The organism is Paenibacillus sp. GCM10027629 (genome assembly GCF_042676425.1).
GTDB lineage: Bacteria > Bacillota > Bacilli > Paenibacillales > Paenibacillaceae > Paenibacillus_K > Paenibacillus_K terrigena.
Genome location: NZ_JBHTGZ010000005.1, coordinates 230,686 through 461,371, shown reverse-complemented (window position 1 = coordinate 461,371; position 230,686 = coordinate 230,686). Strand labels below are relative to the sequence as shown.

Sequence of the window (230,686 nt, the reverse complement as noted above, 5' to 3'; positions counted from 1 at the left end):
GTGGCGGCACGGTCCGAAGTACATGCGAAGGGCTACTGGCATCAATCCTTCCATTGCTGGATCGTTAGCGGGGAGGGTGCCGATCGTCAAGTCTTATTCCAGCAGCGTAACGCGCTGAAGGACACGTTCCCGAACTGCTACGATATTACGGCAGCAGGGCATCTCGCAGCCGGGGAGACCGTGCGTCAGGCAGCGCGAGAGCTCGAAGAGGAGCTTGGCCTCGCGGTCCCGTTCGAAGCGCTCACCCCGCTCGGGGCGGCGCAATACGAGAACACAGGCGAAGTACGCGGTGTTCCATTCATCGATCGCGAGTACTGCCACCTGTTCGGCGTACGCTGCGATCAACCCCTCACTTCCTACCGCCTCCAGGCGGCGGAAGTGGCCGGGCTCTACCAAGCATCGCTGCGCGAGATGCTTGAACTGCTCGCTGGCGCGCGCGAGTCGGTCGACACGCGCGGCATCGCATTCCCGCCGGGCGAGCGGCCAGGCCAGCTCGCCCCTGGGGCGGAGAGCACCGACGGCGTGACGGCGCTCTCCGCCTGCAGCGTTCGCCTCGGGCGGCACGACTTCGTGCCCCATGGCGATGCCTATTACGAGCGCGTGATGACGGCATTAGCCGCGCTCTAAAAAACAACGAAACCCCGCAAGTGCCTATGAATCCTAGGCCCTTGCGGGGTTTCTATTTTATCTTACGCGAGCATAGGGCTCGCTGCGTTCAAGATGCGGTATGCCTTTGTCCTTCGCGACTTCGCGGTCAATAGCCTGAATTCGCTCTAGCCAAGCCTCTGGCGTAACTTGGAGTTGACGTGCCTGAACCAATCGTTCGGCATGGTCATAGCAGGGATCATAACCGCCCAGTTTACGAATGACACTTATATATTGAACCACCAGCTCACGTGCTGCTCTTGCCGTAAATCCAAAGCCTGTCATCAATGCATTGACAATTCCACGTTCATAAGTGTTCAGTCGCACTTGCGTTTTCATGATAGACCCACCTTCCTCCTATATATATATTATATCCAACAAGTCGAAGAAATGACTCCCATTTTTCTGACGAAAATACGACTTGATTGCCCAAATATAGCGAATCTAGTCTTCTGCCTCGCATCGACCTCGTAATTTGGTCATAGAACCATTGAGCGTCTCTATTTAATTGTATCGCTTCCTGCATGATTTTACCAGTGTCACTATCCGCCATCGGTCCAATAATAATGTCCGGGTGCTGTGTGCAAGGATCCTGTCCTTTCACGTCAGCATTCCGGTGCGCCATGATGAACTCGGCCCATGCGATCGAATCGCTCAAGAAGATACGGGGTTCGATGTCCACCGGCATCGCCAGCAGCTCGATTTCGAGTACGCAAGCTCGCACTTGGCTTAGAACGGAGCTTCGCGATATTTTATGCGCCCATCTTCTCGCTTGTGCTGCAGAGATCGTGGTATAGAAGCCCTCTCCGAAATCGCGTCCTGGACGCCAATACTGACTATTCAGCAATTTATTCTGAAAGGATGGCACGTATTGATCCGTCGTACCGTGATACAACCTTTGCGGTGTGATGATATTCATCCGGCAACCTCCTGATTGAACTAAACTCGTCATTTAGTTCCATATTCCATAGAAGGTGCCATTATTCCTTTATTTTCCTAATTATCGGCTTTTATTCACGAAGTGTTTCAAGGAGCAGATTCGACATCGAATCTTGCGTTCACCCTCGAAGCGTTTACGCTTACGAAGTATGTTTCCTCCGGAAACATTTCAGGTACTCATTTAGGTTTTGCCTAAACTCGCTTTTCAGAGAAAAGCTGGCATCGTAAGTATTAGCTTCAGCTTCTCGCAACCTTCTCGGTGCTGAAAAGCCGACTTTTTAAACTATTTCACATTCGCAATCCCGCTCTGAAAATATTTCCGGTAAATGCCCTCGAAATTCGCTCCAAACCGCTCACGCAGCTCAGGACTTAATTCATGCTCCACTTCGAAGAGCACCAGCTCCTGTGCGAAATGATTAAGCAGCAACTCGAGCAGCGCTGGATGCTCTGTCACAACGGCCTTGGTCGGGATCTCTTCCCCACGCATGCCAAGCATGCTCCATTTGCGGTCAATGACAATCGAGAATTTACGCCCTGGGTGCTGATCCGCCATCGATCCATCCCCCTCTAACGAGGAATGAAGCTGAAGCTGCATTCTCCGAAGCCTATGCTCCTCCGCGTTGCCTACTACAGACCAGAAGACTTTGACGCCGCGCTTCTCGGCTTGCTCTAATTCTTCCCGGAACAGCGTTGCCTCCTCGGCCCAGACATCCACAATAATCTCTTGCTTCGCCCGTCCCAGCTCTTGCCGAACGCGTTCAATAACCTTCTTCTCACTATCTAGACTATAAAACTCCGTCACATCACTCGACTGCTTCGGCATCAACTGTTCAACATGACGAATGGAATTCTGCAATTGATCCCCGATCATACGTGTCAGTTCTTCCACACGAAGCAACGTATAATGCGTTGGCTCCCCCTTACTGCACAGCACAAACCCATGATCCACCAGCTTCTGCAAAGCGGCATATACATTCGAACGGGATACACCAAGACGCTTGGCTACTTCATAGCCTGACATCGAGCCTTGCTCTGCAAGGACGATAAGCATTTTGGATTCCATCTCCGTAAAACCTAACACTTTTAAATGTTGTACTAACTGCTCCATCATCCTTATGTCCCCTAACTGTTCCATGTCCAAGAAATTATATCATATCGGACAAGGTTCGAGCGAAAGTGATAGATTTTGCAGGACGGAAGTGCTCAATTTGGTTATAATAGGTAGAAACGACTACGTCGCAAGTAACTTTATATTCATATTTATCAAAATACATGATTTATACAATGGAGGTAGAAGCATGGGATTGTTCTCGTTTATTAAAGGCCAGTTCATTGAGGTCATCGAATGGATCGACCAGACCGATGAAGTCGTACATCAATTTCCGGTATATGATCATGCGATCAAAATGGGAGCGAAGCTGATCGTTCGGGAATCCCAAGCAGCTATTTTCCTAAATGAAGGACAGATTGCCGATGTGTTTGGTCCTGGAACCTACACACTCAGCACGCAGAATATGCCCTTACTCACCGCGCTGAAATCCTGGAAATACGGCTTCAACTCCCCGTTCAAAGCCGACGTCTATTTCGTAAATACCCGGAACTTCACCGATCAGAAGTGGGGAACTCAGAACCCGATTATTGTGCGTGATGCGGATTTAGGCGCCGTACGGTTACGTGGTTTCGGGAGCTATGCTTTTCGCGTACAGGATCCTGCACTCTTCTTAAAAGAAATTTTCGGCACGCAACCTTCCTTCAGCCCCGATCAGATTGGCGGATACCTACGGGCCATGATCATCTCAGGCGTCAGCGATCTGTTAGCCGAATCACGCATCCCGATTATGGATCTTGCGCTGCATTACGACGAGCTTAGCGAGGCAACACGTTCGAAGCTTGAACCGACGATTAATAGGTATGGGCTGTCCTTAACCGGCTTCTTCATCGAGAATATCTCCTTGCCAGAAGAGGTTGAACGCATGATCGACCGTAAATCTTCCATGAACGTCGCAGGAAACCTGGATCAATATATGAAGTTCCAAGCCGCTGAATCGATCCGGGATGCAGCGAACAATCCGGGCAATGGATTGGCCGGTGCCGGGGCTGGGATGGGTGCAGGGATGGCGATGGGGCAAATGTTCCAACAAGCGATGAATACACCTTCCAGCGCACCGAATCCGCCGCAAGCGAGTGAACCGGCGCAGCCCGCCGCTGCGAGCCAAGAACCTTGCGGTGCCTGCGGCCATGGCATGAAGCCGACCGACAAGTTCTGCCCGGAATGCGGTACGCCTCGTCCTGAGAAGAAATTCTGCTCCGAATGCGGTCAGTCGCTTGCCTCCGGCGTGAAGTTCTGTTCCAATTGCGGAAATAAGGTATAGGAGGAACGACATGGCTGCATCAGAAGCACCGATTCGATTTCCATGCAAGAGCTGCGGGGCGCAGATGACGTTCGACACGGAGAGCCAGCAGATGAAATGCGGGTATTGCGGCACGCTGACCCCGATCGCCCATGGCGAAGAGGAAATCTACGAATACGAGCTCGATTTCCTCGATGATTCCGACGCTTCGCGCATGGACTGGGGCACCGAGCAGCAAGTCGTCAAATGCGAGAATTGCAGCGCTCAGATGCTTATCCCTGCGGAACAGACCGCTGGACTCTGCGCATTTTGTGGGTCGCCGAAGGTGCTAGCGCAGGGCGATCCAACGGGGATTCGGCCCGAATCGCTTATGCCTTTTCACATTTCCAAAGATGAAGCCAACATCGCTTTTCTCAAATGGAAAAAGAAGAAATGGTTCGTACCGAATGCCTTCAAGAAGCAAAATACGCGTTCGAACGTCTCTGGAATCTATATCCCTTTCTGGACATTCGATGCAGATACCGAGTCCTCTTATTCGGCAGAACGAGGCGTGTACCATTATCGGACAGAGACGCGTACCCGTGTCGTCGACGGGAAGACGGAGACATACACCGAGCAAGTTCGCTATACCGTATGGCATTGGACGAGTGGCGATTATGATCGTTCCTTCGATGATATTCTTATCCCGGCATCTCATCAGCATGATACGAACCTGCTCGATCGATTCCAGGATTTCGGTTTAAAAGAGCTCATTCCTTACCAGCCGGAATACTTGAGCGGGTTTATCGCGGAACGGTATACCGTTCCTCTGCGTGAAGGCTGGGATGAGGCGGCATCTCGCATGGATGACCAGCTGGAGCGCGAAATCCGGGATGAAATCGGCGGGGATGAGATTCGGAATCTGAGCATCTCGACGCGCACGTCCAACGAAACCTATAAACATATCTTACTGCCATTATGGAACGCGACTTATACGTATAAGAAAAAAACCTTTCGGTACATGGTGAACGGCGAGACCGGTAAAGTATCAGGCAAGGTGCCGCGCAGCGGCTGGAAGATTACGTTCTTCACGCTGTTCTGCATTCTAGTCGCCTTAATCCTGGTAGCCGTATTTGCTCAACAAGCACCACCAGCCTGATAAGACAAAGAACACCATGGGTTTGCCCATCGTGTTCTTTTTTTGGCTGTGTCTATATTAATCGATTAAACTCAAACCAAACCGCTTCATCTCAATAAATACACCTTCCAGCTGCTTCCCTTTCTCCGTCAATGTATATTCCACCCGTGGCGGTACTTCCGGATACACCGTACGCGTCAGCAGACCGTGATGCTCTAATTCTCTGAGTCTGAGCGCTAGCGTCTTCGGACTAATGCCATCCATCGATTTCAGAATGTCGCTGAACCGCATCGTGCCTTCAATCAATAAATCATGCAGAATTAAGAAGGTCCATTTCGTCCCGATCACATCAAGCGTTTTCTCAATGGCACATGTTTTACCGAACGGGGCTTTGGTTAAAATAAGGTGTTCTGATCCATCCAAGGGGTCGCCCTCCTCTACTTGTTTTCGCGCTTTTACCTGAATATATCACAATACTTCCCTAAGGGAAACTATATGTAAAAAATATCACTACTTCCTTTTTTAAAGTTATTTATTTATAATTCAATTACAGCAGCTGCGAGTTAAAGAACCTCATTCCAATAGATACAAAGGAGAGAATACCATGCCACATTTAACCACATCATTTAGCCTGAAAGGCCTTGAATTAAAAAATAGAATCGTCATGCCGCCGATGTGCCAATATTCCGTTGAAGCGATGGACGGTACACCGACAGACTGGCATTTTGTCCACTATGTATCTCGTGCCGTAGGCGGAACAGGACTCATCATTATGGAAATGACGGATGTTGAACCCGATGGACGAATTTCCAACTACGATCTTGGGTTATGGTCGGATGATCAAATTCCAGCCTATCGCAGAATTATCGATGAGGTGCATAAATACGGCACGAAAATCGGTATCCAAATCGCCCATGCCGGACGAAAAGCGATGGATGCGCTCGTTCCTGTCAGCTCTTCAGCCATACCGGTGACGGAGAAAGATAAAACCCCTCGTGCGCTCACGACCGAGGAAGTAAAAGAGATGGTCCGCAAGTTCCAAGAGTCTGCGCGTCGTGCCGTCGAAGCTGGCGTGGATACCATTGAGATTCACGGAGCACACGGCTACCTCATCCACCAATTCCACTCCCCTGCGCTCAATCAGCGTACGGATGAATACGGGCAAGATTACGCAAGATTTGGCGTCGAAATTATTCGAGCGATGAAAACTGTCATGCCGGCTGACATGCCGCTCATTATGCGCGTCTCCGTGATCGAATACATGGACGGCGGTTATGACATCGACCATATGATCGAGATTTGCCGTCAATATCAAGAAGCTGGCGTGGATCTCTTCCACATCTCCACGGGTGGCGAAGCGCCTGCGGGCAGCAAGAAGCCAGGCAACTATCCTGGATATCAAGTTCCCATGGCGCGCACGATTAAGGAAGCGTTGAATGTCCCTGTCATTGCTGTTGGGATCCTCGATGATCCGATGCTGGCAGAAGCCACTGTAGCGAACGAAGATGCTGATCTAGTCGCTGTAGGCCGCGGCATGCTGCGGGATCCATACTGGGCGCTGCATGCGTTGCAGGCGGTATCCAAGGATGTCGCACCTCCGAAGCAATATGTAAGAGGTTATTAATATTCGAGAAAAGATTCGAAAAGCACAAGAGATAGCTTTGGCTATTCCTTGTGCTTTTTTGCGGCGTATAGATAAACTCTTGTGCAACAATTTTGCCAGGATCACGTCCATTATAATGGTATTCCAAATTAACCCAGAGGACGATAATCATGAGAAAATGGTTGTGTATGATTCTTGCAATCGCCGTAGTATTAAGCTTGAACACGAGTATCTTCGCCGCTCCTGCCTCAATGCCTTCAGCATTGGACCCGCAAGGCGATATCGCGAAAATGTACCGTGTGAATCATGAAATGAAATTTGATCTGCAAGGAAAAAGTGCGCTGCTCGATGGGAAATCCATTGCGATCGATAAGCCAATCCTGAAGAACGGACGTATATACGTCTCCCTCCGCACACTCGGGCGTACCAGTGCAGGCGTCGTTTCATGGAGTCCAACCAAACAAACCATTCGAGTGATCATGAATAAGGAAATCAGACCGCCGTTTCAAGATCTCATGTTCCGCATTGGCTCTGATCGTATTTATTTGGACGACAAAAACGCCCTGTTGGATGAAAAGATCCCAAAGCCGTTCATTTCAAAAGGGACCACTTATATTCCGGTCAGCGCCCTAAAGTGGCTTGGAATCTCGGTCAGCGTCTCGGACAATACGATGAGCTGGGCTTGGAGCAATAAAATCATTGAAGTTCTTTTACCGCATTGGGAAACAGATCAATCCCAAGCAACATTCACGATGCTCTATCAACAGGATATGTACACTCCTCAATACATGTATACAGAGAATGGAGGGGGATGGTCAGGCGAGGCTGGTAAGGTGATTGCAAAAAATATCTCGATCGACGGACGAATCTATAATCGTATGCAATTGACCGCAGATCTTAAACCAAGTATGAATGTCCTTCTGCTGACTGCTGTATCCGTCGGTGAGAAGAAGATTACGGTGATGCGCAAAGTTGCTGATCCGTCTAAGGTTCCTGTTCAAATCACCAAATCATTCGACGATCGTGAAAATCTCTCTTTCACCCAACCGACAAGCGGATATTTTCATGTGAAACCAAATGAGAAGATCGAATTGTCTGGAGATATTCTATTCGAGAACGATCGATTCGATAAACTCACCGTACAGGTGCTGCGATATGATGATAAGTCTGCTGATTCGTATCAAAGTTATCAACAAATGCAGCAATTCGAGATTCCTATCAAGAACCAGAAGTTCTCCGGGTCCTTCACCTTATCCCAGAAAGGATATTACTACATTCAGGTTCTAAGCCCTAAATACATCGCTACGACCGAACATGGGTCTGCTATGACCACATGGGCATACATTTTCGTCGATGTGGAATAGAACAGCAAAAGCGGAGTCTCTATACACGACCACAAGTCGCCCTAGAGCTCCGCTTTTTTACATGCCAACAATCCGTCTCTATGTTATGCCATATGAAGCAAATGTATCAGACCAAATCCTAGCAGTGAGAGCAGAATTGAGCCGATAAGGCCTGCGCAGAACGACTTCAGTCCGAAGCGTCGAAATGAACCAAAGTCTACACTTAACCCGAGCCCCGCCATCGCCATGGCGATGAGCATATAGGCAAGAACCACGATGAAATCCGCGACCGCAGTCGGAATGATCCCAAGCGAATGGATGCCACTCACGGCTAGAAACCCTACAATGAACCACGGAATCGGGATCGAACGCCATTCGAATTTCCCTTGATCCCTACGCTGCTTTCGTTCTAATCGGCTCGCTACAATACCAATCACGATCGCTACAGGCACGAGCAGAGCAACGCGCGTCAATTTCTCAATGACGGCCAGATCGACTGCCGCTTTCCCTCCCGGTGCTGCCGCTGCAATCACGTGAGCAATCTCATGCAGCGTTGCCCCCGAGAACACGCCGTATCCTAAATCAGATAGTCCAAGAACCGGGTACAATAATGTATAAGCTAGCGTAAAGATTGTCCCAAGAATCGCCACGACTGCTGCTGCAATCGCTGTCTCTTCTTCTTTCGCCTTCAACTGAGGAGCGATCGCAACCACCGCTGCAGCCCCGCAGATTGCCGAACCACATGCCGTTAGAATACTCAGCCTCTGTTCCACTTTGAAGAGTCGTGCGAGTCCATAGACAACCGGGATGGTAAATAGAATCACCACAACAGCTAGCAAAAGAACTTTCGGTCCCGCATGGACAAGGTCCACAAGATTCAATCTCATCCCTAGCAAAATAATCCCAAAGCGAAGCAGTTTTTTACTCGAGAAGTTCGTTCCAACGGCAATGCTTTCTGGCACAACGATCATTGATCGCAAGACCATCCCAATCAGCAGTGCAATAACGAGCTGGCCCATAATATTTAGGAACGGGAGCGCCGATAACCATTTTGCCACGATAGCAATTACAAATGTTAATCCTATCCCAACCATAAATCCGAATGGTATTTTTCTTTTTTGCTGAACAGCAAGAATTTGTGCTTGTTCCATGCTGTGTACCCCCTGTCTATAAATCGCTTATTTCCCGTACTGACGTTCATCTACAGTTCAACTATAAGCTTCGGGTTACGTAATGTGAAATACCGATCTGCTATATGTATCATTAGTAAAACTTATGATAGAGGCAAAGAACAAGTTCATCGATCCTAAATAGACGGTTTAGAACAAAAAAAGAAGACAGCCTTCGCTGCCTCCTCATCACCGCTAATTAGATTAAATCGTCATAAATCGTTGCTTCGTGCTTCTTCGGCCAATGCGTCCCTCTTTCCCAAGCGAGAACAAAAGGCTCTCCACGCGTAAGCTCATTCTCAGGAATTTGCTCTAGATTACCGAATACCCGCTCAATCGAAAAGATCTGCGATTGGTGCGCCCGTAACGCTTCGGCTTTCATGGGCCAATACGGTTCCACCGAAATCTGTAGTGTGACGCCATCTGCAGTTCCACGCATCGCAAATGGAGCATTGTAATATAGTTTCTGAACACTCGGGCAGCGTCCGCTGAAAATCGCTTCATTCGTCGCATGATGAATCGCGACATGATCCAAATGACCGCTTATCCCATCTTCGGGGAATGTCACTACAACCGCCAACTGATGCGTATGGATAAAATGGACGATATGCTCCACAAGCTCTTCTCTCGGAACATCCTTTAGCTTACCGTCTGGGTAACCCAAATGCTGAATCACCGTAAGCCCTATAATATCGCCGGCTGCGCGAAGCTCTTGTTCACGCAACACTGCAAGCTCTTCACGCGTCATTCCCCCTAATCGGCCGGTCTTCCCCGCATCGCCACGCGTGGCGCAGAGCAGTACGGGTTCGCCACCTCGATCGGCAAGCTCCCGTATGAGGCAAGCACACCCGAATGTCTCATCATCGGGGTGCGCATAGATAAATCCTACTTTAGGCTTTGTCATCCGACGATTCACCCTCCTTGTATCTCTAGATATTTCATTTCTGACGATAGATCCATTATACCGCTTGAATCACACTGACGACAAAACTTCTCTAGGAGAGGGACTTCAATTCCTGGAACCAATCAAAGGGAACTCCATAAAATAGGGCTTCCCCTGTTTCATTGCTCGAAATCGTGCTGGCAAAAAAACCGAAGGCTTCAGCCTCCGGTCTTATCGATCGTTCTATTTGCATTTCTTCGAATATTCGTCAACCCAAGCAACCGTCTGCTCTAACGCCTGTTCGGCACGCGTGATCGCAGCTTCCACTTGAACCGTTGCCGTACCGCCGTATACGTTACGTGCATTCACCACTTGCTGCGGCTGCAATACCTCGTAAATTCGATCATCGAACAAGTCTGAGAATTGCTTGAACTCATCCAATGACAAGTCGAGGAGATATTTGTTGTTCTGGATACAGTACAACACCGTCTTTCCAATGACTTCATGCGCTTGACGGAATGGAAGTCCCTTGTTCACGAGGAAGTCCGCAATGTCTGTCGCGTTCGAGAAGTCTTGGTTCACGGCTTGGCGCATCCGCTCTTTGTTAACCTTCATGGTCTCCACCATCGGCGCGAACAATTGCAAGGCACCTTGCATCGTACGAACTGTATCGAACATGCCTTCTTTGTCTTCTTGCATATCTTTGTTGTACGCCAGCGGCAACGATTTGAGGACCGTTAATAGGCCGAAAAGATTACCGTAGACACGTCCTGTTTTACCTCGAACCAGCTCAGCAACGTCCGGATTCTTCTTCTGCGGCATAATGCTGCTGCCTGTGCAGAATGCATCATCCAGCTCTACGAAGTGGAACTCAGTACTCGACCAGAGGACTAGCTCTTCGCAGAAGCGCGACAAGTGCATCATCACCATCGAAGCGTTGCTTAGGAATTCGATGATAAAATCGCGATCACTTACAGCATCAAGGCTATTCTCGTAGACACGATCGAAGTTCAATTGCTGCGCTACGAAATGACGGTCAATCGCGAAAGTCGTACCCGCCAGTGCACCTGCACCTAGTGGAAGCACATTGATACGTTTGTAGCTGTCTTGTAGACGCTCAATGTCGCGCTCGAACATCGAGACATACGCCATCAAGTGATGTGCGAACAGAATCGGCTGCGCCCGCTGTAAATGTGTATAGCCCGGCACAATCGTATCGAGATTGGCTTTGGCCTGCGTCAATAGCGCTTCTTGCAATTTACCCAATAGCCCGACAAACTCGACGACCCGCTTCCGTAAATACAAGTGCATGTCCGTCGCCACTTGGTCATTCCGGCTGCGTCCGGTATGCAGCTTCCCGCCGACCGGTCCGATCTCATCGATCAGGGTCTTCTCGATGTTCATATGGATATCTTCGTCGGAGACGGAGAATTCAATCTCGCCACGGCGAATCAAGCCTTGTACTTTAAGCAAGCCTTCGCGGATTTTCTCCACATCTTCCTCAGGCAAAATGCCGCATTTGCCGAGCATCGTTACATGCGCCAGACTACCTTGGATATCTTCCTCTGCCAGTTCTTTGTCGAACATAATGGAGGCTGTATATTCTTCTACCAACTGATCGGTCTGCTTCGTGAAGCGGCCGCCCCATAGTTTACTCATGATAAGAATCCCCTTCCGTTCGCTCGCGGTGTGGAGAGCATCCGGGATTTCGAAGACCTCTACCGTAGGTGTAACTGCCTTCGTCGCTGTTGAAATCTGAAAAAGTCGATTAGACTTCTCATGGTAATTTTCAGATTTCAAAGGCGCACGCTGCGCTCTCAGACAGCTACACCTACTCTCGAGGTTACGGAATCCACATGATCGACACACCGCTCGCTCTCTCCATCTTAGCGCTTCGCGCTTTGCTCCACGCCGGAGCCGACTTTCAGACGCAACGCATTCAGACGGATAAATCCTGTCGCATCCGCTTGGTCATATGCTTGTGTTGGATCTGCTTCCATCGTCGCGATATCCGGGTTGTACAAGCTCACAGGGCTCTTCACACCTGCGCCGATCACGTTGCCTTTGTACAGCTTCAGACGAACGGTACCCGATACGTTACGTTGGCTCTCTGTTACTAATGCTTGTAATGCGAGACGCTCTGGTGCGAACCAGAAGCCGTTATATACGAGTGTTGCATACTTGGAGATTAAGGAATCTCTTAAATGCATCACATCACGGTCCATCGTTAAGGATTCCATTTTGCGATGTGCTGTGAACAAGATTGTGCCGCCTGGTGTCTCATACACGCCACGGCTCTTCATACCGACGAAACGGTTCTCGACCATATCCACGCGTCCGATGCCGTGTTTGCCGCCGATTTCGTTCAACTGCTCCATCACTTGCAATGGGCTGAGCTTCTTACCGTTGATCGCAATGCAATCGCCTTGCTCGAACTCCAGCTCAATGTATTCAGCTTGATCCGGTGCATCCTCAGGGGACACACTAAGAACGTACATATCTTTGTTCTCTTCAGCGCTTGGATCGAACCAAGGATCCTCCAGCATGCCGCTCTCGAAGCTGATATGCAGCAAGTTGCGGTCTGTGGAGTACGGCTTCGCTGCCGACGCTTGAACCGGAATGCCGTGCTTCTCCGCGTACGCGATCATTTCTGCACGACCTGGGAATTGGTTACGGAACTCTTCCGAACGCCAAGGCGCGATTACTTTGATCTCAGGCGCGAGCGCCGCAGCTGCCAATTCGAAACGCACTTGGTCATTCCCTTTACCTGTCGCGCCGTGTGCGATGGCCGTTGCACCTTCTGCACGAGCGATCTCAACCATACGCTTCGCGATCAACGGACGTGCGATACTCGTGCCGAGCAAGTATTGACCTTCATATAAAGCACCCGATTGGAACATCGGATAGATGAAGTCTTTCGCGAACTCTTCCGTCAAATCATCAATGTACACTTTGGAAGCACCTGTCGCTAGCGCTTTTGCTTCGAGGCCATCGAGTTCATCCTTTTGCCCGATATCAGCTGTGAAAGCGATGATCTCCGCATCATACGTCTCTTTTAACCATTTCAAAATAACCGATGTATCCAGACCGCCCGAATAGGCCAGTACGATTTTTTCTTTTGCCATTGTCCATTCTCCCCCATGATTACAAAATTTCTATAGGATCGCCGCCATAACCGCTTTCTGGGCATGCAGCCGATTTTCTGCTTGATCAAAAATAATCGAATTCTCGCCGTCAATGACACCCGCGCTCACTTCTTCCCCACGGTGTGCCGGCAAGCAATGCATGAAGAGATAGTCCGGCTTCGCATGCTTCGCAAGCTCTTCATTCACTTGGAAGTCCTTGAACGCAGCTTCGCGCTCTTGCTGCTCCGACTCAAAGCCCATGCTCGCCCATACATCCGTATATATGACGTCTGCATCTTGGACCGCTTCCTTCGGATCGCGCGTAATTACGATTTTAGACCCGGTAGTCGCCGCGATATCCTTCGCTTGGCTAATGATCGCCTCATCCATGTCATAGCCTTCAGGCGATGCGATGGAAATGTGAAGTCCAAGCTTCGCTGCGCCGATCATTAAGGAATGCACCATATTGTTGCCGTCGCCAACATAAGCCATTTTCAGACTAGCAAGCTTGCCCTTGTGCTCCAGGATCGTCTGGTAATCCGCTAACGCCTGGCAAGGATGCGATAGATCCGTTAAAGCATTAATCACCGGAACGGTCGCATAACGCGCCAAATCAATAATCGTGCGGTGTGCGAACGTACGGATCATGATGCCGTCCAAATAACGAGATAATGTCTTCGCTGTATCGTGAATCGTCTCGCCACGGCCCATTTGAATATCGTTTTTGCTCAGGAACAACGCTTGCCCGCCAAGCTGATACATCCCAACTTCGAACGATACACGAGTCCGCGTGGATGACTTCTCGAAAATCATCCCGAGCGTTTTACCTTTTAGCGGTTGATATACTTCACCGTTCTTCTGCTTCTTCTTCAGTTCGATTGCTAGATCAATCAGATAACGAATCTCTTCGGAAGAAAAATCGCCTAGGCCGAGAAAATCCCGGCCTTTCAAGTTAATGCCAAGTTCTTGTGTCGTGCTCATATCTATCACTCCTGCACCAATTTCTATTGTTTCACCGCAGCCTTTGCGGTTAATAGTTCATTTAGAATACCAACGGCTGAATCGATTTCTTCACGCGTGACGAGGAGATTCGGCAATAACCGAACGACATTCGGCCCTGCAGATACGGTAAGTAGACCCTTCTGCTGTGCTTCCGAGATGATAGCCGCTACCGGCTCAATACATTCAATGCCGATGATCAGACCTTTTCCGCGAATGCCGCTCACATACGAATTCCCTTCGAGCTTCTCTTGCAATTGCTGCATTAAATAGTCGCCCATCTCTGCAGCACGTTCGGGTAAGCTTCCATTTACGATCGTCTCGAGCGTTGCAATCACCGCAGCCATCGCAATCGGCGTTCCACCAAAGGTAGAAGCGTGACTGCCCGCCGTAAATGCATCACGCAAGTAAGCTTTGCCAAGCATGGCCCCAACTGGGAACCCGCTACCGAGCGCCTTCGCTAATGTGAAAATATCCGGTTCAATGCCGTAGTGTTCATAGGCAAATAATTTGCCCGTACGACCAATTCCCGTCTGAACTTCGTCAATGATGAGCAGCAGGTTATGCTCTTTGCACAGCTTCACAATGTGCTGTACGAATGATGGTTCCACAGGAACGATGCCGCCTTCGGCTTGCACCAATTCAAGCATGATCGCACAAGTATGCTCGCCAATCGCGGCTTCCAGTGCCTCTGTATCATGCATCGGTACATGCTTGAACCCTTCTGGCAGCGGTAAGTATCCGTCTTTCACTTTATCCTGTCCCGTCGCCGTTAAGGTTGCGAGCGTACGTCCATGGAAGGATTGCGTGAATGTGATCACTTCATACCGCCCATTCCCCAGCACCTTCTGATGATAACGACGTGCAAGCTTAATCGCTGCCTCATTCGCTTCCGCACCGGAGTTACAGAAGAATACTGCATCCGCGCAGCTATTCGCCGTGAGCAGCTGAGCTGCTTTTTCCTGATTAGGAATCTGGTAGATATTCGACACATGCCACAATTCGTCTAACTGGGCAACCAGCTTCTCCTTCACTTGCTTTGGTGCATGCCCTAAACCATTTACGGCGATACCGCTCGTAAAATCAAGATATTTGCGACCTTCCTGGTCCCAAACATAGCTCCCTTCTCCCTTAACCAAGGAAATCGGGTATCTTGCATAGGTTGGAAATAAAGCACTCTGTACCTGACCTTGCTCCTGAGTTCCACTCATCGTGAATTCCTCCTCTCAAATTGCCTTCCCTATTCCTAGCATCATCTATTTATGCAGTCACAATTCGCGTTCCAATCGCTTCACCGTGCAATGTTCGGCTTAACACGTTCGGTTCCGTGCCATTCACAATAACAACTTCCTTCACAACACCTTGGATACATTGCATCGCCGCGCGGACTTTCGGAATCATTCCGCCATATATTTCACCGGTTGTAATCATCTCTTCAATCTCAGCTACCGTAATCTTCGGCAGGACCTCGAGTTCACCATTGATTTTCTTCATAATCCCAGGGACGTCCGTCACGACGATCATCTGTGCCACGCCAAGATGTGAAGCGACAGCCCCAGCAGCCGTATCGGCATTGATATTGAAGCGCTGCGTGCCATCCGCCGAAATCCCGATCGGAGCGATTACCGGCATATATCCCATGTTGATAATGCCTTCGATGATTTCTGCTCGAATACCAACGACATCCCCTACGAACCCAACCTCAGCTGCATTCGATACGGGCACCGTCTGCATCAGACCGCCATCCACACCCGAGAGCCCTAACGCTTTCGCGCCGCTCTTCCCGATTTTACGAACAATTTCCTTATTAATCTGCCCTGCAAGCACCATCTCAACGACATCCAGCACCGCATCATTCGTCTTGCGCAGTCCGCCTACGAATTCCGTCTCGATCCCGAGCTTCGTCAGTGTCTCCGAAATCGCGGGACCTCCGCCATGCACAATGACGGGAATCATGCCATCCGCTTGCAGCCTGCGTAAGTCCTCAAAGAATGCATCCGGCAACGCAGCCAGTGTGCTGCCTCCGCATTTCATGACAAATCGTGTATTCATCTGTTTCGTCATCGCTCTTCTGTCCTCCGTGCCTACGTCCGATATGCCGCATTAATGCGAACATAATCATACGTTAAATCACAGCCCCATGCTGTCGCGACACCTTCGCCGTTGTTAAGCGCAACGTGAATGGTCACGGTATTGCCTTTTAAATACTCAAGCGCGTTATCCTCATCGAAAGGAACCGGTCTTGATTGTGTTAGTACCGTAATATCGCCGAGGCGAATATCAACGGTCTCTGGATTGACAGGTTCGCCTGCACGGCCCACTGCCGCTATAATCCGCCCCCAGTTCGCATCTGCACCGAATACCGCGGATTTTACCAAGCTAGAACCAATGACGGTCTTCGCAATCGCCCTTGCGGATTCATCCGATACAGCGCCGCTTACGTTCACTTCAACCAGCTTCGTCGCACCTTCGCCGTCCCGCGCAATCGCTTGAGCCAAGTGTTCGCACACATGGCGGAACGCGGCCGCATAAGCGTCCCAATTCGGGTGATTCGACTGAAGTGTCTCATTGTCCGCAAGACCACTTGCCATTGCCACGAGCATATCATTCGTACTTGTATCGCCATCTACCGTAATCATATTGAATGTAACATCCGTCGTCTGACCGAGCAGCTGCTGCAATGCAGACTGATCAATCACCGCATCTGTCGTCATAAACGCCAGCATCGTCGCCATATTCGGATGAATCATGCCTGAACCTTTGGCTGCACCCGCAATATGAACGGTCTGTCCGCCGACTTGCACGGCAACGCAGATTTCTTTTTTCACCAGATCCGTCGTAAGAATCGCTTGGCTGAAATCTTCCGCACCCGCCGCATCACTGGATAGACGCGCTGGCAGTTGTGTAATTCCCGCACTCACACGGTCCATCTTAAGCAATTCGCCAATAACGCCAGTCGAAGCAACCGCGACATAATGGTTCGGAACGCCGAGCTGTTCAGCAATTTCATTACGCATTTGATATGCATCCCGCTCGCCCTGCTGCCCTGTGCACGCATTCGCGTTCCCGCTGTTCACGATAACGGCTTGTAGCTTGCCTTCTGTCGCAATACTCTCACGTGTTACCTTGAGCGGTGCCGCTTGGAATACGTTCGTCGTATAGACCGCTGCTGCCGTCGCTGGCACCTCACAGAGGATTGCCCCTAGATCATTCCGTTCCGTCTTCTTCAATCCGCAATGCAGGCCCCCTGCTCTGAATCCCTTCGGGATGGTAACCGAACCATGCTCCACCACCGTAAAATGCTGTACGCCCATGTCTCTTCTCCCCATTTCCTTAAAATGCGTGTTCAAAATGTCGACATTTCAGCACCGAGAAGGTTGCGAGAACCTGAAGAGCCTATGCTTCCGTAGAGAGTTTTCCTTCGAAAAACTTTCAGAGGAACGGAGTTTAGGCGAAACCTAAATGAGTACCTGAAATGTTTCCGGAGGGAACATACTTCGTAAGCATATGCTCTTCGAAGGTGAACGCAAGATTCGATGTCGATTATGCTTCATGAATGTCTTCGTGATCAAATGATGACTTTTTGAACTACCTCTTATAGCTGTACGTTATGGATAGACAGGCGTGAGGGAGAGCCCTAACGTCTCATCCCAGCCCATCATGATGTTTAAATTCTGTATTGCTTGCCCTGCAGCGCCTTTGACAATGTTATCAATGACCGAAATAATCGTCACACGTCCTGTACGCTCATCGACAGAAAAGCCGATATCGCAATAATTAGAGCCGTAAACTTCCTTCGTCGCCGGCCATACGCCTGCTTCACGAACACGAACGAATCGTCGTCCTTCGTAGTACTGCCTATACAACTCGACCAGTTCCGCTTCGGTATGCGTCCCGTTCAATGTGGCATACATCGTCGACATAATGCCGCGCGTCATCGGTACCAAATGCGTCGTGAACGTCACGGTCACAGGTTCCCCAGCCACCAGACTCAATACCTGCTCAATTTCTGGTGTATGTTGATGTTTGTTCACTTTGTATGCTTTGAAGTTCTCATTAATCTCTGCGTAGTGCGCCGTTAGGCTTGTTCCGCGTCCTGCACCCGATACGCCCGATTTGGCATCAATAATGATGCTCTTCGGATCGATCCACCCTGCCGATACAGCAGGGATCAGGCCGAGCAATGTTGCTGTTGGATAGCACCCTGGATTCGATACGAAATCATTCCCCTCGACCTGATCTCCGAACACTTCGCTCAGCCCATAGACGGCTTGCGCCAACAACGCTTCATCCGCTGGCGCGTGTTTATACCATTTCTCGTAGACTGCGCCATCTTTTAACCGGAAATCACCAGATAAATCAATGACCTTCAGACCCGCTTCAAGCAATTGCGGTACGAGCTTCGCACTCACCCCATGCGGCGTCGCTGTGAATACAACATCGGCTTTGTCCGCAATAAGTGGGATATCCACCGCATCCAGTGTGTCTGTAATAATCTCTGACAAATGTGGAAAGCCGTCTGATAGACGTTCTCCACTGCTAGATGATGAAATAACCGATGTAATCTGTACCTTCGGATGTCCGATCAAGAAACGGATCAGCTCTACGCCGCCATACCCCGTCGAACCGACTATCGCCGCTCGTAATGTTGTATTCATGGTTCATTCCTCCCCGATATGCCTCTATATGTCATGTGCAATATTTTCCATTATACATCTCGTAGACTTGCTTGGAAATGCTATCCGAATTTGAAATTACGTATCATTATACACCCCTATTTATATTTATACAACGGTTATTTTTGAGGGTTCAGACCACAACAAAAAAGCCGCAAAACCTAATCGTGGCAAGGCACGAACAGATTTTACGACTCTGATAAAATATGAATTATGTATGAAGTTTGAATCCTTCACCTAAGACTTCCTTCGTATCGCTAATAATAACGAATGCCGATGGATCGACCATCTTCACTAGCACTTTCAGCTTACTCACTTCCGACTGCGATAGAACGACCATTAAGATCTTGCGCTCTTCCCCCGTGAAGCCGCCTCGCCCGTCCAACTCGGTTAATCCGCGGTCTAAATCATTTAGAATCGCTTGCTGCAGCTTCTCTGCCTCATTGGAGATGATAAAGGCAACCTTGGAGACGTTGAACCCGGTCTGGATGGCGTCGATCGTCTTACTTGTTACGAATAGACCAATTAGTGCATAGAGCGCCTTCTCTGGCGATAAGAAGATTCCTGCGCATAAAATTACAATGCCGTCAAGCATCGGTACAGCAAGGTGGTAACTCAGCCCTGTAAACCGGTTGATCAACTGCGCGACCAAATCCAAGCCACCCGTTGACCCTCTCGCCCGATATACGAGCCCTAGACCAAGTCCGATCCCGAGTCCCCCATAGATGGATGCGAGCAGTGGATTATCCGTAGGCGTTGGCCAATCTTTCGTTAAGAGGATGAATAATGGAAGGATGAACGTCCCGACGAGCACCTTTAGGCCGAAATTTTTGCCTACAAGCATGACGCCAATAATAAATAACGGAATATTAATGATCCACTGCGTATAAGCCGGTTGAATCCCCGTGAAGTGCTGCACCAAAATCGAGATCCCCGACACGCCGCCAGAGGCGATCTGATGCGCCAGCATGAATATGTTAAAACTCACAGCAATACTAAAGCTTCCGATAATGACAAGCGTATATTCAATAATGCCGAGTAATACCGGATGCAACGGCTTTACAATTCGTTCGTTTTTTTTTGTTACGTTCTTCACGTTCATGTAATCATACTGTCGTTAATTGTTAATTATATTAACGACAGTTCTCCACCTCGCTCAAATGATAAATTCTTCTTTTACACAACTCATTTTCTTCATGTTAAGTACGTAATATACGGTACATTAACTTCTAAACCTTAATTGTTACTAAGATAGAATATCATAAAAAAGAAAAAGCGACGAGATCCCATGAAGGTACCCTACTCGTCACTTTTTCGGATTATTATTATTATTATTATTTATATTCGAACGGCTTTGTATTACTTTCCTGTCCGTCAGGATTAATAATCTTGATATCAACTATACCTGCACTTCCAGCTGCAGGGGATTTAACTTTTAATCTAGTGGAATTGAAGTAAGTGAGTAATTGTGCTTCTACTCCATTAATATAAATTTTGCATCCTGTATCAAAACCGCTACCGTCAATGAAAACACTCGTCCCACCCGTAATAGGCCCACTTGTAGGAGAGATCTGGGTTATAACTGGTGCTGGTAACTTTGGTGGAGTGTCATAAGTAAATGTCCCTACACCAGCAGCACCTGTCGAAGGATTCGTAACAACGATATTTACCGGGCCGCTTGTTACGCTACTTGGACTAATAAATTTAAACCTAGTGTTATTGTAATAAGTAGAAACTGGAACAGGTACGCCATTTACAGTTAATTTCATATCTGGATCGAAATTTTTACCGTCAACATAAACGTTCGTACCTCCGGCCATAGGACCGTGATTGGGTGTTACCAACGTAATTTCTGGCATTGCCGCTTCATACGTATACCCTTGAGCCTTGGTAATTGTCCCCCCATCAGGATTGATAATCGTTACGTCAACATTCCCAAGGTACCCGTCTGAACCTGGCGCCTTTACACGCACTTTACTCGTACTATAATAAGTATCGATTACCGCTGGCTTATTGCCAAATTGAATGATCGCTTTTGATTGAATATTCGTTCCGCTAATAATTACAAGCTCTCCACCGGCTACGGTACCCTTATTAGGAGAGATATCAGTAATTGTAACTGGCAATGGTGCAGGCTTGATATAAGTATATCCAGCGACTGCTGTAGTTGATTGATTGTCTGGATTAGTAATTTTCACATCTACTGCACCTTCATTTGTAACTGATGGTACTGTAACCTTAATTCTATCACTTGAGTAGAACGTGTTCACAACAGCTTCTTTATCCCCAAAGTATACTTTCAATCCCTGAACAAAGTTTGCTCCATCGATGTAAACAACCGTTCCTCCGTCAATCGGACCGCTGTTCGGTGTAAGCGTTGTAATCGTTGGAGCCTTCGCAACAGGCGGTGGGTTATAGGTATAAGCATTTATGCTAACGCCTTCCTGGCCGTCCGGGTTTACAACCTTGACATTAACCGCTCCGACTGCCGTCCCAGCTGGGGCCGTTACTTTCAATCGAGCACTGGAGTTAAAAGTATTGACTACAGCTTCTTTATCCCCGAAATATACTTTCAATCCTTGAACAAAATCTGCACCATCGATATAAACGATCGTTCCTCCAGTAATCAGACCATTGTTTGGTGAAAGTACTGTAATCGTCGGAGCCTTTTGAACTGGTGGTGCATTATACGTATATCCATTTAATTTAGTGCTCTCCTGCCCATCCGGGTTTACAACCTTAACATCAACTAATCCAGCTTGCGTTCCGGCTGGTGCTGTTACTTTCACTCGAGCACTAGTGTAAAAAGTATTAACCACAGCTTCTTTTCCGCCGAAATAAACCTTTAAACCTTGAGTAAAATCTTGTCCGTCAATATAAATGGGCGTACCTCCTGTTAATGGCCCGTTATCGGGAGATAATCCACTAATTAACGGTACCTTCGGCGGGATCGGCAGATAGGTAAAACCATTTGTTTTCACAGCTTCTTGAGCATCCGGATTCACAATCTTCACATCAACAGAGCCCTCGGTAACCGCCACAGGTGAGGTCACAACGATTTTCGAACTTGATTCGAATGAACTAACCACAGCTTCTGTTGATCCAAAATATACCTTTAAGCCCTTAACAAAATTAAGGCCCTGGATCGTCACGCTTGTGCCGCCACTAATCAAGCCATTATCAGGTGCAATGCTCGTTAACTCTGGAGCAGGTTTTACTGGTGCTGGATTATAGGTAAAACCATTCGGGATTGTCACACTCTCTCCATCTGGATTCACGACTTTTACATCTACAGCACCTGCCGATTGACCTGCAGGAGTTTTTACTTTAACACGCGCAGTAGAATAATAAGTTGTAATTTGTGCTTCCACAGATCCTATATATACTTTTACTCCGGAAGCAAACTTGCTACCATCTAAAAAGATGTAATCGCCGCCAGCCAATTCACCAATATTTGGGGAAATCATGGTAACCGTCAATTTCTCAACTACTGGCTCATTATAAGTAAAACCATTCGGGATTGTAAATGACGTACCATCGGAATTGGTTAATGTGACATCTACAGAACCCGATTTTGTCGCTTTCGGAGATTTTACTCTGAAGTACGTTGAATCTGTATACACGTACATTGGAGCAATCTGATCGCCAAACTTAACTACAATACCCGGTGTGAAATATTTGCCGTTAATCTTCGCAACTGTACCGCCTTCTAACGGTCCATTGTTTGGATCAAACGAGGTAACCACTGGGTCTGCTTTGTAAGTGTACGGTATTGTAGCCTTTTGCCCATCTATATTCTTCACCGTAACCGTAACCGTAGACTGTGCCCCAGCTGGAACTGTTGCCGTAATTTCATTCTTACTCACTACGTTGATATTCGTTGCGCTAGTCGTTCCAAAAGTCACTGTAGCACCTGGTCTGAAATTGTCCCCCTTAATCGATACAGTCTCTCCACCTTCTGGTTTGCCGAAGTTCTGCTCAATTGAAGTGATAATCGGTGCTGACAAATTCACTTGTATTGCAACCGAAGGAATCGCCTTTTGACGCGCTGCCCCAGCATAGTCTTTATACGTAATGGTAGAGGCAGTTGTCGAAGCCTGGAAAGTACCTTTCTTGTTCGGGTCTTTCGGCTTTATCTTGTAGGTAAACGTTAACTCACTATTCTTTAATTCCTGAAAGTTCCATGTCAATACATTACCATTGACTATTGGCTTCGGTATATTTGAATCATACGAACCGGGAACAATATCGAATTCAGGTGATACAATGTCAGTTACTTGAACATTGTATGCACTTGCCATACCTATTTCCTTAACAATTGCTGCATAAATTTCGCTTAATCCTACTGAACCTAACACAAAATGATGGTGAGCAGATGTCGTTGCCATTTCCTTCAACAATTTATTTGGCCCGCTCGTTGCAGGATCCTCATCTTTTTGAAGTAACGCAATTGTATAGAACACAATCCCTGCATCCTTTGCAGCCTGCGCTTTTTCCTTTGCATACTCGTATGCCGTACCTTTTGGCTCGGTTGCATCACCATCCGTCATAATGACGATAACCGGTTGAGCTTCCGGGCGATGGTTCTCAAGCTCCTTAATCGCTAAATCAATCGCATTTCCTGTTGCTGTTGCTCCATTTGCTTCAATGGATCCAATATAGCTCTTAGCAGCTTCTTTATCAGTCGTCAAAGGGAGAGATTTTGTTAAGTTTGCAGAACTAAAATCAACAACCCCAACGCGATGTTTAGTCATATCCATTAAATCGACAAAACCTTTAGCCGCATTCTTAGCAGCCAACATCTTATCTTCACCATGGTTGGGTTGGTAATCCGGCTTCATACTACCTGATTTATCAATGATCAAAATTACGTCATTCGGCATGACAACATTCACCGGAGGAGTCCCCTGGATGTTTAGCTTTACTTCCGCCTCCTGTTCTGTTGTAATTACCGTTGGATTTACAGTTTTCGATACGGTTACATAATCATTAGCAGCCGCATACGAAGTGGTTTGATATGGTACCATCATCAACACAAGAAGAAGTACCATCATCATATTTACCTTCTTAAAAAAAGATTGCATACTTATCCTCCTTTTATTTTTTGCAATATAAAAAACAACAGCAAATGCCATTGTTTCTATCAAGTTGGAACCTGGCAATCTTTCAATTTCTTGAAAGACCCATGGCTTTGCGTCACTGCATCACTACAGTTTTGCTAACATTTTCGATTGTCTTCGTTCTCGAGTCCCATTCATAATAGTTCTTTTTAATTGGATAAAAATACATTTCTCTTATTATTATCGGTTTTTAATCAAGATTCTTTATGGAAAATAGTAAAAAATAACTATTAATATCAAGAAATTTAGAAAAAATAAGATACTTTCATGCTTTAGAACAAAAAAAATTCCCACATCATTAATGATGTGGGAATTTCTAATATCTATTCGTGCCGAATCTGATTGCGCAAGTACCCATCAATAAAGGCATCCAGATCGCCGTCCATTACTGCGCCGACATTACCTGTCTCGACAGATGTCCGATGATCTTTAACCATACTATAGGGATGGAATACATAGGAACGAATCTGACTTCCCCAAGCGATATCCGACTGTTCTCCACGAATTTCATCAAGTTGCTTCCGTTGCTCCTCGATCTTACGCTCATATAACTTGGAACGAAGTACAGTCATTGCCCGCTCACGGTTCTTGATCTGTGAACGTTCCGTCTGACACGTTACGACGACGCCCGTCGGGATATGCGTAATCCGAACAGCGGAATCCGTCGTATTGATGTGCTGACCGCCCGCACCACTCGCACGGTACGTATCGATCTTCAAATCTTCCGTCCGAATGTCGACTTCCACATCTTCCGAAATCTCTGGTACAACATCGCATGATACGAACGAAGTATGACGACGACCAGATGCATCGAACGGCGAAATCCGTACCAGACGATGTACACCTTTCTCCGCCTTGAGATAACCGTAAGCATTGAAGCCTTTGATCAGAAGGGTTACACTCTTGATCCCCGCTTCATCCCCTGGGAGATAGTCGAGCACTTCCACTTTGAAGTTCCGTTTCTCCGCCCAACGGGTGTACATCCGCAGCAGCATTTGGCCCCAATCTTGGGACTCTGTACCACCCGCTCCAGGATGCAGCTCAAGAATCGCGTTGAACTTGTCGTATGGCTGGTTGAGCAGCAGCTGAAGCTCGAATGTCTCCAGCTTGCTCATCAGGCCCGCCACATTAACATATAGCTCTTTTGCCAAATCTTCATCCTGCTCTTCTGCCGCAAGCTCGAGCATCATCGTCGTATCTTCATACTCTTGATTCAATGATTGATATTGATCGACGGCCGATTTGACCACGTTTAGCTCAGCAATAATGCCTTGGGCACGCTCATTGTCGTCCCAGAAGTCGGGCGCAGCCATTTTGACCTCGAAATTCTCAATCATCTCTTGCTTCATATCTAAGTCAAAGAGACCCCCTAAGGTCAGATAATCTCTTTGCAATTTCACGTAAATCCTGTTTCACGCTTGGTTCGATCATTCCATCCACCTCATCTGGCTTCACATTCGTCGTTAGACGGGAAGATTACTTCCCGTGGCACTGCTTATATTTCTTACCGCTGCCGCATGGGCATGGATCGTTGCGTCCGATTTGTGGCTCGTTATGCACTGGTTGCTTCGTCGCAGGCTCGCTGCTGTTGTTCGTGGAGATTTTACTCTCTTCGACAACCGCTTGACGCTCCTGGTTACGTTCTACTTGTGCTTTCATGATATACGTCGCCACATCCTGCTGGATTTGACTAATCATCTCATGGAACATTTCGAAGCCTTCAAATTGGTACTCACGAAGCGGATCCGTACCGCCATATGCACGCAAGTGAATCCCTTGACGCAGATGATCCATCGCATCAATGTGATCCATCCATTTGCTATCCACGGCGCGAAGCACGATAACCTTCTCGAACTCACGCATCATTTCTTCGCCCATGATTTCCTCACGTGCTGTATAGCGCTCTATAACAAGACCCATGATGAATTCCACGATCTCTTCTTTTTCCTTGCCCCAAATGTCGTCTTTCGAAATTTGGTCGGCTTCGAGGAGTGTGTTGTTCGCCCATTCTACTACTTCATCCAGTTCCCAGTTCTCTGGGATATCTTCCGAACAGTGCGCTTCGACAATACGTTCGATGGTCGGCTTGATCATATCAAGGACAATTTCACGAATATTATCGGAGAAAAGAATCTCGCGGCGCTGCTTGTAAATAATCTCACGCTGCTGGTTCATCACATCATCATACTGAAGGACAATTTTACGAACGTCGAAGTTGCTGCCTTCAACACGTTTCTGAGCGGACTCAACCGCACGTGTAATAAGACGGCTCTCAATCGGTGATTCCTCATCGAAGCCCAGACGATCCATCATACCAGAGATGTTCTCTGCACCGAAACGTCTCATGAGCTCATCTTCCATCGACAAGTAGAATTGCGAGGAACCTGGGTCCCCTTGACGTCCCGCACGACCCCGGAGTTGGTTATCAATCCGACGGCTCTCATGGCGCTCTGTACCAATAATATGCAGACCTCCAAAATCGGAGACACCTTCACCTAATAAAATATCCGTACCACGTCCAGCCATGTTCGTCGCGATCGTAACGGAGTTCGCAATCCCTGCATCCGAGATGATCTCCGCCTCTTCCGCGTGGTATTTCGCATTCAAGACTTTATGCTGTACACCTTTGCGCTTCAGCATTTCCGAGAGAAGCTCAGAGTTCTCGATCGAAATGGTACCGACGAGCACCGGTTGCTTATTCTTATGACGTTCTACGATTTCATCGACAACCGCTTTAAATTTACCCATTTCTGTCTTATAGACGACATCCGGCATATCCTTACGAATATTCGGACGGTTCGTCGGGATCTGAATGACTTCAAGACCATAGATCTTCTTGAATTCTTCTTCCTCCGTCTTCGCTGTACCTGTCATCCCAGCCAATTTGCGATACATCCGGAAGTAGTTCTGGAATGTAATCGTCGCAAGCGTCATGCTCTCGTTCTGAACATCGAGATCTTCCTTCGCTTCAATCGCTTGGTGAAGACCATCGCTATAACGACGACCTTGCATGATCCGACCTGTGAACTCATCGACGATCAAGACTTCACCATCTTGAACGACGTAGTCAACGTCACGACGCATGATCACGTTCGCTTTTAACGCTTGTAACACGTGATGATTCAAAGTCACATGGCTTTGATCGAACAAGTTTTCAACGCCAAATGCTTTCTCTGCCTTCGCAACACCGGCATCCGTCAACGCAACGGATTTCACTTTAATATCAACCGTGTAATCCTCTTCGGCCGTTAAACGACGAACAAATCGATCCGCAGCAAAATACAGCTCCGTCGATTTCGCGGCTTGTCCTGAGATAATGAGCGGTGTTCTCGCCTCATCGACGAGGATGGAGTCCACTTCGTCAATAATACAGAAGTATAGTGGGCGTTGAACCATTTGCTCGCTATAGAGCACCATGTTATCCCGCAAGTAGTCAAATCCGAACTCATTGTTCGTTCCGTACGTAATATCGCAAGCATACGCAGCCTGCTTATCTTCATGACTCAACCCGTTCAGGTTAACCCCAACCGTCAAGCCTAGGAATTCATAAATTTGAGCCATCAATGCACTATCCCGCTGTGCGAGGTAATCATTGACGGTGATGACGTGTACGCCTTTACCCAGCAATGCATTCAGGTAGACTGGCAAAGTACCTACAAGCGTCTTCCCTTCCCCTGTCTTCATCTCTGCGATCTTACCTTCGTGAAGGACCATACCGCCGAGCAACTGTACATCAAAGTGACGCATACCGAGCGTCCGAATCGAAGCTTCACGCACCACGCAAAAAGCTTCTGGCAATATGTCATCTAGCGTTTCGCCTTTTTCAAGACGCGCTTTAAATTCCTCCGTTTTCGCTTTCAACTCTTCGTCCGAAAGCGCCTTATACGTCGGTTCCATTTCGTTGATTTGGTCAACCGTCTTCATGAGGCGTTTCACTTCGCGCTCGTTCTGGTCGCCAAATATCTTTTTAACAAGTCCTAGCATGGGTAGACCCCTTTCGTATTTCGTACAAACAGATGGTTTGCATTAAATTGTAACAGTTTGTGGGTATTGTCGCAACAATCGAGTATGGACATTACGTATATACTTACGCGCTAACAGGCCGGATTGTTTCGAAAAGTTTCCATCAAAAATATTTCCATTCTGTGTATATCTTAAAATTGTAATTCCTATGGGCTTCCTAAAGCTAGAAAAAGCCTGACTCCCCGGAGAGGAGTCAAGCTTTGTAATTCACTTCAATGTATATTCATTTCAATGTTTGTTGATGCTAATATCAATCTTGTTCGATCAAGCCGTATTTACCATCATTACGACGGTACACAACATTCACCTGATTCGTGTCCATATTGGAGAAGACAAAGAAGTTATGTCCAACCATGTTCATTTGCAAGATCGCTTCTTCCACATCCATTGGTTTGAGTGTGAAACGTTTCGTACGCACCAGCTCGAGAGTATCCTCTTCATCCTCTAGTGCAACTGCTGTGGAGCCTCCGTCAACGATTAAGGATTTCAAGCTGCCCTCTTGACGGAATCTGCGGTTCAATTTGGTTTTGTGTTTACGAATTTGACGCTCTAACTTATCAATCACAGCGTCAATCGAAGCATACATGTCATCTGTCTTATCTTCGGCGCGGAGCATCAAGCCTGGCAGAGGAATCGAAACCTCAATGCTATGTTTGTCCTTGATTACGCTCAATGTAACATGAACCTCAGAGGTAGGCGGCACTTCAAAATACTTTTCCAATCTACTTAGCTTTTTCTCTACATACTCTCTTAAAGCATCTGTCACTTGGATATGTTGGCCTCGAATGCTGTATTTCATAGGGCACTCCTCCTTTGCTTAGCTCTATTATAACACAGCTCTGGGCATACTTCAAAATTCCTTTACAATGTAAATGACGTAGTTGTATCCTTTGATGGGTGCGTGTCAAAGACTGTTCAGAACTATTACAGAAGTGTTGCAAAAGAAGTTCTAGAAGCAACTCCAGATGCAAATAAAAGCATGCTCAGAAGTTCATAAGCAACAATTTCACAAGCAACAAAAAAACCCTAGAACATGTCTAGGGCTTTCTCTAGCTAAACTATCGATTTAACCATCGAACCTTATGTAGCTCGGCATCAATGCCGGTATGATTATAATTTAATTACGTTAGCTGCTTGTGGTCCGCGAGCACCTTCAACGATGTCGAACTCAACGGATTGACCTTCTTCTAAAGTTTTGAAGCCTTCAGATTGGATCGCGGAGAAATGTACGAATACGTCCCCACCGTCAGCAGTTTCGATAAAACCATAACCTTTTTCTGCGTTAAACCATTTCACTTTACCTTGCATTCAAATACATTCCCTTCGTCTTCAAATGAAAGTGGAGTATGTCCACAAGTCCGACTATACCACCGTATGGAAGCGGTGTCAATGATTTTAGGGAGAATAATGTAAGGGTTTACATTCGCTTCATTTTTTGCTAGTTGAATGTGGCTAATCTGCGGATTGCTGGTTGATATTGGTAGGATGCTGATTGCATATAGTAATTTACAGCTTTATTCATATTACCTGTAACTTCATTAAAGACTCCTAAATTATACAACGCTTTATAGCTTCCAGTTCCAATGACACTGTCATACTTCACGCTCTCCCCAATTTCTAGACAACTTAAATAGGACTGCTCTATTCGCGGAAAATAATCAAGATACTTCTCTGGATTGGTTATCATAAGATCCAAGAAGAACACTCCGCATACAAAATGAAAATCTACGTAGTCTTGTAAATAAAATTGCTCGTTCTCTATGACCAAGAGTCCCTCTTCCCAATGTTCCGTAGCAACGATCGCATACAGAAATGCTACTATAGCATTCGGTGCAAACGCCTCTTTTCTTGTTAGCAACTCGTAGGCTCTTTTAAAATTTTCATAAGCCAATTGATGCTGAGATAACCCTCGATACTCTTTAGCAATCTGATAATAAAAATATGGATCTTCCGGATAGTCATTAATTTCCTGCATCAAGATTGGAATATTGCGATCCGATTTGTTCTTCTGATAGTAGCCGTCATGCTGCACCTCAACATCGAGATTAATTCGCGGTAAATCAGATTGGACCTGCTCATGTATTCTTCCTCTATAGAATATGCCCGAAGGAAACAGTCTTGTAGCAAACGAATACGCATATCCAATCCCTTCCTGATCGGCAAATTTACTGACAATTTTGATCCGCCCAAGTGCGTGGTATTGATCTAAGAAGCTCCTTATTGTTTCTCTGCAATCATTCGAAATATACTCATCTGCGTCAAGTACTAGATTCCAGTTACTCGTCGAATGTTCCAAAGCAAAATTCCTAGCATCCGCAAAACTACCATTCCATTCAAAATCATAAACCTTAGCATTGTAGGATCGAGCAATCTCTTTCGTGTGATCTTGAGATCCCGTATCCACAATTATTATTTCCTCCACTAGACCCTGCACATTATCAAGGCATCTACTCAATGTCGATCCTTCATTCTTGACGATCATGACTAAGGCTAAAGAATTATTCATAGCGTTTATTTCCCTCTGTGTAATTAATTTTAAAGCCTACTTTTTACTTTATTACAGTATATCCATAATTGGATAAGAGAAGTTGGTATGATCCAAGATCATACCAACTTCTCTTATTTCTTACGATCTACAAAGTATCCTTCTGTCTGATAGTACACATCTGAATAAGCATTCTTCGACATTGTACCTATCCGAAGTTTATATATCTGCTCCTTGACCCAATCTTGGCACTCTGTGAGCTTATCATGCAGGGATTGTTCCAACACAATACACTCTTGAATTATTTCCCTTGTATCAGCATCTTGACCTAATTGAGAAATCCAGGGTGTTAACCGATCCCTTAACAGTGCTTGTTCCTGCTGCAACACTGCTAACTGCTCGAGATGCTCTTCTGCTTTGAAGTTAAGCTCGTGCAGTTGAACAGAAATATCTCTCATCCGATGCAAATCTTCGATAGCTGCTTTCAGATTCATGCATTCACCTTGGATTGAGCATGTAACTGCTTCATCGCTTGTATCCAGGTATCTCTTAACTCCGTCATGAGCGCTATGCACTCATCAATATATACTGAGTTGCTTCTCATATTAGACTGAAACAATCTATCCTTCATATAGGTATACAGAGATTCTAACTGACTAGATAGGTCATAACCTCGATCTAGAGTTATCGTCAATTCATCTAGAATATCCACAGATTTCTTAATATATGTATTCTTAGACTCATAATCTTGACGCAGCATAGCATCCTTCGCTTGCTTCATAAATTTAATGCATCCGTTGAACAAAAGGGTAGTTAACTCCCATGGTGCGGCTGTCTGCACTTGCATTCTCAAATAAGTGTCTTGTGCTTGATGATTGATCAAGGGGGATTACCTCTTTTCGTCTATAATTAACCCGGATAGCTCTTCTAACTTAGCAACTAAATCGACTATTTTTTCAGGAGGAACCTCACGTACAACCTCGTTCGTCTCCGCATTAATGACTTTAACCATAACATCACCTGTCGATTTATGAACATTAAACTCTAGCCTAGTTGCAACTCCATTTAAAGCTTTGTTAACTTTTTCAAGTGCTTTCTGAAAAGCCGCATCCGATATGGAAAGATCATTCGTTCTCTTGTGAAGTAATTCTGTTGATGTTAGTACTCTATCATTGCTATCTTTATTATCGCTTACAGTTAAACTATTCTTTAAACTATTCCTTATTTCTAATGATGACTGAGCTCGAATGCTGGACACCGTGGGATTTATCATCTTAGCCAACAAGAATCACGATCCTCTCTATTATCTACCATTTTGCATCAGCCAGTTCAACTGTGAATTATTCTTCGCAACAGCGGAGTCCATCGCCGCGAACATCTTGTAATAATAGTCCTCTTTCCTTGCAAGCTTATCATTAAATGTCGCAATTTGTTTGTTAATATCAGTTAATTTCTTCCCTAGTATATTCGAATTGCTCTCTACTGGCGTTCCGACGCCGCCGGCCTTAGCGATTAATTCTTGAATGCTTGAATCGATAGATTTATACATATTTCTTGCAATACCGCTTTGAGGACTCAAATCAGGATCTTTTTTATCGTCAAGCGGATCCTTCTCACCTGCATTCGTAAATAACCTTACAACGGCACCTGCATCTTCTGCAATCGCTTTACGTAGTTTAGCCTCGTCAATACTTAATTTACCTGCATCATTAGGTGTAGCTGCATTATAAGGCATCGTTGAAATCCCTATCTTGAACAGTGTATTCATTCCGTCAGGTAGAGAAGTCAATACTTTGTTTGATATAGAGCGTAAATCATTCAATGTCTTCTTAAGAATGATATCATTGCCTAATAAACCACTCTTTGCTTTTTCTTCCCAGTTCTTAATATCCGCTTCTTTCATATCTGCCTTCTGGTCGTCTGTTAACGGATCGAAGCCACGGAACTTTTTCTCTTTAGTGCGTTGATTCAGCAATTCTACTGTAGAATTATAAGCATCCACGAACTCAGTGATTTGCTTCACCATACCATCATTATCGCCGCCAACTCGGATTGTTACCGGTTCAGTTGTTACATCTTGGAATTTGTACGTAATTCCATTGGCTGTGAAGGTGTTGCTTTTGGGCGGTGGATCAATGACTACTCCATCAATTTTTACAATAGCACTTTTGCCAGAAACTAATTTCGCTTGCGTATTATTTGAAGGATCGAACAAGGGATCCTTTTCACCCACAGGATTAGTCAAATTTAATTTATCCAATATCCCTGTTCCCGGTACAGTGCCTCCGGTATTATCAGAAACTGATAATTTTACGCCATCCCCTGTCTCTTTCGTTACAATAGAAACTTTCTTTGTAATCTCATCAAAACTCATACGAACACTAGCAGGTGAACTGTTGACATTATTCATAATGGTGTTATAAGTGTCGTCAGCAGTGATATCAATGGTATAATCCTTACCGCCTGTTGTAAGTGTGATAGATCCTTTATCTCCGAATTTGGCCGAGGGATCGAAGTTTGTTAATTTTCCACCTGTAATTGAGGCTCCTGTTGCAAGGCTTGTAACCTCTACCTTATGATTGCCGGAAGGAACGCCCGGACCAACCGTTGCGCTAACTACATTCTCATTAGTAGATGCTGCCTTATAGTCGCTCCAATCCCCCTGAAGCCTGATTTTATCCGCTGCTTTACGTAATCCTGCTAGCTTGGTATTTACTTCACGGTATAAATCACTTTGCCATCCAACAAGGGTCTTCTTCTGTTTTGTCTTATCAAGAGGAATCCGTTCGGCTTTCATCAAGTCTGTAACGAGTTTATCAATATCGAGCCCGGATCCCATACCTGTAATGCGCATTGGCATGAATGGTTCCTCCGTATCTTATATGTTCTTATTATTTATATCGAAATTAAGTGCAAGGAAATAAAGATCCACACGCATAATTGCTTATAATTAATAAGCAAAAACTATAACAATCCTCATATTATTAATAGAAGCCCATTACAAAGTAATGGGCTTCTAGATGTTGAATCAGAATTAACGAAGCAATTGAAGAACGCCTTGTGGTGCTTGGTTTGCTTGTGCAAGCATCGAAGTCGAAGCTTGTTGCAAGATGTTTAATTTCGTGTAGTTCATCATTTCTTTCGCCATATCTGTATCACGGATACGGGATTCAGCAGCTTGCAAGTTCTCAGTTGTTGCACCTAAGTTGTTGAATGTGTGCTCCAATTGGTTCTGAATCGCACCAAAATCTGAACGAACAGTGTTAATTTTTGTAATAGCAGTATCAAGTGCAGTCATCTCAGTATCTGCTGCAGCACCATCTTTAAGGTTACCAGTGATAAGACTTGTAATATCTGCTTTGGACAAATCAATATCAATTGTCTGACCTACTTTATCTCCCATTTGGATACTTACTGTTGCCACAGTACCACCGTTCAATAGGTTATTGTCATTGAACGTAGTATTTTTGGCAATGTTGTCAATACCCTTTGCAAGAGCTTGATATTCAGCATCGATAGCAGTTCTGTCATCAGTATTGAAAGTTCCGTTCTTCGCTTTAACAGCAAGCTCTTTCATACGGGAAAGCATATCGGATACTTCGCTCATTGCACCCTCAGCTGTTTGTACCAAAGAGATACCGTCTTGAACGTTTGTTTGAGCTTGGTTCAAAGAGCGGATTTGTGTACGCATTTTCTCGGAAATCGAAAGACCTGCTGCATCGTCAGCTGCACGGTTTACTTTGTAACCGGAAGACAATTTCTCGCTGGATTTACCTTGAGCGATGTTGCTGCCTTGCAAGTTGCGGTGTGCGTTCATTGCGTTAAGATTGTGGTTGATAATCATTGGATATTTCCTCCCTGAAATTGTGATATTCCACTTCCGTGTGGATTGTGAGTGCTTTAAGCCTCATGATACATATATCGGATGGTGATTTAGGTTTGTTTAGAGGATTTCGTCGAAAATTCAAAAAAAATTATTCGTTTTTTATCAAGTTTTTCAATAGGTCCATGGTCACAGTGGAGGAGATGGCCTCTTTATTGCTCTGTTCGATTGCTTCGACGACTTCTTTGCGATAGATCTTCATAGACTTCGGGGCATTAATGCCAACCTTCACTTGATCCCCCTCGACAGCTGAGATAATAATCTCAATCTCATCATTGATAATGATCGACTGGCCTTTCTTTCGCGTTAAAATTAGCATTTACCGGCCACCGCCTTTAGCCGCAATTTGTTCAGAAATCGGCGTTCTCGCATTGTACTCATATGTGGGAGGGAGAACAAGCTGCATGCCCTTCATATTTGCGATATTCACGACAATTGGGGCCATCAGGTTCATCGTGGAACGCTTAAACGGATCTCGAAGAGTCATAATACCAAGAACAAGGGCATCTTCTGGCCGTTCCAATCCCAGTTCTTCCTTCTCCATCTCTGGAATCTCGAAAGCAAATTCCTTGAAGAAATGGAACGGTGAAGCGACAACGAGTCCAACCCTTTCTTCCTCATCGGATTGAAGAAGGGCAAACAGCGGATTCCCTTCTATCGTATGAATGGAGAATTGATTCAGTGACTCGAACCCAAGCAGCGATCCGTCCAGTTGTATGACTTTTCCGTCTAATTGTTGCAGCATGTTGTATCCTCCTTAAAATGAACACAAGACTATAGCAACGCTATAGCCTCGTTCGTTATCATGAATCCCAGTCCCAAGAATAATCGGAAACACGAATATTAATGGTATAAGGTTGTTCGAGATTGATATTTACTTTACCTGCTTGGTATTGCGATTGCACTTTCTGCGGAAGGTAGCTTATATGGAGTTCGGCTGGCTGTACTTCAGGTTGATACGGATGCGACTCATAATGCAGCTTAACATTCATATTTGATGCCTCACCCACATATTGAATCGGCTCAAGCTTCTCTTGCAACGCCCCCTTGGCAATATCCGCAAAAGCGTTCTTCTTATTCGTAATCATGCCCATTCGGTGTCCATCCTCAACCTGCTTGGCAATCGCTTGAAGCGCAATTTGTTCCATCTGACTATAGATCATGTTCATCCATTGCATATGCGAACCTTTGCCTAACGCACTCCATGCTGCGGATGAATCGATCGTCAGCGTACCAGGCTCATAATTCGCTTCCACCACGGCCTTCTTTGTCTCAATCGACAGTTCCCCGCGCGGGGATTCCAAAGTCTGTTGTGCATTCTCTGTCTCTATCCCAATCTTACCAAAAGTTTGCCGAATCGATAAGCGTTGAAGCTCCACCGTGCTCCCCCCCTCATCCATATTAGCGTAGATAATCGAGCAGGCTCGGTTGAATAATTTTGGCTCCACTGGATAATGAGGCTTGATAAATACTCTCTTGGGACTGCAATTTAATAATCGTCTCTGCCATATCCGCATCTTCCGTCTTCGAGCTCAGCTCCGTCAAATTCAACGATAGATCCTTAAGGCGACTATCCATCAGATCAATGCGGTTCGAACGCGCCCCAACTTCAGAACGCATATTAAGGAATTTGTCCATTCTGCTTTGTAGCTTATCCATGAAGCTCATCGCGGAAGTTTGGTCTCCATTCTTAAACGCTGTCTGAAGCGATTGAATCACAGTAAACATATTATCTGGGTCCGTACTTTCTCCGAATACCTCATTACCTGTAACATTAATAGGGATAACAACGCCTGCAGCAGATTGAAAGTTCACTTTTTGGTTATCTGTCGACTCTCCACCTGTTGAATATGGCACTTGATCCGTCTTTTGCCCGTTAAAAATGTATTTCCCATTCATTTGGTCATTGCCAAGTACTAAAAGGGTATTAAATAGTCCACCCATCTCAGTACTTATCGCGTCTAACGCAGATTGTGGATTCGTACCCGTAACCCCTTTAACCGTAAGCTCGCTTGCACGTTGCAATGCATCATTAATTTGGCCCATGATCGTATCCGTATGCTCAACGAAAGATTTGGCTGAGTCCATATTCTTCTGATACTGCTCATTCATCGTTAATTCACTACGATAACGCAGCGCATATGTAATCCCAACGGGATCATCCGAAGGTTTATTGATCTTACGGCCCGTAGATAAATTCTCTTGATACTTATTCATATTGTTATAATTATGCGTAATATTACGCATAAGTTGGTTCGTCATCATTCCTTGCGTAACACGTATGGACATATAATCCATCCCCCTTAGTCAACATGACACACCCTATCTACCAACAATCCCCATGTTATTAATGACTTTATCCAGTACCTGATCAAATGTGGTCATCGCTCTTGCCGCTGCTGAATATGCATGCTGGTACATAATCATATTCGACATTTCTTCATCAATCGAGACTCCGCTGACAGACATTTTCTGCGAAGCAATATGATCAACGAGAGATTTCTGGTTATTCATATTACGGCTTGCTTCACTCGCCTGAACCCCCAGTTGACCGACAACCGCACGAAAGAAGTCATCAACAGTTCCATTTGAAACCACTGTATTCGCACCTGTTGATACGAATTTAAAGGAAGAGTCCTTCAGTTGTGAAGTTATTAATGCAAGTACGTTGTTCCCTTTAACAACTACCTCGCCAGCTGCTGTTGTCTCGGAACGCATAGAAGTCGCGATTCGACCAGGATCGTCTGCAATAATCTTATTTAACTGGAAATTCGATGCCGTGATTGGTGAGCCGTCTTTAGAAGTGAAGAAATCTACTCCCGTTTGTAGTGGGCTATTCAATGTATATCCCAGCTTCTGAAGTCCATTCAAGCCTTGAACCGTGACGGTGATATCCGAAGTCAGCGCACCACTATAAGTTGCCCCATTCAACACAGTACCTTGAGGAAGGACCGACCCTTTAGGTATGGTGATCTGAACTTCACCGTTCGCTATAGTATTCGCTAATGAATCTAGTTGTTTCCGATAATCGGCCACATAGCGATCACGAGCCGTAACGATACCAAATACTTCTCCACTGTTAACATCCCCTGAGCTAACTGCGCTTGTTAAAAAATCGGCTGTTGTCTCTGCAGCAGTGTCGAATGTTACCAAATTAGTACTTCCCATATTAATCGTATAGCCTTGAGGCGTATCCGTGACCTGAATGTTGACGATTTGAGATAATTGATCCGTTAATAGATCGCGCTGATCACGCCAATCATTCGCATCATCACCCAAACCTTCTTGTCTATAAATTACATCATTCAAGTTCGCAATAGCTGTTGTCAATGAATTAATCTGATTCGATTTTGCTTCAATGTTACTTGTAAGGTCAGAGCTAAGATCGCTCAACTTCTTATCTGTATAATTAAAGGCATCTGCGAGTGCCATTGCACTCTCACGAACAACCTTGCGTCCTGTAACATTCTCAGGGTTCTGACTCAAATCTGACCAAGCCTTCCAGAAATTATCCAGTACAGTACGAATTCCTGTATCCGAAGGCTCATTAATAATTCCCTCAAGTTTATTCAATGTATCGGACTGTACACTCCAGCTACCGAAGTCTTTGCTTTCATTGCGGAATTGGTCATCTAGAAATTTATCACGAACTCGCGTAATACTGTCATATTGAACTCCAGTACCTAATTGACCCGCCGCATTACTTTTCGTAAATCCAAGTGCCTCAATAGGGCGCGAAGCAGAAATATTCACCCGTTGTCTGGAATATCCGTCTGTGTTCGCATTGGCTACGTTATGCCCCATTGTCTGCATCAGCGCCATTTGTGTAGACAAAGCACGTTTACTCGTCTCGATCCCATGAAATGTTGAAGCCATAAATTCCCTCCTTCGTATCTTCCTATATCGTTAAATCCTTGAGTCGAAAATGCCTTTACGCTTCGGAGAGTAACCCGGATGACCCGGATGTTGATAGACAACTTCGTCTTCCGGGCCTCCCGTTACTAAATCAAGCGTATAGTTCACGATCGTCAATGATTGTTCTATCAATTGTTGGTTCAATGAATTAAGCTGTTTGAGCGCATTCAATGTATTCGTCAGCTTCTGCTGCACATCCATCAGTCTACGCTTCTCTTCCGGGTGGAACACCATCCGGAGCAGCTCCGTTACATTCAGATTGAGATTCGATTTAATCCCTTTTTCCTGTAGAAATTCATATACCGCCTGCTGTCGATCTGCATCCAGTTCAACAATCTGTTTAATGAACTTCGTTTCTTTATTGACGATTCGCGTCAGCTCTTCCACATCACCCTGGATAATCGCTTGTTTCTTCCGTTCTCCAAGCTCCAGCATCAGCGTATGCTGCGCATTCATCTCTTCTAAGATATCGATCAATGTCTGAATCGCCAAGTTCGTTCACCACATTCCTTCTTCATTCTTGTTGCTTCACTATTTGCGGAAATACGGTAACAGCTTCTCCGCAATCTTATTCGCATCGACATGGTAAGTACCTGTCGCAACGGATTGCTTCAACTGTTCTATGCGCTTGGCATGCTCCGGGTCCGATACACGGGACTGCGCATCGAGCATTTCTTTCGCTTCAGGAGATATCGATACCTCATCTAATTGGCGTGCTTTCTTATTCACGTTGCCTCGTGCTTCCGTATTGCGCTGATATTGATTTATCGCGCTAATTCTTTGGGATTCATTAATTTTCATGATTGCTTCCCTCCTTCATCGTCCAACCGTTCTCTTGTTATACTATTTATCGGTCATTGGTTTACATTATTTTATAGAAAAATCGCTGAAAACGCGAATGGGCTCATACGAAACTCCATCAAAATCTATGCTCAATGGCATAGACAACCGAAAATAGATACGAACTAAAAAAGCTGCGGCAACATCTCTCCGCGGCTCTTCGTTGGTGTTATTTTTCTTATTTGTCTAATCGCGATCTCTAAATCGATCTACTACGCGATATGCATGCGCGTCTTTATTATGCTGCTGTTTCTGTAGTTCTCTTCTGCGTTCATCTTCAGACATGTTATTAAAGTCACGTGCAAGTCGGCTCCGGCATGCATCACACAGATGGCCTTCACGAATTGGCGTACTACATGACTCACAGGGATAGGACATATTCGGCGAATTTTTCATGGAGATCCGACCCTCGCGAAGGAACTTCGTAATCTGCCTAATCGACACACCTGTCTCTTCCGAGAGTACCTGCATGGTCGCTTCTTTATGCTCGCGCAAATATTTCACGCAAATCTCGTATTCTTCTTCAATATCCCGATAACAGTTCGGGCAAATATCACGAATCCCTTTGGCAAAAATTCTACCGCAGCGCGGGCAATTTTCTACATTCATGGGTGAACCTTCCCTTCATTGCAATACTACCTATAATATGTCTATTTTATCAAAGTAATGGGCAGTTTTTCTATTACTAATATTATCGTCATTCTCCCGTCAAACCTTTATAGATTCCTAAGAGCGCGCCCATGTAAGACTTGAAATTAGTATGCTTGTATTCAAATCGTTCGATAGCTCCGATAGGGACTTGGCACAGGCATTTACCGTGCTTCCTGTTGTGTACACATCATCAATGAGCAAGATTCGAATCGGAACCAAATGGGTTTGGGCTGTGATAGGGTTCAGATTGATTTGTGAGAAGAGTAGTTCTCTAGAATCGTGATGTAGCGAAAATACATCCTTCATATCTTCAATCCGGTCTCCGCGGGATTTCATGCTTTGTTTGACGGTATGACGATTCCTCTGAAGCAATGCAATGACAGGGATTCCGGTATACGCGTGAAGGGTTCTAGCGAATTGCTCAGCTTGATTAAAGCCGCGTTCTTGCAAGCGAGATGGGCTGACTGGGACATAAATGATACAGTCAAACTTGACTGGCATGTTATCTCTCGTTTGTTCGCTACACAGTTGATAGTAAGCCGTTAACAGCATCGAACCAAGCAAAGGGAGGTACCTCTCATCGCCCCGGTATTTATAAGCAGCTAACCAATCCCGCATCTGAGGACTATAAGCAACAGCACTACGATTTTGCTGAAAATAGGTATGATCCTTGCCACGGCGGCTGCAATCCGGACATCCGATTGCTCGGCCACAGACAGGGCATCGAATAGAGCGGATCCATGGCATGGAATGCAAGCATGCGTCACACAGGTCGTGGAACGGATTGGTTGATCGTCGCAGCGCTCGTACCATGGCGTCTGTATGAGGAATACCTAGGACTGCGTTATGGTTATTTGAACGATGAATCGCGCGATTACAGGATAGACAATTTTGGATTTTCGGAGCAAGCAAGGTTGGAAGAGACCGGAATAAATTTTTGAATAATTTCATTTCCCCTCCCTCCTCTGCGATGTAGTGTTCAGATACCCTTGCCGCCTGGCGATTCGGTTCATCGAAGTAATTTGGCGAACCGCATGTTGCTGGGCCCTGTTCCATGACGATGCACAGAACATGACATTTCCAGCTGGATCCTCCAACGATCTACCTGCTCTTCCTGCCATTTGGACTAAAGAAGCAGCGTCGAAGAGTGCACTATCTGCATCCAAAATAAAAACATCACTCTTCGGAATGGTTACGCCACGTTCCAAGATCGTAGTCGTCACGAGCATTCGGCTGACACGTTGACGGAATCGTATTACCTTCTCAGCGCGCTCCGTATCCTCAGAGGATGTGCCTTCAATCGGCAGATTCGGGAAATGGCGACGAAGCAAGTCTACTAAGGGATCGACCTGCTTAATTCTTGTAATAAAAATAAAGACCTGTGCCCCTCGCGTAATGGAGGTGGTTAACGCTTTGATGAGTGGGACAGGTAATGCCTTCCGCTCCAAGTACAATCTAAGCGGTTTTAAGGTTAGGCGTTGCGGTACAGGTAGTGGATGGCGATGGAATCGTACTGGAACTTTCGCATGAGGCAGCCTTCCTCGACGTACGTCTCGTTGCATTCGATCTGGTGGCGTCGCTGAGAGAAAGATGAAGCGTCCATCCGGTTTGCATGCCTTCTTCGCTGCATATTGCAGCTGATCGTTGTTGTGGTACGGAAAGGCATCGAGCTCATCGATGATCACCAGGTCGAACATGTGATAGAACCGCATTAGCTGATGCGTTGTGGAGAGCGTGATCTCCGCTGACATCCAGCGATCCGAACTGCCGCCGTAGAGCGTAGCTAGGCGACTGTCTGGGAAGGCTTGCGCGAGTCTAGGCGCAAGCTCTAACACGACATCGCGCCGCGGCGTCGCGATGAGCACGTGCTGTTCCCGCTCGAGCGCATGAGCGATGAGCGGGAAGATCATTTCCGTCTTTCCTGCGCCGGTTACGGCCCATAGCAGGAAAGACGGCACGCCCGCCCCGCCACGGGCGGCGGGCGTGTTCCCTGCAGCGGCGCACGGCTGCTGCAGGAAGTGAAGCGCAGCACGCGAAGCGTCGTGCTGCGCTTCACTAAGCCGCCACCGCGCCCCAGGCTCGGTGGCGTGCGCGCGGCCAGCGGCGCGGGCACAGCCCGCCGCGGCCGTGCCGGCGGCGCTGTGCGCCGCAAGGCGCGCTGCTGCTGCGGTGCCATGCAGCAGCAGCGCGCAAGCCCGGCTGCGCCCCATTGCGAGGCAGGCCTCGCAGTAGGCGCAGCCGGGGCTGCCGCACGTGGCGCATGCCGTGCGGCGGTGCGAGCCTACGCGGCTGCCGCAGCGCAGGCAGCAGAGCTCCCGCTGGCGACGCAGCAGCGGGAAGCGACGCGGCGCTTCGCGGACGGCTAGTCCGCTCCGCAGCTCCACTAGACCCTGCACGTACGCGAGCTGCGCAAGCGTACGCCAATACAACACAGCATCCTCCATCCCGTGGGATGCAAGATAGTCCTGCAGTTCATGCGCCAACAACGAGCGCCCCTGTATCCCTACAGCCAATCGCAACGCAACCCGCTTCAGACTACCCCAGCCGATGTCATCCCACAGGTCTCCATTCCAAACCCCCTCCATAATCATCCCTTCATTTCCATTTCCATTTCCATTTCCATTTTCATTTCCACTCCCGTTCCAGCTCCTACTCCCAACACTCCAATCGCTAACTCCCAACCACGTCACTTCCTGCAACCCCTGCGCACTCCGACAGACATCCTCCCTTGTAACCTGCTTAATCTGCAAATCCCCCTGAGAAATCCACTCCATCACCTGAGGCTCTGCCTCTTGCAATAATCGAATCAGACGCTTTGATTCTAATGGCCCCGTCTCCCATTGCTCCGTAACGTATACTGCCAGGCTAAGAGGAATTGACGACACAGTCATCCATACCTCCTCAACCCGCCCTTCATAAGCTCTATTCTCGCCTAACCCTGCATCTTCACCTCCATTTCTCCCCTCAATCCCTGCTGCCTTTCCATCCTTCTTCCCATACCAAAACCTCAAATCCACATGACAATCCAGCGACAATCGACACACCCACTTGTCTCCAACCCGTACGGTATATACATAAGCTCGCATTTCGTACCTCCCCTGTCCAACTGAACTTCATATCTTCGTGGAGCAGCGTTCCTAACGTTATAAAAGAACAGTTCATTCAAACATCCTATTCAAATCCTTTAAACGCAAAAAAGCACACCCCTCAGCTTTCGCTGAATGAGGTGTGCTTCACACTCATTTACTATTTTGCCGCCTTAATCAACAACAACATAAACCTTATTCTTTGTAACCGGTTACTACACTCATCCAGCAAAGGGTATTTTTGCCCAATCCTCCGCTTCATTCAACCGAATACGAATAGGCTGGCGCATATGCTGCATAACAGCGTTCGAATCCCAATCCGATGCATCTATAATCAATACATCGACACTTCGATGCATCGTTAATCGCTTCACGATCGGAATCGTTAAATCGGTCGATTGATCATCAATAATCGTCAACCGTAACCTTCCGCCCCGCAGTCCTGCATACATCATGAGCGCTCTAATGACCCATTCAATCTGCAATTGATTTTGCTTGGTAACCAGCACATACTCCAATTCTCGTCCCGTAGCATCGAGACCACGTTTCTTATGCCAATGCCTTGCAACATGGACTGCCGCGACGGCCACAGCATAACATGCAATAATCAGACACAACGTTAGTAACATCGAGGCTCACCTCCCATAGTACACTATATGCGCTATGGAAGAAGCCGGTTCTTCGGACAAGAACTCATCTTTGATGCCATGTGGGGTTATCTTATGTACCTCGAATCACTCAACGGGACCCGAAGTGTTCTTCGAAGAAAGATCTTGCTTTACAACGTCACCCAGCCCTGTTTAATGGAATTAATAACCGCTTGTGTACGATCATCCACTTCCATCTTCTGCAGGATACTGCTCACGTGGTTCTTCACCGTCTTCTCGCTAATGAAGAGATATTCGCCAATCATCTTGTTGCTCTTACCCTCTGCCATCAAACGAAGCACCTCGGCCTCACGACGTGTCAATGGGTGATCATCCGATGCCATGAATTTAACCCCAGCTTCGCGAGCTACATCATTGCCATCGCTCATGACGCCGATTTCATCCAAATACGTCATCCGACGTAACTGTTGGATCAATTTCCCCGTCACCTTCGGATGAATGTAAGCATGGCCGATAATGACCGAGCGGATCGCTGTGATCAATGACTCAGCTTCCATATCTTTAAGCAAATACCCTGAGGCACCTTTACGCAGCGTCTCAAATACATAGCTCTCATCATCATGAATCGATAGAATTAACACTTTAATATCAGGGAACATCTCGCGTAATCGTTCGGTTGCAACAACACCATTCTCGATCGGCATATTAATATCCATTAATACCACTTCTGGCTTGGTATGATTACAGAATTCAAGGACTTGAATACCATCCCCACACTCACCGATCACCTCGAGGTCATCTTCCATGTTCAGAATTCTTTTGAGACCTTCACGAAAAAGCTGATGATCATCAGCTAATAAAATTTTAATTTTTGTCGTACCTGTTGTTTTCGTATCCATCCTGCAACTCCTCTCTACTGTTAGCATTCGTAGGGATGACGAATATGATCTTCGTTCCCACATTTTCGGTGGATTCGACATCCATCCTCCCCTCTAGTAATTCAACTCTCTCTTGCATTCCAATCAGACCAAAATGCGTATGCTTTTTCTGTTTCTCCGACAATAGATCTTTATTAAAGCCTTGACCATTGTCTTGGATCACAAGCTTAACCATTTGGGCTTGAAATGTAATATCAAGTGAAACGTAAGAAGCATGAGCATGTTTCATCGTGTTCGTAAATGCTTCCTGAACCAATCTGAATATGGCAGCTTCCATTCCTGAATTTAGACGAAGCTCTTTCCCTCTTACTTCAAAGGTCGTACGGATGCGAGTCTTCTCCTCAAAATCATGCACAAATTTACGCAGCGTCGGAATAAGTCCTAGATCATCCAGGGCCATAGGCCGCAAGTTAAAGATCACTTTGCGAATTTCTTCCAGACCGGAACGGATTTGTGATTTCAAATCTACTATTTCGTCCAATACCTGGGTAAAATCCTGCTTATGCATCATCCTTTCGACAATTTCCGTCCTAAGCACTAGATTTGCCAGCGACTGCGCAGGGCCATCATGAATTTCTCTAGCAATCCGCTTCCGCTCTTCCTCTTGCGCCACAATAATTTTGAGTCCGATGAGCTGACGGTTCTTCGCAGACTCGAGAATTCGGGTGACCTGATTCAGATCACCCGACAAATATTCCAGGACCACATTCATTTGAGAACCTATAGTTTCGGCCCGTTCGATCGATTTCTCCACATTACGTACACGTTTCTGCAGATCATCGCGGCGAGCACGGAGATATATTTCTTTTTCACGAAAAATCATGAGATCGAGTTGTATCTGTGTTGCCTTCTCATATGCAGCTTTAATATCGGCCTCGGTGTACCGTACAAAATCACGGCTAACTTCAGTCAGGCGAATCCGCGCCAGTCGATAATCTCGTTCAAGAATATCAACCCGATCAACGGTCTCCCCCGCTTCCTTCATGACATGTTGTAGCTCCTGATTGAGCGAACGCATCTCTGAACGCGCGTTATCCAGAATTTCAAAGATTTGATATTTGCTGCTCTCCATCACGCTAATCGCATTCTTTATGACACGATCGATCACATCAACTTGCTCCACAAAAGATCTACTCCATTTCTATCACAATGTCCAAGAAGTTAATAGTATCATACCACATCATTGTAATGTAATGGACTTGTTTTTGCCATCCCACTCGACTTTAAGGCCGATTTGCTCCGACACAAGACGTAATGGGACATAGGTACGATTTTTGTAGATGATCGGCGACACTTCCGAAGTATTGCGTTTTCCGTTGGCAATATAATCCTTTTGACCCACCCATAGTTCCATCATCCGATCAGCGCGTAGGACCATGACTTTTTTGATCGAAGATTCCCAGCGCGCACTGCCGCCAAACTCATCCAAGATGACTTTAACCGGCACATAAGTCACGTTATCCTTCACAAGAGGTGCAACTTCAATCTTCTTGTTCTTCCCATTCACGACTGCCGTCGTATTGCTTACCTTGAGCACAACGGTTGGAGTTGGTAAGGCTAAAGAGTCACTAGATGCAGGTGACTTGAACTGAATATTGTCAAAAGCAACCTCACCCGTTAACTGCCGCTCATCCTGTCCTTCCGGTACATTCACGACATAGACCCGCTTCAATTTCATAGAGCTGTTTAGCTTGAAAGAGCTGAGATCAATATTGAGCGTTTTCCATCCTGACCAGTCAATCGCTTTAGCTAGATCCACATAGATGGATTGATTATTCGCATCAACGAATTCTGCGCGCAGCCAGTTCAGACTGTTATCCCCCATCACATCGATACTCATCGAGCTTGGGCTGCCATCTAATGCTTTACCATTCTTGCCGTTCAATTCCGCATAGGCATACAATTTACCTGATGCCTTCGTCATATCGTATTGCAAATCGAGCACTTTGGACTTCTCGCGTCCAGTCACACCAGTCACAACCGCTGCGCTGCCTTGCACTTCCGCTGGAGAACCTGTGAACTGAATCGGATACTTCACAGTCTCGAAATCTTCCCACATTTGTGTCATTCCAGCTTGCAATGTCATCAATGTGCTAAAGCCATCATACCGCGCAATCGCATAACCGATTTTGGCATCTTTATTCACTTCATCGACCGTAATGGTATTGCCTTTGACAGAGCCTTTGAACCCAATGAACTCCCACTTCACGGATTCTGCTGGAAGCGACAACGTACGGCCATCGGTTAATTTCACCGTAATGTCTGTTACATTCTGAGTACCTGCTTCAAGTGTACCGACGGCGTTACTCAGATTCATTTCTGCCAGTTGGTTGCCACCAACCACTTCAACGTTCATGCTGGTCTTCGCATTCTGGGATTTCGCAATGACTTCCGTCTTCCCTGACTTCAGCGCTTTAAAATTCTGCCCTGTCCACTTCATCGCCTCCGATGAAGCACTCCAGTTCACAGCAAGATTAGATGTATCATATGGGTTGTAGTACGAATCATACCCTTTGAGTGCATACGTAGCTTCTTGACCGACGAATAGCGTGTTCTGCCCACTAACCATGAGACCCTTCAGCTCACCCTGAGGCGCTGTTGTATAGATCCCGAGACCGTTCACAACCCCTCGTTGCGTTTTACCATACTCTGTGTCGAACGTGAGCGAGGTATCTGTATCCCCAAGAGGTCTAGATACCATCGTCGTCGAGCCGCCACCGTCTAAGTTAACGGCTTTCCAGATGCCAATATCTTTCATGAAATTTTGCAGCTCTTTGAGCGTCATCCCAGAACTCGTTCCATTGTCTTGCACGGTCACGACATACGAGGTCTTCTTGTCTTGGGAATACCCTACAGCCGTACGCGCACGTGCGCTTCCGCCGCTAATTGAACTTGTACTCCGTGTAAAGGCAGATGGTCTCCCATTCTCGACGAGCAGCGTATGCCCACCGATCATCATTTGGAGCGTATTTGGATCGACTTTTTGCCCGTTCGATGACGCTACGAGGTTATAGTCTACCTGCAGCTTCTGACCAATCTGAACATGCTCACGAATGAAATTGGCTGCTTGTCCATGCGTACGCAGAATGTATCCATCGCCTGGGACCGGCATTTCAAGACGTGTGCCTTCTGAGATTTGCATCACGACGCCGTTCTGCACCAACACTTCGGTAGGCGTTGTCGATGGATCTGTCGGGCGACTCAGCGACTTCCAAGCACTTGTATAAACATACATGGCATTCGCATGACTGTAGGCTTTATTGGGTTCTGTCATGTAACTTGCTTTATTGATCCCAGCGAGAGGGAATACTGCGCCATCTGGTGCCGTCACTTGTCCTTCGAAAGTAAACAAATCAATCATTGGCTCCCGATTCGCTGTTAACGCAAAAGCATACATCCCCGATAGCTGTGATGGACTCGCCATGAGATCATTATTTGATACTTGCGCACCCATCGGAGCACGATCCGCACCCGATCCGGTCTGGAAATAATCCCCGTTCACCCCAGCGACTGCCCCCGTCTCCTTTGCCATGCCGCCTACCGATTGTGTCGTTGTGAACTGACCATTCTGTCCCGTCATAACGTCCATTTTGACATTGGGATTCGTAAGATCTACTTCAATCACATTCACTTTCGCCGTTACGTTCTTATTCGAACGCATCCCTGACCATTGGTATTCGACCATCTTCGCACCAGAAGTGATCATTCCGGATTGAACCTGGACGATATGATCGTTTATTTTCTTACTTGTTGCTGAGATCGCATTATTACTAGAGCTAGAAGCCCCATAGACACTACTATCCGCCCAAATAGGCTGCAAGAGCAGCGCACCCGCAACCGTTAATATAAACACTTTCTTCCCAATCACGTATACGCCTCTGCGCACCGTGTTATTGCTGTTCTGCATCATGTTTCGTAGCTCTCCTATTCATCCCATTGTCTGTCAAAATCATCTGCCATTATTCGATATATTCTTCTATTTCGAGATTACTCTATTATAATAGACTCTTTTTTCGCCAAAAAGTTACGTCATTTCCTAGGAAATGAGCCAAATAGCCCAAAAAACCGCCGAAATCTCTCTCGGCGGTTCTCAATCTAGCTCTATTTCAATGTTTTGCTAGTTTAAATATTGGATCGATTGCATCATACGTTTCAACATCACGACAGCTTGCGCACGCGTTGCATTTCCTTGCGGATTGAACGTATTTGCTGTCATTCCTGTGATAATCTCGGATTGCAGTGCCTTCGCTACGGAGATCTGAGCACTCTTATTAATCTTGCCGCGGTCCGAGAACTTCTTCAGAAGCGCACTAGAATCTGTATCCAGTACAACCCCTTTGCCGACATGGTCCATCGCACGTACAACCATCAATGCCATTTGCTCGCGCGTAATTAAGTTATTCGGCTTAAATGTCCCGTCCGTATTCCCTTGAATAATTCCGGCTTTGGATGCAGCGCCAATATAGGCACCTTCCATCGTATTCGATGATACATCCTTAAATCTCGCAGCAGATGCTTTATCGCCAGACAATCCAAGCGCTCTCGCCACGAATACGGCAAACTCCGCACGTGTGATCGAAGCGTTCGGCACAAATGCCGTACTCGAACGTCCTTCTACAACGAACTTCGAGGCAAGCTGCGTAATATCTGCTTTCGCCCAGTGGCTCTGTACGTCAGCATAGTACGCGTTGTTGCTTACGATCCGATACATGTCGTTGCTAGGGCCGGTGAAGGTCGCGTAGGTAGCGGATGAATCTTTGCCGAAGATCGTAGGGACGTAGCTTAGCTTGCCTGCACCCAGATCGTAACGAACCGTTGCCGTCTGATCTTCATTCACCTGCTGTTTTAATTTCATCGTGTGCTGCATTAAGATTTGCAAATCCAACACTTTTGGCGATGGATTACTAACCAAACCGGATATTCTGAAGTCATAAGGATCCGAGATCGCTTGAGCCCCGGTTCTGCTCATTTCGGAGACCAACGGAATCATGGTCCCACTCGTTTCTTGCTTTTCAATCTGGAGCAGTAACGAAATATTACTTGTTGTTGTGCCAAAGTTCCGTGTAATTTCGCCAAACTTCGCGTTATTTAACGGCAACGTGTACATCATGTCACCATGACGGATGGACATATACGTATTTTTATTCTGAACGAATGCATCCTCTAAGGCCTGAAGCGGTATGAGCACCGATGCTGCACGTTCCGTCGCAGGTACGTCGAATGTAACCATCTTATTCATTGAACGGTCTTGTGAAATCACATAAACGAATGCCTCTTTAAGCTTATCTTTATCGATCGAATAACGATTAATCGTTTTTCCTAAACGCGAACGGTCTGAGCTTGTTTTTGCATTTTCTGGCTTTAAGATGTTCAGCCCCGTAGCTACCGGATTATAACTTTGCTCCGTTGTAAGCAAATTCGAACCTGATGTAGATGAGCCCGTCTGATTCGTAACCGTCGTGTTCGTAAATGCCTTCATTTCGTTCCCATTGCTATCCTTCAGTGGGTAGTATCCCGGCGTATAGCTCACCGTTACAGTTTGCCCTGCGGTCACAGGGGTCACCAATCGAATCGAAATGGTGTCGCCAGTACTATTTAATGTTACGGATTGAAGACTGACATTATTGTTGTTTACCTTCACAGAGAACTGCGAGGAACTTAAACTCGAAGCTGTCGTTACCTTCTCGGATAAATTCAAAGTCAGTGTATCCCCGCTAACGGTTGCTGTCTTCACGTAAGGAATATCTGTATCCAGCGAAATGCCGACCTTCACGAGGTTGAATGCAGGTGCATAGTTACCGTTCAAGTCACGAAGTCTAGGATCTCCTGGTGCATAAGATACCGTAACGGCTTGTCCGTTCGCCACGCTGGATGCAAGCGTCAATTCGACGATGTTTTGATTAATCGTAATCGCTGTAACGTAACGCGGCTTGTCATCGACTAATACTGAGAAGTGACTCTTCATTGGAATATATGTGCTATCTAGACCCTCATTGTAATTTAGGATCAATTTCGTACCGGATACGCTCGTCGATTCTAAGACGGGAGCCACGTTATCATTATAGTTACGAATGAAGAAGTCTGAAAACGAACTCATAGGTGTACCATAGTAGCTTTTTAATGGATAAGAACCTGGCGAGTAACTCACTTTAACAACATCGCCATTACTTACCGTACTGTCTAGCGTCAGACTTATACTAGTGCTGTTATAGGTCGTATTGCTGCTGATACTCTTTGTACTGCCATTGGCTGTTATCGTAAATTGCGTGTAAGCGGATGATGAAAGGTTATGCACGGAATCACTAAACGTCAAGTTCACCGTACGCCCGGAAATGTAACCACTCGTAACCTTTGGTAACGTCGTCTCGACCGTATTCTGCACAACTTGATTATAGAAGCTACTTGCTTTATTTCTTGCTAAATCTTGAATTGGTCTTACCCCAGGTGAATAAGTCACCTTAATATATTGACCTACGGCAACGCCGCTCTGCAAGTATACATATACACGGTCTCCACTTACACTAACGCTGGATACGCCTCGACTCTCGTCATTTACACTTACTGTAAAATTTGATGTATAAGGCTCTGAGTTCTGATCTAAATATTCATTATATTGTAGGACGATGGCATTATTGTTATACATTTTTATCGATTGTAGCACTGGTGCTGTATTATCCTGAATTGTCGTTGTGAATGTCCAATAACTTGTACCCCATTTAGCGTCATTCGGATTACCTGCCAAGTCCCTCACAAAATCAGCTGGTATATCAATCGCATAGGTCGTACTGAACGCCAAGTTAGACTGAGGAGTAATGGTCACTGTCCGGCGATCGGAACTTAACGATGTACGTCCTGTAATTGTGTTTGTATTCGTATTAATTGGACGCAGCGATATAGAACTGGTGTTCAATTGAACTTCTTCACTAAAAGTTAATGAAATTGTTGCTCCGATTGCTACATTACTTGATCCATCTGTAGGTGTTTGGCTTATGACATAAGGCTTCGTCGTATCCGTAGCTACACGGAATGTCCAAGTTGAGGAACTCAAAATGCCTGCGAATGGGTTATACGCTTGATCCGTGAATGCACCTGCATCGATTAATACGTAATAACTAGTGTTGCTGTTCAGAGCACCACTTGTTGGGTTAATCCGGATGACTGTTGAGCCTCCGCCAGTCACTTGCAATGAATTGACAGAGATCGTATCCACAGGCTGCTTGCTAGCGTTGTAAATTTTAATATTCCCGCTACCTGGGTAAACGACTTCATTAAAGGTTAGCGATAATGTCGAAGCGGCCGAAACATTTGTGCCGTTTGAAGGTGAATAGCTCGTTACGACCGGAGGAGTATTATCTACCGTTCTCACCGTATTAAACGACCATGATGTCCCTGTTAATCCTCCAAATGGGAGATCACCACCATCGGTCGTGTTCTGGATTGCTCCCGGATCGATCGTAACGTAATATCTTTTATTTGCTACTAATGTATTATTCGATATGGATACAACATTCCTACTAATACTTACAGTGCCCGATGTAACATCAATCCTTTGATATACACTGTTATCGGACTGATCTGCGATTGTTATATTTCCGCTGTTGCCTTTCGTAACAGGCTGATCAAACACAATATCCAATCGCGTATTTACACTAACTTCTGATGCATTATGTGCGGGTATCGTATTCAAGATTTGTGGAGCAGAATAAACTGCGTTCGTAACACTCGCTACCTTTACCGCAGACTTGCTCCCTGCTTTCCCTTGGCTCCCGGCTGCCGACACAGGTAACAGTCCAATGACCAACTGTAGCACCATCACACAAGCCAACCATAAAGATACTTTCTTTCTCATTTCATCCGCTCCCCTATGTATTGTTCCATTGATCACGCTAATTCGCATGTGATTGTATGTAAAAATGATGGCCTTATTCCTATGCATGAAAGTTCTTCATATCATAAAATAGACACTCGTAACTATATTTTCGGTAATTTCGTCGAATTAGTTTAGTCCTGGCGGTCTGTTCCTTCGAAAAAACACAAAAAGCCCCTGCGTGCAAGCACACAAGGGCATGTTCTTCATCCCATTAGGGTATTCGATTAAGCATTCGCTTGTTCTTTTAACAATTCCGCTTTGTCAACGCGTTCCCACGGAAGATCTACATCGGTACGGCCGAAGTGACCATATGCTGCAGTCTGACGATAGATCGGCTTGCGAAGATCCAACATTTTGATAATGCCTGCTGGACGAAGATCGAAGTTGTTCTGTATCAGCTCAACCAATTTCTCTTCACTTACTTTACCTGTTCCATACGTATCAACATTAATGGATACCGGTGTAGCTACACCAATCGCGTAAGCAAGTTGGATTTCACATTTATCTGCAAGGCCTGCTGCAACCAAGTTCTTCGCTACGTAGCGCGCTGCATAAGCTGCGGAACGGTCAACTTTCGTAGGATCCTTACCGGAGAATGCGCCGCCGCCATGACGAGCATAACCGCCGTACGTATCCACGATAATTTTACGTCCTGTAAGACCTGCATCCCCTTGTGGTCCGCCGATAACGAAGCGTCCTGTTGGGTTAATGAAGTATTTTGTCTTGTCATCGAGCAATTCTGCTGGAACGACAGGCAAAATAACTTGTTCTTTAATGTCTTTTTGGATTTGCTCCAAAGTGACTTCCTCTGCGTGCTGTGTCGATACAACGATTGTATCTACACGTACAGGTTTACCATCAACATACTCAATCGTAACTTGCGTTTTGCCATCAGGACGAAGGTAGTCCAATGTACCATCCTTACGCACTTCGGACAACCGACGAGCGATACGGTGGGACAATGCAATTGGTAATGGCATCAATTCAGGTGTCTCGTTCGCTGCAAAACCAAACATCAAACCTTGGTCACCTGCACCGATACTTGCCGTCTCTTGGTCCATTTGAGCGGGGTCACGGTCCTCAAGCGCTGCGTTAACGCCTTGAGCGATGTCTGCCGACTGCTCATTTAGGGAAGTCAGAACGGCACATGTATTATAATCAAAGCCATATTTCGCACGTGTATACCCAATTTCCTTAATCGTATTACGTACGATGGCTGGGATGTCCACATATTCCGATTTGGTGCTGATTTCTCCAATAACAAGCACAAGGCCTGTTGCAACAGAAACTTCACACGCTACCCGAGCGTTCGGGTCATTTGTTAGAAAAGCATCCAGTACCGCATCCGAAATTTGATCGCAAATTTTGTCCGGATGTCCCTCGGTAACCGACTCTGAAGTAAATAAGCGTCGTCCATTTAAAGACATCAGTTTTCAACCTCCAACTCAATAATATTATTATGGCATTAATCTATAATACCTACACATAAAAAGGACCTTTCCCGGTTGGAAAAGGTTGTATTACATCCTTCGACAAAAATATTACTTCATTTGGACTACAATGTCAACGAATGAATAATGTAAGATCATGCCAGTATACTATGGTTATCCTTGAAGTAATGTGCGTTGTGCTTCCTGAATTAATCTCCGGGTAATTCCGCCGCCGACGAATCCTACATCCCTCGACGACAGGTGTCCCCAATCATCCTTCGTTGCATAAGCTTGGCCACCCATCTGATCGCCTAATTCTCCTGCAAATTCAGAAGAAAAATCACTTGAACGACTCTGCGGGTTGTCCACGCTTAATCCTAATTCAGCAGCAATCTCATACTTCATTTGATACAACGCATCACGGCTGGCTGGTACCAGTTTACGATTTCGGCTTGACATTGAAGCTACACCTCCGTAGTGGATTCAGTTGCAGCTTTAGTATGCCTCACTTATTTAATATCGTATCCGCCACGTACCATTACGGTAAGACCATTTTTCTGCTTCGCATCTGGCATCACACCGCGTCCATCCCGCGGAAACAGCAGCAAATGATTGTTCACAACGTCTTGCTCATTGGAAATATCTTTACCATCCGTCAGGTCAGATATTCCATTCGCATCTGGGCTATATACCACAGCTTTACCAGCCCGTACAATAAATTCCGTTCCAGCCTTTGCAATAAGCTTCTCTCCGCTCTTAATCGTCACGACCTTCAACTCACTGCTTTCGGCGTTCTTATCCGGGTTTTTACCTGCTCCACCCGTCTGCTTCGCTAGCTCGGCCACTACAAGTTTCTGGACCTGCTCATCGACGTAACTCTTAGTAACGACCGGATCGTCCACTGAGCCCGGTTGGGAGCCACTGACTGTGGCTCCATCGGCGCTGGTTGAGATTACACTGCCTAGCATGAGAACTCCTGCAAGTACTACGATACTTAGAGTCGAATATTTTTGTAGTTTGTTCATTAGAATCTCCTAATCTTGGTTTCTATTAAGGTTTTGCGTACTATAATAGTAACCTTGCGATGCGATTAATACCTTTTCACCTTGGAACTGATCATAAATATTGATCTTGAAAGAACCAGATTTTAGATTAGTAAATACTTCACTATCAAAACTAACCGCTCCGCTTAAATTAGTTCCAACTTTTATTTCCCCAGATTCTAATGTAAGCTCTTTGCTGATCAACTTACCAGTTGATGTGTCTTGCAGTTCCATCACGACTTTATGTCCGTATTCACCCATTTCGTAATCTTGGTTTCTGGACAAGTCATAATCGAAATCTACTCTTACGGATGATGTACCTGATAATGAACCTGCCAAATTCTTAATTGATAGCTTGTAAGGGAACAAATCAAGATCCATAAGGTTAATTTTTGATTCAATCTTCTTCTGGCTTAATTCAAATTTCACTGCATTTACATATCCTGTAGCATCACCTTTTGGTGGTGTCATCTTATCGTCAGACACACCTTCTCCGATAATTAGCTTCAACTTGCTACTATCAACACTTCTAGGCAACTTCGTCCACAACATAACTATATTTCTACCATCAGGACTTGTAGAATGATCTACTTGGCTAACAGAGGCTTTATAGTATTGGTTGTTGTCTGTTGCATAGAAACCAACGATGTGAGATAGATCTGCTTGTCTATCTTCGATATTTTTCATTTCTAGCTCAGTATAGATAATGTTGGAGCCAGTTCCAGGGTAAATAATTGTACGACGCTCAATGATTTCTGATCTCTTCCCTGCTGTATCAACCGTATAGATCTTACCATTCTCTATCGTCGGGATTTTGCTGATTGATCCTGTGTTAGATAATTGAATTAAATCATTTGAGTTCTCTCCAAGTTTCTCACTCAACAAAATTTGCAATTGATTAAAGGTTAAATCATATGGAACCTTCGTTGAGAGGTATAGATCCAATTCTTTCCCTGGTCCTACAAGTAAACTACTATTACTTTGCACTATTTTTGAACTGTCTGTGTTTTGAATTCCATCAATTTTAAATAAGCCTTCAATTTTCGGAATTTCTATCGATTTAACTAGGCTATCATTTTTAATTTTGATCTTAGCAGTAATCATATCACCATCCGACCAAGGCAATCTCTGAATGGAGCTCAATTTCAGACTAAAGTTACCTTTAGCATTTTGAATATAATAACTGGAGCCAACAGAAGTTTGATTTGCCTCTACTTCAGGTACACTGAATATCGCTACCGGATAACTAATCGCATCCTTCTGAGCTGGGTCCGTTGGTTGGTTCATGAATAACTTCAAATTCTTGAACTGCATGTAAGAAGGAAGGCTTACATTTAATCGAATATTCACTTCCTCTTGTGGTTTCAGAATAACATTATCTAACGCTTTTGTGGTCAGTGGGAGTGTGTAACCCTCACCTGTATGGACAACAAAGTTGTATTTTGGAATCGTGACTGTTTGAGCACTTGAATTCTTAATATTTAGGCTAATCGTTGCTTGAGATTCCGAGTTGCTCTGATTGAGCCATACATCAGAAATCTTAGATACGACAGTACTATTTCCGATCTTAACTTTCTTTTCTTCCTCATTACCTTGGTTCGTATTCTTCGTTTGATTTGGAAGCTGGAAGGTTGCTACAGCAATCGTAGAATTTACTCCTTTTTCCGTTGAATCATCTTGTAGAAACTGTAGTTGTAATTTATCTGTTTTTGCAGTTGCAGGAATGACAGCAATTAGATTTAAGGTTTTGCTATCCTTCGGCTGAATTTTGAAATCTGTTCCGGTCGTATCTACCTGTAAGGGATAATTGCCACCATCCTGTGTTTTCACTACAAACTTGTATTTAGGATCTTCGAGGACCTTTATTCCCGTATTTTTTAATCTCAAAGAAACATTTACATAATAGTGGTTATCAGACTTGTACATAAATGACTGATCTATGATTGCATTAACAGAGACATCATTTATTTTCATTGATTTTGCTTTTCCGGATGGAGTTTCAGTGTTGTAAGCAGTAGGGACATTAAAAACACCAAGTTTTCTTTCGTAGTTCGCTGCACTAAAATCCCATTTCACCATTTCAATATTCAGATCACTTATCTTCGAGACATTGCCGACTTTAGAGTAATATGTAATACTCACTTCAGATTGCGGAGCAATCTTCTTCTTATCTTTATCCTTTGTCATCAGATTACTTGAAAAAGATGTTCCTGTTTTAGTTTTCACTCTTGTCCAAAAATCAATTAATGATAATTCCTTATTGTCCCCATTCTTATAAGTCAATGTGTAAGATAGCACATTTCCGTCATCTTGAGTTAATAAGTTTATATCGGTTAAACGTACTGAACTTTTTGCAGAGATACTCACTGGTTTTAAATTAGCAATCGTTTTTATTACTTGTGATTGTTGTTGATTCGCTTTTGCAGCATCTATTACGGATATTGCTGTAAATGATTGGCTCATCATAACTACAACTGCTAAAGTAATAGCCAACTTTCTATGCCTTTTCAATTATTTCTCCTCCTTCAATCATGAAAACTTCTAATACCTTCTATATTATAAACGCACTCACTTCGTTTTTAGTTTCGATTTTGTTATTAAATTTAGTTTATTTATATTGACACAACAAAAAAAGACCTGCCCGAAGGCAGATCTTTTTTGCTAAAAATTATTATTTTTTAGCAGGAGCTTCTGGAATGAAAGCTTGGAAGAAAGTATCGTTTGTTTCAACACTGTTTTTAGCACTATCAGTGATGAAGTTATTAGTTTTGATACGAACGTCAACAACTTTACCAGAGTATGCAGCGTTGCCGATTGTTACGATAACAGTTTTCTTGTCTTTACCATAAACTACTGTGAAACCTTTAGTTGCATCAGTAGTTTGTGGAGCAACTGCATCCCCACCAACTTTAACTTCGAAGTCATAAACTCCGTTTGCACCAAGTTCAACTTCTTCAGTGAAAGTAACTTCTACTTGATAAGTAGAACCAGTTACAGTAGCAAGATCTTTCACGCTCTTGATTGAAGGTGTAATACCGTCAGTAACATCAGCAGAATGCTTTTCACCAGCAACTTGTGTTCCTGCAGGAGTTGCAAGGTTACCGTTTTTAACCACTGTAACTTGTGTTGCAGCGCCATTCACTTTACCATACGCATCAAGTTTAGTGTCATCGGACAATGTTAGAACAACTTTAGAACCATCAACATCAGCAGCGATTACGGTTGCTCCACTAACTTTGAAGTCAGATGCAGAAGCAGATCCGGATTGAAGCACTTGGTTGAAGTATACTTCAATTTTTGTAGTTGAAGTTGCTTTTGGAGCACCTTTCAATTCAATCGGAGCAGCTTTTTCAAGATCTCTAGTATCTTGTAGTCCTTTCAAGTAGTTACCAGCAGCGCTCTTAACTAGTTGTACTTGAATACCTTTTACATCTTTTCCAAGTTCTACATCAGAAGGGAATACGATAATTGCAGCTTTAGCATCTGAAGTCGTATTGATGTATGTTCCGCTTGGAAGAGTTGCTAATGTACCATCAGCTTTTTTATACATGTATTTAGCAGTTTCAACGATTGAACCATCGCCTGAAACAGCCATTTCTTTATCAAATGTTACGATTACTTTATTACCTTCATAAGTTACACCAGTTACAGATGGGTTCAATTTGTCAGCAACTTCAAGAGCTTTGCTGAATGGCATCATAACATTTTTCAATGTTGTGTTATCAGATACACCAGATACTTCTAATGTATAAGTTTTGCCACCTTCAAGAGCTTGGTACAATGTAACTGTTACTGTTTTAAGATCTGAACTTAGCTTAGCAGTTTTCAACGAAGAAACTACTTTACCATCGCTGTTTTTCACAACATAGTTAGCTGCTTTTTCTGCAGAATCAGCATCTAAAGATTTGGAGAACTTAACAGTGATTGTCTTCATATCTTCTTTCAACTCTGTGCTAACAATCTCTGGACGAGTTTGGTCAATCACAGGGCTAACTGCTACTTTAGTATCTTTTGCAATTGCGTTACCGGAGTAATCTTTCACACCGTTAACGTACAAATCAGTAGCATACAACAAACGGTTACCTGTTTCAAATTCAAACTCATAAGTGTCGTCAGCAATTACGTTCACTTTGCTAGCAACTTTTTTCTGAGACCCTTGATTCCAGTAGATGTTAGAAGCTAGAACTGTTGATTTGTCAACTGCTTCACTGAATTTCAAAGTCACTTTTTCAAAAGTAGCTTTTTCAACTGTAACTGTAGGAGCTGTTACATCTTCTACTACAGTGAACTTAAGATCAGTAGATTGGTTTTTCAAGTTGGAGAAGTCTGTAACACCATTAACAGTAATCGTGTGTTCAGCGTTTTCCAATTTGTTGTATAATTTCAAAATTACTGTGTTACCAGAAATGTCAGTTGTACCCACTACATTTTTACCATCAACTTGGAAGTTGTTGGAGTTAGCAGTGTATACTGGCTCACTGAAAGTAAGACGAACAGCTTTGTTACCCAAAGCTTCTGCCTTAGTTACAACTGGCAACGCTGCATCTACAGGAGTAAATTTAACGTCAGTTGCGGACAACACTTTGCTTCCTGCACGAACGTTAGCAACTGATAATTTGTATTCTTTTTGGTTAGCAAGACCTGGTGTTGTAAGACCCGTAGTTTCAACAGTTAATGTTGCAACTTTCTTATCAGCAGACAAAGATACGGATTTAACAACTGGAGTACCTTCACCTTTAACAGTGTAGTTGCTTGCATCTGCACCAGTGATTGGATCAACTTCACCATCAAAAGTAACTGTTACTTGACGAAGGTTATCTGCTTTAACAGATTCAACTTTGGATGCATCAGTAATTGTCCAAGTGAACTTAAGAGTTTTCTCTTCGCCATTTGCACGTTTAACTGTTACAGTGTTCTCTTTGTTAGCTTCAAGAGCTTTTTCAAGCTTGAAGGATTCTGGTTTGTCTTTTGCATCAGAGAATGTTACTTGGATGTTGTTAGCATCAACAACTTTTACTTCATAAGTAACTTTTGCTTTCTCGATTTCAACGCTTGCTGTGTAAGCAGCAAGAACCAATTGCTCACGAGTAGCTGCTGCTTTGAAGTTAGCGTCTGCAGGGATCAATCCAGCTTTAACAGCTGCATCAACATAACCTTTAGCCCATGCGGAAGCGCCGTTTTCAGCAGTTGCAGGAACTTCAAGTTTCAATGCGATTACAAGGACTTTAGCCATTTGCTCAACAGTTACGTTACCGTTGAAATCAAATGCCAATTGACCTTTTTGGTTTTTCGAACCTTCCATCAATCCAGCTTTGGATACGGAACCGATGAATGGAGCTGCCCAGTTGTTAGCTTTTACGTCAACATACTTGGAAGCGGATGCTGCATCGTCTTCAAGGGAAAGAAGTTTTGCAACAACTTTCGCGAATTGACCGCGAGTCATGTTTTTGTCAAGACCTGCAGTACCGTCTGGGTAGCCAGAGAAGATACCTGCTTTAGTAAGAGCATCATATTTGTCTTGTGTAGTAAGTTCTTTTTCTGCACCAAATGCTACAGATGCGAACATCGAGAATGCCATTGCTGTGGATAATGCGATAGATAAAAATTTCTTCATAACCTTTATTTCTCCTCCTTGAATATCTTTCACTTTATTAGATTTAGATAAATTGTAGCTCTTGTTACTCATCGCCGATTCACCCCCTTCCTCGAGTTGAGCAAAATTCCTATAATTCATGTCTGTAACCTGTTAGTCACAGAAACTAGTAAACATTAGCATGGTAAATAGATGTAGATTTGTAACCCACCCTAACATTATACAATGCGGATATAGTGCCGTAAAGGCATAATTTCAAATCTTAACCTATTACTTTGTCAAAAAATGACTGTTTTGCGAAACTAGAGTCGATTTATTTCCGCTCTGTTGTATTCACATAATGTTAGACGTCTGAGATTCTAAAAAGTTGCGGTTTCTCAAAAAAAATTTTAAAAGATATTCAGCGCTTGCTATCAGCTTCGATATCAACATTTTCCATATAAAAAAGCCACGTTTGTTAGTATATCATTCTGCTATACGATCGTCATCATGCAAAAACTGTAAATATTTTAGGAATAAAAAAGACACCTCGCAGGTGTCTTTTGCTATTTCAATATAAAATAGTTATGTGAATCTTATCGAATTCTCATCGCAAGATCAATGATTGTAGCGCGTGCTTGAGGATTGGTATCCAGGTTCTGATACATCCGATCAAAGCTATCTTTATTATCGAGGTAAGTCTTCTCACGTTTGATTGTCGTATGAGACCAGCTGATCAAATCATTCTCCGCTATTGTCAGCGCATTAAACGCATCGTGAAAGCCTGTTTCCTGAACGAGCTCTTCCATAACCTCTTGTGTAATCTCACGCAGCACTCGAGTTTCTTCGATACGTTTCTGCATAACCTGCGATTTCTCTTCGAATTTAGCTTTCGCTCTTTGATAATCAACTTGCGGTTTGGCCAAAATTTTATTCATATGTTGAACTCCCTTAGTCGTTTTTCAATTATTGTATCCCAAAGTAAACAAAATTACAAAGTCTCACCAAAGAATTCCTTTTCTTCCCCACATAATTGCACAAAAGAAAGGGAGCACGAGGCTCCCTACTTTTAATTCGAGTAAATTTTAGGCAGTTTCTTCATATCGGCCATGACTCGCGAGATGATGATCGCTGCATCACTACGAAGTAGTCGTGCATCAGGCTGGAAATTGAACCCTTTCTTAGGGTCTGTTGGATCAATTGGGATTCCAGTAATGAAGTTTTTCTTTGCAATTGCTGCAATGGAAGGCTGTGCATAATAATCAATCTTGCCGCCATCTTGGAACGCTTTATTCACTGCAGCCTTAACCTTAACAGGGTCTGTTTCTAGCTTCAAGTTCAACGCTTTGGCAATCATGACGGCCGCATCTTGTCTGAGAATGTGACGATCTGCTCCAAAATATTGAGGTTCTACCCCACGCACAATCCCTTTACGGGCTGCAGTCTCAATATAGCGGAAATCCCACAATCCATCGAGGTTCACACTCTGAATCGTACTTGGAATATCCGTAAAATGCTTTGGATCTCCTTCGTAATTTAAAGGAATCTCTAGCGCACGTACAATCATACGCGTAAACTCAGCACGTGTAACATACTCATCTGCACCGAACATACCTGATGGATCAACAGCGTTCATAACACCTTTTGCAAAGATCGTCTCAATTGCTTCACGCGCATACGGGTGAAGAACCGTGTCATTAAATGAGTAACCTAGTTTCGCAACAACATAATATCCAAAACGCGTAAATGGTACTTTGATTACGTGCTTTTTCTCATCTACAACACCGCCGATATTCTCCCATTGCTTAAGGACAGGATCGAAGCGGAATACAGTAATTAATCGGCCAGCATCTTGTGTCATCGTTGGATCATAACTTAAAGTCAGTGTACCTGGCTTCGATGGAACAAGCTCACGATCTGCACTTCTCATGAAGAAGAACGGCACGTTCTGATTCTTCAATGGAAACGGGTCATTACCATACATAATTGGATCATAATTTGATCCCGTACTGATATCATCAGCCATTCCTGGATCTAACCAGTATACGGAGCTTGCTTTAACAAATCTGGTTGGGAAATTCCCTCGATAAACTTGTTTACCGTATTCCAACTCAAGATTGTAGTTGGCCGGTACAGGCTCGAAATCATGGCGATCGATCACACCATCATCCGGATTCGCTATTGCAAACAAAATACGATTCCCTGTATATACCTGTCCCTTAAATTTATCTGTCGCGTTGTAGTCTGTGCGAACCAGATTCGTATCCTTTGCGAACGATAAATTTAATTTCCCTTCAAATACTTTATGCGAGTTCTTCTTTAATTCCATAACTTGCATACCTGGGATGGTAGTAGGGACATATTTTACAGTAAAGAAATCCTTCGTAACTTCTTTACCCTTTGTAATGATGAGCTCGATTTTATTATCTTTGTTAGGTTTAAGATCGTATACCATCGCCCTAAATGCTTCAAAGCTGTTCGGAGTTCCATCATCATTATCCGGATCATACATAAACTTCTCTGCCGGTTGCTTCTGAATCGTCATCTTCTCTGCACCAGGCGAAGATATCACGACTTCAACATAATTTTGATTCAGAATACGTTTTTCAACCTTAGGCTTCTCAATTGTGTAAGGAATAGCAATAGGTTGAATTTCTAGACGATAAGAAGCAAATGGTCCATTATCCCCACTATTATATACATAAATATTGTACACTTTAGGGCTGCCATCTCTCGGCAATTCATGATTCAACATCACGAAAGAGAAATTTTGCTGCTCGTAATCATATACAACGGAAATCCCAGGAACATCCGATCCTACTTGGAATGTATTACCACCCTTTTTACTAGTAAAGATGTTTGCCAAAGACCATACAATTTCTTTCTCTCCCGGGGAGGTAACTCGTATTTTGTAATTTGTTAATGCACTGGTCTGTGCTAAATCTTTTAGTTTCGTATTTACCTGATTTTCATCATAACCTAAATCAATGAAATCAAATGTACCGAAAATGTTCATGTGGGCTTGTTTAGACATATAGACGCTGCCCTTTTTCTCAAAATTCGGATCATTTACCTTCGGTGTGTTATAACTTGTACTATAAGGAAACACCCCATCTGTACCTGGTGCAGGGATCACAGGAAGATTCGTTGGAATTAATGTAAGCTTAATTGTTTGTTCATAGGTATTCTTTGTTGTTTTAAATACAAATTTAATCGTGTTATCGCCTGTTTTATATAGTGCATCAAATGCCTTTTTTGGAGTTGACGGGTTATTGGGATCAAAATTCGTTTTATCTTTTAATTCAAACTTTGTCTTGTCTGAAGTCTGTGCCACAAGTTCTACAAGTGTATTGTTAATGTATAAGAAAACACTTTGTAATTGAGCTGGTGTTCCAGTTGTCTCATAGCGAATTTCATCCAAGTTTGCTATGTTAAAAATCTGTCCCGAGAAAGAACCCAATTCATCCAAAAGAAATTTCATAGCATCCGTACGTGTTGTATCGTATTTAATGATTTTCCCATCGAATAATGAATCGTATTTTACAAATGGCCCATACAGAAGTGTTACGGGAATATTTTTTTTAGAACCTGATTTAAGACTAATTTCAAGTGTCATTTTACCCGCTGTAGGGAGCTTAGTAATTTTGAGGAACATTCGTTGGAAACGCTGCTCGACACCATTGATCGTCTTATAAACATATAGCAAAGGGGCGTCTGAGATCATTTCGGCTTTATAATCCGAAGATGTCTTCCCTAAGTTATCAATGACTTGAGAGAGATTGATTTCGTCCGAGCCGGTCGGATTCCCTACAAGTACCTCTACTCCAACAGGTACAGCATTTAGATTAGCATTCATCATGTCAATACCTTGCATTTTTTCAAGCTCAGCTGCAGTTGTGCTTGCAGTATATCCTGGCAAATAATTCACACCATAGATATATGACTGATCTTTGTCGTTCAAGGTAAACTGCATTAGTGCAGAGAGATCCGTACCAGCAGAAGGTAGCTTAGCAAAGTTCCAACCACTAAATTGAATCATATGCGCATTATCTAAGGCTAAACCACCAATTCCCGCTTTACCTAAATCCACATCAAAAGTTAAAGTCATAAATTTAGTGCTTGGATCTTGAACGAAATTAACTGGATCTGTAGCCACATTTGCCACGTCCGAATAAGGTGCACCATTCAATGAAAATTTGAGTGCAGCATCTGAAAGGTTGCTGGTAGAAGGTTTAAAAGTACCTGCTGTCGCTGGCGGTACAGGCGGCGTGTATACGACAGGCACAATAACTTTACCTTTCACTTTAATTGAGTTTGCTTTATTTACAGATACATTTGGACTTGTAGCCAAATCTCCTGAGTTCACGCCATCTGTTACATTTAAATCATAGAATGTAACTTCACCGTTATAAAATGCAATCTCACGCGTTGTTTCCGTAACTTGGCTGTTATTGTAGACTTTAATGTTAAGGATATTCTTACCTTTGCGAATATTTACTGGAGATGCAACGAACTTCCAGTTATCTGTGCTACGTACCGTGTAGTCCCAACTTTTATTGTTTACTGTTACGGTCACCTTCTCAGCATTAGGTGCATTACCCGTAATACTAATGTCTGCTGTCGTACGTCCGTTGGTTGCATCAGAATATACAACTGTGGTCGAATCTTCCTTCACATCGAAATTGTTACCATTTAGTGTGGCAGTCAGATTGTACATCATTGGCGCATTGCGGTATTCGATGTAGATCGAATCTTCTACACTAGAAGTCCCTTGCGTTCCTTTGAATGTAATTCTGTTCAGACCTGGGAACAACTTAATATCAAATACTTGAATACTTGAACCATTTAATGTAATATTCCCCGTCTGTCCCTCACGAGAGTCGACAATAACTTCCTCATACTCTGTCGTCGAACCCGATTTAAGTTTCTTGTAAATTTGAACAACATCATAAGAAACCGTCCGCCCAATAACGTTATGGATCGTACCGTTTAGTGTAAGTCGTTCATTGTTCACAATACGAGCGGCATCATTGAGATTGTATTGCTCATTGGGAAAGGCAAAATTGTGAGCATCCGCCGCCTCCACCCTATCCGGCGAGAACGGAATCAGCGTCACCAACATTGCGATCGCCATAATCATTGATAATATCTTCTTCAAAAGTAAGTCCTCCTTTAGTAGATTAACGATGAATTCAAATACCCTCCATGGATTAGTCTATGTAGTGTAGTTATCGGTCACATCGTGCCGAATTTTTAGAGATTTGAAAGGAAAAAGTGGATCAGAAGAAGAAAGCCCCTATCGCTTAGCGATAGGGGCTTTCAAGAATATCTTCTATAAGATTATGATTTCGATTGCGTTTCGGTTTCGGTCTTCATCAGGATCCGGCTGAAGAAGTGAATGACCGGTTTCTTCGACTTGTCCACGATGCCGATGACTTCGGCTCCGATCTGCAAGAGGAAGATCAAGATGAATGCGACGATGAATGTCACCCAGTTCGCTGCATGCGCTGCAGCAACGGATTGGATTACCGCGAGTACACCGAAGAAGGTTGCAATCGCGTAGATCACTAATACGGTTTTGCGATGACTTAGCCCAAGCTCACGTAGACAGTGATGCAAGTGCCCTTTGTCTGGCGCAAAGATTGGTTTCTTGTTCCGCCAACGACGGATAATTGCGAAGAATGTGTCCGAGAGCGGCACCCCGATAATGAAAAGCGGTGTTAAGAAGGATACAACCGCCACCTGCTTGAACCCGAGCATCGAGAGCATCGCAAGGCTGAATCCTAGGAACAGGGATCCCGAATCACCCATGAAGATCTTTGCCGGGTGGAAGTTGAAGAATAGGAACCCTACTATACTCCCAAGTAATAAGAGACTAATTAGGATAACGGTCGTGTTGCCCATGATGAAGGCCATCGCGAGTATTGTAGAAATCGCAATACCTGATACACCTGCTGCAAGACCATCCAGTCCATCGATCAAGTTAATCGCATTCGTCACACCAACGATCCAGACGATTGTTAGTGGAATCGCGACCCAATCCGGCATTGAAAAGTAACCGTGGCCGAACGGGATATTGACGAAGTCTACTGTAATGCCGAAGCCGAAGACCACGACACATGCAGCAATAATCTGTCCTAGTAATTTTACTTTAGCGGATAATTCAAATCTATCATCGAGTGCACCGATCAATACGATAATCGATCCACCTGCGAACAATGCTTTTACGAGATTGCCTTCTCTGCTTGCAAACATATTGTCTGGCAACCAAGGCAACAGTAATAGAAAAGCAATTCCAAATGCGAAGAAAATTCCAAGTCCGCCTAATCGCGGCATAATGCGCGTATGCACTTTACGAGCATTCGGCATATCCATTGCGCCGACCTTCACTGCAAATTTCTTCACTAGCGGCGTAAGCACGAGCGCTAGCCCTAATGCTAATATAAAGCCGATTCCGTAAACCATTCCCATTGGTCTTTTCAACCCCCATTTTATCTACCGGAATGAATTATACTCTGTTCATATTCGAAATGCTATCCCTGTTTTTATCCATTTCGAAGAGATTTTCAGAGGATTTCATCGATAATCTCATGGTTTTGTGACGTTTTCTTTCTCACGTATCACTTTCCACATGAATTCCGGGAGCGCAAGCATTCTTTTGAATCGCCAAGGCTCCTTCATGAGACGGTAGAACCATTCAAGTCGCATTTTTTGGAATAGCCGCGGTGCTCGTTTGAGCTTACCGGAAATGACATCAAAACTGCCGCCGACCCCCATCATAACCGGAACATTTAATTGATTCCGATACTTGGCAATCCATGGCTCTTGTGTCGCAGCAGAACGTGCAACGAACAGGATATCCGGCGCAGCCTCTTGAATCTGTGACACCACTTCGTGGTCCTCATCCTCGCCAAAAAATCCATTCCGCACGCCTACAATCTGCACATTCGGATATTGCAGAGCAAGTCTACGCGCAGCTTCGGTAATAATCTCCTGTGAAGTTCCTAATAGAAACACACGCCACTCACGCTCATCCCCGAGCTTCATGAGATGATGCAGGAGATCAAACCCCGTAACACGTTCCGGAAGCGGACGATTCACATAATTCGCTGCCCATACAATGCCAGCACCATCCGGGACGACGAGATTGGCCCGTTGCATGATTTGCAGCATTTGAGGATCATTCACTGCAGCCATCACCATAATCGGATTCGCCGTAATAACGTGATTCGCTTCACGCCGTTCAATCGCCTCTGTTAAATATCGCACCGTATCCTGCATATTCATCGTCGAGAACGGTACGCCGAAGATCGGCAATTTCTCCACTGTTACTGCTTGCTGTTGACTGCTCATGTTCACGAATAACTCATCCTTTGGGTCATGATAATATGATCTCAGCGGCTCCCTACCTTATTAACGGAAATATTCAACGATTAGTTCTGCAGGTTCACTCGCTTGTTGTTTTAAATTTTCGATAGATTCACGTTTCTCAGCTTGCCATTGCGCTCGGTTATTTAATAGATAGGAAGCTTCGGCCGACATCAGGTCAGGATTCAAGACATCTGTCGTACCTACTGGCTCCATCTGCAACCGATGCAAGAAATGATCGATCTTCGGATCATACGAAATCCCAATCATCGGGACTTGCTGCGAAGCCGCATAGATCAAAGAGTGCAATCGCATGCCAACGAGCAGCTGACACCGACTTACTTCCGCTAACATCGCTTGCGGTTGTTCATGTGGCGGGCAGATGGAAACTTGACACCCTAATTCTGTAAGATCCCCCATCCGTTCGATGATATACCTTGAAGCTTCTTCATCACTTGGCAGATGGAACGGCAGGAATCGCAAATGGACAGGACGTTCCTCACATAACAATCGAAGCGCATCCGCAATTCGGTGCATGTCGCCACGATCCTCTTTCCAGAACCGTACGGAGACGCCTACCATAGGCAGCGTCAGCTCACTCGCTTCCAACTCTTCCGCGTAAATTTCAGGATCCTTCGAGATCGGCAAGCCCATTACCGGGTCAGGAACCACGTGAATACGCTCCTCGGCGAATCCCATCGACTGCAGAAGCTCTGCCGATTCGATATCACGAACCGAGACGAATTTACTGCGCTGGAAGGCGTTACGAATGAACGGGAAGAAAGCCTTCCGATTCACCGGTCCTACCCCTTGCGAATAGATAAACGTCGGTTTCCGAAGCCACTGCGCGAGCTTAATGACGCCCAAATAATACGGAATCGTCTTCGAGCCTGTCGCATCCTGAAGCAAGCTTCCCCCGCCGCTGATAAGACCATGGCTCGTCCAAATCGCACGGAACACTTTACGGAAGTCCATCCGATGTACCGCTTGAACCTGGTATAGACGTTTCGTTAACCGCGGATTAATCGATAACACAATTGGAACGATCGGAACCCCTTGAGCCTTCGATTCTTGTTCCAGCGCCGTCAAAATGGATCTGAGCACCGCTTCATCCCCGCTATTGTTGAACCCGTAATATCCTGAGATGACTATTCTTCGAGGAGTGGCGACCATTTTTTCCAACACCTTTCAACGATTTGCCAGACCAGAATCGCGACCAACCCGATAATTAAGCCAAGACCAAGACCTAATAATCCACGAATGAACGAAATAATGACTGGCGAGTGAATATGCGCGAAGGTATCGACCATCGATAATTGCCCCATCACTGCAATAATAAAGAAGAAACGTCCCCACGCATAACGAAGCGAAATGAAGAGTCCTGCCATAAATAACGGATGCGCAAGCAAAAATTCTTTATTCCGTGGACGAACGCCCATTAAGTTCTCAAGCAGCGAGCGGAAAGTCAGTTCTAATGAAGATACATTACCGCTATTTCCTGTTCTCGTTAAATAGTAGTACCCTGCTGCAGCCGCGAACACGAATGCAACGACCATAATAACCGTAATCGGCATACGAAGCCATCTGCGTATTTCTTTGACCACGGAATCCCCGCAATACAAGAATACATACAATGCCACGAGCCCGATCGGAGCCAAGTGCAGCAGACTAACGCCGCGGAATTGGTTCAATACCAAGCTGTAGCTGATATTGTTGAGCAGCGCAATCATAAACGGAACAGCCATCAAAGAGATAATCGCTGTCTTCACATACTGAATAAGGGTATGAACAAGACGTGTCCCACTTGATAAGTTGCTGTTGCCTTCCCGAAGGCTTTGCGTCTTACGAATTACGAGAATAATCGCAATCGTCGGCGCACTGATCGCTACGCCAAGCGCTAATGCTTGTTCGAGCATAGCCGGCTTCAATTTGTATAATCCCGCTGCACCGATCAGTCCAATAATGAACGCCGGCGTCATCAAGAGTGGTATGAAATACGAGATTAGTAACGCAATGAACGCAACCGCTCCGAGCACCACGATAAGCTTCAAATAATGCTGCAAGCTAGAGTCTGCCACTTGGAAAGGCTCAGCTTGTCCCATCGTAAACCCATGTTTCTCAATATCACGGATCGCATGCCCCGGTGCTTGTAAGCTGTGCACCAGATTATCGAGGGAGTTCGTCAATTCCGCCTTCGTCAAATCCTTCGCTGGAGCTGTATTCAGATACAACATCCGAATATTACGGTCCTTCGTCGCGAGTGAGAAGCGATCCGAGATGGTCGCCGGCGATAAGGAAGAATCCTGTTCACTCAATGAGTAAAGTCTAACTACATTGTAATCGATCAGATAGGAGAGCTTCTGGATGCCCTTCTGCGGCTTCTTCAAATTCTCAATCGTAGCAATCCCAATATTATGTTCCTTCAATCGGTTCGCAAAATCCGTTAATGTGCCTCTATCCGCTTCATCCGTAAATCCTGTAACCGACTCACCATCGAAAATAATCCGGCTAACGCCGTAATCGGAATAGGTCGATAGCAATTGTTCTGTCTTCTGCGAATCGTACGGAAGAGCATCCGTCAGACGCGGTACGATATTAAATCCACGATCGTGGAGCATTTTCATCGTCATAGGATCTTGTGGCATCGGTTTGATCAGGGCCTGATCTGGTGAAGCTTCAATCACAAGACCATTCTGATCCTTGAAGGACCAAGATCTTACTTCGTAACCTAGCCGGGTAAACGTATCTCGAATGATTGGCGCCAAAGCTTTCTCATTCTCTGCACTTGTAAACAACAAGTTCGTATAGTTCTGCTGCAAATTAACAGGTTGTCCTGTTAATAAAGCCAACTCATTCGCATTAAAGAGCTGAATCTTGCGGCTGGACTTGAATTCAGATAGTGTACTCTCGTACATTGACATGGATTGAACGCCAGCATCTTTCAATTTACCAAGCCATTCTTGAACAAAAGCGTCCGGGTTCGGCTGAACCGCAGCGACATCTAATAAATCGCGATAATCAAAAACAATTTCAACTTTTTTCGAAGTATTCTCCGTCTGGATACGGTCATAGACAACAGGCATCGCAGCGATGATGGCCACAATAACAATCCACCATAACCATGAGCGAACACGTGTATTCCAAGGATGCAAACGTTGAAGCACAGAAAAACCTCCTAAATGATGTACATAAAATTTCAATACCTCTCCAGAAAAATTGAAGATTTTCCGGAGAGGTCGTAAGTTTGATGCGTTTAAATGGTACTTAGGGCTACAAGCGCTCTACAACAGCCTCGACAAGACGGTTTAGCGCCGCTTCAGACTCGCTATAGGACTCGTCCTGAACCGCAAAATAGATCTTGATCTTCGGCTCTGTGCCTGATGGGCGAAGGCAGAACCACGACCCATCCTCTAGAATGAACTTGAGTACATTCTCAGGCGGTAAGCCGTCAACGCCTGCAGAGTAATCGATACATTCGTTGATGTTCACACCTGCAATCGATTTCGGTGCTTGCTCGCGCCATGTTGTCATGATCGCTTGAATCTGCGCAACACCGTCAATTCCCTTCAGCGTACGTGACTCTAGCTTCTCCATAAAGTATCCAAAGGATTCGTACAATTCATGCAACACGTCGTACAACGTCTTTCCTTGGCTCTTATAATAAGCAGCCGCTTCACAGATCAGCATTGCGGCAATGACCGCATCTTTATCTCGCGCATAGTTTCCTGCAAGATAGCCGTAGCTCTCTTCGTAACCAAATAAATATGTATAATTTCCTGATTGCTCGAACTCGGACATTTTCTCGCCAATATATTTGAAGCCTGTCAACGTATTCATCACGGTCGCACCATAGTGACGTGCTATCGCCGCACCCATCTCACTCGTTACAATCGTCTTCACCACAGCGCCATTCGCCGGCAATTGTCCTGCCGCTTGGAGCTGACTAAGCAAATAATTGACCATGATCGCACCCGATTGATTGCCTGAAAGGACAACATACTCGCCATCTGCATTCTTCACAACAGCACCCATCCGGTCAGCATCGGGATCCGTACCTACAATAATGTCAGCATCCACTTCTTCCGCAAGCTTCATTGCAAGCGTAAAGGCTTCACGCTCTTCCGGGTTCGGCGATTTCACAGTTGAGAAGTTACCATCCGGCTGCTCCTGCTCGGCCACAACATGAATATGCTGGAATCCAATCTCCTCGAGCACACGGCGTACAGGCATATTCCCTGATCCATGCAATGGCGTATAGACGATACGGAAATTCTCCCCGAGTCCGCCTTCTCCAGCAATCAATGCACGATTACGGCTCTCAGCGGCAACCGTCTGGATATAATCTTGATCTTCCGCATCCCCTAACCATACGAGCAAGCCTTTCGCTTCTGCTTCTTCTCTTGAAATGCTGCGAATGGCTGCAAAAGAAGGTACACGCCCAATTTCAGCGATAACTTGCTCCGCTTCGTGAGGGACAAGCTGGCCGCCTTCTCGGTTATAGACCTTGTAGCCATTATATTCTGGCGGGTTATGGCTTGCTGTAATGACAATCCCACCCGTTGCACGCTGTGCGCGAACCGCATACGATAGCTGTGGTGTTGGGCGCAGCGATTTGAACACTTTAGCTACAATCCCATTCCCTGCTAACACGAGCGCCGTCTCGAGCGCGAACTCTGGCGAATAATTACGCGAATCGTAAGCAATAACAACGGAAGGTTGCTCGGATGCCCCTGCCTGTTGCCCAAGAATGAATGACGCAAAGCCTTGTGTCGCACGTCCAATGGTATATTTATTCATCCGGTTCGTTCCCGCACCCATAATGCCGCGCAAGCCGCCCGTACCAAACTCTAATTCTTTATAGAATCGTTCTTCAATTTCACCAGGTTGATCAGCAATTGCATGTAATTCTTGCTTAGTCGCTTCATCAATGAGTGTATCTTGAAGCCAGCTTTCATACATCTCTTGCGCAGTACGTGTTTCAGTTGTCATTAGAAATAAGCTCCTTCCGTATTTTAGGTTTTATCTCTATTGAGTACATAATCACCTTTGCCATTAAGCAAGGGCAAACATGATTTCTCCCTCACATACCACTTTATCGCCAACGGTCGCGACAGCTTTGCCTTTACCTATTGGCCCCTTCAAGCGGATGATCTCCACTTCAAGACGCAGTGTATCGCCAGGCGTGACTTGATCGCGGAAACGGAATCCATCCAGCCCAGCCAAGAATCCAATTTTACCTTTGTTCTCTTCCTTCATTAGGATTGCTGCTGCACCCACTTGAGCTAGAGCTTCAACAATAAGCACGCCCGGCATGACAGGATGTCCAGGAAAATGGCCTGCAAAATGCGGCTCGTTCATCGTTACATTCTTAATCCCAACTGCACGTTTGCCTTCTTCCACTTCGATAATGCGATCTACGAGTAGGAATGGGTAACGGTGAGGAATAATTTCTTGAATTTGTTGCGTATTTAACACGATTTTTGCCCCTTTCGAAATTCACGCTCGATCAGCGTATGAATAAAAACCCCATGCGATGCAAAAGCTACCATCGTCCTTCATGTGCTGCAGAATGTGAAGGTTAAGATAAGGAGCTTATTTCGAGTGCATAACTAGCCTCTGAATAAGCTCTTTTTGACCTGTAAAGATGCTCATGAATGTAGAAGCACTTAAAGACGTTCACCCTTATTGACGGATGAGATCGGGGCTTCCACTTGATTCAACCCTCTAAATTGTATGATATACATGATGGAAGTTACAAATGAAAAGATGATCACGCCCCATAGCAGCATTTCCGCATATGGGAACTGGAAGAAAATCCACATGATTGCGACGTATAGCAATACCGTAGTCAGCTTCCCCATCCAATTCGCTGGAACGGTCTGAAGTCCCCTAAAATGAAAAAAGGCAGACCCAACAATCATCCCCAAATCACGAACGGCCATCGCCGCCGCTGCACTCCAAGAGAGATCTCCTGACCATAGCAAGGAAACCATCACGGCGAGCATCATGGACTTATCTGCGAGGGGATCTAACATGACACCTACTTTGGTAATTTGATTCGTTCTTCGCGCAATATAGCCATCTACTATATCCGTTAGTCCCGCTAACAGAATGATGAGAAATGCGATATATCTAGACCCATAAGCGAAGACCAAGATATAAATGGGGATTAGCATAAAGCGGGCCAACGTCATTAAATTGGGCACATTCAAACTAGGGTCCCCTCCATTGTCTCAGTTCTCCCAATCATTATACAACTCTGGTAATAAAAATAAAACTCCCCGGTAGGAGGAGTTTCATACTGGCCAAAATGGCCTATGCTCTATTTGGCAAAGATGAGATCGAATACATGCTGCCACGTTGCCCATTGAAATACATCTCCAAGCGGGCGTTTGCCAACGATCACATAACCGACGGATAGCCCGGCATAAATCACAATAACCCATACCGCAATAAAGATCAGAATACGCCAAGCTCGCCATGCGGGCTTACGCTTACGTTTCTTCACCGTCGTCTGTTTTGGTTTATTCACACGAGCATCCTGTCTCATTTCATTACTAGCTTCATTCATTGGACTATCCCCACTTCAACTGCGCTAGCCGCGCAGATTATTCGCGAGTCCCATCATCGTATCACTGGATGTTAAGGCTCTTGCTGTCAATTGATACGCGCGTTGTACTTGCATGAGATCAACCATTTCATTCGCAAGATTGACATTCGATTGCTCTAGAGCACCTTGCCGAATCGCAATGTCTTTCCGCGTAAATGGATCAGAAGGATCCATATTGGCTAGGTCTACAGTCTGCATAATCGTATTCTGCGCCCCAACGGGGAGCACATATAAATTCTGTTCGGTCTGTTGGAGCAGATTCGGCTGTGTTGGTTCAACCACTTTCAAATACCCGATATCTTGAATATCCGAAGAACCCGGCTTCTGTGCCGTAATATGTCCTTTGGGGTCCACTCGCATCACATAGCCATTCGGAATACGAATCGGATCATCGTTGGTATCCCTAACCATATATCCTTGATTTGTCGTCAAGTAGGCATTCTCCAGATCACCCTCAACCATGCTAAGTTCGAAGGATCCGTCACGGGTCCAAGCTTTATTGCCTTGCGCGTCCAACTCAATCTCGAACATCGCATTGCCCTCCACCGCAAGGTCTGTCGGAACGTCCGTTACCTTCAGTGATCCTTGTGTCGCATCTTCCGATAGTGCGGTCATCCGTGTTCCCCAAGACTGCGTAAACCCAAGTGGTGTCGAACGTCCCGGTTGCTTCATCTTCGAGTCATGCTGCTGGATATTCGTCAGCACGTCTTCGAACGAAGCTTTCTTCGCCTTATATCCTGTCGTATTCGAATTCGCCATATTATCGGAAATGATATCGAGCTTCTGCTGAATGCCTGTCATCGATACCATAGCGGAAATCATTGAGTTATTCATTGATATGTACCCCTTTCACGTGAAGCGGAAGTCTCCGCGATACCAAAGAATGATCTACTTCTAAACACGTCCCACTTCATTTACGGCTTTATCTAAGCTGCGATCGTAATACTGAATGATCTTCTGGTTCGCTTCATAAGCACGTGCTGCGGCCATCATATCAACCATGGATTGCGCAGAATCAACGTTCGATCGTTCCACCGAACCTTGGCGCACTTCCACAGCATCTCTCAGCCCAAGTGGTCCTGCATTATTCGCAGCATCTTCTTCGGTCGTGAATTTATAATTGCCATCGCCTTCGCGAATCAGCAAATTCGGGTTCTCTATCCGGGTAATCCCAATCGCATTCATCCCCACCACAGGCTGTCCTGTTGTATTATCCAGCCACTCGCCCTTCGCATTTACACGGAGGCTCGAGATTGGGACTGAATTCCCCAATTGATCTTTTAACTTAATCGGCTGACCGTTTGCACCGAGGACTAGTGAACCTGTACTGCTAAGCAGATTATCATCCTTATCAACCTTGAATCTTCCGTCTCGGGTATAGCGCGTCTCGCCACTTGCATTCTGCACTGCAAAGAACGCCTGAGGCTTGTACATGACTTCGCCGTTATCTAGGACTTTCCGGCCATTCGCATCAAAGACAATCGGCTCATTGGTATTCGGATCAATTGCTTCAAGATCCGCAAGCAGAGCAAAATCCGAAGCATTTCCTGTCTCCGTTACATCGCCTTGCGTATACTGCGGCAGACTCTCCTCCGCGAACACACCTGTGTTCAGCTTCCCTAAGGAGCCGCGCGGGTTATGATCGCCCCCCATTAACGAGACGAGCATCTCTGGAAAAGACCGTTCCACAGCATTGACTTGTTTGTACCCTGGTGTATTAATATTGGCGATATTATTGGTTACTGTATCATGTCTACGCTGCTGACTAATCATCCCTGCGGCAGCCGTATATAAACCTCGAAGCATCGTGGATCCCCCTCATCTAAATCGATTGATGCTATACACTCAAATCTACGTATAAAGCATATATCGGTTTATCTGAAGTTTTTCTTTACGACCTTGTCCAAATTATCGAGCATAATTCCCGTACCTTTAACCACGCAATGCATCGGGTCTTCAGCAATAAGGACCGGCACCTTCAACTCTTCGGCGAGCAGCTCGTCCAATCCGTCCAATAATGCGCCGCCGCCTGTTAGAATAACCCCGCGATCGATGATATCGGCAGACAATTCCGGCGGTGTCCGTTCCAATACCGACTTCGCTGCTACGACAATACTCGTTACCGATTCCCAGAGCGCTTCCCGTATTTCACTCGAATTAATCGTCACCGTAAACGGAAGTCCAGATACCATATCACGCCCACGGATGTCCATCTCGGATTGGCGTCCATGCGGATAGACTGTTCCGATATTGATCTTGATATCTTCGGAAGTCCGTTCTCCAATTAACAATTTATATTTATTCTTAATATATTTCATGATCGCAGCATCGAACTTGTCCCCTGCGACTTTAATAGAAGAGGCGGTAACGACGTCGCCCATGGAGAGCACAGCTACGTCCGTTGTCCCGCCGCCGATATCAACAACCATGTTCCCGCTAGGCTGGAATATATCCATTCCAGCCCCGATTGCTGCTGCCTTCGGTTCTTCTTCCATAAAAACTTCCTTCGCACCGCACCGCTCTGCCGCCTGACGAATCGCCTTCTGTTCAACCGAAGTTATATTCGCCGGCGCACAGATCAGTATGCGCGGGTGACTGTACCATTTGCGACCGCCAACACGATCGATGAAATATTTAAGCATCGCTTCCGTAACTTCAAAATCGGCAATAACTCCGTCCTTCAGAGGGCGTATCGGAATGATATTACCCGGTGTACGACCGACCATGCGACTTGCTTCTTCACCAACCGCTAGTACTCGTTTTGTTTCACTTTCGATTGCTACGACGGAAGGTTCGTCAAGCACGACACCTCTACCCTTTACGTGAATCAGCACGTTCGCTGTGCCGAGATCGATCCCGATATCCTTGCTAAGCATAATTGACCATGTCCTCCAAAATACAGTTTTAATAAAGGCAGTTCAAAATCACTTTTTGAACCCACGATAATATAAGAGCATTCGACATTACCCGGGAAATTCCTTCAAAAAATGTCATACCTCTATAAATTACCACATTTTAGATTGCATGAGCAATTAATACTTCACCCCTCACGGTTCTAAGACTTGCCCGCGACGATCACTTCGCGCTTTTTGTTGCTCGTTTTCTTGTACTTAATCTTGGTTGCCTCTCCTCCCCGCAGATGTCTAATCGATTTGTGGTATTCCAAAATGTGCTTTACTTGGTCGGCAAGCTCCGAATTGATCTCCGGCAGTCGTTCGGTCAAATCTTTGTGCACCGTGCTTTTTGACACTCCAAATTCCTTCGCAATGGTTCGAACCGTGTTCTTCGTTTCCACGATACAACGGCCTATTTTAATGGTGCGTTCTTTGATGTAGTCGTGCACGCTCCCGCCTCCCTACTCGAGATAGTTTGGTACATTATATGAGAGGCGTGCCTATATATTCTTTGTTTCCAAGACAGACAAGCTGAAATCTGTACAATTATTTTCTGAAAACCATGAATTCGATTCTGTAAAAAGGTTGCAATCTCTTGACCAGACTGACTTTGCACGCCAAAAAGGCGAGCTCATCCCGGGATAACCGAAGGATGCTCTCACCTTGAACTTGATTCAAGTTACTCACTTGATTTCAACAAGCTGAACACGCTCAGCTGAAAAGTTGGATTCATATCATCTACGACGAGGAACTTTTCCCCGTGCCTGCGACCCAACCATGTAATTGACTTACAAGATCGCTAAAAATTTTGTAAGCATGAAGTTCGACGCTTTTATGGCAATAAAAAAACCTCCATCCGGCATAAGCCGAATGAAGGCTGTTTGGTTTAACGTTATTGTTTATTGTTTGCCTAATAGAGTCTGCGGATTGACCGGCTTGTTGTCTTTATGGACTTCAAAGTGAACGTGAACGCCAAGATCTTTCTCGAGTTCGTTGCGACTAGCTGTACCAATCACATCGCCTTGCTTGATCTCCATATCTTTCTTCACTTTCAAGTCTGTCAAGCTCTGATAGATCGTTTTCGTACCATCAGCACTTTGAATCTCGACCACTTGACCAGCAACAGGGTTCTTATCTGCTCTTGTTACTTTACCGCTGAGTGCAGCAAGAACTTCGAAAGGTTTGTCGTCTTTACGCGCTAAGTCGATCCCCACATTCGGAATGAATGTGTCGTTATATTCGACCATTGCATCCTTATGTACTTCAGAGGAATCGTTCGTATCATAGAACGGCATAACGACTTTTACATCTTTCTCATTCTCGACAGGCCAAGCAATTGGTTCGCTGTTCGCAGCAACTTCCGTCGCATCCGGTGTTTTTCCATCCGTGGTCGCATCCGTTGTCGTTGTACCGTCTACATTCTCGGTGATGGTGCTCGTGCTGAGGTCTGGACTAGTTTTGGATCTAGCCCCCTGGTAGACGACCAATACGGTCAATAAGATTGCGATTGCTGCCATGTACACTGCTGGAAATACCCATTTCTTCGACATTGCTCTTTTCCATGAAGAAGGCTTCGCGCCCGTTACCCCTAGTGAATTTTTAGGAGATTCTTCATGACCTGCTTTGTTTTTGTTCTGTTCATTATTCATTCTCTATCACCTCAATAACCATTGTTACCAAGGCTTTTTCTTTTATACGTGATTGGAAAAGTAATTTTTAAGATTCATAGTGGAGGGATTGCGAGCATGTTTTGGGAGAAGGTAATTCTAATGATATGAAAAGTAGATCCGAAGAGGTGTTCCACTCCAGCCGGCTCTTGTCCGCCCATTCCCTTGATTAAATGTTATGGATGGAATGGGCTACCAAAGGCCGGGCGTAAACTCTTACGTGGAACACCTTCTTCTCCTTTTTTATTTCATATAGAAGAAGGGACTCGGCAACATGCTGCATTTCGGGGGAGCAAGGAGGCTTGCGGGGCTATTGAATTGAAGCCCCGACAAGCTTGTTAAAGATAGATACATCTACCCCCGCCTGCTAGTTATTCCTGAGGCAGGAACTCTGAAGATTGTTCGAGAGAGATGCCCGTATAGTAGTGTCTTAGAATCTCTTCTACCGACGCGCCCTCTTTTGCCATCCCATTCGCTCCCCATTGACTCATCCCCACACCATGACCATAACCGTATGTCGTGATCTCGATATTGCCGTTACGAATCTTCCATGTAAATTCACTTGAGCGAAGGCCCAGTTTCTCTCGCACTTCCTTGCCCGTATAATTTTTGCCGCCAATCCGGATGAGCTTAATCCGGTGCCCTTCGGTCTTGGATAATACGCGAGGCTCGGCAGCGTTCGCAAAAGCCTGCTGTTTCCGCGTCACACTTGCCGAAGCAGGTAAGGAAGGCAGCGACACGCGTAATCGTCTCATAAATTGATCGAGCGTCATACGGACGGTATCCGTGTAATGCGGCGCAATCGCCTTATCCCATGGACTCGACACGCTGCGTAGATATGGTATTTTATTCGACCACACATCTTCGGAATTCTCGGTATACCCGTTACTTGTCGAGAAGAAGGATGCCTCGATGGGTGAACCTTTATAAGTCATGACGATTCCGCGTGTCTCACTGACGGCTTGGCTCACCCGAGCGAGCTTCTTGCGATTCTCGTTCAACTTGAGTGTCTTGATCGGCAAATACGCTTGATGGGTGACGGTATCTGTCACATCCGCCCCCTTCACAGGAACGCCAGTCGTATCCTGATCCGCCATCCGTCTTACAATGAAGGTGCGCGCTGCAATCGCCTGCGCTTTGAGGGCTTCCATCTCGAACTCACTCGGCATCTCGGCGGCAACAACGCCGCGGACATATTGTTCGAGCGTGACTTTCTCAATCGCTTGGTCACCCGCGAGGTAGACGCGGACAAGCGGTTCGCGCGGCACGGCCTCTTGCAGAGGCGGGCTCGGCGCGGGTTTGGGTTCACGGACGGCGACTGTCTCGTCCGTCACAGGGGTGTGCTGCCGCTGCACGAGCAGCGCGGGAATGATCATGCACAGCAGGAGCATTCCCGCCGCCCAGGCCAGCGGCCCCCGCCGCGTCAGCCTGCGCGGCGGCTTGCGTCCCGCGCGGGCGACGACTTCGCCGCGCGGGACGCGGGGTTCGCGGGCGGGTGCTTGCACGCCCGCGTTGGGGCTAGCGCTCACGTGCACGGTGCGGTCCGCACGTGCGCTGGCGCTGCTCTTAGGCCCGTCCTCCGCAGGACGGGCGTGATCCTCTGAAAGCTTCACCGTCATTCGTGTCATTGCTAGGTTCCTCCGTCTGCTTGTCTTTCTACTCTACTTATTAGTATGAAGCGAGACGACATGCTAGAACTTCGAATAGAATCGATTTCACCTTACTGCGCTTAGATTCACGTTCTATGATCTAGTACTAAATAAGATGTCCAACACATCCCAATCTAGTATTCCCCAAAAAGAACCACCCTAGTATTTCACGATTTATTCTAATGCCTCACTCCGACTCCGCTCCGTTGCAACAACACAAAAAGACCGAAACGACAAATCGTCATCTCGGTCTCTACATTCAAAGGTTAAGTTACGCCCAAGTAGGCTGCACTTGGAACAGCGGTTTCTTCTCTTCTTTCTTCTCCACCTCGAGTGGATTCAGCTTCGATTCATCGTAGGATACACGATAAATATCTGCACCTAATTTCGAGAGCTTCTCAGCCAAGTTCACGTAGCCACGGTCGATATGATGCACACCGCTCACTTCCGTCGTACCTTCTGCAACCAATCCGGCACAGATTAAAGCTGCGCCTGCGCGTAAATCCGTCGCCGTTACTTTCGCACCGACAAGCTTTGCTCCTCCGCTGACGACAGCCGTACGGCCATCGACTTTGATGGAAGCTCGCATACTCATGAACTCATCCACATGCATGAATCGGTTCTCGAACACAGTCTCTGTCACTACAGATGTCCCTTCAGAGGTTAGCAGCAACGCCATCATCTGAGATTGCATATCCGTTGGGAATCCTGGGTACGGCAATGTTTTCACATCAACCGAACGAAGCGGACGATCCGCAACGACACGAATGCCATTCTCGTCTGGCTCTACCGTCACACCCATCTCTTGCATTTTCGAGATGACTGGACCCAAATGATCCGCAATAGCACCTTCAACGTAGACATCGCCACCCGTCATTGCTGCTGCAATCATATACGTTCCCGCTTCAACACGATCCGGGATAACCGTATGCTCCGCACCTTGCAGCTTCTCAACGCCTTCAATGCGAATGATCCCTGTACCTGCGCCACGCACCTTCGCACCCATCGCATTCAGATAGTTCGCGAGATCCACGATTTCAGGTTCTTTGGCTGCATTCTCAATGATCGTCACGCCTTCAGCTAACGTCGCTGCCATCATAATATTTTCAGTTGCCCCTACGCTTGCGACATCAAGATAGATCTTCGCACCACGTAACCGGCCATTAATTTTCGCTTCAATATACCCTTGGCCAAGGCCAATTTCCGCACCCATCGCTTCAAAGCCTTTCAAATGCTGATCAATCGGTCTTGTGCCGATCGCGCAACCGCCTGGCAATGAAATGCGAGTGTGGCCTAATCGTGCTAGTAAAGGTCCCATGACAAGGAACGATGCACGCATTTTACGAACATATTCATAAGGTGCTTCGCATGACTCAATGTTCTGTGCATTGACACGGATCGTTTCATTGAGATATGTAACCTCTGCCCCTAATACTCCTAATACCTTATTGATCGTCATAACATCGTCAAGAGGAGGTGCGTCATAGATCACACTAACTCCATCTTCCCCCAGTAGAGAGGCAGCGATTATCGGAAGAACAGAGTTCTTTGCACCATTGACGCGAACACTTCCGGTTAACCGTTTGCCGCCGCGGACGATAAATTTGCTCATTCTGGTTCCCTCCGCGATAAATTTTTACCATTTTCTCCAAAATAACAAAGATAATGACACGCCTGTTTTGCTCAAAGTTCATATTACCATTCAACCCTAAAGACTTACAAGGGTTATTTTCGCAATCATATCAAGAACTTATTAAAATAGTTACAAAATCGTAACATTTCTATTCATTTTCTTATTTACCAGTCTTCACACAATTGTTCGATGTTATTCGACACAACTTGCAGACTGCAGATTAATCATGGCTCGATTTAGAACAAACCCTTAAGGCGCTGTGTCCACTCCCAATATTGGAGCACGAATTCAGATACCCAGTGACCGATAATCACCGATAGGAACACGTGTAACAGCTTTCCTTGGGGCCCCTTGGCATTCCTCAAGAACAAATCAAACTTCACCGCTTGAAGCGCCCACCAGGCGAGTCCAATACAGCCTAACGTTACGATAATACCGACCAACCCACTTAAACCAACCAACGATGTCATCGAATCATCCATGCGCAGCTCCTCCTTCCGATTTCAACTCATTATTTAACCAAAATTTCGTATAACATGGTCGTGAATTCAGCCCGGCTCGCCGAAGCGTCCGGCTTAAAAGATCCATTACTGTAACCTTTCAAATATCCACGTGATTTCATTTGACTCAACATCGGGGCAGCCCAGTGATTCACACTCACATCGGTAAAAGGACCTTTCCTGCTTCCTCTCGGCTTCTCCTTCATCGCATTACCGATCATCACTGCCATCTCCGCACGTGTAACGAACCGGTTCGGCGCGAAGGTGCCATCCTGATAACCATGTACAATCCCAGCTGCTGCAGCTTTGGCGATATCGGCATAAGCCCAATGCTTCACATTGACATCGTTATACTGAACCGCATTCCCTGCTTTGAACTTAAAAGCCTTGCTTAGGATGGAGACTGCTTCCGCCCGAGTGATTCCTCGATCTGGCTCGAAGCGATACCCATCATACCCACCAATCCATCGCCGCTCCGTCAAAGCCGTAATCGCTGGAACCGCCCAATGGCCTTCAATATCTCGAAATCCGGCTACAAGTGTTTCTGCATGCATTTTGAATTGATAGTATTGTCCATTAAACATTTGATTGGTCGACAATCGTACGAGATACGTTCCCGGCTCCATGATTCGTGCTGATTTGAGCGATGTATTACCTAAGCTATTCGACATCTTGAATAAAGCCTTCTGCTTGCGATCATATACGTTCATTGTAACAACACGGTTCGAAGGAATGCCTCTAACACTTAGCTCCACATAACTCTTCTGGTCTACACGATATTCGAACCAGTCCACATCTGTATTCGATCCGAATACGCCCATATAATCGGTATCTGACACTGCTGTTACCGCTTGATAGCTCTTGTCATTCGGTTCATTGGGATCCGTATATTGCGTAACGTATTGGATGTATAGCTTATATTCACCGGCAACAGCACTTGCCTTGGGCGAAATCGCATTATAGACCCGTATATAATACTGGCCCGGCTTGGTATCCATGAGCGTAATGCTCTCACTGTCTGAGCTATCCTCACTGAAAGAATCGATTGTTAATTTCTCCATTCCAGGACCGCTGATCTCCATCGCCGGATCAATACGTGCCGTATCGCTATCGAGCTTGAGCCGTAATGTTCCTTGATCCGTCACTCGGAACACGAACCAATCCTCATCTCCATCCTGATGGAAGGTTCCAGTGACTTCCTGACTTCGCGTTGGAAGTGTAAAAGCCTGGTATTGCTTATTGTTATGCTCGTATGGGTCACTGTATATCGTAAATTTTGAAATCAATTTGTACGTTACAGGTGTTTTGGACTTCATATTTGTCAGTTTAAATTGCAAAATATTTTTGCCCTTTTTCACTGGAATCTGTGTCTTCGTATTCGTCAGACTTGCAACTTTGGTTCCTCCGGCTTTCGTCGCAGTGTAATAGGTCAGCTGCAGTGGCGTTCCACCCTGAATAAGTTGTGTCTGAAGGGTCAAGGTCCCATCATAAGGTGCATTGACATAGAACCAATCTTCATCCTCGCCTTGCAGTACAGCAGACATCGAAGTATCAATCGGAAACGCCTTCGCGATCTCACGACTTCCGTTATCCTCGTAAATATCCTCCTTTGGTTTCATCGTCAATGCTCGATCTGCGCGGAGTAGACCGTACCCCGTCTTCGCATCCCATCCCATCGTTCCAAGATCCTGTGCCGACTGGCGAATTAAATTGCGAATCTGATAAGGCTTCATATCCGGATATTTGGACCAGATCATCGCTGCGACAGCTGCAACTTGCGGCGCAGCCATTGAAGTTCCTTCATCGGTTGTATAGCCACCACCTAGCGCTGTGGTATAGACCCGCCATGGAGCAACGACATCCACTTCTGGACCATAGTTCGAGCGCGGCTCTGCGGTCTTCAAATCAGCAGTCCCACCGACAGCGATCACTTCGGGATATGCCGCAGGATATTTCACGGCTGCTTTTCCGGCCAACTCCGCTCCATCATTCCCCGTTGCTGCGATGAGTAATACCCCTTTGCTCTCCGCATATTGCACGATTTGCTGCATATAGGTTGAATACCGATACAAGCCTACGGATAGCACGACGATCTTCACATCATGCTCAATCGCATAGACAATCCCTTCGCCGAGCTTATCTTCATCACCCGATCCCGAGGAATCCAGCGCCTTAATGGGCATTACTCTTGCATCCCATAATATGCCGCTAACGCCCAATCGGTTATTCCCCACGGCTCCAATCACACCCGCGACACTCGTCCCATGTCCATTATCATCCTGCGGAAGCTGGCTAGGCTTAATCAGATTAACGCCATCTACCAAATTATCTCGCAAATCCGCATGCTTCAAATCCACCCCGGTATCCACGACGCCGATCGTAAGCTTGGTGTTGCCTGTGACTTGTTCCCAAGCCGAATCAGCATGAATCTGGCGCAAATATTTCTGACTCTCATAATTGGTATCGTTCGGTACCTTGAGCACCGTTACCGGATTATTCGGCTGCACATACTCCACTTCGGCAGATTCTCTAGCCCGTGCCAACCAATCCATCGGTTCAATCCCCTGCTTCAGACGTACAACATAGACATTTACAGCCTCTTGCTTGCTTAGAACTTCTGTATCATGTAATAAACCCTGATCTTGGGACGAGCCCTTCCATTTTACGATCCAGGATTTCGGTTGATCTTCTTCGATTTGTGCTTCCTGCGCAATCGGATTGCTATTAGTTGAATGCATCTGCGACTGCTCTGCCTTTGCTGTCATCATCCCTGTTGTTGCTTCACTCATGTACTGCAGTAGCAGCATACACATCAATACGACGACGATGCGGTATCGTAATCTTTTCATTGCTTCTCCTATTCTACCATCCATTTACCTATCTCATGTTTCTTCTAAAATAGGTACCTCTACTTCTTCGATACGCCGCACTTAATCCCCTTTTACTTTATAGAAGATTGCATCTGGCAAAAAAAGCCTTCCGCGAAGGAAGGCTCTCTTCAATACTTTTATCGACTAACTCCCTACTCGAATGAATAAATCAAACGAAAGGGCAAAAAATTTATTGATCACATCTAGCACCGTATTCGGCATAACCCCGAGATAGATCGTTGCAGCAACACAGATCCATACCGTAATCCCGAGTGGTGCTGGGAATCGAATGGAAGGCATCTCACCTACCGAACGCATATACATTTGACGGATGATTCCGAAGTAGTAGTACAGTGAGATGACGCTGGTAATGATCATGATCGCAGCGATCCAATAGGCCTTCATCTGTGCGGCCCCGAGAACAATGAAGAGCTTTCCGATAAACCCGCCCGTAAGCGGTATGCCCGCAAAGGACAGGAGCAGGATCGTCATTCCCACCGCGGTAAAAGGAGCCCGGTAGTACAACCCTGCGAAGCCGCTGATCTCATCATGGCCCGCATCCCGACTCACAATCATCGTCACGGCAAATGCGCCGATGTTCATGAACAGATAGGCAATAAGATAAAACGCGAACTCGGAGAAATTCGAGACATGCAGCGGTGTCATGGATAATCCGATCGGTACGAGCAAGTACCCTGCATTCGCAACACCGGATAAGGCCAGCAATCGCTTCATATTCCGTTGACGAAGTGCTGCCGTATTCCCGATAACCATCGCGATCGCAGCGACGATCAGGAGCGTGAGCATGACATCACTGCTAATATACAGATATTCTTGGCTCGCGAGCGGGAAAAATACGTTATAGACGATTCGGAATAAAATCGCAAAGCCAGCTGCCTTAGAAACGACCGCGAGGAACGCTGTAACTGGCGTCGGCGCCCCTTGGTACACATCTGGCGCCCATACGTGGAATGGGGCAACCGCGATCTTGAACCCGAATCCTGCGAGCATCAAGAAGAAGCTAACATAGATTAAGACTTTGAAATCGTCCAAATGCTGCGATAACATCTGAGCAATCGTAGCAAGATCCGTCGATCCTGACATCCCATAGAGAAAGGACATACCATATAGAATGAAGGCCGAAGAGATACTTCCAAGTACGACATATTTGAAGGCACTCTCATTGGATTTGAGATCATTTTTCTTAAGCGCTACGAGCACATAGGAAGTAATACTCAACAATTCAAGCCCAACATATAGCGTAATAAGATCGCCAGAGGATGCCATCATCATCGCACCGAGTACCGCAGGCAGTAGTAAGTAGTAATACTCACCCTTATGTGGAATCTCTTCCTCACGAATCGATCCTAGACTCATGAAAATAATAAGTGCCGTTCCGCCTAAGAAAATAATTTTCAGCAGATTCGCAAAATCATCAACCCGGTAACTCTGCCCCAGGAGATGCAGCGCCTGAGCTGTTGAAGCCGTCTCTGCACCGCTGCTCATATCGATCATCCGCCAGACGACAAATCCGAGGGAGATCAGCACAGCTACCAAGGAGAATACGCCTAGCCCATCACGATTGACCCTTTTCGGTAAGAATAAATCTAGCAGAGATAGGAGAATTGCCGCGATGACCAATGTTAATTCCGGTGCCAAGGTGGCAAGATCGGCCCATTGCAGTGGCGTGATCGTTTCAGTTGGATTCATGGGACTAACCTCCTACCTTGATAAGTTCTAGAAATTGGTCGAAGCTATGCTGCAGCGGATCAATGAGTATCGTCGGATAGACACCGAGCAATACGATCAATGCAGTCAGAGCAATCATGGGCACAGCCTCAATTAGACGAGCATCACGGATGCCGATATAACGGTCCTCCATCGGACCATAGGTGATACCCAGTACCCCTCGTAGGACGTAGACAGCGCCTAGAATAATTCCGAGTGCACCTACAACCGCAACGACTTTCATCGTACTGAACAAGCCTAGGAAGGAGAGAAATTCTCCAACGAATCCCGATAAACCAGGCAAGCCTAAGGATGCAAGACCTGCAATAAGTAGAATCCCACTCATGAAAGGCATGCTTCGCGCAAGTCCGCCAAGCTCATCCAGCTGCGTCGTACGCGTCCTTTCGTAGAGACTGCCGACGATCAAGAAGAACAATGCGGAGATAAATCCATGCGAGATCATCTGATACATCGCGCCTTGCAAACCGATTTCATTCAGTGCCGAAAGTCCTAGAAGAACAACGCCCATATGACTGATACTCGAATAGGCCAGAACAAGCTTGAACTCCCGTTGGACGAGAGCCAGCACGGCACCGTACAGAATATTCACAACACCTAGAATCGCTAAGGTCGTTGACCACGATTCCGCCTGATGCGGGAACAAGAAGAGTGCAAATCGAATGAGTCCATAGGCTCCCATCTTCAGCAGAATCCCTGAGTGAATCATAACGACGGCTGGTGGCGCTTCATTATGCACCTTGAGCATCCACGTATGGAACGGGAAGAAGGGAAGCTTGATACCAAAGGCAACAAGGAGCAAGACGAAAATAGTTGTCTTCATCCCGTCCGACATGAAGAAAGCACTCGTCATTTGCTCTGGATTCATATTGACATAGGAATTCGGATCCAACAGGTTCTGCATAATGGTCGATAAGCTGCCAGAATACATATAGTGCCCTTGCGCATTCGAAGCGGTATCGATCGTAAATCCTGCCGTTGCAATTAATAGGACGAATGCGATCAGCATAAGCGCAGATCCAAAGCCGTTATAGATCAAGAACTTATTCGCCGCACGTTCGCGGCCTCCGTAACCCCAAATCCCGATTAAGAAATACGTTGCGACCAAGGTCACTTCGAAGAATAAGAAGAATAAGAACAGGTCTCTTGCCATAAATACGCCGAACATGCCCACTTCAAGAAGTAAGAATAAGATGAAGTACATTTTCGTGCGCTTCTTAATGTGAAACGAAGCAAGTGCTGCCATCACACTCACGACCGCCGTCAGTAGGACGAGGAGAAGCGATATGCCATCCATCGCAAGATGATAATTAAATTGAATACTGTACGATGCAAACCCTTGTTCAGCCATGAACTCTTTGTTCAACGCAATATTGATCCATCGTACATTTTCTTCATAGGCCGTGCCCTTACCGCTGTATTCATAGGCTGCATACATCCAAGTGGCAAGACCGAGTGTAAGCACCGTTGAAGCGATGGCAATCACTTTCATCGCTCTGCTCTTATCCTGCGGCATGAATAATAAAATGAGTACCCCTAGCAGCGGAGACAAGGCGATGAGCGTAAGAATCGGAATATTGGCAATCATCTACCATAACCTCCTTCCGACAATACCCAAGATCAGAATGACGCAGCCGAGCAGTGTAATCAATCCATAAGTCTGCACCTGGCCGTTCTGCATCCGTGTCGATGTCCGTCCTGTTAGGACCGTCAATCCGGCTACGCCGCGAACGATACCATCCACGATCCATTGATCGAAAGCGGAGAGCGCGAGTCCGATCGCACGCAGTGGTGCTACAATGATCACTTGATAGACTTCATCGATATAATACTTATTCGCGAGTAATTTCGTAAGCCATGGCGCACTGGAAGCAATCGCATCCCGCGAGATCGATTTTTGACGATAAATGAGCCAGCCGAGTCCAATGCCGAGCAGCCCAACGACCGTCGATAAGATCATGACGATCACATTCGCATGCTCCTTCGTTTCCGTGCCTTCCAGCCATGTTCCGAACCAGCTATTAAACGGTGTGAAGACGAAACCAGCTACGACAGCTAGAATGGCGAGCAATACGAGTGGAATCGTCATTGTCGCTGGAGATTCGTGCGCATCTTTAGCGGCCTCCGATTTGCCCGTGAAGACCAAGAAGAAGAGTCTCGACATATAGAACGCAGTGAAGAACGCCGCAATGAGTCCAATAACGAATAATCCTTTGTGACCTTCCCATGCTGCGGTCAGAATTGCATCCTTCGACCAGAATCCCGAGAATGGCGGAATACCCGATAATGCTAATGCGCCAATACCGAACGTCCATGCCGTTATTTTCATTTTGGAGCCTAAGCCACCTAATTCATTGACATCTTGCTTATGAACCGCATGAATCACGCTACCTGCACCAAGGAATAACAATGCTTTGAAGAATGCGTGCGTAAACAAGTGGAACATCCCTGCTGTTACAGACCCGATTCCCAGTGCCATCATCATATAGCCGAGCTGACTGACCGTCGAGTACGCAAGGATCCGTTTGATATCATTCTGCGCAATCCCGATTGTCGCTGCGAAGATCGCCGTGAACCCGCCGACATATGCGACGACTTCCATCGCTGCCGGTGAGGCATGGAACACATCGAAGGTTCTAGCCACCAAGTACACACCCGCTGCTACCATCGTCGCAGCATGGATCAGTGCACTAATCGGCGTTGGACCTTCCATCGCATCAGGCAACCACGTATGTAGTGGGAATTGACCAGATTTGCCGATCGCGCCTACGAAGATTAGAATAGCAATCAGCGTAGAGATCCCTGCGCTAATGCCAACAGCGTTCATCATCTCAGGCTGTCTGAACACATTATGGATGGATGCGAAATCTAGTGCATGATCCGGCATATAGACGTATAGCAGCAAGATCGCGATAAATAGGCCAACATCCCCAATACGTGTTACGATAAAAGCCTTCTTGGCAGCAGCCTTGGCTGCCGGCTTCTGATACCAGAACCCAACCAACAGGAAGGAACAAACCCCTACAAGCTCCCAGAAGATATAGAGCTCTAGTAAATTCGACGAAATGACCAACCCCAACATGGAGAAGGTGAACAGAGAGACATACGCGAAGAAAATATTGATCCGGTCATCGCCTTTCATATATCCTCTAGAATAGACATTAACGAGTAAACTGACGAACGTCACGATCATGAGCATGAGCGCATTCAGGTTCGTGACTTCGAACCCGACTGTTAGATGCACATCACCGAATCGGATCCAATCCATATTTTTGGTATAATCCTCTGCCTGACCGCCGATTCGCTCGATTCCTATTAGTAATGCATATATAAATGAAGCGAGCGTAAATACGATACTGATCCATCCACCGATCCCTCTCATCTGCCGACCAAGTGCCGTAAGAATCAGGAAGGCGATCAGCGGGAGGATCGGAACGACAAAGGCATATTGCGAGTAGACAAATTCCATTGCATTTCCTCCTATTGGTTATCGCTTCATCTCATTGAATTCATCCACATTCGCTGTTCCCTTATTCCGGTATAGCGCGATGAGGATCGCGATACCTATTGCAGCTTCCGCAGCAGCAATCGAAATGTTAAAGAGCGAGAAGATCTGGCCCTTCAGTCCAGGAACAACCCCATATTTCGAAAAAGCGACGAGGTTCAAGTTCACCGCGTTCAGCATCAATTCAATGGATAATAAGACGACAACAGCGCTCCGTTTCGTTAATGCACCGTACAGACCAAGGCAGAACAAAATGGCAGCGAGCATCAGATACGAACCTAACATTCCGCTCATCTTAGTCCTCCTCCCTTTTGGCAATCACAATCGCCCCGATAAAAGCAACCGTGAGCAGCACCGACATCAATTCGAACGGTATCACGTGCTCCGTATAGAGCAGTTTACCGATCTCCAGCGTATTGTCCTTCGGAGGATCCCAAGCCGCAGCAGGCAGCTCGGTCGCGCGAATGGCGTAGAACAACAATCCGAACAAGGCTAGACATCCAACCGCCGTAATTGCTTCGTGCCACGGTCTTCGGATCTCTTCATCCTTCTGATCATGCCGCGTCATCATAATACCGAAGATCATCAGGATCGAAATCGCTCCCGCATAGATGAGGACTTGCACGAAAGCCACGAATTCCGCATTCAAGAGTACATACATCCCGGCAAGCCCGATAAAAGCAAAAGCGAGCGAGACCACCATGTGAATGACTTTACTGAAGCTAAGCATTAAGACGGCACCTGCGATAATACAAACTGCAAGGATAAAGAAAGCAACGTATTCGCCCGTAAGCTGGAAGCTCAAATCAAACATCTTTCTTGACGCCCCCCCTCGTCGTCATCGCCGAGTTATTCTCCTTACGAATATGGTTGTTGTTCTCGTACAACCACTCTTTATTTTTGAACAGGTCATCACGGCTGTATGCCGCTAGCTCAAAGTTATTCGTCATAACAACTGCTTCTGTCGGACACACTTCCGTACATAAATCGCACAGAATGCAGAGTTCAAAGTTAATATCGAACGTATCGATGACTTTCCCTTTTTTCTCTGGATCCGGGTTCGGTTTGCCTGTCAGCGTCAAGCATTCTGTCGGACAGATCTTTGCACACTGATTGCACACGATACATTTATCCGGCTCAAAATATTGAATACCACGAAAGCGATCCGGCATTTCGAGCGGTACATCCGGGTATTTATAGGTTACTTTTTTGGAGGTCATCGTCTTGAACGTGACTCCTAGCCCTTTAAGCAATCCCTTCATCGGTACTCTCCCCTTCTATTTGATGAATAGTTCCATGTAGATAGCCGTAATGAACACATTCAGGAGCGATAGTGGGAGCAGCACTTTCCAACCGAAGCTCATGAGCTGATCCACACGAATACGCGGCATCGTTGCGCGCAGCCAGAACAAGAAGAACACACAGAATGTGAATTTCAGGATGAACCAGATCACTCCTGGGATGAACGTTAAGAACGGAAGCGGCGCATGCCATCCACCGAGGAATAGAACCGTCGTAAGCGATGCAATAGCGAACATGTAGACATATTCTGCGAGCATGAAGAATGCAAATCGGAATCCACTATACTCGACATGGTAGCCTGCAACGAGCTCAGACTCAGCTTCCGGCAAATCGAATGGTGTACGGTTAAGCTCAGAGACCGCTGCGATGATGAATACCACAAATCCGATGATCTGCGGAAGGAAATTCCACTGCCAGAACGCATCGCCTTGCCCATTTACAATGGTACGCAAGCTTAAGCTGCCACTGACCATTATTACACCAACCACCGATATAACCAGTGGAATCTCGTAACTAATCATCTGGGCTGCTGAGCGCATGCCGCCGAGTAAGGAGTATTTATTGTTGGAAGCCCAACCGCCCAGAATGATGCCAATCGTTGAAATACAAGATAACGCGCCGTAATACAACAAGCCTACATTGAGGTCTGTAAAATAAAGTGAATTCGTATAAGGAATCGTGACTAGAACCGCAAATGCAGGAACGTACGTAATAACGGGTGCAAGGATGAACAACCAACGATCCGCTTTTCGTGGGATCGTATCCTCTTTAATAAGCAGCTTCAGGATATCTGCAACGGTCTGGAACAATCCGAATGGACCTACCCGGTTCGGACCGATCCGTCCTTGCATCCAGCCAATGACTTTGCGTTCATAGTAGATGGCATAGGTTACAAACCCCAATACGATAAATAGAAATACAATGCTCCAGGCTAGAAATATAGCAAAATTCGTCCATGTTAACGATTCTTGCAACCAAGCGCCCATTAACAGTCAACCTCCCCAACGACGATATCAACGCCGCCTAGAATCGTAATGAGGTTCGTCATGGTCTCCCCGACGAGAAGCTTCGGTAAGATCTGCAGATTCACGAAGGAAGGACGTCTGAACTTCAAACGATACGGTTCTGCTTTTCCTTTCGAGACGATATAAGCACCAATCTCACCGCGCGGTGATTCAATGCGCGCATAGATCTCGCCTGCCGGTGGACGGATGACACGGGGAACCTTGCCCATAATCTCACCGTCTTTCGGGAATTGCTCAATCGCTTGCTCCAGGATACGCAACGTCTGGCGCATCTCTTCCATTCGAATGACATAGCGGTCATAGCAATCGCCATTGGTACCGAGCGGGACATCGAAATCGAACCGGTCGTAAATGCTGTACGGCTCATTTTTCCGCAGATCCCAATTCACCCCGGTACAACGCAAATTCGCCCCGCTTAAACCATAATCAATGGCCGTTTGCGCATCGTATTTGCCGACCCCGATAATCCGTTGCAGGAAGATCTCGTTACCGCTCACGAGATTATCGTACTCAACAAGCTTCTTCTTCATATAAGGGATGAATTCTCGAACCTTATCGATCCAGCCAGCTGGCGCATCCCACTTCACACCGCCTACACGCATGTAGTTATAGGTAAGTCGTGCACCGCACAATTCGTTAAATAAATCGATGATGATCTCACGATCCCGGAATGCATATAAGAAAGGGCTCATTGCTCCAATATCAAGCAAATAGGTCCCCCACCATACCATGTGACTGGCAAGACGCTGCAATTCCATCACGATCAGTCTTAGAAACTCAGCACGCTCCGGAATTTCGAGCTGCATCATTTTCTCCACAGCATCCACGAGCACATAGTTGTTCGTCATGGCTGACACGTAATCCATACGATCGGTATAAGGAATGATCTGCGTATAGTTCAAATCCTCTGCCAGCTTCTCTGTACCCCGATGCAGGTAGCCCATCACGGGTGTTGCTTCTTTAATCACTTCTCCGTCTAATTTCACGACGATCCGAAATACACCATGTGTACTGGGATGCTGCGGTCCTACATTCAATAGAAGTTCTTCTGTCCGAATCACGCGTGATTACACCTCCGAATCTAGCGGTACATAGTCTTTGCGCAGTGGATGCCCTACCCAATCATCGGACATCATAATTCGGCGCAAATCGGGATGACCCGGAAATGCGATACCGAGTAAGTCATAGATTTCACGCTCATTCCAATTGGCCGTTTGCCAAATCGGCGTCACCGAATCGACGGACGGCTGATCACGATCCGTCTTTACACGAATGCAATATTCGTGCTGCGTCGTGATGGATACCATATGATAGACCACTTCCATATGCGTCTCATGATCCGCGCCCGACACATTCCGAAGATAGTCGCATTGAAACTCCGGATCATGCTTGAGAAGTTCCGCACATGTATACCAATGTTCATTCTTAATCGTAAGCGTCGGCAAGTGGTTGTTATTCTCGTTAATTGAGGATTCTTCCACCACATCTTCGGCTATTTTTTCTTTCAGAATCGCAATAGCGCGATCAAGGCGCGGTTGATTATGGGAAGGCTCCTTTGGTGCAGCCTCTGCTGCAGCTGCCTCGGCTTCTTCCTTGGCCTTGGCTCTGGCTGCTCTCGCTTCAGCTGCAGCTTTGACCTTCGCTTCTTTCTCTTCATCCGTTAGCACTTTGCGCTCTGGTGTGGCTCCAACAGCTCCATCTCCCGCCGCTTCTGGTGCCGGTACGTCGCCGCCTCCAGCTTCAGCCTTCGCACGTTCGCGTGCTGCTCGTGCTTCGGCAGCCGCCTTGACCTTCGCTTCGCGTTCTTCCGGCGTCATGAGCTTGCGTTCCGGTTTGTCAGGTTTTACCTCTTGCTCATCGCTCATTGGTTCGTCACCTGCTTCCCGGTCTTCGCTTCATAACGAATCTTCTCTTGCAATTTATTAATGCCATAGATCAAAGCAGCCGGGTTCGGCGGGCAGCCCGGGATGTAAACATCGACCGGTACAATTTGATCCACGCCTTTCATTACGGCATACGATTTCACATAAGGACCGCCAGCCGTTGCACATGATCCCATTGCGATTACCCATTTCGGCTCGGGCATTTGGTCGTACAAGCGACGCAATAAAGGACCCATTTTCTTCGTTACCGTCCCTGCTACGATCATCACGTCAGATTGACGAGGCGATGTGCGGAATATAACGCCAAATCGGTCCAAATCATAGTGGGATGCTCCCGTTCCCATCATTTCAATCGCACAACATGCTAGCCCGAACGTAAGCGGCCAGAGCGAGTTGCTTCGCGCCCACGCCTTCAATTGTTCCAGTGTTCCCATGAATACATTTCTTTCTAACTCCTGACGTTCCTCAGGACTGATCGACTCTAAATTGAGTTCCATTTGAGCACCTTCTTCTTCCAAGCGTATATAAGCCCCACAAGCAACAATGCGACAAATATCAACATCTCAACAAGTACGAAGAGTCCAAGCTGCTGATACGCCACGGCCCACGGGTAAAGAAACACGGTCTCCACATCGAAAATAACAAACATCAGTGCGAATAGATAATAGCGGATATTAAATCGTACCTGCCCTACCCCTACCGGCTCGTTCCCACTCTCATAGGTCGATTGCTTGATTTCGGTAGGTTTGCTAGGTCTTAGAAATCTTCCCACTGTAAGCGCTACCACTGGTAGCAAAATTCCCAGCGCAATGAAGATCGCTACAATGACATAGTTATTCGAGTATTCCATGTCCTCTCTCGCCTCCGTTCACAACTATATAATTTTATTATACAAAACGAAAAAAACTGTAATAAACCCGTAACAATTATAACAAAACCTACCAGTGACGTCTATCCAAAACCTGGGTTTTCATTTGTAGTTTTAGGCGTATTTTTTAGTGTGTCTAACAACCCTTGTACTTGCTATATATGCTGGGGAGAGAATGCAAATTCGTGAAGAGTTTGTGACGGAAAGGATGCTGGTAGCTCGATGGAGCGTGATGGAGCGTGATGGAGATGAAAATGTAGTGGGGGAACGCAGGTGTATCGGTTTCCATCGCTGTTGAAATCGGGAAATGTGATTGGACGAGTTATGGTATTTTCCCAATTTCAAAGGCGAGCGCTCCGCTCTCCAACCGATACACCAGCTTTTCCTTATGCATTTTCATCTCCATCACAAACCCTTCCCTCTTTACATGGAGGGGAGGGCAGGAAGAGCCCCGTTAAGCCATAGGCCAAAACGGGGCTCCCTTCAGAATGCAGCATGCTGTCCTATGAAAGCTGGAATTCATGCTCTTCCTCGGTTAACACTTGCTCAATTATTGGCTCGTCCTTTGTGCCAACGTTGTGAACCTCGAACTTTTACTAATAAGTGCTCACGGGTCCGTTAGAGGGTGCTTCGTCAGTAAATCCCCTTAAAGGCGACTATAAGTAGCCCAATTCATTTAGGTCAAGTGTCACTAATCCTGTGCAGACATAATATGAATTATTCAAAAGGTGAAAGGAGAAAATCAATGAATCAAGAAAAGCTTAGTGTTCAAGGATCTCAACAAAGGGATCCCGATCCACAATCCCATTCACATCAAGGTCATGAACACATGATGCATCATCCCCATTTTCATACCCAAAGTCACCCAAATGTTCATCACATCGTCCATCATCACCATCATTATCATTATCATCATATGATGAGAGATCAAAATACTTCTCAAAGATAGTATTTGAAAAAAAGATAAAAGGCGAGAAAAAGTGCGTCCGGCTCAATGTTGCATTCATGTAGCCGTGCGTGTCATTCTCGCCTTTTACTCTGCTTACCCAATAGCCGCTCTCTTCGAAAGTACCACATGCAAATCCTGAGAGTAAGCGGGTGCGCTGGGGATGCCGCAGGCAGCAACAGCCGCACAGTGAGCGCTCATTGCACACATTAGCTCATCACCGAAAACGCCGCTCATTCCACCAATCCGATTTGAAGTCCCTAAACATCGCCAACTGAAAGCGAAAAAAGCCTGATTTATATTGCCCTATGGCAATATAAATCAGGCTTTTTAGTAGCGCTCCACCCACCATCCGCACCTAAACCCGCGCAACCGCAGCTCATATCGCCCAGTTTACGGGGTCCAGGGGCGTCAGCGCCCTGGGGTCCCCCTTCAATGGTGAAGGGGGATTTAGGGGGAAGCTAGATAGCTAGATTTTGTGTTCACTCACTTCGATACGAGCAAGCGCTCTTTGGAGAGCAAGCTCTGCACGGCGATGATCAATATGGTCTTTCTTATTGGCAAGTCGGCGTTCTGCCCGTTCTCTTGCTGCCTTCGCCCGGTTATAATCAATATCCCCTGGAAGTTCAGCCGTTTCAGCAAGAATGACCACTTTTTCTTTACCAATTTGAACAAATCCACCATGAACTGCAATTTCTTCCACTTTGCCGTTCGTTTTGATGACCACTGGAGCAACCTTCAAAGGTGTTACGAGCGGGACGTGGTTTGCTTGAATACCAAGCTCGCCTTCCATCCCTTTCACAATAACCATATTGACTTCCTTCGCGTACACTTTACGCTCGGGAGTTACAACTTCCAATAAAAAGGTACTCACATGGAACCCTCCTAAAACTTACATACTTACAGCGTTTTAGCCTTTTCCACGGCTTCTTCGATTGTACCGACATACATGAATGCCGCTTCCGGAAGATCATCGTGTTTACCATCAAGAATTTCTTTGAAGCTGCGCACTGTTTCTTTAACTGGAACATATTTACCCTTGATCGAAGTAAATTGTTCTGCCACGTGGAACGGCTGAGACAAGAAACGTTGGATTTTACGTGCGCGTGAAACTGTCAATTTATCATCTTCGCTAAGCTCATCCATACCGAGGATCGCGATAATATCTTGCAATTCTTTATAACGTTGAAGAATACGTTTAACGCCTTGTGCTACGTTGTAGTGCTCTTCCCCTACAATATCCGGCGCCAAAATACGGGAGCTGGAAGCGAGCGGATCTACCGCTGGGAAGATACCCATCTCGGAGATTTTACGCTCCAAGTTCGTCGTTGCATCCAAGTGAGCAAACGTTGTTGCAGGAGCTGGATCCGTATAGTCATCGGCAGGTACGTAAATCGCTTGAATCGATGTTACAGAACCTTTCTTCGTCGATGTAATACGCTCTTGCAATTGACCCATTTCCGTAGCAAGTGTCGGCTGGTAACCTACCGCGGACGGCATACGTCCGAGCAATGCGGATACCTCAGAACCTGCTTGTGTAAAGCGGAAAATGTTATCGATGAACAAGAGAACGTCTTTGCCTTCTTGATCACGGAAGTATTCTGCCATTGTCAGACCCGTCAAAGCTACGCGAAGACGCGCACCAGGAGGTTCATTCATTTGACCGAATACCATTGCTGTTTTGTTGATAACGCCGGAATCTTTCATCTCGTGGTACAAGTCATTACCTTCACGTGTACGCTCACCAACACCTGCGAATACGGAGATACCACCGTGCTCTTGCGCAATGTTGTTGATCAACTCTTGAATGGTAACGGTTTTACCTACACCCGCACCACCAAAGAGACCGATTTTACCACCCTTTGCATATGGAGCAAGCAAGTCGATAACTTTGATACCTGTCTCAAGAATTTCCGCTTGTACAGAAAGCTCATCGAATGACGGAGCTTGACGATGGATTGGATTCTTAACTTCCGCACTCACATCACCAGCATTATCAATCGCATGACCAAGTACGTTAAATACGCGGCCTAGTGTTGCTTCACCTACAGGAACAGAAATTGGAGCACCTAAGTCTACAGCTTCTGTACCGCGAACAAGACCATCCGTTGTGGACATCGCGATACAGCGAACCATGTTATCACCTAAGTGAGTCGCAGCTTCTACGATTAAGTTAATAGAAACTTCTTTCTCGGATTTCGCTGGTTGTTCAATTTTGATCGCGTTCAGAATTTCCGGCAATTGACCACGTTCGAATTCAATGTCAACAACCGGACCCGTAACGGATATAACGCGTCCTTTTTTCATGCTTTACCCTCCTAAACCCATCTATTAAGACTGAGCGTTCGCTCCAGCCACAATCTCGGAAATTTCTTGCGTAATCGCAGCCTGACGCGCACGGTTATACGTCAATGTCAATTCACTGATCATCTTCGTCGCATTTTTCGTTGCGCTACCCATTGCTGTCATTTTCGCGCCCAGCTCACTTGCTTTTGCATCGAGTACCGCACTATAAATTAAAGTCTCTGCATATTTAGGAAGCAATACATCAAGCACTTCTTCCGCAGAAGGTTCATATTCATAGCTAGATACGCTTCCTTCAACCTTCACTTCGTCAAGCGGGAGCAGCTGTTTCTTCACAGGAACTTGAGTCAATGCATTCACAAATTCATTGTAGAAAATGTAAAGCACATCATATTGTTCCTCTTCGAAAAATTGCACCGCCTTAGAAGCGACCGATTTGACATCCGAAAAAGTCGGGGAATCGGACAACTCCGTCACTTCCTGTACAATCGGAAGTTCTCTGCGACGGAAATAGTCGCGTCCTTTACGCCCGATGACGAACAAAGAGTATTCATCATGCGATTTATGATTTTCACGAATCGTATTCATTACAGTACGAATAACGTTGGTATTGGAGCCACCACATAATCCGCGGTCCGATGTGATGACGAGATAACCCGTCTTTTTCACATCGCGGCTTTGCAGCATCGGGTGTTTTATCCCTTTCGTTCCTGCTGCAATACTGCCGACCACTTCTTTAAGCTTCTCAGCGTATGGGCGTGAGGCTTCCGCCTTCTCCTGCGCCTTTCTAAGCTTTGCAGCTGCGACCATTTCCATTGCTTTCGTAATTTGCTTTGTATTCTGAACGCTTTTAATCTGGCGTTTTATATCGCGCATTCCTTTTGCCATGATTTCACCTCTTTCAAACTTAGCAGACAAGGTCTAGTGCTAATCAGCGAGCGACCTTGTCCTAAGCCAAGTTAATACAGGATACCGATCCGAGCAGGCTCGGTTATATGACTCTCGTTACGCCGAGACGTTAAAGCCTTTTTTGAATTTATTGATCGCATCGATCAATGCCTTCTCATTATCCGCAGTGATGTCCTTGGTGTCGACAATCGATTGAAGAATTGCCGGCTCATTCGATTCCAGGTAGAATAAGAATTCTTTCTCGAAACGAAGAACATCGTTAACTGGGATATCATCCAAGTGACCTTTCGTTGCCGTGAACAAGCTTACAACTTGTTTTTGAACCGGCATCGGTTGGTTAACACCTTGTTTAAGAATTTCCATCATGCGGGCACCGCGGTTCAGACGAGCAAGCGTCGATTTATCCAGATCGGAACCGAACTGAGCAAAAGCTTGCAATTCGCGATATGCAGCAAGGTCTAGACGGAGTGTACCGGCTACCTTCTTCATCGCTTTAATCTGTGCGGAACCCCCTACGCGGGATACGGAGATACCAACGTTAACCGCTGGACGTTGACCCGAATAGAAGAGGTCGGACTCAAGGAAGATCTGTCCGTCTGTGATTGAGATAACGTTCGTCGGAATGTACGCCGATACGTCGGAAGCTTGCGTTTCGATGAATGGCAATGCCGTAATCGAACCGCCGCCGAGCTCGTCGCTGAGTTTCGCTGCACGCTCGAGTAGACGGGAGTGCAAGTAGAATACGTCCCCTGGATACGCTTCACGACCTGGAGGGCGTTTGAGTAGCAAGGAAAGCTCACGATAAGCTGCTGCTTGTTTGGACAAGTCATCATAGATAATAAGGACATGCTCGCCTTTGTACATGAAGTACTCAGCCATTGCAACACCTGCATACGGAGCCAAGAACAAGAGTGGTGAAGGCTCGGATGCCGATGCTGTAACCACGATCGTATAATCCATTGCGCCATTACGACGAAGGGTTTCTACTACGTTAGCAACCGTAGATTGCTTCTGACCGATTGCAACATAAATACATTTTACGCCATTACCTTTTTGGTTAATGATCGTATCGATAGCAATCGCTGTTTTACCCGTTTGACGGTCACCGATAATCAACTCACGTTGTCCGCGGCCGATTGGTACCATCGAGTCAATCGCTTTAATCCCTGTCTGCATTGGCTCATGAACCGATTTACGGTCGATAACGCCTGGTGCATTGTTCTCAACAGGACGGAATTCTGTCGTTGCGATCGGACCATTGCCGTCTACAGGCAATCCGAGTGAATTCACGACGCGACCAAGCAATGCTTCGCCGACTGGAACTTCCATGATGCGGCCTGTACGTTTAACCTGATCTCCTTCGCGAATGTCCGTATAAGGTCCAAGAATAACGACCCCAACGTTGTTCTCTTCAAGGTTCAATGCCATACCTACAACGCCGTTTGAGAACTCAAGAAGCTCACCGGACATCGCATTCTCAAGCCCGTGGACGCGAGCGATCCCGTCACCAACTTGGATGACCGTACCTACATCGACAACTTGAATCTCGGATTTATATTGATCAATTTGATTTTTAATCAGCGTGCTGATTTCTTCAGGTCTGATACTCAATTCGCTTCACCCCTATCTACAGTGCTTGAGATTACTTTAACGATTTTTCCAAACGCGCCAATTTGCCGGACAAGCTGCCGTCGTACAGACGATCACCGATACGAACTTGGATCCCGCCGATGATGCTCTTGTCGACTACGTTTTGAACGCGAATCTTTTTATTCACGATTTTACCGAAATGGTCGGCTACTAACTCTATTTCCGGTGTGCTCAAAGCATAGGCGGACACGACAACCGCGTCCTCTTGACCTAACGCTTCACCCGCAACTTTGATATAAGCTTGTAACACTGCGCCGAGGGTATCTTGTCTGCTATTCTTAATTAGAACGGAAATAAGACTAATGACTGCTTCAGCCAGCTTGCCTTCTACCGCTTTATGAATAACGTCAACTTTGACCGAAAGGTCGATATTAGGCGCATTCAAAAAACGAGTAATATCCACATTACCATCAATCGCTGCTACAACAGCTTTCAAGTCTTCTTCGACTTGAGCAACGTTGTTGTTCTGCTGAGCAACTTCGAATAATGCTTTGGCATATCTTTTCGCTACAACAAGGTCTTGGCTCATGCTTTGTCCCCTACCTCTTTAAGGTACTCTGCAACCAATTGCTCTTGCGATTTCTCATCGATTTGCTTCTCGATGATTTTGGATGCGATCATGACGGACATGCCGCTAACTTGGCTGCGAAGCGCAGCAACGGCTTTGTTCTTCTCGCTCTCGATATCGCGAAGCGCCTCTTCTTTGAGACGTGTCGATTCCGATTTCGCTGTAGCGATAAGCTCATCCGCTTGCTTCGATCCCGTTGTTTTGGCTTGCTCAATAATATCGTAAGCGTCTTTACGCGCAGCTTGAAGCGCAACTTTCTGATCTTCAAGCAATTGCGACGCCTGTTTGCGGTTTTCCTCGGCGTCCTGCATTTGACCCATAACAAGCTCTTTACGTTTCTCCATTACACTGAATAATGGTTTGAATGCGTATTTACTCAAAAGGAAATACAAAATGAGGAACGCGATTAAAGTGAACACTGTTGATTCCCAATTAAAACTCAATCTAAGTCACTCCTTTCTGAAGCGGTTAATGAATCAAAAGGAAGGCGCGGATAGCCGAAGCCTCCCCGCCAAACCGATATCTTGTTATTAAGCTCCTGCGTAGAACAAGAATGCAAGTACGACTGCGATGATCGGCATCGCCTCGACCAAACCTACCCCGATAAACATTGTTGTTTGCAATTTGCTTGCGGATTCTGGTTGACGCGCGATCCCTTCAACTGTCTTACTTACGATCAAACCGTTACCAATACCTGCTCCAAGTGCTGCCAAACCGATTGCAATTGCTGCTGCAATAAATGCTGATGCTCCCATAATAATATATCCTCCTCAAGAATAATGTTTTTTTGTTTTGTATCTACAACCAAGCTATAAATTAGCTTGAATGGAGTCCTAATGCTCTGCACTATGATCTTCGATAGAGTGCGAAATGTATACCATCGTCAGCATTGTGAAGACGAACGCCTGGATACAACCAACGAAGATACTGAATCCTTGCCAAATGATCAATCCTGGGATACCGAATACGCCAGCTCCGAGCAATACGGAGATGAGTACCTCACCCGCAAAAATATTCCCGTAAAGACGCATTCCGTGTGTCAATAAGTTCGAGAAGACCTCAATGAACTTAATGGGGAAGAAGACCGGGAAAGGTTCAATGTAACTCTTGAAGTACGCCTTCGTGTTTCGCGTCATTCCTAGGAAGTGCACGATACAGAAGATCATCAATGCAAGACCCATCGTAACGGAAGCATCTGCTGTTGGGGATTTCCACCAAGCAAGTCCAATATGAGGGTGTTCCTCATTTGGTTTCTTCGCGTGAAGTGTCTCAAAGTGCTCGGCATCAACCGTAACAATCGCTTGACCGAAGACCTTCGCCCCCGGCTCGGAGTGTTCCGTCACGATCCCGAAAGGCAGTCCTAGCAAGTTCCCTACTAAAATAAACATCATTAACGTCATACCTAGTGATACGAAAGCTTTACCTTTCTTCATATCCATGGTGCTCGAGATCATTCCTTGAACGAACTCAACTGCCCACTCCATAAAATTCTGAAGCTTCCCAGGATTCTCAACCGATAAATTACGTACCGCTAGTCGCGCTAGAATAAATACAACCACACAAGTAACAATTAACATGGTAACGATCGAAATATCGATGTTAAAACCGCCAAGTTTAATTATTGGTGCTTCATGCATGTTTCTCACCCCTTTCTCAGCCAGAACGTCTACTTGTTTTTGCGCGTTTGCGTAAACCCAATGAACAATATAATGAATTGCGCGAATAGCAGACCTGCTACCGTTGCATAAACATTAACGCTGTCAGACTTTACAGCAACCATCACAGCCAATATGGCCATCGCCACACGAGTCAGGAGACCGAGATTTACACGTTTCTGTCCCTCTTCGAGTACCTTCTTGGTTACGTTTCTAATTTTATAAGCTAGAAAATAGGAGTTCACCAAGCTCACAATTCCGCCAAGCACAAGCCCAGCTGCAATACTACGCACAGAAGGAATTAATGCCCAGCCCATCATACAAATTGCTAAAAAAACGAAAGTCACTCGTTGGAGCGCCTTAAGGTGGATCGACAAGTCATCCATTTGTATCCTCCAACACCTTTTTGATCAGGACAATGACATTGGTCACACCGATCAGAACACCAACCAAAACCCCTGCTGCCGTACATAATGGAACGCTTCCAAGTCTTTCTCCAAGCCATTTTCCAGCGAAATATCCCGCTAGTGTACATACGGCAAGATCTAGTCCCAGCAAGGTTACAAGCCCCATTGCTCGCCACGGCGTTCCGCCATTTTTCGACGTTGTCATCTACCAATCAATCCTTAGAATCCCAGTTTATTTTACTTAAAAAAAATGGGAATTGTCAATTCATTTAAATGTTAAAAGTGTTTGAACGAAGCCCTATAAACGTTGATATTATAGGGTTTTCGATCCACCAAAACCGTACAGTATCACTGTATGCTGTATTTACGAGCCATTTGTTCGCAAATATTACAACTTTATGAACTTTTATTGGAATTGCTCAGGTCGCTCTGTTGTTCTGCCAAAATGATACAAAATCGCCTGAACAATGCGTTCCGAGGCTTTTCCATCGCCGTACGGATTGACCGCTCCGCTCATTCGGTCATACGTAGCCGTGTCCGTCAGCAACGTACGTGTGCGTTGATAGACATGCTCCTCATCTGTGCCTACAAGCTCTAATGTCCCTGCCTCAATCCCTTCCGGGCGCTCCGTTGTGTCTCGTAGAACAAGTACCGGAACTCCAAAGGACGGTGCTTCTTCCTGCAAGCCTCCCGAATCGGTCAGAATCAAGTGCGTATGCGGATAAAAGTTATGTAAATCTACGACATCAAGCGGCTCAATCAATTGAATGCGCGGATGATTGCCCAAGATTTCATAAGCCGGCTCTTTTACCGCTGGACTTAGATGAACAGGATAGACGATCGCCACATCTTCGAACTCATCAGCGATGCGTTTGACAGCGCGAAAAATATTCCGATGCGGCTCGCCTTGCGATTCGCGGCGGTGTGCCGTCATCAAAATCAATCTTTTTCCCTTCGCCCACTCGAGTACGGGATGGGTGTAATCCTGCTGTACAGTATATTGAAACACGTCTGTTACCGTATTGCCTGTGACAAATACCATGGACTCTGATTTATTTTCATTATACAAGTTATTGGCGGAGATCTCGGTTGGCGAAAAATGTAAATCAGCAATCACACCCGTTAACTGGCGATTCATCTCCTCCGGATATGGCGACATCTTATTCCACGTGCGAAGTCCTGCTTCCACATGTCCAACTTTAATCTGCTGCATGAATGCCGCATAGCTTGCCAGGAACGTCGTTAGCGTATCGCCGTGAACAAGAATAATGTCCGGTTTGGCTTCTTGAAGCACAGGCTCCAGTCCTTGCAAGACACGAATCGTAATCTCGTTAAGCGTCTGGCGGTCCTTCATCACATCCAAGTCAAAATCTGGAGTGATATTGAACACTTCCAATACTTGGTCAAGCATCTGACGATGCTGTGCCGTCACGCAGACGATCGATTCGATTTGGTCCGGATGTTTCTCAAGCTCAAGAATAAGCGGAGCCATTTTGATCGCTTCTGGCCGTACGCCAAACACCGTCATGACTTTAATTTTCTCCATGTGTTACACCTCGCCTCATAGTCTTACCTTATCATACGTGTTCAAAAAGTCGGCTTTTCATCCCATCAAAAGATGACTTTTTGAACAACCTCTAACTCTACTTCGTTCCGAACAAGCGGTCTCCTGCATCCCCAAGACCAGGCACAATATAACCATGATCATTCAAATGATCATCGAGTGCCGCAAGATAGATATCCACGTCCGGATGCGCATCTTGAACAGCTTTTACACCTTCTGGCGCTGCAATCAGACACATCAATTTGATTTGTGTACAGTTACGTTTCTTCAATACATCAATCGCTGCAATCGCGGACCCGCCTGTTGCGAGCATCGGATCAATGACGATCAATTCACGCTCTTCCGCATCCGTTGGCAGTTTCACATAATACTCAACAGGCATTAATGTCTCTGGATCGCGGAATAAACCGACATGTCCTACCTTTGCTTTCGGTACGAGCTTCAATACGCCGTCTACCATCCCAAGGCCTGCACGCAGAATCGGAATGAGTCCAAGTGGACGTCCAGCGATGACTTTGGTCTCCGTCGATGTTACAGGTGTCTCCACTGTAATCGTCTCGAGCGGAAGATCGCGTGTAATTTCGTACGCCATTAACATCGCAACTTCGTCGACTAGCTCACGGAAGTCCTTTGTTGTTGTTTTTACATCTCGAATAAAAGTCAGTTTGTGTTGAATTAAAGGGTGATCGCAAATTACTAATTTAGCCATTTTTCTTCCTCCTGATTGTCAATTGCTCTCGTCTGCAGATTCTTCGATGATTGCAGCAACATAACCTTCGATATTATACCATTCTAGGCTTTACACTGCACGCAATACCTGCTGATCTTTGTCATGTTATGTATTTTTTAAGAGAAATTTTGACAACTTCCCAATAAGCATAATACTATTTGTTCGCATTGCAAGGAAACCTTATTCATCATATTGCCAACCTTCACCGCATCTTATCTAAATTGACACCCCTTCTCCGTTGGTGATATAAGTGAAAGCATAGCTATTTTCATTCAAAGAATTGAAGAAAGGATTGAACTGAGCAATGTCCCGAATCAACCGTATTTTTATAACGATGGCATTATCTCTATCCCTACTCACGGCAGCAACAATCCTTCCTGAACGCACGTATGCCGAATCTATTTCGAATTCAACGGCGATCCTGAATGAAGTCTTGCAATATATCGACGCTTACAATATTACCGATGCACAAAAGGAAGAACTTGTCCAAAAAGCGTTAAAAGGTATGGTCTCTGGGCTGAACGATCCCTACTCGCAATACTTTACCCCTGAAGAGAGTCAGGCGTTCCAGAATCAACTCAACCTTCAATATGAAGGGATCGGCATCGAGACGCACTTTGAAGATGGAAAAGCCTCCATTATGCGTGTATTCAAGGGATCTCCTGCCGAGAAAGCAGGCATTCAGAAAGGCGATATCCTAACCCAAGTAGATGGCAAGTCGATTACAGACAGCTCCCATGTGCAAAAATACATCCTTGGTAAAGCCGGTACTTCGGTAACCGTTACGATCAAACGCGGCGGTAAGCTGATGGATTTCAATATCAAGCGTGAGGCAATCCATATACCTGCGGTTACAAGCGCACTTCTGCCAAGTCACATCGGTTATATTCAGATTTCGAGCTTCACAAGCGAGGCCGATGAAGAGTTCGCCGAACACCTCTCTAAGCTACAGCAGCGCGGCATGAAGTCCCTTATCATCGACCTACGCAACAATCCAGGCGGCTATGTCGAGTCTGCCCAGCATATTGCAGAACATTTCATCGAGAAAGGCATCTTGATGTATACGAAAGATAACACCGGCAAGCTGCAACCTACAGAAATTCAGAACGGCTCAAGTCCTCCTATGTCTGTCGCAATACTCGTGAACAAGAATTCTGCCAGCGCTTCTGAAATTCTATCGGGCGCTTTGCATGACCATGGCATTGCAACCTTAGTCGGCACAACCACCTTTGGTAAGGGGCGGATCCAGTCCGTCATCACATTGTCCGATGGGGGGCTGCTCAAACTGACAACCCAGCAGTATGTAACGCCGAACATGACGGACTTCAATGGAAAAGGACTCAAGCCGGATATCATGCGAACGGGTGACAACGCACAGTTATTAACAGCGATGAAGGTCGTCAATAACGGCAAACTCACCGTTACGATCAAGAATAATCAACTTATGGCGTTCGAGGATCTCACGCTTGAACCGATTCCTGTTATTCAAAAAGGAAACAAGGTCTACCTCCCATCACGCATTGTCGCGGCGCTCACGAATGCAGAGCCAAAGTGGGATAAAGCCAATCAGACACTCACGCTTCAAAAATCTGATTCGAGCAAATTGACGTTCACCGCAGCTTCCCAATCGGTGTGGAGCGAGAAAGATGAGACCTACCTGGAACTCGGTGCCATCCAGTCGAAATTCCCTGCCTTCCAATGGAACTATAAGGACGGTACATTGACGCTGCAGATCGGGTAAACAGAGCATAACCGAATATAGGATTGAAAAGGATAGGCCAACCAATGCGCCTGTCCTTTTTGAGTTTCCTAAGAAATGAATGATTTACATCCTTTTCCTTTTCGTTCCTCTATTCTTCCGCTATCATTAGATTGGCATTTATTTCGAACTAGATAGAGAGGTCCTCAGCATGACAATCAAATCTTTTCATATCCATCAATTAAGTAAAATGTCAGGCAACAACACCATTATCCCTACTATGGACTTGGTCTTGGAAGCCGGGCAATGTGCTGCGATACAATGCAATCCCGATATCGGATTTCAACTCATCGAGTTATTACTTGGTCTGACCCCCGTTTCCAACGGAAGCGCGCGATGGAATGGCGTCGAACTCCATCTTGTCCATCGGAAGACGCCGGAGCAGATTGGCGTATGCTTGCGTCATGATGGTGTCTACGAACGACTGAAAGTGCATCAATATTTGCATTTCTTCTGCCAATTGTACGGTGTAGATGCGAGCTCCATCGATGAAATCATCCGCCGAATCGGATTATGGGACAAGAAGGAGCTGCCTTGCGGCAAGCTGACGTTCTCTGAGCAACGACGCCTTCATCTCGGCCGCAGCATCATTCATCGTCCTGAACTGCTTATTCTGGAAGAATTAGAGCAGAACATTGACCTCGAGAGCTGTATTATCGTCCGTCAGGTGATCGCACATCTTCAAGAACAGGGCACTGCGATCTTCATGACGACTTCATCAATGGAAGATGCCCTTTCGATCACGAGCGAGGTCTATTCCCTGAAAGGTCAACAGTTCAAGAAAATCGAGCTTGAGGGCGCTAACGAACCCGAGCAATCAAGCCAATCCGTGGCGGCCGTGACGGTGGAGACGCCATTAGAACAGACAGCAAGTATTGAACAAGCGGATATAGCTTCCAACATACCGATCGCGGATGCATCGCCTGCACCTGCTGGAGACTCCGATATAGAGCACGATGAAGTTCCGGCAGTTCCTAGCGAATCACCTGTCCAGACCTACCCGATGCGAATCGAGAAAATCCCTGCCAAGGTGAATGACAAGATCATCTTATTCGATCCGACCGAAATTCTGTTCATCGAGAGCAATGAGGGAGTCTCTCAGCTCCATGTGAATGAAGGCGTATTTGCCTGCACCATCAAACTGGGGGATTTAGAAGAGAAGCTCAAGCTATTCGGCTTCTTCCGCTGCCACCGTTCCTACATCGTGAACCTCCAACATGTGCGTGAGGTGATCACGTGGACACGGAACAGCTACAGTCTTATTTTGGACGATAAATCGAAGTCTTCCATTCCGTTATCGAAGGGGAAATTCGATGAATTACGTGCGCTAATTGGCATCTAAATGTGATTCATTCAGGTCCGAAATTGCAGGTTTCAACCCCTCGTATACTCTTTTCATCCCATATATAATGCGGGTTCTCGGGTTTTTCTCTAATATTGGGGATGTAAGCAAGAGACCTAAGCGAAAAGAGGAATTAAGCGATGGAGAATATCATTGAAGTCAAACAATTAATGAAATCATTCGGCAGCAAAACAGCACTCAAACATATTGAATTTAACGTACGCAAGGGTGAAATTTTCGGGTTCCTCGGTCCAAGCGGATCGGGTAAAACAACTACCATTAAAATACTTACTTCGCAACTCACACTCTCGGCTGGCGAGGTTCATGTATTCGGGAAAGACGTCACTCGAACCAAAGATTTCTCTCATTTAAATCGAATCGGCATCTTAACCGATAATAGCGGATTATACGAACGACTCAGCGTGTACGACAATCTGGAGCTGTTCTGTAAACTATATGATGTGCCCCTGCAACGCATTGATGAAGTCTTGGGCGAGGTGAACCTGCTGCAAGATAAGAAAGCCCTCGTGAAGCAACTCTCGAAAGGGATGCGTCAGCGGGTCACGCTCGCTAGAGCACTGCTCCACAAGCCGGATCTATTATTTTTGGATGAACCGACATCTGCGCTGGACCCCAAAAATACGATGCATATCCATGAGAGCTTGCGCAAGTTGAACGAAGCAGGTACGACGATTTTCTTAACGACACATGATATGTCGGAAGCCGAGCAGCTCTGCGACCGCATTGCCTTTATCCATGAAGGTGAAATTTCGGCACTCGATACGCAGAAGAACTTACGTCTTATGTATAGCGATCACAGCATTACCGTCGTCACAGAACACAACGGAAAAGAAATTATCGTTCAAGATGCAGCAGGCATCGAGAAAATTAATGAATACATGATGAATGGCCAATTACAATCCATTCATTCGAACGAACCAACATTAGGAGATATATTCGTAAAACTTACGGGAGGGAACTTACAATGACATTTTCAATGAGAAGATTTCAAGCGATTGTTCAAAAAGAATGGAAAGATGCGATTAAAAATCCGCAAGTCCTATTAATGGCTGCGATGCCAATCATGTTCACTTTACTGTTCCAGAGAATGGGGATGGAAGCCGGTATTCTATTAAGCATGCCGATTCTATTCGTCCTGTCGATGACGGCAGCCTTCGTTCAAGCCAGCATGGTATCCGAGGAAAAAGAGAAGCATACACTTCGCGTCCTGATGCTGTCCCCAGCGTCTGCCATTGAAATCTTATTCGGCAAAAGCTTCATCACAATGCTCATCTCGATCGTGGTCGTTACCATTAGCGTGGTCGTCGTAGGCCCTACATTAACGATGGACTATCTCTGGTTAGTTCTTATGTTCCTCTTAGCACTTATCATGTTCATCGCGATTGGTACCATTATCGGTCTCATTTCACGTACGGTACAAGAGACGTCAATCTCTGGCTTACCGGTCCTATTGATCTTCATGGTCGGACCGATGTTCGCACCCATGTTAAAAAATGAGTTCTTGGAAACCATCGTATCTTACTTACCAACAGATCATCTGATCCATGCCTTAACGGAAATCACGAAGGGAAATGGATTCAGCGCTATTCAAGGCGACTTCCTGAACATCTTGATCTGGACCGCCCTATCGATCCCAGCCTGCCTGATCATCTACCGTAAACGTAGATTTGACTAATACGATATGCACAAAGCTAAGGGCTCTTAATCCGCGATGGATTCAGAGCCCTTGTTGTGTTGATTGCAATTCGACGATGCGGGAATAGGAATCAGCCATCGAAGACTGATCGCTAAGACAATGACAGCAGCGCACCAGTAGATCGAAGCCGTCCCCGTTGCTGCATCCAAGGTGTAGGCAAGCGTTGGCCCAATCGAGGCTCCTAGATCCGTCGTTACGGTATAGGCTGTCATGATGGCCACTTTCGACGGTTGCGAGGCTGAGACCTCGGTCGCAAACGAATCTACGACGGTGGTGACAACACTAATGGCCAGCTGCAGGCCGAGCAGCAATACGATCCAGAGGCCAAACGGCATTGGCATCGGGATCATGGCAAGCAGACACGCCGACGCGAGCAGTACAGCAGCAACGACGCGATGCGGACGTGCTGCGCGGTCAAAGCCTCTGCCAATCAGGGGCGCCAGCCACGGCTGCCAGCTCGAACGAATGGCTTGCAGGATACCTGTAAGCGAAGCTGCTCCAATCGTAAAGACCCCAATCGTCACGAACATGGATTCATGCACTTGAATGAGTCGACTTAGCGTGGCATTGAACATTCCTTGGAAGACTAGCGCTGTCGCTAGACCCGTGACGAGCATCCATAACACGGTTGGCACACTCCATGGGCTCACTCTCGGCGCACCCTTCGATAGATCCGTGTGGATCTCAATTCGTGAGTCTGAGATATGACGAATGACATAAGGAATACTCAGCAGGGCAATCGCGCCAAAAATGAGCGATACAGCTTGCATACCGAAAAGATCGACTGCAAAGGAACCCACCAACATGCCGACAAGACCGCCAATACCTGAAATTCCATTATATGTACCAATATATCGCCCCCGATTCCCCGAATCGGAGAGCTGCATCACCGTCAAGTATCCTCCGAGACGCAAGAAACTCCAAGCAATGCCCCATAATATCCGCATCAAGAGAAGCACCCAGAAGCTTCCGACTATGCCATAAGAGGCTGTCGTAATCGCTGCGAGACTAACGGCAAGCAATACCCCCGTACGAGTGGAGATGGAACGGTACAACCAGCCAATCAACGGATTAAGCGGCAGCCGAATCAATCGATTCGCAGAGAGTAGTATACCGACCTCCCATAACGAGGACAAGCCGATTTCCTTCCAATGGATGGGGAGCACAACGTAGAGCATCGAATCCCCTAATAAGCAAATCGCAGTAATCCATGCAAGCGCTTGTATTCTTCGTTGGTTCTCCAACCGCTTCACCCGTCCTCCTGTTTTTGACAGCATAGCGAAAGGGTTCTGACGTGTCAATAAATTTCATCCCCACAAAAATCCCCCACAATCCGGGGCTTCTACTCCGATGCTGATTCAGGTACTTTGCAGGGACCCCGTATCTTAAGTGCTATCATGCTAAAAAATCAAAAAACCGACCCCTAAAGATTAGGAGCCGGTCTTCAATCTACTTATTAAGATTAGTATTTCAAGTTCGGGTAAAGCGGGAATTGTGCTGTCAAATCACGCACCATGCCACGTGCTTTTTCCAATACCGCTTCATCTTTCGGGTTCTTCAATGTCATGGCAATCACTTTCGCGATTACCTTCATTGCTGCTTCATCCATACCGCGGGACGTTGCCGCAGGTGTACCGATACGAATACCACTTGTTACGAATGGGCTCGTTGGATCAAATGGAATCGCATTTTTGTTCACAGTAATGTTCACGGAGTCTAGCACATGCTCTGCATCTTTACCTGTGATGTTCAAGTTGCGTGTATCAATCAGCATCAAGTGGTTATCCGTTCCGCCGGACACCAAGTTCAAGCCTTCTTCTACCAATCCGGCAGCTAGCGCTTGTGCGTTGTTAACCACGTTCTGTGCGTAAGTCTTGAAGGATGGCTGCAATGCTTCACCAAGCGCAACAGCTTTCGAAGCAATCACGTGCATAAGTGGTCCGCCTTGCGAACCTGGGAATACCGCTTTATCAATTGCTTGTGCCCATGATTTGCGGCAAAGAATCATACCACCGCGAGGTCCGCGCAATGTTTTGTGCGTCGTTGTTGTTACGAAATGTGCATGAGGCACTGGGCTAGGATGCAATCCTGCAGCCACTAGACCTGCAATATGCGCCATATCGACGAAGAACAATGCGCCTACATCATTAGCAATCGCTGCGATTTTCTCAAAATCAATAATGCGTGGGTACGCACTTGCACCTGCTACGATCATGCGAGGTTTGTGTTTGAATGCTGCTTTGCGCAGATCATCATAATCAATGCGGAAATCTTCTTCGGATACGCCGTATGCTACGAAGTTATAGAGTAATCCGGATGCATTGACCGGACTACCATGCGTTAAGTGACCGCCATGCGCAAGGTTCATACCAAGAACCGTGTCGCCAGGTTGCAATGCCGCTAGGTATACTGCCATGTTCGCTTGTGCGCCCGAGTGAGGCTGCACGTTGGCATGTTCAGCACCGAACAATTCTTTGGCACGGTCTCTAGCGATATCTTCCACGATGTCGACATGTTCACAACCGCCATAATAACGTTTGCCTGGGTAGCCTTCTGCATATTTATTCGTAAGAACGGTTCCCATCGCTTCCATAACCGCTTCGCTCACGATGTTCTCTGATGCGATCAACTCAATGTTGTTGCGCTGGCGTTGAAGCTCCAAGTCCATTGCTTTTAATACTTCAGGGTCTGCCTGTCTCAAATGATCTACCATTTCCAATTCCTCCTCATGATTAGCGGAGCAAGGCTCCAATATATTGAGTGGTTCAAAAAGTCGGCTTTTCAGCACCGAGAAGGTTGCGAGAATGCGAAGCATATGCTTTCGTAGCGAGTTTTGCTACGCAAAACTTTAAGGAGAAGCGCAGTGTAGGAGAAACCTACATGAGCATCTTCAATGTTTCCAAAGGAAACATCCTTCGAAAGCATATGCTCTTCTAGTATGAACGCAAGATTCGATGTCGAACCCACTTCTTGAATCACTTCGTGATTAAAAGTTGATTTTTTGAACTTCCTCTAAAGACACGTATAAACTGCTCGTTCGCCGCCGATAAGCTTCGGCCTCGTTCGGGCCATCGTCACGCGAGCCTGCCCCACCTGCTTAATCGATGGACGTACAGGAACAGCGACGCGGCGCAAATGCATACCAATGAGCGTCTCCCCAATGTCTATCCCCGCATGCGCTTCGATGGTCTCCACGAGACATGGCTCCGTAAGATGACGATACGCATATGACGCCATCGAACCGCCGGCTTTCACAATAGGTACCGCGGACACCTCATCGAGCCGATAGTATTCTGCTGCTGCGCGTTCGACGACAAGCGCTCGATTCAAATGCTCACAGCATTGAAAGGCGAGATAGAAGCCGATTTCACTGCGAACTTTCTCAAGCCCAGCATACAATTCGGCTGCTATCGCCTCGGCACCGCTCGTCCCGATACGCTGACCTACGACTTCGCTGGTGCTCGTGCCGATCACGACGATCTGGCCTGCTCGAATCGATGCTGCCTCGACAAGCTCACGTAGGATCTGCTCGACTTGCTGCTGAATAGATTCTTGTTCTTGTTGATTCATCGTAACCGTCCCCTTTCACTTCTTCCACTGAAAAAGAGTCTTCTAGGAGCGATATTGCTGCTCGATTTGATTCACTTTGTTCACACGGTTCAAGTGGCGTGGACCTTCGCTAAAAGGTGTCTCCAGCCATACTTTCACAATTTCCTCGGCTAGTCCAGGACCAATCACGCGTTCACCCATTGCAAGTACATTCGTATTATTATGTTCACGCGTTGCTTTTGCAGAGAAAAGATCATGCACCAATGCACAACGGATACCCGGAACTTTATTCGCTGCGATGCTCATGCCAATCCCTGTCCCACAGACAAGAATTCCACGATCAGCTTGCCCCTTCACTACTTGCTCACATACAGCAATCGCATAATCCGGATAATCAACTGAATCCGTACAATTGCAACCGAGATCTTCCACATCATGTCCTAATGAACGTATAACTTGAATTAGCCCGTCTTTGAGAAGCGTTCCTGCGTGGTCTGCGCCAATAGCGATTTTCATAGTCGTTCCTCCTGCTACCCCATCGTAATCATTTTCCATAATAATATGTGTTCAAAAAACCGGCTGACTTTTTGAACAACCTCTTATAGTATACCTAATTTGTGGGGAAAAAACGAAAAAAAGAGCATGACGCGTCGAATTCACGTCTTTGCTCTTTTGCCCAGGCGACCGGCCGTATGTTCCGATGCTCCACCGTGGTAATATCCACTTCGTCGCCAGTTACATCGGATCTGTCTCGATAGGATCATCATATCTCAAACGATCATGAAAATCAATGGGGCATTTTCAACCCTGTGCACGCTTCAGCAGCTTCAATAATGCGCTATGAATTTCGGCCAAGCAATGACGATATTCTCCCAGAGAACCGCCATACGGATCACTTATATCAAAGCTGGGAATGCGCTGTTGCAGCGCAATAATGGCTGCTCGGTCCGAATCCGGAATCGGCTCACCTAAAGCATGCTTCATCTGCCAGTCAGCAATGCGCTCTTCAAGCGTAATCAAATCTGCAATGACTTGCTCGTCCATTTCCACATATTCCTTGAGCGTATAAGTATGCTCAATCGAGCTAGGGAACTGTTGAACAACGTGCTGCTTATGTCCGCTCGTCATCGTCAGGATCAGATCTGCCCATTCGATTTCGCTACCCGTCAGCGGGGTAGACGTAGCTCCCGCAGCAGCAATCTGATGGTCTTGCAAAGCCGTAACCGCATTTCTCGAGATGGACGCGCCCTGCGACGCTGCAACACCCGCCGAACGAACTTCGATATCCAGATTTGCATCCTTCGCAAGCTTGCGCAGCAACGCTTCTGCCATCGGACTCCGGCATGTGTTCCCGGTGCATACGAATAAGATGTTCATCACACGCTCATCTCCTTTCTGCTTGCTAGATTAAATTCGTCTCATCGAATTCAAATTATAAAATAAATAATACGCCAAATGTAAATAAAATAACACCGCCAAACGCCTCGCCATATTCGCTTAGACGATGACTAACTTGGCTGCCAAGCATGAGCCCCAGGATCGACATAATCCCGCCGCACAGTCCAAAGGATAAAATCGTCAGCCATAAGTTAATAGGGAACATGCCTAAGGATACACCTACGGAGAAGGAATCGATACTCACGGAGAGGGAAAATAAAACAATCGCCCAACTGCTGCGATAATCAATGGATTGAACGGCATCTCCCCGCAGGGAGCTATATATCATATGTCCACCGAGCAATAGCAGCAGCCCACCTGCAGCGAGCGTCGCAACATTACCGAGCAGCGCCCCCAAATACCGCCCCATGTACAACCCAGCTAGCGGCATCAAGATATGGAAGATCGCAACAACGGCCCCGATCTTAATAATCTCTCGCACGCGAATCCCTTTCATACCGATACCCAGTCCGAGCGAGAAGGCATCAAACCCTAACGCAACGGCCATGACCAGTATGGTGATTAGCTCGCCCCAAATTGCTATGCCCGTTTCCATCCACGTTCCTCCATTGTCCATATGATCTTGTACAACCATATGCGGACAGGGCCGGAAAGATACATTGAAATTGTGGGACAAGGGGAAACAACGCAGTAGAACAGGGATTAATAACCAATTTAGAGCTGGATGATTCGGTGACCTGCAGCCTTCACGAGCCGGTTCATGACCGCAAGGCCAATCCCGTCTTCCGGACAAGCTTCGGCGAGAATGAACGTGACGCCCTGCTCGTCGAATTCACGCAGCGCGGCATACAGCCGCTGCGCGGCATGCTCCAACGCATGCAAGCTGCCACAGGAGACGACGACATCCGCGCGATACGCGGCGATATGCTCGTCGAAGGCGAGTACGCCGCTGCGTTCCCCGCGCTGCGATGCAGCATCGAGCTCGGCTTGAATCCAAGCCGAGACTTGTCCCGGCGCATCTCCCTTGACGATGCTCATGGTCCCGCGCGGCGCATAGTGCGCGTATTTCATCCCCGGCGATCGTGGGGTATGGCCTGCGTCGTCCGCAGGAGCGGCGTGCTCCGCTGTGCCTTGCGCTAAGGCACTGTCGCCAGCATGGCGACTCGCGTCCGTAATCTGCTCCGACGATGCCGCGATGGCATCGCTTGGCGCGATGTCGGACGTACGCGTGAGCGCCGGGTCGATCGTGACCTCAGCCGCGACCTCGCGCAGCGCCTCGACCGTGACGCCGCCCGGGCGCAGCACGTTGACGCGGTCGCCGATAAGCTCGACGACCGTCGACTCGACGCCGACGCCTGTCGGCCCGCCATCGACGATGCCGTCGATGCGGCCCGCGAGGTCTTCGCGCACGTGCGCGGCGAGCGTCGGGCTTGGGCGCCCTGAGCGATTCGCGCTTGGTGCCGCGACCGGGCAGCCTGCACGCGCGATCAACGCGAGTGCGACATCATGCGCCGGCATGCGCACGCCAACCGTCGATAACCCCGCAGTTACGCGGGGGGAGATGACGCCTGGACGTACAGGCAATACGATCGTGAGGGGTCCGGGCCAGAATCGGTCCATCAATTGACGTGCCGTTGAATTGTACGGAAAGACGAGCATGTCTAGGTCCGCAATATCCGCGATGTGTACAATGAGCGGATTGTCCGATGGTCTTCCTTTAGCGGCAAAAATCTGTTCGACCGCACTTGTACTTCGCGCATCTGCACCAAGCCCATATACCGTCTCCGTCGGAAAAGCGACCGTCCCGCCCGATGCGAGAATCTGCGCCGCTTCATCCAGTGCCTCAGTTGAGGTCTCAAGATCTCGAACTTCCCAATATGATGTGTTGCGTATCATTTCATTTGATTGCATGAGCGCTCAGTTCCTTACTAATAAGTTAACCTTTATTATATCACAATTTGACAATCAACCGTTCTAGCTGAACAACCCGGCGATAAAGTCGAATATTTTGACAATCCAATCCCATAAGAAGAAGCGTACTTCCGTCTCTCCGCCACCATCCGCTGGAGTCGCCGATGTCGATCCTCCATCAGCCACGAGCGGCGCACCTTCCGTATCCGCAGCTTGTGCAACAGCCTCTCCTGTCCCTGCATCGATGAAGCAAAGTGGAGGGAACAACACGCACCACCAGTTCTGCCCTTCCCCTTTACCCAGTGTAATGCGTAGAGCCTCATAATCCCCAGCAGGATAGACTTGATCCCCGTACATCTTCGTCGGAAAAGGCACCACGCCGAGTTCAACCTTATACCCGTAATCCTGCTCGCGAGCCACTAACTCCTTGCCCACCAATTTCTCAATATCGGATAGGTGCTCCTTAATCTTCGCACGCGCTTGCTTCAAACTCTGTGGATCCTCTAATGTCGCTACCCAAGTGTTCACTTGATCTACGACTTTATCGCGAATCTCACGCTTAACCTTCTGATCGAACGCCGAATCCGAATTCGCAAGAATGCGCAGCCGGATTGATTCTTTCGGAATTTCTTGCATTGTCCCTACTTCTGTTGAAGCCGCCGATACGACAGCTGCCGAACCTACCAGATTTAAGAACCAACCTAATAGAATAAGAATAATCATGATCGAATAAGTGCTTTTTTTCTTAAGAATCTGAATAAGATTTGCCATGTGATGAAGCCTCCCCGCTCTATCCTTTGGTATTTCTCAGTATGTCCAGAACAGAGGGGGATAAACCTATCAACCTAGCATTCTATGAAAAATAAATCCATGCAAAAAAGGGACGCAAAACCGCGTCCCTTTTCCCTATTCCAAATTGGCATGCCGCCCGAGCATCGCCGTATTATCAACTTCTCCGATGCCCATCAACTGCAGGATGATCGCATCAAATATAATCAGCAGCGACTGTTCGAACAAAGCCCCCATCGGCTGAATGGTCGCACGCGCCAGAGAGGTATTCTCCTTAGACGCTGCCGGTACTTGAACGATGGTATGTGCAAGCTCGCCAATGGTTGATCCCGGGTGAATCGTAATAGCCGCGACAGATGCGCCAATGGCTCTCGCCTTCTCTGCCATCGCAACGAGACTCTTCGTCTCCCCCGATCCTGAACCAATAATGAGCAGCCCATTCTCCCCGAGGCCCGGGGTCACCGTCTCCCCGACAACATAAGCGTTAAATCCGAGATGCATGAGCCGCATCGCGAAGGCACGCATCATCAATCCCGACCGACCTGCACCCGCAACCAAGATCCGATCTGCACGAACAATCTGAGCGATCAAGGCGTTCACGGATGCTTCATCCACCGCTTGAACGGTGCGTGAGAGCTCTTCTAGAATTCCTGTCGCATAGCTCTGCATCGTTGTCTGCATCGACATCGGCGTTACCCTTGCTGAATCAATTGACGCATTTCGGCAGCCACTGATTTCTTATCCGCATGGCTTGTGATCCCGCCGCCAACGATAACGAGGTCCGGGTTCGCTTGAATCACTTCTGGCAAGGTATCGAGCTTGATGCCGCCTGCGATAGCCGTTTTAGCCTGTTTGACGACGCGTTTGATGGCATTCAATTCCTCGAATGAGTTTTTGCCTTCCGCTTGGTGGTCGTAACCGGAGTGCACGCAGATGTAGTCTACGCCCATTGCGTCGATTTCTTGTGCACGTGTCTCCATGTCTTTGACATTGATCATGTCGACCATCACTTTACGGTTCTGTTTCTTCGCTTCAGCCACAGCGCCCTTAATTGTCGAGTCATCGGATACGCCAAGCACCGTAATAATGTCCGCTCCCGCTTCAGATGCCTTCATCACTTCGTAGCCGCCTGCATCCATGACTTTAAGGTCAGCCAATACTTTCAAATTCGGGAACTGTTCTTTCATCGCTTTTACCGCGTGAAGACCTTCGTTAATGACAACAGGTGTGCCAATTTCTACGATATCAATAAATGCTTCAACCTCACGTACCACTTCGATTGCCTCAGGAATGTTCACGAGATCCAGCGCTAATTGTAATTCCATAATGTTATATACCTCCATAATATCCATGATTGTTTATTCGGGAAACTAGGTATATTCTAGAGTCAGACGGATCAAAAAGGAAGTACGCACTTTGAAGTGGTGTAGTTACTTGAAGGATACTAATGGAGGAGGGAACCGCCTTGGCGACAGAACTCAAAGAACGAATTAATCTCAAGGAAATTAACTGTGAAAAGGAGCTTACCTTAGCGGTCATCGGCGGCAAATGGAAGCTCATCATCCTCTGGCATATGGGACTAGATGGCACTTTGCGCTTCAGCGAGCTCAAGAAGCGCATCCCCTCGATTACGCAAAAAATGCTGACCAATCAGCTTCGTGAGCTGGAGGAGGATCAACTCGTCACCCGCAAAGTATACGCCGAGGTTCCGCCGCGTGTGGAATATTCATTGACGGCCTATGGTGAGAGCTTGATGCCGATTCTGCAGATGATGTACAAGTGGGGCAAGGAGTATGGCGAAGAAGTGGTGTGGAAGGACTGAGGCGGTGAAATCCTCTACCCTATGCATTTAAAGATCTTCATCTGAAGGCCATGGGGATACCACGTCCCCCCTGCTGTGTGGCCTAAGTTGGATATTTACAGGATAGAGCACCAGATAAGTGCCTATTACGCACCTATGTTGGATATTTACAGGATACGTAGGCTAATTCCTACGATATAACTTTGAAATTCAACAGCTACAGTGCAATTTTCCAACATAGGCACCATATTGAGGTAAATCGTGCGGAAATTAGTGCAATAATCCAGTATAGAGCTTGCGTGACGGACATCGTGTGAAGTTAGACAAGACGATGCGCCCCCACATAGTGCTGAATATTGTTTATTAAAAAGAAAGACCTCTTGCCCCACATAACAGTGGAGTTTGAGGTCCTTTCGCTTAAATTCGGGGCATTCCCACTCCATACGAACAATGTGGGACAGCCCCTTTTTCTTACATACCGTTCATAACATGCTTATGCTTGCTCACGCACCGCGATCACATGCCGCTCAATGCCCGCGTAATCAGACACGATGTACACCGTGTCCCAATGCCCCGCCGCCTCCATCCAGGCGGCGACCTCACGAGCTTGGCCTTGCCCAAGCTCGAAGCCCACGACGCGCGGCACGGCTGCCAGCAGCGGCAGCTGCGCGAGCATACGGCGGTACGGATCGAGTCCGTCCGTACCGCCGTCCAGTGCGGTGCGCGGCTCGAAGTCGCGCACCTCGGGCTGCAACCCCGCGATCGTCTCCGCGGGGATGTAAGGCGGATTGGACACCAGGATGTCCAATCTCATGCCCTCCAGCGGCGCCAGCAGGTCGCCGCTGTGCCATGCGATGCGCGCCGCTGCGCCGTGGCGCGCTGCATTGCGCTGCGCTACAGCCAGCGCAGCGCCCGAGATGTCCGATGCGTTAACCTGCCACATCGGACACTGAACCGCCAGCGTCACCGCAATCGCTCCGCTTCCGGTGCCGATGTCGCAGACCGTCGGCGCGCCGTCAGGCCAGAGACGGCGCCCCTCCTTCACGATCGCTTCGACGAGCAGTTCCGTCTCCGGCCGCGGAATCAATACATCAGGGGTTACCTCAAAAGGAAGCCCATAGAACTCCTGCTCCCCTATGATATATTGTGCAGGCTCACCGGCCGCTTTGCGCGCCAGCACCATTTGCCACGCTGCCGTATGCTCCACCGGGAACGGCTCCGTCATTCGCATGAAGAACTCAGCACGGCCTAAGCCAAGCACGTGGCAGAGCAAGAGCTCCGCATTATGCGACGGTTCCATCACTTGATGCTGTGCTAAAAAAGAAGAAGCCTCTAACAAGGCTTCACGAATTGTACCATTCATCTATATCCACGCTCTTTTCTCTACAAAAGATCATGCTCTCGAGCGGAGCTGTTACGCGTTGACTTTCTCCATCATTTCAGCCTGCTCGGCAAGCGTCAACGATGAAATAATCTCATTCATGTCACCGTTCATGATAGCATCCAGCTTGTGCAATGTTAGGCCAATACGATGATCCGTCACACGGCTCTGCGGATAATTGTACGTACGAATACGCTCACTACGGTCGCCCGTTCCGACTTTGCTCTTCCGCTCGCCTGCATATTTTGCCTCTTCTTCTTGACGCATCACGTCGAAGATCCGAGCGCGCAATACTTGCAATGCTTTATCCTTATTGGAGTTCTGCGATTTTCCATCCTGACATGTTGCCACGATCCCTGTTGGAATATGCGTTACACGAACGGCCGATTTCGTCGTATTAACGGACTGACCGCCCGCACCACTCGAACAGAACGTATCTACGCGAATATCTTTATCGTGAATTTCAATATCGAGATCTTCAACTTCAGGCAGCACGGCGACCGTTGAAGTCGATGTATGAATACGTCCGCCCGATTCCGTTGCCGGAATACGCTGTACGCGGTGTGCGCCGCTCTCGTATTTCAGACGGCTGTAAGCACCTTTACCATTGATCATGAAGATAACCTCTTTGTAGCCGCCAAGGTCGTTCATGTTCACATCCATCAATTCAACACGCCAGCCTTGTGCATCTGCATAACGCGTGTACATCCGATATAAATCCGCAGCGAATAACGCCGCTTCATCGCCGCCTGCCGCACCGCGGATCTCGACGATAACGTTCTTATCATCATTCGGATCTTTTGGCAGCAAGAGAATGTGAATACGCTCCTCCAACTCCTTCTGACGAGAGCTAAGCTCATCAATCTCCATTTTGACCATTTCTTTCATCTCATCGTCGAGCTTTTCAGCTTGCATCATTTTCGCCGCTTCGAGCTCTTCCATGACGGTCTTATATTCTGTGTACGCTTCATACGTCTCTTGCAGATCGGACTGCTCTTTCGAATATTCACGCAGCTTCTTCGAATCGTTCGTCACATCTGGATCACATAATAACTCACTCAATTTATCATAACGATCTGCTAACGATTGCAATTTATCGATCATGATGGAATCACCTCAATTATTGATTATTTTCTACATATGCTATCTATTTGAACGGTCTCCAGCATATTGTCTAGCTACACCGGAATCACCTGACTCTCTCACATTTTACGTACCGGACCCAAAGTCCTTAACCATTATAACCAGAAACCATCGAAAAACCTAGTCATCTCTTGCAAAATTCGTCAATTATCCAAGCCAGCATAAATTCAAGCGGAAAATTGCCATACTACGTGTTATGATAGTCACCAGAATAAAAGGAGGACTTACGTTCAATGAAACCATCGAAGAACGGTCCTTTCCGTATTGCGCTCGCCCTAATCATCTTGATTCTCCTGACTAGCTGTCAACTTGGACCAATTAAGGAAGAGACCAAAGAACCGGAAAAACCGAGTGACCAGGAACACCTCATGTACGACCAACCCCCGAAGCCGATTAAGTATACAGGTAATGTGTTTCATAGTGAACAATGTCAGTTCAAATTTAATTTACCTACCAAATGGAAAAATAATTTCATTGCGATCGAGCGTAGAGGAAAAGCAATTCCAACAGCGGAATGGGAGACGGTATTCGTCTTCTCACCGGGCGGTAAGTTCACCCAAAAAGAAGCGCCTTTATTAACCATCACACGCCTTTCTCGCAAAGCTTATCAGAAGCTGCGTGCCGAAGATGGGCCGATCCCAGGGACGGTGCTGAAAAGTAACGAATCCTACGTCTGGTTGGGGATATTACCGCAGTCCAATCCCTATGATCCGAATAGCCCCGAAGGTCAGAAATTCCAATCCCTCTCCATCGACTACCTGATCTTACGCAGCTACTTCGTCCCTTGAGGCGTCCCCATATAGTGAGGAGGCTGAGGGCATCTGCCCCCAGCCTTAGAAAAGGTATACAAGTTCTATACGTTGAACCGGAAATGCATAACATCGCCGTCTTTAACAACATACTCTTTACCTTCGAGACGAAGCTGTCCTCGTTCTTTCGCAACGTTCATCGAGCCTGCTGCGACGAGATCATCATAGGATACAACCTCTGCACGGATGAAGCCGCGTTCGAAGTCACTATGAATGACACCTGCCGCTTGAGGTGCTTTCATCCCTTTACGAATCGTCCAAGCACGAACTTCCTGTACTCCCGCTGTAAAATACGTATACAACCCAAGTAGACGGTAAGCCGCTTTGATAAGACGGTTCAAACCAGATTCCTCAAGACCTAATTCTTCGAGGAACATCGCTTTGTCTTCGCCTTCAAGCTCTGCAATCTCCGCTTCTACTTTGGCGCTGATCGGCACGACTTCTGCATTCTCGGCCGCTGCGAATTCCTTTACTTTGATAACATATTCATTGTCATCAGCACTTGTGACGCCATCTTCACTCACATTTGCCGCATATAGAACAGGCTTCATCGTAAGCAAGTGAAGGTCACGAATCACCAATTTCTCATCATCCGTTAATTCCACGCTGCGGGCAGGCATGTCTGCATAGAGTGCTTCTTTTACCTTCTCCAGCACTTCCACTTCGGCTGCGTACTGCTTGTTGCCGCCCTTCATATTCTTCTTGGAACGCTCGATACGCTTCTCAACGCTCTCAAGATCCGCTAGCACGAGCTCCAAGTTGATCGTCTGAATGTCGCTGATTGGATCGACTTTGCCGTCGACATGCGTAATGTTCTCATCTACGAAACAGCGCACCACATGTACGATCGCATCGACTTCACGGATATGTGCAAGGAACTTGTTCCCAAGTCCTTCCCCTTTGCTCGCACCGCGCACGATACCGGCGATATCGATAAATTCGAATGCTGTAGGTACCGTTTTATTCGGTGTAACCAACTCTGTCAATTTATCTAGGCGCTCATCCGGTACTTCAACGACACCCACGTTCGGATCAATCGTACAGAATGGATAGTTCGCTGATTCCGCACCTGCTTGTGTAATTGCATTAAACAAAGTCGATTTACCTACGTTCGGCAAACCAACGATTCCCGCTTTCAATGCCATATCTATTCGCAACTCCTTCAAGGTTCATCTAATCATTATAACATATTCGTCTAAAATATCTTTATCATTATAACCACAAACACATAAAAAGCCTAGTCATTGGCTAGACTTTAACTGTATCGTCTTAACTATCTCATAACCGGGGTGAAGCGCACAATGGAAAATAAAACACACAAGGGCAATTATACCGGTACCACGAACATGAATGCCAAAAATCAAGACATGGCATTCGTCAATGATACGATTGAAGGAGCCAAGTCGGTCACACCTCTCAACACAGGCAAGAAGAAGAAAACGGATTAACTCAATCAGCTAGTTCCGCATTTCAAAAATAAAGTGCCTGCGTCTTATAAACGACCTTGGCACTTTATTTTTGGCGTTTGAATTATAGATCATCTTCCCAATTCAATTCTTCTGGTTGCGGCTGAGCAGGTTTTGTTGGCACATGCGGAGGGTTCCACTTGGAATTAATGTAGGAGATCATGAAGCAGATTCCCCCTAACACAAGGAACACGACCACTTTGTAAATCGTCGCTTGTTCAGCAAGGTCGATAATCATCGTTTTTGCAGCGACAAGCAATAGTACAGCCGTACCGAAAATCCGGAAGAACCATTGATTACTGTACGCTCCCCAGAGGAACAAGAGCAAGGAGTAGAGCGCCCATGAGATCGATAATGTTAATCCCACACCCCGTAATTCGTACACTTCGAATAACGTCTGAACTTGAACCGTTAGCAAGCCCCCTACAATAAAATGGCTCATAAGGGACAATACCGTCGACATCATTTTTTGCCCCCACGAACTTAACCCCTTCACATCCAAATGAAGTGACATATAGAAGCCGAATAAAGCAAGCAGCATCCATGCAACTGCTCCCCAGTTCAGAAAAGGGATGAATACACCGAACCACTCCCCGCGCGGCGTACTCCACGTGACAACGTACCAATAGAGACCAATGGAGGCCCAGATCGTCACGCTCGCGTATTTAAGCCCCTCTATCGCACACCATTTCGCAGTAACCAGTACAGTTGCGGCAATGAAGACCCAGAGATAAACGCTAATCAGAGGCTTGTAATCCCATCCTTTGCCGAATTGCGATGTTGCAATAATGACAAGCAGCAATCCGCCAAAAAGCTTCGTCATGACCGGCATACTCCATGTTTTTACAAGATGTTGTACAATGATAGCGGCAATGATGTATAGAACGCCCATGAAGAACAACGGTACTGCAAAAGATACGAATTGAGTTAGAAGCCCTAGCGACCACAAACCAAAGATGACTGCGTTCGCAATACCCAAATACACATGCAATCCGTCGAATTTCATCTGCGCTTTATAAGAAGCGTAGAACATCGCAATGATATAGAAGCTGTACGCTGCAAGAGCATATAAGAACGGTTTGCTCCAGAACATATCAACATGCGGACGGAACAAGACAAAATACACCGCATAGAGCAACCAAGTGCCAATAAAGCTAACTAACCGAAGCTCGAACCACTTCTTCATGACGCTGATATACCAGAATGCCGAGTTAATAACGAGCAGATAGATGAACAACGAGAATACTTGATCCGTCACCGGCTGCATGACAATAGGTGACAAAATCGCTCCGACCAGCCCAATGGACATCAAGAGTCGAGAATTGAACCGAACTGCATAGGTACATGTACCAACGGTGATTGCGAGCATGGATAACAAGACAACCATCGAGTCCCACAGACTATAATAGACACCCGCGAAGGAGCAGGTCATATAGAGCAGTGCAACACCGAGTCCCGTAAACACCTCACTGATGACCGTATTAGAACGCAAGGCCCCACGAAGACCTGCTACGACCAGTCCGCACCCCGCCAGAATACCTGCGCCAATCTTCGTCGAATCATGAATGAAGTCGAGATCAATGGAATATTTGAGCAATGTGATTAATGCAATGAATATGAATATTGCGCCGAGCAATGTCGGCCAGTTCCGCTCTATTCGATGAATCATCCGTTACCCTCTCCTCACCTGGAACTTTATGACCTGGTCATAATTCCATTGTAGCTTGGAATCCGATAACGAATAGTACCATCTTCTTATAGTACCCTCACCACAAAAATAAACTGTTGTACTAGGGGCAAATGAACAAGCAGGGCGGAGGCGTATTACGTATTGTATAGTAATTCGGCTAAAGGAGATGAATTTAAAAATGAAACGTAATTGTGGAAGCAACATGAAACCAATGGGATATGGTCCTTCAAATGTTAGTCCTGCGAACGTAGGCCCGTCGAACGTAGGCCCGTCGAACATGGGTCCATCCAACATGGGTCCATCGAATGTTAGCCCTTACGGAATGATGCCTATGCCTATGCCTATGCCTATGCAACCATCCACATTGCCAGCGATTGTAGCTCCAACGCAAACGGTTGTTAACAACAAGTACCACACAGCAACACAACCGATCGTTCATCCAGTCAATGTCGTTAACCAACATCACACGATCCCTGTCCCACAACATTTCTGCCACGTCACCGAATCAGACGTACACTGTGGCATGCGTGCTCGTACTAAAGCCGTTCGTAAAAGCCGTACTCGCAGCAACCGTAAATCCCGCTAATCCCCATCCCGTACCTGCCCTGATTTAAGGGCAGGTACGGGCATGACTCGAATGCAGTTGTCCACTGAATAGGATGCATCGGGGAGGGTATCTCTTTCCAGTCGATTCTTGTCCGCCCTTTGCGATGATTGAAATAGTCGGTGGCAAAGGGCTCCCAAAGATCGAACGCAGGCTCTTCCAAGAGATACCCTCCTCCTTCGTGATATTCACTTGGACAATTTTCTCGTCATGAAAAAGAGTACCTGCTCTTACATCAAGCAGGTACTCCTTTACCCCAAAATACCCCACAAAGTGGTGCTTGACTTGGAAGTCGATTCAAATACTTTGCTGGGGCCCCGTAAACAACTGCTAAAACAAGCCCATGTCCTTCGCCTTCTTAGCCGCTTCTTTACTGCTCTTGCCTGGCAGCTTCTTCAGAATATGGCTTACGTGATTTTTCACGGTACGAATGGAAATCACGAATTTATCGGCGATTTGTGTCTGCGTATAACCTTGGTCGATCATCGACAAGACTTGAATTTCGGCCGGCGTGATCAGATCCTTCAGCTTCTTCGCCTCATACTCTTGTTCCAGCTGCTTCAAGCGGCGGAACTCCTCTCGGATTTGCTCGGCAACCTGCGCGTCAATCGGCGAACTCTCACGATATGCCTCACGTATCGCCCCAGGAATCGCCCCAAAATCGGACTTCACCAGATAATTAACCGCCCCCGCTTTGAACGCATCGAAGATCACCTGCTTCTCCGTCAACGACGAGAGCATAATAATTTTCGCCTCACACAACGCACTAATTTCGGCGGTTAATGCAATCCCCTCCATCGAATCGACCAGCATAATATCCATAAGGATGACATCCGGGTTCAGGGCTGGAGCAAGCGTACGTGTATCAGCAGCGTTTGCAGCCGTACCAATGACCTCCATATCCGCCTCTTTCGTGACATAAGCGGACAACCCCCTTCTCCAATCCTCGTCATCCTCCACGAGGAACACGCGAATCATTGTCATGCTCCAGCCTCCCGACTTGCTCGTTTATTTTTGGCAAAATGTAAATGGACCGTTGTTCCGCCCGATGGACGGCTCTCGATTCGCATCGTCCCGCCATGCTTCTTCATCACTTGATAACAGTAAGCCAGTCCCAGCCCAAAGTTGTTCGAGCTGCTTGCCTTCGTCGTGAAGAATGGGTTCATCACCTTGCCCAGATGTTCCTTCGGAATGCCGTACCCTGTATCTTCAATGCTTACAATCCACAACCGCTTGGTCTCATTCCGTAGAATTCTCAGCTTGCCCCCTTGCGGCATCGCTTCAATGGCATTCATTATAATATTATGTAGTGTCTCATGCACTTGAGCGCGATCAATGACAAGTTCCATCAACGCTTGATCATCGCCCCATGACGTGCTGACCTCGATACCCGATTGCGTAAGCTTCGGACGAAGCATCTCGATCGTCTCCGAGATTAATGTATCAAGTTGTACCGGTTCCGGTCTGAGGACCAAGTCCTGTGTATTATGCTGCACACGGCTCACCATTTCCTGAATATGTGTCGCAGCACGCGCTATCACCTTCACATCTTGAGTTAACTCATCCTGAGAATCTTTATTTGGCGAAGAGATAAGCTTGTCGCAGTAGAGCTGGATTTTGCCAATATCATTCTTAATCGCATGATTTAGAATCGCTGTCCCGGAAGTAATCGCTCGGAGCGTCCGATCCATTTGGCGACGTTCAATATAGAGCTGAACCCCGAGGAAACCCGATTTAAATAACGCGGTCACAAAAATAAGAAAGGCAAGTGTGATCGTCCAGACGTTATACCGCCACATCTCGTAGATGCCAAGCGCCGGCATCACATAATTCATCACCATCGCGAACAAGACAGCAGGAACGACCGCTATCATCGTCACCTGGTGGGAACGCTGCTCCCACGGCTGGACTCCGCGCTTACGCACAATAAGCACTGTCCCGATGACAATATAAGGTACCGCCCAGTAGACAAGCACGTTATATTCTGGTGGATAATAGTGATAAATGAGGAACATACCTACGACAGGTAATAGCAAGAGCCAATGGAGAGAGCGCCATTTCGGCTGAAGTTGCGGTAATCCATGGTATGTTCCCGCGAATCTTACATAACAGTAGGGCAATCCATAATAGCTAATTAACGAGAAGACCGTCATAGCAATATAGAGACCTTCATCCGTTGTAGCCGTTCCCCCAAGAACTGATACGACAGGCCGTATCACTTCTTGCAGCACGGATGCTAGGGCACCCGAACCACCGCAGAATGCGACGCTGCTCAGCCAGCGGGCCGAGCGATTGCGCCAGCCGGATAATAGTAATAATAGAGACGTAATCCACAATACAATCAGCACAAAAATCAAATGATATTCCCCGTCCTCATAAACCATGCATTTTCATCATTATAGCATAATCACTAAATTTTCCCTGACATATCTGTCGCGTAATGGTTCATCAAATAGCCCCGTAGGTCCGGGCGTACGTCGGTGGAATTAGCGCCTATAAGAAATCCCTCACTTCAGCAATGATCTCACAAAAAAACAGCCGCCCCATTTCTGGGAGCGGCTGCTCTGTTGTACGATAGTGATTATTCAGAGACAACGATGATCAATTCTGCATTTGTGATGCCTGGAAGAGATTTCGTCATGATCGGCGAATGGTAAGCTACGACTTTCGTTCCTGGCGTTAATTTCGCTTCACCGCCATGGATGTTCACGATTTTCGTATCTTTCGTCACGTTCAGAATCACGTCATTCGACGATTCATTATCGGATTTCACATTCACATACAGCTGCTTATCGTTCGTACGATCTTTCATGATTGTACCTTCGATTTTCACAGTCTCATGACCTTTAACAACAATTTTGTTCGCATGCGACATCGCTGGGAAGCTCATCGTCATGATTGGGCCATACGTTGCTTCTACACTAACATTCGGTTTGATCGCATCCTTGCTAAGCACTTGGCCTTTTTCGTTCACGATCACTGTATCTTTATCGACAGTAAGAATAATTTGTTGTTGTCCACCTTGCTCAAGCGGATTGCCGACAACCGTCACGCGATCTCCGTTAACATCTGTCACGATGCCGTCTGTTCCTGGCAATACCTCTTGCTGCGCTTCAGTTACAATGATCAACTCCGCATTCGTGATGCCTGGTAGCGACATCGTCATGATTGGCGAGTGGTACGCAACGATCTTCGTTCCTGGTGTCAATTTTGCTTCGCCGCCATGGATGTTCACGATTTTTGTATCTTTCGTAACGTTCAGAATCACGTCATTCGACGTTTCATTATCAGATTTCACATTCACATAGAGCTGCTTATCGTTCGTACGATCCTTCATGATTGTACCTTCGACTTTTACAGTCTCCTGACCTTTAACAACAATTTTGCTCGCATGAGACATCGCAGGGAAGCTCGCCGTCATCATTGGGCCATACGTTGCTTCGACACTTACATTCGGTTTGATCGCATCCTTGCTGAGCACTTGGCCTTTTTCATTCACGATCACTGTATCTTTATCGACAGTAAGAATAATTTGTTGTTGTCCACCTTGCTCAAGCGGATTGCCGACAACCGTCACGCGATCCCCGTTCACATCTGTCACGATACCGTCTGTACCTGGCAATTGCTCTTGTTGTTCCTCAGTAATAACGATCATATTAGCATCTGTGATTCCAGGAATCGACATCGTCATGATTTGAGAATGGAAAGCAACAATTTTCATGCCTGGCTTCAATTCCACTTGGTTGCCATGAAGGTTCACGATTTTCGTATCTTTGTTGATATTTAGAACAATATCATTCACCTTGTTGTCATCCGAGTTAACATTCAGATAGATTTGCGAACCTTTGGCAAAATCCGATTTCTCGATTGTTCCCTCGGCTTTAACCGATTCTTGTCCTTTAACAACGATTTTCGTTGCATTGCCCATTGGTGGCAAGCTGAATGTCATCGCTGGTCCGTAGAAGACATCGACGTTTTGGTTCGCTTTAAGTGCATCTTTCGTCAGCTTCTCGCCTTTTTCATTCACGATAACTGTATTATCAGTCACGTTAAGCTTAATTTCCTTCTGTCCACCTTGCGCTGCAGGCGTACCTACAACCGTGATTTGACTGTCATTCTTCTCCACGATCACACCGCTTGTTCCAAGCTCTTGCACTTGTTGTTCTTTGTTCACGATAATATAAGTCGCGTGAGCTTGCGCAGGCACGCTCTTCGTCTTATGTGGGCCGTAGAACGCTTCAATGCTCATACCTTTTGTAATGTCTTTGCGCTCAACCTTCTTGCCGTTGTGATCCACGATTGGCGTGTGGCCTGTAAGCTGAAGCACAATCGTCTCTTCTTTGCCATTATAAATGTTCTTGCCTGTCACGACGACTTTGCTATTCTTCGCGTCCGTAACTTTACCAATAACACCGTTCATCGCTTGATCTTGTTCGATTATCGTTATTGCCGTGCCTCTTGGTGGCAAGCTCTTCGTCATCACTGGACCATAGAATACTTTTACCGCTTTTCCACCCTTGATGATGGAATCGAGACTAACCTTTTTCCCTTTGGAATTGATAATCTTTGTATCTTTTGTGATCGCGAGAATCATATCGCTTTGATCTTTCGCCGTTACGCCTCTCCCGACTACCGTTATGTACTTGCCGTTCTGATTATTTGTATAGTTCGTAATTTGGCCGACTGTACCAAGAACTTGTCTTTGCTCTTTATGCTCTTTATGCTCTTTATCTTCTTTATCTTCTTTATGTTCTTTGTCTTCTTTATGTTCTTTGTCTTCATTATGCTTGTTTTCTTTATTTTCTTTGTTCTCGTTATGTTCTTTGTCGTGCTTGTTCTGGTTGCTCTTCGCATTCGCATTCAAGATAGATACATCTTTCTTCAGATCCGCTTGGTCAACTGGACCTGGAGGGCATACCGCAATGCTAGGTACTTGCTGCGATTGATGCGCGCTTGCCACAGGGACTGCTGCCATTGCTAGAATTGTTGCCGTCGCGAGTACTTTGTAAAATTTGTTCATGATGTAATTCCTCCATTGTCATCTAAATTTTATGGTTGCTGCTTGGTGTTTCAATCTTTTCATGGCCATGTTTCTATGATGTGCTCTTGCATACATACTCCTTAACGGGAGGGTTCCACAAAATGTTGCAAGAAAATACATAAAAAAATTTTCGCCCATTTAACTCAATCTTAATTCCATCTGAACAAGACACGGTAGAACAATCTATGTATACACATAAGAAAAGCGTCTACTCTACCCACGCAAAAGGGCTGTAGACGCTTCTCGGATCTCGCTTTATTTCAATAGACCAATCGATGATAACAAGATCAAAATAATTAATAATGGAGCAATATACCGCAGTGTGAAAATCCAAGCTTTGAACCATCCCGAGCTAAGCCCCGCCTCTTCCACCGACCTCGTCCATACGTAACCGACAAAGATCGTAATCATGAGTCCGCCGAGCGGCAGCATAATATTCGAGGTGATGTAGTTCATCCAGTCAAAGACATTTTTGCCGCCTAACGTATACGAACTTAGCACACCGCCTGCGGAGAGAACACAGGGTAACGCAAACACATAACAAACAATTAGTACAAGCGTGGCTGCTTTCTTCCGGCTCCACTGCCAACGATTCATACAATATGCAACGGGTACCTCAACCATCGAAATTGCTGAGGTCAACGCCGCAATGGCGAGCAAAATGAAAAAGAATGCCCCGAACATGTGCCCGAAAGGCATCGATGAGAACGCAGCAGGAAGCGCAATAAACACAAGTCCAGGCCCCGAGCTCGGCGCAATGCCGAAGGAGAATGTGGTCGGAAAAATAATGAGTCCGGCAATCAACGCATACACCACACTGCCCCCCGTAATCGCTACGGTTGCTTGACTGAGCGACTGATTCTTCTCCACATAAGCTCCGTACGTCATCATCCCCCCGACCCCAAGAGAGAGCGAGAAGAACGCTTGACCCAGTGCTTGCAGTAAGGAATCCACCGTCAATTCCGAGAAATCGGGCTTCAAGAAGAAAGAGACCCCTTCCCCTGCACCAGGTAAAAATAATGCGCGCACCATAAGAACGACTAAGATGATCAATAGTGCTGGAAGTACGATTTTATTGAACTTCTCAATCCCGCCGGAGATCCCTTTGGCTACAATCCAACCTGTAATGATGAAAATCATAATCTGCCAGAATATTGGCATCCATCCGCTCGTATATTGCGCAAATGTCTCCGTGTAATTCGGATTCGAATAGAGATCACCAACAAACGATTGCAGCGTATACTGCAGCGTCCAACCGGCAACGACACTATAGAACGTAAATAACAAGAATGCGCCGATAACAAGGAAAATTCCGCTCTTATGCCAGATTCTGCGTGTGGTTAGATTACGGAATGAGGAAGCTGCATCCCCGCGCCCACCCCGCCCTATCGCAAGCTCTGCCAACAAGACAGGCATCCCGACGATGAGGAGACATAAGAAAAAGAGGAGAACAAAAGCCCCCCCTCCGTTCTGTCCCGTAATATAAGGGAACATCCACATGTTCCCAAGGCCGACGGAGCTGCCGATCGCAGCTAGAATAAAGCCGGCACTACTGAATTGATCTGTGGCTTGTTTTGTCTCAAGCGCTGTTCTGTTGTTCGCCATAATAAATGCAATTTCTCCTGTCTGCACGAGTTGTCGTGAAGTATTATGCAATAAGTCCTGTGGAATACAGGAAGATAAGGACCACGAAGACGGGAACCACATAACGCAGTAAGGTGAGCCATACCTTGTTCATTCCCGGCTGCAGGTTCGCTTCTTGCGCCCCAGCTTTGGTGATATAACCAATGAATAATGTAACTCCTAACCCGGCAATCGGCAGGAATATATTCGACGCAATGTAATCGAACAAATCGAACAGATTGAAGCCGAATAACTTCCATTCCGCGATAGGACCACCGACGGATAGGGAGATCGGAATCGCAAGAATCGCTGCTAAGCAGGACAACACGGTGACGGCACGACGACGTGTCCAACCTAAATGCTTGATTACGAACGCAATGATAACTTCCAGAACGGATACGCAGGATGTCAACGCTGCGAATGCGATAAGCAGGAAGAACAAGCCCCCGAGCATATGTCCAAATGGCATATTTGCAAAAGCCGCTGGCAATGCAACGAAGATCAGCCCTGGGCCTGCCGTAGGCTCGAGCCCATACGAGAAGGTCATCGGGAAGATAATAAGTCCCGCGATAACCGCATAGATAATGTTCCCGACACTCACGGCGAGCGTTGCTTTGCCTAGCGATTGATCTTTCTCCACATAAGCACCGTACGTGACCATCGCCCCCATCCCGAGTGATAACGAGAAGAACGCTTGTCCAAGTGCGACGAGCGTGGATTGAATCGATAGCTCCGAGAAATCAGGTTTTAGGAAAAACTCGACGCCTGCTTTTGCACCAGGAAGCGTTAAGGATACCACCATTAATGCAATAAGCAAAACACCTAGGACGGGAATCAGAATTTTATTGAACAGCTCAATTCCCTTGGACACGCCTTTCATCAGCACGCGAGCCGCAATTACGACGGTCACGATCATATAGAAGAGAGGCCATCCCCCTCCTGAAAACTCCTTAAAATACGCAGCAAAATCCGGTTGCCGATATAACGCACCGGAGAATGATACTACCGCATAGTTGAACGTCCAACCCGTAACAACGATATAGAACGAATAGATCATAAATGCCGCGATGATGGATAACAGCCCAAAGCTAGCCCACAACTTGCGCTGCTTAACCGCCAGTACTTGAAAACAAGTCATTGCATCGCCGCGACCTGCACGACCCAAAGACAGCTCTGCGAGTAGAATCGGAATACCTACCAAGACTAAACAAATGATAAAGACAAATAGGAAGGCTCCCCCTCCGTTACTCCCGGTGAGATAGGGAAATTTCCACATGTTCCCGATACCTACGGCGCTGCCGATTGCAGCCATAATGAAACCAAAAGATGAGAATTGATCCGTGTTGTTGCGCTGCTGTGACTTCTTTGACATAAATAACCCCTTATTGTGTAATCTAAGATGAGTGTGGGAAAACACTGCTTGATTCATTAATTCCTTCATATGATATGGTTCAAATAATTATCATACTTGTACCTTATCGTTTATGCAGTAAACTACCTCATATTCTTCTATGAGAATGTTTTCACAGTATGCCCTGATTCGATGATAATAGTCAATAGATAACTGGAAAACAATACATACCAAATCCACCCAACCACAGTAAAGGATATATGCTGTACCGCGGTAACAAGGAAACGGAAGATGCCGACGCTGCTTGCTTAAGACGCCGCGCATGTTACAATAGCAACAGGAATTTATGATAAGGGAGCTCATCAATCTCATGACAAAACCATTTAACAAATTAGGCCTTCGAACGGAACTCGTCCTGAAGCTGCAGGAGCTCGGGATCTCATCCCCGACACCTATTCAAGAAGAGTCCCTTCCATTTATACACAATGAACATGATGTCATCGCCGAAGCGCAGACAGGTACGGGGAAGACGCTCGCATTCGTATTGCCAATGCTCGAGCGTATTAATGTAAATAATGACGGTGTACAAGGGCTTATCCTGACACCGACGCGTGAACTTGCTATCCAGATCACTTCGGAGCTGAAAAAGCTTGCTCCCGTCGTAGGTGCACGCGTCCTCGCAGCTTACGGTGGACAAGATGTTGAACGACAGCTGCGTAAGCTTGAAGGCGCTGTCCACATCGTCGTTGCAACGCCTGGGCGATTGCTAGACCATCTTCGCCGCGGTTCAATCACCCTCGGCAAGCTGAAAATGCTCGTCCTGGATGAAGCGGACCAAATGCTGCACATGGGCTTCTTGACGGATGTGCAGGATATTATTGTTCAGACGCCTACACGTCGTCAGACATTACTCTTCTCTGCGACGATGCCGCAGCAAGTGCGTCAATTAGCACAAGCTTATATGAAGCAGCCGCACCATGTGAAAGTAGAAGCGAAACAAGTTACATTAACGGAAATTACACAAATTGCGATGCAGGTGACGGATCGCTCAAAATTCAACGACCTCTGCACCTTGATCGAGCAGCAGCATCCGTATCTAGCTGTCGTGTTCTGCCGGACCAAGCGCCGGGCGAGCAAGCTGAATCAAGAACTGCAAGAGCAAGGATACGCATCGGACGAACTTCACGGTGACCTGACGCAAGCGAAGCGTGAACAGGTCATGAAGAAATTCCGTGAAGCGAAGCTGCAAATCCTCGTCGCGACAGATATGGCTGCACGCGGCCTTGATATCGAAGGCGTCACGCATGTCTTCAACTATGATATCCCGGCTGACGCTGAGCTCTACATTCACCGCATTGGACGGACAGGCCGTGCCGGGAATACAGGTACCGCGATTACATTCGTGACATCGCATGACCGCGGAGCGCTAGAAGTCATCGAGCGCGGCATCCGCATGACGCTGCCGAAGCGCCAGCTCGGTGCCGCGGGGCTTGAGCGCACGGGCGACGCGAAGGCATCCCTAGCCAAAGCGGGACGCCAGAACCGTACGGACGCGCCGAAGGCGGGTCGCGGTGGTGGTGAGCGTCGCGGCGCAGGGCGCAACAGCGAACGCGGGGCTTCCCGCAGCAGCGCAGGCCGTGGCGCACAGCGCGAGGAGCGCAGCGGCGGACGCGCAGCGCAGGCCGCTGGGCGTGGCGAGCGCGACTTCGGTCGCGCAGCTCAATCGGCGGGACGCGAGGAGCGCAGCGGCGGACGTGCAGCGCAGGCCGCGGGACGCGGTGAGCGCGACTTCGGTCGCGCAGCGCAATCCGCTGGACGCGGTGAGCGCGACTTCGGGCGCACAGCGCAATCCGCGGGACGTGGTGAGCGCGACTTCGGGCGTGCGGCTCAATCCGCAGGACGCGGTGAGCGCGACTTCGGGCGCGCAGCTCAATCCGCAGGACGCGGTGAGCGCGACTTCGGGCGCGCAGCTCAATCCGCGGGACGCGGTGAGCGCGACTTCGGGCGCACAGCGCAATCCGCGGGACGCGGTGAGCGCGACTTCGGGCGCACAGCGCAATCCGCGGGACGCGGTGAGCGCGACTTCGGGCGCGCAGCTCAATCCGCGGGACGCGGTGAGCGCAGCAGTAGTCGCTCCACTCAGCCAGCGGGCCGTGGCGGGCGCGATAACAACCGCGGACGCCAGGATGCAGGCCGCGGTAGTCGTGGTGGCAACAGCGGGCGTGGCAGAAGATAGATTACACGTCTAACTTCGAGCACCCGCTATCATGGATATTTACATTAACTAAGGTGTTATTCTCCTCCATTAGCGTGCTATCCTGTATTTTTGCACGAACTTTAGGCAGTATAAGCAGAACATGTAGCGATATAAAGCTTCTATCCTGCACAAATACAATATAGAGGAACAATAGCCTCAATTCAGCATCTTATCTTGGACAAAATACAATATAGATCCGCCAGTTTGCTGCTACTAACTCTTCAATAAGTACAAACACCCTCTGCGTCTTGATCCCTTATCTACAAGTGATCATGTGCAAGAGGGTGTTTTTTTCATATATCTTATTCCGGCATATTCCCTACACTCGGGTCTGGTACGTACGCCTTCTTATAATCCGAATAGTTCACCTCGGTTACCATTCCTGCGGAAGCATGGTGCAGATCATGGCAATGGAACATCCACTCTCCCGGATTATCCGCCTCAAATGCAATCACATACTGCTCTCCCGGCTTCAGGTTTAACGTATCTTTTACGAGATCGGATCCCTCAATAGGCTTGCCGTCTTTGCTGAGCACTTGGAAGAAGTGGCCGTGCAGATGCATCGGATGATCATCCGTTTTGGATTCATTGATCAACGTTACCTTCACCTTGTCCCCCGATTTTACCGGAATCGGATCCGTTTCTGGGAACACCTTATCATTGATCGTATAGACCATCTTCCCACCCTTCATTGCCGTGTTCAGACGCAGGGTTAATTTCTGTGTAAAAGCTGTATTCAGCGATAGCTTCGCCGCGGCATCACGCTTCTCGCCATACTTTGTCAGATCAAATATAGGAAAGGATAGCGAAGCATCAGACGGTGAAGTCTTATCCTTATTTCCCTCATAGGCAATCGCGACACGCATATTGTCAGACCGTGCATCCACCCCATGCTCATCAATGAGCACATTACCGGACTGATCCGCTATAAACTCCATATCATATCGTTCGCCAGGCGCAATCGCCAGGAGCTGGTCGCGGATCGACGCGGGATTCGCAATCGGCTGCCCATCTGTCGCAATGACTTTGAAATCATGGCCTTGCAGATGCATTTTATGCTCAATGTAGCCCGCGTTAACGAACCGGACACGGACGCGCTCCCCTTGCTTCACCTCAAGTGCAGGTATACTCGCCCCGGCTTTCCCGTTAACCGTATATAAATTGTACATACTCATGTCATGGTCCATCCCGGCCATACCCGCCATCGATGAATCCTCAGAACCCTTCGAATCGCTTCCCATCTGCGAATGATCCATACCTTCCATGCCGCCTTCACTCATGCCCGACATATCCATATTCCCATGGTCCATACCTGCCATGTCATTGCTGTCTGTCTCTGACTTTCCGTCATTGACCCATTCATCCAATACGAGTGTATAATCCCGGTCGTACTTCTCCTTCGGATCCTCTACGATCAGGGTGCCATACAGTCCTTTATCCACTTGATTCACACTGTCCTGATGGGAGTGGTACCAATAGGTTCCGGGAACCGTCGCTTTGAAGGAATACGTGAAGCTCTTGCCAGGGACTACGGCATCCTGCGTCACACCTGGAATACCATCCATCTCATTCGGTACCGGATAGCCGTGCCAGTGTATCGATACAGGCACATCCAGTTCATTCTTCAATGTGACGTGGATCGTATCGCCAACTTTAGCCCGGATCTGCGGACCCGGCACTTGATTGTTGAAGGTCCAGACCGGAAGCTTCACCCCATCCTTCACCTCCAGCGTGCTTGCCTGCGCCGTCAATGTAATGGTCTTATTGCTGGATACCTCTACAGGTGCTGTCGCCTCAGTGCTCTGATCCTTACAGCCCGCAAGCAGAACTGCAAGCGAGCCGATCACGAGCAGCAAACCAAGCTTATATGTTCCCTTCATCATTTCATCTCCTTCGTTCATTTCTGAGTCGGATTATATCGAACAATTATGTGTAAATGATGTAGATCACATACAAAACGTACATAATTCCTCGTTATAATGGAGAGGAAGCTCATAATGGAGGTTGAAGCGAATGACCGCTAACCATATCCTCGTCGTCGACGACGAACCCCAAATGCGTAATTTAATACGGATTTATCTCAAAAGACAAGGTTATCTCATCCATGAAGCTCAAAATGGAGTCGAGGCACTGCAATGGCTGAACAGGCAGTCGATCGATCTCGTCATTCTCGATATTATGATGCCGGAAATGGATGGCTATGCGGTATGTACCGAAATTCGCCGCATTCAAACCCTGCCGATCCTGATGCTTACCGCACGCAGTGAGACCAAGGATCGGATTACAGGGCTCAATCTCGGTGCAGATGACTATCTAATCAAACCATTTGATCCTGGCGAGCTCGTCGCCCGCGTAGGTGCATTGCTCCGCCGCGTGCAGCAGTTGAATATACCAACGCCTTCATCGATCACACGGCCGCTGTCTTTTGAAGACATGACGATCTACCCTGACCGCCGTGAGATTCATATTCAGAACCAGCTCGTCGATTTCACGCCCAAAGAATACGATATTCTATATCTGCTTGCCTCGAATCCGCATCGGGTCTTTACGCGCGACCATATCGTCGAACAGCTCTGGAGCTTCGATTACATTGGGGATGTTCGATCGGTCGATAACCATGTGAAGAACATCCGTGAAAAAGCGCACCGTGCGAATTTATCATTCTCACCCATACAGACGGCATGGGGTGTAGGGTACAAATTCCAATCAGGAGGACACTAAATTGAAGTGGAATCGTGTAGATATGAAGCTCGGCGTTACAATGCTCTCCATCTTCCTGCTCGTGTTTGCCCTGCTTGGCTTTGTGACAGACCGCGTCATTACGAAATTCTATATCCAGAAATCCCATGAGGAGAATATGGAGCTTGCAGCCCATTTTCTGAAAATGGCAAATACGCAGCATGGCATCAATCCTGATGCCATCACAACGATGGCTGAATTCTCCAAGGTCGGCATTCACGTGCTCGATGCGACTGGCGCGATTGCCAGCCGATCTTCCAATATGGAGCAGCCGCTGGAGCAATATCTAACGCCTTCCATGCTGCATGTGCTACAGAAGGGCCAATCTATCGATACCGAGATTACGACTGCGACAGGCCAAGGCTTTATCATCTCAGGACTGCCATTAATGGATCGCGACATCTTCCAAGGAAGTGTCATTATGACTGCCTCCCTCGCACCGATTGTTGCGTTCCTCCATAACATCCGACAACTGCTACTGATTCTATGTATCGTTGGCATGGTGATCGGTCTAGCCTTCTCGTTTGTCTTATCACGCAAATTAACGAAGCCCATACAACAGATGGTGACCGCGACGCGCAATATTGCGATTGGACACTTGGACACGCGCGTGACGGTCAGCTCCAAAGACGAAATCGGTGTGCTCGCCGCATCAATTAATGACATGGCACGGGATTTAGAGCGGTATCAGAATACGCGGAGTGAGTTTTTTGCGAATATATCACATGATTTGAAGACCCCAATTACTTATTTAGAGGGTTATGCACGGGTCGTTGCGGAGAGGCTCTATGAGAGCGAGGAGGAAGAACAGCAATACCTCATGATTATCCATCATGAAGCGAAGCGATTGAATCGGTTAATTAATGATCTGTTCGAATTATCGAAGCTGGAGGACGGCCAGATCCGTCTGGAACCCGAAACCTTGAACCTTGTCCCATTACTGGAACGCATTCTCTCGAATGTATCTCTGAACGCATCCCAGAAAGGCATTGAACTTTGCTTGCAGACACCAGCATCCGTCATCCAAATCTGGGGCGATGAAGGACGTCTAGAGCAGATCCTGGTGAATCTACTCGACAATGCCATTCGTTATACCGATCAAGGTTCTATTACAGCGTCAATCGAGCCAGGTACGGAGCAATGCCGGATATCCATTCAAGACACGGGCATCGGCATTCCAGAAGTCGAGCTTCCCTACCTCTTCGACCGGCTATACCGTGTGGAGAAATCCAGATCCCGTCAGCACGGCGGCAGCGGACTTGGCCTGTCGATTGTGTCAAAGCTCATCGAATTGCATCATGGCCAGATTGAAGTGAAGAGCCGGTATGGACAAGGGACTTGCTTCATTCTCACCTTACCCCATCGGCCCCATTGAACGAACAGCGGCTCCCTTTTTACTGCTTCTCGCCAAATATCTGTTCAGCCAGCTTCTTGCCTGTCGGTGTCGCAGCTAATCCGCCGCGAGCTGTCTCGCGAAGCGCGCTTGGCATACCTTGTCCGATGCGATACATCGCTTCAATGACTTCATCAGCCGGGATACGGCTCTTGATGCCTGCGAGCGACATATCTGCCGCAACCATCGCGACGGCTGCCCCCATTGCGTTCCGCTTCACGCAGGGAACTTCGACGAGTCCTGCTACAGGATCGCACACGAGTCCGAGCAAATTCTTCAATGCAATGGCCATTCCATGTGCAGACTGCTCCGGCGTTCCGCCTGACAGCTCCACAAGTGCTGCTGCGGCCATCCCTGTCGCAGAGCCTACTTCCGCCTGACAACCGCCTGCCGCACCCGATACGGACGCGTTATTCGCGATTACGAAGCCGAATGCCCCTGCCGTGAACAAGAAATGAACCATTTGCTCACGCGTCGGCTTTAGTGTCTCCCGAACAGCGAACAATGTTCCCGGCACGACACCTGCCGAACCTGCCGTTGGCGTCGCACAGATCATCCCCATCGCCGCATTCACTTCATTCGTCGCGACCGCCTTCGATACCGCATCAAGGATGAATGGCCCGGATAAGGTCTTCCCCTTTGCAATGTATTGCTGCATAAGGACAGCGTCCCCACCCGTCAATCCAGACAAGGATTGTACGCCTGCCAGCCCTTTATCGACGGCTTGTTCCATGACATCCAAATTACGCTCCATGCGAGCGACGACGGCTTCGCGGCTGAGCTCCGCGAATTCCATTTCCTGTTGAATCATGACCTCTGCAATCGAAATGCCTTGATTTTGTGCCTTTTCTACGAGCTCTGCTACATTTCGGAACATGTCCCTTCGACTCCCCTCATTCAAATGTTACTTTCCTTATTGCCTCTATTTCTCAATCCCGTTATGGGCTCATCCGCGTCACTTGGGTCACATGATCTAGCTTCCGAATCTCATCCAGAATGGTATCCTCCAAATTCTGATCCACTTCGATGACCATGAGCGCCATTTGGCCTTTTTCCTTCCGCGATACTTCCATATGCCCAATATTCACACGATGCTGTGTCAGAATATTCGTCACACCTGAGATCACGCCATAACGATCATCATGTAGCACAAGAATCGCCGGATACATCCCGTTTAGCCGCAGCTTGAAGCCGTTCAATTCCGTAATCTCTACTTTCCCGCCACCGATCGATATGCCAATGACCTCAAGGGATCCCCGCTCATCTTCCAAGCGAATTTTCGTCGTGTTCGGATGCTCCGGTACCGCCTCTTCTTTATGAAACTCGACGACAAGTCCCGCTTCCTTCGCCAGCTGCAACGAATTCGGAATACGCTCATCGTTCGTATCGAAATCAAGCAGCCCACCTACAATGGCCACATCCGTCGCATGCCCGCGATAGGTCTCTGCAAAAGAGCCGTACAAATGAATATCCGCCCGCTTCGGCTCTCTTCCGAACACACTGCGAGCCAGACGACCGATGATCGCCGCACCCGCGGTATGGGAACTCGAAGGACCGACCATAATCGGCCCGATAATATCGAATACGCTGTTATATTTCATCCCCGCTCACCCCTTCTTCCTTTCGGAAATTCAAAAAGTCAACTTATGATCACGAAAAATATTCGAGAAGTAAATTCGACATCGAATCTTGCATTCAACTTCGAACTCCGGTGCTCATTTAGGTTTTGCCTAAACTCCGCTCCTCCTTCTTCAGTTTCATACAACCTTCTCGGTGCTAATAACTTGACTTTTTGAACATTTACTTATAGTTAAAGTAACTCAATCTGTCCGCCATACCCCTGTTAACTTATAGCAACGGAGAGAACAGCCTTGCGGCCGACTCCAGGAAACGGACAACTACCTTCTTATTCGCGAATTTCTTCGAGTCAATACGGCTTGCAAACGTCATATCACGTTCAAAATCCTGCACCATCCGCTGCACACTTGCGGTACGCACTAAGAGCGCATTCACTTCGTAGTTCAAATGAAAGCTGCGCATATCCATATTCGCCGTACCAATGGATGCCGTCTCACCATCAATAATCATTAATTTGGAATGTAAGAAACCGCGTTCATATTCATAAATTTCGACACCCGCATCAATTAATCCACTGAAATACGAATGTGAAGCAAGGAACGGAAGCCATTTATCTGGTTTGGCTGGGAAAAGAATCCGCACTTCGATCCCTGACAACGCGGCGATCCGCAATGCACTTAATATATCTTCATCAGGGATAAAATATGGCGTCGCAATCCAGATGGACTCCTTCGCCGATGTGATCATAGAGAAGAACAAGCTCTTCATCGTAGTCCATTCACTATCCGGGCCGCTCGGAATAATCTGCACCGCACCAGGCGTGCTCTCCACCTCCGCAGGGGAGAAGTACTCTGGCAGCATGAACGACTTGCCGGTCATATACTGCCAGTCCTGCATGAAAATAATCTGCAGCGATCGGACCGCTTGCCCCTTAATTATCATATGCGTATCCCGCCAGAATCCGTACGTCTTGCTGCGGCTTAAATATTCGTCTCCCACGTTTAATCCGCCCATAAATCCTACATTCCCGTCAATGACCACGATTTTACGATGATTGCGGTAGTTCAGCTTATTCGAGAAGGTCGGGAACTTCACCGGCATAAAGGACATCACTTCGATTCCCGCATTCCGCATTTCTTGGAGAAAAGATGACGGCAGTTGATAGCTCCCCACCGCATCGTACAGGAAACGAACCTCTACCCCTGCTCTCGCCTTCTGAACGAGAATATCTTTAATCTGCGTTCCAATGTGGTCATTTCGAAAAATGTAATATTCCATATGGATGTGATGCTGCGCGAGCTCCAGCTCCCGAATAAGCGCATCGAATGTTTTCTTCCCATTCGTGAGCACCTCGGTGCTGCTGCCTGAGAACGAAATCGTGCTCTTAGCGAGCTTTAGAGATAACCGAAACATCTTCTGCTGATTCTCGCAGTAATCTTTTATTTCTTCTTCATTGCGAAGAATTTGTTGTTTGTAATGCTGATAGGCTTCTTGATTTTGCATCCCCTTCTCAACATATTTGCGCCGTTTGCTTCGATACGTCTGGCCAAAGATCAAATAAAAAACAAATCCAACAACCGGCAATAATGCTAGCAGCAAAATCCATGCCATTGTGCTTGAAGGATGCCGATTTTCCATAAAAATAATTAGCCCGATAAATATTACCGTAAGCGAGGTGGAAATACTGACTGCCGCAGGTACGGTATAGCCGAATAAACCGATGCTCGAGTACACGAACATCACGCATACGAGGATGAAGATAAGCAGTTTCAATATGCGATTCATTTCAATTCCTCTTTCCATGAGGTTGTGCCATTGCATTAATACTATACCCCATGCAGTAGGCGGATGGAAGGGAATTACTTCTTACGCATGCGCATCAATCCATGGATCGTATGGCGTAAGAGCGCCATCGGATGATGCAGCACCATGCGAGGTCCCGCATACCGCATGACCGCTCGAATCTCCTGGCGCTTTACCGGCTTATAGCAGTGCACAGGACATGCGCCGCAGGTGCTCTTCTGTTCTCCGAAGCGACAATGATTGAGCCGCACATGTGCGTACTGAAGCAATTGCTGACATGAATCACATAGCTCTTCCTTACGGTGGTGTTTACCTCGACAAGCGATTCGAATCATTTGTTCAACCGTTATTTTCTCTTGCTGAATACGTGGGCCAGTGTTCACTATACCCATTCACGCTCCTTTCTTCATCTATCGTTCTCAATCTACCTTGAGTCCCCCAAGTTCTGCTGTGACTTCTATCAACCATGCATTGACATTCGAACATTTCATGTGCTATATTGCTTTGTGCCTAACGAACGGTAGGTAGACAGCACAAGGAGGTACGTCGTACATGTCCACCGCAGCGCGTATTCAACAAGTTGCCTTAGAACATTTCGCCGTCCATGGCTATAGTGGAGCTTCTCTCTCACAGATCGCTGAAGACGTCGGGATTAAGAAGCCTTCCATTTACGCGCATTTCAAGGGAAAAGAGGACTTATTCCTGCATGTCTTGGATGAGGTGCTTCACGAGGAATATCAAGCGCTGATCCAATATATGCACGATCATTCGCACATTACGTTAGAAGAACGCCTGCAAGGCGTCTTAGACTACCAGCTTCATCGGTATGAACAGAGTGAAGCCGCTAAATTCTTGCTGCGGGTATCCTTCATTCCACCGAAGAGTTTGTGCGATCAAGTCTCGGAGAAGGTTTATGCGCATATCGACCAATGGGAGCAGGCGCTGGTGAGGACGATTCAAGCCTCATGTGACCAAGGAGAACTTCGCGGGATTGGGGCGGCACATGCGGCATCCGCTTTCCTGTGTCTATCAGATGGGCTGCAAATCGAGCTGTTATATAGCGGCAAAGAACGTTATCAACGACGCCTTGATGCGTCATGGATGGTTTTCTGGAGAGGTATATCAGCTTAGAACAACAGATAGGGGAATGAATCATGAATAAACATTGGCTCATGGTGCTGGTCGCTTCCATGCTCGAAGTGGTCTGGGTATCTGGATTGAAACATGCTTCGACCTGGTATGAATGGCTTGGCACCGTCATTATCATTGCAATTTGTTTTACGGTATTTATGCGGGCATCCAAAGCATTGCCGCTTGGAACGGTCTATGCGGTATTTACGGGGCTGGGTACAGCTGGAGCTGTCATTGCGGAAATGTTGTTTTTCGGCGAACCTTTCAACTTAATTAAAATCTTGCTCATTGCCTTGCTAGTAGCTGGCGTGGTCGGCTTAAAATCCATTACGAAACCGAAGGAGGCTGAAGCATAATGGCATGGTTATCTCTTATTATTGCAGGCTTCTGTGAGGTGGCGGGCGTGATGGCGATCAACAAGATCAATCGCGACGGTAAATTCATCTCTTACGTACTCCTTGCTATCACCTTCGCATGCAGCTTCGGCTTCTTATCCTATTCCATGCGCACCATCTCCATGGGTACGGCCTATGCCGTCTGGACCGGAATCGGTACGGCAGGCGGGGCACTACTCGGAATGTTCTTCTATGGCGAATCCAAGGAGTGGCGCCGGATTCTGTTCATTTCTATGGTCCTCTGTTCTGCGGTTGGCCTTAAATTGTTGACCTAATCGTTTACAACCCGCCGCACATCATCTATGCTAAAAATCGAAGATTTCATTAAATGAGGTGTGCGAGCCATATGGGTAAATGGGGAACGACAATCATCTTTATCATTATTGCAGCAGTCCTAACATATATCATTCCGTTTAATTCTTATTTTAGAAATGTAGACACGATGATCCACGAATTTGGGCACGCACTCGTCACTTTGTTGTTGTCGGGTAAAGTGCTCTATATTCATTTATTTAACGATCATAGCGGGGTAACCTATATCGAGTTCTCGGATTCATGGCGTGACATTCCGATCTCCATGGCTGGTTATACGATGGCCTCCCTGTTCACGGCGGTACTGTTCACCCTCTATGCTCGCGACAAAGCTCGTGTAGGGCTGATTCTACTTAGCGTTATTACACTCATTAATTTAATTTTCTTTATTCGCAATGGGTTTGGGGTCCTCTGGAGCATCGGTTTTCTCGCCATCAATCTCATCATGTTGTGGATTCCATGGCTCTTGGTTCGCGATCTGTATTTCGTACTCATTGCATTCATCTGCCTGGTCGAATCTGTCATTGCCCCGCTCTACCTCGTGTTCACCGCACTCCATTCACCGGGATATGCAGGGGATGCGACGAGTTTGAGTGAAGCAACCTTTATCCCCGCCGTCATCTGGGCCTTGGTATTCGCAATCATAGCGCTCGCCTGTGCACGTGTTTCTTTGGGACAATTCATGAAAGAATTCCGCAAATCTTCATAGGGTGATGTGACACAAATAAGGCAGGGATCCATGACTTGGATCTTTGCCTTATTGCTATATCCGATTAAGCTGTTACGCCTCCATCAACGTCCTCTACACGGCTTGGCGCGTTATAGACATTCACATCCAGATCTTTCGTCACTTTACTCGTGACCAGTCCCGCCGTCATAGAACCACTGACGTTCAATGCTGTACGACCCATATCGATCAATGGCTCGACGGAGATCAGAAGACCTGCAAGAGCAACCGGCAAGTTCATCGTCGACAATACGATGATCGCTGCGAAGGTTGCACCGCCGCCTACACCAGCAACCCCGAAGGAGCTGATCGTTACGACTGCGATCAATGTTGCAATGAAGTTGAAGCTGAATGGATCAATGCCAACCGTTGGGGCAATCATTATCGCGAGCATCGCCGGGTAAATCCCTGCGCAGCCGTTCTGTCCAATGGATAGACCGAAGGATGCGGAGAAGTTCGCGATCCCTTCCGACACGCCTAGCTTCTTCACTTGCGTATCCACGTTAAGCGGCAATGCGCCGGCACTTGTACGGGATGTGAACGCGAAGGATAGTACAGGCAATGCTTTGCGTACATAAGTGACAGGATTCAAACCATTCAACGCAATGATAATCAAGTGAATGATGAACATCACGATCAGTGCAACATACGATGCGATAACGAATTGTCCAAGCTTAGCAATCTCAGCATAGTTCGTTGTCGCTGTGACTTTGGCAATCAGCGCTAGAATTCCATAAGGCGTTAGGCGTAGTACAATCGTGACAATTCGCATAACGACCGCATAAACAGCTTCAACGAACTTCGTGAATAACTCCGCTTCCGCCGGTTTCTTCTTCGCAATTCCGCGAACCGCAATCCCGATGAAAGCCGCGAAGATAACAACCGCAATCGTCGATGTTGGACGCGAGCCTGTCATATCGTCGAATGGATTGGATGGAACCACATCTAGAATTTGCTGAGGAATTGTCTTATCTTCTACGTCAGCGAGTTTACCGTTCAAGTATTCGCCGCGCTTCTGTTCCTTCTCACCTTGCTCAATGTTTACAGCCTTCAAGTTAAATCCGAGTGCCGCCGAAATACCAACCGCAGCAGAAATCGCTGTTGTGAATAACAATAGACCAATAATCAATGTGCTTAGCTTACCTACGCCGCTCTTCGCTTTAACTTTAATAATCGCAGAGATGATTGATACCATGATCAGCGGAATCGCAACCATCTGCAACAGCTTCACATAACCGTTACCGACAAGGCTGAACCAATCCACAGAATCTTTGATCACATCCGACGATCTTCCGAAGATCAGCTGCAGCGATACCCCGAACAGAATTCCGAGTCCAAGACCCGTAAATACCCGCTTCGAGAAACTGACATGCTTCTTCTGCATGTACAAGAGTATACCTATTAGTGCGAGTAGAACAACAACATTCACGATGGTTGACAACACTTCCATGTCGAACATCCTCCCCTTATTTTCCTTTAATCTAATGGATCAAATCCGGTGATTTGTTATTTGATGAGATTAATCTAACATAATAATTCCGACCTGTAAAGTATGAATTAAAAATAAATTTTTTTGTAAAAAAAGAGACGAACGATAACGTTCGTCTTCTAGTTTATTAGCGAGATTTCTTCGATAGACTTAAAAATGCGCGTATGAACTGTACATAATTCCGGTTCCTTCCATATAGGCCTTGAATCATACGCAGGAACAACGGATATTTGCCCACATAGGGATACCAGTGCAGTTCTCCCTTGTTACGACCTGGATCCTCGATGATTGATTTCTCGTGACAGAACATTTGGAGTCCGAGAGATCCATGAGAGCGCCCAATTCCGCTGTCTTTGACGCCGCCAAAAGGCAAATTCGGATTCGCGATACTCACATTCACATCATTAATGCAGACAGCTCCAGATTGCAGTGCATTCGCAACCCGGCGGCCCCGTTCCAGATTATTGGTCCAGACACTCGCATTCAGTCCGTATGTTGTGCTGTTCGCAAGCTCGATGACCTCTTCTTCCTTATCGAAAGGCATAATGCAGAGCACCGGGCCGAACGTCTCCTCCTGCATCACGCGCATACTATGCCGCACATGCGTGAGCACGATCGGACGAAGATGCATCGACTTCTTCATCTTCCATTCAACCGGCCGCTCACCGAATTCGAGCACCGCCCCTTGTTCCAGCGCATCGTCAATCTGTCCACGCACAATATCAATTTGCTTCGCAAACGTCATGGAACCAAGATCCGTATCTTCACGGTTGTTCTGCTTCAGCGATTCCAATTCCCGCTTCAGCCGCGCAATAAATTTATCATAAATCGGTCGTTCGACATAAATTCGCTCGATGGACATACAGACCTGCCCGCTGTTCGCAAGCGATCCCCATACGGCGCCACGCACGGTTCGTTCGAGATGAGCATCTTCGAAGACGATCATCGGATCTTTGCCGCCGAGTTCGAGCGTCGTCGGGATGAGCCGCTTGGCTGCTTCGACTTGAATTTTCTTGCCTGTCGCAACCGAACCTGTAAAGAATACATAGTTCGGACTGGCTGCAACCAGCGCCGCACCAATCGCACCGTCCCCTTGGACGACTTGGACAAGCCCCTTCGGGAAGCCCACTGCTGTGAATATTCGCTCCATGAGATGACCAATCGCTGGCGTCACTTCAGACGGTTTAATGATAACCGCGTTCCCTGCAATCAGCGCACTAAGAACAGGCACCATCGCAAGATAGAACGGGTAGTTCCATGGTGAAATAACGAGTACGACCCCTCGCGGCTCATACGCGATGTATGATTTTTTCCCGAGAAGCGTGATCGGCGTCTTCACCTTGCGCGTCTTCAATTCTTTGACGGCTGTTCGTTCGGTGTGGTGAATCCAGTCCAATAGCACAAGCACTTCGTTCGTTAGCGCTTCAATTTTCGGCTTGCCAGTGCTCCAAGATACGCTCTGCGCGATCTCATCGGCATGATCGGATATATAAATGCGTAGGGTACGCAAGGTTGACACGCGTTCTTGGACCGATTTGCTGCTCCAGTCCTCAAAAGCATCCCAAGCCTCCTCCATAACTTCTTCCACTTGATAAGGCTCAATCGTCTGTATTATTTCTCCTTCCTCACCTGTAGCTGGGTTCATTGCTTTTAACGCGTGCATCGCCATCCCCCTTGATTGAATTGTAATTTATTAAATATCTTATAGCATTTGCGGGTAAAGATATATATGTTTAGATCGAATTTGATGATCAGTATAGGCCTGTGATAGAATCATTAGCATGATCTGAAACCCTGAGAGGATGTGTCCCTATGAACCGGAAAGAAATCACGACAGAGAGCGAATGGAACGATGTATTGCAACGCTCCGCAGAGCGCGGTCAGCTCATCATCAAGCACAGCACCACCTGTCCAGTAAGCGCAAATGCGCTGCGGGAATTCGACGAATACATCGCAGGACAGCCAAATCAAGACGTTGATTACACGCTTGTCAAAGTCATTGAGAGCCGTCCGGTATCCAACCAAATCGCTGAGGATTTAGGTGTGAAGCACGAATCCCCTCAAGTTATTTTCATCAAAAACAAAGAAAAATATTGGACAACCTCGCACTGGTCCGTTACCAAAGAGCACATTACAGCCGTGCTTGATTAGTATTCCCAGCCTCGAATCCTTTAGTGGATTCGGGGCTTTTTATTTACTCACACTTCCTAGTGTCGTCAGCTCATGTGCCTGATCACACTGCCCCATCATTTCAGCCAGATAAGGATTCAAGAACATGCCCTCTGGATCAAGCTGCTCGCGCAGGTTCATGAAGGCCTCCCACTTCGGATACACCATGCGGAACTGCTCCGCCTGCATCGTATGCATTTTTCCCCAATGTGGTCTACCGCCATGCCGCCTGCAAATCTCCTCGACCTTCGCAAAATATTCCTTGTACGCCATCCCTCGGTACATATGTACGGCAATGTAAGCAGAATCACGGCCATTCGCTGGACTCAGCCACAAGTCGTCTCCACGTACATATCGGCATTCGATCGGAAAATGAACAGGAAATTGATCATGATCTACAGCATTGCGAATTTCTTCCAACACAACCTTCATTCGTTCTGCAGGTACGCTATATTCCATTTCGTTAAACCGCACAAGCCTTGGCGTTGCGAAAATACGGTGGCTGTAGCCTGCTTCCTGCACATTCGGCACACCGGCAGCAGATAATCGACTTATCGGTTTACAAAGGCGTGGTATGAAGCGACAGCACTCCGACAAGGCCCAAAACAGCGCATTCTCCATCAGCATTACTTTCCAATAGCTCCACCTGCTCGGCGTTCCAGGGACTTCATCGGTTTCGTTCGTCAGCTTCACTTGGGCCACATCGGTATACGGGAACCAGTAGAATTCGAAATGGCGATTCTCCGCCTTCAACTGTTCAAGCTGGGACAAGCACGCTGTGAAAGACATTTTTCGGCTAGAATAGCGCAGCACATAGGTCGGCACAACCCGGAGCTTCAGCTTCACGATAATGCCGAACATCCCCAAGGATACTTGCAGCGCACGAAAAAGATCTTCATCCTGCTCAGGCGTACATTCTAGAATCTCTCCTGCTGCCGTCACCACCGTCAGTCCAACAGCTTGGGTTGCTAGACTACCCAAGCGCTCTCCCGTACCATGCGTTCCCGTGCTGATCGCCCCCGCAATGGATTGCGCATTAATATCGCCAAGATTCTCTTGCGCGACCCCATGCGCGTGCAATTCTTCGCCCAGACGGTCCAGCTTCGTACCGCCCCAGACCTCGGCAATGCCCCGTTCTTGATCCACGGCAATGACACCTTGCAATTGATCTAGCGAGACAAGCACGTCATCCGTCTGGACCAGTCGGGTAAAGGAATGTCCTGATCCAACGACACGCAGCTTCCTTTCTTCGGCCGCGCAAGACTTGACGATCGCGACCACTTCTTCCACGCTCGCCGGATATACGATACTTCGCGGCACACTTCGCACGAGTCCCGACCAGTTGCGCCACATTCTTGTATTACGCGCCTTCAAATCTACAGAAAACATTTCCCGTCCCCCCGATATGTCGTGGCTTCGCCAACAATACTGCCGTTCGATATATAGTAAAGCTGTGTGAAGCGTTCACAGAGTTCGCCTGCTTTGCTGTGACGCATGAAGATCGGGTCGCCGAGCTCCAGCTCCTCCGGTCCGTTATAACGGATCGGTGTCTGGACTTCACCGGCGCCTTCCATCGCGAGGAGCTTCGCTCCTTGCGGCAAATACGGACGCGGCAGCTTATCACGGCCCGCGGCGCCTGAAGCGGTATACCCGCCGCCTAAGCAGGTATAGAGATCGCTACGCGGCTGGCGCACGATCTCGATAGCGTACCCCGCGGCAGGTTGCAGGGTGAAGTCCCGGTAGTGGTCGAACAGACCGGGCGAATAGAACCCGGAGCCAGCCGTCACTTCGGTAACGGCTGGCTCTGCGCTGCTCGTATGCAGGCTGCCCGTGCCGCCTGCATTGACGAACCGCAGCGGCGGGAGATCGAGGCGCTGAATCGCCGAGACCAGCTCCGCCCGCCGGGCAGCGGCTTCGCGGATCGAGCGGCGTTTCAGCTGCCGCACGATCGCGTTCTTAAGCGCTTGGCCCGGCACGCGGTCGCCTATGCCGGCCACTTGTGCTTCGTAGCCCATGAGCCCGTCGAGCACGACGTGCTTCGACTGTGCGATGCGCTGCACGAGGCTGAGCGCATCAGCCGCCCGGCGTATCGGCGAGCGCCATACGCCGAAGTGCAGCCCCGGGACATCGATCGACATATCGATGTCTACACAGAGCGGCAGCCGCACGCCGTACTTCGCGGCTGCTGCTTCCGCCTGCTCGACATGCGTCTCGCAGTCGACCATCAGCGTGATGCTGCGCCCTTCACGCTGATGCATGGCGACGGACTCGAGCAAACGCGAGTCCGCCGCAGGGTAACCCAGCAGCAAGTCAGTAAAGCCTTGCTGCGCGAGACAGAGTGCTTCGGGCACCGTGAAGCACATCACGCCTTGGAACTGCGCATTCGCATCTAGAATGCGCCTCAGCACATCCACAGAACGGATTGATTTGCTCGCGATGCGAATGTTCTTGCCATTCGATCGGTCTATGATGCGCTGCATATTTTCCTGTAATAAATCTAGATCCACGAAGGCAAATGGCATCGGTAAGCCCGCACACACTTTTTTATAGTAATGATAATCACGCAAATCTTTCGTCCCCTTTACCCGGATGATGCACAATTTCATGTATTAATAAATATTCTAACAATAGAAAGATAAACCTTTATTTTACAGGTTTATTTCCTTAAATAGGTAGTCAAAAAGTCGACTCTTGCGTTTACTCTGGAAGTCCGGTACTCCTTCTTCGGATTCTCGCAACCAAAACCTATGGTTACGATGTTAGTTTTCTTCAAAAAAACATTTAGGTGCTGAAAAGCCCTTGAACACAAACTTAATAAGTCGACTAATGGGAGGCCTATGCATGACCAAATATGTCATTATTAACGCAGACGATTACGGACTTTCACGAGGTGTAAATCGCGGGATTATCGAAGCCCATCAGGCCGGCATTGTGACAAGCGCATCCCTCATTGTGAACAAACCGGGAGTGAAGGACGCAATTGCTCTGGCCAAGCGGAACCCCCGGCTCGGTGTAGGCCTCCATTTCAATCTATCGGATGGGAAACCTACCTCTCCGCCATTTCTAGTACCATCGCTCGTAAATATAGACGGCTTCTTTCATAACCAAAGTCATGAATGGCGTGAAGAAGATGTGGAACGCGAACTTCATGCACAGTGGGAGCTCATGCTGCGAAAAGGCATCTATCCAACACATATTGATTCGCATATGCACATCCACTTGGAGTTCCTCCCTGTCTATCATGCTGTTGCGAGACTGGCCTTCCGGGAGCTCGTGCCCGTCCGTTACGATCTATCACAACATCGGGTAACCCCCCCGGTCCCTGTAAGAACAACAGATAGGCTTATTCTCAACAACTACAATGAACCGGATAGCGTCAAGCGCCTAATCCGTCATATGCAATGGATCCAAGACGGAACTACCGAAATCATGTGCCATCCTGGATATGTCGATGAAGAATTGCAGCAGCACAGCACAATGATTTGGGAACGGGAAGCTGAGCTTGCTCACCTCACCCACCGGGATATCGGGACCGTCATCCGTGCTTACGGCCTGCATCTCATTCATTTTGGACAATTGCCCGATCCGCCGACCTTCCATATGCCGCCAGAACCCAAACCGCTCCCCGAACAGAATAGTACCTTATCCAACTCGTTAACACGATCCAAACGCCGCTCTTCACGCCCCCGTTCCCGCCTAGTTCGCAGGAAGAAGCGTCGTGTAAGAGCACGCGTCAAAGCGAAAAAATGGCGTACCCGGCGCTTCTATTGATGCCTGCCTCAGAATCTTCTATACTGAGCGTACATTCGATTGATGAGCAAGGGGAGAGGTCCCAGTGAAAATTGTTATAGCTCCTGATTCATTCAAAGAAAGCTTGTCGGCCAAATCCGCAGCAGACGCGATAGCTCGCGGTTTCCAAGCGGTGTTCCGAGAAGCCACTATTGTGCAGGTCCCCTTAGCGGATGGCGGCGAGGGGACGATGGAGACACTTGTGGATGCCCTTGGCGGGCAGCTGATTCCAGCCCGAGTGAGCGATCCGCTCGGACGCCCTATTGAAGCACATTTCGGCCTGCTCGGCGATGGCAGCACTGCCATTGTTGAAATGGCAGCCGCATCTGGCCTTGCACGGGTCTCTCCAGCAGAACGGAACCCGCTCCTTACCTCAACGCGCGGCACGGGCGAGCTTATCCGTACCGCGCTTGATGCCGGAGCACGGAGGATCCTCATCGGCCTTGGCGGCAGTGCCACCAATGATGGCGGTGTCGGGATGGCTCAGGCACTGGGCTTTCGTTTCGTCCGGCATGACGGCACCGAGATTGCGCCTGGTGGCGCCAGCCTTGCAGAGCTGGACCACATTCTTCTTCACGATGTCGATCCTCGGCTTGCACACACGGAATTCATTGCCGCTTGCGATGTCGATCATCCACTAATCGGAGAGCAAGGCGCATCCGCTGTCTTTGGACCGCAGAAGGGCGCTACGCCCACGATGGTACAACAGCTCGATAGGGCCTTGACCCATCTTGCGTGGCGAATACGTGAAGATCTGCACTGCGATGTAGCAGACAAGCCCGGAGCCGGAGCAGCAGGCGGACTTGGCGCCGGCGTGCTTGCATTCCTCGGAGGCAAGCTGCAGCGCGGCGTCGATATGGTTATCGACGCCGTAGGACTACCTAGCCATATCCAAGATGCAGACCTTGTCATTACCGGTGAAGGTAGAATAGACGAACAGACCCTGCACGGCAAGACACTAAGCGGCGTCGCCCGCATCGCGCACTCGTACGGTGTTCCTGTTATTGCGATTGGCGGTTCTTTGGGCCCCGGCTCTGAATCACTGCAGCTTCTTGGGATGGATATGCTGTTCTCTCTCGTCCCCGGAGTCTGCACCTTGGAGGAAGCCTGTCTACAGGCCTCCTCCAATCTGGAACGGACTGCGCTGCATATCGCAAGGGTACTGCAATGCGGGCAGCGTCTTTCATGACCCCATGTTATAACAAATAGAACCGCCACCAAGCCCCAGAGAAAGGTTGGTAACGGTTCTATTTTTTCGTCGGCAGTTTTAAGCCCCGCACGAAGCTAAACGTTCATCGGACCCTGAATCTGAACGTACTTCCGTACAAATTCTTGCACCTGTTCTTTGTATCCATCGACATCCGTCCAATATGCATTTCCATGTCCAGCATCGGGGACGAGAAACATCCATTTCTCGCTGCTGCATGCAGCATAGAGTGGATACATCATGAAGGTGGGCACGAAATCATCTTTGCCCCCATGTATGAACAAGACGGGTTTCTTCGTCTTCTTCACTTGTTCAATCGCCGAGGCCTCACCGAAGAAATAATTGGCCCTGAGCTTACAGATCAGACTCGTCACATGAATCAACGGAAACGCAGGCAGCTTGAACATCTGCTTCAGTTGATAGGACAGAATATCCTTGACCGAGCTGTATGCGCAGTCCGATACGATGCATTTCACCTGATCCGGTAAGGACTCACCGCTCGTCATGAGCACGGTACCACCTCCCATGGAGACCCCGTGCAGCACGATCTTAACCTGTGGGCCATGCCGTTCCAGCATCATATCGATCCATCGCAGCACATCGCAGCGATCATGCCAGCCGAATCCGATATAATTCCCTCCGCTCTCACCGTGACCCCTCAGATCCGGCATGAATACATGATAGCCGAACTGCTCCCGATAGAGCTCCGCGAAACATGCCATATCCTTGCCTTTGCCTGTGTAGCCATGGACCAGAATCACAAGATTGTTAATTGGTGAAGGGGCCGCTAAATAGTAGCCTGTCAACTGGATTCCATCTTTCGATGTCATACGCAGCGTCTCATACGGCTGAGCCTCCATCCACGAGGACCGATCCTCCCACGGTTTGCCCGGCAGATCGGCTAAATCCGTGTTCTTCTCCATGAATTCCTTCTTACTGCGACGAATGGCGAAGTTATAGAAGTAATTCCCTGCTCCCATGAACAAAAGGGCAGCTGCAATCGCAGCCGCCATAACAATTCGTATGCCCATCATAACCATCATCTTCCTTCAGCTATAAGAGGTAAACTAAAAAGTTGGCTTTTACCCTAACTATCTTATTTACTTCTTCACATCAAAAGAACTCTTGAGCGACACAATTAAGTTAAACACAATTTTGTCAGCTGTCGAATCCTTCGGATCCACATTGAAGTATCCATGACGGAAGAACTGGAATTTATCTTGCCCTTTTGCTTCCGACATATTCGCTTCAACGAATCCTTGAACCGTTTCGACCGAATTCGGGTTCAAATTTTCAATGAACGTCTCACCCGTACGCTCTTCTTCCGGTAGAATTAACGGCTCATAAAGGCGGAATTCTGCTGGACGGGCTTGTGTTGCTTCAACCCAATGGATCGTCCCTTTCACTTTACGCCCTGTAAATCCACTGCCGCTCTTCGTCTCTGGATCGTACGTACAATGCAGCTCAACCACATTGCCCTCTGCGTCTTTCACCACTTCGTTGCAAGTAATGAAATACGCGTTCTTCAAGCGAACCTCATTCCCTGGATACAGACGATGATATTTCGCTGGAGGAACCTCCATAAAATCGTCTTGTTCAATATAAATTTCACGCGAGAACGGAATTTGACGATTGCCCATTTCGGGATTCTCCACGTTATTTTCCGCTTCCAGCATTTCGACTTGGCCTTCAGGGTAGTTCGTAATAACGACCTTCAGTGGTCTAACGACCGCCATTGTGCGCGGAGCCTTCAGCTTCAGATCTTCACGAATGAAGAAGTCCAGTTGTCTGGAATCCACTTCCCCGTTGCTTCTCGCCACACCGATGCTGCGGCAGAATTCACGGATCGACTCCGGTGTATATCCACGACGGCGTAGACCGGAAATCGTCGGCATCCGAGGATCGTCCCAGCCTACCACATGACCTTCATCCACCAATTGCTTCAAATAACGTTTACTCATAATCGTATTCGTTAAGTTCAAGCGTGCGAACTCATATTGGTGTGGGACATGCTCCATTTCACACTCTGCAACAACCCAATCGTACAATGGACGTTGATCTTCGAATTCCAAAGTACAGATGGAATGCGTTACGCCCTCTATTGCGTCTTCCAGTGGATGCGCATAGGCATACATCGGATAGATGCACCATTTGTCGCCTGTGTTGTGATGTTCGGTATGCGAAATGCGGTAAATGATCGGATCCCGCAGGTTGATGTTCGGGGAGCTCATATCGATCTTGGCGCGCAATACTTTCTCACCGTTAGCGAACTCGCCATTACGCATACGCGTGAACAAATCCAAGTTCTCTTCCACGGAACGTGTACGATAAGGGCTGTCTTTGCCCGGTTCTGTTAGAGAACCGCGATATTCGCGCATTTGCTCAGGCGTTAGATCGCAGACGAAGGCTTTGCCTTTCTTGATTAACAATACCGCACGATTGTACATTTCATCGAAATAATCCGACGCGAAGAATAATCCATCCCACTCGAACCCAAGCCATTTCACATCTTCCTTGATGGCTTCTACGTACTCTGTATCCTCTTTCACCGGGTTCGTGTCATCGAAACGCAAATTGGTTTTTCCTTTATACTCATCCGCCAATTCAAAATTCAGACAGATCGACTTGGCATGTCCAATGTGCAAATAACCGTTCGGTTCCGGAGGAAAACGGGTAATGATCTCTTGGACGCGTCCGCTCTGTAGATCATCACTCACTATATTTTTGATAAAATTTGATGATGTTGACTTGTTTTCGTTCTCCATCCTGACCATCCCTTCATCTATTCCATTCCTACATATATTAAATAAATATACCCATTACCGCCGCAGAGTTCAACTCTGACGCAAAATGTTAAAATTACACAAACTGACGATTTCTATCAAATTTTCGCGTTTTCCAGCCGATATAGAAGTATAAAACTCGGATATAGGAGGACAGACGATTGAAACAGCTAAAAGTATTGCTATGTATGATCTTGATGCTCGGGATGGTGAGTTGGGCACAGCCAGCTGCAGCCGCAACTACGCCTTACTTGGTTAATTTAGTCTTCTCAAGCACGAAAATATCCATTGAAACAGGAAATACACAGACTGTCAAAGCAACCGCGGTATATTCCGATGGGAGCTCCAAAGATGTAACGCTAGCAACAGATTGGAAGAGCGGAAACGCTAATATTGCCACCATTAATAACGGCGTCATTACAGCTGTGAATGAAGGTACCACAATGATTAGCGGTACTTTCCCGATGGGGAGCAACCCTACTGATATCCCTCAAGTCAAAACATTAGAAGTCAATGTCACCAAAAAAGTGAATTCACTTACCGCTGACCTACAAAGAGTCAATATTCGGTCGAACATGACGCAAGCGGTTGTACTCACAGCCAACTATTTAAATGGAGATGTTGACAATAAAGTTGCTGACAAAGCGGAATGGACTACTGCGAACAATAAAATCGCGACCGTCTCGAACGGGGTCATTACAGGTCACGATTCAGGAACAACAACGGTTACAGCGAAATTTGGCAATCAATCCGTGACAATCGAAGTCAACGTGGATGTCGTACGCCGATTGGATACGACAACACCTGAAGTATCGATGCTATTAACTGAGAAAACGAAAGACATTGCCGTCAGCGCGACGTTCATCGATGGTACGACCGATACGAATATTTCCAAGAAAGCGACTTGGAAATCAAGCAATGAGCGAATTGCCGACGTCGTGGACGGGAAAATCAAAGTCTATAACCCAGGTCAAGCTACATTGACTGCTGAATACGGTACCAAGACGATCGACATCAAGGTCGATGTGGATCGCACGAGCAAACTTGAGCTCACCCCGCAGAACTTGTACCTCAAGGTCAATGACGTGTACGATGTTAAACTCAAAGCTACCTATGCACAAGCACCAACCGCTCCTGAAGATGTAACGGCATTGGCCAGTTGGACATCGAGCGACGAGAATATCGTCAGTGTGTACAAAGGTAAGATAACAGCCCTGAAAACGGGGACAGCGACCATCAAAGCCAAATACGGGGAAAAAGAAGCAACGTTAACAGTGGATGTGGAAGTACCTCGTCGATTGGAGGTTCTGTCTAACAACGTCGTTATCGAAGATTCGATTGCTATGACTAAGGCCACTCCGATTACGGTTAAGCTTCAATCCGTCTTCGCTGACGGTACATCAGGTGACCTTACAACCAAAGCAACTTGGACATCCAGCAATGAAAATATCGCGATCGTGAGTATGGATAACGGGTTAGCGAAAATCACCGCATACGGGCAAGGTGAATCCAAAATCACCGCAACATACAGCGGCAAATCGATTTCCTTTACCGTTAGCATTGAAGTACCGCGCAAACTAAAAATCGTTGAAGATATGACAACGCAAGAAGAGATCAAATCCATTTCTCTGGATCCGAAAGGTATAAAAACGTTAATGGCCATCGCTTTGATGGGGAACAGCAACACGGGTTCTGATTTAAAAGATAAGACAGCCATATGGTCCTCCAGTGATGAAAAGGTTGCAGAGGTAGCCTACGATGCAGTAACAGGCAAAGCAACCATTACGGCCATGGACAAAGGATCAGCTACAATTACCGTGAAATACGGCACGAAGTCGACATCCGTGAAGATCGACGTCGCGAAGTCCGACAAGCTTGAAGCGAAAGAGAAATTGATCTATATGATGATCAATGAGACTGCTAATGTTCATCTGACATCTTGGGATGCCGCTGGCAATAAGAACGAAAGTATCGCCGACAAAGCAGAATGGAGCTCCAGCAGCGAGAAAGTCGCTGTCGTATCCAATGGTACAATTACCGCTCTCTCATCCGGTAAAGCAACGATTACCGCGAAATACGGCGGTAAATCAGTTTCGATCCCAGTCGAGGTAGAAGTCATTCAGAAAATCGAACTATCGAAGAAATTCTTGTCGATGAAGAGTAAAGTGGAAGATCCGAACACAGATGTATCCGAAAGTGTAACGCTGACTGTCACGTTCTCTGACGGAAAAACGAAAAAAGATGTCACGAAAGAAGCCGAGTGGAAAACAAGTAATTATCGTGTCGCCGATGTGGTAGACGGAAAAATTACGCCTGTTAATTTCGGTAAAGCGAAGGTAACCGCGAAATACGGTACCAAGAGCCTTTCGCTTGATGTCGAAGTCGATCAGTTGAAGTATTTGAAGACAGATGTCGTAAATTTAACGATACCCGTAAACTCCAAAAAAACCGTCAAAGCAACAGCTTACTATTCCGACGGCTCTGCGATGGATGTATCTGTTGCCGGTCTTTGGAAATCCTCCAACATTAAAGTTGCTGACGTCATTGATGGCGTAATCACCGCGAACGGTAAAGGTAAGACCACCCTCACGGTAACCTACGGCGGCAAGAATACGAAGATATATCTGGTTGTTCAATAATAGAGTCCAAGGCGAGGGCGAATAGGCCCTCGCTTTTCTTGTGGCTGAACCCTCCAATGCGCACATACTAGCTATGTTGGATTTCATACAACATAGAAGTGACATTTACCGATGCATCCTGATATATACTGGATTCTTGCACGATAGAGGGAGAGAATTGAGGGCTGCACCTATATATTCGGGTATAGTTCATGCAAAAATCCAGCATAGCCTACGATTGATAGCCAATTCACCTCAAGTTCGTGCAAATATACAGGATAGCAAGCTGCATTTATGTCATAAGCAAAAAACAGCCGCCCAGCACACTGCAATCTGCAGCGCACTGGACGGCTGTTCTCTATTCATCTCGACTCGCAGCCGACACCGCTTCTTGCAGCAGCTGCTTGAGCTCCAAGCTATATCTCTCCCGCTCCTCGAAGGACCAATTCAATTGAATGGCCATGTAACGGATAACAGGTTCGCGCCATTTGCGCACCGACTCCACGTCGAACAACATCGCTCCTGTACGGCGAATGAAGAAATCAGCTGGCGTCACAGCCATCTCATACTGGATCGCATAGGATAGCTCTGCAAGAAGACCAAGCGGCATATCGTTATAGCGCCTAAGCTCCTTCTGGCAAGCAGGTACCAGATCGAATATAACATCTACATTCGCACCATAGCGACGTGTTAATCGTTCGGCCTCCTCCAGCGTCAGACCAAAAGCTCTCCCCTGATGCGCCCGATCACGCACAAAGACTTCCCACTGCTTCGAACCTCCGAATTCCCCGCCGGATATCGGCAGCTGCTTCGTCTTACATGGACGTTCTGCCGTATCGAGTCCTGATTCGATCCGGCGCTTAACCACAGCATTTACGACATTCTCAGCCATATGGCGGTATCCCGTTAATTTACCCCCAGCAATGGAGATCAGGCCAGAAGGGGAGTGGAATACTTCATCCTTGCGCGATATTTCCGATGGGCTCTTCCCTTCTTGATGAATTAGCGGCCGAAGTCCTGCCCAGCTGGACTCGACATCTTCCATGGTAAGTTTAAGCGAGGGAAACATGCCATTCGCTGCTGCGAGCAAATAATCACGATCCTGTACCGTCATCCGCGGTTTCGTCATGTCCCCGTTGTATTCCGTGTCCGTTGTGCCAATATACGTCTTACCCGCTCTCGGAATAGCGAAGACCATCCGACCATCTGGTGTATCAAAATAAATCGCCTGGCGCAATGGGAATCGCGATTGATCGAACACAAGATGGACACCTTTCGTATGATAAATCTTCGATCCCATCCGTGAATGATCCATGGCACGAAGATCATCTACCCAAGGTCCGGCAGCGTTAATTATCGTATGAGCTTGGATCGAGAAGCTCTGATCCGTTATCTTATCCACCGTTTGTACGCCGCACACCTGGCCCTTATCATATTGAAATGCCATTGCCTGCGTATAATTCACCGCATAGGTACCAAGCTCAACAGCCTTCTTCAAGACTTCCATCGTTAATCGCGCATCATCCGTCCGATACTCCACATAGATTCCGCCGCCCCGAAGTCCCTCCGGCTTCAGGAGTGGTTCCTTCTCTAGCGCTTCTTCCCGTGTCAGCATCCGCCGCCGCTCATGCCGCTTCACACCAGCTAGATAATCATAGAATCGTAGACCTAGCGAAGTAGACCATTTCCCGAATGTGCCACCTGCATAGAGCGGCAGGAGCATCCACTCCGGCGTTGTTACATGGGGACCATTCTCATAGACAATGGCTCGCTCTTGCCCCACCTCAGCAACAACCTTGACTTCAAGCTGCTTCAAATATCGAAGTCCGCCATGGACCAATTTCGTTGACCGACTAGAAGTACCCGCAGCAAAATCCTGCATCTCAATAAGTGCCGTCTTCAGACCGCGTGATGCAGCATCGAGCGCAATCCCTGCACCCGTAATACCTCCGCCGATGACGAGTACATCGAAGGTTTGCTGAGCCATCTCTTTAAGCAGTCTTTCGCGCTGATCACTAGACAACGATTTTCCCATTCGGCCCACCACCTTTTCATTGTCATCACATACTGCTAATTTTTGAATATCATCGCCGCTTGAACCGCTCGGGTCCACCCGGTATATAGCCGCTCCTGCACTTCCCGCTCCATGGCAGGCATAAAGACATGCTCCTTCTTCCACTGCCCCGCGATTTCACTGCGATCCCGCCAGAATCCAACGGCAAGCCCCGCCAAGTATGCTGCACCAAGGGCTGTCGTCTCCGGATTCGCACTCCGCTCAACGGGAACGCCGAGCATATCACTCTGGAACTGCATCAAGAAATGGTTCTGCACCGCACCACCGTCTACACGCAACGATTTCAGCGTAATCCCCGAATCCTCCTCCATCGCCATTAAGACGTCCTTCGTCTGATAGGCAAGCGATTCGAGGGTCGCACGAATGAAGTGCTCTTTCGACGTTCCACGCGTCAATCCGAAGACTGCGCCGCGTGTATCACTGTCCCAGTACGGCGTACCCAGCCCAACGAAGGCTGGAACAACGTACACTCCCTCGGTCGAATAGACACGCCCTGCATACATCTCGGAATCCTTCGCCGACTTGATCATACGAAGCCCGTCACGCAGCCATTGTAATGCAGATCCCGCGACGAAGACGCTGCCCTCCAGCGCATATTCCACACGTCCATCGATCCCCCAAGCGATCGTCGTCAACAGTCCTTTCGCCGAGGCAATCGCCTGCTCACCCGTATTCATCAGCATGAAGCATCCGGTACCGTACGTATTCTTCGCCATGCCCACTTCGTAACAAGCCTGACCGAATAGAGCAGCCTGTTGATCACCAGCAGCGCCTGCGATGGGAATTCCATGATCGAATAATAGACCGCCTGCTGTTACCCCGTAGACTTCAGACGAGGACCGAACCTCCGGCAGTATGGCTCTTGGTACATCCAAGATCCGCAATAGTTCTTCATCCCAACGTAATTCATGAATGTTGTACATTAGTGTCCGTGAAGCATTCGAATAATCCGTCACATGTACACTTCCGCCCGTCAGCTTCCAAATGAGCCATGTATCAATCGTTCCGAAGCATAGATCCCCCTGCTCCGCACGCTCCCGTGCTCCTTCGACATGGTCGAGTATCCATTTCACTTTAGTTCCGGAGAAATACGGATCGATCAGTAACCCGGTTTTGGCCCGAAACGTATCTTCATGCCCCTCTTCCTTCAGTTGTTCACAAATATCCGCCGTCTGCCGTGATTGCCATACGACTGCAGGATAAATGGGCCTTCCAGTATGCCGATCCCAGACGACCGTCGTCTCACGCTGATTCGCAATCCCAATGCCGGCTATTTGATCTGGTCTAATATTCGATTTGGCGAGCACCGTCGTCATCACTCCGAGCACGGAGACCCAGATTTCATTGGCATCATGTTCAACCCATCCCGGCTTCGGAAAAAACTGCGTAAATTCCTGCTGTGCCATCTCCACGACATCGCCATTTTGATTCACCAAAACGGCACGAGAGCTTGTCGTCCCTTGATCGAGCGTCAAAATATAGGTTTCTTCCATGAATGACTCCCCCTCACCTTCATCCGTGTTCCAAGTTTTTCCGATCTTTCTACAATCATATTTATTATAGCCTCTAATCGAACCCTCGCACAGAATGTTTGGCGAAAAAAACGAAAGGACCGCGGCACCCTTTAGTTGCGGCACAACGCGATCCATTTCAAGGTAGGTTGAAATGTATGTAGGAGAACTTACTTCTTAGCTTCCTTCTCTTTATCTTTTTTCTTCTTTGCTTCGTCCTCTTGCCAGCCCTTGTCCAGGCCATCCTGCAGCTGCTTCTGGATATTGGCAATGGTCTGCTCCATCGACTGTTTATTATCTAAGAACTGTTTCGTTTGCTCATCAATAACAGTATTCTGCGTCATATAGAAACTATTCGGCATGGGATACTCTTTGGAATTGTAGGATGTAAATTTCGGTGTAAGCAGATAGAATGCGGATAGATCATGATTCTCTTTGTCTTTGATAAACTCTTTGCGCGTCGGCAAACTTCCCGACATTTGCCTCGATTGCATACGTGCCATTTCCGGACCGTTAACAAATTTCACGAACTCCCATGCGGCGCGTGTGTTTGCTGATTTTGCATTCACACTCATAATGTCGTTTAAATACATATTGTCTGTCATATTCGGCTCCGCAGGATTGACGGGTGCCGTGACGACGCCCCATTGGAACGGTTTGAAATCCTTGATCTGGTCCTTCGCACGACTGATTTCATTCATATACCATGAGCTGCTGACGGTCATCGCAGCTCGCCCGACCGTAAAAGGATTACGGGACATATAGCTTTCCATCGTATCGCCCGACTGCGGCATATCTCTATTTTCCTGATATATCGCCCCAGATTTTAACGCATTCGTAGCAAGCTGATAGACCTTGCGCCAGCTCTCTGCTTCGAACTGAACTTTCTTGCCTTCTTTGTCTACCCAGCGAAGATTCTCCGTTCGGCCCAAGTTCATGACGAGATCAGATGCTCCACCCATCCCTTGCATTTTAAGACCATAGATTCGATCTTTATCAGACCCACTCGTTGGAAAACGCTGTGCTAATTGCAGCACCTGATCCCACGTCATTTGATTCTTCGGCAGTTCTACGCCATTCTTCTGGAACAAATCTGCATTATAATAGAGGACTTGCGCTCCAAAGGTCGCAGTAAGCCCATACGTTTTGCCGCCTCCCTTATCTTTGAGCATTTGCATGACAGATGGAAGGAAGCTCTCCGTATCGAACTTCTCTTGCTTCATAATGGTATCGAGCTCGTATAATTTCCCTTCACTCGCAAGCTTCTCATACTGATCTGGCTGAAGCATCAATATATCCGGCTGATTCTCCTCGATGAACTTGTACATGGCCTCTTGATAGTCCTCATACGAATTCTCCATTTCTTGTTGTAACTTCGCGGTCGAGATGACCTCGAATTCAACATTCGGATACTTCATGGTGAAGTAATTACCATATTCCCGATAAAAATATTCCTCTTCCCAGAATAATACCTTCAACTTCACATTCTGCTTTGCATCCAGCGGTTCAAGTGCAAGCTTTTCCGAACAAGCGGACAATAATAGGGTCAATGCTAGAAGACTGACCAGCAGCAAGCTAAACGTTTTACGCATCATTAACTTCCCTTCTTCTCTATTAGCTGACAAATTAACCGTTTAAGTATGTACGTGTATGGCTCTTTACTTCTTAGCTTCCTTCTCTTTATCTTTTTTCTTCTTTGCTTCGTCCTCTTGCCAACCCTTGTCCAGGCCATCCTGCAGCTGCTTCTGGATATTTGCCAGGGTCTGCTCTGCCGACTGCTTATTATCAAGGAATAGATTGGACTGTGTCTCTAGAACTTGATTTTGCATCATATAGAAATTGCTTGGCACCTGATACTCTTTCGAATTATAGGATGTAAATTTCGGCGTAAGCATGTAGAAGGCTGAGAGATCATGATTCTCTTTATCTTTGATGAAATCCTTGCGCGTCGGCAGGTTTCCGCTCATCTGTCTTGATTGCATGCGGGCCATATCTGGACCATTAATGAATTTTACAAATTCCCAGGCAGCGCGCGTGTTCGTCGACTTCGCATTAACTGCCATGATCTCACTTAGATACATGTTATCCGTCACATTCGGATCTGAAGGGCTGACAGGCGCCGTCACAACTCCCCACTCAAAAGGCTTGTAATCCTTTATTTGATCTTTCGCTTGGCGAAGCTGATTAGTATACCAAGAACCGCTCATCGTCATCGCTGCTTTTCCCATCGTGAACGGATTCCGCGCATAGTAGCTCTCCATCGTCTGCGCTTGATTATCTTGCGGTTTCTCACGGTAGATCGCCCCGGACTTCATGCCTTGCGCCACCAAGTTGAAGGCCTTCTTCCAACTCTCCGATTCTAACTGAATCTTCTTACCTGATTTATCAACCCATCGTAAGTTCTCTGTTGATCCCACATTCATAAACAGGTTGGAGAACCCGCCATATTCCATGCCCAAGCCATAAATGCGGTCTTTTTCCGCCCCGCTGGTCGGGAACCGCTGCGCCAATTGAAAGAGCTCTTCCCATGTCATCTGATTCTTCGGCAGTTCTACCCCATTCTTCTGGAATAGATTAACGTTGTAAAAGATAACTTGTGCGCCAAAGGTTGGAGCTAAACCGTAGATTTTGCCGCCGCCCTTATCTTTGAGCATCTGCATCACGGCCGGAATGATATTCTCCGTATCGAACTTCTCTTGCTTGATAATCGTGTCCAGCTCATACAACTTGCCTTCGCTTGCGAATTTCTCATACTGGTCCGGTTGCAGCATCAAAATATCCGGCTGATTCTTCTCAATGAACTTATTCATCGCTTCTTGATAGTCCTCGCCTGATTCAGATACTTCTTTCTGCAATTGATTCTGGGAGATGACTTCAAATTCAACATTCGGATATTTCATCGTAAAATAATTGCCGTATTCCTGATAGAAATAATTCTCTTCCCAGAAAATAACCTTCAACTTCACATTCTGCTCTGCATCTAACGGTTCAAGTGCAGCCTTCTCCCCAGAGCATGCCGCCAATAATAGGGCCATCGTCAGAAGACTGACTAGCAGCAAACTATACGTTTTGCGCATCATTAACTTCCTTTCTTCTCTATGAACTGACAAGATTATCCTAATTATATACGAATAATAGGTAAATTTGCCTTACATTTCCTAAAGATTAGATTAGTTTTTCTTAAAGATTCTTAAAAAACGGCATAGAAAAAAAGCAGTCCCATGAAGGACTGCTTCTATCAAATCGGCTCAATATGAATATGAACATGCTGAATGTTATGCTTCTCTAGCATTTGCCGTTCGATTCGTTCCGTAATCTCATGACTCTCCGTTACATTCAGATCATTATCGACCTGTACCGTAGCATCGACTAGAACTTGATTACCGAGCAGACGCGCACGGATGTCTTTCAACTGCTCCACGCCCGGTGTCGTGATGATCGTCTCTTTGAGCTGCTCCAGCTCCTGTTCGTCGAAACCGTCTGTCAAGGAATGCGCCGTGCCGCGGAAAATCGACCACGCGGTCTTGCAGATAATCAATCCGACCACAATTGCCGCTGCCACATCCAGCCATGGCAAGCCAAGGTTCGTGCCGACGATCCCGACGAATGCACCAATGCCGACCAAGGCATCCGACCGATTGTCTTGCGCTGCTGCCTTCAAAGCTTCGCTGTTTACTTTGTTCGCAAGTCGAAGATTCGAGCGGTATACCACATACATCACAGCCGCACACCCTAGCGCTGTCCATGCGGTAAGCATATTCGGCATCTGACTGCTTCCTGTTGCCAACTTGGTAATCCCTTGATACAGCACCTGAAGCCCTACAGCCATCATGATAAACGAGGCAACTAATGCGGAGAGCGTCTCCGCACGGAAGTGCCCGTAGGGATGATCCTCATCCGGCGGCTTGCGGGAAATCCGTAATCCGATTAATAACGCGATCGATGCGACAATATCGGTACTATTATTTAATCCATCCGCTAGCAGCGCCTCCGAATAGAATAACCATCCAGTAATCAGCTTTACCGCGGCGAGACCCAGATAAGCAATGATACTCGTCCAAGCCCCGCGCTCTCCTTGTTGTAAATCTCGATATGCTTCTGTCACGGGTAACCCTCCACGTCTTCATCAATTCCGATAGAACTATCGTAACGGATGAAACCCGTGTGGGTCTAGAGAAACAGTGTTGGGTTGTGACTATTAACATTGACGGGGTCAAAGAAGTTGGGCGAGGGAAATATGACGAGCCTTTGTGGGGTGGGGGAACGGGAGAATGAGCTATTGCCATTTGAAGACGTATGGGCAGCCGGGGTATCCGATTTCGCCGCTGTTGAATACCGGGAAACTTTGATTGGACTATAGTAGATGTTTCCCGGTATTCAAAGGCGTACGCTTCGCTCTGCATCGGATACCCCCTTACCCTCCGTAATAGCAATATGCAGTGATTTCCCCCACCCCAAGAAGGCGTAGGTCATATTTAGAGAGGGAGCAGGAGGAGAAAGAAGAAACCGATCAAATGAACGTCTGCTGCAATGACGCCCCGCCGTCCATCGTATAACACGCGCCGTTCACATAGGCACCATCGGGAGAGAGCAAGAACGCTGCGAGGCCCGCGATTTCCTCCGGCGTGCCGAAGCGCCCCACCGGGATGCGATGCTTGAGCTGTTCCCCTGCCTCCACGCTCGAGACCAGACGCTCTGCACCGCCTGTGCGCTCGATCATGCCGGGTGCGATTGCATTCACGCGGATGCCATAGGCCCGGCCCCATTCCACGGCGAGCGTCCGGGTCATGGCGAGCACGCCTGCCTTCGCGCAGGCGGAATGAATGACGCCCGGTCCGGCATCCCAAGCATAGGTCGCTACCATATTCAAGATAGAGCCTGCGGTTCCAGTTGCAATCCAGTGCTTGCCAACTGCCTGGCTGCAATAGAAGGTGCCGTTCAGCACAATCTGAATGACGGCATTCCAGCCATTGACGCTAAGCGATTCTGCGGGACAGAGAAAGTTGCCTGCTGCATTATTTACTAATGCATCGATCTGACCATAGACTTGCAGCGTCTCCTGCACCATCCGCACCGCATCTTCAGGCTGCCTGACATCCATCGTTACCGGATGAACGCGCCCCTGCCCATCACTGAACGTCGCTATTTCGCGCTGCGCAATTTCTAGCTTCTCCGGCGTACGTCCTGTAATGACAACCAAAGCCCCTAATTGTACGAATCGAGCAGCCATTGCTTTGCCCATACCGCTCGATCCGCCTGTGACGATCACGACCTTCCCGTTCACTCCATCGCCCCCTTGAACGAAATAACTTCAAGAAAAAGGCTGCCGAAACGTCCGTTCGACAGCCTTTCCATGTATTATATGAGCTTCACGAGCGCATCATGTCAGTTCGCGTGCAACCTCTGTTGGACGCGGTGCGTATGAATCTTGAAGCACAGCCCGTCCTAAAATCAGACCCAATAGGAGCATCATGAAGCCCACCAAGGTCGAGAGTCCATACGATTGCATCCACGCCGGCATTTCTCGCAGCATCTCATAGAGCCATCCACCCAAGATCGGACCTAGGAAGGCGGCGAAGCCCGTTAATGCAGAATAGACGGCGATGAACATCGGACGCTCGCTTTTGGGCGTATCCCCAATAATGAAGTTGAAGGATAACTGGTTGAATCCCCCAATCCCGATCCCGAGTAGCGCATGAATCGCGATCAGAACCGCAACAGCCGGAAATACAGAGATGAGGCTCCACAGCATACAAGCCGAAGCAATGATAGGTAGCGTGCAATAAAGCAACCTTTTGTTGCTATATTTCATATTCAGATTGCCCCATATGTAGAAGCTGATCATCATGAAGGCCGTCTGAACGACCGTAATGATGGAGATCCAATTGTAGCTGATATGCAGAATATGCAGCATCACATACGAGAACAGCGGCACAATAATGCCTTGTAGGAACAGCCACAATGAAATGAACATCGCGGCGCGCAGGAACGCCCGATCCTGGAATGGCTTCTTCAGCATGGGCAGAAACTCAGACTCCGTCGACTTGGCGAGCGGAATTTTGGGATAATTGGCAAAAGCAATAATATTGAGCACCGTACAAATCCCGATTGCGATGAACAATATATTGAAGCCTTGCTGCCCCGGGAACCGATCCAACGCCTGTCCCCCGATGAACAACACCAAGCTGCCTAGTGCATTCAGCATTGTGTTCCGAATGCCCATGTACCGCCCACGTATCCCAGCCGGCACCATATCACCGACGAGCGACGTCCAGACGAGACCCGAAATCGCATTCCCAAGGAATGCAATCGAATACATCGTAAGAAACACGGGAATCCAGTAATCGCTAGGAAAAATAAACGGGATCAATCCCGTTGCCGCCCAGCCAATCCGGTGGATCGCACTGAACGTGACGAGCACCCAATAGCGGTTCGTAATCCGCTGCATCCAGTAAGCGACAAACACTTGAACCACATTGACGATGCTCGCCATCGAGAGCACAAGCCCGATCTGCTGAGACGTTGCACCGAGGTGCAGCAAATACCCTGTTAGGAAAGGTCCTCCTAACAGGGTCAACATAATGATCGCTGGAACGCCTTCCAACGTTAACACCCATAGATTTTTTCGATAATCTGAGAACGATCTTGCATTACGCTTCATGCGTAAGGATTTCATGAGGGTTCAGCACTCCTTGTTAGTCAATACATTCATGATGATTGTGATTACCCCTTCATTCTATGGTCTATAGTGGATAAGGTCGATGCGCTGAAATGATCAAATAACGATTATTTCCGCTTCGTTTGCGCATATGCAGTGATATATTGGGCCGCTTTCGCAGCTATGGTCGAATAATCGCCTGTTTTCACCGCTTCATTCGTTAGATCAGATCCGATGCCGACAGCGACCGCACCCGCTTCAATCCACTCTCCCAAATTATCCAGCGATACCCCGCCCGTTGGCATGACATTCGCTTGAGGAAGCGGTCCTTTGATCGCTTTGATCATCGATGGCGAATAGAGGTTACCCGGGAATAATTTCACCACATCTGCACCTAATTCGAGCGCTGTCTGGATCTCCTGAATCGTCATCACACCAGGCATCATCGGCACACGATAACGATTGCACAACTTGATCGTCTCACTATTCAGACAAGGCGCAACGACGAACTCGGCTCCTGCCAGAATGGTTGCACGCGCCGTCTCTGGATCCAATACCGTGCCAGAGCCGATCACCGCATAATTGTCTGCAGAGGGATCCGCGCTTGAATAACGTTTCGCTAATGTCTCAATGGCTTGCAATGCGAAGGGAACAGTCATCGTAATTTCGATGATCTTGATTCCTCCTTTGATAGCTTGTTCAGCCATGCTTACGACTTCCTTCGGTGAATTCCCACGCAGTACCGCAACGACACCACCGTCTACCATTTGTTGCACCAATCTCAGTTTTTTCATCATTTAGCCTCCTAGCGTTCAATATGCTGAATGTTATGCAAGACGGCATTGGCCTCTTCCGCCGTCGGAAGCGCCTCCCAGTCGCCTTCCATCTGAATTACCATCGAGCCGATTAGATTTCCAAGACGTACTGCTTCTAGTAAGGAATCTCCGCGTACAATACCCGCAATAAACCCTGCACAGAATCCATCGCCAGCACCTACCGTATCTACGATGTGTGGTGCGCGGAAATAGGGAATCGAGTGCACTTCACCCGCTTCGAGCAGGTATGTACAATCTTCGCCGCCTTTCACCACCGTAACACCTGGCAACGCTTTCAGCCTTGCGATAATGGTATCGAAATCTTCCGTCTGGTATAGCAGCTTCAATTCGTCTAGACCTGGTAAGAAATAATCGGCCTGCTCTGCAAGCTCCAGCAGAACCGGTCTCGCTTCGTCAATGCTCCATAACTTCAACCGCAAATTCGGGTCAAAGCAAATCTTAACCCCTTGCGCCTTCGCAATTCGAATCGCTTCTCTCAGCGTATCACGGCACGACTCGCTTAACGCAGCGGTAATCCCGGTAATGTGTAGGATTCGTGCTTGTCCCACATAGGCTGGATCCAAATTCGCAGGCGTCATCCGGCTAGCAGCCGAATCCCGGCGGTAGTAATAGACCGACGATTTACCCGCTACGACCTCACGGAACATGAGTCCCGTTGCTGCACGGTCGGAGAAATGAACGCGCGATACATCGACACCTTCACTACGAAGCGTCTTCGCAATGATTTTGCCGAACGGATCGGCTCCTAAGCTGCCGCACCATCCCACCTTGTGACCCAGCCGAGCAAGACCAATAGCAACATTGCTCTCCGCTCCGCCGAACAGACGCTCGAATTGGTTCGAATACGCGATTCCTTTCGTCCCGGTAGGCATGAATAAAGCCATCGATTCCCCGAATGTAACGACGTCGAGTGATCTTTCATTTCGTTCCATATGGACACCTCATCTTCGATCAGTTCATGTCTAGCTAGAATACTGCCTTATAGTATAGCTTACTAGAGTCGATACTTCTATGATGGATTTTCATAACTTTTTGACATATATTCGCCTTTTTCTTTGTTATCGTCTTCCCCTATACCTCAAAGAAGCCCCCGGGCTCCACATGTGTTCGTGGAATCCAAAGGCTTCTGTTCAATGCGTATTCGTTCTCTTAAGGCTTGGATGTCGTATTCTCTTCTCTGCGCAGATAGGCAACGTAATAGAAACCAGCGACAAAGATCATCCCGCCGACCAAATTGCCGAGCCACACAGGCACGAAGTTCCCAAAATAATCTGCCCATGTATAGTGACCCGCGAAGATCGCTGCTGGAATGACGAACATATTGGCCACGACGTGCTGGAATCCAATCGCGACGAAAGCCATCGTCGGGAACCAAATCCCTAATATTTTGCCGCCAAAGCTCTTCGCACCGTATGACATCCACACAGCGAGTGCAACAAGCCAGTTACACCCAATCCCAGAGACGAATGCTTGGAGGAACGTCGCTTCGATCTTATGACCCGCAATACTCACGGTTGCTTCTAAATAAGGTCCGCTCTCCGTTAAACCAACGACATGCCCGAAAGCATACGCAATAAAGATCGCACCAACGAAGTTCGTTAGCGTAATAAGAATTAAATTCCGGATCATTGCTCCGGCGGAAATGCGGCGTTTGAACCAAGCGAGCGGCACAGCCATCATATTGCCCGTTAATAACTCTCCCCCGGCTAATAACACCAAGATCAGACCAACGGGGAACACACTGCCGCCGATGAATGAAGTAAAGCTACCCCATGCCGGAGGCGCACTCGCAATGACGCGTATATAGAGCAAATATCCGATAGCAATAAAGGCTCCACCGAGAAAACCAAGCGTTAGCACGGCTAACATTGGATTATTTGCTTTTTTCACCCCGGTATCGACAGTCATTTCAGCAATTTCATTCGGTTTGTAATAAGACATCGATCAAGGCCTCCTCGATAATATTATTTAAAATTTTGGCCTTTTTCATTGTACCTCTGTCGATCCTTTGAGAAAGTTATAAAAATCACAATGTAGGGACGGCAACAATTTCTAGCATTTATACCCTTGAACCGTCTTTCCGGATTGCTAAGCGTCACCTTGGGTAGTATCGCCCAATGCCCTTTAGTATCTTCGAACACTTTACCAGCATTCGGCTTCAAGCGGAAGGCATCCATCACGATTTTCGTAAATTCCGTGCGTGTAATTCGCATCCGGTTTGAAGGTCCATCCGTACCCCTTCCATCAGGTTTTGGGATTAGTGTGTTGTGATTCCAGGCGCATTATGCGAAAGCAAAGCGCGACTGCTCTTCCCTTCTTTTCCCTCCCCGCGCATGCGGCGTTTTTTATTTATTTTATATGTTCACCGTATTCAGGGAGGATGGGGTATCTCTTGGAGGAGTTTACGTTCGCTCTTTGGCAGTCCTTTGCATCCCCCTAGTCAAATCAAAAGCAAAGGACGGACAAGAAGCGACCGGAAAGAGATACCCCACCCCCACCCTTTGGTGAACTTTTCTCTGCTTCGAAGCACAAAAAAACGCCGCATGTTCAGCTCCCCTGAACATGCGGCGTCTCCCCTATTCTTCCTTAATCTTAAAGCCTCGCGCGATATATAAAGCCGGCGTCGAAGCGACAGATATAATAAATTTAAGCACATATGTCGTAATGAAAATATCGAACCATACATCCCAAGAATAGCCCTTAACCCCAGCGAACGCAATCGTACAAAATACCGCGGAGTCGACCAATTGGCTGATTCCCGTACTACCGTTACTGCGTATCCAGAGCTGATTCGGCTTAGGAAATACTTTTTTCAAGAATGTATAAATGCGAACATCCAAGAACTGACTAACAAAATATGCAGATAAACTTCCGAGCGCCAATCTTGGCATCATCCCGAAAATAAGCTCCATGGCAGCTTGCGCTTCCATACCGGACTCATGCGGCTTGAACTGCAAGGCCATCTGCATCATAATCGTCGTCGTAATTAATGTGAAGAACCCGAACCACACGGCTTTCTTCGCTTCCTTCTCGCCATATTTCTCATTCAGCAAGTCGCTCGTCAAGTAAATCGTGCCGTAAATCGTATTCCCGAGTGTCATAACAAAGCCGAACATCTCGATATTTTTCGTCACTTGAATATTGGCGATGACCGTGGCAACCCCGACCCAAGCGTACAGCCCTTTTTTACCGAAAAATCGATAACAGATTAGAAATAGTGCGAAATTAACCAGGGCAAAACAGACCCCGAAACCCAAATTAAACAATTGTCTCTCCTCCTAGTTTTGATAACGCGGGATGGTTACGAACCGCGGCTTTGGGACTCATTTTTTTCCAAAGCACATACCACTATATCACAGACTTCCAAGTGCTGACTAGCCTTGCGAACTTCGTTAAATTAATCCAACGCTTTGCCTTTCGTCTCTGGTACGAACAAGAGCATGAAGAGTAGACCGATCGGATAGATGCAGAAGATCAAGGACATCGCACCCATGATATTCCCCCCGATTGCAATTGCACCAATCACCGTTGGCCCGAAGCCTGCAAGACCACGTCCTGTACCAAAAATAAAGTTCTCCGCCGTCGAACGCGCCTCTGATGGATAATGTTCTGCCAGAATCGCACCGAAACCGCCCATCATCCCGTTCGCGAAGAAACCAAGCAGCGCACTTCCCCATAACAAGGAGGTAGCATCGTTAAGGACGAAGAAGTAAATAATGCAATAGATCGTTCCACCAATATAATAGATGGTGAAAGTCTTGCGGCGACCAATGCGATCCGCTAGGATACCGAATACCCCGATCCCAATCAACATCCCAATCGTCGAAATAAACATCCAACCGCTCGCCTTCGCGAGGGTAAATCCGTACTTCTCAGACAATACAGTCGGCATCCAAGTAAAGATCCCATAGTAGCCGAAGTTCTGAACAAAGGACATGACAATAAGGCCGATCGTTGTCATCGTCAGCTTTTTATTCGCGAAAAGCTTGCGCAATGGGAACTTCTTCATCCCGTTCAATTCCACTTGCTCTTCAGGAAGAATCGTCCCTTCACGTTCTTTTTGAAGTAATAATTTTTTACGGTTTTGCTTCGCTTCCCACATTTTCGGTTCACTGAGGCTCTTACGCACGAAGATCGCGAGCAATGCAGGAATCAATCCGAACAAGAACACTGCACGCCAGCCGAAATGCGGCACGATTAATGCAGGTAGAAAGGAAGCGCACAATACGCCAAGCTGCCAACCAAATGCGACGCCTGATGTTGCGCGAGCACGCATTTTCTTGGACCATGTCTCTGTTACGATGGCCATCCCAATACCGAATTCCCCACCGACACCCATACCAACGAAAAATCTCAGTGTGAGTAAATGCCAATAGTCATTCGCGAAATAGATGAGCGCTGTTGCGACCGAGAACAATAGAATGGTCAACGACAACATCTTAATCCGTCCAAATAGATCCGCTAGGAAACCGAACAAGTATGAACCAACCAGCATCCCGATCGTCGTTGCTAATGTCAAATTCCCGGCTTGCACCGTTGTTAGCGAGAAATCTTTAATAATAAATACAAGTACAAATGAGAGAAGCAGCATATCGAGCCCTTCTGCCGCATACCCAAGGATGGAACCTGCGAGTGTCTTAATTCGCTGTCCTCGCGTCTCGGTTGGTTCACCTTCAAGACTATTCTGACTTACTACGTTGTTCATAAGATCCCCCTGTAATCTCTTGCCTTATTTTCTGAAATAATCAGATTTTTGCACAAAACTACAAATATTTAACCACAAATGATTGCATATAACAACTGGATTTATATGACAAATGCAATTCTGTATGCGCGCAAAAAAAAGGGCAGGAGCATTCGATTCAACGAAGCCCCTTACCCTTTATTCTCTTAAATTATTGTGCTTGTAATCCCGCTGTATTCAAGAAATTCCACGGCTTATTGTAATGCGGCTGGAAGAAGAAGTCCACAAATCCGAGTTGATCCACCGTCATCTGATTCTGGATACACACCGAGATGGTGTTCACCGATTGGGTTAGATCCGCCTTCGAGATCAGCTGTGCTCCGATAATGCGGCGTGTCTTCGCATCGTAGACGACTTTAAGCGTTACATCCTCATACGTTGGCATGAATTCAGGACGATCATGTTCTTTGATTGTAACACTTTTCACATTCATCCCCATGTCGAGAGCCGCCGTCTCCGTTAAGCCTGTTGTTGCAATGTTCTCTTCGTAGATTTTGATTCCCGACGTACCTTGCGTTCCCATATAGGCAATCTTCGGCTCTACCAAGTTGCGAGCGACGAGCGTTCCCATCCGTACAGCATTTGTTGCGAGTGGAATATAAGCATGCTGACCCGTTGGATTGTAGACAATCGCACAGCTATCGCCTGCGGCGTAGACATCTGGCTGACTCGTACGCATATACGCATCCACGATGATCGCACCGTTATCCATCATCTTGAGCTGTCCTTTGAAGAGTTCCGTATTCGGTCTGAAGCCAATGCACAAGATGACGAGATCTGCTTCGTATTCACCTTTCGTTGTCACGACCTTCGTCACTTTGCCCGCTTCGCCTTCGAACCGTGTGACCGTCTGTCCTAGTGCGAGCTCAATGCCGTGCGACTTCAACGTCTCTTCCGTCTGTGCCGTGAACTCAGGGTCTAGATATTTGCTAAGCACACGCTCGGTGCTGTCAATCAAGGTCACTTGTTTGCCGTTCATCTCGAATGCTTCCACAAGTTCAATTCCGATGTATCCTGCACCGACGACGACAATGCGTTCTGCTTGTTTTGCTTTTTCAATAATCGTATTCGAATGGTTGAAGTTCTTCGAGAGTACGATATTATCGAGCTGCCAGCCTTCAATCTTCGGTAGAATCGGCCACGAGCCTGTTGTAATGATCAACTTGTCGAACGTATCTTCCACTTCTTCGTTCGTCTCCAAATTCTGTGCACGAAGGATCTTGTTCTCGGTATCAACCGCGATCACATCATGACGCATCTTTGTCGTTACACCCAGCTCAGCCAGCTTCTCTGGCGAGGAGTAGAATAGTCCTTCCGCATCCTTCACAACGCCGCCGACATAAAGTGCAATCCCACACGATAAGAACGAGATATTATCATTTCTTTCATAAACAGTAATTTCTGCTTCTGGATACAAATTTGCTGCATTCATAATGGCTGCTGTTCCTGCGTGTGTACATCCGATAACTGCGATTTTCATAAATAACGCCTCCTCGATATGGTAACCTCTAATGGATAGTTCTTCATTTAATTTGTGAATAGATTCACATTTTATGGTGCGAGCAGTTCATGGTGACCCATCCTGACGTTCCATGACCTATTTGAAATCGTTCGTCTATCGATACTCATCCTAGATCGTGAAACTTTTCACTTCTGAGAGTGCACGATGTGATCACCTTGACTTCAATACTGCACGTTGCTTATATCTCATGGCTGTTACAATCAGAATCCCTTACCACAATCTCGTAAGATTTAATGTGACTTTTTTCACAACTTGTTGATGAACCAATCATATAGCACTTTCTCCAGAAAAACAAGAGGTATTTTATAACGTTCAAACTTTGTTCATTATTTCACATATCGAATGTGACGAACGCACTATCCATTTCACTTAAGGGCCCAAAATGAAGAAAATCCCCTCGAAAAATATAACGTAGTATGTTTGAGTTAACGATACTTTGCCATCATTAGCGGAGGACAAGTTGCACTTTGGCCCTAACGACATAGGATAAAATGCCAGGACTTATAGGCGATTGCCCCCTTGAAAGGATGAACCCCATGGATCCATTCTCTTTCCCCGTGCAACTGAAGACCGCTTCGATTAAATCCAAAAACGTAAAAATATATTACCCGCAAATCATTAACTTACCGAATTCCGTCGTTGAGAAACGAATGAACACAACGATTAAGAATCAAACCGAATCCCTTATCAAAATGCAAAACTTTGACCCAAACACGCCCCAATCTGACATGCAGGGCGGCTACGAGATCAAAACGAATGAAAGAGCTATTTTGAGCCTAACCCAAAGCAACTATGCATTCTATGACCACCAAGCCCATGGCATGACCTACCAGAAATCATTAACAGGCAATGTGAAGACCGGCAAGTTCTACAGCCTTGCTGAACTCTTCAAGCCAGGCAGTAACTATGTAGAGCGGCTGTCAGACATCATTTGCGTTCAAATCAAGGAACGTAAGATCGATTTGCTCGAACCGTTCACCAGCATTCGACCGGATCAAGACTATTATGTTGCGGATAAATCACTCGTCATATATTTCGAATTGTATGAAATTACACCGTATTATTATGGATTCCCGATGTTCCCCATCTCAGTCTACCAAATACAAGATATTATCAATGAGAATGGCCCTCTTGGCATCCTCTCTGCGAGTTAAGGAACACAGCGAACACCCCCAACCGATGACCGATTGGGGGTGTTCGCCATTCTTGAACGAAGCCGCAGCGACTAAGCTTCTTCCGATTCCTCCGCTGCTTCGTCTTCCGAATCTTCTTCTGATTCCTCATCCGCTTCCGCGTCCTCATCTGACGCCTCGGCATCTTCGTCCGATTCTTCCGATTCCTCAGCTTCCGCTTCGACGCTCTCCGCAGACACCTCTTCTTCTGCCACTTCCGTCTCAGCCTCTGCTTCTTCCTCGGCAGCCTCTTCTGCCTCGGATTCGGAAACCGCTTCCAATTCCTCGTTGAGTTCTTCTTGTAACATCCGAATCACCTCCTCTCTTGGTACTCTTACTATATGAAGGCGATTAGTAAATTAGAATACTTTGTCCCACTCTCCATTTCATTTTTTTTATACAAAAAAGAGGATACCGACACCAGGAAGGCAAAATAATGATCGGTTAATCCTCTTAGTATGGTTAGACGAGCGGGTTAACCTGTAAAGGGGCCCGTTCGTACATCGATATGGATAATGGTGAACTTTCTTCTAAGGTTAGGATGGCAGATAATGCATGGTACGGGGAATGCTTCCGCAAGGATTTAGCTCGCGCACGCATTTCTCGAATCCGTGTTGGATCTGTCATCATCCACGCAAATTGCATTTCAAGCTCCGCTTCTGTTGGTGCATATACGGCCATCCCCGTCTCAACAAGCTCTTGAACATTATCTTCCTCTTGCCCTGGCAGAGCTTTATACAGCAATAACGGCAGCTGCTGCATGAGTGCCTCACTGGTCGAGATCCCCCCTGGTTTCGTCATCATGAGATCTGAGCAGGCCATCCACTCATGAATCTGCTCCACATAACCAAGGACCGTAATCGATACTTCGCTATGATCGGCAACGCCCTGGAGCCGATGCCGCAGCTTCTCATTCGCACCGCAGATCACGACGAATTGTACGCGGTCTTTCCACTTTGGATTTTGCATCGAACGCAAGACGGCGTCCGGGATTAATCCCCAGCCTCCACCCATGAGCAGGACGGTTAATTTATTCGGATCCAATTGATATTTACGCCGAAGCTGTTCACGATCATACGTCTTATAGAACTTCGGGCGTACGGGAATTCCTGTGACCTCAATCGTCGAGCGGGCAATCCCTTGCTTCATCAAGGAACGCGCTACGCGCTCCGACCCAACCAAATACAAATCCGTTCCAGGGTTTAGCCAGAAGCTATGGTCCGTATAATCCGTAATGACCGTTGCGGTCTTACAGTTAATCCAACCGCGCATTTTGAGCTTGGATACCGCAACCGCTGCCGGCGGGAATGTGCTGACGATCACCGAAGGCTTCTTTTCTTCAATCAGTCTCAAGAGCGCACGCAGGCTTGATCCTCTAACACGCTTCGCCTCTTTGACCATAAAATTCTCATGCCGTGTCTTCTTATATAAGTAACCGTAAATGCTCGGGAATGTCCGTACCCATTGGGCATAACAGAATGCACCAACCTGATGCAAATGCGGTGAAGTAATCTCCATATAATCTACAATTTCTACTTCAATGTCGCTGCGAATTAACTGCGAAGCTTCTACAATGGATTTTGCTGTCTGCAAATGCCCGTGTCCCAGAGGACCGGATAGAACCAAAATTCGCGATGGCATCGCCGCGGCTTCATTTCGTATCATCTCAAGCTTCCTTCCTTTTTTAATACTTGATCCTAATAACATTGTAGTCCGTTATGAAAAGTTTCAACACTGACTTAAAGCGGTATTTCTTCCTAGACTTTGGTCGAGTTCGTCCCCCTTCCATAGTTAAGACGCCGTCAGTAGATCAAATCCCTGCGTTACAATCGTGAAGTTTACCAAGAAATGATATAATAACCGATATTAAGTACGAAAAAATCCATAAGAACAGGTGGCAAACCATATGAAATTAACGATCGTAAACGCCGTGATGGAGAAGCGTGAAGAAGGATACTTCGGGTCTGTTCAATTCACACTCGAACAACATGCGTCCCTATACGAAATTTCTTTACACAGCAAAAGAGGCATCGATTGGGACTACAGCTTGAATTTCGCCAAAGAATCTGGAAGTGAAGAGGAATTACTGGCAGCAGATAGCCTCATTGAGACGGATGATGATTTGTTCAATCAAATCTTAGATGCAGCGGAGGAAGCGCTAGCCAAAGAATAAGCGGTGCAGAACGTGCATGAGGAGGGGGAACTTGGGCATGATTATATCACTGAACAATGTATCATGGCGGCGTGACGCGACTATGATATTACGTGGTATGAACTGGGAAGTAGCGCATGGACAACATTGGTGTATCGTGGGCCTGAATGGTTCAGGCAAGACAACGATGCTCAATATCGTGAATGGCTATATCTGGCCAACCAGCGGTGAAGTCGAAGTATTGGACCATAAATTTGGCGAAGTAGACCTTCGAGAGCTTCGCAAACGCATTGGCTGGGTCAGTACGTCACTGCAGCAGAAGTTGTATGGTCATCAGACCGCACTTAACATTGTGCTCAGCGGTAAATTTGCAACCATCGGTCTGTATGACAAAACCGAAGAACAAGATTTGAAGCAAGCCGAGGAATTAATGGATTTCCTAGGCTGCTCCCTACTCGCTTCCCGTACATACGATACCTTATCCCAAGGACAGCGCCAGAAAATTCTGATCGCACGTGCATTGATGGCAAATCCAGACCTCTTGATATTAGACGAGCCATGTACAGGACTCGATATCTTCGCACGGGAACAGCTGCTGCAAATGATTGAGCGGATTACAGAGCAGCCCGGCGGACCTACACTGCTGTATGTTACGCACCATATTGAAGAAATTACTCCCTGCTTCACACATACGCTCCTCGTGAAAAATGGAGAGATCTACAAAGCTGATGAGACGACGAACTGTCTGCAGTCCGATGTATTGAGTGATTTCTTCGATACTCCAGTTGAAGTTCAAGAACATCATAGCCGCAAGTGGCTCACCCTTGCCGCTGATATTTAGGATACCTTGCCCGAACATCACTTATACGACAACAAAGCTGCCAAGCATTAGCATGGCAGCTTTGTGTATTTTCCAGAGATTCAACTGATTTGGCGGACAAAGTCCGTACACCACGTTCGTATCGCCTGATCGATTTCTTGCAATTGGTCCAGACTTGCGTGATCGATATGCACGCCGCAGGATACAACCACATTCGCCCCGCGTGCGACAGCAATTTGCTGTGCAACATACTTGGCGATCTCATCTTCCTTGTGCCCGAGCAATGTCAGTACGGATACCGAAGCACTCAAACGGCTCGAATCCGCTAGACTAGGACGAACTTGAGCAAGGGCGACCGCTCCGATATGTGGCTTGGTTCCCCCTGCAATCGTCACGCATAAATCCTCCCCTTGGGCAACAACGGAGAATGTAATCTCGCTGCCTACACAAGGAATAATCGATTGTTCAAACATCGAAATACGCTCCTTCAACCATTAACTGATGAGGCCATTTCGGTAATCGTATCATGCCAATGATCGATGATCAAATCGAGTTGGACTCTCGAAGTTTACGCGGCTGCAGATCATCCTTGCCCCGGAAGGAAGTGAACTGCGGAATCACAATCCCCACCATAATGAGTAGAATACCTGTCCACTGCAGTCCGGACACTTGCTCTTGCAGCACGAGGACGGAAACGATGACCGCTGCCGGTAGTTCAGCTGCGCCTAGAATGGTTCCAAGCCCCGGTCCAACCTTCGGCACGCCGATGGCGAAGAATATGACCGGAATAATGCTGCCTAAAAGCGCCTGTGGTACCGAATAGATCCATGCGCCTTGTGCGAGCGAACCGTCGAACAAGAAACTTGGTGTAAGAACGATGAACAGCACGATGACCGCACCACTAACCATAATGAAACTTTTCGATAATACCGGAACATTCGTCGCCACCTTACCGCTCACGAAGATATAGATTGCGAAGGTTAGCGCAGATAACAAGCCCATCGTAATGCCAAGCGGCGTATAGCTGCCGCCTGCTTGTTCCAATACGCCTCCTGCGAGTACCGTACCCAGAATCAACACGATAATGGAGATGATCTTACCTCGGCTCGGAAATTTACGTTCCCAGATGGCTTCGAGAATAACACCTATCCATGTAAATTGGAATAATAAGAGCACCGCAAGTGATGCTGGAAGCTGGGCTACAGCCACACTATAAAAAAGCCCCGTCAAACTCATTGGAATCCCTGCCAGCAGCAAGGCGCCCACTTGCTTAACTTGAACCTTTACCCTGGAGAATAGCAGCATAAGAATAAGCAGAATGCACCATCCAAAGAAATATTGCCCGCCTAGAATTTGCGGTACGGTAAACCCAGCACCGAGTCCGAGCTTAAGAATCGTGGACAACACCCCGTAACTGCATGCGCCAAGAAATACGAGCGTCGAATACTTGAATCGTTTCATCAAATGACCCCTCTCTGTATCAACAATGATGTCAATTTTTCTATGAAAACACGAACAAAAGCCCCTTGTTCAAATAACTGAACAAGGGGCGAATGAAACCAAAGCGGATCACGCTTTGTTAAAATTTCGCCTTCAACGACATGGATGTCCACGCGTGAATTTAAAAGCCATATGATGCTTGCTGTTGTTGTCTATTGTATGATGATTAACCCTTCAGGTCAATATGAAGGTATTGGTTAGCTGCCATTCGCCGCCGATTCATCCCATGCTTTCTGAAGGACGTCCCTGAAGACGTCCTGCGACTGCGCCCCTGATACCGCGTATCTGCGATTGAATACGAAGAACGGTACGCCTTGGACGCCCAAACGACTTCCTTCCTGTTCATCCGCGCGGACTTCATTAGCGAAATCATCGCTAGCCAGCACCGCTGAGGCCTCTTCACGATCTAATCCAACTTCTACAGCTAGAGTTAATAACGTCTCCATGTCACCCAACGACTTCGATTCGGTGAAATACGCAGCGAATAACCTCTCGGTCAATTGCTGCTGCAGTCCACGAGTTGCAGCGAAATGTGTCAAGCGATGTACCGTGAACGAATTTAATGGCTTCATTTCATCGAATACATACGTTAATCCCACTTCTGCAGCACGAGCAGCAACATCAGAATTCATCGCCTTTGCCTGTTCAATGGACATGCCGTATTTTGACGCGAGCATCTCATCAATCGTTTCCTTCGGCTCTACAGGTGCATTGGGATCAAGCTCGAAGCTCTTGAATACAATCTCAATGGCGTCTTGATGCGGGAATTGCTTGAGCGCTTCCTCAAATTGCCGTTTGCCCATATAGCAGAACGGACATTGATAATCTGACCATATTTCTACTTTCATATCGTCACACCAGCCTTATGTCATTTATATGTTATGTTGTACATACTACACTTCCTGGAGCACTGCTTCAACATTACTTCGGCGGCTCCACACCATGAATCCAATCCAAGCCACCGCAGCACACACGACGCCCATCGCATACATAGCCGATTCCCCGATATGCTCCTGAATCGCTCCACCGATTGAACCCCCGGCCAGTCCACCTAGACCGATGAATACCATACTCAGCAGTGCCTGTCCGGTAGCGGCAATCTGCTTCGGCAATGCCGTCGAGATATACTCAATGGAACCCGCCCAAATCACAACATACGTGAACATATGCGTAACCTGCAAGGCCACAATCGCCCACGGCTCGGTAATGAACATATACAACCCCCAACGGATCGCGTAAAAGAGGGCTGTTAAACCGAGCAATTGCTTCAATCGATCGCCTCGAATAATCTTCGCCATTACATAGAATCCAATGACCTCGCTCGCTCCAGCTACCGCCCATGCCCAGGAAATTTGACTTGAGTTGGCACCCAGATGTTCCATATGCAAGGACAAGAGCGTGTCATTCATCCGATGAGGGATAGCAACCAAGAAAATTAAGCCTAAGAAGATAAATAACGACGGATTCAACAGGGCCCGGCGCAGCATGGGCCGAGAAAGTCTAGTTTCGGAGTTCTCCTCAGACGCATGCTCTATCTTTGGTTCACGCATGATCAGGAAGATCACGAACACCCCGATCCAGATTGGCGCGAAAATCCAGACTAACGCATGAACGCCACCCCACGCATCGAACTGCCCGCCAACAATAATAAGCGTCAGCATAAAGCCGACTGAGCCCCATAATCGCAGTGAACTGTAGGTCTCATTCAATTGTTCCGCATTCTTCACCATTAAGGCATCAAGCAGCGATACCGCTGGCAAGAAGAATACATTGAGGGCCACGACCGCAACCGCAGCAACGGACTGTTCCCCCGTCGTAAATAAGAGCAGCGCACTGACGCCCATCAAGGTCCAAAGTGCAATAAGGATCGGACGAATCGCACCGATCTTATCGCTGATCATTCCTGCGAGCGGCTGTGCGAATATCGCAATAAAAGGCCCTATAGCAAGTAGGCTTCCCGTCTCCAAGGGACTAAATCCATGAGACTTCATCAGAAGCGGCAAATAGGGAATCAGAATCGCATTGGTTGAATAGAAGATCGCCTGTAAACATTTCAATAGTATTCTCAAAGATGCTTCCTCCCGCTTGACCATCTGTCGCACACTATCCTACCATAATGGTCTCCATTGTGCACAGGATGAATGTGTCAACGCTCGGTCGGGCGTGGGGCGCATTGACGTGACCATTAACTGCTTTTTTGCAGTTATTCGAGAAGCGGAGCGCGTTTGCTTGACCATTAACTGCTTTTTTTGCAGTTATTTCGGGCTTGGGGCGCATTGGCGTGACCATTAACTGCTTTTTTGCAGTTATTTCGAGCGCGGGGCGCGGGACCGTATGTCAGGTTGTCATTTGAAGAAAGCCCAGTATCGTAAAGATACTGGGCTCGTATACGTTGATATGATGCTGACTTGCTTCGAATACTACACCAAAGCTTCGATTTCCTTCACCATTTCAGAGACCGACGCAAGGCCGCCTCCGGACAAGACCAGTAATCAATCGCTTCTTGCGCAGAAGATTGACTGTTCTAAAGGACGTTGCTTAGAAGCGATAGACCCACAATCGCTCATGGCGATGGCGATCTTTGGTCTCTTGACTATAATTGCCGAGCATAAGTTGAAATTGCGTCTTATGTGCGCCAATCGCTTGTATTTTCAGATCAACGATATCGCTCACATCATTCACGAAATCCGGCTGTCCAAGTACCGCATAGCTTCCCGGTGTCATCGCAATACAGCGCGTAACCGGCCGCTTATCGGCAGGCAGCTTCGCAACGGCGCGAATCGTAATCGCCCCGCAGGCATCATGGTCTGGATGTACGCCATGCCCCGGATAGAACGTATAGATAAGATCAGGCTTTACTTCCTCAATCACTTCGCGGACACGGTCTGCAACAGCCTCTTGATCTTCAAATTCAACCATTTTATCATGCAAGCCGAACTCGCGGACATCTTGAATGCCAATGAGCTGGCAAGCTTCCTTCAGTTCCTGTCGACGAATCTTAGGGAGGGATACGCGTGTCGCAAAAGGTGGCTTGCCCATATTCCGCCCCATCTCGCCGAGCGTCAGACAAATGTAGGTAATCTTCGCGCCTTGCTGCGCATGCTCCATGAGTGTTCCACCAATAATCCCTTCATCATCGGGATGCGCCAGTACGACTAATATTTGCTTCGGATCCATGTGTTCAGTCCTCCTCATGGCTTGAGAATGGTTCTTGTGCGATTTGCAGCGCAACAACCAGCTTCCCATCGGGATCGTGGCCTGCGGCAATAAGACGCGATGTCTCTGTCTCATCCCAATGCGTAAGTCCTTGGGCGAAGACCCAGCCATGCGCTGTCTTAAGCCCTACACGATATGGTCCATCTCCTGCAATGAGGCCCTGGCTGTATGTCACGGTAGCATTGGTGATGAACGCTGTCGCAGCCAGCTTGGCTTCCCCGCGATGCGCGGCATAAGCACCTGTCGTCATTTCTAAATGGATATAGACTTCTTGCCCCTTCAATTGATCGAGCAATTGTTGAATACGGGCTGGTTCAATCGATTTCATCCGGCGTCCCCTCCTCATCTCTACCTCTGTAATATATACAAGTATAAACGACTTCGTCGTCCTTGTAAGGACGGGAAGCGTTTAAGCGAGAAATATAAGAACAGTTTATTTGTGAAACTTATAAATTCTTATATTTTGAAAAATCTTACTACGTCCTCGGGCGAACGCGGTTCGTCGGAACGGCAGCAGATGGATCATCCGGCCAATAGTGCTTCGGATAACGTCCTTTCAAATCTTTGCGCACTTCAAAATAGGCATCCCGCCAGAAGCTTGCCAGATCTCGCGTGACCTGAACCGGGCGCTGCGCAGGCGAGAGCAAATGCAGCGTAAGCGGAACGCGCCCGTGTGCAATACGCGGTGTATCGTGCAGCCCGAACATCTCTTGCAGACGTACGGCAAGGATTGGCGCCTCAGGGTTACGATAATCCACGGGAATGCGTGAGCCGCTAGGAACTGTAATATGCGTAGGTGCACAATCATCAAGCTCCCGGCGCTGTTCCCAGCTCAGCAGCGATTCCAGGATATGAACCATATTCAGCTGATTCAAATCCGATAACTTCTTCATGCCATAACAATGCGGTCCAAGCCATTCGGCAAGCGTCGAACCCAGCCCTTGATCCGTCGCATTCGGCCAGCTCTCCGGTTCATGGTCATGCATGAATTGCAACCGTTCGCGGAATTGCGTCGCGGCCTTCGACCAAGGGAGCACGCGCAATCCCTCCTGCTCCACCCCTTGGAGCAGCGCGCGAAGCACCTCATCCGGATCGGGATCCGGTAGCGGCGCTTCCTTCAAGCGGATTGCGCCAAAGCGCAATCGTCTCCGTGCGCGGACTGCCCGCGCATCCGCATCCCACGCGACGAGGCGCTCCTCTTCGATCTGGTCGGCGAAATGCCGTTCCAGATCCGAGAGCGAGAGTGGCGCCGCGAGCTGAATGCGGCTGTCCACGCCGTAATCAGCGAGCTCCGCCAGCGCAAGGTACGGCGCTTGCGACAGCGGCTCTGGCCCCGGTAGCATGGCGCCGCGCCCGGAGCGCAGCAGGTAGCGGCCATCCGGCCGTCGCTCGGCGATGCGGTCCGGGTAGGCGAAGGCGAGCAGCACGCCGCAATCGGCGAGCGCATCGCCCTCGGCGCGGTCCGCGGCGGCGCCCAGCTGCCGCTGCAGTGCGGCGGCTTCGGCGCGCACCCGGCGGCACGCGGCCGCATCGACCGCGAGCTGCGGCGGGGCCGCGCCGCGCAGCGCTTCGACGCGCAGGCGCATGTCGGCGCCGGGCGCTCGTGCGCCTGCGCCAGCCGCGCTAGCGCTTGCGCCGCCGCTGCGCGCGATGTCGCGCTCGCTCAGCAGCGCCGCGAGCTCGCACGCGAGCGTGGCGCGGCCGAGCTGCCCCGCGCAGCGCACCATGTGCGCGAGACGCGGGTGCAGCGGCAGCGCCGCGAGGCTGCGCCCGTGCGGGGTCGCGGCGCCCTCCGCGCCCAGCGCACCCAGCCAGCGCAGCAGCTCGTGCGCCTGCGCAAGAGCCGGCGCGGGCGGCGGGTCGAGCCAGCGCAGCGCCGCAGGGCTCGTGCCCCACACCGCCAGCTCGAGCACGAGCGGTGCCAGATCGGCTTCTAGCATCTCCGGCGTCGTACGTGCCGCTAGCTCACGATCTTCTGCTACCGTCCACAGGCGGTAGCAGACACCCGGCGCGACGCGCCCAGCCCGGCCGCGACGCTGATCCGTGGCAGCGCGGGAGACGCGCACGGTTTCGAGTCGCGACATGCCTGTTCGCGGCGAGAACCGCGGCACACGCATATACCCGCTATCGATCACGACGCGTACGCCCTCGACAGTCAGACTCGTCTCCGCAATCGAAGTTGAAAGTACGATTTTCCGCTCTCCCGATCCGCTTGGCAGCAGAGCCGCATCCTGTTCATCTTGCGTAAGTCCACCATACAACGGTGCAATTCGAACGCGGAACGACATGCTCCGCACCTGCTCCTCCAACCAACGCATCGTGCGATGGATCTCGCCCGCTCCAGGCAGGAAGACGAGAATATCGCCTTCATCCTGTCCCAAGGCGCGAATGACGGCTGCGCCAACCGCAGCTTCCATCGGAGCATCACTACGACGATCCGAATAGACGGTCTCCACAGGGAAGACACGCCCTTCGCTCGTAATAACAGGAGCATTCTCTAACAATGCCGCCACCGGCTCTGCATCGAGCGTCGCTGACATGACTAGAATTCGCAGATCCTCACGAAACACACTCTGCGCCTCTAATGCAAGTGCAAGCCCAAGATCCGCATGCAAACTCCGCTCATGGAACTCATCGAAGATGACAAGGCCTACGTCCGTTAGCATCGGATCCTCCTGCAGCATCCGCGTGAGAACCCCTTCGGTCACTACCTCGATACGCGTCTTCGGACCGACGCGCGTATCATGACGAACACGATACCCAACGGTCTCCCCGACTTGCTCCCCAAGTGACGATGCCATAAATCTTGCAGATGCTCTAGCCGCAATGCGTCGAGGTTCCAGCATAATAATCCGTCGATCTTCGAGCCAGTCTGCATCTCGCAGCGCAAGAGGCACCTGCGTCGTTTTACCGGCACCCGGTGCAGCAATCAACACCGCATTCTGATGTATTTCAAGTGATTCTCGCAATTGCGGAATCACCGCATGTATTGGCAAGCTAACCATATCCTTCACTCCCACAAACCCTTCCCATCCATTGTACACCTTCATAATCATCATAACATAGTTATTCAGTCAAATAGCCTTAGCCCAGGCCGTGGATTTTCGCAACCTGTCCGGTCTTCTCAACATTTCAAAGCATACATTAGAACAAGAGGAAAATTTGTTAAATGGGAGGGGTGCACCATGGCCGTTCTGAATGTTTCGTTGAAATTTATCCTGTCTATTATGCTGGTGTTTCTGGTAATCGCCTTTCTTCCAGCGTTCCTCATTACAGATGATATCGGCATCGTCCAATCATTACTCGACATCATCTTTCATGAATGACAACAAACGCCTCCGTGTCTACGATAGACATCGAAGGCGTTTCTTTTGTTAATTCTCTGCTGCTTTCCACGCAGCGACATAGGATTCGAACGTCTGACGGACCATCTGACCGATATGCAGGTAGGCTTCATCATTTAGATTGGCGAGGGAGAAACGAACGGACCATTCCGGCCCTCGGAACCCACCGCCATTCAAGAGCACAATCGAATGCTCCTCCGCAAGCCGGAAGAGTAGATCGAGCGAAGAATAGTTCTGTATTAAGTAATTGGCAAAAGATTGCCCGTACTTCCGCTGCGCCCATTCCATCAAATCGAGCTCGAAATAATACGCTGCATCATGCGGATCTTCCCGCAGCTCCACGCCAAGCCCTTCGAATAACAGCCTCTGTCTTCTTCGACAGATATCCATCGTCTGCCTCTTATAGACGTCTTCTCGATCCAGCAAGGAAAAAATCGAGAAGAGCGCCATTTGCACCTGCTGCGGGGTGGATAATCCTGCCGTATGATTCAGTGCGACGGCACGGCTGTCGGCGACCATTCGATCGATGAATCGCACTTCTTCCGGGTGCTCCGTTAAGGCGCCATAACGAACCGCGAGCCGATCAGTTTCAACCTTTGGCAGGTTTTTTAATTTCTCATCAAAAATATTATGTTCATGAACCGCTACTACTCCAAGCCGCCAACCCGTTACGCCAAAATACTTTGAGAACGAATAGACGCCGACCGTATTATAAGGCATTTCCGTCATTAATGAACGGAACTCCTTCACAAAGGTACAATACACATCATCCGAAATAATCATCAATTCCGGATTGTGCTCCGAGACGATTTCTTTCAGCTCACGGACCGTTTCTGGACGAATCGCGACGGACGGCGGATTGCTCGGATTCACAATGAACAGTGCTTTGATCGTCTTATCTTTCAGCTTCTCGAGCTCAGAAGTCGGGTATTGCCAGGTATGCGATCCATCCTCCCGCAGCTCAGACGCATGGATCTCGACAGTATCGAAATGATATCTCGGCAAATGCGGAACCTCCAAATACGGCGTAAAGATCGGAACCATAATCGCAATCCGATCCCCAGGATGAAGCAGCGCATTCGCAACTAACGTATCGAAAAGATAACACATCGCTGCCGTCGCCCCTTCGACGGCAAAAAGATCAAATTTGCCGATGTCCTTATCCCCATATACTTCTTGAATAATATAGTCGTTGACGATTTCCTCCATATGACGCAGCATCCGGTCGGGAACGGGATAATTATCGCCGATAATGCCATCTACAAGCTCATGCACCCAGGCATCGGGATCAAACCCTTGCGTCACAATCCCGAATTCGACGGCTTTCCGTAAGAAATCCATGCCTGGATAATCAGGATGCTGATCGGCATAGGCCATGAACCGATTATAAATCCCCGGCTTCTTCGCCATCCCTGCCAAGTCGCCATCCTCCCAAGTCATCTTCGCTTCCGTCACCGCATAATGCCCTAATGTAAAAAAAGCATCCCGCGGCGTGCTGGCGATCCAGTTCGGATTACCCCGGCCTGCATTTAACATGATCTTCGTACTCTTACGTGAACCCTCTTCTGCAAAGCTAATTAATTTATCCTTCAGCTCAAAAGGACTGAGCTTGCCGTATCGCTCCTCAATCTCGCGACGCTGCATATTATCGGTCATATCAAGTATCTCTCCTTTTCTCGTTGTCGGACCCTCTTCTTGTCTTTCTTCGTGATCATATATCTAGAGTAGGGCTACGATAATGGCGCCCCAAATGGTGAGCAGGATATTCCCGATGGCATACGTCACCGTATAACCTAGAACCGGGACTTGGCTCTTCGCGACTTCTGTGATCGCACCGATTGCAGCCGTAGTTGTCTGCGCCCCTGCGCAGGCGCCAAGCGTAATCGCCGGATGGAACTTGAAGAAATATTTGCCGATCAGCAGTCCGACGAGCAGCGGAATTAACGTCACGAAGATACCTGCTATGAACATACTGAGCCCTGACTGCTTAATGCCGGAGACGAACCCGGGCCCCGCCGAGATACCGACGACCGCAACGAAGGTCGTTAAACCGACATTGTTGAAGACCCAGACGGCCCCTTCAGGAATGCGCCCGAAGGTCGGGTGCAAGGATCGCAGCCAGCCGAAGATGAGCCCCATAATGAGCGCACCACCACTCGTCGTCAGACTGATCGGAATCCCTGCGATATGTGCCGTTGGAATACCAATCAGACCTCCGAGCAGCACGCCGAATCCGACGAAGATCATGTCGGTCTCGCTTGATTTATGCGCAGCATAACCGATACGTTTGGCAACCGCCTCCACCGCCGACTGAGGACCAACGATCACGAGCACATCCCCGCGATGCAGCTTCGTATGGCGCAGCGGAAGCTCTTCACCCTGCCGTTTCAGCGCGGAGACATAGACGCCGCGGGATAACATCTTGAAGCTCACGTCATGGGTCGTCATACCGATAACGGCTTTGCTCGTCACCACGACCTCCAATGTTTCAATCGGAAAGTCAAACAACTCTTCATCGAACATTTCTTCTCCTATGACGTCATCCACGAATAGATCCATATTGCGCTTGGTCATCCCAATCACGACAATATCGCCCGCTTCCAGCACCATGTTCGGCGTCGCATCGATCATCCCTAATTTGGTCTTGATTCGAAGAATGAAAATCCGCTTGTCCTTTCCTTTGAATCGCTGCTCTATATCACCGACGGTCTGCCCAATATAATGCTCGTTCTCTACAACATAGGCACGATAGACATTGAAGCGGTAGCCCGAGCTAATCTCTGGATTTTCCTCTGTCACGCCAACCTCTTCTTCAAGCTGCTTGCATGCTTCGACAAGGTTAATCCCTAGAATTTTGGGACCCATGGCAGACAAGAACCAAGCCGCCCCAGCGGTTCCAAATATGTATGTAATCGCATAACCGACGACGACGAAGCTGATCATCGATTTCTGTTCTGCTGCAGCAAGCTTTAATCCATTGATCGCATCCGAGGCGACCCCAATGACCGCCGATTGGGTTAGGGAGCCTGCGAGCAAGCCTGCGCCTTGACCTGGGTTATAGCCCAAGATTCGTGCAGCAACATAAGCGGCTGCCAGTCCCGTAACACAGACAATGACGGCGAATAGCACCTGCGGCAGCCCATCCTTCTTCAACCCATGAACGAATTGTGGACCGACACGGTACCCCATCGCGAACAGGAAGAGGAGGAAGAAAATCGATTTGACCGTCGGTGAGATCGTAATGTCCAATTGACCGATGAGCACACCTGTCAGCAGAACCCCTGTCACCGCTCCAACACGGAAAGAACCAATCTTAATTCGGCCAACAGCATATCCAACGCCTAGGGTCAGAAACACAGCCAGCTCCGGATACTTCTGAAACAAATCATGCACCCATTGCATTCCAATCCGCCTTTCACTGCCTAATTTGACAACATTTTCTCTTAGCGTTTCCTACTCTACAACGCATCATGCAAGAAGAATCAACACAAATGAGTTGACACATACATAGTTAGGCGCCATACTATATGTATGGCCAATAACAATAAAGAATCAGCTGACATGAATCTTATTCCCTCGCTTGCACAAACGCAGCGCCAGGTTGAACGCTACGATCTAGACGTAGATGCACAAGCCGTGCTCGTCGCAGCCCGATTGATGGCAGCAGGAGCCAAGCTTGGGCATGCCGCAGAAATCCATTTCTCCAGATTCGGATTATCGACAGGGCGATATCGATTGCTAGCAGATCTTGAAGATAACGATGGAGAAGAGCTGCCCTCACAGCTCGCGGAAAATCTAGGCGTCACACGCGCTACCGTCACAGGCTTAATCGAGATTCTAGAACGGGATGGACTTGTATCTCGTCGTACGAGCTCTGTTGATGGCCGTCAGAAGTCGGTCGTCTTAACAGAGGAAGGAGCGAAGAAGCTGCGTGATATGGCTTCGGAGCATTACGCTAGACTCGAAGCTATGGTCGGCTTACTAAGCATCGAAGAGCGAACCGTGTTTCTCGATCTGCTAGGACGTGTTACGCAAGGAATCTCGGCGCTTACGGACGAATCACTTTGAATCAACAGAACCCAGACCATAGGAGCACATCCCAGAAAGGAAAAAAGGGCTAGGTTAGCTAGCCCCTTTTAACCGTCATATAGTTAGGCTCCTAATTATATAAAGCAATGCAGTTCAATCTAAACAAGAAAGGAGTAATAACATGCGCAACATGAATTTCCCACATCAATCAGAAGAGGTTTATGGGATTCGAGCCACCCGTTCTCGCAGGAAGCCTTTCGTGCTGTGGCGCGAATTGATTCCGGCCTATCTGGCCCCTGCTATCATGGCAGGCATTGGGGGACTCGTCACGGCCGACAAGGTGCTGCAAATACGAGCTTTAACGACGATTGGAGGGACATCCTTGCTGGTAGCTTTAATAGTCGGCCTCTGGCTGAATAGCCGTGGGAGCCGTAAACGATGGGTTGTGGGTGCACCACGTGTGGTTGTTGTAGGGGCGTTTGCACTTGCAGGTGCATTGTTCGGTCTATTCGCGGCGTGGGGGACTCCGATTCTGCTGGACCTTATCAATCCGAATCATCATTGGGTTTGGTTCGATCAAATCGGTTTTGATTTTCCGCTGTCAGGGGCGATTGCCTGCACAACCATGAGTTGGCGGTGGCGAGCTTCACTCACCAAATAAATTCATTTAGAGGAGAGATTTAAAGATGATCGCTATTATTGGAGCAACAGGTACAATTGGAAATGCACTTTTGAGACGTTTGATGGAGATTGGCGTGCCAGTCCGGGCACTGACTAGGGAGCCTGATAAACTTCGTCAACAAATGGGGGATTTAGGGTTGTCTAAGGTTGAGATCTGCGCTGCGGATGCGAATGATCCCGAATCGATGCGCCGTGCATTAGAAGGAGCCAGCCAACTATTCCTTGCTTTGTCGAACAGTCCAAGACAAGTCGAATTAGAAACATCGATCATTCAGATCGCTGCTCAAGAAGGGATCGAACATATCGTCAAAATATCCAGTCCAGCTTATGAGAAGAGTTCTCCTGTCGCTGTGGCGGGCTGGCATGCCGAAATCGAGCAAGCTTTGGTTGCATCCGGCGTGATCTATACGGTGCTGCGTCCCTATGCGTTTATGCAAAATCTACTGCGACTCGCACCAACCATTACAACCCAAGATGTCTTCTTCGGCTGTATCGGGAATTCGCCCTGCAACTTCATTGACTGCCGAGATATTGCTGATGTTGCCGCAGTGGCACTGACCAATCAAAAGGCAGCTTGCGGCATCTATACACTGACAGGGTCAGAAACATTCACTTACTCACAGATCGCAAATAAACTGTCTACCCTGCTCAATCGGCCGATCCGATTCATCAACCTGAAGCCTGAGGCGCTGCGAAGCGATTTGATCGTACATGGACACATGCCGCCTTGGCTCGCAGAACACGTTGTGGAAATTCAAACGATGTCTACCGTTGTACCGGAGAAGCCTACGAATACCGTACAAAGTCTGCTTGGCAAAGAACCGCGTACGTTAGATGCTTTTCTACAGGAGAATAGAAATAGTTTTCAGGCAAGACGTTAACTAAACAGTATATTGAAGATATGATCTTGAAAAATCCCCCTAACCCGTATTCGTTCAAGGTTAGGGGGATTTCATATCCTATGAATTGGTCTATCCTTTTACCCGAGGTGCTTTGAGATACCCTTGCTCCCCGTAGGGTTGCAGCTTCTCAGCCCACAATTCCTCTAGCACTTTAATCTCCGACTCATATTCCTTTAGCTCCTCCTCCGTGGAATACGTCTCAACAGAGGGCTTGAGCTGCTCGATCACCTCGAACGTAAAGGCTGCCTCCCCATATTGATTCCAATCTTGCTGCAGAGCCTTGTTCATATGCGACCCCATCTTTAACTGAAACGTGTGCCGATTCCAGATCGTGTCGAGATACATACTGCTACCGAGTAGAATTTTGCCATTTTCCTTATTTTGAATTTGATACACGCCCATTGGACGCAGCGTCTGTCCTATTTGCTTCGCAAGTTGTTTGCGTGTTTGTTTCTCTGTCATGTTCAACCTTCCTTCCAGCTTTATTGAACCTTCACCCAATAGGAGCTCCCATCTTCAAGACGATCCAAGAAGCTATATTCGATAAGGTATCTGCGGAGCGTAACGAAGTCGTCACTTGCTGTCTTCAGCACTTCATTCACTTCGTGCTCCGTATATTTGCGATTCCGTTCGAACCGCTGCATGAGATGCATTAGAATCGACATCTTACGTTTTTCCTTACGCGGGAATTCCGTGAGTTTGCCATCTGTACCGTCTGGAAAATACTTATTAATGATAGACTCATGTTCTTGCTCCGTAATGGCATACCGCTCATCCAGACTCGTCGCCGTGCGCGGCACAGCCATGAATTTGGGCCGCTCTGCGCCGCCCTTCGCCTCCGCCATCTCCATAATCGCGAGGAAGATCCGTGCTTGCTTCATCTTCTCCCGCATCGAGAAGCGGTGGTTCCGAATCGTCGAGGCACTACCGCCCTGCTCTTTGACGATTTCATTATCGTTCATGCCGTCGTAGAAGCGCTGTACCAAATCTTTCTGAAGATCGGTAAGTCCCGTCAGCTTCTTATCCATGCCGATCAAGACGTCGAACATGGAATCATGCTGCCGCGCAACATGCACTTGAGCAAATTTCTTCGCTTCATACATGACACCTTCATCGGTATAGATAATTCCGGTGGTGAATGCTTCACCACATACAAGACATATATATTGATCCTGAGCTGCATCATAGACATAACCTTGCTTCAATTGTTCAACAGTAGCGCTCCAGAACAATTCATTCACTTCACTCACATAAACACATCCTAATAACGTTTGTAATTTATATAGATATGATAACAAAATGTTTATAATATATCAATGTCCGATATGAGAAAACCTCTTTCGTGGTATCTCCCAGGCCTCCACAGACCGGGTTCCATCTATTCTACAAACGGAAACAACAGCTTCTGATTTTCGCTCGAATACATATTTTCCTTGGTAATCACCTTCGAGCCCGTATCGATTCGCGGACTCACACGTTTCCCATCGATAGCCTCAACCGCCGTCTTTACGGCAGAATACCCCATGTTGAAAGGCTTCTGAATGACCGTCGCCAGCAGTACGCCGTCCTCTAGCATCCGAATCTCACCCATCGAGCTATCGATGCCGACAGCAACGACCTGCGATTGCATCTTCAGATCTTGAATCGCCTTGCCAATGCCGTACGTGGTCGGCTCGTTCAATCCGATAATCGCCTTCAGGTTCGGCTTCGTCTTGAGCAGCGATTTCGCAATATCATAAGAGGTCTGAACGGATCCATTGCTGTAGTACGGGCCGAGCAGGGTGTAGTTCCCATATCGGTGCAGAATCTCCAGCGCCCCGCTCTCTCGCTCCATTGCCGTAGCCGATTCCTTGACGAAGTTGATTACGGCAATCTCCGCATGCGAATCTACATGCGTATGCAAGATTTCTGCGGTCCGCCGGCCCGCATTCATGTTATCCGTTCCGATGAAGCTCTTCGAGATCCCGCCATTGAGACCTGAGTCGACCGTAATGAGCGTAATGCCAGCAGCCACAATTTCCTTCGCAACGGGGACGATTCGATTGTAGTCTGTCGCAGCCAAAATAATAGCTTTCGGCTTCTTCTTGATCGCTTCTTGCAGCAGCGCAATCTGTTCATCCACATCCACTTCCGCTCTCGTCCCCATCACTTCGACCTCAGCATCAAATTCCTTCGCGGCGCTAGCCACACCTTGGCGCATCACCTGCCAGAATTCAATCGTCGGGTCGATTGTCTTCGGTACATAAATAATCGTCTTCTTCCCTGAGCTAAGTTCATGCGATACGATGCTGTAGCCAGCCCAGCATATCGCGATAACTCCGAGGAGCACAACCAAGATGAGCCTGATGCGTGTCCATCCCCTTCTCATGCACCACCCTCCAATCGCAGCAGGGGAATCCGTAAAGTTACAATCATCCCCTCTTCCAGTTCACTCTCGAACCTGAGCCCGTAAGCTGCTCCAAAGTTCAACTTGACCCGGTGATCCACATTTACAACCCCAACACCATTTCCGCTCTTCCTCGCCACTTTACGTTCCAGTAATGTTCCAGCTTGCTCGGAATCCATCCCAATCCCGTCATCGATCACTTGCAATTCGATGTCGTCATCTACTCTTTTACCAGTGATTCGGATGTGTCCTGTCTCTGGCTTATGCTTCATCCCATGATAAATCGCATTCTCAACAATCGGCTGAAGCACGAGCTTCAGAATCTGGCAGTTGCCAATGTCCTCGTCGACATCAATCGAATAGGTGAACTTTTTGCGATACCTCATCTTCTGAATGGTCAAATAATTATGTATATGCTCCAGCTCGACGGAGATCGGAATAAGTTCATCCCCCTTGCTGATCGTCGAGCGAAGCAGCTTGGACAATGCCGAAGTCATATCCACGACTTCCTCCATCTTGCCCATCTCGGCCATCCAAATGATCGAATCCAATGTGTTATACAGGAAATGCGGCTGTATTTGGGCTTGAAGTGCTTTCAGTTCACTCACCCGCTTCATTTCCTGCTCCTCAACAACCTGGTTCATCAGCTCTTTGATCTTACTGATCATAATATTGAAGGTTCGGGCCAGCTTGCCAATCTCGTTCGTGTTATCAATCTCGACCCGAATATCGAAATCTCCTCGTTCTGCGAGCTTCATATTCATTTCAAGCTTCTTCAGTGGCTTCGTGAGAGCATAGGAGAGCAGAATGGAGATGGCGAGTGCCGCAATGAGACAGAGGATTCCCCATAATGCCGAAGTAAACTGAATTTGCCGCTTGTTCCCGACGAGCTCGTCCGGATAAGTGACACTGACAATTTTCCAACCAAAACTCGTCGTATCTACGGTATAGATTTTCTTGTCACTCCCCTCCCCCAACGTCAACGAGCCATTCCACGTCTGTAATACCTTATCCAGCTGTTCCGATTTGAGCTGCGAATAGACGAGCTGCTGCTGTGGATGATAGACGAGATCGCCCGTCGGATCCACGATAAATACATACCCGCGCTTCCCGAGTTCGATCTGCTTACAGAGGTTATTAATCAGCTTGTAATTCAGATCGACAAGCAATACACCGCCGATCGTGTCATCTGTAGCAGGCAGTTCTCTGCTAATCGATACAACCCATCGATACTCATCACGAAAAATACGCTGCACATGTGATGAAGAGATATAGGCCTGATCTGTCCCAATGACCTTTTTATACCAGTCCTGCTCCTTGATCTGTGCAATCGAATTGAAATTGGCATGCTCGCGGTTCGATACGATCTCATCGCCTCGGTCGCTAATAAACAGGATCGAAGAAATATCATCTCTGGAGGTGACAATCGAATTGAAATACTGGCTCACCTGTTTCTTCATTAGAGGCTTCACGAAGGCAGGCTCGTTCTGCTTCAGATACCGCTGCAAATCATTGCTTCGCATCGCCAGCGCAGCGATACTCTCCATATTGCTGATGTAGGTTTGAATATTCACTTTGACTTGTTCAATAAGCTGAGAGGTGTATTCTAAGGAGTTATGGGTCACGGCGTCTGAGGAGAGCTTGTAGGTGCTATAGCTGAGGAGTGCCGTGGTACATAAAATGAGGCAGGAGAATGCAATGGCAATATGCGTGTGAATGCTGTGGTGCCTGAGCGGATTCCAGCCGTTCATACGACGCCGCTCCCTTTGTTCGTCTGTCTGAATTCCTTCGGCGTCATTCCCATATTCCGCTTGAAAATAACGCTAAAGTATTGCGGATCGCCGTACCCGACGCGGGCTGCGATTTCGTAGGTTTTCAAGTTGGTAATGGTGAGCAATTCTTTGGCTTTCTCAAGCCGCACACGGGTCAGATACTCCACAAAGGTCTCGCCGGTATGCTGTTTAAAGGTAGCGCTGAAGTAGCTGATACTCATGAAGATATGATTGCATAATTGATTGAGCGAGAAATTCTCATCCCCATACTGCTCTCGAATATAGGCTTCGGCCAACTGCATCTGGGAGCTCGCCATCGTAGAACGCTGCTCAGATAACTGCTGAATCATGTTGTGGCACAGTTCTTCCAGATAAGCCCGTGCCTCGTCGAGCGTACGGAAATGTTTCACTTGCGCGAAAGGATCGCCCTGCAGCATCGTCGATAACTCGAATCCGATGTCTGCCACGAAGTTCATAAGGGAGACCAGCAGCTGATAAATCGTGCTCCGGCATTGATCTATCGGACAGGAGAAGCTCTTCAGTTCATCGAACCAATCACGAAGCACCCCAGAGACAGCGTGACTCTTACCCGTTTTCATCGCTGCGAGCATATTTTTCTCCCAAGCTGTATACCTTGTGTGATCCCATCCATTTCCATATTCGAGATCCTGAATCGAGATCACCTTATCCTTGCCGAGCAAGAAACGGTAATCAAGCGATGATAGCGCTTCCTGAAATGATTTTGAAACTTCAGCGAGATCTGTACATTTACGCCCGATCCCAATCGTGAGCGTCAGCTTCAAGTACCGTTCAATACTGCTGCGGACTTGCTCTGACCAGAGCTGTGCTTTCACTTCCAACTCTTCAAGAGGGCCAGACAGGATGGCTGCAATTTTATCATCCCGTGTCTGAAAGACGACCCCGCCATATTCTTGCTCGAGCTGTTCTTGCATGATATTAAATGCCGCGAACCGCAGCAGCGCATCATCGCCTTTGTTATCGCTCACCTTCGTATCTAGTTCACCTACCAATGCGATATAGGTCGGACCGGGCAAGGTAATCTGAAAATGCTGAAGCTTCGGCTCGAACACCTCCCGCTTCATCCGGGATGCCGTAAGACTCTCCAAGAACCGTTCCCGCAGCAGCGGAAAGCTCTGATTCAATTGGATTCGTAGTGCGCTCAGGTCTTCTCGCTGCTTACATTCAATATCAAGCTCCTGCTTCATCTTACCTAGAAATTCATTGAATTCCTTCGAATTAATCGGCTTGAGCAAATAGTCATTCACTTTTAGCTGAAGGGCCTGCTTCGCATAGTCGAAATCTTCATAGCCGGTGACAATCACGACTTTGACATCTCGATAACGCTCGAACACCTCGCGCGTCAGCTCCAGACCATCCATAAATGGCATGCAAATGTCCGTAATAATGACATCCGGTCTTTGCAGCTCAATCGCCGCAAGTGCGTCTCTTCCATTATCATAATCACCGATGAATTCAAATCCGCAAGCCTGCCAATCGGTCTTTCGCTTAATGCCTTCGCGAACTTCATCTTCATCGTCCACCAAGATGATTCGATACATGACGTGCCCCCTCTGCTCTCGGATTGGTCATATCTTAGCAATAGCATAATAGAGGCTGCCCCGATGGGCAACCTCTAATTTGTTCGGATGTATTCGGATTCGATTAATCGTACAGCAGCGGTTTGATCTCATCGGAATCGATATTGTTCTTGTCATACCAGTGGAAGCCGGTATCGATGTTTTTGTCTACCGCTTCACCTTTTATCGCCATGACAGCGGCTTTAACGGACCAGTAACCAATACCGATTGGATCTTGTGTGATGGCCCCTGCCATGGTTCCGCTGCGTACAGCATCCGTCTGCTGCTTCCCGGAGTCATAACCGATAATCGTAATCTGGCCATTTTTCTTCAGCTCGTTCACGGCATTGACAACCCCAATCGCAGAGCCTTCATTGGCACCGAAGAAGCCTTTAAGGTTCGGATGCGCCTGCATAATCGCCTTCGCAAGGTCGGTCGACTTCAACTGGTCACCACCGCCGTATTGGATATCGACGATTTTAATATCGGGATATTTTGATTCGATCTGATTCTTGAAGCCATCGCGACGATCGATGCCCGTTCGGCTCGTCTGGTCATGGACGATCAACGCGACTTCGCCGGAGCTTCCGATGAATTCAGCCATCTTATCTGCTGCGAGCGCAGCCGCTTTGACGTTGTCCGTCGCAGCTGTAGCGACCGGGATATCGCTATCCACCCCGGAGTCAAAGCCGATGACCGGGATATTGTTCGATTTCGCTTTCTCCAGCAGCGGTAACGCCGCTTTGCTATCCAGCGCCGCGAACGCGATGGCACTTGGTTTCTTATCTAATGCCGTCTGCAGCATTTCAATTTGTTTGTCGACCTGCGATTCGGTCTCCGGGCCTTCGAAGGTAATTTTCACGTCGAATTCCTTCGCCGCTTTCTCCGCACCGCTCTTCACCGCTTGCCAGAATTGATGTTGGAACCCTTTCGAGATGACTGGAATGTATGTCTTACCGTCCCCTTTGTCTCCACTTGAACAAGCGCCTAGTACAGTTGTCAAAGACAACATCATCGCCAGCAGGATGAACCATTGTTTCCGTTTCATGTTCGTTTCCCCCTCAATTATTATCATGTTCCTATATCACCCTGCACCGCAGAGAAGATACCTTACTCACCGCTTACGTCGGCGAAGAATATCCGCATATACCGCAAGAATAATGACAAACCCAACGATCACCGTCTGCCACTCCGGTGCAACCGAGAGAATGCGCAGCCCATTCGTCAATACACTCATGATCAACGCACCGATGACGGTACCCAGAATTGAACCGGCGCCGCCGCTCAGGGAAGTGCCGCCAATCACGACTGCTGCAATCGCATCGAGCTCATAGCCACTTCCGAGTGCAGGCTGAGCGGAATTGAGGCGTGATGCCATCAAGATACCTGCAATGCCACTGAATACCCCTGTCATCGTATAAATCACGATTTTCCAACGAACGGTATTCACGCCGGATAAGCGTGTTGCCTCTTCATTACTGCCGAGCGCAAAGGTATAACGGCCGATTAAGGTTTTCGTGAGAATAATGCTCGCGATCACGCCCAGCCCTAGGAAGATCAGAATCGCATTCGGAATGCCTGGAATCAGCTTCCCCATCGAAATCGAGGCGAAATTCGGATAATCATTGAAGTAGATCGGCTTGGTTCCCGAAATGACAAGGGATAATCCCTTCGTAATCATCATCATGGCAAGTGTCGCGATAAACGGCGGAATCTTCATCTTCGCAACCATGAGGCCACTCGTTAATCCGCACAACGCTCCCGCTAGAATCCCCCCAATAACACCGAGCGGCAGTGATACATGCCAGAAATTAATGATCACGCCTGCCATGACCGACGAGAACGTCATGACCGTACCAACCGAGAGATCAATCCCTCCGGTGATAATAACGAAGGTGGAACCGAGCGCGAGCACGCCAATGACGGCCGTCGATAGCATGATCCCTACCAGATTATCGAAGACGAAGAAATTGCTAGACGATAAAGAGAAGACGACAATCAATACAATCAAGCTGGCGAAGGCTAGAATCTTCTGCTTTGCACCAGACCCTGCAGCAGCCTTCTTCTGGCGCGTCTGAACTGGCTGTTTCTCTACAATGGTAGTACCCTTCATAACATGAACCCCTTCCCGTTATCCTTCTCTATCCACTGATTCGCATCGTAGCCAGCCGCATAATCTCTTCCTGCGTCGCCTCTTCTCTACTCAGCTCGCCGGTAATCCGCCCCTCGCACATGACGATTACGCGATGGCTCATCCGCAGAATCTCCGGCAGCTCCGAAGAGATCATAATGATCGACTTCCCTTCGCTTGCCAACTGTTCTAATAGCTTGTAGATTTCCGCCTTAGCACCGACATCAATCCCGCGCGTCGGTTCATCGAAGATAAGCACCTGACAATCCCGTGTCAGCCATTTCCCAATAACGACCTTCTGCTGATTGCCGCCAGAGAGAAACTTCACAGTCTGATGTACACCCGGCGTCTTAATGGACAAGGCCTCGGTATAGTACTCTGCGTTTCGGTGCATCACCTTCGTTCGCATCCATCCAAGCCGTCTGAATCTGGCATAGTTCGAGATCGCGATATTCTCTCGTACATCCATATCAACGAGCAGCCCATATCGCTTGCGGTCTTCGGACAAATAACCGATCCCATGTCTAACTGCATCATGCGGATTTCGTATGCGCACCTGTTGACCTTGCATGCGAATCTTCCCTTCATCCACGGGATCCGCTCCGAATATCGCACGTGCGACCTCGGTTCGACCTGCGCCCATAAGTCCAGCGAACCCGACAATTTCTCCTTTTCTCACATGGAAATGAATATCCTTAAGCTCCTTACCACGAGAAATCCCCTCCACTTCGAGCACCATCTCGGCATCCGAAGCAGTCGCTTCAATCTGTGCCTTGTTAAAGAGCTCGCGACCTACCATCATGCTAATGATCTGATCGATCGTTACTGATTCCGTGAGGACGGTATCCACATAACAGCCATCTCGCATGACCGTAATCCGGTCTGTAATCTGCTTAAGCTCTTCCATTCGGTGCGATATATATACAATGCCAACGCCTTTCTGGCGCAATTGCTCAATCATACGGAACAGCTCCTGAATTTCCGAGTCCGTTAATGCTGCTGTCGGCTCATCCATGATCAGAACTTCTGCTTGAAAAGACAACGCCTTCGCAATCTCCACCATTTGCTGCTTCGCAACCGATAATTCCGATACTTTGGTCCGCGGATCTATCTTCACATTCATCTGATCAAGCAGCACCTGTACGCGTCGGTTCAACTCTTGATCATCTACGAACAACCCGAGATAACGCGGTTCACGACCGATATACATGTTCTGTGCCACCGTCAGATGCGGCATGAGATTCAGCTCTTGATGGATAATGCTAATCCCTAATTGCTGCGCGGTCCGCGTATCCGGAATGTCCACTTCCTGTCCTTTGAAAAGAATGCGTCCCGCATCCTTCTTATAAACACCTGTCGCGATTTTCATCATCGTCGACTTGCCAGCTCCATTCTCCCCTACAAGCGCATGCACCTCACCAGCCAATAGCTCAAACTGACATCGGTCTAAGGCGTGTACACCTGGAAAATGCTTGTCGATTCCTTCCATGCGCAGCAGCGCTTCGCTCATCGTTATATCCCCCCGCTATCTTGTAAACTTATTGTAGGACCAAAGTCACTGACATGAAATGGAATAATCTCTGCAAAAAAGTTTATTATTTTATGATTTCATGCTCATAAACAAAAAAAAAGAAACGCTTCTATCGTCCAAGAAAGAACGAAAAAACGCTTCTGATTAAAATAAACTTCGAATCCATGAAAAGACTACAGCATACAATCCAATCAGCCCGCATCCACCTAATATCCCGGTAATCAGTCGTCGCCAATTGGTCGACTCGATCACACCGAGTCGTTGAAGCAGCCAATCGATGAACATCAGACCAAGTCCGATGAGGCTTACGCCCAGCGTGATACGTACAGACATGAGCATGAGGAAGATCATTCCCACTTGACCGACGAAAACGCCGGTACAACGGGCACAGAGTGGAAACTGATATCCTCGCCAAGCAAAGCTCCGGTCCGCTCGCTGATGACATCCGGATTGACATCCAATCCGCATCAATCGCATCCAAATTACATCCATTCGCGACAGGGAGGACGACTTCATTTATTTAAACCGGAACCCGCATGATGCACAGATCCGGAATACCGTCGACTTACTCTTCCCCATCCCGCACAGCCCGCACAAAAAGCCAATCGGTCCGAAAATCAAATAACCGAGACACCCTTTTCCTGCACCAAATCCTTTGGTCTCCGACTCCGAGACGACCTGTACTTGATGACTGCCACACCTTGGACAACTCATCCTCATTCCCCCTTCTTGTCTTGTTCTTTCCAAAGTATATGTAGCTTCCCCGGTTCAAGATACGTCTGATCCAGGAAATCCATGGATAAAAATCATAGTTACAACATATCATAACCCCAGTCAAAGGGCGATTGCTGTGAGCGATGTCTTTGAAAAAAATGTTTATAAATGTTAAAATTTTCACATATTTAAATCGATAAGAACAAGGAGTGACAGCCATGCAAATGCAACGCGGAAAATTCGAAGGATTACAGCAATTATCCAATGAACAAGGTGTTATTGCCGCCTTAGCTATTGACCAACGGGGATCGATGAAGAAGATGATTCAGAAGGTGAAAGGTGACGATTACCGGATCGAACAAGTCCATGCCTTCAAAGCAGCTGTCTCTCGCGAGCTAACTCCTTATGTCAGTGCGATTCTACTCGATCTGGAGACGGGTTCCGAAGGAATCAAGACCAAAGCTGCAGATGCTGGACTCCTCTTGTCTTACGAGAAAACAGGCTACGACGCTACTGAACCGGGTCGATTGCCTGACCTCATCGCAGATCTGTCTGCGCTACGAATTCAAGAACACGGCGGGCATGCCGTCAAAATATTAGTCTACTACGATCCGAATGAACCTGCTGAGATTAACGAACAAAAGCATGCCTTTCTAGAACGTATAGGCGCGGAGTGCAAAGCCGTCGATATCCCGCTGTTCGTAGAGCCGATCGTCTATGATGCGGACATTGCCGATGACAAGAGCTTGGAATTCGCGAGATTGAAGCCGGCCAAAGTTAAAGAGACGATCAAAGAATTCACGAAGCCTCGTTATGCCATCGATGTGCTGAAGCTCGAAGTTCCGGTCAATTTCAACTATGTCGAAGGATTTGCGAAAGGTGAGATTGCTTATACGCAAGCTGAAGCAGCCGCCCATTTCAAGGAAGCTTCCGATCTGGCGACGGTTCCTTTCATTTACCTGAGTGCAGGCGTTACTTCCGAGCTCTTCCGGGAGACGGTTGCATTCGCGGCCACAGCAGGCGCGAACTTCTGCGGCGTCTTATGCGGCCGAGCCACTTGGTTCGACGGTGTCGCTGCGTATGGTGAAGGCGGCGATGCAGGGCTTGCCACTTGGCTGCAAACGAAAGGGAAAGAGAATATCGATCTGCTTAATGCTGAGCTCGAGCGTGGCGCTAAACCATGGTGGTCCGTGTATGGATCATCGCTAGATGATATCGAAGTGATTGGTTAACCATTCTTTTCTAATAAATTGAAGAAAAAAGAGGCGGCCCTTGATTAGGACCGCCTCTTCTATTTATTTCAGTTCCATCTCCAGCGAATGGAGGCACGGAAGCAATTCGGGCTGCTCGAACGTACGCAGATACGCGATCAGCCCTTTCATAATGAGCCGCTGTGGTTCCGGCTTGGCCCACTCTTCATCCAGCACATCGCAGCAAGCCAAGAGTTCGGCCTGTACTGGCGACGTACCTGGCATGTCACTTACAAGCTGTCGTAACTGATTCAACGCTTGATCCACGGGCGAGATCAGCTGTCCTCGCCATTCCTGGGCCATTTTGATAAAATTCCGCATGTTCCCCATCGACAGAATCGGCTTCCCGCTCTGCGCCATCATCCCTTGCACCACATCATCTAACCGCTCCATAAAGAACGCGATCAGACGTTCAGGCTCGAATTTCTTACGATACAGCAGCATGTAACTCGTATAATCAGCCACGATCGCTTGAATGATCGTTGACGCATCAATCGCATACGGTTTGGCCTCGTCGCCGTAGATCTCCACAATGCTTTCATAGAACCAATACAGTGTCATGGACTTCGACTTGAACATGAATCGATGCATCTCTTCATTGATCTGGATCGCCTGCTCGTTCATCATCATCACGATGAATTCCTGATGCTGCATGATCTGCTCGAGCTGGAGCAGCAATTGTCTCGATAATCGATCCCGCGGCGAGAGGCTCTGATCCTTCGCCACGGACAACATTTCGCGTGTCATGAGATCATAATAATGTTCAAAGGCCGAGATCAGCACATCTTCCTTGGACTTGAAGTAGAAGTACAGCGAGCCTTTAGCGATGCCGAGCACGTCCGCAATCTCTTGAATCGATGTCGCATGAAACCCTTTCTGCGCAAAGCATTTCATCGCGGCTTCTAATATCAGTACTCGTTTTGAATTCAATTTGAACACGTCTCCTTAGATCATTTCCTCGCGTTCTTTTTTGCGGAACCGCATTAAGAATTCATACACGACTGGTACGATCACAAGGGTGAGCAGCGTCGAACTTGTCAGACCGCCGATGACCGTTACCCCAAGACCTTTCGAGATAATCCCTGCACCCTCAAATCCGAGCGCTAACGGAATTAATGCACCAATCGTCGCAAGTGCTGTCATAAGGATCGGGCGAAGACGAGTCACTGCTGCTTCGAGAAGTGCTTCACGCGTCGTAAGTCCTTCCCGCTCTTTATGAATAACGCGGTCGAGCAATACGATCGCATTCGTCACGACAATACCAATGAGCATCAATGCGCCCATCATCGCGGATACACTGATGGTCTCGCCTGCAAGCCAGAGCGCTACAAGTGCGCCAATGATCGCGAACGGCAAGGAGAATAGGATCGCCAGTGGAGCGAGTGCGCCACCAAATGTCACGACAAGGACGAAGTAGACAATCGCAATCGCTGCAGCCATCGCAAGACCGAGTTGAGTAAAGGTCTCTGTAATTTGCTCCGTTACACCGCCGAATTCAACCTTAACTGTCGAAGGCAGGTTCAGTGCGTCAATACTCGTCTTCAGATTCGTAGATGCTTTGGACACATCCGCCGTTGTCATATCCGCTGTGACACTGACGAACATCCGGTTATCTTTGCGTGTAATTGTGTTCGGCGATTCGCCTTCCTTCACTTCTACAACATCTTTGATCGGTACTTCCATACCAAGTGGGGAAGTGATTTTCGTATTTTTGATATCATCAATATTCGCATATTTCTTCTCGTCTACTTGTACGTAGACTTTATATTCCTTACCTTCATTCTCAATCGTCGTTAGCACAGGACGTTCCCGAACAGGACTTAGCTTCATCGCAACTTGCCCTGCCGTCAATCCCAGCTTGCTGAGCTTCTCTTGATCCGCAACAAGCGTGTACTGCGCATACGTCTGCTTCATGCTGGACTCGACTTTTTCGAACGTCTTATCCTTTTTCATAACCTCTTCAATCTTCTCAACAGCTGGCTTAATGTCGGTTAGGGAATCCCCGTATACCGTCAAGGTCATCTTGCTGCCGCCAAAGCTGCCAGCACCCATGTCCATCTGCTTCCACTGCCCCTCGGACGGAGCCGCTTGCTTAATGCCTTCGACGAGTGCTTTCTGCTCCTCTGCGAAGTTCTTCGTCTTTGGATCGTATATCACATAGAACAACGCGGAATTGGAAGACCCGCCACCCATACTCATCATCGGGTTGCCGCTAGAGCCAATCGAATATTGTATCTTCTCGACGCCTTCACGCTTCATAATAAATTTCTCAGCTTCAAGCGCATGCTTCTCGACATCTGCACGGAGTTCTCCCGGTGCTGGGGAGTACGTGACCATGACCATCTTCTCTTCTTGTTCAGGCAAGAAGCTCACACCGACCGCTTTGGTTAAGAACAAGCTGCCTACAAGCAATAGAATCGCTGCGCCGAATGTAATGAGCTTGTGGTTTAGACACCACGTCAACACACGTTTGTAGAAATTCCCCAAAACGCCAGGCTTATCATGATTTTTCGCATTCTTGATGCCATTCTTGAACATCTGATGTCCCAGCATCGGTACGATCGTAATCGCTACGAGCAGGGAAGCAAGCAATGCGAACACCATCGTGAGCGCGAATGGCATGAATAACTCACCAACCATGCCACTAACAAGCGCTAATGGCAGGAATACGGCAATCGTTACAATGGTCGAAGACATGATCGGCATGAACATTTCTTTCGTCGCTTCCAAGATCAATGCTTTACCCTTGAGCTTCTCGGAGCTTAACGTCATTCTTCGGTATATATTCTCAATAACAACAATCGAGTCATCCACGACCCGTCCGATGGCTACTGTCATGGCGCCTAGCGACATCATATTCAGCGTAATGTCCATTTCACGCAGTACGAGTATCCCAATAAGCAAGGACAATGGAATCGAAATGATGGAGATGATTGTTGTCCGGAAGTTGCGTAAGAACAACAAAATAATAATGACCGCGAATAATGCACCGAATGCAGCCTTACTCAACATCGTGGATACAGATTGCTCAATCGGTTTCCCTTGATCGAGCATAACAACGAGTTTCATCCCTTTATAATCTTGCTCGAACTTTTCCGACTGCTTCTTCACGGCATTCACGACTTCAACCGTGTTCGCATCCGCGGCTTTTACAATTTGAATACTGATCGATTCCTTGCCGTTCGTGCGAGAGATCGATTCAGCTTTGCTCACCAATTGAATATCTGCAATATCCTTCAAGTCGACAGTCGGTAAGCCCGCAGGTATCCCTGCCGCTGCTCCAGCACCTGCCTGCGCCCCGCCTGCAGGCATTTGTCCTGCAGCTGCTGAATTCCCCGCTGCGCCACCTGCCGGCATTCCTGCTTTACCTGCGCCCATCGGTGCACCTTGCGCGCCGCTTGGTGTTCCTGCTGCGCTTGGGATGAGCGGAATACGAATCGCCTTCAAATCATCCAAGCTTTGCACATTCCCGTCGACAACGATTGTCTTTTGGGATTTGCCCATCTCGAAGAGACCAAGCGGCACGTTGAGCGCCGATCCTTGCACAATCCCTTTTACAGTATCTTCAGAAAGTCCGAGCTCCTTCATTTTGGCCTGATTAAACGTCAACTGTACTTCCTTCAACTGCTGTCCAGCAATCGAAACATCGGAGACCCCATTCAGGCCTTCGAAGCCTGGCTTCACTTCGTTCTCGATGACCTTCGTCAGCTCTTCCATCGACAAAGATTCGTCCGATACACTGAGCGTAATGACTGGGAAAGTGTTCATGCTTATTCGCGAAATCGATGTATCTTGCGCCCCGTCGGGCAACGGTACCGTCGATGCTGCCTCGCGAATATCCGAGGCGACCTTCTCCATATCCAGTCCATAATCATATTCCACCGTGATGGCAGACACGTTCTCCATCGAAGTCGATGTCACGGTTTTCACACCGGATAAATTTTTGAACCTTTGTTCAAGCGGTTTCGATATTTTATCGACGACCTCTTCCGGCGCTGCGCCTGGATACACCGTCATGACCTGTAGTACCGGCAGATCCAGATTCGGAAGCGTCTCTTGCTTCATCGTCATTCCCGCATACAATCCTGCCACCGTGACAATAATGGTCAGGATCCAAATCGCGAATTTGTTATTCAACGAAAAACGGATAATACTCTTCACGTTTCTTCCTCCCCTAAATATTCTCTTTTCCAACCATTTGACCGGTTGTTCAATCTAATATTTAGTATATCTAATCGATTTCCATTAATCAAATTTACGCGAGTTGAATGACCGTTCAATACTTAGCATGCCTATATTACAAAGATGTAAGAATCATGAAAGTTAAATCTATGGTTCCTCATTTGAATCCATCGTAAGCTTAATACATCACAACGAGACAACAGTTTGGCACCATATCCACACGAAACATGGCGCTGACTTATCCCATTTTGAAAGGAAGATCACTATGCACACACTTATTATTCTCGCAGGTATAGCATTGTTTCTTATTCCCGCATTTCTATTCGTTATTCATATCGCACTCATGATTTGGGCTTTCCGAGATGCTTCCGAACGTTATCAAGATAACACGGTCGCTTGGATCATTACAGCCGTCCTATTCTGGTTCCCTATTATCGGCATCATCGTCTATATGTTCGTGCGCAAAGAGCGTCCACAACCGCCACAGCATCGCTTCAATAATCAAGAGCAATACATTTAATTTCAGAAGGGAGATTCATACTATGAAAACATCGACCAAATTCATTTCCATTCTTGCCGTGATCTTCATCGTGATGCTCGGAGGCGCAGCTGCCGTATCGAAATATGCGCCCGAGCACAATCCCTTCCTGAAAGGTAATGATTACTTCACGATCGTCGGTGATTCCTATAAGGAAAAGACCTATAAAGATTCGAACGGCAGCGAACATACTCGATATCTCTATAACCTGCCTGGCGTCGATAAAGAAGGAAAAAAGCAGGATCTTGAATTTACAGCAAACAAAGTACTACGTAAGAATGCTTATCTCGCCGTTACGATCAAAGCTGATGTCGTGACCCATTGGGAAGAGGTTCAAGCGAGCGATATCCCGTCGGCAGCAAAACCTGTACTCGCGGTAAAATAAGATAGCAAAGAAACCCGGCAGCATGCTGCCGGGTTTTTGTTATTCCACATCGATCCTATTGGGCTGAATTCTATATCCTCTGACTTCGCAGAAAATAATCCATACGCTGCAAAGCCTCACCCAATTGACTGGAGGAGGCCGCGTAGCAGCAGCGCAGATGTCCTTCTCCCCCCGGTCCGAATACATCTCCAGGAATAGCCGCAACCTTAGCTTCCTCAAGCAGTTTCTTCGCAAACTGTTGAGAGCTCATTCCCGTATGAGCGATGGACGGAAAAGCATATAAAGCTCCTTCCGGTTCCTTACAGGGCAGGCCGATATCTTTTAACCCTTGAACGAATTTGCGTCTGCGTTGATCGTAGGACTGAATCATCCTGTCTTTCTCTTCCATACAGCCACGCAAGCATTCCAGAGCAGCAATCTGCCCAAGAACTGGCGCGCATATCGCTGTATATTGGTGAATCTTCGTCATTGCACCGATCAAATCAGAGTGACCGCAGGCGTAGCCGATCCGCCACCCCGTCATTGCAAAAGCTTTGGAAAATCCGCTGATCACAATCGTACGATCCTTCATTCCTGGAAGAGAAGCGAGACTGACATGCTTCTGTTCATAGGTGAGCTCGGCATAAATCTCATCGGATAATACGATTAGATTATGCTCTTCAATAAGCTTGGTAATCGGCAGCCAATCGTCATACGTCATAATAGCTCCGGTCGGGTTGTTCGGAAAATTCACCACAAGCACCTTGGAACGCGGCGTTATCGCTTGACGCAAAGCTTCTGCCGTCAGCTTGAAGCCTTTGGAGGCAGATAACGGGATCTCGACCACCTTTCCGCCATTCAGAAGGGCAATAGGTGTATAGACAACATAATTAGGAACAGGAACGAGAACCTCGTCGCCGGAAGTGATCAATGCGCGAAGCGCTAGATCAATCGCCTCGCTGCCGCCAACAGTGATCAGTACTTCCTTAGAAGGCTCATAGGCCAACCGCCAGCCTTCGTACAAATAGTCGGCTATAGCCTCCCGAAGTGCCATTAGCCCCTCGTTCGGCGTATAGGTCATGTTCTCCGCCTCCAGCATGCGCATGCATGCCTCTCTGGCGTGCTTGGGTGTCCGGAAGTCCGGCTCTCCTACGCCAAGTGAGATCACACGTGGATTTGCATTGACTGCGTTGAAAAACTGTCGAATCCCAGACGGCGGCATCGTACGCGCCAATGGGGACAAGAATGCACTCGTTCCGTTCATATCGTCCTACTCCTTTCTATCTCTTTGTTCCAAGGAATATTTCATAATTAACTCTAATAGCTCAGGGAATGAAATATTGGCTGCAGCCGCACTTTTGGGCAGCAAGCTATTCTTCGTCAGGCCAGGTAACGTATTCACTTCAAGAATATAAGGGATGCCGTCTTTCACAATCATGTCGATGCGAGCGTACACGCTGCACCTTAGTGCCCGATAACAAGACAGCGCTGCAGCCTCAACTCGCTCATGAACCTCTTGCGGCAGTTGAATGACTCGTTCGTCAGCCCCGCCGTCCTCGTACTTGGATGTATAGTCAAAAAAAGTTCCTGCATTGGCTCGAATAGAGATGACTGGAAGCAGCTCACCGTTCAATATGGAACAAGTAATTTCCTCTCCTGCAAGGAACTGCTCGATCATTACAGAATCATCCCATTCCAGAGCGGCCTGCACAGCTGCCGATAGTGCTCCGGGATGCTCGACAATCTGAATGCCAATGCTGGAGCCTCCCGAATTCGGCTTCACTACCACCGGATACCCTAGACGATCAACATCTACTGCTTCCAGCTCCTCCATATGGCTTACTTGGACCGACTCCCCGGTGTGAAGTCCCTCACAGCGCATTAATTTCTTGGACATTTCCTTATCCATGCATACGCTGCTAGCTAGGACACCGCTTCCCGTATAAGGAATACCGAGCGATTCCAACGTTGCCTGGACCGTTCCGTCCTCCCCATATTTCCCATGAAGGGCGAGCAACGCTAGATCCAGCCCTGCTGTTTTGTCAATGAGATCCCGCTTGCCGTTGATCTCAATTGGATATACCTCATGCTTATCTTTGTCCAGGTTAGCCATCATTTCTTGCCCTGTAAGGAGTGAAATCTCCCGTTCCGATGATAACCCCCCCATAATTACGCCGATCTTCACACGCCTTCATCCTCTCGCTTGTCTAATTGCTCCAGCTGTCTCACCTATGATTCGAATACCTTTTACAATGTCTTCATCCGTTACCCTGGAGAAACCTAGACGCATCGTATGACTGCCTTGACTCCTGCCATTGACGTAGAATATATCACCTGGCGTGAACACCACACCCTTTTCCGTGCATGCTTCTAACAGTTCCCTAGCCTGGAAGGACGGTTCGAACTCGATGAACAAATGCAGGCCTCCATCTCCAGATAATCGAGCAAATGGAATATACGTATTACAGCAGTGCAAGGCGAGCTCGTATTTTCTTTTGTATTCCGCCCGCGCACGCTTCAAATACTTTTCGAAGTTGCCATTATGAAGATACTGGTATAGCAAAGACTGGTCTAGCGTAGAGGTATGAATGCTGCGCGCCCGCTTCACACTCTCCAAGTAGCTGACCAATACTTTGTCTGCCAGCACCCAACCAACCCTCAGGCCGGGAAATAGTATTTTGGAGAAGCTGCCTATATAAATGACGTTATTGCTCTTGCCGACGCTTGCGATCAGCGGCGCCACATGGGAGCCTGAGTATCTGAGCTCCTCGTTGAAGCCATCCTCAATAATAGGAACTTGACTCCTGCCCAATAACTTAATGGCCTCCACTCGCTTTTCAGGAGACATGACAATCCCCGTCGGATTATGGTAGGAGGGAACCAGATAAGCCAGATCGAAGCGCTGTGCCGACAGCTCCCGCTCCAACTGCTCCAGATTCATTCCGTCTGGTTCCATCTGGATACCTGTGATGGCGAACTGATGGAGCCTCATATTTTTAAGCGCAGTATGATGGGTCGGATTCTCGCAGATGGCATGGCCGCTGGACTTCCCAAGGCCGGTCAGCACAAGGTCAAAGCCTTCGGTGAAACCATCGGTAATGAGAATATCTTTACCCGTCAGATCAACGCCTTTGTTCTCCATATACCGCAGCAGATAGTCAATGAGCGGCTTGTAGCCCTTGGCGTACCCGTAGTTGAGAAGTACTTCCCCCTCAATCGACATCCGATCAAGGAACGCCCGCTTCACATTATTCAGATCGAACAGCTTCTCATCCGGAGCGATGCTCGTGAATAGAATTGAACCTTTCTCTGCCCGTATGCCATGCTTCATCAGGTCCTCCTGCTCAGCCAATCGCGCATAATCATTGATGCGCTGGCTCCAATCCAGCAGATGTCCTGCTTCCTCGCCTACCGGAGTCTTAGCCTCTCCTGATGAAGAAGCCGCCACGTAATTGCCCTTGCCCTTCAGCGCGTAGATGAAGCCCTCCTCCTCCAGATCGGAGTATGCGGTCAAGACCGTGTTGCGGCTAACACTCATTAATACGCTCAATTCTCGTGTGGACGGGAGCTTCTGGTTCGCCTGCAACGCACCTTTTAGTATTAGACGCTTCATATAATCCTTGACCTGTATATACACAGGCCGATTATCCGCGAACTTGAAATCAGAATACATCCCCACACCTCCTATCCCTATCATGTCATAATTGCCGATACAGCAAAAGAACCACAGCAGGCGACTTTCGATGCGTGCGTGGCTCCCCTGTTTCATCTCCTTCACAATCGGGTACCTATAGATAACCAGCATTCTAACCCAAGCAATTGTAAATTAGGAGGATTAATCAATGAACTATATAATAAATATAAATAAAAAATGAGTCACGCAAAGAGAATTATACTCTTTGCATGACTCATCCTAACAATACAAGGTCTCACAAAATATAGGTTGAACTAAAAAAATCCCCATGTTAAAATGGAGAGCAACGTTTTATTTTTATGAAGTTATGTTCCGTTCACAGTCTTTTCTAAATTAATTATAGCATAGCGAATTAGGGACTGTCAACATGCGATTTCCACAATTATAGAACCAAAGGAGTGAATCGAATGGGTGCAGAGCAAGATTGGCAGCAGCAGGAACAAGACCGCGTCCAGCAGGTCGTCACTGAAATCGATCAACGAATCGCGAAGCTGCAGGAGCAGGTGCTGCATGCCAAGGACGAAATCGTCGATATTCGCAAAAATTTCTGGGATGATGTCACGGTCAATTTCGAGGATTCCGCGGAAGCGGCGGAGACGTTTGCGAGCATGAAGCAGCAAGCTGAGGTACTCTTCGAACGAGAATCGACGCACCGTCATGCACGCGAGCAGCTTAAGACACTGACGAAGCTGCAGCAATCGCCTTATTTTGGACGCATTGACTTTACCGAGGACGGTGATCCTCACACGGAGCAGATCTATCTCGGCATTGCTTCCCTGCTCGATTCCAGCGGTGAACAATATCTGATCTATGATTGGCGCGCTCCTGTCTCCAGTCTGTATTACGACTACCCTCCGGGTCTTGCGGAATATGAGACACCGAGCGGTACGATCCGCGGCGTTATGGATCTAAAGAGGCAATTCATTATTCGAAATGGCACGATCCGCAGTCTATTCGATACCGGTGTAACGATCGGTGACGAACTGCTGCAAGAGGTACTCGGTAAACATGCTGACAATCAGATGAAGACGATTGTCGCGACGATACAACAGGAGCAGAATCGGATTATCCGTAATGAGCGGAGCCGGCTTCTCGTCGTACAGGGTGCTGCCGGGAGCGGCAAGACCTCCGCTGCCCTGCAACGTGTCGCATATTTGTTATACCGGTATCGGAATACGCTGAGCAGTGAGCAGATCGTGCTATTCTCACCGAATCCGCTGTTCAACAGCTATGTCTCAACCGTCCTACCGGAGCTTGGCGAGAATAATATGCAGCAGACGACGTTCCAGCAATATCTGGAGAAACGTCTATCAGGGTCCTTCCAGATTGAAGATCCATTCGAGCAATTGGAATATACGCTAAATGCTACCGATGCCCCGCAGGATCAAGCGCGTCTCGCAAGCATTCGATATAAGACATCAGCTTCCTATATGACATTCATCGAGCAGTATGCCGATGGTTTGAAGCAAGCTGGCATGAAGTTCAAACCGATCCGATTCCGTGGGCGGGAACTCATCTCCGCCGAATCGATTGCAGATCAATTCTATGCACTCGACCATTCCATGCGCATACCGAATCGGATGAAGCTCGTCGCAGAGTCTCTGCTCCGTGAGTTAACGCAGCTGATGAAACGAGAGAAGAAGAAACGCTGGGTCGAAGAGGCCATCGAATTACTTGATAAAGACGCCTATGCCGAGGCCTTCGAACGCTTGCGTCAGAAGAAGCAGTACACGGCGGAATCCTTCGACGACTATGATCGGGAACGTGACGCGCTTGCGACTATGATCGTCCAAGATCGGTTTAAGAAGCTGCGCCGGCACGTGAAGCTGCTCCATTTCATTGACATTCCTGCTGTCTATCGTCAGATATTCCGTGACGAACAATGGGTTGGTCGTCTGAAAGCAAGCAATGATGATATCTCTTCAGCACAGTGGGATCTCATCTGTGGGCATACGTTAGCGGGGCTCGAAGAATCTAAGCTGTCATATGAAGATGCGACGCCGTATTTATATCTAAAGGAATTACTGCAAGGATTCCACGCGAATACGTCGATTCGCCATGTATTTATTGATGAAGCGCAGGACTATTCGCCGTTCCAGTTCGCCTTCTTGAAGCAGCTGTTCCCGTTCGCCAAGATTACAGCGCTTGGCGATCTCAATCAGACGATCTATACGCATGCCGCGGATGCAGGGGGCTTCGCCTCGCTGATGGCGTTGTTCGAGCCTGAGCATACCGAGACGCATGTGCTGAAACGCAGCTATCGTTCAACACGTCCGATTGCCGAGTTCACGCAGGGCATGATCCCGGGAGGCGAGCAGATTGAGCCGTTCAATCGTGATGGCCGCTTGCCGACACTGACCTATGCTACAGGCGTAGAAGATCTTGCAGATCACATCACCGTACGAATTGCTGCACTTCAAGCGGAAGGCTTGAATAGCATCGCCATCATCGGCAAGACCGTGGCGGAATGCCAAGAAGCTTACGATACGCTGCATGCGCATACGCCGCTTCGCCTGATTGACAAAGAGACGGCGGCCTTCGAAGGTGGGACTGTCGTCATCCCTTCATACCTTGCCAAAGGCATGGAATTCGACGCTGTTATTCTATACAACGCCTCGGCTGCACAATACGCGCATGAGCGTGAACGGAAGCTGTTCTACACAGCGTGTACACGAGCGATGCATGAGCTTCATCTCTATGCAATTGGGGATGTGAGTCCATTTGTTGCTGGGGTGGATGCATCGACGTATGTGGTGGAGCAGTCGAACATGTAAGTCCTTAACTAGCAGCCATTCTGGCAATCGTGTAGAATTCATGGTGGGGGCATCACTTTCGCCTACCCGTTGAAGTGGTGCATGGGGATTTGAACTTACCGAAAAGGTACTGAGCATCAGCGTCGATGGATATGGACCCTATCCCCTGCGCCAACTCGCACCATACACTTCTGCTGTGTGGTCTATGTTGTATTTCATACAGGATAGTAGCCGAAATTCATGCATATGGCTACCTATCATGTATTCTTGTATTATAGAGTCAGGAATGAGCCGTATTTCGAAGGAGATCACTCAAAGTTACTGCAGTAATCCACGATAGATGTACTGAGTGGTCGCATATGGCACGAATTAATGCAAAATTCCATGAAAGACACGCAGTACAAGTGCCCATCTCGAATTTAGGCTGGACTGCGCTTCATATACCCAGTAAAATATATACAGACGAAGAACGTCCATAGCCGGAAGGCAGATGGACGTTCTTTTTTTGTATGCATTTCCATGAAGGAGGCGAATAAATTGTGCTTATTTGAACAAGCGCACCAAGCATTTCTGTGCCAACACATTGAAAATCGCACAGGTGAACGGAAAGGGAGATTAATCCGCGGGCATCAATATGCCGAGAAGCTGGTGCTCCAGAATATATGGTGGCCGCTCTTCGGGAATTTCGATCATTTGCATCCAGAATACGAAGTCTATGATTGGAAGCGTAAGTCGCATTTTCTTGACTTTGCCTTTATCACCCCGTTTGGACGATTCGGTATTGAATGCGACGGCTACCAGAGTCATATCAAAGATATGGATCGCGAGAGATTTAGCTACGCTCTGAACCGTGACACATTTCTCACGGGATTAGGATGGCGGATGATCCACTTCTCATTCGACGATGTGCAGCAGCACCCGGAAATTTGCCGCACATTGCTGCAGCTTGCGATCGGACCCTATTCACTGCGCAACAACCCGATCGATAAGGTAACCAGAGTAGAGAAAGAAATTCTCCACCTCGCATGGCAGCTCGGTAGACCCATTCGACCTAAGGACGTGAGTCATGCTTGGGGATTTGATTATCGCACCTCACGCAAGCATCTTCAATCGCTCACCAATAAAGGATTGCTATCACCTTCCTCCAAAGGTCAAACCATGCGTTATTATGAAATACAAGAAAGTGCGCTAGAGCAACTCCTATAGTAGGAGGAGCTTGTCTTCTTCCTGCCATCCCTGCTATTCCCGCTATTCCCGCTATTCCTTGCTCTTTCTGCTCTTCTTGTTGAAACATCGAGCTTCAAGCCTACTGCGCTATCTAGCGCCATCCTATCCTGTATTTCATACAGGATAGGAACTTATTTTCATCTAAAATGCCGTCTATCATGGATTCTTGCTGTAACTTTTGAATAACACGCAAATAACGAACAGAATCGGCACCCTATCCTACAATAATCCAACATAGCAGTACAACAGGGACATTTCAGCCCAAAGTTAGTGCGAAACTCCATGATAGGCTCACTAGTGCACACATCTCGCACCGCGCGCAGCTTCCAGCGCGCGGTGTCGCGGTCGGTAGACAACTGAGCTAATCACCTATGCATCCGGCATTCGGCCAGCCCCTTTGTATCCGAAACCTTGCATGAGCACACCCCAGCTAACAGATACGCATTTCACCCTACACCTCACTACACCGGCTGATGCCCACGCACCGCTCGACTGCGATTCCGCACAGTCACAACAAAATCTGCCAGCAAGATTAGCGCGAACATTGGCCAGAGTGTACCCCACACAACCGATACATGCGAATACAGCGTTTGAAATAATGGATGCAGCACGACAACCACAGCCAGCGACAAGAGCACCCAACAAATCGAAAACGACACACAAATATGTCCTTGAAGCTGCAGCGGCAGATGTCTGTAGTCCCAGTAACGCTGATGAAACAATCGCTCCAGCAGCACGCCACTCGCATATTCGATCACTGTTGGAATGATGAGGCATAGCAGCAGCAAGAAGCCCCAATGTGTCGATTCATTCATCGAGTACACAATAAGCACTGGCGCGAATCCATACATCGGTTTCAACGGACCATAGAGGAACCCTTCCTTGAAGAACACCCCTGTCGTCACCCAGCTATACACATTCTCCAGCAACCATCCACCAAAAGCATAGCCGATAAAATAAAAGAATATCTCCGCAACATTCATCATCTGAACGCACACCGTCACTCTCTATCATTAAAGTTAGTTTAGTATGCGATATTTTTCCATAAATATCCTCTCGTCGAACTGATTTCCTACATCATGCATAAAGCCCACCCGTAAGATTTAAACTGAACTCATGAGAAATGATGCCATACATGGAAAACGGGGGACTTATGCGCCGAATATTTCTAATCTACGGAACAGATTTGCGTCATATATGCACGAATTGGGCAGCGGGTGTGATGATTTTGGGGCTCATTATATTACCCTCGCTCTACGCTTGGTTCAATATTGAAGCCTCCTGGGATCCTTATGGAAACACCAAGGGAATTAAGGTGGCCGTCTCCAATGATGATCAAGGCGCTACGATCATGGACAAGCCCATCAACATTGGTGAAGAAGTCATCGCCTCCTTACGAGAGAATCATCAGATTGGGTGGGAATTCGTCGATACAAAGAAAGCCATTTCCGGTACGGAACATGGCGATTACTATGCGAGCATCATCATCCCCAAATCGTTCTCCGCCCGCATTGCCACCGTCCTATCCAAGGAACCGATCAAAGCGGAAATTGACTATTACGTCAATGAAAAGATCAATGCCATCGCACCCAAAATCACATCAAGCGGCGCATCCTCCATCATTCAAGAGGTTAGCTCCAACTTCGTGAAAGAAGCGAATAAAGCGATCTTCAAGAAATTCAATGAAATTGGCGTCAAGCTCCACAAAGAGCTTCCCACCATTGAGAAGGTGCGCGACCTTGTCTTTAAGGTCGAGAAGGGTTTCCCTGAATTGGAGCGCATCTTGAAAGTTGCGCTCAAAGACGTCGAGACCGCGCAGAGCATTGTCAAAGAATCGCAGCACAGTCTGCCGATCCTCGCCGATGTAGCGCAGAAAGGCAAACAGTTCAGCCAGAATGTGAGCGAACTGCTTGATTATAGCCAGAAAGGCATTGAAGCGGCTGCTCCTTTTGTCAAACAAGACCTCAGTTCTCTACTGCAAGCTGCGTTAGCAACAAAAGATCTAACCGGCGTACTGAAAGATACTACGTCAGGCCCTTCAGCCATCAATCTAGCTCTTCAGCACGCTGCGTCCCGTCTCGATGGGGCCGCTCGTCTGGCAAGCGGTGCGCAATCCTGGTTCGAACAGTTGAACCAAATCTCGCGTGGCAAGCTATTCAACAGGACGATCGCTCGGCTCCAGCGCATCCATGATAATTTCGGAAAACAAGCCTCGACCGTTAAAGAAATTCAATCCGCTGTTAGTCGTGGAGAAGCCGTATCTGATACGTTACTCAACCGGTTGAACACCTTGTCTGATGAGGCAGCCACAGATCTACGCGATCTCATCAATCGTTTCGATACTGAGATTACCCCGAACATCGTGAACACCGTGAAACAAGCCAAACAATCGACCGATCAGATTCATACAATACTGGGGCAAGCATCCGCACGTGTGCCGGATATTGAGAAACTGCTCAATGATGCAAATAAAGGACTCACCTTCGGTAATCAAGGGATTAAGGTCGTCACCGCCGATCTGCCGATGATTAAATCCAATATTACCCAAATTGCGAACACAATTCGAGACTTCGAGAAGAATGGCAATATTGAAGAAATTATCGACCTGCTGCAGAACAATTTTGAGAAGGAGAGCTCCTTCTTCGCGAAGCCTGTCGTGCTGAAAGAGAACAAGCTTTTCCCCATTCCGAATTACGGCTCGGGGATGTCGCCCTTCTTCACCACGTTATCTCTCTGGGTTGGTGCGCTGCTGCTCGTCTCGCTGCTCTCCGTCGAGGTACATCATGAAGGCGTCGAATTCCGCGGCTATCAAATCTATTTTGGTCGATACTTAACCTTCATGACCATCGCGATTCTACAATCGTTGATCGACACGCTCGGGGATATTTACCTCCTCGGCGTCTTCGTTCGCGAGAAGCTATGGTTCGTGCTGTTCGGGGTGTTCCTCAGCATCATTTTCATGCTGATCGTCTATACCCTGGTCTCCATCTTCGGCAATGTCGGCAAGGCGATGTCCATTGTCCTGCTCGTCTTGCAATTAGCTGGGGCAGGCGGCACCTTCCCTATTCAAGTCACGCCGCATTTCTTCCAAGTGATCCACCCGTTCCTCCCGTTCACCTATGCGATCAGCATGATGCGCGAGGCGACTGGCGGCATTCTCTGGGATATCGTCCAGATGGATTTCTGGATGCTGCTGATCTTTGCTGGGATTGCGCTTGTCCTGGGTCTTGCATTAAAAACGCCAATTAACAAAATCAGCGCAGGCATGGTTCAGAAGGCGAAGAAGAGTAAGTTAATCCACTAACGAAAATAACCCCACAACGTGTTGTTTTACCTTCGAAGTGATTCAGATACTTTGCGGGGGCCCCGAAATTTAATAGGCTGCCGCTTCGCGAAATAAGTCTTCGCCTGCGGCAGCCTTTTTTAACATATCACGATCTTTTCTCTGGAAGTTTCCATCCGAATTTCTCCGTATTGAATAATCGAACCCACCTCCCGTCCTGCTTGACCGCAATCGCATCCTGGGTACTGACTTGATCGATCGAATAGATTCGAGTGCCCACGATGAAAGCATTTGAAAAAACGCCTTCATCCGTGCTCGCCAGCTCATCCAATGCGTACGTTTCTACGACTCCAATGGGCTCTCCAATGGACTCTACTACCTCATCGGTTAGCCGATAGGTCACATCATTCCAACGGATAAATCCAAAAGCCCATGAATTCGAGCTGGATTCCAGCTCTGGCTCTGGCTGTCTGACGCAGCCAACACCCCATAACAGGATGACTATCGTGAGAACGATTAGTGACAACTCACTCTTTCCCCAACGGATATCTATCCCCCCACACGAATGATTGGGTTCCTTGTTCTACTGCTTATCTGCCTGCTGTTCGAACCGCTGAATAATGTCGACAATCACTTCTGTCGCTTTAATCATATTGTCTGCGGACACATATTCGAATTTCCCGTGGAAGTTCTCGCCGCCTGCGAAAATGTTCGGTGTCGGCAATCCCATATAGGATAGCTGCGAGCCGTCTGTACCTCCGCGGATTGGAATGACGATCGGCGTGATCCCGAGCGACTCCATCGCTTGATGGGCAATATCTACGATATGTTTCACGGGCTCGATTTTATTCCGCATGTTGTAGTATTGGTCGCGCATCTCAAGAATCACGTTGTCCGCACCATACTTGTCTTGGAATTCGCTCACGATCTCCGCCAGCTTTTCTTTTTTCGCCTCAAATTGCTCGGTATCGAAATCCCGTATAATATAGCTCAATTTGGACTGTTCCACATCGCCTTGGAAGGAGCTGAGATGGTAGAAGCCTTCGTAGCCTTCCGTATGTTCTGGCGCCTGCTCCTTCGGCAGCTGAGCATGGATATCCATCGCGATTTTGGCAGAATTGATCATTTTACCTTTGGCCGTACCGGGGTGGACATTCGAGCCTTTAACCGTAATCTTCGCCGATGCTGCATTGAAGCTCTCATATTCCAGCTCGCCTAGTGGGCCGCCGTCCATCGTATACGCATAGGTCGCGCCAAAGGCTGCGACGTCAAATTTATCCGGACCTCTGCCGATTTCTTCATCTGGTGTGAAGGCAACCCGAACCTTACCGCGCTTAATTTCAGGATGCTGGATCAGATACGCCATCGCTGTCATAATCTCGGCAATGCCGGCTTTATCATCAGCGCCAAGCAGGGTTGTCCCATCCGTCGTAATCACCGTGTGCCCGTGGTAGTTGCCCAGTTCCGGGAACTTAGTCGGCGAGAGGATCACATTCAGCTCTTTGTTTAACACAATGTCCCCGCCCTCATAGCGCTCGATAATCTGCGGATTGACACCAGCACCTGTAAAATCAGTTGCCGTATCCACATGAGCTAGGAACCCAATCGTCGTCACATCGTGATCCGAGTTCGAAGGGAGTGTCGCCATGACATAACCGTTCTCGTCGATCGTCACGTCCTCCATACCAATCTGCTTCAATTCATCGACCAGTTGGTTCGCAAGCGTAAGCTGCCCCGGTGTCGAAGGACATGTCGTGCTATCCTCATTTGACTGGGTGTCGACCTTCACGTAAGAAATAAACCGTTCCATCATTTCGGACTTTAAATGTTCTAAATTCATTATGTATCGATCTCCTCTCATTTCATTACACAAACTCTAAACCGTAATATCCTTATCATACCACTTCTTGAGAGCATTAATCTGTACCGCATGAAAGGCTGCCCACTAGCAATTTCGAAGTTTTTTTCAAAATGTGATTTGAATCAAACCTCGCTTCCACTTCCTTTGTTATTGTAGGGTCAGAGCCAATGAATTTCTCAACACTGGGAGGGTATTCCGATGAGTGAAATGATTAACAATCGTGAGCAACAGGCGAAGACTGCATCCGAACGCCAACAACTACTAAAGGACATCATCCACGAGCTGCATCAAGGCGCACCTGAAGAAGAGGTTCGCGAACGTTTCAAGCAAGCCGTCGGACATATTAGCGTCTCCGAAATTTCGCAATTGGAAGAAGCCTTGATGAAAGAAGATGGGATCCCTGTATCGGAGGTACAACGCCTCTGCTCTGTGCATGCTTCGATCTTCGACGGGTCCATTGACGAGATTCACCGTTCCGATCGGCCCGAAGAACAACCAGGACATCCTATTCATACCTTCAAGCTAGAGAATAAAGAACTTGAATGGCTTGTTCAATTCAAGATTGAACTACACCTGGAGCAATTTCAGAAAGATGATTCTAAAGATCACATCTTCAAACTAATTGAGGATCTCAATCTATTATTGGATGTTGACAAACATTACAGTCGTAAAGAAAATTTATTATTCCCCTATCTCGAAAAATACGGGATTACCGGCCCCTCTAAAGTGATGTGGGGCGTTGACGATAAAATCCGACGTATCATCAAAGATGCACGCGAACAGCTATTTGCCTATAACGGAGACAAACAAGCAGTTATTGCTTCACTCCAACTTGCAATCCAAGAAGTCATTCAAATGATTACGAAAGAAGAGAACATCCTATTCCCGATGGCTCTTGAGACACTAACCGAAGATGAGTGGCTTAAAATCGCTCAGGAAAGTGCAGAAATCGGATTCTGCTTGATCGCCCCGACTGCAGAATGGAAGCCGACTCGCCACCCGCTTGAAGGGGCTCCATCTAAAGGAGATGAACCATCTCCTGCTTCCGATGGATTCATTCGACTCGAGACAGGAATCTTATCCGTTAAGCAGTTGGAGCTGATGATGAACCACTTGCCTGTTGATATTACTTTTATCGATCAGGACGATATCGTTCGGTATTTCTCCCATGGCAAAGAGAGAATATTCGCACGCACCAAAGCCGTCATCGGTCGTTCGGTTCAGAACTGCCATCCGCCGCAAAGCGTCCACGTCGTTAATCAACTATTGGAAGAATTCAAAGCTGGAACCAAAGACGTCGAGGATTTCTGGATTCCCTTCCAGGATAAGTTCGTCTTGATCCGATACTTCGCTGTTCGTGATGAGGAAGGAACCTATCAAGGGACGTTGGAATTCACGCAAAACATTGCGCATATACGCGAACTTGATGGTCAAAAACGGATTCTCTCTTAATACAACCAAGGGACTGCCTCGAAGTCGATGATTTCGACGAAGAGCAGTCCCTTTATAATTAAATATATGCTAGTGATCCTCGATCAAATACTGCATCTCCACGACTACTTTCAAGCAGTGCGGGGAGAGATTTCTTCATATACAGATCTGTTTGTCCGGCGTGCCGATGAAGCTGATCCTGAAGGACCCGATCGTCGATAAGAGGGATACCTCCCGCAATTGGATCATGCTGCAGACACCGGGGACGGAGAAGCAACAAGCATCCGTCCGCATGCCGGAGGGCTTCGACATCCAGTATACGTACTATCGCGATGGAGAGGACCTCGTCGTCGAGTCAAACTCTCCTTCACCCGTTTTTTATCTGATCAGCCAGAGCGTCCTGCGGCTTAAAGGTGATGACAACCAGATTCTCCCGGAATACCGTCCTGCAGGGCCGAACGCCATCGGCAAAAAAGTGGAACGCTACAAGGATATCCCGCTCGATGCCACGTTCGAAATTAACCCGGGCATCTACCTCTATCATGATCCGGGCCGAGAGGCAGAGATTCAGATTCAACCGTAACACGCAAAAAAAGGCTGCCCTACGGCAGCCTTTTTCGCATACTAACACCTATCTAACTAATCGACTTGCCCGTAAACTGACTGTTGTACAGATCCGCATAGAAGCCGCCCTGCGCGATCAGTTCATCATGGTTCCCTTGTTCAATAACAAGGGAACCATGATTCATCACAAGGATCAGATCTGCATCACGAATCGTGGACAGGCGATGCGCGTTGACAAAGCATGTGCGGCCATTGTGCTCCGTATCAATATAAATACGCTTCGTGATTCATTTAGCGTCATCCTTTTAGGAACTAAAGACCTACAGCTGCACCAAACCAAGTCTTATGTGAAGCAATTAGATTCTTATGAGTAGTGTCCCAATTTGTTGCTGTATAGGTGTAATTGTCGTTATTAATACAAATTATCGAATCTTGATGATCTTTAATTCCATAATTATGACCAACCTCATGTCTCACTACTTTTGCTGTACTACCTTCATCTTGGTCTACATTCAAACTATAACCTGTTACTGGATCACTTGTATAAACATATGCAAGACCCCCATCTGTAAAATTTGGATTTGCTGTAAACCCAATGACAAGGTCATATCCTTTATAACCTTGACTTGCTAAATTAGAAAGAAGAGCACTTGAATTAGACCCGATAGAGTTCCAAGGACCATAACCATCAATTTCAAAATCGATACTAAAATTGGAATTATAAATATCATCTGCAGATTCAATTATCCGTTGAACCCTGTTTATCCAATCTGAGTGTGCTTCTCGGTATTCTTCGTCAGCGACAGCAAGTACTTTTACCAGCCGCCCCTCGGATCTTAGAGCTTTCTCTTTATTATCCCCTCTATTCTTAAGAGTCCTCTTTTCTCCTATAACCTTTCCCTCGTCACTAAAAATTTTCGCAACTGAATCTCGCTCAACTTCATAATCAACTAATTGACTTGCGGGTTTGCCAATCTCTGCATAATTTATCGGCGTTGCAGCTGTTTCTAAGATGTCTGAAGCTTCAATAGACTTAGCTTTGATACCAACGGATGGCAATAATAGTAATGTCGCAGTCAAAGCAATAGCCAAATACTTTTTTACTGTCATATCATAAAACCTCCTTATTTTCCCTTTTTTAGGGTTAATAAGATAATTCTATCAAAAAATTCACTTTCCTCCTTTTATTGATATTTTTTTGAATTCCGTCCATTCGTGCTTGTCATGAGTAAATAAATTTTGTGTTTCTTGATTCATAAAAATCTCTTTATCTGGCATGTAATCTTTCTCTTGCGTAAACGTGTTCGTAGAAATTATATTATCAGGTTTAGATGCATAAACTTTAGCCCCCTCATATTTCTCACCTTTATAAAATATCCAAACCTTTGGAGAACCTGATGGATTTTTCTCTGAAGTACTGCACCCAGCTATTAAAATTAAAAAAGCGATTAGAAACACACTGACATATTTGATTTTCATGTCTCACGCTCCTATTTCATTTGACATATAGACGTTACCAGTCACAGAAATGTTCATCAAATGAATATAAAAACAATAGACCTTCAGATCACTCGCGCCACTTCACACGAGGGCAAATAGCTACCTATCTACATTGTTAAAGCGTATACAACCTCCACACAAAAAACACCCCTTACGCCAAGCAGCAGAAGCGATACGCTCCATACAACTTCACGAAGAGGTGCTCTATCATCGGCTACGATCTAGTAGGTAAACCTTTCGCCATATCCCCTATTCACAAGAACAAGCTGAAAGCTTATATCCCTTACCCTACTTCAGGCTCCAGCGCCTTCCCCGTAAACTGACTGTTGTACAGATCCGCATAGAAGCCGCCCTGCGCGATCAGTTCATCATGGTTCCCTTGTTCAATAACGGTACCATGATTCATCACTAGAAT

202 protein-coding genes, 4 pseudogenes and 2 riboswitches (2 of these 208 running past the window's edge) are annotated in these 230,686 nt (G+C 47.5%); of the genes and pseudogenes, 42 read left to right on the top strand and 164 right to left on the bottom strand.

Annotated features, from left to right (window positions below):
• Positions 1-627, top strand: partial view of an NUDIX hydrolase gene (locus ACFQZR_RS08035; RefSeq protein WP_379344621.1) — the 3' portion only. 72 nt of this gene lie to the left of the window's left edge; the window shows 627 of its 699 coding nt (coding positions 73-699); its start codon lies off the left edge, out of view; the stop codon is at positions 625-627.
• A gap of 57 nt (positions 628-684) precedes the next feature.
• On the opposite strand, the gene ACFQZR_RS08030 is transcribed toward ACFQZR_RS08035, so the two are convergent.
• The 3 genes from ACFQZR_RS08030 to ACFQZR_RS08020 all read right to left on the bottom strand — a co-directional run bounded on the left by ACFQZR_RS08030 (position 685) and on the right by ACFQZR_RS08020 (position 2,692).
• The gene (locus tag ACFQZR_RS08030; RefSeq protein WP_018754787.1) at positions 685-984 is read right to left on the bottom strand and encodes a hypothetical protein; all 300 of its coding nucleotides are present in this window, start codon (positions 982-984) and stop codon (positions 685-687) included.
• Positions 953-1,564 carry a DUF3990 domain-containing protein gene (locus ACFQZR_RS08025; RefSeq protein WP_018754786.1) on the bottom strand — a complete coding sequence of 204 codons (612 nt, stop codon included), beginning with the start codon at positions 1,562-1,564 and terminating at the stop codon, positions 953-955. Before ACFQZR_RS08025 ends, ACFQZR_RS08030 begins: the two co-directional genes overlap by 32 nt.
• A 303-nt stretch (positions 1,565-1,867) precedes the next feature.
• Positions 1,868-2,692 carry a TrmB family transcriptional regulator gene (locus ACFQZR_RS08020; RefSeq protein ID WP_379344940.1) on the bottom strand — a complete coding sequence of 275 codons (825 nt, stop codon included), beginning with the start codon at positions 2,690-2,692 and terminating at the stop codon, positions 1,868-1,870.
• 190 nt (positions 2,693-2,882) lie between these two features.
• On the opposite strand from ACFQZR_RS08020, the gene ACFQZR_RS08015 reads away from it, so the two are divergent.
• Together ACFQZR_RS08015 and ACFQZR_RS08010 are read left to right on the top strand one after the other, a co-directional pair.
• Complete coding sequence (locus tag ACFQZR_RS08015) at positions 2,883-3,956, top strand: SPFH domain-containing protein (protein ID WP_379344618.1); 1,074 nt, start codon at positions 2,883-2,885, stop codon at positions 3,954-3,956.
• 10 nt (positions 3,957-3,966) lie between these two features.
• A complete protein-coding gene (locus ACFQZR_RS08010; RefSeq protein ID WP_379344616.1) occupies positions 3,967-5,073 on the top strand; it encodes a TFIIB-type zinc ribbon-containing protein in 1,107 nt (368 codons plus the stop codon).
• Between the two features lie 57 nt (positions 5,074-5,130).
• Here ACFQZR_RS08010 and ACFQZR_RS08005 read toward each other — a convergent pair whose 3' ends face one another.
• On the bottom strand, positions 5,131-5,475 hold the full coding sequence (locus ACFQZR_RS08005) for a winged helix-turn-helix transcriptional regulator (RefSeq protein ID WP_379344614.1): 345 nt from the start codon (positions 5,473-5,475) through the stop codon (positions 5,131-5,133).
• Between the two features lie 181 nt (positions 5,476-5,656).
• On the opposite strand from ACFQZR_RS08005, the gene ACFQZR_RS08000 reads away from it, so the two are divergent.
• Together ACFQZR_RS08000 and ACFQZR_RS07995 are read left to right on the top strand one after the other, a co-directional pair.
• Entirely contained in the window at positions 5,657-6,676 is a 1,020-nt protein-coding gene (locus ACFQZR_RS08000; protein WP_379344612.1) for an NADH:flavin oxidoreductase/NADH oxidase, read from the top strand.
• A gap of 149 nt (positions 6,677-6,825) precedes the next feature.
• Positions 6,826-8,019: a stalk domain-containing protein gene (locus ACFQZR_RS07995; RefSeq protein WP_379344610.1), complete on the top strand. Its 1,194-nt coding sequence runs from the start codon at positions 6,826-6,828 to the stop codon at positions 8,017-8,019.
• 83 nt (positions 8,020-8,102) lie between these two features.
• Here ACFQZR_RS07995 and ACFQZR_RS07990 read toward each other — a convergent pair whose 3' ends face one another.
• From ACFQZR_RS07990 to ACFQZR_RS07845, 30 genes are all read right to left on the bottom strand, one after another.
• Positions 8,103-9,149: a YeiH family protein gene (locus ACFQZR_RS07990; protein ID WP_379344608.1), complete on the bottom strand. Its 1,047-nt coding sequence runs from the start codon at positions 9,147-9,149 to the stop codon at positions 8,103-8,105.
• Between the two features lie 217 nt (positions 9,150-9,366).
• Complete coding sequence (locus ACFQZR_RS07985) at positions 9,367-10,071, bottom strand: PIG-L deacetylase family protein (protein WP_379344606.1); 705 nt, start codon at positions 10,069-10,071, stop codon at positions 9,367-9,369.
• 222 nt (positions 10,072-10,293) lie between these two features.
• Positions 10,294-11,709 (bottom strand): argininosuccinate lyase, encoded by a 1,416-nt coding sequence (argH, locus tag ACFQZR_RS07980; RefSeq protein WP_379344604.1) that lies wholly within the window; start codon positions 11,707-11,709, stop codon positions 10,294-10,296.
• Positions 11,710-11,936: 227 nt separating this feature from the next.
• Entirely contained in the window at positions 11,937-13,175 is a 1,239-nt protein-coding gene (locus ACFQZR_RS07975; protein WP_379344602.1) for an argininosuccinate synthase, read from the bottom strand.
• A gap of 30 nt (positions 13,176-13,205) precedes the next feature.
• Positions 13,206-14,156: an ornithine carbamoyltransferase gene (gene argF / locus ACFQZR_RS07970; RefSeq protein WP_379344600.1), complete on the bottom strand. Its 951-nt coding sequence runs from the start codon at positions 14,154-14,156 to the stop codon at positions 13,206-13,208.
• A gap of 23 nt (positions 14,157-14,179) precedes the next feature.
• Entirely contained in the window at positions 14,180-15,385 is a 1,206-nt protein-coding gene (locus ACFQZR_RS07965; RefSeq protein ID WP_379344598.1) for an acetylornithine transaminase, read from the bottom strand.
• 49 nt (positions 15,386-15,434) lie between these two features.
• The gene (argB, locus tag ACFQZR_RS07960) at positions 15,435-16,226 is read right to left on the bottom strand and encodes an acetylglutamate kinase (protein ID WP_379344938.1); all 792 of its coding nucleotides are present in this window, start codon (positions 16,224-16,226) and stop codon (positions 15,435-15,437) included.
• A gap of 32 nt (positions 16,227-16,258) precedes the next feature.
• The gene (gene argJ, locus ACFQZR_RS07955; protein WP_379344596.1) at positions 16,259-17,488 is read right to left on the bottom strand and encodes a bifunctional glutamate N-acetyltransferase/amino-acid acetyltransferase ArgJ; all 1,230 of its coding nucleotides are present in this window, start codon (positions 17,486-17,488) and stop codon (positions 16,259-16,261) included.
• 294 nt (positions 17,489-17,782) lie between these two features.
• Entirely contained in the window at positions 17,783-18,832 is a 1,050-nt protein-coding gene (argC, locus tag ACFQZR_RS07950; RefSeq protein WP_379344594.1) for an N-acetyl-gamma-glutamyl-phosphate reductase, read from the bottom strand.
• A 229-nt stretch (positions 18,833-19,061) separates the two neighbouring features.
• Positions 19,062-19,952, bottom strand: a complete 891-nt coding sequence (locus ACFQZR_RS07945) for a YitT family protein (protein ID WP_379344592.1) — start codon at positions 19,950-19,952, stop codon at positions 19,062-19,064.
• A 232-nt stretch (positions 19,953-20,184) separates the two neighbouring features.
• Positions 20,185-23,934: an IPT/TIG domain-containing protein gene (locus ACFQZR_RS07940; RefSeq protein ID WP_379344590.1), complete on the bottom strand. Its 3,750-nt coding sequence runs from the start codon at positions 23,932-23,934 to the stop codon at positions 20,185-20,187.
• 62 nt (positions 23,935-23,996) lie between these two features.
• A riboswitch (cyclic di-GMP riboswitch) is annotated at positions 23,997-24,080 on the bottom strand.
• 213 nt (positions 24,081-24,293) lie between these two features.
• A protein-coding gene (prfB, locus tag ACFQZR_RS07935; protein WP_379344588.1) for a peptide chain release factor 2 occupies positions 24,294-25,401 on the bottom strand; the annotation gives its coding sequence in 2 pieces (ribosomal slippage) (positions 24,294-25,328 and positions 25,330-25,401; 1,107 coding nt in all).
• Positions 25,402-25,446: 45 nt separating this feature from the next.
• On the bottom strand, positions 25,447-27,954 hold the full coding sequence (gene secA / locus ACFQZR_RS07930; RefSeq protein ID WP_379344585.1) for a preprotein translocase subunit SecA: 2,508 nt from the start codon (positions 27,952-27,954) through the stop codon (positions 25,447-25,449).
• Between the two features lie 289 nt (positions 27,955-28,243).
• Positions 28,244-28,792: a ribosome hibernation-promoting factor, HPF/YfiA family gene (gene hpf, locus ACFQZR_RS07925; RefSeq protein ID WP_018754768.1), complete on the bottom strand. Its 549-nt coding sequence runs from the start codon at positions 28,790-28,792 to the stop codon at positions 28,244-28,246.
• A 311-nt stretch (positions 28,793-29,103) separates the two neighbouring features.
• Positions 29,104-29,301 carry a cold shock domain-containing protein gene (locus ACFQZR_RS07920; protein ID WP_018754767.1) on the bottom strand — a complete coding sequence of 66 codons (198 nt, stop codon included), beginning with the start codon at positions 29,299-29,301 and terminating at the stop codon, positions 29,104-29,106.
• 130 nt (positions 29,302-29,431) lie between these two features.
• The gene (locus ACFQZR_RS07915; RefSeq protein WP_379344582.1) at positions 29,432-30,475 is read right to left on the bottom strand and encodes a glycosyltransferase family 2 protein; all 1,044 of its coding nucleotides are present in this window, start codon (positions 30,473-30,475) and stop codon (positions 29,432-29,434) included.
• A gap of 137 nt (positions 30,476-30,612) precedes the next feature.
• Positions 30,613-30,972: a hypothetical protein gene (locus ACFQZR_RS07910; RefSeq protein ID WP_379344580.1), complete on the bottom strand. Its 360-nt coding sequence runs from the start codon at positions 30,970-30,972 to the stop codon at positions 30,613-30,615.
• Positions 30,969-31,361 (bottom strand): flagellar export chaperone FliS, encoded by a 393-nt coding sequence (fliS, locus tag ACFQZR_RS07905; protein WP_379344578.1) that lies wholly within the window; start codon positions 31,359-31,361, stop codon positions 30,969-30,971. The genes ACFQZR_RS07910 and fliS overlap by 4 nt, the downstream gene beginning before the upstream one ends.
• 6 nt (positions 31,362-31,367) lie before the next feature.
• Positions 31,368-31,763 (bottom strand): flagellar protein FlaG, encoded by a 396-nt coding sequence (locus ACFQZR_RS07900; protein WP_379344576.1) that lies wholly within the window; start codon positions 31,761-31,763, stop codon positions 31,368-31,370.
• An 18-nt stretch (positions 31,764-31,781) separates the two neighbouring features.
• Entirely contained in the window at positions 31,782-33,338 is a 1,557-nt protein-coding gene (gene fliD, locus ACFQZR_RS07895; protein WP_379344574.1) for a flagellar filament capping protein FliD, read from the bottom strand.
• 174 nt (positions 33,339-33,512) lie between these two features.
• Positions 33,513-34,322 (bottom strand): flagellin N-terminal helical domain-containing protein, encoded by an 810-nt coding sequence (locus tag ACFQZR_RS07890; RefSeq protein WP_379344572.1) that lies wholly within the window; start codon positions 34,320-34,322, stop codon positions 33,513-33,515.
• Positions 34,323-34,452: 130 nt separating this feature from the next.
• On the bottom strand, positions 34,453-34,680 hold the full coding sequence (gene csrA, locus ACFQZR_RS07885; RefSeq protein WP_379344570.1) for a carbon storage regulator CsrA: 228 nt from the start codon (positions 34,678-34,680) through the stop codon (positions 34,453-34,455).
• Entirely contained in the window at positions 34,681-35,106 is a 426-nt protein-coding gene (gene fliW, locus ACFQZR_RS07880; RefSeq protein ID WP_379344568.1) for a flagellar assembly protein FliW, read from the bottom strand.
• Between the two features lie 58 nt (positions 35,107-35,164).
• Positions 35,165-35,740 carry a DUF6470 family protein gene (locus tag ACFQZR_RS07875; protein ID WP_379344566.1) on the bottom strand — a complete coding sequence of 192 codons (576 nt, stop codon included), beginning with the start codon at positions 35,738-35,740 and terminating at the stop codon, positions 35,165-35,167.
• Between the two features lie 22 nt (positions 35,741-35,762).
• Positions 35,763-36,650: a flagellar hook-associated protein FlgL gene (flgL, locus tag ACFQZR_RS07870; RefSeq protein ID WP_379344564.1), complete on the bottom strand. Its 888-nt coding sequence runs from the start codon at positions 36,648-36,650 to the stop codon at positions 35,763-35,765.
• Positions 36,651-36,683: 33 nt separating this feature from the next.
• Positions 36,684-38,237 carry a flagellar hook-associated protein FlgK gene (gene flgK, locus ACFQZR_RS07865; protein ID WP_379344562.1) on the bottom strand — a complete coding sequence of 518 codons (1,554 nt, stop codon included), beginning with the start codon at positions 38,235-38,237 and terminating at the stop codon, positions 36,684-36,686.
• 30 nt (positions 38,238-38,267) lie between these two features.
• Positions 38,268-38,768: a flagellar protein FlgN gene (locus tag ACFQZR_RS07860; protein ID WP_379344560.1), complete on the bottom strand. Its 501-nt coding sequence runs from the start codon at positions 38,766-38,768 to the stop codon at positions 38,268-38,270.
• 39 nt (positions 38,769-38,807) lie between these two features.
• Positions 38,808-39,077 carry a flagellar biosynthesis anti-sigma factor FlgM gene (flgM, locus tag ACFQZR_RS07855; RefSeq protein WP_379344558.1) on the bottom strand — a complete coding sequence of 90 codons (270 nt, stop codon included), beginning with the start codon at positions 39,075-39,077 and terminating at the stop codon, positions 38,808-38,810.
• Between the two features lie 225 nt (positions 39,078-39,302).
• Positions 39,303-39,725, bottom strand: coding sequence for a TIGR03826 family flagellar region protein (locus ACFQZR_RS07850; RefSeq protein WP_379344556.1), 423 nt, complete (start codon positions 39,723-39,725; stop codon positions 39,303-39,305).
• A gap of 117 nt (positions 39,726-39,842) precedes the next feature.
• Positions 39,843-40,385: a ComF family protein gene (locus tag ACFQZR_RS07845; protein ID WP_379344554.1), complete on the bottom strand. Its 543-nt coding sequence runs from the start codon at positions 40,383-40,385 to the stop codon at positions 39,843-39,845.
• A 122-nt stretch (positions 40,386-40,507) separates the two neighbouring features.
• Here ACFQZR_RS07845 and ACFQZR_RS07840 point away from each other — a divergent pair, with 122 nt between their 5' ends.
• Positions 40,508-40,708 carry a hypothetical protein gene (locus ACFQZR_RS07840; protein WP_379344552.1) on the top strand — a complete coding sequence of 67 codons (201 nt, stop codon included), beginning with the start codon at positions 40,508-40,510 and terminating at the stop codon, positions 40,706-40,708.
• A gap of 6 nt (positions 40,709-40,714) precedes the next feature.
• Here the strand turns inward: ACFQZR_RS07840 and ACFQZR_RS07835 are convergent, their stop codons facing one another.
• From ACFQZR_RS07835 to upp, 54 genes are all read right to left on the bottom strand, one after another.
• Complete coding sequence (locus ACFQZR_RS07835; protein ID WP_379344550.1) at positions 40,715-42,853, bottom strand: ATP-dependent helicase ComFA; 2,139 nt, start codon at positions 42,851-42,853, stop codon at positions 40,715-40,717.
• A gap of 221 nt (positions 42,854-43,074) precedes the next feature.
• Entirely contained in the window at positions 43,075-43,482 is a 408-nt protein-coding gene (locus ACFQZR_RS07830; RefSeq protein ID WP_379344548.1) for a hypothetical protein, read from the bottom strand.
• Between the two features lie 149 nt (positions 43,483-43,631).
• A complete protein-coding gene (locus ACFQZR_RS07825; RefSeq protein ID WP_018754742.1) occupies positions 43,632-44,360 on the bottom strand; it encodes a response regulator in 729 nt (242 codons plus the stop codon).
• Positions 44,326-45,522, bottom strand: a complete 1,197-nt coding sequence (locus ACFQZR_RS07820) for a sensor histidine kinase (protein ID WP_379344545.1) — start codon at positions 45,520-45,522, stop codon at positions 44,326-44,328. Before ACFQZR_RS07820 ends, ACFQZR_RS07825 begins: the two co-directional genes overlap by 35 nt.
• Before the next feature lie 57 nt (positions 45,523-45,579).
• A complete protein-coding gene (locus tag ACFQZR_RS07815; protein WP_379344543.1) occupies positions 45,580-48,309 on the bottom strand; it encodes a stalk domain-containing protein in 2,730 nt (909 codons plus the stop codon).
• 207 nt (positions 48,310-48,516) lie between these two features.
• A complete protein-coding gene (locus tag ACFQZR_RS07810; RefSeq protein WP_379344541.1) occupies positions 48,517-52,248 on the bottom strand; it encodes an Ig-like domain-containing protein in 3,732 nt (1,243 codons plus the stop codon).
• 245 nt (positions 52,249-52,493) lie between these two features.
• Positions 52,494-53,696, bottom strand: a complete 1,203-nt coding sequence (metK, locus tag ACFQZR_RS07805) for a methionine adenosyltransferase (RefSeq protein ID WP_018754738.1) — start codon at positions 53,694-53,696, stop codon at positions 52,494-52,496.
• Between the two features lie 177 nt (positions 53,697-53,873).
• The gene (locus tag ACFQZR_RS07800; RefSeq protein WP_379344538.1) at positions 53,874-54,158 is read right to left on the bottom strand and encodes an alpha/beta-type small acid-soluble spore protein; all 285 of its coding nucleotides are present in this window, start codon (positions 54,156-54,158) and stop codon (positions 53,874-53,876) included.
• A 50-nt stretch (positions 54,159-54,208) separates the two neighbouring features.
• A complete protein-coding gene (locus tag ACFQZR_RS07795; protein ID WP_379344536.1) occupies positions 54,209-54,724 on the bottom strand; it encodes a hypothetical protein in 516 nt (171 codons plus the stop codon).
• Between the two features lie 9 nt (positions 54,725-54,733).
• Positions 54,734-57,253: a hypothetical protein gene (locus ACFQZR_RS07790; RefSeq protein ID WP_379344534.1), complete on the bottom strand. Its 2,520-nt coding sequence runs from the start codon at positions 57,251-57,253 to the stop codon at positions 54,734-54,736.
• A gap of 160 nt (positions 57,254-57,413) precedes the next feature.
• The gene (locus ACFQZR_RS07785; protein ID WP_379344532.1) at positions 57,414-60,428 is read right to left on the bottom strand and encodes an Ig-like domain-containing protein; all 3,015 of its coding nucleotides are present in this window, start codon (positions 60,426-60,428) and stop codon (positions 57,414-57,416) included.
• A 482-nt stretch (positions 60,429-60,910) separates the two neighbouring features.
• Positions 60,911-61,252, bottom strand: coding sequence for a hypothetical protein (locus ACFQZR_RS07780; RefSeq protein WP_379344530.1), 342 nt, complete (start codon positions 61,250-61,252; stop codon positions 60,911-60,913).
• A gap of 131 nt (positions 61,253-61,383) precedes the next feature.
• Positions 61,384-65,472, bottom strand: a complete 4,089-nt coding sequence (locus tag ACFQZR_RS07775; RefSeq protein ID WP_379344528.1) for an S-layer homology domain-containing protein — start codon at positions 65,470-65,472, stop codon at positions 61,384-61,386.
• Between the two features lie 182 nt (positions 65,473-65,654).
• Entirely contained in the window at positions 65,655-66,785 is a 1,131-nt protein-coding gene (locus ACFQZR_RS07770; RefSeq protein ID WP_018754731.1) for a glycosyltransferase family 4 protein, read from the bottom strand.
• Between the two features lie 117 nt (positions 66,786-66,902).
• Positions 66,903-67,667: a WecB/TagA/CpsF family glycosyltransferase gene (locus ACFQZR_RS07765; protein ID WP_379344936.1), complete on the bottom strand. Its 765-nt coding sequence runs from the start codon at positions 67,665-67,667 to the stop codon at positions 66,903-66,905.
• A gap of 60 nt (positions 67,668-67,727) precedes the next feature.
• On the bottom strand, positions 67,728-68,855 hold the full coding sequence (gene csaB / locus ACFQZR_RS07760; RefSeq protein ID WP_379344525.1) for a polysaccharide pyruvyl transferase CsaB: 1,128 nt from the start codon (positions 68,853-68,855) through the stop codon (positions 67,728-67,730).
• Positions 68,831-70,846: a DUF5693 family protein gene (locus ACFQZR_RS07755; RefSeq protein WP_379344523.1), complete on the bottom strand. Its 2,016-nt coding sequence runs from the start codon at positions 70,844-70,846 to the stop codon at positions 68,831-68,833. Before ACFQZR_RS07755 ends, csaB begins: the two co-directional genes overlap by 25 nt.
• 106 nt (positions 70,847-70,952) lie before the next feature.
• Positions 70,953-72,671: a phospho-sugar mutase gene (locus ACFQZR_RS07750; RefSeq protein WP_379344521.1), complete on the bottom strand. Its 1,719-nt coding sequence runs from the start codon at positions 72,669-72,671 to the stop codon at positions 70,953-70,955.
• Positions 72,672-72,734: 63 nt separating this feature from the next.
• A complete protein-coding gene (gene fabZ / locus ACFQZR_RS07745) occupies positions 72,735-73,157 on the bottom strand; it encodes a 3-hydroxyacyl-ACP dehydratase FabZ (RefSeq protein ID WP_018754726.1) in 423 nt (140 codons plus the stop codon).
• 191 nt (positions 73,158-73,348) lie between these two features.
• Positions 73,349-73,894 (bottom strand): CDP-alcohol phosphatidyltransferase family protein, encoded by a 546-nt coding sequence (locus ACFQZR_RS07740; protein WP_379344519.1) that lies wholly within the window; start codon positions 73,892-73,894, stop codon positions 73,349-73,351.
• Positions 73,895-74,004: 110 nt separating this feature from the next.
• Positions 74,005-74,253, bottom strand: a complete 249-nt coding sequence (locus tag ACFQZR_RS07735; protein WP_018754724.1) for a DNA-directed RNA polymerase subunit beta — start codon at positions 74,251-74,253, stop codon at positions 74,005-74,007.
• A gap of 24 nt (positions 74,254-74,277) precedes the next feature.
• Entirely contained in the window at positions 74,278-75,126 is an 849-nt protein-coding gene (locus tag ACFQZR_RS07730; protein ID WP_379344516.1) for a flagellar hook-basal body protein, read from the bottom strand.
• A 60-nt stretch (positions 75,127-75,186) separates the two neighbouring features.
• Positions 75,187-76,098, bottom strand: coding sequence for a flagellar hook-basal body protein (locus ACFQZR_RS07725; RefSeq protein ID WP_379344514.1), 912 nt, complete (start codon positions 76,096-76,098; stop codon positions 75,187-75,189).
• A 68-nt stretch (positions 76,099-76,166) separates the two neighbouring features.
• Complete coding sequence (gene mreB, locus ACFQZR_RS07720; RefSeq protein ID WP_379344512.1) at positions 76,167-77,168, bottom strand: rod shape-determining protein; 1,002 nt, start codon at positions 77,166-77,168, stop codon at positions 76,167-76,169.
• Positions 77,169-77,347: 179 nt separating this feature from the next.
• Positions 77,348-77,635 carry a sporulation transcriptional regulator SpoIIID gene (gene spoIIID / locus ACFQZR_RS07715; RefSeq protein WP_018754720.1) on the bottom strand — a complete coding sequence of 96 codons (288 nt, stop codon included), beginning with the start codon at positions 77,633-77,635 and terminating at the stop codon, positions 77,348-77,350.
• A 450-nt stretch (positions 77,636-78,085) separates the two neighbouring features.
• A complete protein-coding gene (locus ACFQZR_RS07710; RefSeq protein ID WP_379344509.1) occupies positions 78,086-78,835 on the bottom strand; it encodes a peptidoglycan DD-metalloendopeptidase family protein in 750 nt (249 codons plus the stop codon).
• A 389-nt stretch (positions 78,836-79,224) separates the two neighbouring features.
• Positions 79,225-80,481, bottom strand: a complete 1,257-nt coding sequence (gene spoIID / locus ACFQZR_RS07705) for a stage II sporulation protein D (RefSeq protein ID WP_379344507.1) — start codon at positions 80,479-80,481, stop codon at positions 79,225-79,227.
• Positions 80,482-80,773: 292 nt separating this feature from the next.
• Positions 80,774-82,114: a UDP-N-acetylglucosamine 1-carboxyvinyltransferase gene (gene murA / locus ACFQZR_RS07700; protein WP_379344503.1), complete on the bottom strand. Its 1,341-nt coding sequence runs from the start codon at positions 82,112-82,114 to the stop codon at positions 80,774-80,776.
• Between the two features lie 257 nt (positions 82,115-82,371).
• Positions 82,372-82,617, bottom strand: a complete 246-nt coding sequence (locus ACFQZR_RS07695; protein WP_018754716.1) for a DUF1146 family protein — start codon at positions 82,615-82,617, stop codon at positions 82,372-82,374.
• 29 nt (positions 82,618-82,646) lie between these two features.
• The gene (locus tag ACFQZR_RS07690; protein WP_379344501.1) at positions 82,647-85,484 is read right to left on the bottom strand and encodes a S8 family peptidase; all 2,838 of its coding nucleotides are present in this window, start codon (positions 85,482-85,484) and stop codon (positions 82,647-82,649) included.
• A gap of 165 nt (positions 85,485-85,649) precedes the next feature.
• Positions 85,650-87,215 carry an NADH-quinone oxidoreductase subunit N gene (locus tag ACFQZR_RS07685; protein WP_379344500.1) on the bottom strand — a complete coding sequence of 522 codons (1,566 nt, stop codon included), beginning with the start codon at positions 87,213-87,215 and terminating at the stop codon, positions 85,650-85,652.
• Between the two features lie 4 nt (positions 87,216-87,219).
• A complete protein-coding gene (locus tag ACFQZR_RS07680; protein ID WP_379344499.1) occupies positions 87,220-88,839 on the bottom strand; it encodes a complex I subunit 4 family protein in 1,620 nt (539 codons plus the stop codon).
• Positions 88,840-90,720 carry an NADH-quinone oxidoreductase subunit L gene (gene nuoL, locus ACFQZR_RS07675; protein ID WP_379344497.1) on the bottom strand — a complete coding sequence of 627 codons (1,881 nt, stop codon included), beginning with the start codon at positions 90,718-90,720 and terminating at the stop codon, positions 88,840-88,842.
• Positions 90,721-90,738: 18 nt separating this feature from the next.
• The gene (gene nuoK / locus ACFQZR_RS07670; RefSeq protein WP_018754711.1) at positions 90,739-91,050 is read right to left on the bottom strand and encodes an NADH-quinone oxidoreductase subunit NuoK; all 312 of its coding nucleotides are present in this window, start codon (positions 91,048-91,050) and stop codon (positions 90,739-90,741) included.
• Position 91,051: 1 nt separating this feature from the next.
• Positions 91,052-91,570 (bottom strand): NADH-quinone oxidoreductase subunit J, encoded by a 519-nt coding sequence (locus tag ACFQZR_RS07665; protein WP_018754710.1) that lies wholly within the window; start codon positions 91,568-91,570, stop codon positions 91,052-91,054.
• Entirely contained in the window at positions 91,563-92,018 is a 456-nt protein-coding gene (gene nuoI, locus ACFQZR_RS07660; protein WP_018754709.1) for an NADH-quinone oxidoreductase subunit NuoI, read from the bottom strand. Before nuoI ends, ACFQZR_RS07665 begins: the two co-directional genes overlap by 8 nt.
• A gap of 15 nt (positions 92,019-92,033) precedes the next feature.
• Positions 92,034-93,044, bottom strand: a complete 1,011-nt coding sequence (nuoH, locus tag ACFQZR_RS07655; protein WP_018754708.1) for an NADH-quinone oxidoreductase subunit NuoH — start codon at positions 93,042-93,044, stop codon at positions 92,034-92,036.
• Positions 93,044-94,144, bottom strand: a complete 1,101-nt coding sequence (locus ACFQZR_RS07650) for an NADH-quinone oxidoreductase subunit D (RefSeq protein WP_379344493.1) — start codon at positions 94,142-94,144, stop codon at positions 93,044-93,046. The genes nuoH and ACFQZR_RS07650 overlap by 1 nt, the downstream gene beginning before the upstream one ends.
• A gap of 6 nt (positions 94,145-94,150) precedes the next feature.
• Positions 94,151-94,948: an NADH-quinone oxidoreductase subunit C gene (locus ACFQZR_RS07645; protein ID WP_379344491.1), complete on the bottom strand. Its 798-nt coding sequence runs from the start codon at positions 94,946-94,948 to the stop codon at positions 94,151-94,153.
• A complete protein-coding gene (locus ACFQZR_RS07640; RefSeq protein WP_018754705.1) occupies positions 94,945-95,463 on the bottom strand; it encodes a NuoB/complex I 20 kDa subunit family protein in 519 nt (172 codons plus the stop codon). The genes ACFQZR_RS07645 and ACFQZR_RS07640 overlap by 4 nt, the downstream gene beginning before the upstream one ends.
• Positions 95,448-95,816, bottom strand: a complete 369-nt coding sequence (locus ACFQZR_RS07635; protein ID WP_018754704.1) for an NADH-quinone oxidoreductase subunit A — start codon at positions 95,814-95,816, stop codon at positions 95,448-95,450. Before ACFQZR_RS07635 ends, ACFQZR_RS07640 begins: the two co-directional genes overlap by 16 nt.
• Before the next feature lie 779 nt (positions 95,817-96,595).
• On the bottom strand, positions 96,596-96,841 hold the full coding sequence (locus ACFQZR_RS07630) for a hypothetical protein (protein WP_379344488.1): 246 nt from the start codon (positions 96,839-96,841) through the stop codon (positions 96,596-96,598).
• 408 nt (positions 96,842-97,249) lie between these two features.
• Positions 97,250-97,654, bottom strand: coding sequence for a F0F1 ATP synthase subunit epsilon (locus tag ACFQZR_RS07625; RefSeq protein WP_379344486.1), 405 nt, complete (start codon positions 97,652-97,654; stop codon positions 97,250-97,252).
• Between the two features lie 26 nt (positions 97,655-97,680).
• Entirely contained in the window at positions 97,681-99,087 is a 1,407-nt protein-coding gene (gene atpD, locus ACFQZR_RS07620; RefSeq protein ID WP_379344484.1) for a F0F1 ATP synthase subunit beta, read from the bottom strand.
• A 24-nt stretch (positions 99,088-99,111) separates the two neighbouring features.
• Complete coding sequence (atpG, locus tag ACFQZR_RS07615; protein WP_379344482.1) at positions 99,112-99,972, bottom strand: ATP synthase F1 subunit gamma; 861 nt, start codon at positions 99,970-99,972, stop codon at positions 99,112-99,114.
• 117 nt (positions 99,973-100,089) lie between these two features.
• Positions 100,090-101,604 carry a F0F1 ATP synthase subunit alpha gene (gene atpA, locus ACFQZR_RS07610; RefSeq protein WP_379344480.1) on the bottom strand — a complete coding sequence of 505 codons (1,515 nt, stop codon included), beginning with the start codon at positions 101,602-101,604 and terminating at the stop codon, positions 100,090-100,092.
• A gap of 31 nt (positions 101,605-101,635) precedes the next feature.
• Positions 101,636-102,172: a F0F1 ATP synthase subunit delta gene (locus ACFQZR_RS07605; RefSeq protein ID WP_379344478.1), complete on the bottom strand. Its 537-nt coding sequence runs from the start codon at positions 102,170-102,172 to the stop codon at positions 101,636-101,638.
• Positions 102,169-102,654, bottom strand: coding sequence for a F0F1 ATP synthase subunit B (gene atpF / locus ACFQZR_RS07600; RefSeq protein ID WP_379344476.1), 486 nt, complete (start codon positions 102,652-102,654; stop codon positions 102,169-102,171). The genes ACFQZR_RS07605 and atpF overlap by 4 nt, the downstream gene beginning before the upstream one ends.
• Positions 102,655-102,741: 87 nt before the next feature.
• Positions 102,742-102,966: a F0F1 ATP synthase subunit C gene (gene atpE / locus ACFQZR_RS07595; RefSeq protein ID WP_018754696.1), complete on the bottom strand. Its 225-nt coding sequence runs from the start codon at positions 102,964-102,966 to the stop codon at positions 102,742-102,744.
• A gap of 78 nt (positions 102,967-103,044) precedes the next feature.
• Positions 103,045-103,848 carry a F0F1 ATP synthase subunit A gene (gene atpB / locus ACFQZR_RS07590; RefSeq protein WP_379344474.1) on the bottom strand — a complete coding sequence of 268 codons (804 nt, stop codon included), beginning with the start codon at positions 103,846-103,848 and terminating at the stop codon, positions 103,045-103,047.
• A 29-nt stretch (positions 103,849-103,877) separates the two neighbouring features.
• Complete coding sequence (locus tag ACFQZR_RS07585; RefSeq protein ID WP_379344472.1) at positions 103,878-104,252, bottom strand: ATP synthase subunit I; 375 nt, start codon at positions 104,250-104,252, stop codon at positions 103,878-103,880.
• Positions 104,245-104,478 (bottom strand): AtpZ/AtpI family protein, encoded by a 234-nt coding sequence (locus tag ACFQZR_RS07580; protein WP_379344470.1) that lies wholly within the window; start codon positions 104,476-104,478, stop codon positions 104,245-104,247. Before ACFQZR_RS07580 ends, ACFQZR_RS07585 begins: the two co-directional genes overlap by 8 nt.
• A gap of 201 nt (positions 104,479-104,679) precedes the next feature.
• Positions 104,680-105,819, bottom strand: a complete 1,140-nt coding sequence (gene wecB, locus ACFQZR_RS07575) for a non-hydrolyzing UDP-N-acetylglucosamine 2-epimerase (protein WP_379344468.1) — start codon at positions 105,817-105,819, stop codon at positions 104,680-104,682.
• A gap of 97 nt (positions 105,820-105,916) precedes the next feature.
• Positions 105,917-106,546 carry a uracil phosphoribosyltransferase gene (upp, locus tag ACFQZR_RS07570; RefSeq protein WP_018754691.1) on the bottom strand — a complete coding sequence of 210 codons (630 nt, stop codon included), beginning with the start codon at positions 106,544-106,546 and terminating at the stop codon, positions 105,917-105,919.
• 325 nt (positions 106,547-106,871) lie between these two features.
• Here upp and ACFQZR_RS07565 point away from each other — a divergent pair.
• From ACFQZR_RS07565 to ACFQZR_RS07545, 6 genes and pseudogenes are all read left to right on the top strand, one after another.
• Positions 106,872-107,921 (top strand): annotated as a pseudogene (locus ACFQZR_RS07565) (S41 family peptidase); the annotation flags it as partial.
• Between the two features lie 36 nt (positions 107,922-107,957).
• Positions 107,958-108,308: a stalk domain-containing protein gene (locus tag ACFQZR_RS07560; protein WP_379344934.1), complete on the top strand. Its 351-nt coding sequence runs from the start codon at positions 107,958-107,960 to the stop codon at positions 108,306-108,308.
• Positions 108,309-108,477: 169 nt separating this feature from the next.
• Positions 108,478-108,936: pseudogene (locus ACFQZR_RS29000) on the top strand (ATP-binding cassette domain-containing protein); the annotation flags it as partial.
• Positions 108,937-109,269: 333 nt separating this feature from the next.
• Positions 109,270-109,668, top strand: a pseudogene (locus tag ACFQZR_RS28995) (LytTR family DNA-binding domain-containing protein); the annotation flags it as partial.
• A gap of 140 nt (positions 109,669-109,808) precedes the next feature.
• Positions 109,809-110,657, top strand: coding sequence for an ABC transporter ATP-binding protein (locus ACFQZR_RS07550; protein WP_379344464.1), 849 nt, complete (start codon positions 109,809-109,811; stop codon positions 110,655-110,657).
• The gene (locus ACFQZR_RS07545) at positions 110,654-111,364 is read left to right on the top strand and encodes an ABC transporter permease (protein ID WP_379344462.1); all 711 of its coding nucleotides are present in this window, start codon (positions 110,654-110,656) and stop codon (positions 111,362-111,364) included. The genes ACFQZR_RS07550 and ACFQZR_RS07545 overlap by 4 nt, the downstream gene beginning before the upstream one ends.
• Before the next feature lie 26 nt (positions 111,365-111,390).
• On the opposite strand, the gene ACFQZR_RS07540 is transcribed toward ACFQZR_RS07545, so the two are convergent.
• The 10 genes from ACFQZR_RS07540 to hxlA all read right to left on the bottom strand — a co-directional run bounded on the left by ACFQZR_RS07540 (position 111,391) and on the right by hxlA (position 120,357).
• Entirely contained in the window at positions 111,391-112,638 is a 1,248-nt protein-coding gene (locus ACFQZR_RS07540; protein WP_379344460.1) for an MFS transporter, read from the bottom strand.
• Positions 112,639-112,847: 209 nt separating this feature from the next.
• Complete coding sequence (locus ACFQZR_RS07535; RefSeq protein WP_379344458.1) at positions 112,848-114,098, bottom strand: serine hydroxymethyltransferase; 1,251 nt, start codon at positions 114,096-114,098, stop codon at positions 112,848-112,850.
• A 299-nt stretch (positions 114,099-114,397) separates the two neighbouring features.
• Positions 114,398-114,955: a TIGR01440 family protein gene (locus ACFQZR_RS07530; protein WP_379344456.1), complete on the bottom strand. Its 558-nt coding sequence runs from the start codon at positions 114,953-114,955 to the stop codon at positions 114,398-114,400.
• A gap of 42 nt (positions 114,956-114,997) precedes the next feature.
• Positions 114,998-115,450: a ribose 5-phosphate isomerase B gene (rpiB, locus tag ACFQZR_RS07525; protein WP_314589767.1), complete on the bottom strand. Its 453-nt coding sequence runs from the start codon at positions 115,448-115,450 to the stop codon at positions 114,998-115,000.
• Between the two features lie 151 nt (positions 115,451-115,601).
• A riboswitch (ZMP/ZTP riboswitch) is annotated at positions 115,602-115,683 on the bottom strand.
• 52 nt (positions 115,684-115,735) lie between these two features.
• Positions 115,736-116,311, bottom strand: coding sequence for a low molecular weight protein arginine phosphatase (locus ACFQZR_RS07520; protein ID WP_379344932.1), 576 nt, complete (start codon positions 116,309-116,311; stop codon positions 115,736-115,738).
• Between the two features lie 55 nt (positions 116,312-116,366).
• Positions 116,367-116,927, bottom strand: coding sequence for a manganese efflux pump MntP (locus ACFQZR_RS07515; RefSeq protein ID WP_379344453.1), 561 nt, complete (start codon positions 116,925-116,927; stop codon positions 116,367-116,369).
• 119 nt (positions 116,928-117,046) lie between these two features.
• Positions 117,047-118,228, bottom strand: a complete 1,182-nt coding sequence (locus ACFQZR_RS07510; RefSeq protein ID WP_379344451.1) for an L-threonylcarbamoyladenylate synthase — start codon at positions 118,226-118,228, stop codon at positions 117,047-117,049.
• Positions 118,229-118,306: 78 nt separating this feature from the next.
• Positions 118,307-119,014, bottom strand: coding sequence for a stage II sporulation protein R (gene spoIIR / locus ACFQZR_RS07505; protein ID WP_379344449.1), 708 nt, complete (start codon positions 119,012-119,014; stop codon positions 118,307-118,309).
• A 135-nt stretch (positions 119,015-119,149) separates the two neighbouring features.
• Positions 119,150-119,719 (bottom strand): 6-phospho-3-hexuloisomerase, encoded by a 570-nt coding sequence (gene hxlB, locus ACFQZR_RS07500; protein ID WP_379344447.1) that lies wholly within the window; start codon positions 119,717-119,719, stop codon positions 119,150-119,152.
• Positions 119,720-119,724: 5 nt separating this feature from the next.
• Positions 119,725-120,357, bottom strand: a complete 633-nt coding sequence (hxlA, locus tag ACFQZR_RS07495; protein WP_018754677.1) for a 3-hexulose-6-phosphate synthase — start codon at positions 120,355-120,357, stop codon at positions 119,725-119,727.
• A gap of 140 nt (positions 120,358-120,497) precedes the next feature.
• Here hxlA and ACFQZR_RS07490 point away from each other — a divergent pair, with 140 nt between their 5' ends.
• The gene (locus ACFQZR_RS07490) at positions 120,498-120,854 is read left to right on the top strand and encodes a winged helix-turn-helix transcriptional regulator (RefSeq protein WP_018754676.1); all 357 of its coding nucleotides are present in this window, start codon (positions 120,498-120,500) and stop codon (positions 120,852-120,854) included.
• Positions 120,855-121,326: 472 nt separating this feature from the next.
• Here ACFQZR_RS07490 and prmC read toward each other — a convergent pair whose 3' ends face one another.
• Both prmC and prfA read right to left on the bottom strand, forming a co-directional pair.
• Positions 121,327-122,196, bottom strand: a complete 870-nt coding sequence (gene prmC / locus ACFQZR_RS07485) for a peptide chain release factor N(5)-glutamine methyltransferase (RefSeq protein ID WP_379344444.1) — start codon at positions 122,194-122,196, stop codon at positions 121,327-121,329.
• 51 nt (positions 122,197-122,247) lie between these two features.
• Positions 122,248-123,318 (bottom strand): peptide chain release factor 1, encoded by a 1,071-nt coding sequence (prfA, locus tag ACFQZR_RS07480; protein WP_018754674.1) that lies wholly within the window; start codon positions 123,316-123,318, stop codon positions 122,248-122,250.
• A 272-nt stretch (positions 123,319-123,590) separates the two neighbouring features.
• Here prfA and ACFQZR_RS07475 point away from each other — a divergent pair, with 272 nt between their 5' ends.
• Entirely contained in the window at positions 123,591-124,145 is a 555-nt protein-coding gene (locus ACFQZR_RS07475; RefSeq protein ID WP_379344441.1) for a hypothetical protein, read from the top strand.
• Positions 124,146-124,210: 65 nt separating this feature from the next.
• Here ACFQZR_RS07475 and ychF read toward each other — a convergent pair whose 3' ends face one another.
• Positions 124,211-125,311, bottom strand: coding sequence for a redox-regulated ATPase YchF (gene ychF / locus ACFQZR_RS07470; protein WP_018754672.1), 1,101 nt, complete (start codon positions 125,309-125,311; stop codon positions 124,211-124,213).
• A 156-nt stretch (positions 125,312-125,467) separates the two neighbouring features.
• Here ychF and ACFQZR_RS07465 point away from each other — a divergent pair, with 156 nt between their 5' ends.
• The gene (locus ACFQZR_RS07465; protein ID WP_379344438.1) at positions 125,468-125,614 is read left to right on the top strand and encodes a hypothetical protein; all 147 of its coding nucleotides are present in this window, start codon (positions 125,468-125,470) and stop codon (positions 125,612-125,614) included.
• Between the two features lie 82 nt (positions 125,615-125,696).
• Here ACFQZR_RS07465 and ACFQZR_RS07460 read toward each other — a convergent pair whose 3' ends face one another.
• On the bottom strand, positions 125,697-127,301 hold the full coding sequence (locus tag ACFQZR_RS07460; RefSeq protein ID WP_379344436.1) for a DUF2339 domain-containing protein: 1,605 nt from the start codon (positions 127,299-127,301) through the stop codon (positions 125,697-125,699).
• Positions 127,302-127,500: 199 nt separating this feature from the next.
• Here ACFQZR_RS07460 and ACFQZR_RS07455 point away from each other — a divergent pair, with 199 nt between their 5' ends.
• Positions 127,501-127,908, top strand: a complete 408-nt coding sequence (locus tag ACFQZR_RS07455; protein ID WP_379344434.1) for a hypothetical protein — start codon at positions 127,501-127,503, stop codon at positions 127,906-127,908.
• A 348-nt stretch (positions 127,909-128,256) separates the two neighbouring features.
• Here the strand turns inward: ACFQZR_RS07455 and ACFQZR_RS07450 are convergent, their stop codons facing one another.
• The 5 genes from ACFQZR_RS07450 to ACFQZR_RS07430 form a co-directional block, all read right to left on the bottom strand.
• Positions 128,257-128,910, bottom strand: coding sequence for a response regulator (locus tag ACFQZR_RS07450; RefSeq protein ID WP_379344432.1), 654 nt, complete (start codon positions 128,908-128,910; stop codon positions 128,257-128,259).
• Complete coding sequence (locus ACFQZR_RS07445) at positions 128,907-130,310, bottom strand: sensor histidine kinase (RefSeq protein ID WP_379344429.1); 1,404 nt, start codon at positions 130,308-130,310, stop codon at positions 128,907-128,909. The genes ACFQZR_RS07450 and ACFQZR_RS07445 overlap by 4 nt, the downstream gene beginning before the upstream one ends.
• A 197-nt stretch (positions 130,311-130,507) precedes the next feature.
• Entirely contained in the window at positions 130,508-132,946 is a 2,439-nt protein-coding gene (locus tag ACFQZR_RS07440) for a hypothetical protein (protein WP_379344427.1), read from the bottom strand.
• 276 nt (positions 132,947-133,222) lie between these two features.
• The gene (locus ACFQZR_RS07435) at positions 133,223-134,572 is read right to left on the bottom strand and encodes a sodium-dependent transporter (RefSeq protein WP_379344425.1); all 1,350 of its coding nucleotides are present in this window, start codon (positions 134,570-134,572) and stop codon (positions 133,223-133,225) included.
• Positions 134,573-134,615: 43 nt separating this feature from the next.
• Positions 134,616-135,962, bottom strand: a complete 1,347-nt coding sequence (locus ACFQZR_RS07430) for a sodium-dependent transporter (protein ID WP_379344423.1) — start codon at positions 135,960-135,962, stop codon at positions 134,616-134,618.
• 349 nt (positions 135,963-136,311) lie between these two features.
• Between ACFQZR_RS07430 and ACFQZR_RS07425 the strand changes: the two genes are divergently transcribed.
• Positions 136,312-138,177, top strand: coding sequence for a DEAD/DEAH box helicase (locus ACFQZR_RS07425; protein ID WP_379344421.1), 1,866 nt, complete (start codon positions 136,312-136,314; stop codon positions 138,175-138,177).
• 323 nt (positions 138,178-138,500) lie between these two features.
• Here the strand turns inward: ACFQZR_RS07425 and ACFQZR_RS07420 are convergent, their stop codons facing one another.
• Entirely contained in the window at positions 138,501-140,078 is a 1,578-nt protein-coding gene (locus ACFQZR_RS07420) for a multicopper oxidase family protein (protein WP_379344930.1), read from the bottom strand.
• A gap of 133 nt (positions 140,079-140,211) precedes the next feature.
• Here ACFQZR_RS07420 and ACFQZR_RS07415 point away from each other — a divergent pair, with 133 nt between their 5' ends.
• Together ACFQZR_RS07415 and ACFQZR_RS07410 are read left to right on the top strand one after the other, a co-directional pair.
• The gene (locus ACFQZR_RS07415) at positions 140,212-140,919 is read left to right on the top strand and encodes a response regulator transcription factor (RefSeq protein ID WP_379344419.1); all 708 of its coding nucleotides are present in this window, start codon (positions 140,212-140,214) and stop codon (positions 140,917-140,919) included.
• Between the two features lies 1 nt (position 140,920).
• Complete coding sequence (locus ACFQZR_RS07410) at positions 140,921-142,312, top strand: sensor histidine kinase (RefSeq protein WP_379344417.1); 1,392 nt, start codon at positions 140,921-140,923, stop codon at positions 142,310-142,312.
• Positions 142,313-142,331: 19 nt separating this feature from the next.
• Here the strand turns inward: ACFQZR_RS07410 and sdaAA are convergent, their stop codons facing one another.
• From sdaAA to ACFQZR_RS07390, 4 genes are all read right to left on the bottom strand, one after another.
• The gene (sdaAA, locus tag ACFQZR_RS07405) at positions 142,332-143,207 is read right to left on the bottom strand and encodes an L-serine ammonia-lyase, iron-sulfur-dependent, subunit alpha (RefSeq protein ID WP_379344415.1); all 876 of its coding nucleotides are present in this window, start codon (positions 143,205-143,207) and stop codon (positions 142,332-142,334) included.
• A gap of 61 nt (positions 143,208-143,268) precedes the next feature.
• Positions 143,269-143,931 (bottom strand): L-serine ammonia-lyase, iron-sulfur-dependent subunit beta, encoded by a 663-nt coding sequence (gene sdaAB, locus ACFQZR_RS07400; protein ID WP_379344413.1) that lies wholly within the window; start codon positions 143,929-143,931, stop codon positions 143,269-143,271.
• A 247-nt stretch (positions 143,932-144,178) separates the two neighbouring features.
• Positions 144,179-145,693: a cardiolipin synthase gene (gene cls, locus ACFQZR_RS07395; protein ID WP_379344411.1), complete on the bottom strand. Its 1,515-nt coding sequence runs from the start codon at positions 145,691-145,693 to the stop codon at positions 144,179-144,181.
• Positions 145,694-145,767: 74 nt separating this feature from the next.
• Positions 145,768-146,103 carry a nitrous oxide-stimulated promoter family protein gene (locus ACFQZR_RS07390; RefSeq protein WP_379344409.1) on the bottom strand — a complete coding sequence of 112 codons (336 nt, stop codon included), beginning with the start codon at positions 146,101-146,103 and terminating at the stop codon, positions 145,768-145,770.
• 160 nt (positions 146,104-146,263) lie between these two features.
• Here ACFQZR_RS07390 and ACFQZR_RS07385 point away from each other — a divergent pair, with 160 nt between their 5' ends.
• From ACFQZR_RS07385 to ACFQZR_RS07370, 4 genes are all read left to right on the top strand, one after another.
• Complete coding sequence (locus ACFQZR_RS07385) at positions 146,264-146,842, top strand: TetR/AcrR family transcriptional regulator (protein WP_379344407.1); 579 nt, start codon at positions 146,264-146,266, stop codon at positions 146,840-146,842.
• A 23-nt stretch (positions 146,843-146,865) separates the two neighbouring features.
• Positions 146,866-147,198 (top strand): DMT family transporter, encoded by a 333-nt coding sequence (locus tag ACFQZR_RS07380; protein ID WP_314590883.1) that lies wholly within the window; start codon positions 146,866-146,868, stop codon positions 147,196-147,198.
• Positions 147,198-147,512 (top strand): DMT family transporter, encoded by a 315-nt coding sequence (locus tag ACFQZR_RS07375; protein WP_379344404.1) that lies wholly within the window; start codon positions 147,198-147,200, stop codon positions 147,510-147,512. The genes ACFQZR_RS07380 and ACFQZR_RS07375 overlap by 1 nt, the downstream gene beginning before the upstream one ends.
• Positions 147,513-147,583: 71 nt before the next feature.
• Positions 147,584-148,258, top strand: coding sequence for a M50 family metallopeptidase (locus ACFQZR_RS07370; protein WP_379344402.1), 675 nt, complete (start codon positions 147,584-147,586; stop codon positions 148,256-148,258).
• A gap of 64 nt (positions 148,259-148,322) precedes the next feature.
• Here ACFQZR_RS07370 and ACFQZR_RS07365 read toward each other — a convergent pair whose 3' ends face one another.
• Together ACFQZR_RS07365 and ACFQZR_RS07360 are read right to left on the bottom strand one after the other, a co-directional pair.
• A complete protein-coding gene (locus tag ACFQZR_RS07365) occupies positions 148,323-149,726 on the bottom strand; it encodes an L-cystine transporter (RefSeq protein WP_379344400.1) in 1,404 nt (467 codons plus the stop codon).
• A 166-nt stretch (positions 149,727-149,892) separates the two neighbouring features.
• Complete coding sequence (locus ACFQZR_RS07360; protein ID WP_379344398.1) at positions 149,893-151,428, bottom strand: aldehyde dehydrogenase family protein; 1,536 nt, start codon at positions 151,426-151,428, stop codon at positions 149,893-149,895.
• Positions 151,429-151,577: 149 nt separating this feature from the next.
• On the opposite strand from ACFQZR_RS07360, the gene ytxJ reads away from it, so the two are divergent.
• Positions 151,578-151,916, top strand: a complete 339-nt coding sequence (ytxJ, locus tag ACFQZR_RS07355; RefSeq protein WP_379344396.1) for a bacillithiol system redox-active protein YtxJ — start codon at positions 151,578-151,580, stop codon at positions 151,914-151,916.
• 39 nt (positions 151,917-151,955) lie between these two features.
• Here ytxJ and ACFQZR_RS07350 read toward each other — a convergent pair whose 3' ends face one another.
• Both ACFQZR_RS07350 and ACFQZR_RS07345 read right to left on the bottom strand, forming a co-directional pair.
• The gene (locus tag ACFQZR_RS07350) at positions 151,956-153,323 is read right to left on the bottom strand and encodes a D-arabinono-1,4-lactone oxidase (RefSeq protein WP_379344394.1); all 1,368 of its coding nucleotides are present in this window, start codon (positions 153,321-153,323) and stop codon (positions 151,956-151,958) included.
• The gene (locus ACFQZR_RS07345; protein WP_379344392.1) at positions 153,311-154,501 is read right to left on the bottom strand and encodes an amino acid deaminase/aldolase; all 1,191 of its coding nucleotides are present in this window, start codon (positions 154,499-154,501) and stop codon (positions 153,311-153,313) included. Before ACFQZR_RS07345 ends, ACFQZR_RS07350 begins: the two co-directional genes overlap by 13 nt.
• A 274-nt stretch (positions 154,502-154,775) precedes the next feature.
• Between ACFQZR_RS07345 and ACFQZR_RS07340 the strand changes: the two genes are divergently transcribed.
• A complete protein-coding gene (locus ACFQZR_RS07340) occupies positions 154,776-155,705 on the top strand; it encodes a carbohydrate deacetylase (RefSeq protein ID WP_379344390.1) in 930 nt (309 codons plus the stop codon).
• 64 nt (positions 155,706-155,769) lie between these two features.
• Positions 155,770-156,912, top strand: coding sequence for a glycerate kinase (locus ACFQZR_RS07335; RefSeq protein ID WP_379344388.1), 1,143 nt, complete (start codon positions 155,770-155,772; stop codon positions 156,910-156,912).
• Between the two features lie 95 nt (positions 156,913-157,007).
• Here the strand turns inward: ACFQZR_RS07335 and ACFQZR_RS07330 are convergent, their stop codons facing one another.
• Positions 157,008-157,964, bottom strand: a complete 957-nt coding sequence (locus tag ACFQZR_RS07330; protein ID WP_379344386.1) for an alpha/beta hydrolase — start codon at positions 157,962-157,964, stop codon at positions 157,008-157,010.
• Between the two features lie 66 nt (positions 157,965-158,030).
• Positions 158,031-159,695, bottom strand: coding sequence for a glutamine--tRNA ligase/YqeY domain fusion protein (locus ACFQZR_RS07325; protein WP_379344384.1), 1,665 nt, complete (start codon positions 159,693-159,695; stop codon positions 158,031-158,033).
• 179 nt (positions 159,696-159,874) lie between these two features.
• On the opposite strand from ACFQZR_RS07325, the gene ACFQZR_RS07320 reads away from it, so the two are divergent.
• Positions 159,875-162,352: an Ig-like domain-containing protein gene (locus ACFQZR_RS07320; protein WP_379344382.1), complete on the top strand. Its 2,478-nt coding sequence runs from the start codon at positions 159,875-159,877 to the stop codon at positions 162,350-162,352.
• A gap of 337 nt (positions 162,353-162,689) precedes the next feature.
• Here the strand turns inward: ACFQZR_RS07320 and ACFQZR_RS07315 are convergent, their stop codons facing one another.
• The 13 genes from ACFQZR_RS07315 to ACFQZR_RS07255 all read right to left on the bottom strand — a co-directional run bounded on the left by ACFQZR_RS07315 (position 162,690) and on the right by ACFQZR_RS07255 (position 179,634).
• A complete protein-coding gene (locus tag ACFQZR_RS07315; RefSeq protein ID WP_379344380.1) occupies positions 162,690-164,366 on the bottom strand; it encodes a glycerol-3-phosphate dehydrogenase/oxidase in 1,677 nt (558 codons plus the stop codon).
• A 35-nt stretch (positions 164,367-164,401) separates the two neighbouring features.
• Positions 164,402-165,898: a glycerol kinase GlpK gene (gene glpK / locus ACFQZR_RS07310; protein WP_379344378.1), complete on the bottom strand. Its 1,497-nt coding sequence runs from the start codon at positions 165,896-165,898 to the stop codon at positions 164,402-164,404.
• Between the two features lie 188 nt (positions 165,899-166,086).
• The gene (locus tag ACFQZR_RS07305; RefSeq protein ID WP_379344376.1) at positions 166,087-167,511 is read right to left on the bottom strand and encodes an ABC transporter substrate-binding protein; all 1,425 of its coding nucleotides are present in this window, start codon (positions 167,509-167,511) and stop codon (positions 166,087-166,089) included.
• 63 nt (positions 167,512-167,574) lie between these two features.
• Positions 167,575-168,996, bottom strand: a complete 1,422-nt coding sequence (locus ACFQZR_RS07300; protein WP_379344374.1) for an ABC transporter substrate-binding protein — start codon at positions 168,994-168,996, stop codon at positions 167,575-167,577.
• Positions 168,997-169,154: 158 nt separating this feature from the next.
• A complete protein-coding gene (locus tag ACFQZR_RS07295; protein ID WP_379344372.1) occupies positions 169,155-170,021 on the bottom strand; it encodes a cation diffusion facilitator family transporter in 867 nt (288 codons plus the stop codon).
• Positions 170,022-170,426: 405 nt separating this feature from the next.
• Positions 170,427-171,200: a 2,4-dienoyl-CoA reductase gene (fadH, locus tag ACFQZR_RS07290; protein ID WP_379344370.1), complete on the bottom strand. Its 774-nt coding sequence runs from the start codon at positions 171,198-171,200 to the stop codon at positions 170,427-170,429.
• Between the two features lie 96 nt (positions 171,201-171,296).
• Positions 171,297-172,592, bottom strand: a complete 1,296-nt coding sequence (locus ACFQZR_RS07285) for an MFS transporter (RefSeq protein WP_379344368.1) — start codon at positions 172,590-172,592, stop codon at positions 171,297-171,299.
• Between the two features lie 110 nt (positions 172,593-172,702).
• Entirely contained in the window at positions 172,703-173,368 is a 666-nt protein-coding gene (locus tag ACFQZR_RS07280; RefSeq protein ID WP_379344928.1) for a bifunctional 2-keto-4-hydroxyglutarate aldolase/2-keto-3-deoxy-6-phosphogluconate aldolase, read from the bottom strand.
• An 11-nt stretch (positions 173,369-173,379) separates the two neighbouring features.
• Positions 173,380-174,342, bottom strand: a complete 963-nt coding sequence (locus ACFQZR_RS07275) for a sugar kinase (RefSeq protein WP_379344366.1) — start codon at positions 174,340-174,342, stop codon at positions 173,380-173,382.
• A 217-nt stretch (positions 174,343-174,559) separates the two neighbouring features.
• Complete coding sequence (locus ACFQZR_RS07270) at positions 174,560-175,351, bottom strand: formate/nitrite transporter family protein (protein ID WP_379344363.1); 792 nt, start codon at positions 175,349-175,351, stop codon at positions 174,560-174,562.
• Positions 175,352-175,986: 635 nt separating this feature from the next.
• Positions 175,987-176,676: a queuosine precursor transporter gene (locus ACFQZR_RS07265; RefSeq protein WP_379344361.1), complete on the bottom strand. Its 690-nt coding sequence runs from the start codon at positions 176,674-176,676 to the stop codon at positions 175,987-175,989.
• Positions 176,677-176,807: 131 nt separating this feature from the next.
• Positions 176,808-178,115: an MFS transporter gene (locus tag ACFQZR_RS07260; RefSeq protein WP_379344359.1), complete on the bottom strand. Its 1,308-nt coding sequence runs from the start codon at positions 178,113-178,115 to the stop codon at positions 176,808-176,810.
• 190 nt (positions 178,116-178,305) lie between these two features.
• Positions 178,306-179,634: an FAD-dependent oxidoreductase gene (locus ACFQZR_RS07255; protein WP_379344357.1), complete on the bottom strand. Its 1,329-nt coding sequence runs from the start codon at positions 179,632-179,634 to the stop codon at positions 178,306-178,308.
• Positions 179,635-180,212: 578 nt separating this feature from the next.
• On the opposite strand from ACFQZR_RS07255, the gene ACFQZR_RS07250 reads away from it, so the two are divergent.
• Entirely contained in the window at positions 180,213-180,830 is a 618-nt protein-coding gene (locus tag ACFQZR_RS07250) for a DUF3298 and DUF4163 domain-containing protein (protein ID WP_379344355.1), read from the top strand.
• A 71-nt stretch (positions 180,831-180,901) separates the two neighbouring features.
• On the opposite strand, the gene ACFQZR_RS07245 is transcribed toward ACFQZR_RS07250, so the two are convergent.
• Both ACFQZR_RS07245 and ACFQZR_RS07240 read right to left on the bottom strand, forming a co-directional pair.
• Positions 180,902-181,156: a hypothetical protein gene (locus ACFQZR_RS07245; RefSeq protein ID WP_379344353.1), complete on the bottom strand. Its 255-nt coding sequence runs from the start codon at positions 181,154-181,156 to the stop codon at positions 180,902-180,904.
• A 154-nt stretch (positions 181,157-181,310) separates the two neighbouring features.
• Positions 181,311-182,513 carry an MGDG synthase family glycosyltransferase gene (locus tag ACFQZR_RS07240; protein WP_379344351.1) on the bottom strand — a complete coding sequence of 401 codons (1,203 nt, stop codon included), beginning with the start codon at positions 182,511-182,513 and terminating at the stop codon, positions 181,311-181,313.
• Positions 182,514-182,754: 241 nt separating this feature from the next.
• Here ACFQZR_RS07240 and ACFQZR_RS07235 point away from each other — a divergent pair, with 241 nt between their 5' ends.
• A complete protein-coding gene (locus ACFQZR_RS07235) occupies positions 182,755-183,021 on the top strand; it encodes a hypothetical protein (protein WP_379344349.1) in 267 nt (88 codons plus the stop codon).
• A 37-nt stretch (positions 183,022-183,058) separates the two neighbouring features.
• Positions 183,059-183,841, top strand: a complete 783-nt coding sequence (locus tag ACFQZR_RS07230) for an ABC transporter ATP-binding protein (protein ID WP_379344347.1) — start codon at positions 183,059-183,061, stop codon at positions 183,839-183,841.
• Positions 183,842-183,921: 80 nt separating this feature from the next.
• Here the strand turns inward: ACFQZR_RS07230 and lpdD are convergent, their stop codons facing one another.
• From lpdD to hrpB, 7 genes are all read right to left on the bottom strand, one after another.
• Positions 183,922-184,293 carry a prenylated flavin chaperone LpdD gene (gene lpdD / locus ACFQZR_RS07225; RefSeq protein WP_379344345.1) on the bottom strand — a complete coding sequence of 124 codons (372 nt, stop codon included), beginning with the start codon at positions 184,291-184,293 and terminating at the stop codon, positions 183,922-183,924.
• Positions 184,294-184,363: 70 nt separating this feature from the next.
• Positions 184,364-185,281 carry an EamA family transporter gene (locus ACFQZR_RS07220; RefSeq protein ID WP_379344343.1) on the bottom strand — a complete coding sequence of 306 codons (918 nt, stop codon included), beginning with the start codon at positions 185,279-185,281 and terminating at the stop codon, positions 184,364-184,366.
• Positions 185,282-185,517: 236 nt separating this feature from the next.
• Positions 185,518-186,168, bottom strand: a complete 651-nt coding sequence (locus ACFQZR_RS07215; protein ID WP_379344341.1) for a DsbA family oxidoreductase — start codon at positions 186,166-186,168, stop codon at positions 185,518-185,520.
• Between the two features lie 45 nt (positions 186,169-186,213).
• On the bottom strand, positions 186,214-187,389 hold the full coding sequence (locus tag ACFQZR_RS07210; protein ID WP_379344339.1) for an MFS transporter: 1,176 nt from the start codon (positions 187,387-187,389) through the stop codon (positions 186,214-186,216).
• Positions 187,390-187,858: 469 nt separating this feature from the next.
• The gene (gene bshB2, locus ACFQZR_RS07205; protein WP_379344337.1) at positions 187,859-188,497 is read right to left on the bottom strand and encodes a bacillithiol biosynthesis deacetylase BshB2; all 639 of its coding nucleotides are present in this window, start codon (positions 188,495-188,497) and stop codon (positions 187,859-187,861) included.
• Positions 188,498-188,501: 4 nt separating this feature from the next.
• Complete coding sequence (locus ACFQZR_RS07200; RefSeq protein WP_018754610.1) at positions 188,502-188,864, bottom strand: YojF family protein; 363 nt, start codon at positions 188,862-188,864, stop codon at positions 188,502-188,504.
• Positions 188,865-189,012: 148 nt separating this feature from the next.
• Positions 189,013-191,541: an ATP-dependent helicase HrpB gene (hrpB, locus tag ACFQZR_RS07195; RefSeq protein ID WP_379344926.1), complete on the bottom strand. Its 2,529-nt coding sequence runs from the start codon at positions 191,539-191,541 to the stop codon at positions 189,013-189,015.
• A gap of 180 nt (positions 191,542-191,721) precedes the next feature.
• Between hrpB and ACFQZR_RS07190 the strand changes: the two genes are divergently transcribed.
• Positions 191,722-191,862 (top strand): hypothetical protein, encoded by a 141-nt coding sequence (locus tag ACFQZR_RS07190; protein ID WP_018754608.1) that lies wholly within the window; start codon positions 191,722-191,724, stop codon positions 191,860-191,862.
• A gap of 48 nt (positions 191,863-191,910) precedes the next feature.
• Here ACFQZR_RS07190 and aspD read toward each other — a convergent pair whose 3' ends face one another.
• Both aspD and aspT read right to left on the bottom strand, forming a co-directional pair.
• The gene (aspD, locus tag ACFQZR_RS07185) at positions 191,911-193,536 is read right to left on the bottom strand and encodes an aspartate 4-decarboxylase (protein ID WP_379344334.1); all 1,626 of its coding nucleotides are present in this window, start codon (positions 193,534-193,536) and stop codon (positions 191,911-191,913) included.
• A gap of 63 nt (positions 193,537-193,599) precedes the next feature.
• On the bottom strand, positions 193,600-195,282 hold the full coding sequence (gene aspT, locus ACFQZR_RS07180; RefSeq protein WP_379344332.1) for an aspartate-alanine antiporter: 1,683 nt from the start codon (positions 195,280-195,282) through the stop codon (positions 193,600-193,602).
• A gap of 129 nt (positions 195,283-195,411) precedes the next feature.
• On the opposite strand from aspT, the gene ACFQZR_RS07175 reads away from it, so the two are divergent.
• The 3 genes from ACFQZR_RS07175 (at position 195,412) to ACFQZR_RS07165 (ending at position 197,471) form a co-directional block, all read left to right on the top strand.
• On the top strand, positions 195,412-195,948 hold the full coding sequence (locus ACFQZR_RS07175) for a MarR family winged helix-turn-helix transcriptional regulator (protein ID WP_018754605.1): 537 nt from the start codon (positions 195,412-195,414) through the stop codon (positions 195,946-195,948).
• Positions 195,949-196,090: 142 nt separating this feature from the next.
• A complete protein-coding gene (locus ACFQZR_RS07170) occupies positions 196,091-196,570 on the top strand; it encodes a hypothetical protein (protein WP_379344329.1) in 480 nt (159 codons plus the stop codon).
• A 25-nt stretch (positions 196,571-196,595) separates the two neighbouring features.
• Positions 196,596-197,471 carry an SDR family oxidoreductase gene (locus ACFQZR_RS07165; RefSeq protein WP_379344327.1) on the top strand — a complete coding sequence of 292 codons (876 nt, stop codon included), beginning with the start codon at positions 196,596-196,598 and terminating at the stop codon, positions 197,469-197,471.
• A 90-nt stretch (positions 197,472-197,561) separates the two neighbouring features.
• Here ACFQZR_RS07165 and ACFQZR_RS07160 read toward each other — a convergent pair whose 3' ends face one another.
• The 10 genes from ACFQZR_RS07160 to ACFQZR_RS07115 all read right to left on the bottom strand — a co-directional run bounded on the left by ACFQZR_RS07160 (position 197,562) and on the right by ACFQZR_RS07115 (position 207,624).
• Positions 197,562-197,954 (bottom strand): GIY-YIG nuclease family protein, encoded by a 393-nt coding sequence (locus tag ACFQZR_RS07160; RefSeq protein ID WP_314591907.1) that lies wholly within the window; start codon positions 197,952-197,954, stop codon positions 197,562-197,564.
• A gap of 20 nt (positions 197,955-197,974) precedes the next feature.
• Positions 197,975-198,742 (bottom strand): DUF2087 domain-containing protein, encoded by a 768-nt coding sequence (locus ACFQZR_RS07155; protein ID WP_379344325.1) that lies wholly within the window; start codon positions 198,740-198,742, stop codon positions 197,975-197,977.
• A 128-nt stretch (positions 198,743-198,870) separates the two neighbouring features.
• Positions 198,871-199,860, bottom strand: coding sequence for a substrate-binding domain-containing protein (locus ACFQZR_RS07150; RefSeq protein WP_379344323.1), 990 nt, complete (start codon positions 199,858-199,860; stop codon positions 198,871-198,873).
• Positions 199,857-201,629 carry a cache domain-containing protein gene (locus ACFQZR_RS07145; protein ID WP_379344321.1) on the bottom strand — a complete coding sequence of 591 codons (1,773 nt, stop codon included), beginning with the start codon at positions 201,627-201,629 and terminating at the stop codon, positions 199,857-199,859. Before ACFQZR_RS07145 ends, ACFQZR_RS07150 begins: the two co-directional genes overlap by 4 nt.
• Positions 201,626-203,230: a response regulator gene (locus tag ACFQZR_RS07140; protein WP_379344318.1), complete on the bottom strand. Its 1,605-nt coding sequence runs from the start codon at positions 203,228-203,230 to the stop codon at positions 201,626-201,628. The genes ACFQZR_RS07145 and ACFQZR_RS07140 overlap by 4 nt, the downstream gene beginning before the upstream one ends.
• A 103-nt stretch (positions 203,231-203,333) precedes the next feature.
• The gene (locus tag ACFQZR_RS07135) at positions 203,334-204,296 is read right to left on the bottom strand and encodes an ABC transporter substrate-binding protein (RefSeq protein WP_379344316.1); all 963 of its coding nucleotides are present in this window, start codon (positions 204,294-204,296) and stop codon (positions 203,334-203,336) included.
• A gap of 66 nt (positions 204,297-204,362) precedes the next feature.
• Positions 204,363-205,361, bottom strand: a complete 999-nt coding sequence (locus ACFQZR_RS07130; protein WP_379344314.1) for an ABC transporter permease — start codon at positions 205,359-205,361, stop codon at positions 204,363-204,365.
• Positions 205,362-205,389: 28 nt separating this feature from the next.
• Entirely contained in the window at positions 205,390-206,889 is a 1,500-nt protein-coding gene (locus ACFQZR_RS07125) for a sugar ABC transporter ATP-binding protein (RefSeq protein ID WP_379344312.1), read from the bottom strand.
• Positions 206,890-207,054: 165 nt separating this feature from the next.
• On the bottom strand, positions 207,055-207,387 hold the full coding sequence (locus ACFQZR_RS07120) for a DUF2085 domain-containing protein (protein ID WP_379344310.1): 333 nt from the start codon (positions 207,385-207,387) through the stop codon (positions 207,055-207,057).
• Between the two features lie 39 nt (positions 207,388-207,426).
• A complete protein-coding gene (locus ACFQZR_RS07115; RefSeq protein WP_379344308.1) occupies positions 207,427-207,624 on the bottom strand; it encodes a hypothetical protein in 198 nt (65 codons plus the stop codon).
• 218 nt (positions 207,625-207,842) lie between these two features.
• On the opposite strand from ACFQZR_RS07115, the gene ACFQZR_RS07110 reads away from it, so the two are divergent.
• Entirely contained in the window at positions 207,843-208,856 is a 1,014-nt protein-coding gene (locus ACFQZR_RS07110) for a tagatose 1,6-diphosphate aldolase (RefSeq protein ID WP_379344306.1), read from the top strand.
• A 63-nt stretch (positions 208,857-208,919) separates the two neighbouring features.
• Here the strand turns inward: ACFQZR_RS07110 and ACFQZR_RS07105 are convergent, their stop codons facing one another.
• Positions 208,920-209,804 carry a TetR/AcrR family transcriptional regulator gene (locus ACFQZR_RS07105; protein ID WP_379344304.1) on the bottom strand — a complete coding sequence of 295 codons (885 nt, stop codon included), beginning with the start codon at positions 209,802-209,804 and terminating at the stop codon, positions 208,920-208,922.
• 15 nt (positions 209,805-209,819) lie between these two features.
• Positions 209,820-213,035, bottom strand: a complete 3,216-nt coding sequence (locus ACFQZR_RS07100) for an efflux RND transporter permease subunit (protein ID WP_379344302.1) — start codon at positions 213,033-213,035, stop codon at positions 209,820-209,822.
• 286 nt (positions 213,036-213,321) lie between these two features.
• On the opposite strand from ACFQZR_RS07100, the gene ACFQZR_RS07095 reads away from it, so the two are divergent.
• Together ACFQZR_RS07095 and ACFQZR_RS07090 are read left to right on the top strand one after the other, a co-directional pair.
• Positions 213,322-213,576 carry a hypothetical protein gene (locus ACFQZR_RS07095; protein WP_018754589.1) on the top strand — a complete coding sequence of 85 codons (255 nt, stop codon included), beginning with the start codon at positions 213,322-213,324 and terminating at the stop codon, positions 213,574-213,576.
• Between the two features lie 22 nt (positions 213,577-213,598).
• Positions 213,599-213,979 carry a YxeA family protein gene (locus tag ACFQZR_RS07090; protein ID WP_379344300.1) on the top strand — a complete coding sequence of 127 codons (381 nt, stop codon included), beginning with the start codon at positions 213,599-213,601 and terminating at the stop codon, positions 213,977-213,979.
• 70 nt (positions 213,980-214,049) lie between these two features.
• On the opposite strand, the gene ACFQZR_RS07085 is transcribed toward ACFQZR_RS07090, so the two are convergent.
• The 3 genes from ACFQZR_RS07085 to pdxR are packed head-to-tail and all read right to left on the bottom strand — an operon-like array spanning position 214,050 to position 217,631.
• Positions 214,050-215,222: a pyridoxal phosphate-dependent aminotransferase gene (locus ACFQZR_RS07085; RefSeq protein WP_379344298.1), complete on the bottom strand. Its 1,173-nt coding sequence runs from the start codon at positions 215,220-215,222 to the stop codon at positions 214,050-214,052.
• A gap of 6 nt (positions 215,223-215,228) precedes the next feature.
• Positions 215,229-216,143 carry a D-alanine--D-alanine ligase gene (locus ACFQZR_RS07080; RefSeq protein ID WP_379344296.1) on the bottom strand — a complete coding sequence of 305 codons (915 nt, stop codon included), beginning with the start codon at positions 216,141-216,143 and terminating at the stop codon, positions 215,229-215,231.
• Between the two features lie 6 nt (positions 216,144-216,149).
• Positions 216,150-217,631 (bottom strand): MocR-like pyridoxine biosynthesis transcription factor PdxR, encoded by a 1,482-nt coding sequence (gene pdxR / locus ACFQZR_RS07075; RefSeq protein ID WP_379344294.1) that lies wholly within the window; start codon positions 217,629-217,631, stop codon positions 216,150-216,152.
• A 428-nt stretch (positions 217,632-218,059) separates the two neighbouring features.
• On the opposite strand from pdxR, the gene helD reads away from it, so the two are divergent.
• Together helD and ACFQZR_RS07065 are read left to right on the top strand one after the other, a co-directional pair.
• Positions 218,060-220,426 carry an RNA polymerase recycling motor HelD gene (gene helD / locus ACFQZR_RS07070; RefSeq protein WP_379344292.1) on the top strand — a complete coding sequence of 789 codons (2,367 nt, stop codon included), beginning with the start codon at positions 218,060-218,062 and terminating at the stop codon, positions 220,424-220,426.
• A gap of 516 nt (positions 220,427-220,942) precedes the next feature.
• Entirely contained in the window at positions 220,943-221,611 is a 669-nt protein-coding gene (locus ACFQZR_RS07065; protein ID WP_379344290.1) for a hypothetical protein, read from the top strand.
• A 482-nt stretch (positions 221,612-222,093) separates the two neighbouring features.
• Here ACFQZR_RS07065 and ACFQZR_RS07060 read toward each other — a convergent pair whose 3' ends face one another.
• The gene (locus ACFQZR_RS07060; RefSeq protein WP_379344288.1) at positions 222,094-222,618 is read right to left on the bottom strand and encodes a putative ABC transporter permease; all 525 of its coding nucleotides are present in this window, start codon (positions 222,616-222,618) and stop codon (positions 222,094-222,096) included.
• Between the two features lie 167 nt (positions 222,619-222,785).
• On the opposite strand from ACFQZR_RS07060, the gene ACFQZR_RS07055 reads away from it, so the two are divergent.
• On the top strand, positions 222,786-224,936 hold the full coding sequence (locus ACFQZR_RS07055) for a YhgE/Pip family protein (RefSeq protein WP_379344286.1): 2,151 nt from the start codon (positions 222,786-222,788) through the stop codon (positions 224,934-224,936).
• 127 nt (positions 224,937-225,063) lie between these two features.
• Here ACFQZR_RS07055 and ACFQZR_RS07050 read toward each other — a convergent pair whose 3' ends face one another.
• Entirely contained in the window at positions 225,064-225,441 is a 378-nt protein-coding gene (locus ACFQZR_RS07050) for a hypothetical protein (protein ID WP_379344284.1), read from the bottom strand.
• 57 nt (positions 225,442-225,498) lie between these two features.
• Positions 225,499-226,755 carry a peptidase T gene (gene pepT, locus ACFQZR_RS07045; protein WP_379344282.1) on the bottom strand — a complete coding sequence of 419 codons (1,257 nt, stop codon included), beginning with the start codon at positions 226,753-226,755 and terminating at the stop codon, positions 225,499-225,501.
• A 219-nt stretch (positions 226,756-226,974) separates the two neighbouring features.
• On the opposite strand from pepT, the gene ACFQZR_RS07040 reads away from it, so the two are divergent.
• Both ACFQZR_RS07040 and ACFQZR_RS07035 read left to right on the top strand, forming a co-directional pair.
• On the top strand, positions 226,975-228,228 hold the full coding sequence (locus tag ACFQZR_RS07040) for a DUF438 domain-containing protein (protein WP_379344280.1): 1,254 nt from the start codon (positions 226,975-226,977) through the stop codon (positions 228,226-228,228).
• 160 nt (positions 228,229-228,388) lie between these two features.
• Positions 228,389-228,790 carry a hypothetical protein gene (locus ACFQZR_RS07035; protein ID WP_379344278.1) on the top strand — a complete coding sequence of 134 codons (402 nt, stop codon included), beginning with the start codon at positions 228,389-228,391 and terminating at the stop codon, positions 228,788-228,790.
• Between the two features lie 52 nt (positions 228,791-228,842).
• Here the strand turns inward: ACFQZR_RS07035 and ACFQZR_RS07030 are convergent.
• The 4 genes and pseudogenes from ACFQZR_RS07030 to ACFQZR_RS07015 all read right to left on the bottom strand — a co-directional run.
• Positions 228,843-229,022, bottom strand: a pseudogene (locus ACFQZR_RS07030) (hypothetical protein); the annotation flags it as partial.
• Positions 229,023-229,083: 61 nt separating this feature from the next.
• Positions 229,084-229,881 carry a M12 family metallo-peptidase gene (locus ACFQZR_RS07025; RefSeq protein WP_379344276.1) on the bottom strand — a complete coding sequence of 266 codons (798 nt, stop codon included), beginning with the start codon at positions 229,879-229,881 and terminating at the stop codon, positions 229,084-229,086.
• A 60-nt stretch (positions 229,882-229,941) separates the two neighbouring features.
• Entirely contained in the window at positions 229,942-230,250 is a 309-nt protein-coding gene (locus ACFQZR_RS07020; protein WP_379344274.1) for a hypothetical protein, read from the bottom strand.
• A 304-nt stretch (positions 230,251-230,554) separates the two neighbouring features.
• Positions 230,555-230,686, bottom strand: the end of a protein-coding gene (locus tag ACFQZR_RS07015; protein ID WP_379344272.1) for an ABC transporter ATP-binding protein. Its footprint extends 1,746 nt past the window's final position; only the last 132 of its 1,878 coding nucleotides appear in the window; its start codon lies off the right edge, out of view; its stop codon occupies positions 230,555-230,557.

Excerpts from the sequence above, each read along its gene's own strand:
- ACFQZR_RS07435 (WP_379344425.1), bottom strand. The coding sequence starts at position 134,572 with ATGGCGAACAACAGAACAGCGCTTGAGACAAAACAAGCCACAGATCAA.
- ACFQZR_RS07285 (WP_379344368.1), bottom strand. The coding sequence starts at position 172,592 with ATGAAATCCTTACGCATGAAGCGTAATGCAAGATCGTTCTCAGATTAT.
- nuoK (WP_018754711.1), bottom strand. The coding sequence starts at position 91,050 with ATGAGCGGAATGTTAGGTTCGTATCTGATGCTCGCTGCCATTTTGTTC.
- ACFQZR_RS07145 (WP_379344321.1), bottom strand. The coding sequence starts at position 201,629 with ATGAACGGCTGGAATCCGCTCAGGCACCACAGCATTCACACGCATATT.
- pepT (WP_379344282.1), bottom strand. The coding sequence starts at position 226,755 with ATGAATTTAGAACATTTAAAGTCCGAAATGATGGAACGGTTTATTTCT.
- ACFQZR_RS07175 (WP_018754605.1), top strand. The coding sequence starts at position 195,412 with ATGGCCAATAACAATAAAGAATCAGCTGACATGAATCTTATTCCCTCG.
- ACFQZR_RS07605 (WP_379344478.1), bottom strand. The coding sequence starts at position 102,172 with ATGAGCCAAGACCTTGTTGTAGCGAAAAGATATGCCAAAGCATTATTC.
- ACFQZR_RS07060 (WP_379344288.1), bottom strand. The coding sequence starts at position 222,618 with ATGATGAATGTTGCGGAGATATTCTTTTATTTTATCGGCTATGCTTTT.
- ACFQZR_RS07515 (WP_379344453.1), bottom strand. The coding sequence starts at position 116,927 with ATGGAAACGGGCATAGCAATTTGGGGCGAGCTAATCACCATACTGGTC.
- ACFQZR_RS07230 (WP_379344347.1), top strand. The coding sequence starts at position 183,059 with ATGATTATATCACTGAACAATGTATCATGGCGGCGTGACGCGACTATG.
- ACFQZR_RS07975 (WP_379344602.1), bottom strand. The coding sequence starts at position 13,175 with ATGGCAAAAGAAAAAATCGTACTGGCCTATTCGGGCGGTCTGGATACA.
- ACFQZR_RS07085 (WP_379344298.1), bottom strand. The coding sequence starts at position 215,222 with ATGAACGGAACGAGTGCATTCTTGTCCCCATTGGCGCGTACGATGCCG.
- ACFQZR_RS07270 (WP_379344363.1), bottom strand. The coding sequence starts at position 175,351 with ATGTCTTATTACAAACCGAATGAAATTGCTGAAATGACTGTCGATACC.
- nuoL (WP_379344497.1), bottom strand. The coding sequence starts at position 90,720 with ATGGAATTTGTCTACTCGCAATATGCCTTTGTCGTTCCGATCCTCCCG.
- prfA (WP_018754674.1), bottom strand. The coding sequence starts at position 123,318 with ATGATCGATAAATTGCAATCGTTAGCAGATCGTTATGATAAATTGAGT.
- ACFQZR_RS07995 (WP_379344610.1), top strand. The coding sequence starts at position 6,826 with ATGAGAAAATGGTTGTGTATGATTCTTGCAATCGCCGTAGTATTAAGC.
- ACFQZR_RS07785 (WP_379344532.1), bottom strand. The coding sequence starts at position 60,428 with ATGAGTAACAAGAGCTACAATTTATCTAAATCTAATAAAGTGAAAGAT.
- lpdD (WP_379344345.1), bottom strand. The coding sequence starts at position 184,293 with ATGTTTGAACAATCGATTATTCCTTGTGTAGGCAGCGAGATTACATTC.
- ACFQZR_RS08010 (WP_379344616.1), top strand. The coding sequence starts at position 3,967 with ATGGCTGCATCAGAAGCACCGATTCGATTTCCATGCAAGAGCTGCGGG.
- atpG (WP_379344482.1), bottom strand. The coding sequence starts at position 99,972 with ATGGCAAAAGGAATGCGCGATATAAAACGCCAGATTAAAAGCGTTCAG.
- murA (WP_379344503.1), bottom strand. The coding sequence starts at position 82,114 with ATGAGCAAATTTATCGTCCGCGGCGGCAAACGGTTAACCGGAAGTGTT.
- ACFQZR_RS07795 (WP_379344536.1), bottom strand. The coding sequence starts at position 54,724 with ATGAACAAACTACAAAAATATTCGACTCTAAGTATCGTAGTACTTGCA.
- ACFQZR_RS07520 (WP_379344932.1), bottom strand. The coding sequence starts at position 116,311 with ATGAACATCTTATTCGTATGCACCGGGAACACATGCCGGAGTCCGATG.
- ACFQZR_RS07695 (WP_018754716.1), bottom strand. The coding sequence starts at position 82,617 with ATGGATGATTCGATGACATCGTTGGTTGGTTTAAGTGGGTTGGTCGGT.
- ACFQZR_RS07765 (WP_379344936.1), bottom strand. The coding sequence starts at position 67,667 with ATGAGCAGTCAACAGCAAGCAGTAACAGTGGAGAAATTGCCGATCTTC.
- sdaAB (WP_379344413.1), bottom strand. The coding sequence starts at position 143,931 with ATGAAATATAACAGCGTATTCGATATTATCGGGCCGATTATGGTCGGT.
- aspD (WP_379344334.1), bottom strand. The coding sequence starts at position 193,536 with ATGACCGATAATATGCAGCGTCGCGAGATTGAGGAGCGATACGGCAAG.
- ACFQZR_RS07835 (WP_379344550.1), bottom strand. The coding sequence starts at position 42,853 with ATGCGAGCTTATGTATATACCGTACGGGTTGGAGACAAGTGGGTGTGT.
- ACFQZR_RS07580 (WP_379344470.1), bottom strand. The coding sequence starts at position 104,478 with ATGACAACGTCGAAAAATGGCGGAACGCCGTGGCGAGCAATGGGGCTT.
- ACFQZR_RS07665 (WP_018754710.1), bottom strand. The coding sequence starts at position 91,570 with ATGTTTGATTTGAGCTTCCAGCTTACGGGCGAATACGTTGCTTTCTTT.
- ACFQZR_RS07830 (WP_379344548.1), bottom strand. The coding sequence starts at position 43,482 with ATGTTACTAACGTTGTGTCTGATTATTGCATGTTATGCTGTGGCCGTC.
- ACFQZR_RS07945 (WP_379344592.1), bottom strand. The coding sequence starts at position 19,952 with ATGAACGTGAAGAACGTAACAAAAAAAAACGAACGAATTGTAAAGCCG.
- ACFQZR_RS07940 (WP_379344590.1), bottom strand. The coding sequence starts at position 23,934 with ATGCAATCTTTTTTTAAGAAGGTAAATATGATGATGGTACTTCTTCTT.
- ACFQZR_RS07545 (WP_379344462.1), top strand. The coding sequence starts at position 110,654 with ATGACATTTTCAATGAGAAGATTTCAAGCGATTGTTCAAAAAGAATGG.
- ACFQZR_RS07170 (WP_379344329.1), top strand. The coding sequence starts at position 196,091 with ATGCGCAACATGAATTTCCCACATCAATCAGAAGAGGTTTATGGGATT.
- helD (WP_379344292.1), top strand. The coding sequence starts at position 218,060 with ATGGGTGCAGAGCAAGATTGGCAGCAGCAGGAACAAGACCGCGTCCAG.
- ACFQZR_RS07450 (WP_379344432.1), bottom strand. The coding sequence starts at position 128,910 with ATGACAATGATTCGCGTGTTCCTCGTGGAGGATGACGAGGATTGGAGA.
- ACFQZR_RS07425 (WP_379344421.1), top strand. The coding sequence starts at position 136,312 with ATGACAAAACCATTTAACAAATTAGGCCTTCGAACGGAACTCGTCCTG.
- ACFQZR_RS07305 (WP_379344376.1), bottom strand. The coding sequence starts at position 167,511 with ATGATGCGTAAAACGTTTAGCTTGCTGCTGGTCAGTCTTCTAGCATTG.
- ACFQZR_RS07810 (WP_379344541.1), bottom strand. The coding sequence starts at position 52,248 with ATGAGAAAGAAAGTATCTTTATGGTTGGCTTGTGTGATGGTGCTACAG.
- ACFQZR_RS07215 (WP_379344341.1), bottom strand. The coding sequence starts at position 186,168 with ATGAAAGTAGAAATATGGTCAGATTATCAATGTCCGTTCTGCTATATG.
- ACFQZR_RS07190 (WP_018754608.1), top strand. The coding sequence starts at position 191,722 with ATGGCCGTTCTGAATGTTTCGTTGAAATTTATCCTGTCTATTATGCTG.
- ACFQZR_RS07725 (WP_379344514.1), bottom strand. The coding sequence starts at position 76,098 with ATGCTTCGAGGTTTATATACGGCTGCCGCAGGGATGATTAGTCAGCAG.
- ACFQZR_RS07255 (WP_379344357.1), bottom strand. The coding sequence starts at position 179,634 with ATGAAAATCGCAGTTATCGGATGTACACACGCAGGAACAGCAGCCATT.
- ACFQZR_RS07735 (WP_018754724.1), bottom strand. The coding sequence starts at position 74,253 with ATGAATGAAGCTAGTAATGAAATGAGACAGGATGCTCGTGTGAATAAA.
- hxlA (WP_018754677.1), bottom strand. The coding sequence starts at position 120,357 with ATGGAATTACAATTAGCGCTGGATCTCGTGAACATTCCTGAGGCAATC.
- ACFQZR_RS07800 (WP_379344538.1), bottom strand. The coding sequence starts at position 54,158 with ATGTCAAGCCGAAATCGTAAACTGGTACCAGCCAGCCGTGATGCGTTG.
- ACFQZR_RS07135 (WP_379344316.1), bottom strand. The coding sequence starts at position 204,296 with ATGAAACGGAAACAATGGTTCATCCTGCTGGCGATGATGTTGTCTTTG.
- ACFQZR_RS07690 (WP_379344501.1), bottom strand. The coding sequence starts at position 85,484 with ATGAAAAGATTACGATACCGCATCGTCGTCGTATTGATGTGTATGCTG.
- ACFQZR_RS07415 (WP_379344419.1), top strand. The coding sequence starts at position 140,212 with ATGACCGCTAACCATATCCTCGTCGTCGACGACGAACCCCAAATGCGT.
- ACFQZR_RS07550 (WP_379344464.1), top strand. The coding sequence starts at position 109,809 with ATGGAGAATATCATTGAAGTCAAACAATTAATGAAATCATTCGGCAGC.
- ACFQZR_RS07240 (WP_379344351.1), bottom strand. The coding sequence starts at position 182,513 with ATGATACGAAATGAAGCCGCGGCGATGCCATCGCGAATTTTGGTTCTA.
- sdaAA (WP_379344415.1), bottom strand. The coding sequence starts at position 143,207 with ATGTTCCGAAATGTAGCAGAGCTCGTAGAAAAGGCACAAAATCAAGGC.
- ACFQZR_RS07235 (WP_379344349.1), top strand. The coding sequence starts at position 182,755 with ATGAAATTAACGATCGTAAACGCCGTGATGGAGAAGCGTGAAGAAGGA.
- ACFQZR_RS07375 (WP_379344404.1), top strand. The coding sequence starts at position 147,198 with ATGGCATGGTTATCTCTTATTATTGCAGGCTTCTGTGAGGTGGCGGGC.
- cls (WP_379344411.1), bottom strand. The coding sequence starts at position 145,693 with ATGAATCGCATATTGAAACTGCTTATCTTCATCCTCGTATGCGTGATG.
- hxlB (WP_379344447.1), bottom strand. The coding sequence starts at position 119,719 with ATGTCGATGCAGACAACGATGCAGAGCTATGCGACAGGAATTCTAGAA.
- ACFQZR_RS07630 (WP_379344488.1), bottom strand. The coding sequence starts at position 96,841 with ATGAATGCAACATTGAGCCGGACGCACTTTTTCTCGCCTTTTATCTTT.
- ACFQZR_RS07350 (WP_379344394.1), bottom strand. The coding sequence starts at position 153,323 with ATGTTTTCTGTAGATTTGAAGGCGCGTAATACAAGAATGTGGCGCAAC.
- bshB2 (WP_379344337.1), bottom strand. The coding sequence starts at position 188,497 with ATGGATCCGAAGCAAATATTAGTCGTACTGGCGCATCCCGATGATGAA.
- ACFQZR_RS07465 (WP_379344438.1), top strand. The coding sequence starts at position 125,468 with ATGGAAAATAAAACACACAAGGGCAATTATACCGGTACCACGAACATG.
- ACFQZR_RS07510 (WP_379344451.1), bottom strand. The coding sequence starts at position 118,228 with ATGATACGCAACACATCATATTGGGAAGTTCGAGATCTTGAGACCTCA.
- argB (WP_379344938.1), bottom strand. The coding sequence starts at position 16,226 with ATGAATACACGATTTGTCATGAAATGCGGAGGCAGCACACTGGCTGCG.
- ACFQZR_RS07115 (WP_379344308.1), bottom strand. The coding sequence starts at position 207,624 with ATGAGTTGTCCAAGGTGTGGCAGTCATCAAGTACAGGTCGTCTCGGAG.
- metK (WP_018754738.1), bottom strand. The coding sequence starts at position 53,696 with ATGTCTTTAAATGGACGACGCTTATTTACTTCAGAGTCGGTTACCGAG.
- ACFQZR_RS07110 (WP_379344306.1), top strand. The coding sequence starts at position 207,843 with ATGCAAATGCAACGCGGAAAATTCGAAGGATTACAGCAATTATCCAAT.
- fliD (WP_379344574.1), bottom strand. The coding sequence starts at position 33,338 with ATGCCAATGCGCATTACAGGTATGGGATCCGGGCTCGATATTGATAAA.
- ACFQZR_RS07770 (WP_018754731.1), bottom strand. The coding sequence starts at position 66,785 with ATGGGAATGGTTTACGGAATCGGCTTTATATTAGCATTAGGGCTAGCG.
- ACFQZR_RS07845 (WP_379344554.1), bottom strand. The coding sequence starts at position 40,385 with ATGCGGGATTGGTTAGCTGCTTATAAATACCGGGGCGATGAGAGGTAC.
- ACFQZR_RS07260 (WP_379344359.1), bottom strand. The coding sequence starts at position 178,115 with ATGAACAACGTAGTAAGTCAGAATAGTCTTGAAGGTGAACCAACCGAG.
- ACFQZR_RS07530 (WP_379344456.1), bottom strand. The coding sequence starts at position 114,955 with ATGAATCAACAAGAACAAGAATCTATTCAGCAGCAAGTCGAGCAGATC.
- ACFQZR_RS07340 (WP_379344390.1), top strand. The coding sequence starts at position 154,776 with ATGACCAAATATGTCATTATTAACGCAGACGATTACGGACTTTCACGA.
- ACFQZR_RS07585 (WP_379344472.1), bottom strand. The coding sequence starts at position 104,252 with ATGGATGACTTGTCGATCCACCTTAAGGCGCTCCAACGAGTGACTTTC.
- ytxJ (WP_379344396.1), top strand. The coding sequence starts at position 151,578 with ATGAACCGGAAAGAAATCACGACAGAGAGCGAATGGAACGATGTATTG.
- ACFQZR_RS07445 (WP_379344429.1), bottom strand. The coding sequence starts at position 130,310 with ATGGTTTATGAGGACGGGGAATATCATTTGATTTTTGTGCTGATTGTA.
- ACFQZR_RS07390 (WP_379344409.1), bottom strand. The coding sequence starts at position 146,103 with ATGGGTATAGTGAACACTGGCCCACGTATTCAGCAAGAGAAAATAACG.
- ACFQZR_RS07370 (WP_379344402.1), top strand. The coding sequence starts at position 147,584 with ATGGGTAAATGGGGAACGACAATCATCTTTATCATTATTGCAGCAGTC.
- ACFQZR_RS07130 (WP_379344314.1), bottom strand. The coding sequence starts at position 205,361 with ATGAAGGGTACTACCATTGTAGAGAAACAGCCAGTTCAGACGCGCCAG.
- ACFQZR_RS07710 (WP_379344509.1), bottom strand. The coding sequence starts at position 78,835 with ATGAATAATGAACAGAACAAAAACAAAGCAGGTCATGAAGAATCTCCT.
- ACFQZR_RS08000 (WP_379344612.1), top strand. The coding sequence starts at position 5,657 with ATGCCACATTTAACCACATCATTTAGCCTGAAAGGCCTTGAATTAAAA.
- flgK (WP_379344562.1), bottom strand. The coding sequence starts at position 38,237 with ATGGCTTCAACATTTCATGGGATCGAGACGAGTAAACGTGCTTTGTCT.
- ACFQZR_RS07220 (WP_379344343.1), bottom strand. The coding sequence starts at position 185,281 with ATGAAACGATTCAAGTATTCGACGCTCGTATTTCTTGGCGCATGCAGT.
- hrpB (WP_379344926.1), bottom strand. The coding sequence starts at position 191,541 with ATGGTTAGCTTGCCAATACATGCGGTGATTCCGCAATTGCGAGAATCA.
- mreB (WP_379344512.1), bottom strand. The coding sequence starts at position 77,168 with ATGCTTAGCAAGGATATCGGGATCGATCTCGGCACAGCGAACGTGCTG.
- ACFQZR_RS07245 (WP_379344353.1), bottom strand. The coding sequence starts at position 181,156 with ATGTTACAAGAAGAACTCAACGAGGAATTGGAAGCGGTTTCCGAATCC.
- ACFQZR_RS07635 (WP_018754704.1), bottom strand. The coding sequence starts at position 95,816 with ATGGAATACTCGAATAACTATGTCATTGTAGCGATCTTCATTGCGCTG.
- ACFQZR_RS07985 (WP_379344606.1), bottom strand. The coding sequence starts at position 10,071 with ATGACAAAGCCTAAAGTAGGATTTATCTATGCGCACCCCGATGATGAG.
- secA (WP_379344585.1), bottom strand. The coding sequence starts at position 27,954 with ATGCTAGGACTTGTTAAAAAGATATTTGGCGACCAGAACGAGCGCGAA.
- argC (WP_379344594.1), bottom strand. The coding sequence starts at position 18,832 with ATGAATACAACATTACGAGCGGCGATAGTCGGTTCGACGGGGTATGGC.
- ACFQZR_RS07365 (WP_379344400.1), bottom strand. The coding sequence starts at position 149,726 with ATGGAAGTGTTGTCAACCATCGTGAATGTTGTTGTTCTACTCGCACTA.
- ACFQZR_RS07730 (WP_379344516.1), bottom strand. The coding sequence starts at position 75,126 with ATGAATAACTCAATGATTTCCGCTATGGTATCGATGACAGGCATTCAG.
- rpiB (WP_314589767.1), bottom strand. The coding sequence starts at position 115,450 with ATGAAAATCGCTATTGGCGCAGACCACGCAGGAACGCTTCTCAAAGAC.
- ACFQZR_RS07850 (WP_379344556.1), bottom strand. The coding sequence starts at position 39,725 with ATGAATGTAGAAAATTGCCCGCGCTGCGGTAGAATTTTTGCCAAAGGG.
- ACFQZR_RS07020 (WP_379344274.1), bottom strand. The coding sequence starts at position 230,250 with ATGAAAATCAAATATGTCAGTGTGTTTCTAATCGCTTTTTTAATTTTA.
- prmC (WP_379344444.1), bottom strand. The coding sequence starts at position 122,196 with ATGAATGGTACAATTCGTGAAGCCTTGTTAGAGGCTTCTTCTTTTTTA.
- ACFQZR_RS07275 (WP_379344366.1), bottom strand. The coding sequence starts at position 174,342 with ATGGAACGAAATGAAAGATCACTCGACGTCGTTACATTCGGGGAATCG.
- ACFQZR_RS07965 (WP_379344598.1), bottom strand. The coding sequence starts at position 15,385 with ATGAGTGGAACTCAGGAGCAAGGTCAGGTACAGAGTGCTTTATTTCCA.
- ACFQZR_RS07380 (WP_314590883.1), top strand. The coding sequence starts at position 146,866 with ATGAATAAACATTGGCTCATGGTGCTGGTCGCTTCCATGCTCGAAGTG.
- ACFQZR_RS08020 (WP_379344940.1), bottom strand. The coding sequence starts at position 2,692 with ATGGAGCAGTTAGTACAACATTTAAAAGTGTTAGGTTTTACGGAGATG.
- ACFQZR_RS07025 (WP_379344276.1), bottom strand. The coding sequence starts at position 229,881 with ATGACAGTAAAAAAGTATTTGGCTATTGCTTTGACTGCGACATTACTA.
- pdxR (WP_379344294.1), bottom strand. The coding sequence starts at position 217,631 with ATGTATTCTGATTTCAAGTTCGCGGATAATCGGCCTGTGTATATACAG.
- ACFQZR_RS07780 (WP_379344530.1), bottom strand. The coding sequence starts at position 61,252 with ATGAATAAAATTTTGGCCAAACCGCAAGTTGATTATCAAAGAGCGAAA.
- ACFQZR_RS07915 (WP_379344582.1), bottom strand. The coding sequence starts at position 30,475 with ATGATCGTCAAGAATGAAGGATCGACATTGAGTAGATGCCTTGATAAT.
- ACFQZR_RS08015 (WP_379344618.1), top strand. The coding sequence starts at position 2,883 with ATGGGATTGTTCTCGTTTATTAAAGGCCAGTTCATTGAGGTCATCGAA.
- ACFQZR_RS07315 (WP_379344380.1), bottom strand. The coding sequence starts at position 164,366 with ATGGGAAAATCGTTGTCTAGTGATCAGCGCGAAAGACTGCTTAAAGAG.
- glpK (WP_379344378.1), bottom strand. The coding sequence starts at position 165,898 with ATGGAAGAAACCTATATTTTGACGCTCGATCAAGGGACGACAAGCTCT.
- argF (WP_379344600.1), bottom strand. The coding sequence starts at position 14,156 with ATGAGCACGACACAAGAACTTGGCATTAACTTGAAAGGCCGGGATTTT.
- ACFQZR_RS07250 (WP_379344355.1), top strand. The coding sequence starts at position 180,213 with ATGGATCCATTCTCTTTCCCCGTGCAACTGAAGACCGCTTCGATTAAA.
- ACFQZR_RS07440 (WP_379344427.1), bottom strand. The coding sequence starts at position 132,946 with ATGAACAAATTTTACAAAGTACTCGCGACGGCAACAATTCTAGCAATG.
- flgL (WP_379344564.1), bottom strand. The coding sequence starts at position 36,650 with ATGTCCATACGTGTTACGCAAGGAATGATGACGAACCAACTTATGCGT.
- ACFQZR_RS07330 (WP_379344386.1), bottom strand. The coding sequence starts at position 157,964 with ATGATGGGCATACGAATTGTTATGGCGGCTGCGATTGCAGCTGCCCTT.
- ACFQZR_RS07160 (WP_314591907.1), bottom strand. The coding sequence starts at position 197,954 with ATGACAGAGAAACAAACACGCAAACAACTTGCGAAGCAAATAGGACAG.
- atpB (WP_379344474.1), bottom strand. The coding sequence starts at position 103,848 with ATGCATGAAGCACCAATAATTAAACTTGGCGGTTTTAACATCGATATT.
- ACFQZR_RS07430 (WP_379344423.1), bottom strand. The coding sequence starts at position 135,962 with ATGTCAAAGAAGTCACAGCAGCGCAACAACACGGATCAATTCTCATCT.
- ACFQZR_RS07125 (WP_379344312.1), bottom strand. The coding sequence starts at position 206,889 with ATGAGCGAAGCGCTGCTGCGCATGGAAGGAATCGACAAGCATTTTCCA.
- ACFQZR_RS07095 (WP_018754589.1), top strand. The coding sequence starts at position 213,322 with ATGCACACACTTATTATTCTCGCAGGTATAGCATTGTTTCTTATTCCC.
- hpf (WP_018754768.1), bottom strand. The coding sequence starts at position 28,792 with ATGAAATACAGCATTCGAGGCCAACATATCCAAGTGACAGATGCTTTA.
- ACFQZR_RS07680 (WP_379344499.1), bottom strand. The coding sequence starts at position 88,839 with ATGATTGCCAATATTCCGATTCTTACGCTCATCGCCTTGTCTCCGCTG.
- ACFQZR_RS07325 (WP_379344384.1), bottom strand. The coding sequence starts at position 159,695 with ATGGAGAACGAAAACAAGTCAACATCATCAAATTTTATCAAAAATATA.
- ACFQZR_RS07685 (WP_379344500.1), bottom strand. The coding sequence starts at position 87,215 with ATGAATCCAACTGAAACGATCACGCCACTGCAATGGGCCGATCTTGCC.
- nuoI (WP_018754709.1), bottom strand. The coding sequence starts at position 92,018 with ATGAAGGGATTGCTTAAAGGGCTAGGAGTCACGTTCAAGACGATGACC.
- ACFQZR_RS07815 (WP_379344543.1), bottom strand. The coding sequence starts at position 48,309 with ATGATGCAGAACAGCAATAACACGGTGCGCAGAGGCGTATACGTGATT.
- ACFQZR_RS07535 (WP_379344458.1), bottom strand. The coding sequence starts at position 114,098 with ATGGTAGATCATTTGAGACAGGCAGACCCTGAAGTATTAAAAGCAATG.
- ACFQZR_RS07750 (WP_379344521.1), bottom strand. The coding sequence starts at position 72,671 with ATGACAACTGAAACACGTACTGCGCAAGAGATGTATGAAAGCTGGCTT.
- csaB (WP_379344525.1), bottom strand. The coding sequence starts at position 68,855 with ATGGTCGCCACTCCTCGAAGAATAGTCATCTCAGGATATTACGGGTTC.
- ACFQZR_RS07200 (WP_018754610.1), bottom strand. The coding sequence starts at position 188,864 with ATGAAATCGATTGAACCAGCCCGTATTCAACAATTGCTCGATCAATTG.
- ACFQZR_RS07040 (WP_379344280.1), top strand. The coding sequence starts at position 226,975 with ATGAGTGAAATGATTAACAATCGTGAGCAACAGGCGAAGACTGCATCC.
- argJ (WP_379344596.1), bottom strand. The coding sequence starts at position 17,488 with ATGGGCGTACAGCATTTTACGGTGGTGGAGCATGGTTCGGTTACCATC.
- nuoH (WP_018754708.1), bottom strand. The coding sequence starts at position 93,044 with ATGGGCGCTTGGTTGCAAGAATCGTTAACATGGACGAATTTTGCTATA.
- wecB (WP_379344468.1), bottom strand. The coding sequence starts at position 105,819 with ATGGAGAAAATTAAAGTCATGACGGTGTTTGGCGTACGGCCAGAAGCG.
- flgM (WP_379344558.1), bottom strand. The coding sequence starts at position 39,077 with ATGAAAATTAATGAATCCCAAAGAATTAGCGCGATAAATCAATATCAG.
- ACFQZR_RS07165 (WP_379344327.1), top strand. The coding sequence starts at position 196,596 with ATGATCGCTATTATTGGAGCAACAGGTACAATTGGAAATGCACTTTTG.
- ACFQZR_RS07890 (WP_379344572.1), bottom strand. The coding sequence starts at position 34,322 with ATGATTATCAACCACAATCTTAACGCAATGAACGCACACCGCAACTTG.
- ACFQZR_RS07840 (WP_379344552.1), top strand. The coding sequence starts at position 40,508 with ATGGCATGGAATGCAAGCATGCGTCACACAGGTCGTGGAACGGATTGG.
- ACFQZR_RS07140 (WP_379344318.1), bottom strand. The coding sequence starts at position 203,230 with ATGTATCGAATCATCTTGGTGGACGATGAAGATGAAGTTCGCGAAGGC.
- ACFQZR_RS07280 (WP_379344928.1), bottom strand. The coding sequence starts at position 173,368 with ATGAAAAAACTGAGATTGGTGCAACAAATGGTAGACGGTGGTGTCGTT.
- ACFQZR_RS07460 (WP_379344436.1), bottom strand. The coding sequence starts at position 127,301 with ATGATTCATCGAATAGAGCGGAACTGGCCGACATTGCTCGGCGCAATA.
- ACFQZR_RS07360 (WP_379344398.1), bottom strand. The coding sequence starts at position 151,428 with ATGCACGCGTTAAAAGCAATGAACCCAGCTACAGGTGAGGAAGGAGAA.
- aspT (WP_379344332.1), bottom strand. The coding sequence starts at position 195,282 with ATGCAATGGGTGCATGATTTGTTTCAGAAGTATCCGGAGCTGGCTGTG.
- ACFQZR_RS07055 (WP_379344286.1), top strand. The coding sequence starts at position 222,786 with ATGCGCCGAATATTTCTAATCTACGGAACAGATTTGCGTCATATATGC.
- csrA (WP_379344570.1), bottom strand. The coding sequence starts at position 34,680 with ATGCTAATTTTAACGCGAAAGAAAGGCCAGTCGATCATTATCAATGAT.
- spoIIR (WP_379344449.1), bottom strand. The coding sequence starts at position 119,014 with ATGGCAAATCTTATTCAGATTCTTAAGAAAAAAAGCACTTATTCGATC.
- ACFQZR_RS07120 (WP_379344310.1), bottom strand. The coding sequence starts at position 207,387 with ATGCGATTGATGCGGATTGGATGTCAATCCGGATGTCATCAGCGAGCG.
- ACFQZR_RS07455 (WP_379344434.1), top strand. The coding sequence starts at position 127,501 with ATGAAACGTAATTGTGGAAGCAACATGAAACCAATGGGATATGGTCCT.
- ACFQZR_RS07150 (WP_379344323.1), bottom strand. The coding sequence starts at position 199,860 with ATGAGAAGGGGATGGACACGCATCAGGCTCATCTTGGTTGTGCTCCTC.
- ACFQZR_RS08030 (WP_018754787.1), bottom strand. The coding sequence starts at position 984 with ATGAAAACGCAAGTGCGACTGAACACTTATGAACGTGGAATTGTCAAT.
- ACFQZR_RS07475 (WP_379344441.1), top strand. The coding sequence starts at position 123,591 with ATGAAACCATCGAAGAACGGTCCTTTCCGTATTGCGCTCGCCCTAATC.
- ACFQZR_RS07920 (WP_018754767.1), bottom strand. The coding sequence starts at position 29,301 with ATGCAAGGTAAAGTGAAATGGTTTAACGCAGAAAAAGGTTATGGTTTT.
- upp (WP_018754691.1), bottom strand. The coding sequence starts at position 106,546 with ATGGCTAAATTAGTAATTTGCGATCACCCTTTAATTCAACACAAACTG.
- ACFQZR_RS08025 (WP_018754786.1), bottom strand. The coding sequence starts at position 1,564 with ATGAATATCATCACACCGCAAAGGTTGTATCACGGTACGACGGATCAA.
- spoIID (WP_379344507.1), bottom strand. The coding sequence starts at position 80,481 with ATGACACGAATGACGGTGAAGCTTTCAGAGGATCACGCCCGTCCTGCG.
- argH (WP_379344604.1), bottom strand. The coding sequence starts at position 11,709 with ATGAGTAAACTATGGGGCGGCCGCTTCACGAAGCAGACCGATCAGTTG.
- ACFQZR_RS07990 (WP_379344608.1), bottom strand. The coding sequence starts at position 9,149 with ATGGAACAAGCACAAATTCTTGCTGTTCAGCAAAAAAGAAAAATACCA.
- ACFQZR_RS07640 (WP_018754705.1), bottom strand. The coding sequence starts at position 95,463 with ATGGAACTCAATTTAGAGTCGATCAGTCCTGAGGAACGTCAGGAGTTA.
- ACFQZR_RS07825 (WP_018754742.1), bottom strand. The coding sequence starts at position 44,360 with ATGGATACGAAAACAACAGGTACGACAAAAATTAAAATTTTATTAGCT.
- ychF (WP_018754672.1), bottom strand. The coding sequence starts at position 125,311 with ATGGCATTGAAAGCGGGAATCGTTGGTTTGCCGAACGTAGGTAAATCG.
- atpD (WP_379344484.1), bottom strand. The coding sequence starts at position 99,087 with ATGAAAAAAGGACGCGTTATATCCGTTACGGGTCCGGTTGTTGACATT.
- fliW (WP_379344568.1), bottom strand. The coding sequence starts at position 35,106 with ATGCTGCAACAATTAGACGGAAAAGTCATACAACTGGACGGATCGCTG.
- ACFQZR_RS07385 (WP_379344407.1), top strand. The coding sequence starts at position 146,264 with ATGTCCACCGCAGCGCGTATTCAACAAGTTGCCTTAGAACATTTCGCC.
- ACFQZR_RS07560 (WP_379344934.1), top strand. The coding sequence starts at position 107,958 with ATGAAGGTCGTCAATAACGGCAAACTCACCGTTACGATCAAGAATAAT.
- ACFQZR_RS07910 (WP_379344580.1), bottom strand. The coding sequence starts at position 30,972 with ATGAATCTGAAAGCAGCTATCGAAGATTTGCATCGGATGAGAGATATT.
- ACFQZR_RS07420 (WP_379344930.1), bottom strand. The coding sequence starts at position 140,078 with ATGAAGGGAACATATAAGCTTGGTTTGCTGCTCGTGATCGGCTCGCTT.
- atpE (WP_018754696.1), bottom strand. The coding sequence starts at position 102,966 with ATGGGAGCATCAGCATTTATTGCAGCAGCAATTGCAATCGGTTTGGCA.
- ACFQZR_RS07300 (WP_379344374.1), bottom strand. The coding sequence starts at position 168,996 with ATGATGCGCAAAACGTATAGTTTGCTGCTAGTCAGTCTTCTGACGATG.
- ACFQZR_RS07645 (WP_379344491.1), bottom strand. The coding sequence starts at position 94,948 with ATGAGCGATGAGCAAGAGGTAAAACCTGACAAACCGGAACGCAAGCTC.
- ACFQZR_RS07090 (WP_379344300.1), top strand. The coding sequence starts at position 213,599 with ATGAAAACATCGACCAAATTCATTTCCATTCTTGCCGTGATCTTCATC.